At 44.2% G+C, this 230,686-nt stretch carries 186 protein-coding genes, 5 tRNA genes, 2 pseudogenes, 1 riboswitch and 1 other annotated feature (2 of these 195 only partly in view); of the genes and pseudogenes, 112 read left to right on the top strand and 81 right to left on the bottom strand.

What is annotated here, in order from left to right; all coding sequences use genetic code 11:
• Window positions 1–1,807, top strand: the 3' portion of a protein-coding gene (locus tag OC193_RS10485) for an ImpA family metalloprotease (protein ID WP_048666458.1). The gene continues 1,040 nt to the left of window position 1, outside the view; 1,807 of the gene's 2,847 nt are visible here — the last part of the coding sequence; its start codon lies off the left edge, out of view; it ends in the stop codon at window positions 1,805–1,807.
• 112 nt (window positions 1,808–1,919) lie between these two features.
• Here OC193_RS10485 and xthA read toward each other — a convergent pair whose 3' ends face one another.
• The 3 genes from xthA to emrD all read right to left on the bottom strand — a co-directional run bounded on the left by xthA (window position 1,920) and on the right by emrD (window position 6,539).
• Window positions 1,920–2,726 (bottom strand): exodeoxyribonuclease III, encoded by an 807-nt coding sequence (xthA, locus tag OC193_RS10480; RefSeq protein ID WP_048664668.1) that lies wholly within the window; start codon window positions 2,724–2,726, stop codon window positions 1,920–1,922.
• A 170-nt stretch (window positions 2,727–2,896) separates the two neighbouring features.
• Complete coding sequence (locus tag OC193_RS10475; protein ID WP_048664669.1) at window positions 2,897–4,987, bottom strand: S9 family peptidase; 2,091 nt, start codon at window positions 4,985–4,987, stop codon at window positions 2,897–2,899.
• Between the two features lie 346 nt (window positions 4,988–5,333).
• Entirely contained in the window at window positions 5,334–6,539 is a 1,206-nt protein-coding gene (gene emrD, locus OC193_RS10470) for a multidrug efflux MFS transporter EmrD (RefSeq protein WP_048659687.1), read from the bottom strand.
• 498 nt (window positions 6,540–7,037) lie between these two features.
• Between emrD and OC193_RS10465 the strand changes: the two genes are divergently transcribed.
• On the top strand, window positions 7,038–9,155 hold the full coding sequence (locus OC193_RS10465) for a methyl-accepting chemotaxis protein (protein ID WP_048664670.1): 2,118 nt from the start codon (window positions 7,038–7,040) through the stop codon (window positions 9,153–9,155).
• Between the two features lie 127 nt (window positions 9,156–9,282).
• Here the strand turns inward: OC193_RS10465 and OC193_RS10460 are convergent, their stop codons facing one another.
• From OC193_RS10460 to dinG, 5 genes are all read right to left on the bottom strand, one after another.
• The gene (locus OC193_RS10460) at window positions 9,283–10,416 is read right to left on the bottom strand and encodes a ribosomal protein uL16 3-hydroxylase (RefSeq protein WP_048664671.1); all 1,134 of its coding nucleotides are present in this window, start codon (window positions 10,414–10,416) and stop codon (window positions 9,283–9,285) included.
• A 35-nt stretch (window positions 10,417–10,451) separates the two neighbouring features.
• Entirely contained in the window at window positions 10,452–10,622 is a 171-nt protein-coding gene (gene rsmS / locus OC193_RS10455) for a pleiotropic regulatory protein RsmS (protein ID WP_017111064.1), read from the bottom strand.
• The gene (locus OC193_RS10450) at window positions 10,612–11,160 is read right to left on the bottom strand and encodes a primosomal replication protein (protein WP_048659684.1); all 549 of its coding nucleotides are present in this window, start codon (window positions 11,158–11,160) and stop codon (window positions 10,612–10,614) included. The genes rsmS and OC193_RS10450 overlap by 11 nt, the downstream gene beginning before the upstream one ends.
• Before the next feature lie 22 nt (window positions 11,161–11,182).
• Window positions 11,183–11,962: a sulfite exporter TauE/SafE family protein gene (locus OC193_RS10445; protein ID WP_048659683.1), complete on the bottom strand. Its 780-nt coding sequence runs from the start codon at window positions 11,960–11,962 to the stop codon at window positions 11,183–11,185.
• A 127-nt stretch (window positions 11,963–12,089) separates the two neighbouring features.
• Window positions 12,090–14,165 (bottom strand): ATP-dependent DNA helicase DinG, encoded by a 2,076-nt coding sequence (dinG, locus tag OC193_RS10440; protein WP_048664672.1) that lies wholly within the window; start codon window positions 14,163–14,165, stop codon window positions 12,090–12,092.
• A 517-nt stretch (window positions 14,166–14,682) separates the two neighbouring features.
• Between dinG and OC193_RS10435 the strand changes: the two genes are divergently transcribed.
• Window positions 14,683–15,690: a porin gene (locus OC193_RS10435; protein WP_048659681.1), complete on the top strand. Its 1,008-nt coding sequence runs from the start codon at window positions 14,683–14,685 to the stop codon at window positions 15,688–15,690.
• Window positions 15,691–15,826: 136 nt separating this feature from the next.
• Here the strand turns inward: OC193_RS10435 and OC193_RS10430 are convergent, their stop codons facing one another.
• A complete protein-coding gene (locus OC193_RS10430) occupies window positions 15,827–16,555 on the bottom strand; it encodes a pseudouridine synthase (protein ID WP_048664673.1) in 729 nt (242 codons plus the stop codon).
• Window positions 16,556–16,874: 319 nt separating this feature from the next.
• Between OC193_RS10430 and OC193_RS10425 the strand changes: the two genes are divergently transcribed.
• Window positions 16,875–19,100, top strand: a complete 2,226-nt coding sequence (locus tag OC193_RS10425) for an NADP-dependent isocitrate dehydrogenase (RefSeq protein ID WP_048664674.1) — start codon at window positions 16,875–16,877, stop codon at window positions 19,098–19,100.
• A 329-nt stretch (window positions 19,101–19,429) separates the two neighbouring features.
• Here the strand turns inward: OC193_RS10425 and cspD are convergent, their stop codons facing one another.
• Window positions 19,430–19,651 carry a cold shock domain-containing protein CspD gene (gene cspD / locus OC193_RS10420; protein WP_004736548.1) on the bottom strand — a complete coding sequence of 74 codons (222 nt, stop codon included), beginning with the start codon at window positions 19,649–19,651 and terminating at the stop codon, window positions 19,430–19,432.
• 585 nt (window positions 19,652–20,236) lie between these two features.
• Between cspD and clpS the strand changes: the two genes are divergently transcribed.
• A complete protein-coding gene (clpS, locus tag OC193_RS10415; protein WP_004737430.1) occupies window positions 20,237–20,557 on the top strand; it encodes an ATP-dependent Clp protease adapter ClpS in 321 nt (106 codons plus the stop codon).
• Window positions 20,558–20,596: 39 nt separating this feature from the next.
• Entirely contained in the window at window positions 20,597–22,870 is a 2,274-nt protein-coding gene (gene clpA / locus OC193_RS10410) for an ATP-dependent Clp protease ATP-binding subunit ClpA (protein WP_048659678.1), read from the top strand.
• A 222-nt stretch (window positions 22,871–23,092) separates the two neighbouring features.
• Here clpA and infA read toward each other — a convergent pair whose 3' ends face one another.
• The 3 genes from infA to aat form a co-directional block, all read right to left on the bottom strand.
• Window positions 23,093–23,311, bottom strand: a complete 219-nt coding sequence (gene infA, locus OC193_RS10405; protein WP_001040192.1) for a translation initiation factor IF-1 — start codon at window positions 23,309–23,311, stop codon at window positions 23,093–23,095.
• An 81-nt stretch (window positions 23,312–23,392) separates the two neighbouring features.
• A complete protein-coding gene (locus OC193_RS10400) occupies window positions 23,393–24,091 on the bottom strand; it encodes an arginyltransferase (RefSeq protein ID WP_048664675.1) in 699 nt (232 codons plus the stop codon).
• Window positions 24,091–24,801 (bottom strand): leucyl/phenylalanyl-tRNA--protein transferase, encoded by a 711-nt coding sequence (aat, locus tag OC193_RS10395; RefSeq protein ID WP_048664676.1) that lies wholly within the window; start codon window positions 24,799–24,801, stop codon window positions 24,091–24,093. The genes OC193_RS10400 and aat overlap by 1 nt, the downstream gene beginning before the upstream one ends.
• Before the next feature lie 53 nt (window positions 24,802–24,854).
• On the opposite strand from aat, the gene OC193_RS10390 reads away from it, so the two are divergent.
• A complete protein-coding gene (locus OC193_RS10390) occupies window positions 24,855–25,310 on the top strand; it encodes an outer membrane lipoprotein (RefSeq protein ID WP_048664677.1) in 456 nt (151 codons plus the stop codon).
• Between the two features lie 162 nt (window positions 25,311–25,472).
• On the top strand, window positions 25,473–26,753 hold the full coding sequence (aroA, locus tag OC193_RS10385; protein WP_048659670.1) for a 3-phosphoshikimate 1-carboxyvinyltransferase: 1,281 nt from the start codon (window positions 25,473–25,475) through the stop codon (window positions 26,751–26,753).
• A 45-nt stretch (window positions 26,754–26,798) separates the two neighbouring features.
• Here the strand turns inward: aroA and OC193_RS10380 are convergent, their stop codons facing one another.
• Window positions 26,799–27,044, bottom strand: coding sequence for a YciN family protein (locus tag OC193_RS10380; protein ID WP_017062104.1), 246 nt, complete (start codon window positions 27,042–27,044; stop codon window positions 26,799–26,801).
• 439 nt (window positions 27,045–27,483) lie between these two features.
• Between OC193_RS10380 and topA the strand changes: the two genes are divergently transcribed.
• The 4 genes from topA (at window position 27,484) to OC193_RS10360 (ending at window position 34,394) form a co-directional block, all read left to right on the top strand.
• Window positions 27,484–30,114 (top strand): type I DNA topoisomerase, encoded by a 2,631-nt coding sequence (gene topA / locus OC193_RS10375; RefSeq protein ID WP_017062103.1) that lies wholly within the window; start codon window positions 27,484–27,486, stop codon window positions 30,112–30,114.
• A 535-nt stretch (window positions 30,115–30,649) separates the two neighbouring features.
• The gene (gene glgC / locus OC193_RS10370; protein WP_017062102.1) at window positions 30,650–31,867 is read left to right on the top strand and encodes a glucose-1-phosphate adenylyltransferase; all 1,218 of its coding nucleotides are present in this window, start codon (window positions 30,650–30,652) and stop codon (window positions 31,865–31,867) included.
• The gene (gene glgA / locus OC193_RS10365) at window positions 31,857–33,311 is read left to right on the top strand and encodes a glycogen synthase GlgA (protein ID WP_048664678.1); all 1,455 of its coding nucleotides are present in this window, start codon (window positions 31,857–31,859) and stop codon (window positions 33,309–33,311) included. Before glgC ends, glgA begins: the two co-directional genes overlap by 11 nt.
• A 285-nt stretch (window positions 33,312–33,596) precedes the next feature.
• The gene (locus tag OC193_RS10360; protein WP_017062100.1) at window positions 33,597–34,394 is read left to right on the top strand and encodes an alpha/beta fold hydrolase; all 798 of its coding nucleotides are present in this window, start codon (window positions 33,597–33,599) and stop codon (window positions 34,392–34,394) included.
• 130 nt (window positions 34,395–34,524) lie between these two features.
• On the opposite strand, the gene OC193_RS10355 is transcribed toward OC193_RS10360, so the two are convergent.
• The 5 genes from OC193_RS10355 to torD form a co-directional block, all read right to left on the bottom strand.
• On the bottom strand, window positions 34,525–34,842 hold the full coding sequence (locus tag OC193_RS10355; protein WP_017111051.1) for a putative signal transducing protein: 318 nt from the start codon (window positions 34,840–34,842) through the stop codon (window positions 34,525–34,527).
• A gap of 47 nt (window positions 34,843–34,889) precedes the next feature.
• On the bottom strand, window positions 34,890–35,570 hold the full coding sequence (locus tag OC193_RS10350; RefSeq protein ID WP_048664679.1) for a TVP38/TMEM64 family protein: 681 nt from the start codon (window positions 35,568–35,570) through the stop codon (window positions 34,890–34,892).
• Window positions 35,571–35,704: 134 nt separating this feature from the next.
• Window positions 35,705–36,295 (bottom strand): TfoX/Sxy family DNA transformation protein, encoded by a 591-nt coding sequence (locus OC193_RS10345; protein ID WP_080967311.1) that lies wholly within the window; start codon window positions 36,293–36,295, stop codon window positions 35,705–35,707.
• Window positions 36,296–36,422: 127 nt separating this feature from the next.
• Window positions 36,423–36,508: riboswitch (cyclic di-GMP riboswitch) on the bottom strand.
• A 170-nt stretch (window positions 36,509–36,678) separates the two neighbouring features.
• Window positions 36,679–37,683 carry an HTH-type transcriptional repressor PurR gene (purR, locus tag OC193_RS10340; RefSeq protein WP_017062096.1) on the bottom strand — a complete coding sequence of 335 codons (1,005 nt, stop codon included), beginning with the start codon at window positions 37,681–37,683 and terminating at the stop codon, window positions 36,679–36,681.
• Window positions 37,684–37,998: 315 nt separating this feature from the next.
• Window positions 37,999–38,646, bottom strand: a complete 648-nt coding sequence (gene torD, locus OC193_RS10335; protein ID WP_019820999.1) for a molecular chaperone TorD — start codon at window positions 38,644–38,646, stop codon at window positions 37,999–38,001.
• 285 nt (window positions 38,647–38,931) lie between these two features.
• On the opposite strand from torD, the gene torR reads away from it, so the two are divergent.
• The gene (torR, locus tag OC193_RS10330) at window positions 38,932–39,645 is read left to right on the top strand and encodes a two-component system response regulator TorR (protein ID WP_048659668.1); all 714 of its coding nucleotides are present in this window, start codon (window positions 38,932–38,934) and stop codon (window positions 39,643–39,645) included.
• Window positions 39,646–39,846: 201 nt separating this feature from the next.
• On the opposite strand, the gene elyC is transcribed toward torR, so the two are convergent.
• Window positions 39,847–40,695, bottom strand: coding sequence for an envelope biogenesis factor ElyC (elyC, locus tag OC193_RS10325; RefSeq protein ID WP_048664680.1), 849 nt, complete (start codon window positions 40,693–40,695; stop codon window positions 39,847–39,849).
• 115 nt (window positions 40,696–40,810) lie between these two features.
• On the opposite strand from elyC, the gene cmoM reads away from it, so the two are divergent.
• The 5 genes from cmoM to fdhF all read left to right on the top strand — a co-directional run bounded on the left by cmoM (window position 40,811) and on the right by fdhF (window position 52,851).
• Window positions 40,811–41,596: a tRNA uridine 5-oxyacetic acid(34) methyltransferase CmoM gene (gene cmoM, locus OC193_RS10320; protein WP_048664681.1), complete on the top strand. Its 786-nt coding sequence runs from the start codon at window positions 40,811–40,813 to the stop codon at window positions 41,594–41,596.
• A 125-nt stretch (window positions 41,597–41,721) separates the two neighbouring features.
• Complete coding sequence (gene mukF, locus OC193_RS10315; protein ID WP_048659665.1) at window positions 41,722–43,059, top strand: chromosome partition protein MukF; 1,338 nt, start codon at window positions 41,722–41,724, stop codon at window positions 43,057–43,059.
• Window positions 43,040–43,846 carry a chromosome partition protein MukE gene (mukE, locus tag OC193_RS10310; protein WP_048664682.1) on the top strand — a complete coding sequence of 269 codons (807 nt, stop codon included), beginning with the start codon at window positions 43,040–43,042 and terminating at the stop codon, window positions 43,844–43,846. Before mukF ends, mukE begins: the two co-directional genes overlap by 20 nt.
• A complete protein-coding gene (mukB, locus tag OC193_RS10305; protein ID WP_048664683.1) occupies window positions 43,843–48,303 on the top strand; it encodes a chromosome partition protein MukB in 4,461 nt (1,486 codons plus the stop codon). Before mukE ends, mukB begins: the two co-directional genes overlap by 4 nt.
• A 318-nt stretch (window positions 48,304–48,621) precedes the next feature.
• Window positions 48,622–52,851, top strand: a complete 4,230-nt coding sequence (fdhF, locus tag OC193_RS10300) for a formate dehydrogenase subunit alpha (protein ID WP_048664684.1) — start codon at window positions 48,622–48,624, stop codon at window positions 52,849–52,851.
• A 110-nt stretch (window positions 52,852–52,961) separates the two neighbouring features.
• On the opposite strand, the gene OC193_RS10295 is transcribed toward fdhF, so the two are convergent.
• The 6 genes from OC193_RS10295 to OC193_RS10270 form a co-directional block, all read right to left on the bottom strand.
• Window positions 52,962–53,942: an alpha-L-glutamate ligase-like protein gene (locus OC193_RS10295; RefSeq protein ID WP_026084277.1), complete on the bottom strand. Its 981-nt coding sequence runs from the start codon at window positions 53,940–53,942 to the stop codon at window positions 52,962–52,964.
• A gap of 3 nt (window positions 53,943–53,945) precedes the next feature.
• Window positions 53,946–55,451 carry an inactive transglutaminase family protein gene (locus OC193_RS10290; RefSeq protein ID WP_048659662.1) on the bottom strand — a complete coding sequence of 502 codons (1,506 nt, stop codon included), beginning with the start codon at window positions 55,449–55,451 and terminating at the stop codon, window positions 53,946–53,948.
• Window positions 55,452–55,468: 17 nt separating this feature from the next.
• Entirely contained in the window at window positions 55,469–56,209 is a 741-nt protein-coding gene (locus OC193_RS10285; RefSeq protein ID WP_029405339.1) for an ATP-dependent zinc protease family protein, read from the bottom strand.
• A 314-nt stretch (window positions 56,210–56,523) separates the two neighbouring features.
• Window positions 56,524–57,495, bottom strand: coding sequence for a tRNA 5-methoxyuridine(34)/uridine 5-oxyacetic acid(34) synthase CmoB (cmoB, locus tag OC193_RS10280; RefSeq protein WP_009846365.1), 972 nt, complete (start codon window positions 57,493–57,495; stop codon window positions 56,524–56,526).
• Between the two features lie 107 nt (window positions 57,496–57,602).
• The gene (gene cmoA / locus OC193_RS10275; RefSeq protein WP_017062083.1) at window positions 57,603–58,331 is read right to left on the bottom strand and encodes a carboxy-S-adenosyl-L-methionine synthase CmoA; all 729 of its coding nucleotides are present in this window, start codon (window positions 58,329–58,331) and stop codon (window positions 57,603–57,605) included.
• 139 nt (window positions 58,332–58,470) lie between these two features.
• Window positions 58,471–59,376: a DUF72 domain-containing protein gene (locus OC193_RS10270; RefSeq protein ID WP_048664685.1), complete on the bottom strand. Its 906-nt coding sequence runs from the start codon at window positions 59,374–59,376 to the stop codon at window positions 58,471–58,473.
• A gap of 280 nt (window positions 59,377–59,656) precedes the next feature.
• Here OC193_RS10270 and aspS point away from each other — a divergent pair, with 280 nt between their 5' ends.
• The 18 genes from aspS to OC193_RS10180 all read left to right on the top strand — a co-directional run bounded on the left by aspS (window position 59,657) and on the right by OC193_RS10180 (window position 77,479).
• Window positions 59,657–61,435 carry an aspartate--tRNA ligase gene (gene aspS / locus OC193_RS10265; protein ID WP_019821025.1) on the top strand — a complete coding sequence of 593 codons (1,779 nt, stop codon included), beginning with the start codon at window positions 59,657–59,659 and terminating at the stop codon, window positions 61,433–61,435.
• 172 nt (window positions 61,436–61,607) lie between these two features.
• On the top strand, window positions 61,608–62,129 hold the full coding sequence (gene ruvC, locus OC193_RS10260; RefSeq protein WP_008219936.1) for a crossover junction endodeoxyribonuclease RuvC: 522 nt from the start codon (window positions 61,608–61,610) through the stop codon (window positions 62,127–62,129).
• Window positions 62,130–62,343: 214 nt separating this feature from the next.
• Window positions 62,344–63,804, top strand: coding sequence for a methyl-accepting chemotaxis protein (locus OC193_RS10255; RefSeq protein ID WP_048664686.1), 1,461 nt, complete (start codon window positions 62,344–62,346; stop codon window positions 63,802–63,804).
• Window positions 63,805–63,896: 92 nt separating this feature from the next.
• Window positions 63,897–64,508 carry a Holliday junction branch migration protein RuvA gene (gene ruvA, locus OC193_RS10250; RefSeq protein ID WP_048659659.1) on the top strand — a complete coding sequence of 204 codons (612 nt, stop codon included), beginning with the start codon at window positions 63,897–63,899 and terminating at the stop codon, window positions 64,506–64,508.
• A gap of 103 nt (window positions 64,509–64,611) precedes the next feature.
• Window positions 64,612–65,628: a Holliday junction branch migration DNA helicase RuvB gene (gene ruvB / locus OC193_RS10245; RefSeq protein ID WP_048659657.1), complete on the top strand. Its 1,017-nt coding sequence runs from the start codon at window positions 64,612–64,614 to the stop codon at window positions 65,626–65,628.
• Window positions 65,629–66,180: 552 nt separating this feature from the next.
• Window positions 66,181–67,767, top strand: a complete 1,587-nt coding sequence (gene cydA, locus OC193_RS10240) for a cytochrome ubiquinol oxidase subunit I (RefSeq protein ID WP_048659656.1) — start codon at window positions 66,181–66,183, stop codon at window positions 67,765–67,767.
• A 13-nt stretch (window positions 67,768–67,780) separates the two neighbouring features.
• Window positions 67,781–68,917 carry a cytochrome d ubiquinol oxidase subunit II gene (gene cydB / locus OC193_RS10235; protein ID WP_048659654.1) on the top strand — a complete coding sequence of 379 codons (1,137 nt, stop codon included), beginning with the start codon at window positions 67,781–67,783 and terminating at the stop codon, window positions 68,915–68,917.
• 31 nt (window positions 68,918–68,948) lie between these two features.
• Window positions 68,949–69,056: a cytochrome bd-I oxidase subunit CydX gene (cydX, locus tag OC193_RS10230; protein ID WP_000270284.1), complete on the top strand. Its 108-nt coding sequence runs from the start codon at window positions 68,949–68,951 to the stop codon at window positions 69,054–69,056.
• The gene (gene ybgE, locus OC193_RS10225; protein ID WP_048664688.1) at window positions 69,049–69,351 is read left to right on the top strand and encodes a cyd operon protein YbgE; all 303 of its coding nucleotides are present in this window, start codon (window positions 69,049–69,051) and stop codon (window positions 69,349–69,351) included. Before cydX ends, ybgE begins: the two co-directional genes overlap by 8 nt.
• A 171-nt stretch (window positions 69,352–69,522) precedes the next feature.
• Window positions 69,523–69,960, top strand: a complete 438-nt coding sequence (gene ybgC / locus OC193_RS10220; protein WP_017067533.1) for a tol-pal system-associated acyl-CoA thioesterase — start codon at window positions 69,523–69,525, stop codon at window positions 69,958–69,960.
• Window positions 69,950–70,633, top strand: a complete 684-nt coding sequence (tolQ, locus tag OC193_RS10215) for a protein TolQ (protein ID WP_010437896.1) — start codon at window positions 69,950–69,952, stop codon at window positions 70,631–70,633. Before ybgC ends, tolQ begins: the two co-directional genes overlap by 11 nt.
• A gap of 3 nt (window positions 70,634–70,636) precedes the next feature.
• Window positions 70,637–71,080 (top strand): protein TolR, encoded by a 444-nt coding sequence (gene tolR, locus OC193_RS10210; protein ID WP_048664689.1) that lies wholly within the window; start codon window positions 70,637–70,639, stop codon window positions 71,078–71,080.
• A gap of 13 nt (window positions 71,081–71,093) precedes the next feature.
• The gene (gene tolA, locus OC193_RS10205; RefSeq protein ID WP_048664690.1) at window positions 71,094–72,161 is read left to right on the top strand and encodes a cell envelope integrity protein TolA; all 1,068 of its coding nucleotides are present in this window, start codon (window positions 71,094–71,096) and stop codon (window positions 72,159–72,161) included.
• 12 nt (window positions 72,162–72,173) lie between these two features.
• A complete protein-coding gene (gene tolB / locus OC193_RS10200) occupies window positions 72,174–73,526 on the top strand; it encodes a Tol-Pal system beta propeller repeat protein TolB (RefSeq protein WP_048659648.1) in 1,353 nt (450 codons plus the stop codon).
• Between the two features lie 111 nt (window positions 73,527–73,637).
• Complete coding sequence (gene pal, locus OC193_RS10195; protein ID WP_048659647.1) at window positions 73,638–74,180, top strand: peptidoglycan-associated lipoprotein Pal; 543 nt, start codon at window positions 73,638–73,640, stop codon at window positions 74,178–74,180.
• A 33-nt stretch (window positions 74,181–74,213) separates the two neighbouring features.
• The gene (gene ybgF / locus OC193_RS10190; RefSeq protein WP_048659646.1) at window positions 74,214–75,002 is read left to right on the top strand and encodes a tol-pal system protein YbgF; all 789 of its coding nucleotides are present in this window, start codon (window positions 74,214–74,216) and stop codon (window positions 75,000–75,002) included.
• Window positions 75,003–75,211: 209 nt separating this feature from the next.
• On the top strand, window positions 75,212–76,273 hold the full coding sequence (gene nadA / locus OC193_RS10185; RefSeq protein ID WP_048664691.1) for a quinolinate synthase NadA: 1,062 nt from the start codon (window positions 75,212–75,214) through the stop codon (window positions 76,271–76,273).
• Window positions 76,274–76,447: 174 nt separating this feature from the next.
• Window positions 76,448–77,479, top strand: coding sequence for a potassium channel protein (locus OC193_RS10180; protein WP_048664692.1), 1,032 nt, complete (start codon window positions 76,448–76,450; stop codon window positions 77,477–77,479).
• Between the two features lie 76 nt (window positions 77,480–77,555).
• Here the strand turns inward: OC193_RS10180 and OC193_RS10175 are convergent, their stop codons facing one another.
• The gene (locus OC193_RS10175; protein WP_048659643.1) at window positions 77,556–78,125 is read right to left on the bottom strand and encodes a UPF0149 family protein; all 570 of its coding nucleotides are present in this window, start codon (window positions 78,123–78,125) and stop codon (window positions 77,556–77,558) included.
• A 138-nt stretch (window positions 78,126–78,263) separates the two neighbouring features.
• On the opposite strand from OC193_RS10175, the gene OC193_RS10170 reads away from it, so the two are divergent.
• The 6 genes from OC193_RS10170 (at window position 78,264) to OC193_RS10145 (ending at window position 85,847) form a co-directional block, all read left to right on the top strand.
• Window positions 78,264–80,750, top strand: coding sequence for a hybrid sensor histidine kinase/response regulator (locus OC193_RS10170; RefSeq protein WP_443735441.1), 2,487 nt, complete (start codon window positions 78,264–78,266; stop codon window positions 80,748–80,750).
• A gap of 248 nt (window positions 80,751–80,998) precedes the next feature.
• Window positions 80,999–81,448, top strand: coding sequence for an L-alanine exporter AlaE (locus OC193_RS10165; RefSeq protein ID WP_048616306.1), 450 nt, complete (start codon window positions 80,999–81,001; stop codon window positions 81,446–81,448).
• Between the two features lie 180 nt (window positions 81,449–81,628).
• Window positions 81,629–81,719 (top strand) — tRNA-Ser (locus tag OC193_RS10160).
• Window positions 81,720–81,974: 255 nt separating this feature from the next.
• Window positions 81,975–83,189: a sodium/glutamate symporter gene (gene gltS, locus OC193_RS10155; RefSeq protein ID WP_048659641.1), complete on the top strand. Its 1,215-nt coding sequence runs from the start codon at window positions 81,975–81,977 to the stop codon at window positions 83,187–83,189.
• Between the two features lie 252 nt (window positions 83,190–83,441).
• Complete coding sequence (locus OC193_RS10150) at window positions 83,442–84,368, top strand: LysR family transcriptional regulator (RefSeq protein ID WP_048659640.1); 927 nt, start codon at window positions 83,442–83,444, stop codon at window positions 84,366–84,368.
• A gap of 225 nt (window positions 84,369–84,593) precedes the next feature.
• Window positions 84,594–85,847, top strand: coding sequence for a D-amino acid dehydrogenase (locus tag OC193_RS10145; RefSeq protein WP_048664693.1), 1,254 nt, complete (start codon window positions 84,594–84,596; stop codon window positions 85,845–85,847).
• 117 nt (window positions 85,848–85,964) lie between these two features.
• Here OC193_RS10145 and OC193_RS10140 read toward each other — a convergent pair whose 3' ends face one another.
• A complete protein-coding gene (locus tag OC193_RS10140; RefSeq protein WP_048659638.1) occupies window positions 85,965–86,744 on the bottom strand; it encodes an ABC transporter substrate-binding protein in 780 nt (259 codons plus the stop codon).
• Window positions 86,745–87,243: 499 nt separating this feature from the next.
• Here OC193_RS10140 and OC193_RS10135 point away from each other — a divergent pair, with 499 nt between their 5' ends.
• From OC193_RS10135 to OC193_RS10110, 6 genes are all read left to right on the top strand, one after another.
• Window positions 87,244–88,878: an ABC transporter substrate-binding protein gene (locus tag OC193_RS10135; RefSeq protein WP_017071752.1), complete on the top strand. Its 1,635-nt coding sequence runs from the start codon at window positions 87,244–87,246 to the stop codon at window positions 88,876–88,878.
• A 55-nt stretch (window positions 88,879–88,933) separates the two neighbouring features.
• Window positions 88,934–89,908 carry an ABC transporter permease gene (locus OC193_RS10130; RefSeq protein ID WP_017071753.1) on the top strand — a complete coding sequence of 325 codons (975 nt, stop codon included), beginning with the start codon at window positions 88,934–88,936 and terminating at the stop codon, window positions 89,906–89,908.
• A gap of 20 nt (window positions 89,909–89,928) precedes the next feature.
• Complete coding sequence (locus OC193_RS10125; protein WP_371957688.1) at window positions 89,929–90,906, top strand: ABC transporter permease; 978 nt, start codon at window positions 89,929–89,931, stop codon at window positions 90,904–90,906.
• Window positions 90,906–91,859, top strand: coding sequence for an ABC transporter ATP-binding protein (locus OC193_RS10120; RefSeq protein WP_048659634.1), 954 nt, complete (start codon window positions 90,906–90,908; stop codon window positions 91,857–91,859). The genes OC193_RS10125 and OC193_RS10120 overlap by 1 nt, the downstream gene beginning before the upstream one ends.
• Window positions 91,860–91,869: 10 nt before the next feature.
• On the top strand, window positions 91,870–92,859 hold the full coding sequence (locus OC193_RS10115) for an ABC transporter ATP-binding protein (RefSeq protein WP_017071889.1): 990 nt from the start codon (window positions 91,870–91,872) through the stop codon (window positions 92,857–92,859).
• A 74-nt stretch (window positions 92,860–92,933) separates the two neighbouring features.
• Window positions 92,934–96,377 (top strand): hypothetical protein, encoded by a 3,444-nt coding sequence (locus OC193_RS10110; RefSeq protein ID WP_048664695.1) that lies wholly within the window; start codon window positions 92,934–92,936, stop codon window positions 96,375–96,377.
• A 90-nt stretch (window positions 96,378–96,467) separates the two neighbouring features.
• On the opposite strand, the gene OC193_RS10105 is transcribed toward OC193_RS10110, so the two are convergent.
• Window positions 96,468–97,463 (bottom strand): LacI family DNA-binding transcriptional regulator, encoded by a 996-nt coding sequence (locus OC193_RS10105; RefSeq protein ID WP_048664696.1) that lies wholly within the window; start codon window positions 97,461–97,463, stop codon window positions 96,468–96,470.
• A gap of 547 nt (window positions 97,464–98,010) precedes the next feature.
• Between OC193_RS10105 and OC193_RS10100 the strand changes: the two genes are divergently transcribed.
• Entirely contained in the window at window positions 98,011–99,609 is a 1,599-nt protein-coding gene (locus OC193_RS10100; RefSeq protein ID WP_048664697.1) for a glycoside hydrolase family 16 protein, read from the top strand.
• Window positions 99,610–100,065: 456 nt separating this feature from the next.
• On the top strand, window positions 100,066–101,397 hold the full coding sequence (locus OC193_RS10095) for a carbohydrate porin (RefSeq protein WP_048659629.1): 1,332 nt from the start codon (window positions 100,066–100,068) through the stop codon (window positions 101,395–101,397).
• Between the two features lie 300 nt (window positions 101,398–101,697).
• Here the strand turns inward: OC193_RS10095 and OC193_RS10090 are convergent, their stop codons facing one another.
• Entirely contained in the window at window positions 101,698–102,576 is an 879-nt protein-coding gene (locus OC193_RS10090) for a helix-turn-helix domain-containing protein (protein WP_048664698.1), read from the bottom strand.
• 142 nt (window positions 102,577–102,718) lie between these two features.
• On the opposite strand from OC193_RS10090, the gene OC193_RS10085 reads away from it, so the two are divergent.
• Window positions 102,719–105,532 carry a glycoside hydrolase family 3 protein gene (locus tag OC193_RS10085; RefSeq protein WP_048664699.1) on the top strand — a complete coding sequence of 938 codons (2,814 nt, stop codon included), beginning with the start codon at window positions 102,719–102,721 and terminating at the stop codon, window positions 105,530–105,532.
• An 88-nt stretch (window positions 105,533–105,620) separates the two neighbouring features.
• Here OC193_RS10085 and OC193_RS10080 read toward each other — a convergent pair whose 3' ends face one another.
• The 5 genes from OC193_RS10080 to OC193_RS10060 form a co-directional block, all read right to left on the bottom strand.
• Window positions 105,621–106,526 carry a MalM family protein gene (locus OC193_RS10080; protein WP_048664700.1) on the bottom strand — a complete coding sequence of 302 codons (906 nt, stop codon included), beginning with the start codon at window positions 106,524–106,526 and terminating at the stop codon, window positions 105,621–105,623.
• 176 nt (window positions 106,527–106,702) lie between these two features.
• The gene (locus OC193_RS10075; protein ID WP_048664701.1) at window positions 106,703–107,440 is read right to left on the bottom strand and encodes a dienelactone hydrolase family protein; all 738 of its coding nucleotides are present in this window, start codon (window positions 107,438–107,440) and stop codon (window positions 106,703–106,705) included.
• Between the two features lie 216 nt (window positions 107,441–107,656).
• On the bottom strand, window positions 107,657–108,586 hold the full coding sequence (locus tag OC193_RS10070) for a pyridoxal-phosphate dependent enzyme (protein ID WP_048664702.1): 930 nt from the start codon (window positions 108,584–108,586) through the stop codon (window positions 107,657–107,659).
• 92 nt (window positions 108,587–108,678) lie between these two features.
• Complete coding sequence (locus OC193_RS10065) at window positions 108,679–109,977, bottom strand: sensor histidine kinase (RefSeq protein ID WP_048664703.1); 1,299 nt, start codon at window positions 109,975–109,977, stop codon at window positions 108,679–108,681.
• On the bottom strand, window positions 109,974–110,651 hold the full coding sequence (locus OC193_RS10060; protein WP_017062034.1) for a response regulator transcription factor: 678 nt from the start codon (window positions 110,649–110,651) through the stop codon (window positions 109,974–109,976). Before OC193_RS10060 ends, OC193_RS10065 begins: the two co-directional genes overlap by 4 nt.
• 125 nt (window positions 110,652–110,776) lie before the next feature.
• Here OC193_RS10060 and OC193_RS10055 point away from each other — a divergent pair, with 125 nt between their 5' ends.
• Genes OC193_RS10055 through OC193_RS10045 form a run of 3 tightly spaced genes read left to right on the top strand, consistent with a single transcriptional unit; the run spans window position 110,777 to window position 113,737 of the window.
• A complete protein-coding gene (locus tag OC193_RS10055) occupies window positions 110,777–111,796 on the top strand; it encodes a glycosyltransferase family 2 protein (RefSeq protein ID WP_048659621.1) in 1,020 nt (339 codons plus the stop codon).
• Window positions 111,797–111,798: 2 nt separating this feature from the next.
• The gene (locus tag OC193_RS10050; RefSeq protein WP_048664719.1) at window positions 111,799–113,286 is read left to right on the top strand and encodes an ArnT family glycosyltransferase; all 1,488 of its coding nucleotides are present in this window, start codon (window positions 111,799–111,801) and stop codon (window positions 113,284–113,286) included.
• Window positions 113,273–113,737 carry a GtrA family protein gene (locus tag OC193_RS10045; protein WP_048659620.1) on the top strand — a complete coding sequence of 155 codons (465 nt, stop codon included), beginning with the start codon at window positions 113,273–113,275 and terminating at the stop codon, window positions 113,735–113,737. Before OC193_RS10050 ends, OC193_RS10045 begins: the two co-directional genes overlap by 14 nt.
• Before the next feature lie 102 nt (window positions 113,738–113,839).
• On the opposite strand, the gene OC193_RS10040 is transcribed toward OC193_RS10045, so the two are convergent.
• Window positions 113,840–116,149, bottom strand: a complete 2,310-nt coding sequence (locus OC193_RS10040) for a YgiQ family radical SAM protein (RefSeq protein WP_048664704.1) — start codon at window positions 116,147–116,149, stop codon at window positions 113,840–113,842.
• A gap of 330 nt (window positions 116,150–116,479) precedes the next feature.
• Here OC193_RS10040 and OC193_RS10035 point away from each other — a divergent pair, with 330 nt between their 5' ends.
• Window positions 116,480–117,160, top strand: a complete 681-nt coding sequence (locus tag OC193_RS10035) for a hypothetical protein (RefSeq protein ID WP_048659617.1) — start codon at window positions 116,480–116,482, stop codon at window positions 117,158–117,160.
• Window positions 117,161–117,273: 113 nt separating this feature from the next.
• Window positions 117,274–117,474, top strand: a complete 201-nt coding sequence (locus tag OC193_RS10030) for a DUF4250 domain-containing protein (RefSeq protein ID WP_004741624.1) — start codon at window positions 117,274–117,276, stop codon at window positions 117,472–117,474.
• Between the two features lie 139 nt (window positions 117,475–117,613).
• On the opposite strand, the gene OC193_RS10025 is transcribed toward OC193_RS10030, so the two are convergent.
• Window positions 117,614–118,525, bottom strand: a complete 912-nt coding sequence (locus OC193_RS10025) for a LysR substrate-binding domain-containing protein (protein WP_048664705.1) — start codon at window positions 118,523–118,525, stop codon at window positions 117,614–117,616.
• 281 nt (window positions 118,526–118,806) lie between these two features.
• Here OC193_RS10025 and metE point away from each other — a divergent pair, with 281 nt between their 5' ends.
• Window positions 118,807–121,173 (top strand): 5-methyltetrahydropteroyltriglutamate--homocysteine S-methyltransferase, encoded by a 2,367-nt coding sequence (gene metE / locus OC193_RS10020; protein WP_048666456.1) that lies wholly within the window; start codon window positions 118,807–118,809, stop codon window positions 121,171–121,173.
• Between the two features lie 96 nt (window positions 121,174–121,269).
• Here the strand turns inward: metE and OC193_RS10015 are convergent, their stop codons facing one another.
• The 6 genes from OC193_RS10015 to OC193_RS09990 all read right to left on the bottom strand — a co-directional run bounded on the left by OC193_RS10015 (window position 121,270) and on the right by OC193_RS09990 (window position 124,769).
• Window positions 121,270–121,665, bottom strand: coding sequence for a GspS/AspS pilotin family protein (locus OC193_RS10015; protein WP_048664707.1), 396 nt, complete (start codon window positions 121,663–121,665; stop codon window positions 121,270–121,272).
• Between the two features lies 1 nt (window position 121,666).
• Complete coding sequence (locus OC193_RS10010) at window positions 121,667–121,963, bottom strand: YciI family protein (protein ID WP_017631803.1); 297 nt, start codon at window positions 121,961–121,963, stop codon at window positions 121,667–121,669.
• A 194-nt stretch (window positions 121,964–122,157) separates the two neighbouring features.
• Window positions 122,158–122,556, bottom strand: a complete 399-nt coding sequence (gene yciA, locus OC193_RS10005; RefSeq protein ID WP_009846426.1) for an acyl-CoA thioester hydrolase YciA — start codon at window positions 122,554–122,556, stop codon at window positions 122,158–122,160.
• A 267-nt stretch (window positions 122,557–122,823) separates the two neighbouring features.
• On the bottom strand, window positions 122,824–123,408 hold the full coding sequence (locus OC193_RS10000; RefSeq protein ID WP_048659613.1) for a septation protein A: 585 nt from the start codon (window positions 123,406–123,408) through the stop codon (window positions 122,824–122,826).
• A 133-nt stretch (window positions 123,409–123,541) separates the two neighbouring features.
• Window positions 123,542–123,790, bottom strand: coding sequence for a hypothetical protein (locus OC193_RS09995; protein ID WP_017069991.1), 249 nt, complete (start codon window positions 123,788–123,790; stop codon window positions 123,542–123,544).
• Between the two features lie 91 nt (window positions 123,791–123,881).
• Window positions 123,882–124,769 carry a LysR substrate-binding domain-containing protein gene (locus OC193_RS09990; protein WP_048664708.1) on the bottom strand — a complete coding sequence of 296 codons (888 nt, stop codon included), beginning with the start codon at window positions 124,767–124,769 and terminating at the stop codon, window positions 123,882–123,884.
• Between the two features lie 181 nt (window positions 124,770–124,950).
• Between OC193_RS09990 and hisC the strand changes: the two genes are divergently transcribed.
• Window positions 124,951–126,093 (top strand): histidinol-phosphate transaminase, encoded by a 1,143-nt coding sequence (gene hisC / locus OC193_RS09985; protein WP_048664709.1) that lies wholly within the window; start codon window positions 124,951–124,953, stop codon window positions 126,091–126,093.
• A 10-nt stretch (window positions 126,094–126,103) separates the two neighbouring features.
• Window positions 126,104–126,877 carry an ABC transporter substrate-binding protein gene (locus tag OC193_RS09980; protein ID WP_048659769.1) on the top strand — a complete coding sequence of 258 codons (774 nt, stop codon included), beginning with the start codon at window positions 126,104–126,106 and terminating at the stop codon, window positions 126,875–126,877.
• A gap of 121 nt (window positions 126,878–126,998) precedes the next feature.
• On the opposite strand, the gene OC193_RS09975 is transcribed toward OC193_RS09980, so the two are convergent.
• Window positions 126,999–128,318, bottom strand: coding sequence for a dicarboxylate/amino acid:cation symporter (locus tag OC193_RS09975; protein WP_307862841.1), 1,320 nt, complete (start codon window positions 128,316–128,318; stop codon window positions 126,999–127,001).
• 410 nt (window positions 128,319–128,728) lie between these two features.
• On the opposite strand from OC193_RS09975, the gene OC193_RS09970 reads away from it, so the two are divergent.
• Together OC193_RS09970 and OC193_RS09965 are read left to right on the top strand one after the other, a co-directional pair.
• Window positions 128,729–130,135: an NfeD family protein gene (locus OC193_RS09970; RefSeq protein WP_048664710.1), complete on the top strand. Its 1,407-nt coding sequence runs from the start codon at window positions 128,729–128,731 to the stop codon at window positions 130,133–130,135.
• Between the two features lie 82 nt (window positions 130,136–130,217).
• Entirely contained in the window at window positions 130,218–131,015 is a 798-nt protein-coding gene (locus tag OC193_RS09965) for a slipin family protein (protein WP_048664711.1), read from the top strand.
• An 84-nt stretch (window positions 131,016–131,099) separates the two neighbouring features.
• Here OC193_RS09965 and trpA read toward each other — a convergent pair whose 3' ends face one another.
• The 7 genes from trpA to OC193_RS09930 all read right to left on the bottom strand — a co-directional run bounded on the left by trpA (window position 131,100) and on the right by OC193_RS09930 (window position 138,202).
• The gene (gene trpA / locus OC193_RS09960) at window positions 131,100–131,906 is read right to left on the bottom strand and encodes a tryptophan synthase subunit alpha (RefSeq protein WP_048664712.1); all 807 of its coding nucleotides are present in this window, start codon (window positions 131,904–131,906) and stop codon (window positions 131,100–131,102) included.
• Complete coding sequence (gene trpB, locus OC193_RS09955; protein ID WP_048613233.1) at window positions 131,906–133,096, bottom strand: tryptophan synthase subunit beta; 1,191 nt, start codon at window positions 133,094–133,096, stop codon at window positions 131,906–131,908. The genes trpA and trpB overlap by 1 nt, the downstream gene beginning before the upstream one ends.
• Window positions 133,097–133,219: 123 nt before the next feature.
• Window positions 133,220–134,659, bottom strand: a complete 1,440-nt coding sequence (gene trpCF, locus OC193_RS09950; RefSeq protein ID WP_048664713.1) for a bifunctional indole-3-glycerol-phosphate synthase TrpC/phosphoribosylanthranilate isomerase TrpF — start codon at window positions 134,657–134,659, stop codon at window positions 133,220–133,222.
• Window positions 134,660–134,684: 25 nt separating this feature from the next.
• On the bottom strand, window positions 134,685–135,680 hold the full coding sequence (gene trpD / locus OC193_RS09945) for an anthranilate phosphoribosyltransferase (RefSeq protein ID WP_048664714.1): 996 nt from the start codon (window positions 135,678–135,680) through the stop codon (window positions 134,685–134,687).
• 9 nt (window positions 135,681–135,689) lie between these two features.
• Complete coding sequence (locus OC193_RS09940) at window positions 135,690–136,298, bottom strand: aminodeoxychorismate/anthranilate synthase component II (protein WP_048664715.1); 609 nt, start codon at window positions 136,296–136,298, stop codon at window positions 135,690–135,692.
• 2 nt (window positions 136,299–136,300) lie between these two features.
• Window positions 136,301–137,890, bottom strand: coding sequence for an anthranilate synthase component 1 (locus OC193_RS09935; protein WP_048664716.1), 1,590 nt, complete (start codon window positions 137,888–137,890; stop codon window positions 136,301–136,303).
• A gap of 125 nt (window positions 137,891–138,015) precedes the next feature.
• Window positions 138,016–138,130 (bottom strand) — a sequence feature (Trp leader region).
• Window positions 138,077–138,202: a trp operon leader peptide gene (locus OC193_RS09930; protein WP_009848753.1), complete on the bottom strand. Its 126-nt coding sequence runs from the start codon at window positions 138,200–138,202 to the stop codon at window positions 138,077–138,079. It overlaps the preceding feature by 54 nt.
• 120 nt (window positions 138,203–138,322) lie before the next feature.
• Here OC193_RS09930 and rnm point away from each other — a divergent pair, with 120 nt between their 5' ends.
• The 3 genes from rnm to rluB all read left to right on the top strand — a co-directional run bounded on the left by rnm (window position 138,323) and on the right by rluB (window position 141,054).
• Complete coding sequence (gene rnm / locus OC193_RS09925) at window positions 138,323–139,177, top strand: RNase RNM (RefSeq protein ID WP_048659601.1); 855 nt, start codon at window positions 138,323–138,325, stop codon at window positions 139,175–139,177.
• 62 nt (window positions 139,178–139,239) lie between these two features.
• Window positions 139,240–139,860: an L-threonylcarbamoyladenylate synthase gene (locus tag OC193_RS09920; RefSeq protein WP_009848751.1), complete on the top strand. Its 621-nt coding sequence runs from the start codon at window positions 139,240–139,242 to the stop codon at window positions 139,858–139,860.
• A 159-nt stretch (window positions 139,861–140,019) separates the two neighbouring features.
• Window positions 140,020–141,054 (top strand): 23S rRNA pseudouridine(2605) synthase RluB, encoded by a 1,035-nt coding sequence (gene rluB / locus OC193_RS09915; protein WP_017055112.1) that lies wholly within the window; start codon window positions 140,020–140,022, stop codon window positions 141,052–141,054.
• A 211-nt stretch (window positions 141,055–141,265) separates the two neighbouring features.
• Here rluB and OC193_RS09910 read toward each other — a convergent pair whose 3' ends face one another.
• From OC193_RS09910 to efpL, 3 genes are all read right to left on the bottom strand, one after another.
• Window positions 141,266–141,748 carry an RNA methyltransferase gene (locus OC193_RS09910; RefSeq protein ID WP_017629620.1) on the bottom strand — a complete coding sequence of 161 codons (483 nt, stop codon included), beginning with the start codon at window positions 141,746–141,748 and terminating at the stop codon, window positions 141,266–141,268.
• 147 nt (window positions 141,749–141,895) lie between these two features.
• Complete coding sequence (locus tag OC193_RS09905) at window positions 141,896–142,225, bottom strand: HI1450 family dsDNA-mimic protein (protein WP_048659600.1); 330 nt, start codon at window positions 142,223–142,225, stop codon at window positions 141,896–141,898.
• 10 nt (window positions 142,226–142,235) lie between these two features.
• Window positions 142,236–142,805, bottom strand: coding sequence for an elongation factor P-like protein EfpL (efpL, locus tag OC193_RS09900; RefSeq protein WP_017055115.1), 570 nt, complete (start codon window positions 142,803–142,805; stop codon window positions 142,236–142,238).
• A 137-nt stretch (window positions 142,806–142,942) separates the two neighbouring features.
• Here efpL and OC193_RS09895 point away from each other — a divergent pair, with 137 nt between their 5' ends.
• Window positions 142,943–143,710, top strand: a complete 768-nt coding sequence (locus OC193_RS09895; RefSeq protein ID WP_048659598.1) for a nucleotidyltransferase family protein — start codon at window positions 142,943–142,945, stop codon at window positions 143,708–143,710.
• Between the two features lie 85 nt (window positions 143,711–143,795).
• On the opposite strand, the gene OC193_RS09890 is transcribed toward OC193_RS09895, so the two are convergent.
• Window positions 143,796–146,159, bottom strand: a complete 2,364-nt coding sequence (locus OC193_RS09890) for a DNA polymerase II (protein WP_048664717.1) — start codon at window positions 146,157–146,159, stop codon at window positions 143,796–143,798.
• Window positions 146,160–146,585: 426 nt separating this feature from the next.
• On the opposite strand from OC193_RS09890, the gene uvrY reads away from it, so the two are divergent.
• From uvrY to nspC, 10 genes are all read left to right on the top strand, one after another.
• A complete protein-coding gene (uvrY, locus tag OC193_RS09885) occupies window positions 146,586–147,230 on the top strand; it encodes a UvrY/SirA/GacA family response regulator transcription factor (RefSeq protein WP_004729778.1) in 645 nt (214 codons plus the stop codon).
• A gap of 15 nt (window positions 147,231–147,245) precedes the next feature.
• Window positions 147,246–149,078, top strand: a complete 1,833-nt coding sequence (gene uvrC / locus OC193_RS09880; RefSeq protein ID WP_102432892.1) for an excinuclease ABC subunit UvrC — start codon at window positions 147,246–147,248, stop codon at window positions 149,076–149,078.
• A 46-nt stretch (window positions 149,079–149,124) separates the two neighbouring features.
• Window positions 149,125–149,682 carry a CDP-diacylglycerol--glycerol-3-phosphate 3-phosphatidyltransferase gene (pgsA, locus tag OC193_RS09875; protein WP_048659595.1) on the top strand — a complete coding sequence of 186 codons (558 nt, stop codon included), beginning with the start codon at window positions 149,125–149,127 and terminating at the stop codon, window positions 149,680–149,682.
• Window positions 149,683–149,948: 266 nt separating this feature from the next.
• Window positions 149,949–150,022, top strand: a tRNA-Cys gene (locus OC193_RS09870).
• A 36-nt stretch (window positions 150,023–150,058) separates the two neighbouring features.
• A tRNA-Gly gene (locus OC193_RS09865) sits at window positions 150,059–150,134 on the top strand.
• Between the two features lie 80 nt (window positions 150,135–150,214).
• Window positions 150,215–150,301, top strand: a tRNA-Leu gene (locus OC193_RS09860).
• Between the two features lie 32 nt (window positions 150,302–150,333).
• Window positions 150,334–150,409: transfer RNA gene (locus OC193_RS09855), tRNA-Gly, on the top strand.
• An 876-nt stretch (window positions 150,410–151,285) separates the two neighbouring features.
• Window positions 151,286–154,225: a pyridoxal phosphate-dependent class III aminotransferase gene (locus OC193_RS09850; protein ID WP_184957405.1), complete on the top strand. Its 2,940-nt coding sequence runs from the start codon at window positions 151,286–151,288 to the stop codon at window positions 154,223–154,225.
• A gap of 8 nt (window positions 154,226–154,233) precedes the next feature.
• Entirely contained in the window at window positions 154,234–155,484 is a 1,251-nt protein-coding gene (locus OC193_RS09845) for a carboxynorspermidine synthase (protein WP_019820628.1), read from the top strand.
• Between the two features lie 171 nt (window positions 155,485–155,655).
• On the top strand, window positions 155,656–156,789 hold the full coding sequence (gene nspC, locus OC193_RS09840) for a carboxynorspermidine decarboxylase (RefSeq protein WP_048664720.1): 1,134 nt from the start codon (window positions 155,656–155,658) through the stop codon (window positions 156,787–156,789).
• 66 nt (window positions 156,790–156,855) lie between these two features.
• Here nspC and OC193_RS09835 read toward each other — a convergent pair whose 3' ends face one another.
• From OC193_RS09835 to OC193_RS09820, 4 genes are all read right to left on the bottom strand, one after another.
• Entirely contained in the window at window positions 156,856–157,398 is a 543-nt protein-coding gene (locus tag OC193_RS09835; protein ID WP_048664721.1) for an Lcl C-terminal domain-containing protein, read from the bottom strand.
• Window positions 157,398–159,038, bottom strand: a complete 1,641-nt coding sequence (locus OC193_RS09830) for a DUF1566 domain-containing protein (RefSeq protein ID WP_048664722.1) — start codon at window positions 159,036–159,038, stop codon at window positions 157,398–157,400. The genes OC193_RS09835 and OC193_RS09830 overlap by 1 nt, the downstream gene beginning before the upstream one ends.
• 190 nt (window positions 159,039–159,228) lie before the next feature.
• Window positions 159,229–159,741, bottom strand: a complete 513-nt coding sequence (locus tag OC193_RS09825; protein ID WP_019820630.1) for a glycine cleavage system protein R — start codon at window positions 159,739–159,741, stop codon at window positions 159,229–159,231.
• Window positions 159,742–159,973: 232 nt separating this feature from the next.
• Complete coding sequence (locus tag OC193_RS09820; protein WP_048664723.1) at window positions 159,974–160,882, bottom strand: DUF3943 domain-containing protein; 909 nt, start codon at window positions 160,880–160,882, stop codon at window positions 159,974–159,976.
• 210 nt (window positions 160,883–161,092) lie between these two features.
• Between OC193_RS09820 and OC193_RS09815 the strand changes: the two genes are divergently transcribed.
• Window positions 161,093–162,331 carry a CinA family nicotinamide mononucleotide deamidase-related protein gene (locus OC193_RS09815; RefSeq protein ID WP_048664724.1) on the top strand — a complete coding sequence of 413 codons (1,239 nt, stop codon included), beginning with the start codon at window positions 161,093–161,095 and terminating at the stop codon, window positions 162,329–162,331.
• Between the two features lie 160 nt (window positions 162,332–162,491).
• Here OC193_RS09815 and OC193_RS09810 read toward each other — a convergent pair whose 3' ends face one another.
• The 3 genes from OC193_RS09810 to OC193_RS09800 are packed head-to-tail and all read right to left on the bottom strand — an operon-like array spanning window position 162,492 to window position 166,409.
• Window positions 162,492–163,337, bottom strand: coding sequence for a dimethyl sulfoxide reductase anchor subunit family protein (locus OC193_RS09810; RefSeq protein WP_048664725.1), 846 nt, complete (start codon window positions 163,335–163,337; stop codon window positions 162,492–162,494).
• Between the two features lies 1 nt (window position 163,338).
• Complete coding sequence (locus tag OC193_RS09805) at window positions 163,339–163,959, bottom strand: DMSO/selenate family reductase complex B subunit (protein WP_004733360.1); 621 nt, start codon at window positions 163,957–163,959, stop codon at window positions 163,339–163,341.
• Between the two features lie 11 nt (window positions 163,960–163,970).
• Window positions 163,971–166,409 (bottom strand): DmsA/YnfE/YnfF family dimethyl sulfoxide reductase, encoded by a 2,439-nt coding sequence (locus tag OC193_RS09800; protein WP_048664726.1) that lies wholly within the window; start codon window positions 166,407–166,409, stop codon window positions 163,971–163,973.
• A gap of 198 nt (window positions 166,410–166,607) precedes the next feature.
• Here OC193_RS09800 and OC193_RS09795 point away from each other — a divergent pair, with 198 nt between their 5' ends.
• Both OC193_RS09795 and napF read left to right on the top strand, forming a co-directional pair.
• Window positions 166,608–167,174 (top strand): molecular chaperone TorD family protein, encoded by a 567-nt coding sequence (locus OC193_RS09795; protein WP_048664727.1) that lies wholly within the window; start codon window positions 166,608–166,610, stop codon window positions 167,172–167,174.
• The gene (napF, locus tag OC193_RS09790; protein WP_048664728.1) at window positions 167,174–167,689 is read left to right on the top strand and encodes a ferredoxin-type protein NapF; all 516 of its coding nucleotides are present in this window, start codon (window positions 167,174–167,176) and stop codon (window positions 167,687–167,689) included. Before OC193_RS09795 ends, napF begins: the two co-directional genes overlap by 1 nt.
• Before the next feature lie 125 nt (window positions 167,690–167,814).
• Here napF and yfaE read toward each other — a convergent pair whose 3' ends face one another.
• The 4 genes from yfaE to ubiG form a co-directional block, all read right to left on the bottom strand.
• The gene (gene yfaE / locus OC193_RS09785; protein WP_048664729.1) at window positions 167,815–168,093 is read right to left on the bottom strand and encodes a class I ribonucleotide reductase maintenance protein YfaE; all 279 of its coding nucleotides are present in this window, start codon (window positions 168,091–168,093) and stop codon (window positions 167,815–167,817) included.
• Window positions 168,093–169,226, bottom strand: coding sequence for a class Ia ribonucleoside-diphosphate reductase subunit beta (nrdB, locus tag OC193_RS09780; protein WP_048664730.1), 1,134 nt, complete (start codon window positions 169,224–169,226; stop codon window positions 168,093–168,095). The genes yfaE and nrdB overlap by 1 nt, the downstream gene beginning before the upstream one ends.
• 103 nt (window positions 169,227–169,329) lie before the next feature.
• Window positions 169,330–171,612, bottom strand: coding sequence for a class 1a ribonucleoside-diphosphate reductase subunit alpha (gene nrdA / locus OC193_RS09775; protein ID WP_048659581.1), 2,283 nt, complete (start codon window positions 171,610–171,612; stop codon window positions 169,330–169,332).
• Window positions 171,613–172,120: 508 nt separating this feature from the next.
• Entirely contained in the window at window positions 172,121–172,864 is a 744-nt protein-coding gene (ubiG, locus tag OC193_RS09770; RefSeq protein ID WP_196299422.1) for a bifunctional 2-polyprenyl-6-hydroxyphenol methylase/3-demethylubiquinol 3-O-methyltransferase UbiG, read from the bottom strand.
• Between the two features lie 258 nt (window positions 172,865–173,122).
• Here ubiG and gyrA point away from each other — a divergent pair, with 258 nt between their 5' ends.
• Complete coding sequence (gene gyrA / locus OC193_RS09765; RefSeq protein ID WP_048664731.1) at window positions 173,123–175,783, top strand: DNA topoisomerase (ATP-hydrolyzing) subunit A; 2,661 nt, start codon at window positions 173,123–173,125, stop codon at window positions 175,781–175,783.
• A gap of 173 nt (window positions 175,784–175,956) precedes the next feature.
• Window positions 175,957–176,586: a TPR domain-containing protein gene (locus OC193_RS09760; RefSeq protein ID WP_048659579.1), complete on the top strand. Its 630-nt coding sequence runs from the start codon at window positions 175,957–175,959 to the stop codon at window positions 176,584–176,586.
• Window positions 176,587–176,690: 104 nt separating this feature from the next.
• Here the strand turns inward: OC193_RS09760 and OC193_RS09755 are convergent, their stop codons facing one another.
• Together OC193_RS09755 and nrfA are read right to left on the bottom strand one after the other, a co-directional pair.
• The gene (locus tag OC193_RS09755) at window positions 176,691–177,035 is read right to left on the bottom strand and encodes a rhodanese-like domain-containing protein (RefSeq protein ID WP_048659578.1); all 345 of its coding nucleotides are present in this window, start codon (window positions 177,033–177,035) and stop codon (window positions 176,691–176,693) included.
• Between the two features lie 125 nt (window positions 177,036–177,160).
• Window positions 177,161–178,591 (bottom strand): ammonia-forming nitrite reductase cytochrome c552 subunit, encoded by a 1,431-nt coding sequence (nrfA, locus tag OC193_RS09750; RefSeq protein WP_170960826.1) that lies wholly within the window; start codon window positions 178,589–178,591, stop codon window positions 177,161–177,163.
• Between the two features lie 482 nt (window positions 178,592–179,073).
• Between nrfA and nrfB the strand changes: the two genes are divergently transcribed.
• The 15 genes from nrfB to OC193_RS09675 all read left to right on the top strand — a co-directional run bounded on the left by nrfB (window position 179,074) and on the right by OC193_RS09675 (window position 193,794).
• The gene (nrfB, locus tag OC193_RS09745) at window positions 179,074–179,658 is read left to right on the top strand and encodes a cytochrome c nitrite reductase pentaheme subunit (protein WP_017101427.1); all 585 of its coding nucleotides are present in this window, start codon (window positions 179,074–179,076) and stop codon (window positions 179,656–179,658) included.
• 3 nt (window positions 179,659–179,661) lie between these two features.
• A complete protein-coding gene (gene nrfC / locus OC193_RS09740) occupies window positions 179,662–180,348 on the top strand; it encodes a cytochrome c nitrite reductase Fe-S protein (RefSeq protein WP_048659577.1) in 687 nt (228 codons plus the stop codon).
• 2 nt (window positions 180,349–180,350) lie between these two features.
• Window positions 180,351–181,325 carry a cytochrome c nitrite reductase subunit NrfD gene (gene nrfD / locus OC193_RS09735; RefSeq protein WP_048607198.1) on the top strand — a complete coding sequence of 325 codons (975 nt, stop codon included), beginning with the start codon at window positions 180,351–180,353 and terminating at the stop codon, window positions 181,323–181,325.
• A gap of 124 nt (window positions 181,326–181,449) precedes the next feature.
• Window positions 181,450–183,372 (top strand): heme lyase CcmF/NrfE family subunit, encoded by a 1,923-nt coding sequence (locus OC193_RS09730; RefSeq protein ID WP_048664732.1) that lies wholly within the window; start codon window positions 181,450–181,452, stop codon window positions 183,370–183,372.
• On the top strand, window positions 183,353–183,907 hold the full coding sequence (locus tag OC193_RS09725) for a DsbE family thiol:disulfide interchange protein (protein WP_048664733.1): 555 nt from the start codon (window positions 183,353–183,355) through the stop codon (window positions 183,905–183,907). The genes OC193_RS09730 and OC193_RS09725 overlap by 20 nt, the downstream gene beginning before the upstream one ends.
• Window positions 183,904–184,344: a heme lyase NrfEFG subunit NrfF gene (gene nrfF / locus OC193_RS09720; protein ID WP_048666454.1), complete on the top strand. Its 441-nt coding sequence runs from the start codon at window positions 183,904–183,906 to the stop codon at window positions 184,342–184,344. Before OC193_RS09725 ends, nrfF begins: the two co-directional genes overlap by 4 nt.
• Before the next feature lie 89 nt (window positions 184,345–184,433).
• Entirely contained in the window at window positions 184,434–184,610 is a 177-nt protein-coding gene (locus tag OC193_RS09715; RefSeq protein WP_017063565.1) for a hypothetical protein, read from the top strand.
• 248 nt (window positions 184,611–184,858) lie between these two features.
• A complete protein-coding gene (locus OC193_RS09710; RefSeq protein ID WP_009848836.1) occupies window positions 184,859–185,455 on the top strand; it encodes a GTP cyclohydrolase II in 597 nt (198 codons plus the stop codon).
• 176 nt (window positions 185,456–185,631) lie between these two features.
• Window positions 185,632–186,891: an imelysin family protein gene (locus OC193_RS09705; protein WP_048659573.1), complete on the top strand. Its 1,260-nt coding sequence runs from the start codon at window positions 185,632–185,634 to the stop codon at window positions 186,889–186,891.
• A 113-nt stretch (window positions 186,892–187,004) separates the two neighbouring features.
• Window positions 187,005–188,393 (top strand): di-heme oxidoreductase family protein, encoded by a 1,389-nt coding sequence (locus tag OC193_RS09700; protein WP_048664735.1) that lies wholly within the window; start codon window positions 187,005–187,007, stop codon window positions 188,391–188,393.
• Between the two features lie 142 nt (window positions 188,394–188,535).
• A complete protein-coding gene (locus OC193_RS09695) occupies window positions 188,536–189,597 on the top strand; it encodes an imelysin family protein (protein ID WP_048664736.1) in 1,062 nt (353 codons plus the stop codon).
• The gene (locus OC193_RS09690; protein ID WP_048664737.1) at window positions 189,587–190,675 is read left to right on the top strand and encodes a DUF1513 domain-containing protein; all 1,089 of its coding nucleotides are present in this window, start codon (window positions 189,587–189,589) and stop codon (window positions 190,673–190,675) included. The genes OC193_RS09695 and OC193_RS09690 overlap by 11 nt, the downstream gene beginning before the upstream one ends.
• Window positions 190,676–190,755: 80 nt before the next feature.
• A complete protein-coding gene (locus OC193_RS09685; protein WP_048664738.1) occupies window positions 190,756–192,294 on the top strand; it encodes a L,D-transpeptidase family protein in 1,539 nt (512 codons plus the stop codon).
• Window positions 192,295–192,492: 198 nt separating this feature from the next.
• Window positions 192,493–193,041, top strand: a complete 549-nt coding sequence (locus tag OC193_RS09680; RefSeq protein ID WP_048659567.1) for a YcbK family protein — start codon at window positions 192,493–192,495, stop codon at window positions 193,039–193,041.
• A 99-nt stretch (window positions 193,042–193,140) separates the two neighbouring features.
• On the top strand, window positions 193,141–193,794 hold the full coding sequence (locus OC193_RS09675) for an MBL fold metallo-hydrolase (RefSeq protein ID WP_048664739.1): 654 nt from the start codon (window positions 193,141–193,143) through the stop codon (window positions 193,792–193,794).
• Window positions 193,795–193,906: 112 nt separating this feature from the next.
• Here the strand turns inward: OC193_RS09675 and OC193_RS09670 are convergent, their stop codons facing one another.
• A complete protein-coding gene (locus OC193_RS09670) occupies window positions 193,907–194,707 on the bottom strand; it encodes a DUF2982 domain-containing protein (protein WP_048664740.1) in 801 nt (266 codons plus the stop codon).
• Window positions 194,708–194,927: 220 nt separating this feature from the next.
• Between OC193_RS09670 and OC193_RS09665 the strand changes: the two genes are divergently transcribed.
• On the top strand, window positions 194,928–195,320 hold the full coding sequence (locus OC193_RS09665; RefSeq protein WP_048664741.1) for a hypothetical protein: 393 nt from the start codon (window positions 194,928–194,930) through the stop codon (window positions 195,318–195,320).
• 147 nt (window positions 195,321–195,467) lie between these two features.
• Here OC193_RS09665 and OC193_RS09660 read toward each other — a convergent pair whose 3' ends face one another.
• Complete coding sequence (locus tag OC193_RS09660; RefSeq protein WP_123924080.1) at window positions 195,468–195,674, bottom strand: hypothetical protein; 207 nt, start codon at window positions 195,672–195,674, stop codon at window positions 195,468–195,470.
• A gap of 167 nt (window positions 195,675–195,841) precedes the next feature.
• On the opposite strand from OC193_RS09660, the gene OC193_RS09655 reads away from it, so the two are divergent.
• From OC193_RS09655 to OC193_RS09620, 8 genes and pseudogenes are all read left to right on the top strand, one after another.
• Window positions 195,842–196,936: a TRAP transporter substrate-binding protein gene (locus OC193_RS09655; RefSeq protein ID WP_017060957.1), complete on the top strand. Its 1,095-nt coding sequence runs from the start codon at window positions 195,842–195,844 to the stop codon at window positions 196,934–196,936.
• A gap of 192 nt (window positions 196,937–197,128) precedes the next feature.
• Complete coding sequence (locus OC193_RS09650; RefSeq protein WP_048664742.1) at window positions 197,129–197,674, top strand: TRAP transporter small permease subunit; 546 nt, start codon at window positions 197,129–197,131, stop codon at window positions 197,672–197,674.
• Between the two features lie 9 nt (window positions 197,675–197,683).
• Window positions 197,684–198,967, top strand: coding sequence for a TRAP transporter large permease (locus OC193_RS09645; RefSeq protein WP_048664743.1), 1,284 nt, complete (start codon window positions 197,684–197,686; stop codon window positions 198,965–198,967).
• 104 nt (window positions 198,968–199,071) lie between these two features.
• Complete coding sequence (locus OC193_RS09640) at window positions 199,072–200,427, top strand: cache domain-containing protein (RefSeq protein WP_048664744.1); 1,356 nt, start codon at window positions 199,072–199,074, stop codon at window positions 200,425–200,427.
• Window positions 200,420–201,058: a response regulator transcription factor gene (locus tag OC193_RS09635; protein ID WP_048659561.1), complete on the top strand. Its 639-nt coding sequence runs from the start codon at window positions 200,420–200,422 to the stop codon at window positions 201,056–201,058. Before OC193_RS09640 ends, OC193_RS09635 begins: the two co-directional genes overlap by 8 nt.
• Before the next feature lie 169 nt (window positions 201,059–201,227).
• Window positions 201,228–202,826: a BCCT family transporter gene (locus OC193_RS09630; RefSeq protein ID WP_048664745.1), complete on the top strand. Its 1,599-nt coding sequence runs from the start codon at window positions 201,228–201,230 to the stop codon at window positions 202,824–202,826.
• A 271-nt stretch (window positions 202,827–203,097) separates the two neighbouring features.
• Entirely contained in the window at window positions 203,098–204,669 is a 1,572-nt protein-coding gene (locus OC193_RS09625) for a BCCT family transporter (RefSeq protein WP_048659559.1), read from the top strand.
• Window positions 204,670–204,965: 296 nt separating this feature from the next.
• A pseudogene (locus OC193_RS09620) lies at window positions 204,966–206,848 on the top strand (methyl-accepting chemotaxis protein).
• 132 nt (window positions 206,849–206,980) lie between these two features.
• Here OC193_RS09620 and OC193_RS09615 read toward each other — a convergent pair.
• The 4 genes from OC193_RS09615 to trxB all read right to left on the bottom strand — a co-directional run bounded on the left by OC193_RS09615 (window position 206,981) and on the right by trxB (window position 213,232).
• Entirely contained in the window at window positions 206,981–208,387 is a 1,407-nt protein-coding gene (locus OC193_RS09615) for a hypothetical protein (protein ID WP_048664746.1), read from the bottom strand.
• Window positions 208,388–208,612: 225 nt separating this feature from the next.
• Complete coding sequence (gene cydC / locus OC193_RS09610) at window positions 208,613–210,334, bottom strand: heme ABC transporter ATP-binding protein/permease CydC (RefSeq protein ID WP_048664747.1); 1,722 nt, start codon at window positions 210,332–210,334, stop codon at window positions 208,613–208,615.
• Window positions 210,327–212,111: a heme ABC transporter permease/ATP-binding protein CydD gene (gene cydD / locus OC193_RS09605; RefSeq protein WP_048664748.1), complete on the bottom strand. Its 1,785-nt coding sequence runs from the start codon at window positions 212,109–212,111 to the stop codon at window positions 210,327–210,329. The genes cydC and cydD overlap by 8 nt, the downstream gene beginning before the upstream one ends.
• 161 nt (window positions 212,112–212,272) lie before the next feature.
• Window positions 212,273–213,232 carry a thioredoxin-disulfide reductase gene (gene trxB, locus OC193_RS09600; protein WP_012603688.1) on the bottom strand — a complete coding sequence of 320 codons (960 nt, stop codon included), beginning with the start codon at window positions 213,230–213,232 and terminating at the stop codon, window positions 212,273–212,275.
• Between the two features lie 228 nt (window positions 213,233–213,460).
• On the opposite strand from trxB, the pseudogene OC193_RS09595 reads away from it, so the two are divergent.
• Window positions 213,461–213,626, top strand: a pseudogene (locus tag OC193_RS09595) (regulator); the annotation flags it as partial.
• A gap of 72 nt (window positions 213,627–213,698) precedes the next feature.
• Here the strand turns inward: OC193_RS09595 and OC193_RS09590 are convergent.
• Window positions 213,699–214,523 carry a hypothetical protein gene (locus OC193_RS09590; protein WP_048663610.1) on the bottom strand — a complete coding sequence of 275 codons (825 nt, stop codon included), beginning with the start codon at window positions 214,521–214,523 and terminating at the stop codon, window positions 213,699–213,701.
• A gap of 47 nt (window positions 214,524–214,570) precedes the next feature.
• Window positions 214,571–215,062, bottom strand: a complete 492-nt coding sequence (locus tag OC193_RS09585; RefSeq protein ID WP_048663609.1) for a TIR domain-containing protein — start codon at window positions 215,060–215,062, stop codon at window positions 214,571–214,573.
• Window positions 215,063–216,747: 1,685 nt separating this feature from the next.
• Here OC193_RS09585 and OC193_RS09580 point away from each other — a divergent pair.
• Window positions 216,748–217,404, top strand: a complete 657-nt coding sequence (locus OC193_RS09580) for a 2OG-Fe dioxygenase family protein (RefSeq protein ID WP_048663607.1) — start codon at window positions 216,748–216,750, stop codon at window positions 217,402–217,404.
• Window positions 217,388–218,623, top strand: coding sequence for a cysteine desulfurase-like protein (locus OC193_RS09575; RefSeq protein WP_048663606.1), 1,236 nt, complete (start codon window positions 217,388–217,390; stop codon window positions 218,621–218,623). The genes OC193_RS09580 and OC193_RS09575 overlap by 17 nt, the downstream gene beginning before the upstream one ends.
• Window positions 218,624–218,814: 191 nt before the next feature.
• Here OC193_RS09575 and OC193_RS09570 read toward each other — a convergent pair whose 3' ends face one another.
• The gene (locus OC193_RS09570) at window positions 218,815–219,486 is read right to left on the bottom strand and encodes a type 1 glutamine amidotransferase domain-containing protein (protein WP_048663605.1); all 672 of its coding nucleotides are present in this window, start codon (window positions 219,484–219,486) and stop codon (window positions 218,815–218,817) included.
• A 213-nt stretch (window positions 219,487–219,699) separates the two neighbouring features.
• On the opposite strand from OC193_RS09570, the gene OC193_RS09565 reads away from it, so the two are divergent.
• A complete protein-coding gene (locus tag OC193_RS09565; RefSeq protein ID WP_048659549.1) occupies window positions 219,700–220,584 on the top strand; it encodes a LysR family transcriptional regulator in 885 nt (294 codons plus the stop codon).
• Window positions 220,585–220,986: 402 nt separating this feature from the next.
• On the top strand, window positions 220,987–222,186 hold the full coding sequence (locus OC193_RS09560; RefSeq protein WP_048663664.1) for a sensor domain-containing diguanylate cyclase: 1,200 nt from the start codon (window positions 220,987–220,989) through the stop codon (window positions 222,184–222,186).
• A 125-nt stretch (window positions 222,187–222,311) separates the two neighbouring features.
• Here OC193_RS09560 and OC193_RS09555 read toward each other — a convergent pair whose 3' ends face one another.
• Window positions 222,312–223,136 (bottom strand): DUF2797 domain-containing protein, encoded by an 825-nt coding sequence (locus tag OC193_RS09555; protein WP_029235797.1) that lies wholly within the window; start codon window positions 223,134–223,136, stop codon window positions 222,312–222,314.
• Window positions 223,137–223,438: 302 nt separating this feature from the next.
• Between OC193_RS09555 and OC193_RS09550 the strand changes: the two genes are divergently transcribed.
• Together OC193_RS09550 and OC193_RS09545 are read left to right on the top strand one after the other, a co-directional pair.
• Window positions 223,439–224,734 carry a GGDEF domain-containing protein gene (locus OC193_RS09550; RefSeq protein ID WP_048663604.1) on the top strand — a complete coding sequence of 432 codons (1,296 nt, stop codon included), beginning with the start codon at window positions 223,439–223,441 and terminating at the stop codon, window positions 224,732–224,734.
• Window positions 224,735–224,856: 122 nt separating this feature from the next.
• The gene (locus OC193_RS09545) at window positions 224,857–225,207 is read left to right on the top strand and encodes a GlpM family protein (RefSeq protein ID WP_048663603.1); all 351 of its coding nucleotides are present in this window, start codon (window positions 224,857–224,859) and stop codon (window positions 225,205–225,207) included.
• Window positions 225,208–225,429: 222 nt separating this feature from the next.
• On the opposite strand, the gene OC193_RS09540 is transcribed toward OC193_RS09545, so the two are convergent.
• The 3 genes from OC193_RS09540 to OC193_RS09530 all read right to left on the bottom strand — a co-directional run bounded on the left by OC193_RS09540 (window position 225,430) and on the right by OC193_RS09530 (window position 229,638).
• Window positions 225,430–226,800 carry an SLC13 family permease gene (locus OC193_RS09540; protein ID WP_048607137.1) on the bottom strand — a complete coding sequence of 457 codons (1,371 nt, stop codon included), beginning with the start codon at window positions 226,798–226,800 and terminating at the stop codon, window positions 225,430–225,432.
• Between the two features lie 197 nt (window positions 226,801–226,997).
• A complete protein-coding gene (locus tag OC193_RS09535) occupies window positions 226,998–227,798 on the bottom strand; it encodes a SanA/YdcF family protein (RefSeq protein ID WP_048663602.1) in 801 nt (266 codons plus the stop codon).
• A 151-nt stretch (window positions 227,799–227,949) separates the two neighbouring features.
• The gene (locus OC193_RS09530; RefSeq protein ID WP_019821850.1) at window positions 227,950–229,638 is read right to left on the bottom strand and encodes an NAD-dependent malic enzyme; all 1,689 of its coding nucleotides are present in this window, start codon (window positions 229,636–229,638) and stop codon (window positions 227,950–227,952) included.
• 184 nt (window positions 229,639–229,822) lie between these two features.
• Here OC193_RS09530 and OC193_RS09525 point away from each other — a divergent pair, with 184 nt between their 5' ends.
• On the top strand, window positions 229,823–230,686 hold the 5' portion of the coding sequence (locus OC193_RS09525; RefSeq protein WP_048663601.1) for a helicase-related protein. The gene runs 1,515 nt beyond the window's last position; only the first 864 of its 2,379 coding nucleotides appear in the window; its start codon is at window positions 229,823–229,825; its stop codon lies beyond the right edge, outside the window.

The raw sequence follows: 230,686 nt of genomic DNA, 5'->3' as shown, positions 1-230,686 counted from the left end.
TCAGGTTCCGGATAACATTTTTCAACAACAAGCACTTTTACAGAGATTGAAAGACGACAGTTTTACTGTTGACCTGAATACTTGTGATGACAAATCTTGCCCTGATGAATCCAATATGGATGAAGAGTTCTATATTGCCGCAAACAGTATTCGTTCCCATCTAACATCGCTTGATAGTAAGAAAGTGGATCTGTTTACAACGGATGATTACGAATATGAAAAGCTGTTACTGCTACTTGCTGATCATTATCGTCAAGATGTTCAGTACCCATTGGGTAAGGGCGTGACAGAGAGAATTGATTTTCTTCGCTCTTATTACAGTGATTACGCGGTATACAACAGTCGCGTGTATAATGCGGCGCAACCAAGTCTAGGTAATTTCAGTACCAAGAGTTTTGAGAACGTTCCGCTCGTCACCAAAACCATTGCCTTGGAGTCTAAAAGAAACTTCCGATCCGCTGGTGTATATGCCTTGCCGGGTAAGACAATTAAGGTGACTCGCTTAGATAGTAACGAAGTGTCTACGTCTATCGCATTTAATACATTGCGTAGCGGCGCAACACACGAGTTTTCAGGCAATGACGGTTACGCTCGGCCGAAATTTTTAACCTCGGTAACTTATCCAGTGAAACCGGGAGAGACGATTTATCTCACGTCAGCCTATGGTGGAACATTACAGGTTCATTTTGATACCAATGATATTGATGTGGAGCTGCGTTTTGAAAATGTCGCGCAACACCCCGTTTGGCGCAGTGAGGCAGACAACGACAGTTTTGTTGCACAGCTTGAGGAAGGAAACTTTGATTGGGCCGAACTGATTACTCCGGGATTTGAAGTTCACTCAAAGCTAGAAAAAATGCAGGATTCAGTAAGCCCTGCGCGATGGGATAAGCCACAAGATATGGCATTAGCAACAGAGCGTTACGTTCATAACTTACCTCATGCGCTTGCTGGTTTTGAAGGCCCTGGAATTGATGTCATTGATGAAATTCAGCAATACGCAAAAAATCAGGGTTGGCAGGTTGAAACCATTGATATTGTGAAGCATATGAACGCCGACCAAGCGAACTGTGGTTACGGTTGTTCAGGAAACCCTTACGATGCTTATTGGTCTTTTGATCCTCTAGGGCATGGTGATTTACATGAATTAGGGCATGGGCTTGAGAAGAGTCGCTTTCGTTTCTCTGGTTGGGAAGGTCACTCTACGACGAACTACTACTCCTATTACAGTAAGTCTCGTTATTACCAAGAGACGGGAAAGGTATCTGCTTGCCAAGGTTTAGACTTCAAAGGTCAATTCGAAATACTTAAACAGAGTCGTTTGGAAATCGACCCGAATGCTTATATGGCTACTCAGAACCAAGCGAATTGGAGTTGGGGTGCACGAATTTATATTCAGATGATGATGTTGTCGCAAGAGCAGGGGATTTTGACAACGGGTTGGCACTTACTGGGACGTTTGCATACGATAGAGCGAGAGTTTAATCGTTTGACAAAATCAGAAGAACTATGGAGTGCAAATCGAGGCTCAATCGGTTTCTCTGATTACACTTTAGAAGAGGCAAAAGCTATTTCTAGTGATGATTGGCAATTGATCGCGATGAGCTATGTCACTCAACGAGATATGCGAGCGTACTTGGATATGTGGGGCTTTAGCTTTGAGAATAAGGCGAAACAGCAAGTTGAAAGCTTGAATTTAACGACTATGCCTCTCAAGTATTTTGCATCTGAGAATACTGGCTATTGCTTGGATGACTTTGCGAAGTATCCAGTGGATGTGGATGGAAGTGCTGTTTGGCCACTTTAATGGATCAATATCACCTATATGATTAACCGATAAAAGATCGATACAAAAAAGGAGAGATGGTAATCCCAACTCTCCTTTCTTTTTTAAGTAGTTAAACAAAAAAACGAGTTAATTACTTAAACGTCGACCAAATTGGCGCGTGATCAGACGGTTTTTCAATGCCGCGTAGCTCATAGTCAATGCCAGCTTCAGTACACTTATCAGCAAGTTTCTGAGTTGCTAGTACCACGTCAATACGCAGGCCGCGGTTATCCACGAAACCTTTCGAGCGGTAATCAAACCACGAGTATTGATCGTTTACTTCAGGGTGTAGCAAACGGAAACTGTCCACAAAACCCCAATCCATCAGAGTTTTTAGCCATTCACGTTCTTCTGGTTGGAAAGAACACTTACCGGTTTTCAACCAACGTTTCGCATTAGGTTCACCAATACCGATGTCAGCATCAATTGGGCTGATATTAATGTCGCCCATTACGATCACTTGTTCATCTTTATTGTGGTAATCGTTTAGGTAAGTAATCAAGTCTTTGTAGAACTCACGCTTGTACGGGTATTTGGTTTCATGCTTGATGTTATCCCCTTGAGGGAAGTAACCATTTAGTACTGTAACCTTTTCACCGTTTTCATCTTCAAACGTCGCCATGATCATACGCTTTTGATGGTCTTCATTGTCGGTTGGAAAACCTTTCTGAACAGAGATTGGCTCTTGCTTACACAACATAGCCACACCGTAGTGTGCTTTTTGGCCGTGAAAGTAAACCTTGTAGCCCATTGCTTCAACATCAGCAATAGGGAAGGCTTCATCGTGTACTTTTATCTCTTGCAGACCAATTACGTCCGGTTGGTGTTTATCGATAACAGCTTGCAGTTGATGAAGGCGGGCTCTTAGGCCGTTGATGTTGAAGCTAATTACTTTCATTTGTTTTTATACCTCTCGTAAACCTTTGTCACTGCGAGTTTTCAAAGATCTTTTGATTTGGTGGATTTCATGGTTCATCGTATTTAACCATGCTTAATAATTTCTGTCGCCATTTTGTCGAGACTAAATGGCGACGTTAAATTGTGTGAATACCTACAGTTACGCTGAGTCTACTGAGTTTTTAGTAAGTCTAAAAAGAAGGCGTATTCAAGAGCATCTTCTTTTAATCGCTTAAATCGACCAGAAGCGCCACCGTGACCGGCTTCCATGTCGGTTTTGAACACCAGTACATTGTTATCTGTTTTCATTTCACGCAGTTTCGCTACCCACTTCATTGGCTCAAAGTATTGCACTTGTGAATCATGTAGGCCTGTTGTCACCAACATGTTCGGGTAGTTTTGTATCTGAATGTTGTCGTACGGTGAGTAACTCAGCATGTAGTCATAGTAGGTTTTATTGTTAGGGTTGCCCCATTCATCGTACTCGTTAGTCGTAAGAGGAATCGACTCATCAAGCATGGTTGTGACTACATCAACAAACGGAACATGTGCTCCGATGCCTCGATATAATTCAGGCGCTTGGTTGATGATTGCTCCCATTAATAAACCGCCGGCTGAACCGCCTACCGCAAATACTTTGTCTTTAGCGCCATAACCTTCTTCAACTAGGCCTTTAGTTACATCGATAAAGTCATTGAACGTGTTTTGCTTGGTCAGCTTTTTGCCGTCTTCATACCAAGGTCGCCCCAGCATTTCTGAACCGCGGATGTGAGCGATTGCAAAAACGAAGCCTCTATCAAGCAGGCTGAGACGAGTCGAGCTGAAGGTCGGTTCAATGGTTGAACCGTAAGATCCGTAGCCGTATTGGTAAATTGGGTTAGTGCCGTCTTTCTTGAATAAATCTTTGCGATACACCAAAGAGACTGGTATTTGCTTGCCATCGCGAGCCGTAACCATGATTCGCTCTGATTGATAGTTATCCGCTTCGAAATCACCTAATACTGGTGTTTGCTTCTTGATTTCAGACTCACCCGTACTTAGGTCAAAATCATAGTAAGTTCCTGGCGTAGTCAAGCTGCTGTAATAGATTCGAACTTTTGAGTTATCTAATTCATAGTTACTTGTTAGGTAAGCAGCGAAAGCGGTGTCGTTAAATTCAAGTGGGAACTCTTTGCCTGTTGAGAGTTGGCGAACTGTGACTGTAGACAAGCCATCTGCACGTTGCTCGTAAACAAGATGGTCATCAAACAACTCGAAATCAACAAGCTGAGTGTTATCGTCTGCAGCAATGACATCGACCCATTTTGAGCGGTCATGCATGTCTTCAGCTGCGACTTTTATTAAACGAAAGTTGACCGCTTGGTAGTTGGTGTAGATGTAATACCAATCACCCAGTTTAGCGATGCTGTACTCAATTCCAGTCTCTTTTGGGTAGAAAGCTTCGGCTTTAGCCTGTGGATTGTTGGCATCAATGACTGAAACACCACTGGTTTCTGTGCTCGAGTGCCAAATGTAGACCTCTTCACCATCTTTGCTTTTGCTCAATGAGGTGTAGTAAGCGCTGTCGGTTTCTTCGTAGATTAACTCATCGCTAGTTTGAGGTGTGCCTAAAATGTGGCGGTAAACTTGGTAACCCAGCAGTGTTTGCGGATCTTTCTTGATGTAGTAAAAGGCTTGGTTATCGTTTTGCCACGCAATAGCACTCGAAGCACCTTCAATTTCGTCGTTTAGGTATTCACCAGTGGTGAGATCTTTAATCTTGATGGTGTAAATGCGGCGACTCAGCGTATCTTCACCATAGGCCAACAAGTTTTCGTCTGGGCTGATCGTTAAGCCACCAATACTGAAGAATTCATGTTCTTTTGCTAGTTCATTAACGTCTAAGATGACTTGCTTGTCTGTGCCTAAAAAGTCTTTTTCACGCAAGTGAACCGGGTATTCGTTGTCACCAGTGACTTTATTTGAGTAGTAGTAACTGCCTTTGCGCACTGGTACTGAATTGTCGTCTTTCGCGATTCGGCCTTTGATCTCTTCAAATAACTGTTTTTGTGTTGATTCCGTATGCTCCAGCACGGTCTCTGCGTACTGGTTTTCTTGCTCAAGATGCTGCAAGATCTCTGGATCTTGGCGTTCATCATCACGCATCCAGTAGTAATTATCGATTCGAGTATCACCATGAATCGTCATTGCATGAGGGACTTTCTTAGCAACAGGAGCTTGTGTCTGCTGAGCGACGAGTTGCGATGGAGAGTAGTGTTTCATGGTTGTTATTCCTTGATTGCTGCATCCGGCGACAAGCGCGACCGATACGGCTAATGTGGTTAAAGCGAAACGCATCTGTATATCCTTAGTGTGCACCTTACTCGTTTTAATGCCAGCATCCTTTATTATCAGAGCCTAGGTATCTTGGTTTTCTTCCAGTGATATTATTTATAATTGGATTCTGGATATGCACTTTCAACGTAAGTGTCTGTTATTGTTTTCAAAAAATCAAAGTAATGTTAAATGAAATTGATAATAGATGTGGGTAAGTGGAAACGGGTAACAAAAAGGGACACACTTTTCAGTATGTCCCTTTTCTTTGTTTGGAAAGGGTTCGAGTTTTATTTTAGATAGCCAATGGCATTTCGTTTGAGTGGTCAGGTTTACGATTGACCCAACGTAAACCAAGCATCACGATAAATGACATTGCAATCATCAAACAGCCGAGTGGAAGCTGGTCTTGAGCCGGGAAGAACGATGCCAACAGTGTTGCGATACCAGCACCTAGGTTCTGCATACCACCTAAGATCGCACCTCCTGTACCTGCATGGTATGGGAATGGCGATAGTGCCCCTGTTGTTGCTGCTGGGAATAAGATACCAGCACCCAAGAAGTAAATGGTTGCACCGCCAATCAAAGTTAGTGCTGTTGTTTGACCAAACAGACCCGGTATAAGCACCACGGCTGAACCGACTAAGATCGACACTAGGCCAACATTCAGTGCGCGACGCTCAGAGCGACGTTGTGCGATGTAACTCGATAGACCAGCACCCACTAAGTAACCCGGAATAGGCAAAACAAACAACAAGCTGACTGTGGTTGCAGGTAAACCCAGTACGCCACCAAGTAATACACCAGCCGCGGCTTCAAATACTGCGACCCCCGCGAATGTTGCTACTAGAACTAGTAGGAAACCTTGGAAGCGTTTGTCAGACAGAACGAATTTGTAGCTGTTTACAACAGACTCATTTTTGCGTCGTTCTTTTGGCAGAGTTTCCATCATGCTCGTCATCATGGTGATCACAACCGCGATACCAAACAGCGCGAGGAACAAGTAGCTAGAACGCCAACCGAAAGCTTCTGTTAAGTAACCGCCCAAAACAGGAGCCATCAATGGTGAGAAAATCACACACATGCTGATTAAGCTATTTGCACGATGCAGTTCTGCGCCTTCAAAACAGTCACGAGTCAATGTTCGAGACATCGCACCGCCACAACCAATGCCTAAGCCTTGGATAAAGCTACCCGCTAGGAACCATTGATACTCATGAGCGAATAAGGCTACCAAAGTACCTATGATGTAGATGATCAAACCTACTACGATGATAGGTTTACGACCTAGGCGATCAGAAAGCGGGCCGTAGACAAATTGCGACAGACCATAAGGGATCAAGTAGCACGCCATCACAGCTTGAAGTGAAGACGCAGAAACCAAAAACTCACCCGCCATATGACCGATAGAAGGCACGTACATCGTTTGAGTCATTTGACCTACGGCTGTCAGAATAGCGATTAAAAAGGTAAGTTTCGCTAATGGAAACGAGGCAGACATTTGCGTATCTCTCCAAAAATTAAAGACGTAAAAAGCCTTAGCACTCCATTAAAGAGAGCCAAAAGAATAAAGTATTCAGGGAATCTAGGCGCGAGATATTAGAGCTTGATTGCCGACTTAGCAATCAAAAAACGTGAAGTTGATCAAGATAAAAATCTATAACTTGGATTAGAAAAAGTAATCCGATATTGCGGCGTTTTAAAGATGTAGGGAGAGTCAGCTTCCTTGAAATATCGATGCTAGGTTATACCCAAAATGTTAGAGCAATAGGCCTATTGGCAATGATTGTATGAGTAGATTATTTTGAAATCGCAGAAGCAATAGGTAAAAGGCATGGCTTGTTAACATTTATGTAAACTTTCGTTTTATATGTAAGCGATTTGTGCTGTAATTATTCGCTAAGCTATTCGTCTAACTCATTTACATTGTGTACAGCAATTTGTTGTCGGTGTGATAGTTATGGTTATGGAAGTCTTTTGGCTTAAATAAGGATATTAAATGCGCTCTCTATCGGTACAGTGGAAAATAACTCTCTTAGCAGGTTGTTGCCTAATCATTACTTCACTGTCTCTTATTGGTTTCTCGATCTACAACGCAACGAGTAATCAACAAGTCATCAAATCTCAAAGCTCAGAATCAGTTATCAATAAAACTCAGCAGTTATTGGCGTCTGTTTCTCAGCTCAATGCTCAAGAAACTCAACGTTACGTCGACGAAGCTATTTATCGTGCTGAGATGCTAGCGGCGAATGCTCAGTTTCTAAAGAACAATGCCGATGAAAACTTTACCCCAAGTGAAGAACTTCGTACTGCGTTGGATGAAATGGTGCGTCGCTCGGTTTTAAACTTTGATTCGATCCAAGGGGCGTATTTAGTTTTTAAACCAGACTTACTCGATAGTGAAGACGCGAACTATGTGGATGCCGATTATGTCGGCTCTAACGAAAAAGGCCGTTTTGCACCTTATTGGAAGGTAGCAGACAACGGTGAGAATGTTCTGCCGAACGTGCTTTCAGAATCTATATTGAGTGATGATAGCAACAGTGAGCGTTTCTACTGTCCTTTGTCATCAGGGCAAACATGTATCAGTACGCCAAGAGTCGTAAACAGCGGGGGGAAAACCTTACTGACCTCTTCAATCTCTGTGCCTATCTTAGTCGATGATATGGCGATCGGTTTCTTAGGAATCGACCTAAGATTAGATGGCTTAACCAATGTTGTGACTCAATCTGACCAAAGCTTGTTTGATGGCTCAGGTGCGGTTTACGTGGTGAGCCTAGACGGTTCTGTTATTGCTTCTGATGATTCAAGCATTGCAGTTGGTTCGAGCTTCCAAAGTGACAACACAAACAGCGACTTGATGACCGATTTTATCTTTGGTGGCGAAGTGACAACGCAATGGAGTGAGAACGGTGAGTGGTTACTCGCATTTGCTCCAGTTGTTGCGGCTAACCAAACTTGGGGCGTGTTGTTCGAGATCCCAAGAGAGAGTGTTGTCGCTGATGCAAATAAATTGGATTCCATCATTAGCACTAAGTTAAGTGAAGGCATTAAGACGGAAGTAATTGCCGGTACCGTGTTCATTTTGTTCGGTCTAGCCATTATCGCATTTGCTTCACTTTCAATTGTTAAGCCTATTCGACAAGTGGTCGAGCGACTTAATGATATCGCTTCTGGTGAAGGTGATTTGACTCAGCGTTTGGAAGTGAAATCTCAAGACGAAATTGGTCAGTTATCTAAAGGGTTTAACTTATTCTTAGATACGCTACAACACACGATCAAAGAAGTTATTCATACCACTGAACAAGTGGCGAGTACGACAAGTCAGGCTAAAGCATCGGCATCAAGCACTCGAGAGAGTAGTGAATCTCAGTTTAAAGAAGTGGACTTAGTGGCGACTGCGGCTGAGGAAATGACTCAGACTGCCGGTTTAGTGGTACAAAATGCAGAAGTGGCCGTTGATGCGGCTTGCGAAGCGAACCGTTCTGCTCAGCAAGGACAACAAGTTATCGAGCTTTCAGCCGGCGAAATGAGAAAGCTGGTGGAGCGTATGTCGAGTGCTGTGCCTATTGTTGAAGAGCTGGCGAAGAATAATGGAAACATCACAGAGATCTTAAGTGTCATTGAAGGGATCTCTGAGCAAACTAACTTACTGGCATTGAATGCGGCTATTGAAGCGGCGCGGGCGGGTGAGCAAGGTCGAGGTTTTGCTGTTGTTGCTGATGAAGTAAGAAACCTAGCAAGCCGTACACAGTCATCTGTTGGTGAGATCAGAGCGGTGATCGACAAGGTTCATGCTGGAACTCAAGATGTCGTTGAAGCGATACAAGAAGGCAATATACTTGCAAACGACACAGCACTCCACGTTCAGAAAGCAGTTGAAGATCTGGGTTCGATCTTTACTTCTATTGAGGCGATCAGTGATATGAACAGTCAGATCGTTCGAGCAGCCGAAGAGCAACAATCGGTTTCCGGTGAAGTAAATCAAAGCGTGGTTAATATTCGCGATTTGAGTGCGAAGATCTTGGAGCAAGCCGCAGCTTCTGAGCAAGTCGGTAATGAGATTGACGAACTGTCTCAACAACAACAGAAGTTGGTCAATCAGTTCAAGGTATAGTTTTTCAAGGTATAAGCATTAAGCCTTAACTAATTCTTGAATAGAAAAAGGGACAAATGAAGATTTCATTTGTCCCTTTTTTATTTGTTGCTTTAGAAGATGGTCAATAACCAGCGGTTGACGCTGCTTACTCTTCGATAAACCAGTAGCCTTTGTTCACCAGTTCAGTCACGACCGTTACGCCCGAAGGAGATAGAGCAGCAGCTGAAGTAATCAAGGTTTCATCGCAAAGTGTGTTGAGTAATGAAGAGTCCGCTTCATCAACCTTAACCACTTCGCCATTGATGTAAGCCGTGTTGTTTTCATTTTCGTGGTAGAGCGCCTTTAAGCCAGATACACGGTGGATTTCACCTGCAGACTCTAAATGTTGAGCAATCTCTTCTTGAGTCCATAATGGCTCAGGAGCGACGATATCAAGTTGGTGGCGTGATTGGCTTAGCAGACAACCCATGAATTCACTGATGGTTTCAGGTTGCTCTAGTGCAGATTTCAACATGTCAGTGAGATTGCTTAAATCCGATGAACGAATTTTTCCGTAGCCTTCTTGCGTTTTGAATTCTGGATCGTGCAGGTGTACGTCACCCATATCATGAGCAAGCACAAAATCGGCAAAGTTGCTGATTAGCTCTTGTTCTTTAGGGGAACGGTAGCCAATAGAGTAGCTCATCGACGGCTCTAATGTGTTCCCTTCATGTGGGAAACCTGGCGGGATATAAAGGATATCGCCCGGCTCTAAGGTTTCATCAATGATTGGCTCAAAGCCTTCTATTTGGCGTAGAGCAGACGCTTGAACAGTCTCTTTGTACTGACCAACATCTTTCGCGCCCACTTTCCATTGACGTTTACCTTGGCCTTGAATGATGAATACATCGTATTGATCAATATGAGGGCCAACACCGCCTTCAGGTGCTGAGTAGCAAATCATGAGATCGTCGAACAACCAGTTTGGTAATTGTTGGAACGCTTCAGTCAGCTGATTTGCACCTTGATGCCAATGGTTGGCTGCTTGAACGATCAATTGCCAATGTGTTTCAGTGAGTTCACCAAACTTCTCTTCAGTGAATGGACCGTGTTCGGCTGTCCATTTGTTGTCGAGGTTAGAAACAAAGCGAGAATCCACTTCTTCTTCCATCGATAAACCAGCAAGTTCTTCCGGCGAAATTGGGTCGACGAAGTTCTGGAAGCCACCTTTTAAGATGGTTGGTTTCTTATGCCAGTAATTTTCAAGAAACTCGGGCATAGAAAAGCTAAGTTGGTACATGTGAATCCTGTATATTTTTTGCTAGATGCTAGATGCTAGATGCTAGATGCTAGTTTGGCTTGTAAATCTTGCTGGACAATCTTAATTGCTTCTAACGCCACCTTTGGGTCGATCTCGTTGCTTTCGAGTAAGTAGATCAAGTCGACAGCTAACTTAACTTCTTCAGGTGCGTTATCCAGTGGTGATGATGTGTTATCAGTGCTCATTTCGCTTAGGGTTCTCTAAGTTAATCAATCTCTCAATGTTCTTCATTGAGTCCTCACAGCGTTCCAATCGTTCTTTTGCGAGTTGCCAAGCCTCTTCCGCTTTTTTCTTATGGTGGCGTGGCGCTGAATCAAACGCTAACTTTCGTGTTTGAACTAAATCGACGAGCCGCTTTTGCCAATCTTGGTGTTGTGCGAGTTCGTTGTATAAGTCGTTTAAGCTTTTTCCTGATTTACTTTTCCTGTCTAGGCGCAAATCGTGATTGGCTAACTCTCGTTGAATCGCTGCAATCTGGTTGGTCAGCCTTTCAGTCAGGTAATTCGCTCGTGATGAAGTGAGTTGATTGGTGCTCTGTTCACGAATAATGGTGTTATAAGTTGCCTGAGTTTCAAGGGCATAAGGAAGAAGAGTCGATGCTCCACACTTAAACAAGGCTCTATCAAACAGTGCTTGATGATAAGCGCCACGAGACTTATCGACCTGAGAGCAATGGCCAATCAAGGTATCAATAACGCTTTTTAGCTTTGAAAACTGATTCATTTTGCTTCTCGTTTGTTGGTGGCTATAAGTTTACAAACCACGCTTCGTAAGCCAGTTTAATTGCAAGTACGCTTACAACTGTAACAAAAACCGGTCGTATAAACGTCGCACCAAAACGAATTGCAGAGTGTGCCCCTACAAACGCTCCGGCCATTAAGCAAACACCCATGGTTAAACCAAGAACCCAATCAATATGACCAAGAATTGCAAAGGTCACTAAAGAAGTGAAGTTACTGGTAAAGTTCATTGCTTTGGATAGGCCTGAAGCAAGCAAGATATTTAGGCGGTAAAGCGCCATAGAACTTACCGTCCAAAACGCGCCAGTTCCCGGGCCTGCGACGCCATCGTAAAAGCCCAGAATGAATCCTTGGTACTTTTGCTTTTTCTTCAGCACAGGACAAGGTTTCGGTGACACGTTGTGATTGGCATTCGGCGTCTTGTGAAAAATGGTATAGACCGCTGCAGCAAGAATAACTAATGGTAGTACTTTCTCTAACCACTCAGTGCTGATTGCATCAACTGTTAAAGTACCAATTGTTGCACCTATCAAGGTGGCGATGAATGCATTGATCCAACATTCTGGCTTAAATAGCTTTTTGCGATAGTAAGTAAAAGCCGCTGTCGATGAGGCAAATGTTGCAGCGAGCTTGTTCGTCCCTAGCGCGATATGTGGCGGCAGGCCAAGCGACAGTAAAGCTGGAACGGTTAACATCCCACCACCACCGGCGACGGCATCAATAAAGCCCGCTGCAAATGCAACCAGAGCGAGGATAACCAACATGGTTGGCTCAATCATTTCCATAAATAGCTAGTGTTCTCGTTATCGGCTGTTAGGGCAGCCACACGAATAATCGATGGATTAATCATGTTGGGTTGTGAATGCAGGGCCTAGCGATAACTGGCCCATAACTACCTTTCGGGTAGGAAAATTAGTATTTTATTGTTCTTTTAAAAGGCGGTAGTGAGTCGAGTAGGGATTTCCCGTATCGCTTCGTGACTATGCGTCTATCAAGGATCGTGACTTTACCAGAATCTCGTTCCTTACGCAGTAGTCTACCGACAGATTGAATAAGCTTTTTACTCGCTTCTGGAACAGTAATCTGCATAAAAGGATTACCGCCACGTGATTCAATATATTCTGAATGTGCTTGTTCTACAGGTGACGTAGGAACGCCAAAAGGAATCTTAGTAATAACTAGGTTTTCAAGAAGCTCTCCAGGTAGATCAAGACCCTCTGAAAAGCTGCCAGTTCCAAAAAGAACGCTTGTTTTACCTTGGTCTATGAGTTTTTTATGTTTTTTTAGGATTTCGGTGCGTGAAGTATCACCTTGAACCTGTAAAGCCCATGACTTTTTAACGAAATCTGTTGCCAAAGCTTCTGCAACTTTATTCATTTGCCAGTAAGAAGAGAATAGAACGAGATTGGCTTTGTTGTCTTCTATTACCTTAGGCAAAATTTCAATAAGATATTCGGTAAACTGAGGCGCTTGCGGTTCGTATTTCATAGCTGGCACGATCAGCTCTGCTTGATTCTGATAATCAAACGGTGATGCCAAAGCCAGAAACTGCACGCCATCGTCTTCTTTTTGACTGATTCCTGCTTGGTGACAGAAAAAGCTGAAGGAGTTGAGTGCTCTCATGGTCGCGGAAACAAGCACCGCACCGACACAACGGCTCCAAATCTGTTGGTCAAGCTGCCAGCCAACTTCGAGTGGTGAAACATTGACAACAAAATCGCCTTCGCTCTCTTTATTGAGTTCAAGCCAGCGCGCCAAAGGGGCTCCTTTTTCTCGTTTAGGCTCGGCCATTAAGCGCCAAACCTGCGCAAGGTTTTCTGTTCTTTGTATATAGAAGCCGATTTCAGCAAGCGCGGGCTCGGCTAATTTTGCTGAAAGTTCTCCATCTTTAACACGTTCAGCAACAAGGTCTGCAATCTTCGCAACCGCTTGGCTCGCCTTTTGTGTGAGTTGCTTGAGATCTTTAGATTCATTCTCTAGCCACTCAGGTAAGTCACCATGTTCAAAACGGTACAATCCATCTTCAAAATGGGTGGCGTCAAACTGCTTGCTTAGCTGAGTCAGAGTAGGAATCAGCTGTTGTACAGAATCCTGCAATTCATTTCTAAATCGACCCACTCGCTTTTCATCCGCCAAGCCCGAAAGCTTGGTGATGGATTGATTCAAGCGCTCTAACCAAGATGCGGCACCTTTTAAGCTTGCCGCTGCAGAAGAGTGATCTCTGGCTACGTGTGGTAAGTGGTGAGCCTCATCGAATATATAGATGCTGTTTTCTGGCTCAGGCAGTATTACGCCGCCACCTAAGTCAGCATCAGCCATCACTAAACTGTGATTGGCGATAATCACGTCTGCTTTATCTAGCTCTGAGCGAGCTTTTTGGAAAGGGCAGTCTCTATGAGTAGGCATACTGTTATTACAGCTGTGCTTATCACTGACAATCATTTGCCAAATCATGTTGTCGATTGGCTTTGGCCATGAATCACGGTCACCATCCCATTTACCTTGGGTTAGGCTACGGTACATGGTTTGTAATTGTTCGATGTCCTTTTGCTTTGGCTTGGATTCGAACATAGCCATCTGACCACCATCAACCCCACAAGCAGCGGCTAGTTTCTCGGCACAGCAATAACGCTGTCTGCCTTTGGCGAGTATAAAAGAGAACTCTCTATCAGTCAGTCTTCTATATAGAGGGAGATCTTTATTTACGAGCTGTTCTTGAAGTGCAACCGTCGCCGTTGAAATGACGATTTTTCGATTGTTGAGTACTGCAACAGGAATCGTTGCCATTAAGTAAGCCAGTGATTTGCCGATCCCTGTCCCGGCTTCTGCAACGATCATGCGATTACTTTTGTGGTATTGACCACAAAGTGTCTTCGCTATTTCTGCAACAAGGTAATTTTGAGCACGTCTAGGTACAAAGTTGTCCAACTGATCTTGGAGGTTTTGATAACTGGTGCGAATAGAATTTTGAATTTTAGTAGTTAGCATACTGTGACCTACGTAGCGGAGCGAGGATAGTAGCACATATCACTAGTCGGTACATTTACGGCGAAATAGCTTGCTTTTGAATCAAAGGTAGATCTTGTTCACAAAAAAAAACTGAACCATCAGGAACTTAACTATTTTATTTATGTTGCGAAATATAAATATTAAAAAAGACTGGCTTGTAGGTGTTAAATTCTGAAATTTGGCTTCATTGTGAACTGTTTGTGGTTTTAAGTTCTGTTTGTTACATTTTTTGGATTATTATATTTGCTGATAAAACTAAGGATAAGCTGCTCGTAAAATGATGAAAAAAAATGTAAGTGATTGATTTTAATTGTTTTGTGTTTTTTTTAGGTTTGTTTTTAGTTTATTTGACACGCAGGATAATCTTTTGCAATCTAGACCTCGAAATTTAGTGACGGTGATTAACCAACAAAGAGTGGTAATGACCAGTCGCAAAAAATAAAAAAAGGGAACCGGGCAAGGATCTCCCATTCTTAGAAAAGGCAGTGGATTTATTATGAAAAAGACTCTATTAGCGCTAACAATCGCAGCAGCTTCAACTTCAGCTTTCGCGAACGTAGGCCTAGGCAACGCAAAACCAACATTTGAATTTGACCCAATGCACAAAGAACAGTTCTCTGTTTCTGGTTCACTTGGTCTTGGTGGTTACTACGATACTAAAACTAACGCTATGTATGATGACTGGGCAACAGCTCTTACTCTAGCAGTTAGCTACAAAAACAACCGCCTAGTTGGTTACTTCGAAACTGATTTCGAACTTAACTGGACAACTGACGAAAACGACAACGGCTTCGGCGTTAAAAACGAATTCGGTACTGACGTTGATAAAGCATGGCTAGGTTTTGACACTGGTGTTGGTGTTGCATCTTTCGGTTGGGAAAACGACACTGCTCTTGATAAAGTTGATGGCGCTGGCGACATGACTTACGAGTTCGGTTCTTCTGCTGGTGATGCTTCTGATGCATTCAACGTAGTTAAGTTCCAAGGCGCTACTTCAGGTTTCGCTTACGGTATCTCTTACTTCGAAACTGATGACGACCACTCTGCTGCTGATAAAGGCGTGAACGGTTACGTTGGTTTTGAAAGCGAAGTAGTAAATGTTTACGGTGGTTACGAAACTCGTGACGAAGCTGATTACCAAGTTTACTCTGTATCTGGTAACTCTAAAGTTGGTGAGCTAGACCTAGGTGTTAACTTCTGGATTAACGATGGTTCAGACGACAAAACAGCTACTAAGAACACTACTAACCTAGAAACAGTTGGCTACTACCTATCTGCCGGTTACCCAGTAACTGAGCAACTAACTCTTGCCGCTGGTTACAACGCTAACTCTACTACTGAAGATGGCAAAGCTGACAAAGACATCTCTCGCGTAAACGTTGCTGCAATGTACACACTTAACGACCGTGTAGATATGGGTATCGATATTCTTCAAGACCTTGATGCTGGTGACGGTAACGACGAAGAAACTTACGTATTCGCTGCTGCATTCTACAGCTTCTAATAGTTACTTAATTAGTAATTGTTAAATGTTGATAAAAGCCAGTCTGATGACTGGCTTTTTTGTGTCTGATATTTATCAACGCATATAAAAATGGCCGCTAACTTAGCGGCCATTTTACATTCTCTGTACTGTAATTTTAGATTTCTTTCCACTCACCAGGCTGAAGTTGCCCCACGTTCATGTTGCCCATTGAATAGCGAATAAGTCGCAGGGTAGGGAAGCCGATATTTGCTGTCATTCGTCTTACCTGACGGTTACGCCCTTCAATGATAGTAATCGCTAACCAGGTTGTCGGTATCGCGGCTCTGAAGCGTACTGGAGGATTTCTATCCCACACTTCAGGTTCTTGCATTACTTCTACTTTTGCAGGTAGTGTCATGCCGTCTTTTAGTTCGACACCTTTTCTCAATTTATCTAAATCTTCCTCAGAAGGTGCGCCTTCAACCTGTACCCAGTATGTCTTTGGGGATTTTGAGTTGGGTTGAGTTAGCTTAGCTTGAAAAATACCATCGTTGGTCAAGACCATTAACCCTTCGCTGTCGCGGTCAAGGCGACCTGCAGCATAAACGTCTTTCACTGGAATAAAGTCAGTTAGCGTTTTTCTCCCTTCGCCATCTGTAAATTGGCTGAGAGTATCGAAAGGCTTGTTGAACAGAATTACTTTGCGATCTTCGAGTGCCACCTTAGGTTTCGCATTGGTAGGTTTACCTTTATATCGGTGCTTACTGGAGTGCGTTTTTTTGTACGAACTGCCAGTGTTATTTTTATCACTGCTTCGGTTCTGTCTATTACCGCTTTGTTTTAATTTGGCGCCAGAACGAGCCGGTTTGTCTGAATGAGATGCGCTGCGTGAGCGAGTAGACATGTTAACTACCTTGCAAAAATGTAAACGAAGTGTGCTGAAAAGTTTTCACTGAAACGGAATTGAGCTATCATTTGCGCGCCTAAAAGACACAAAATAGAACAAGTTTATGGACTCTTGAGCCTGATTTGTTTAATTATACCTACGTGTTTTATTATAACAACGCACTCACGGATTTGGTTCATGCGGTCATTAGATTGCATGAAAAATAAGATAGAGTACGACTATCGAGTAAGCAGTTTTCACTTTTAGAGTGGCTTACTGGTCAATTTATAACACTCTCACTATTCAAGTGAGCTTGTAAGAACTATAGGGAAATTTCATGCCTACTGAAAAACCAACGATCATCTATACCATTACAGACGAAGCTCCGGCGCTAGCAACTTACTCTCTGCTGCCAATCATTCAATCTTTTACAGCTTCTTCTGGTATTAACGTTGATACTCGCGACATTTCACTTGCAGGGCGCATTATTGCCAACTTCCCTGACTACTTGAACGAAGAGCAACGTATTGGTGATGCATTAGCAGAACTAGGTGAATTGGCTAAGACACCTGAAGCGAATATTATCAAGCTTCCAAACATCTCTGCATCTGTACCTCAGCTGCAAGCAACAATCAAAGAACTACAGTCAAAAGGCTACGCACTTCCAAACTACCCAGAAGAAGCAAACACTGACGAAGAGAAAGCAGTAAAAGCGACTTACGATAAGATCAAGGGTAGTGCGGTAAACCCAGTATTGCGCGAAGGTAACTCAGACCGTCGTGCACCACTTTCAGTAAAAAACTACGCGAAGAAGAACCCACACTCAATGGGTGCATGGTCTGCAGATTCTAAGTCGCACGTTTCAAGTATGGACGACAAAGACTTCTTCGGTAGTGAAAAGTCAGTAACCATTGAAGGTGCTACAGACGTTAGCATCGAATTCGTTGGCAAAGATGGCACAAAGAAAACACTGAAGCCAGCTTTTGCACTGCAAGATAAAGAGATCATTGATGCGTCAGTGATGAACAAGGCTGCTTTAGTTGCATTCTTTGAAAAAGAAATCGCATCGGCTAAAGAGCAAGGCGTACTGCTTTCTCTTCACATGAAAGCAACCATGATGAAAGTATCTGACCCAGTGATCTTTGGTCACGCGGTTAAGGTTTACTACAAAGACGTATTCGCTAAGCACGGTCAGTTATTTGAAGAGTTAGGTGTTGATGTTAACAACGGCATCGGTGATGTCTACGCGAAGATTGCAGCGCTTCCTCAAGAACAAAAAGAAGCAATCGAAGCTGATCTACAAGCGGTATACGAGACGCAGCCACCATTAGCGATGGTTGATTCGGACCGTGGCATTACTAACCTACACGTACCAAGCGACATCATTGTTGACGCATCTATGCCTGCAATGTTGCGTTCTTCTGGCCAAATGTGGGATCCAGAAGGTAAGCAAAAAGATACCAAAGCAATGATCCCAGATCGTAGCTACGCGAGCATTTACCAAGCGGTTATTGATTTCTGTAAAGAGAACGGTGCGTTCGATCCAACAACGATGGGTAGCGTACCAAACGTTGGCTTGATGGCTCAAAAAGCCGAAGAGTACGGTTCTCACGATAAGACTTTCATCCTTGAAGCTGCTGGTCAGGTTCAAGTTGTTGACGCTGCAGGCGCTGTGCTTCTAGAGCAAGACGTAGAGGAAGGCGATATCTTCCGTATGTGTCAGGTTAAAGATGCACCAATCCAAGACTGGGTTAAGCTTGCGGTAACGCGTGCTCGTGCATCGGGTGTTCCAGCGGTATTTTGGTTAGATGCGTCTCGTGCACATGATGCTCAGCTTATTAAGAAAGTTGAAGCGTACCTTCCTGAATACGATACCGATGGTCTTGAAATTAAGATCCTTGCTCCACTTGAAGCGACTCAATACTCACTGGTTCGTATCAAAGAAGGCCTAGATACAATTTCGGTTACTGGTAACGTATTACGTGATTACCTAACAGACTTGTTCCCGATTCTAGAGCTTGGTACATCAGCTAAGATGCTATCGATTGTTCCACTAATGAACGGTGGTGGTCTGTTTGAAACAGGTGCTGGCGGCTCAGCTCCTAAGCACGTGCAACAAGTAGAGAAAGAAAACCACCTGCGTTGGGATTCCCTAGGTGAATTCTTGGCATTGGCTGCATCTCTAGAGCACCTGAGCGTAGTAACAGGTAACGCTAAAGCACAAGTTCTTGCTGATGCGCTTGATAAAGCAACGGGTGAGTTCCTTGATAACAACAAGTCTCCTTCACGCCGAGTAGGTGAGCTTGATAACCGTGGTAGCCATTACTACCTAGCAGCTTACTGGGCTAAGGCGCTTGCTGAGCAAACGGCTGATGCTGATCTTGCTGCTGAGTTCGCAGGTGTGGCAAGTCAACTAGCTGAAAGTGAAGAAGCTATTGTTGCAGAGCTGAACAACGCTCAAGGTGTGGCTGGCGACTTAGGTGGTTACTACCTACTTGACGATGCATTGGTTTCAACACTAATGCGCCCAAGCTCAACGCTAAACGCGTTTATTGATGCATAGTGATTGGGCTCATCGTTAGTCAGTCATGAACGTGATTTGCGAACGAGTTGCTTAGTCTGACAGATAAGTCATAGATAAAGTCAAAACCAAAGACGCTTTAACGACAACGTTAAAGCGTCTTTTTTGTTCATCTATAATACTCCTAAGATCTAACTTAATAAGAGTACATCCTTAAACGAATTGTCTAGTGAGCAACTTTAGAGATCCCAAAACGAAAAAACCGCTCACGTAATCCTGTATTACAGGTATTAAATGAGCGGTTTCAATATTCTGTTTACCAGTCAGCCTTTAATGAAGATTGACGGAGGTTAACATGAGTTGGCATTCGCCTATTTTGCGGCGCTGCCTTCGACAGGAACAACGGAGCTAGCATGCGAGCCTTTAGGTCCACTTTCTACTTCATAGTCGACCTGCTGACCCGCCTTCAAGGTTCGATAACCTTCCATTTGTATTGTGGAGTAGTGCGCGAAAATATCGCCGTCTTCACCTTCTGGACAAATAAAGCCAAACCCTTTGGCATTGTTAAACCATTTTACTGTACCTGTAGCCATGCTATACATCCCTCATGCATTTTGTTACTAACGTTGTTATATCAATTGTTGTAAGTGCGATTGATATCATTCCTACCAGCTAAAGAATTTCAGCTAATAGCTTGAATCTCGTACATTGCTTACGGAAATTAACGCTACCCTGCGTAATTATTCCTTATTGTTAATTTTTGAAGCGTGTTACTGATCTTAAATCATGTTGCAAAAATGTATTAAAAAACCTTTTAGCTCCAATGTAGCTAATGATTGAGCACAGTCAATAGTAAATTGGTATAAAAGTGATCAATTTTAATAACAAATCACATTCGAGATTAACTGCAAACTATTAACTAAATAGTAACTTAGCAGTGATCTTATCGTTAGTATCAATAGTTATGGCGTCTTTTTAATCAATCACATATGTTAATCCTGTTAATCGAGATCTTTTATTTGCAGCGATGGAAATGGTGGATTAGGCTCAGTATAGAGGAATATTTTTTGGTACTGTTTCTCGGTGCAGTTTCTTAGTACACCGTAAAGCGTGAATGTGGTAAATTTGAGTTAGGTAAACACTCACGACTTCCGAAAAATAACCCTTAGCAAAGCGATATGAGCAGAAACTTTGAATGGGCATCTCCAGGCTCAGATTTACTGGAGAAAGAAGCAACAAAAGTAAAGCCACCGGCGATGTATAACGTTGTGTTAAATAACGATGATTACACGCCCATGGACTTTGTAATCGAGATCCTAGAGCGATTCTTCTCACTAGATATCGAAAAAGCAACGGAAGTGATGCTCAAGGTTCATTATGAAGGTAAAGCTATATGCGGCACATACAGTGCTGAAATAGCGGAAACAAAGGTAGCGCAGGTCACGATGTACTCAAAGGAAAATGAGCATCCGCTACTATGTACAATGGAGCAAGTATAAATTGCTCGAACAACACTGTTGTTCCCTTAGGAGGTACTTATGCTAAATAAAGAATTAGAGACGAGTTTAAATGGCGCATTTGCTCGTGCGCGAGACAAGCGACATGAATTCATGACTGTCGAACACCTCCTACTAGCATTATTAGAAAATGATGCGGCCAAGGAAGCGCTCCAAGCTTGTCAGGCTGATCTCGATGCTCTTCGCAATGAGCTCGATATTTTTATCGATCAAACGACCCCACTTATCCCTGAAAGCGACGAAACTCGCGAAACTCAGCCTACGTTGAGCTTTCAACGAGTACTTCAACGCGCTGTTTTTCATGTTCAATCTTCAGGTCGCAGCGAAGTAACAGGTGCTAATGTACTTGTGGCTATTTTTAGTGAGCAAGAATCTCACGCGGCATATCTTCTTAAGAAAAACGACATTAGTCGCTTAGATATTGTTAACTTCATCTCACACGGTATTACCAAAGCGAGCAACGAAGGCGACAGCCCTTCATCATCTGATTCATTTGGTGGTGCAGAAAATGCTGAAGAAGCTAATTCTGAAGACCGTTTAGAAAATTTCGCGACCAACCTTAACGAAGTAGCGAAGCAAGGTAATATTGACCCATTAATCGGTCGTGACAAAGAGCTAGAGCGTACTATCCAAGTTCTGTGTCGTCGTCGTAAGAACAACCCTCTGTTAGTGGGTGAAGCGGGTGTAGGTAAAACTGCCATCGCGGAAGGTCTTGCATGGCGCATTGTTGAAGGACAAGTGCCTGAAATCATTCAGAGCAGCGTAATTTATTCTCTAGATATCGGTTCATTGTTAGCAGGGACGAAATATCGTGGTGACTTTGAGAAACGTTTTAAAGCGATTCTTAAGCAACTCGAGAAAGAAGAAGACGCGATTCTGTTCATCGATGAGATCCACACCATTATTGGTGCTGGCGCTGCCTCTGGTGGTCAGGTTGATGCGGCAAACTTAATTAAACCGCTACTAAGCAGCGGCAAATTGCGCTGTATCGGTTCAACAACGTACCAAGAGTACAGCAGTATTTTTGAGAAGGAGCGTGCTTTAGCTCGTCGCTTCCAGAAAATCGATATTATTGAACCATCGCTAGATGATACGACTAAGATTCTGATTGGCTTGAAGCCAAAATACGAAGCTCACCACGAAGTGCGCTACACCAACAAAGCGTTGCGTGCTGCTGTGGAACTGTCAGCTAAATACATCAATGAACGTCACCTTCCTGATAAGGCCATTGACGTAATCGATGAAGCGGGCGCTCGTAGTCGTTTGGCTCCTGCAAGCCGTCGTAAGAAAACGGTAAGCGTGGCTGATATTGAGTCAATGGTTGCGAAAATGGCGCGAATTCCTGAAAAATCAGTATCATCTTCAGACAAAGATACGCTGCAGAAACTGGATGACCGCATGAAAATGTTGGTGTTCGGACAAGACCCAGCTATCGACGTATTGAGCGAAGCGATCAAGCTGACCCGTGCTGGATTGGGTGCTGACAATAAACCTGTTGGTTCATTCCTATTCGCAGGACCTACTGGTGTAGGTAAAACCGAGGTTACCGTTCAACTGTCTAAACTGATGGGTATTGAGCTTCTGCGCTTTGATATGTCTGAGTATGGTGAGCGTCATTCTGTGAGCCGCTTGATTGGTGCTCCTCCTGGTTATGTTGGTTACGATCAAGGTGGTCTGCTAACTGACGCCGTAATCAAGAACCCACACTCTGTTGTGTTACTGGATGAAATTGAAAAAGCTCACCCAGATATCTTTAACTTGCTACTGCAGGTAATGGATAACGGCACGTTAACTGATAACAATGGTCGCAAAGCGGACTTCCGCAATGTGATTCTAGTGATGACGACCAACGCGGGTGTGGCTGAAACCGAGAAGAAATCGATCGGCCTGATCCAACAAGATCATGCACCAGATGCGATGGGCGAAATCAAGAAGGTGTTTACTCCTGAGTTCCGTAACCGTCTTGATAACGTCATTTGGTTCAACAGCTTGGATCCAAGCGTGATTAGCCAAGTAGTCGACAAGTTCATTGTTGAGCTTCAGGTTCAACTTGACGCACGTGGCGTATCTCTAGAGGTTTCTGAAGATGCTCGTCACTGGCTGGCAGACAAAGGCTACGACAAGACCATGGGCGCTCGTCCTATGGGACGTGTGATTCAAGAGAAGCTCAAGAAGCCCCTTGCGAATGAATTGCTGTTTGGTAGCTTGGTTGATGGCGGTACGGTGAAAGTATCTCTGAAGAAAGACGAGCTTGACTTCATCTATGTTGGTGCAAAAGAAGAGGTTATGCACTAGCCGATTATTAGATCGTTCAAGAGTTTAACTATAAAACGCATGACTTAGGTTGTGCGTTTTTTTATGCTTGCGAGATGCGAGATGCGAGATGCGAGATGCGAGATGCGAGATGCGAGATGCGAGATGCGAGATGCGCGAGATAGGTTTTGCTAAAGGGCGATGTTCAGGCGATAAAAAACGGAGCATTAAGCTCCGCTTCTTATTGTATTCGCTAATTAATAATTAACGAGCACGGAAGACGATGCGGCCTTTAGAAAGGTCGTATGGAGTCATCTCAACAGTTACTTTATCACCAGTAAGAATACGGATGTAGTTCTTACGCATTTTACCAGAGATGTGTGCTGTCACTACGTGACCGTTTTCAAGCTCAACACGGAACATTGTGTTTGGTAGAGTATCAAGGACAGTGCCTTGCATCTCGATTACGTCTTCTTTAGCCATCTAATCCTCTTTCGAAATTTGGCGGTTTTCAACGGCTTGATTGTGCCGTTAAAATCAAAATATGTAAAGTTGTCGCGTATTCTACCCTTGCCACCGCTGATTTACTAGCCTTTGATGACGTTGAAATCGTACTTTATAGTTCATCGCAGGGCATTCATCGATTTGATAACCCAAATATAACCATTGTTTTTGTTCTTTCTGGGCATGTTGGATCTGAAATAGAACGCCAAGTGTTCCCATCGAAATGTCTATATCAGGATCGAAGAAGGTATAAAACGCGCTCGTACAGTGAGCCATGATGTCGGTTACGGCGATACCAACCAACTTGTTCTCGTCATAGATGTGCATGAACTTTGTAGTAAGCCACTCATTTTTAGAGAATTGTAGAAATTCTTCTTTTTTGGGTGGGTACATGGTTCCCGAACGGTGACGAGCGGTGATATAGCGACTGTATAAGTCAAACCAGTTGTCATCCATCTCATCTTTCAGTTCCCAACGCAGTGATTTTCCTTTGTTCAGGATCCGTCGTTGGCTTTTGGAAAGCTTTACCTCAGGAATTGAAAGACGAATTGCTTGGCATGCTGAGCAATTATCACAATGTGGCTTATAAATGGTTGAACCACTGCGGCGAAAACCGTTCGCAAGCAGAACTTCATAGTTATCTGAGGTGTGCATGTGTTCATCAAGCGTGACCGCTACTCTTTCTTCTAGGTGAGGTAAGTAGCTGCAAGCGTGGTTGTCTGTTAATCCAATTCTGATTTGTTGTAAATCTGGATTCATTAAGGCATTTCCTTTAGCCATTGGGTTTGAAAGCATGCATCGTCAACGGAGAACTCTTTGAGCAATTGCAGAGAACCTAGGAATTCATCCCTATTAACCTCGATAGCGCCTAAGGATTCCAAGTGAGGGTTCATAACTTGGCAATCGATGAGCTTGCCACCGAATCGGGTAAAGTGTTTACAAAAGTACCATAGCGCAATTTTAGAGGCATTGGTCTTCAAGCTAAACATCGATTCACCGCAAAAGACTTGGCCTCTTTGTAGGCCATAAAGCCCGCCGATCAGTTCATCGTCTTGCCAAACCTCAACCGAGTGGCAGAAACCTAATGAAGCGAGCTTGCGATAGGCTAACTGCATGTCGCTGTTTAACCAAGTTTCTTCTTCGGGTCTTAGTGAAGAGCAATAACCAATTACTCTGTCCGTCGCTTGGTTGATGCTGACACGATAATTGTGTTTTCTTTGAAACTTTTTAAGACTTTTTGACGGTTCGAATGTCTTAGGATTAAATACCGCTCGCGGTGCAGGGCTCCACCAAAGTATAGGCTCACCTGGGCCATACCATGGAAATATCCCTTGGCTATAAGCGTTTAAAATTCGCATTGGTGATAAATCACCACCGAAGGCGAGCAGACCGTTGGGTTCATCAAGCGCGTCGAAGGGCGAAGGAAACTCTATACTAGTAGTATCAAGTTCGGTTAGGTATATAGTCATAAGTACCGCATTACAGATTAATCACTGACCAAGAGGTCTTTAGGAGTTTTACCATGAAGAAGTTGCTTTGGATTTTACTTGTTTTGCCTATGTTGGCAAATGCAGCTTACAACAGAAACGAAGCTCGACCAGTGAACGAAGTAGTTTATGGTGAGATCGATACGGTTAGATACATCACTCAACAAGAGATCGTTGAATCGAAAGCGAATGGTTGGGAAACCTTATTAGGTGCGGCGATTGGTGGCTTGATTGGTAATCAGTTTGGCGGCGGCACCGGTAAAGAAGTGGCGACAGCTGTCGGTGCAGTAGCAGGTGCGGGTATTGCTCGTAACCGAGGTAACACACAGTATAAAGTTGAGTACAAACTGGTCGAGTTACTGGTCAAAACCAAAGACGACAAGTTGGTCAACATCATCCAAGATGTCGATAACTCGATGTTGTTCAACCGAGGCGATGATGTACGAATTCTCTATTTTTCAGATGGCGTTCGAGTTGATCTCGCGTACTAGTATGTAAATACGATCGATTGGCTAATTAATCATCGGTTTGAGCGGGATTAGCTCTGGAGTTCGTTGGAAAAGTTCGTTAGTCTGCAAGTACGAAGAATTATTCATCACCCGAAAATAAATACGCGCCAGTGACTTCGGGTGGTACAAGGACTATAAGATTTAATGGAAAGCCTTACGTTACAACCAATTCAAAAAGTGAACGGGGAAGTTAACCTACCTGGTTCAAAAAGCGTTTCCAACCGTGCACTTCTTTTGGCTGCACTTTCTACGGGAACCACTCGCCTAACAAACTTACTAGACAGTGATGATATTCGTCATATGTTGAATGCATTGACGCAGCTAGGTGTTGATTACCAGTTGTCTGCAGACAAAACCGTTTGTGAAGTGACAGGTGTTGGTGGTGCATTCTCAAGTGATAAAGCTCTAGAGCTTTTCTTAGGTAACGCGGGTACGGCGATGCGTCCGCTGGCGGCTGCACTATGTTTAGGTCGCGGTGAATACGTTCTGACTGGTGAGCCGCGCATGAAAGAGCGCCCAATTGGCCACTTAGTAACGGCACTGAGAGAAGCCGGTGCCGACGTTGAATACTTAGAGAACGAAAACTATCCACCATTGAAGATCACAGGTACAGGCCTGAAGAGTGGTACGGTTTCAATCGATGGTTCTATCTCTAGCCAGTTTTTGACGGCATTTTTGATGGCTGCACCTCTGGCGGAAGGCGAAGTGACCATCAAAATTGACGGTGAATTAGTTTCTAAACCTTACATCGATATCACGCTACACATTATGAAACAATTTGGTGTGGACGTGATCAATAATGACTACCAAGAGTTCGTGATTCCTACAGGGCAATCTTACACAGCTCCGGGCGACTTCTTAGTAGAAGGTGATGCATCATCTGCGTCATATTTCCTTGCAGCTGCTGCTATCAAAGGTGGTGAGATTAAGGTCACTGGTATTGGTAAAAACAGTATCCAGGGTGATATCCAATTCGCTGATGCGCTTGAGAAAATGGGTGCGGAAATCGAATGGGGTGACGACTATGTTATTTCTCGTTGTGGCGAGCTGAAAGGCATTGATATGGACTATAACCATATTCCAGATGCTGCGATGACTATTGCGACAACAGCATTGTTTGCGAAAGGCACAACGGCAATCCGTAATGTCTACAACTGGCGTGTGAAAGAGACAGATCGCTTGGCGGCAATGGCAACAGAGCTACGTAAAGTCGGAGCCGAGGTTGAAGAGGGTGAAGATTACATCATTGTTAACCCTGTGGCTGAACTGACTCACGCGGCGATTGATACTTACGATGATCACCGTATGGCTATGTGTTTCTCGCTGGTTGCTTTGAGCGATACGCCTGTGACGATTAATGATCCAGGTTGTACGTCAAAGACATTCCCTGATTACTTCGATAAGTTGAAAATGCTGAGCCAGTAAAGGTTCAGGAACTAAAAAAGCTTGCCTAAATGGCAAGCTTTTTAATTATTGCTGAATTGTAAATTCTTTCGAAAGGTGGTGCGCTAAGTATTTAAACATGTTAAATACCGCGGTTGTATTCTCGGTCGGCATTCCATTGCTATCTAAGAAGTATTCACCTTTGAAGACGAGTACATCGTCTTTTTCTACTACGCTGTTTGCGCGCATGCCTTCAATGTAGTCATCATGTGATTGGATAATTTGGTTTGCGATAAGCAGTAAATCAAATTCTGCTATTACTTTCTTTGTCATGAGTTTATCTCTGATAACTGAATATAACGTTGAGTTTATGGTGTCGAACTAGAAATTCAATGATTTCACAACCGATTAAGAGAGTCTTTTCAAACATCCACAATTTATTTTGTGATTTACGGCAAAAATAATTGAATGGGGCTCGCGTTAGATTCGCGGACAAGCTTAGTATGAGCCCGTTTAGACGTAATGCCTGATGAATAGGCTCTTGCAAGTATTCTTAGTGAGTACTTTATAGCTTCTTTATATTGTGACCCTTTTATCTGTGAGTCGTCGAATTGTCGAGCGATCAGATCCAATTTTGAAAAAAGCGGTTGATCTTCTAGTAATCTCGCACAATAGTAAAAAAAGAAGCAATGAATTTAGAATATCATGCGTAAAAGCCCACAAGCTAAATTGTTGGTGCTGAAGCATCGTGATTAAGGACGTTAGAGTCAATATGGGTAAATCGCTCGTTATAGTGGAGTCGCCAGCCAAGGCTAAAACTATCAATAAATATCTTGGCAAAGACTTTGTCGTAAAGTCGAGTGTAGGTCACGTTCGTGATTTACCAACGGCGGGTCAAAGTACTGGTCAAAAGGCTGCTGCAGTTTCAACCAAGGGTATGAGCCCAGAAGATAAAGCTCGTATCAAAAAAGAAAAAGATCGCAAAGCTCTTATCAAAAAGATGGGTATTAACCCGTATAAAGAGTGGGAAGCGAACTACCAAATTCTACCTGGTAAAGAAAAAGTCGTTGCTGAATTGCAAAAACTTGCTGAGAACGCAGACCATGTTTATCTCGCAACCGATTTGGACCGCGAAGGAGAAGCTATCGCATGGCACCTTCGTGAGATCATCGGCGGCGATGAAACGCGATACAAGCGAGTGGTTTTTAACGAAATCACCAAGAATGCTATTCAACAAGCTTTCGAAACACCAGGCGAGCTAAACATCGATGGCGTAAACGCTCAACAAGCACGACGTTTTATGGACCGTGTTGTTGGCTTTATGGTGTCACCTCTGCTTTGGAAAAAAGTAGCACGAGGCCTATCCGCTGGCCGTGTTCAATCAGTAGCGGTAAAACTACTGGTAGAGCGTGAGCGCGAGATCAACGCCTTTATCCCTGAAGAGTTCTGGGATGTGCATGCTGATACTAAAACAGCAGAGAAAACCGATTTTAGACTGCAAGTAGCGCAGAAAGACGGTGTTGCGTTTAAACCTGAAAATGAAGCGCAAACACAAGCTGCTGTTAGCGTTTTAGAAAAAGCGCAATACGAAGTATGTAAACGTGAAGACCGCCCAACCAAGAGTAAGCCGTCTGCACCTTACATCACGTCGACGCTGCAACAAGCTGCGAGTACCCGTCTTGGTTATGGCGTAAAGAAAACCATGATGCTGGCTCAACGCTTGTATGAAGCGGGTTACATTACTTATATGCGTACTGACTCTACTAACTTGAGTTCAGAAGCTGTAGAAGCCGCTCGTGAATACATTGGTTCTGAGTACGGCGCGCAATATCTTCCACCTAAAGCACTTGTATACGGCAGCAAAGAGGGCGCTCAAGAGGCCCACGAAGCGATTCGTCCTTCAAGTGTAGATGTTAAGTCGGAAGACCTAAACGGCGTAGACGCAGACGCACACAAGCTTTACTCGCTAATTTGGAATCAATTCGTAGCGTGTCAAATGACGCCAGCTCAATACGATTCAACGACAGTAAGCGTTAAAGCAGATGAGTACACGTTAAAAGCGAAAGGTCGTATCCTTAAATTTGATGGTTGGACTCGTGTTCAGCGTCCAATGGGTAAGAACGAAGATACGATCCTTCCAGCAGTTCAGATCGGCGATAAGCTTGACCTGATCGCGCTAGACCCTAAACAGCACTTCACTAAGCCACCGGCTCGTTTCACTGAAGCGGCGCTAGTTAAAGAGCTTGAGAAGCGTGGTATTGGTCGTCCTTCAACATACGCATCAATCATCTCGACGATTCAAGACCGCGGTTATGTAAAAGTTGAACAGCGTCGTTTCTATGCTGAGAAGATGGGTGAAATTGTTACTGACCGTCTAGATGGTAGCTTTAACGACCTAATGAACTACGACTTCACTGCTCGTATGGAGCAGAAGTTGGACCAAATCGCAGAAGGCGAAGCAAGCTGGAAAGGCGTGCTAGATAACTTCTTCGAAGACTTTACTGGCGATTTGGAAAAAGCTGATTTAGACGAAGACGCTGGTGGCATGAAGCCAAATCATATCGTGGAAACTGATATTGAGTGTCCGACTTGTAGCCGTAAAATGGGTATTCGTACGGCTTCGACAGGCGTATTCCTTGGTTGTTCTGGCTATGCACTTCCACCAAAAGAGCGTTGTAAGACAACAATCAACCTTGGTGATGAAGAAGGCATTATCAACGTGCTTGAAGAAGACGTTGAAACAGCAGCACTTCGAGCTAAAAAGCGTTGTCCTATTTGTGAAACGGCAATGGATGCTTATCTAATCGATGATAAGCGTAAGATGCACGTATGTGGTAATAACCCGAACTGTGAAGGTTATGTGGTTGAGCACGGCGAATTTAAAGTGAAAGGCTACGATGGTCCACTTGTTGAGTGTGACAAGTGTGGTTCTGACATGGTTCTGAAGAACGGTCGTTTTGGTAAATACATGGACTGTACGAGTGAAGACTGTAAGAACACTCGTAAGATTCTGAAAAATGGCGAAGTTGCGCCACCGAAAGAAGACCCGGTACATTTCCCTGAACTTCCGTGTGAAAATTCAGACGCGTACTTTGTTCTTCGTGACGGTGCTTCTGGTCTATTTATGGCTGCGAGCAACTTCCCTAAATCACGTGAAACGCGTGCACCGTTAGTGGAAGAGCTGGTTCGCTTTAAAGACCGTATCTCACCTAAGTTTCAATACCTAGCATCAGCACCAGTTGCTGACCCTGATGGTAAGCCGACAGTGGTTCGTTTTAGTCGTAAGACCAAAGAAAACTACGTTCGTACTGAAGTAGATGGAAAACCGTCCGGTTGGACTGCGTTGTACATCGACGGTAAGTGGGAAGTTACGGATAAGCGCAAAAAACCTAAAGAGAAGTAACTGAACGTTATTGATGAAAAAGCAGCCTAATGGCTGCTTTTTTTGATCTCAATATGACTAAATATGCAACGTGTTGATTTGGTGTTTCGTCGACGAGAACTTATTAAATTCACGCTGTAAAATAAATAAAGGTAATTAATCACATCTTCTTATGTAACTTTAACGAGAATGTAACTTAATTAAAATATTGTAACTCACAGATCAGTGTTTAGTTGTATACCTGATGTGTGTCGGGTGTTAATGTAATGTTTCGCCCGCACGGTGTAATGTGAGCTGCTTTAAGTCTTAGGAAAGCAATCAGCTTACGTACCACAGAATGGCGTATTAAAAATTGAATTCGGCCGAAAAGTCGATAACGTATATAAAACCAAGTGCAAAGAATAGTGCACACATAACAACGTTTGGCTTAGGATATTGTCACTGTATGTGAATGGATATTCGCTAAATACCGAAATAAGTGTTGGTGCTCATCCCCCAGAGGAAGATACCTCTACGAGTACTAACATCGACAAGCTATAGATATATGGAGAATAAAATGGCTGGTGTATTGGGAATGATTCTTGCTGGTGGTGAAGGCTCACGCTTAAGACCTTTAACTGAATCTCGCAGCAAACCCTCGGTTCCTTTCGGTGGTAGTTACCGCTTAATTGATTTCGCTCTGAACAACTTCGTTAATGCTGATCTGATGAAGATCTACGTATTGACACAATTTAAGTCACAATCACTGTTCCACCATATGAAAAAAGGTTGGAATATCAGTGGTATAACAGACCGTTTTATCGACCCAATTCCTGCGCAAATGCGTAAAGGAAAGCGTTGGTATGAAGGCACAGCAGATGCTATCTACCAAAACATGGGCTTTATGGAGCTGGAAGAACCAGATCAAGTTTGTATTTTTGGTTCAGACCATATCTATAAAATGGACATCAAACAGATGCTTGATTTCCATAAAGAAAAGAAAGCAGCGCTAACAGTATCAGCATTGCGCATGCCGCTTGCTGAAGCATCAGAATTCGGTGTTATCGAGGTTGATGCTGATGGCCGTATGATTGGCTTTGAAGAGAAACCTGCAAATCCGAAGTCGATTCCGGGCGACCCAGAATCAGCGCTCGTTTCAATGGGCAACTACGTGTTCGAAGCGAAAGAGCTTTTTGCTGAACTAACGGAAGATGCTGATAGAGAAGGTTCGACACACGATTTCGGTAAAGACATTATTCCAAACATGTTCCCACGTGGTGATGTGTTTGTTTATGATTTCAGCACCAACCGTATTACTGGTGAGAAAGAAGAAGTTTACTGGCGCGATGTAGGTACGATTGACGCGTACTGGCAAGCGCATATGGACCTTCTTAAGAAAGATGCGCCATTCTCGCTATACAACCGTAAATGGCCTCTACACACTTATTACCCGCCACTGCCACCAGCGACGTTTACTGATTCGGCAAATGGTCGAATTCAGATCATTGATAGCCTTGTGTGTAGTGGTAGTTATGTACGTGGTTCGCGTATTGAAAAGAGTGTATTGGGCTTCCGTAGCAATATTGCATCAGCGTGTGATATTAGTGAGAGTATCTTACTCGGCGATGTGAAAGTGGGTGAGGGTTGTATCCTGCGTCGCGTTATCATTGATAAAGATGCAGACATCGCACCGGGTACACAAATTGGTGTCAATCTGACAGAAGACAAAAAGCATTACCACGTCTCTGACGATGGTGTGGTAGTGATTTCTAAAGGAGCACGAGTTGGTTACTAAGACTCTCTCGGTACTTTTTGTAGCGTCTGAAGTTGAAGGCTTGATTAAAAGTGGTGGCTTGGCTGATGTAGCCAAGGCACTACCGAAAGCGTTGCAAACACTCGAACAGGACGTTCGAGTGACTATCCCCGCATATAGAAATATTCCAAACATTGATTCAGCAGAAGTTATTTTATCGACTGAACTCGATCATTGGCCTCATACGGCTTACCAAGTTAAAAAACTGAGCGTAGAAGGCGTTCCAGTTTTTGGTATTGAATGTGCCAAATATTTCGACCGTCAAGAAATGTACGCAGAAAACAATCAAGCTTATGCTGATAACGGAGAGCGCTTCTCGTTCTTCAGTGCAGCCTGTCTTGATATGCTTCCTAAGCTTGGTTTTCAACCGGATATCATTCATGCAAACGACTGGCATACTGGTTTTGTACCTTTCTTGCTTAAATCGCGTTATCAACAACACGATTTCTTTGAAAATACGCGCAGTGTTATCTCGATTCACAATGCGGTTTTCAAAGGTGTGTTTGCATACGACGAACTGCAATTCCTACCTGAGATGCACAGCTACAATGTGCCGGAAGCTTCAGTAAGTGACACTCATGTCACTATGTTAAGAGCTGGCGTGATGTGCGCAGATAAGGTGAACGCAGTAAGTCCTACCTATGCAGAAGAGTTGAAAACGGAGTTAGGTAGCCATGGTATGGCAGCAGAATTCCAACACAGATCTGCGGATCTTTTCGGCATTTTGAATGGTTGTGATTACGGTGCTTGGAACCCGGAAACAGACGCTTTCCTTCCTCGTAAATACAAAGCGACCAAGCATAGTATGGCTCGCGGAAAATCAGCTTGTAAGCAAAAGCTGCAACAAGACGTGGGTTTACCCGTTGCCGATTGCGCGGTTTATGGCATGGTTTGTCGCCTGACGAATCAGAAAGGTGTTCATTACTTACTGCCTATCATCGAACAGTTTTTGAAAAATGACCTTCAGATCGTGATTGTCGGTACTGGCGATCCGGTTTTGGCGAGTCAATTGAAAGAGCTATCAGCACTTCACTCAGATAAGTTCTCGTTCGTAGAAGCGTACAATAATGAACTTGCGCATTTGGTTGAAGCGGGCTCTGATTTCTTCTTGATGCCTTCTGAATTTGAACCGTGTGGTTTAAACCAAATCTACAGCATGGCTTACGGTACTTTGCCGATTGTTCGTTCTGTGGGAGGTTTAAAAGACAGCGTGAATGATTACGATGAGGATCCTGAAGTCGCGACTGGGTTTGCTTTTGAAGAGCCAACACCGCAAGCGCTATTAGCTGTGTTACATCGTTCATTATTGCTTTATGCACAAAACCCATCTGAAATTAAGCGTGTCCAGCTTTATGCGATGCAGCAAGATTTTAGTTGGGAAGATGCGGCTAAAGAATACCTCACTATGTACCATTCAGCACTTTAACTTGTTGACTTAGCATTAAAATTAGCTGGCGGACAACAACAGCTCGCAATAAATGAAGGCGCTCTAATCGTAGAGTGCCTTTTTGTTTCCTGGTCAGAGCACATCACGTTTACGAAGACAAAGCTTGCAAACTCATTTTAGTCAGGTAGAAAAGGTGGGGTAGGTATTCACATGACTAATGATAGGTTTGACACTATTATCACTTAAAGTTCTTAATAGCGTGATATCCTTAGTCACCGCCTCGTGATGAGGCACAGCTCCATTCCAATAATTAAAGCGATAGGTATGTCTGAGAGTTTACTATTTCATAAAACATTTACTCACCCTACGAGCGATGAGTGGGTTGTATTTGTGCATGGCGCAGGAGGTAGTTCCTCCATCTGGTTCAAGCAGATCAAAGCGTATAAACAGCACTTCAACTTACTTCTCATTGATCTGAGAGGGCATGGTAAATCAGACAATATACTTAAAGGGCTGATTTCGAATCGTTATACGTTTAAATCGGTGACGCTTGATATTCTTAAAGTGTTAGACCATCTTAAAATCCGTTCTGCACATTTCGTCGGCATGTCTTTGGGTACGATTATTGTGCGTAACGTTGCAGAATTAGCGGCCGGTCGTGTACGCTCAATGGTGCTGGGTGGTGCCGTGACTAAACTCAACACTCGTTCTCAAGTCTTAATCAAGCTGGGTAACCTCAGCAAGCACATCATTCCTTATATGTGGTTATACAGCCTTTTTGCTTACGTTGTTATGCCACAAAAAAGCCAGAAAGAGTCTCGTCACCTGTTTATCCGTGAAGCGAAAAAACTGTGTCAAAAAGAGTTTAAACGATGGTTTATATTAACGGCTGATGTAAACCCATTGATGAAATATTTCAAAGACAGAGAGTTGCCGATTCCGACTTTGTATTTGATGGGTGAGCGAGATTACATGTTCATCAAACCAGTTAAAGAAATGGTCGCAGCGCATGAGTCGAGCGAGCTAGTAGAGATTCCGAATTGTGGGCACGTATGTAACGTGGAAAACCCTGAAGAGTTTAATCAGCGTTCGATTGCGTTTATTCAAAAACAAATCCAGTGATTTTCTAGGCGCGAAATCAAAGATAATGATTGAATCGAATTGAAATAAAAACGGGAAGCTAATTTTAGCTTCCCGTTTTTATTTGGAGGAGGTATCGGCCTAATTGTCTTATAAGGTCACTGAAACTCTGCTATTCGGGTGAAGCAGCACCGCACTGCCAACAAGAGCCGAATTGCGCTTCGTTGACTTCATGACACTCACCACAACGCCACTCTTCATAGATGATAGAATCTTGCTGTTTTTGGTAGTCATTGACGATTGTGCGAGCTTTACTGGCCAATTCTGGCTCATATAACCACACGTAAGGGTCAGTTTCTTCCGTAAATGGGATTTCCCCTTTCAATCCGAATAACCCTTCACCACGGACTTCACAGGCAATATTCTCGCTTTCTAACAATCCACAGATGATATGAGCTTCTGTCGGATTCGATGCACTGAAGATTTTCATTGAAATAGAACCTTATTCGGCTATCTGTGTTGTTTGGCTATTATAAATTATTCAGCTACGGGTGCTGAGCGAAACTTACCCATCAACCATTTAGCAACTATTGGGAATATCCCCAATAACGCAAATGACAATAGTACTGAAGGGGAGACGATGCCTGAAAGTGAATCAATTTCTGCGAGCTGAGTACCAGCATTCAAGAAAACCGCCGTCCCCGGTAACATCCCGATCTGACTTGTAATGTAATAACGACTCACTGACATCGGTGTTAGACCCATCAATAGGTTGATAAGGAAAAATGGGAATACAGGAATCAGACGCAGAGAAAATAAGTAAAATGCGCCGTCTTTTTCAACTCCCTTGTTAATTGTCGCCAATTTGTCACCAAACTTGGTTTGAATCCAGTCACGCAACAAGTAACGGCTACTTAAGAAGGCTAAGGTCGCACCGATCGCACTTGCGAAAGATACTAGCAGCAAGCTATTCCAGAAGCCAAATAGCGCAGCCCCTAATAGGGTCACAACAGCGGCTCCGGGAATGGAGAAAGCTGTAATCATTACATACGCGACAAAATAGATAGCGGCAGCAGCAATAAAGTTGCTGTCAATATAGTCATTTAACACAGCTTGTTGGGCCTTAGCATTTTCAAGCGTTAAGTACTGGCCGAAATTGATGCCTAACACCACGATGGTTACGACCAACACAATACCCAATATCATTTTCTTACTCATTGATACTTCCTCTAAATTTTCAATGCATACCGATAGTATAGATAGACAGGCAAAGCATAGATTAACTTTCATCAGATATAAAAAAAGCCGCAGTAAATGCGGCTTAGTTATGTATATAGATTGCACTGACAATGTTAATTGACCCGATTGATAAGCTCTTCGCGACGCTGCTGCGGTATAACAGACCAATGTGTACCATTGATCGCGCCTTCTAGCGCCCAAAGTAGTTCAATACTGACAGAAGACGCATGCGATTCTTTGATGGCGTTAAATGCGTTTACAGAGCCAGATTCATATAAACGTTCTACAGAATCGATCCCTGCCTTTTTCAACATACGCTCGGTAGCGAGTCGAAGATTAGGCAGATCTTTGAGTCGGGTCGGCTTAGCAGAAGACTGCTCAGCTTTTTCTTCTTTAGCAAAACCTAGAGACGTGGTTGCAAGTTGCAAGATTTTTTCTTGGTCTTGCCATAAGCCTTCAGGTAAAGCGAAATATTTAGTAACGACAGGGAAACCACGTTTTTTGTAGACGTATGGTTGAAACCCTTGTTGTTCGAATTGTTTCGTTGTGCCTCTGTCTGCGCGTATGTGCAACTGGTCATTTACAACCAGAGCAAACATAGTGTCATCAGCAAAAAGACCGAAGCCACCAAACATTGAGCGTGATTTTATTTTTCCTAGGGACTCAAATAACTTCATCGAGTCCTTTAGTATCGGTTTATCCATGTTATTTATCTCGGTGTATTTGAACTACGCCACCAAATAAGCAGGTCCGAGAGATTAGCAAAATGTTGCAATTACATTGTCAATAAGCCGTAAATTACTAAATTATTAGTAGTTACTGCATTTTGCCATCGGTAACCCCGCTACCATACCAACGAGTGGTTTAGGCCGGAAGCTTTGCGTCTCACTCTTTCGAGTGGTTTGCCCTGTGCGTGACTGATTGAATAGAATAAAGTTTTTGTTGAATGAAGCTCACAGTTGATATTTCAAAATGTGACATTGCTTCAATTAATGATCTTTCCATTGTGCATATAGGTTCATTATAGTTGTTGATAAAAAAAGCGCACCTAAAGGTGCGCTTGATGACATTAAACTTGAATTATCAATTAATTTAACGTTTTAACTGTACTTCGCTCAACAATTTCAGGGTGCATTTCGAAGACGCGTTTTTCGTGGTCTTTGTCTTTGATGCGCTCTAATAGAATTTCGAATGCATTCTTACCAACACGACGTTTTGGTTGGTGAACTGTCGTTAACGGTGGAGAGAAGTATTCAGCCAGTTCGATGTTGTCGTAACCGATCACTGAGATATCTTCAGGAATGCGAATGCCTTTTTCTTGCAGGCGGCTCATTAGGCCGAGTGCCATTGTATCGTTAAAGCAGAATACCGCCGTTGGGCGATCTTCCATCTCAACGATTTGTTCTGCAGCAAGTACTGCTGTATCACACTCGAAGTTGCCTTCGATGATCATATTTTCATCGGCAGAAATCTTAGCTTCGTTGAGTGCGCGCTTGTAACCGGCAATACGTTCAACACATGCTGCTTTGTCTAAGTGGCCACTTAAACATGCAATCTTAGAGTGACCGCGTTCAATAAGGTATTTGGTCGCTAGGTAGCCACCTTCTTCAGAGTTATCGATGATCTTATCAGCCTGAGAGCTCTCAGGGCCCCAGTCCATGATAACTTTAGGGATGTCAGCGTGACGGTCTAACATCTCTCTTAGTTCTTCAGTTAGGTCAGAACACATAACTAAGATGCCATCTACACGTTTCTCTGCAAGCATTCGAATGTAGTCACGTTGCTTCTCATAGATACCGCCCGTATTACACAGGATCAAAGTGTAACCTTGACGGTAGCAGTAGCTCTCAACACCATCGATAACTTCAGAGAAGAATAAGTTAGTTGATTGAGTCACAAGCATGCCGATAGTGCGTGTGGTATTACACTTCAAACTACGAGCAACAGCACTTGGTGCATAGTTGAGTTCATCTACGGCTTTGTTTACTTTTTCTTGAGTTGCTTCTGCAACAAAGCGAGTTTTATTGATTACGTGAGAAACGGTTGTTGTTGATACGCCGGCTAAGCGAGCGACATCTTTTATAGTGGCCATGGTTTTATCCTATTAGAAGCTACTTTCCCCAAGTACGGAATAAAGTAGCCGTTAAGCTACCTAACTAAGAGCTTAAATTTGTAGGGCTCTTTGGGTACTAAAGTGCTAAAAAACAAAAAACCGCTATTGAGCGGCTTGTCTTAACACCGAAATGCTCTGAACTTTAATAAGTATAGCATTTCGTGAATGTTTCATATTTTATCGTTTGCGGTCACAATTTTAGACTGACTAGAAATTACTCGCAATAAAATTCACCCAGAAATCCGGGTGAATTGTCACATTCTACTGAATTTATTTACCTAGTCATCCAATAAGCTATTCACCAGCTAAATATTGAGTGTCTAATTGACAGAATGCGAGTAGCAAAGATGAGACGGAGGCGTAGAAACCGAATTCATCAACGTCATGACATTTCACGTTGAACTTTGGTACCCAAGTCAGCAGTTGTTGTTCGATAAACTGCTGTTGAACGGCAAATGAATTCTCTAGCTCTTCTTCAATATCCGTTTCGTTTGAACGAATGATCAAGTTACCAAGGAAATCGAGTTCGATAGCAATGTGGTCTGCTGGCTCTTTTAGATCTTGGTTCACCACTAAATTGTGCTTAGCCATGATCTCTTCCATATCTTTTGCAGGCTTATCATTCAAAAGGCCAGTTTCACCGATATACATAGAAGCGTAAGGAAGAGCACCGTGTTTATCTGTTTTTAAGAAAAGATCGCAAAAGTCTGCAGACAATTCTAGTTGAGCATCTTCACGTGTTTGTAGGCGGTTAAGCGCATCCACTAGCTTATCAATCGCTGGCTTTAGTGTTTCATTTTCGCCTAAACCAGTCAGGAAAGAACGAATTTCAACAGAGTGGTAGTGATCGAGTTCTTCTTGAGTGAGCTCTTTGGCAAATAAGCTTGATAGCCACCAGTATATTTCTGCTCTTTGCTCGTTGAACGCTTTCGTATCTTTCATTTGTTAGATCCTGACTTAGTCTTGTGATGTTACTTATATGCATCTTGAAGTCACTTGGGCATAAGCACACCAAGGCTGAATAACAAGGTTATTTGCGAAACGCAAAGTTACTCGTTAGTAGTAATGCCTATATTGAATTGCGATGGACGATAAATAGCAAGGTTTAAGATTGTCTTGTATCAAAAAAAATCCATGTTTCTGGCTTTTATCTTCTGTACTACTAGAATTGTTACGAGTTATGAATAGAATAGTCACTGAAACTATTAAATAAGAAAAGTGGTGTAGATGAGCTATCACGTATTAGTCGTAGAAGATGATGTGGTAACCCGCAGTAAACTGGTTGGATACTTCCAGAACGAAGGTTACACAGTGAGCGAAGCGGAAAGCGGCGCTCAAATGAGAAGCGTGTTAGAAGAAAACAACGTTGACCTCATTATGCTGGACATCAACTTACCAGGCGAAGATGGATTGATGCTAACTCGCGAATTACGCAGTCAATCAGACATTGGAATTATTTTAGTTACTGGACGCACGGATAGCATCGACAAAATCGTTGGCCTTGAAATGGGCGCGGACGATTACGTTACTAAACCCTTCGAACTCCGCGAGTTATTGGTTCGAGTTAAAAACCTACTTTGGCGTATTTCTGCCGCTCGTAAAACGGCAGCTGGCGCAGTAGAAGAAACATCAGACGAGTCTGTGGTTCGTTTCGGTGAGTGGACATTTGATATTCCTCGTCGTGCGCTAAGCAAAAATGGCGAGCCAGTGAAGCTGACTAAAGCTGAATACGAACTGTTGGTGGCTTTGTCTTCTTACCCTAACCAAGTATTAAGTCGCGAACGTATTCTGAATATGATCAGCCACCGAGTGGATGCACCGAATGACCGTACGATCGACGTACTGATTCGTCGCATGCGTGCAAAAATGGAATTCGACCCTAAGAACCCACAAATCTTTGTGACGGTTCACGGTGAAGGTTACATGTTTGCTGGTGACTAATGTTCTACGTGAACTTTTAGTTGGGAACGACATATGAACGAAAAAGCCGAGACATCATTGATGTCTCGGCTTTTTTATTGCTTAGCGGTTGTCGTTATCGAACTGACAGTCTACGAATTGTTTTACGATTCTACCTACCAATAAGCGGATTTAAACATTAGGCTGAGTTAGGCATAAGCAGAGAGAAACATCAGGTTGAGTTTACTGCGCTGCAGAAACTTCACCATATTCTTCAGTTAAGCTTGAAGGCTCAGGAACAACAATTGGCTCTTCCGATATATCGTTACTGGTGTCTAACCAGTCACGTAGGCTTTGCCAAACCAATCCCATGGTCTCGTGCCAGTAACGCTCTGTCTGTTCCAGATAGATCGCTTTAGGCATGTACTTATTCCAAGGCTCAACAATCCCTTCTTGTGCAAGATAGTTGGTTGGTGCTGGCAAGGGTTTCATGCCGGCAGCATTGAATTCGTTCAGTGCGCGAGTCATATGGCTCGCTGAAGTCACCAACACCATTCTTTTATTCTTAACGAACGCAGCGGCTTGACGGGCTTCTTCCCAAGTGTCTTTTGCTGTTTCAAGCAGAATGATATCAGGCTTCGCAACACCAAGTGCTAGTGCAACTTTAGCCATCATTCTTGCGTTACTTACTTCAGTGCCAGCACCATAGCCAGACAAAATGAGTTTCGCACCAGGGTAAAGACGTAGAATACGAATCCCTTCACTTAAGCGCATCAGGCCGGTGCGGCTCAGTTCTGATGTCGGTGGAATTTGGTCATCTACGACGTGACCACTTCCGAGAACCATCACGTAATCGACGGTTTCATCGACAGGTAAAAAAGCGGTGTGTTGCCTTTCCATTGGCATTAAAAGTTGACTAGAAACTGGTTGGAAAGCGATTAGGAAAATACCACATAGGGCTGAAAGGGTGATTAGGCAACCCGTCTTCCTTTTGGTAGTAAACATCACTAGGGCTAAACCTAGAAAAGCGAGAATTAACATTGCTGGTAGTGGCATCAATAGCGAAGACACTACTTTTTTCAGCTCAAACATATCCGAATAGTCCGAAAAAACATCACTTAGTAGTAAAAAGAGACATCGCCTCTTTATTCCTGAAATTCCTGTGACAGAATAGCAGGCACGATAGGACATAATAACTCAAGTAGCCGTGACTGAAGACCGTAATTTCGACGATATTGCCCACAAATTTGCAAAAAATATTTACGGCTCTGACAAAGGAGAGATCCGTCAGATCATCGTATGGGAAGATTTAGAACAAGCTTTGAGCAAATTTGAGCAATCAGCTTCTCCGCTGCATGTGCTTGATGCTGGAGGCGGGCTTGCACAGATGTCGCAAAAAATTGCCGCGCTTGGGCATACCGTTTCTCTGTGTGATCTCTCTTCTGAAATGCTGAAGATCGCAGAAGAAAGTATCAGCAAAGCGGGTTTGCTAGAGCAATATCGATTTATTCATTCACCGGTACAAAAAGTCGCAGAACATCTCGATGAGAAAGTCGATTTTGTGATGTTTCATGCCGTAATGGAATGGTTAGCCGATCCTAAAGAGGCGCTTGATTTATTGCTTGAACAAGTTAAACCGGGTGGCGTTGCCTCGATAATGTTTTACAACCACCACGGATTAGTTCTGAAAAATGTGATTTGTGGCAACATTCCTCATGTATTGAATGGGATGCCACATCGAAAACGGTTTAAGCTGCAACCACAAAAAGGCTTGAAGCCGGAAGAGGTTTATCAATGGATAGAAGACGCTGGTCTAGAAATCTGTGGTAAATCAGGCATTCGCTCTTTCAGTGACTACATAGGTAATATGGAGTACATGGGCGATTACCAATTTGAAGATGTATTGGAACTGGAAAAACAGCTATGTCGCCAAGAGCCATATCTGTCACTAGGCCGTTATATTCACGTTTGGGCTCAAAAACCTGCGCAATAACAGCGGTGAATGTGGTAAAAGAAGCCACAACATGCGCTATGCAATCGTAAGAAGCCCGCGTCATAAAGAAATAGGCGTCATATCTAACATGTTCGATATGACGAAGAACAGTAACAGGAACCACAATGAGTGAAATGACTCAAACTGCCGAAGAGCAGCCAATTGATGAGTTGGTGGGCTGGGTCAAGCAGCATGATTTTTCATTAAACTTGCCACCAGAGCGCTTAGCATTTTTGATTGCTATCGCAGTACTAAGCAATGAAAGGTTCGATGAAGAGTTGGGCGAAGGTGAACTGCACGATGCATTTACCATCGTCACTCGACTGTTTGAAGATACTGGCGAAGCGTCCGCGTTTCGTGCCAACAATGCCATCAATGAGTTGGTTAAACAGAAGCTGATTAGCCGCTTTACTAGCGAAATCACCGATGGTGCGAGTATTTACCGTTTGTCGCCATTAGCGATTGGTATCTCCGATTATTACTTACGTCACCGTCAGTTCTCTAAATTAAAATTGTCTATTCAGCTTTCTATGGTTGCGGACGAGATGGCTAAAGCCATTGAAGCAGCGCAAAAAGGTGGAACTCCAGGACATTGGAGAAAGAACGTTTACGGCGTGCTCAAGTATTCTGTTGGTGAAATTTTCGATCAGATCGATCTTAACCAACGTGTTATGGATGAGCAGCAGCAAACCGTTAAGCAGCAAATTGCCGACCTTTTAAACAAAGATTGGCGAGAAGCGATCAACAACTGTGAAACCTTGCTATCAGAAACCTCGTCCACGCTAAAAGAGTTGCAAGACACCTTGCAAGCAGCGGGTGATGAACTGCAAACACAGATCCTCGATATTCAAGAAATTGTTTACGGTGACGATGAACTCGAGTTCGTTGGCGAAACCCTGTTCGGCTTGCAGATGAAGCTCGACCGAATCACCAGTTGGGGTCAGCAAGCGATCGATTTGTGGATCGGCTACGACCGCCACGTTCACAAGTTTATCCGTACCGCGATTGATATGGATAAAAACCGTGCCTTTAGCCAACGCTTGCGTCAGTCGGTTACCGACTACTTTGATGCGCCTTGGTTATTGACCTACGCCGATGCTGAAAAGCTTACCGATTTGCGTGATGAAGCCTTAGTACTTCGTGATGACGAAGTAACGGGCCAAGCACCAATCGACGTAGAATACGAAGAATTTGAGCAAGTGAATGATCTGCTTTCAGATCGAATTGCAGAGATGTTAAAAGCTCACAAACAGCAAGGCGCGCCAATTGATCTTGGCCTTGTGTTACGCGATTACCTCGCTGAACACCCTCGCACACACCATTTTGATTTAGCCAGAATTGTTGTCGACCAAGCCGTGCGCTTAGGTTACTCAGAATCTGACTATCAGGCTATTCAGCCAGATTGGCAGGCAATCAACGATTTCGGTGCAAAGGTACAAGCAAATGTCATTAACAAGTACTGATGATTACATGCCAGAGAAACTGGTAAAAGCGATAGCGAACCCATTGTTCCCTGCGCTAGACAGCATGCTGCGTTCAGGTAAGCATATTTCAACAGAAGACTTAGATAACCACGCGTTACTTTCTGATTTTGAAGTTGAGCTTCAGCATTTCTACCAACGCTACAACACCGAGCTTGTGAAAGCGCCAGAAGGCTTTTTTTACCTGCGTCCGCGTTCTACGTCGCTAATCGGTCGTAGTGTTTTGTCTGAGCTAGACATGCTTGTTGGTAAGGTACTGTGTTTCTTGTACCTAAGCCCAGAGCGTCTAGCACACGAAGGTATCTTTACTAACCAAGAGCTGTTTGATGAGTTGATGTCGTTAGCGGATGAGAAAAAACTCATGAAGCTTGCGACAAACCGTGCGTCGGGTTCTGATTTAGACAAAGAAAAGCTGTTTGAAAAAGTGCGTACTTCTCTACGTCGCTTACGTCGTATCGGCATGTTGATTGCGATTGGCGAGACGGGCAAGTTCCGTATCAGCGAAGCAGTATTCCGTTTTGGTGCTGACGTACGTGTTGGCGATGATATGAAAGAAGCTCAACTGCGTCTTATCCGTGATGGTGAAGCTGTGGTGCATACTCAAGAGCCTAACCAAGGCAGCTTGTTGAATGAAGAACAAGCGGAAGCCGTATCAGAAGTAGATGCAGGCGTAGACGAAAACGGTCAACAAGACATTTTTAACGATCAAGCTGACTTTGACCTTGAGTCAAACGACGGCGAACCAACAAAAGTAGAAGGTGAAGCATGATTGAAAGAGGTAAGTATCAATCATTAACCATGGTCAACTGGAACGGCTTCTTCGCGCGTACTTTTGATATTGATGGATTGGTTACAACGCTTTCTGGCGGTAACGGTGCAGGTAAGTCGACCACTATGGCGGCATTCATCACAGCGTTGATTCCTGACCAAAGCCTTCTGCATTTCCGTAATACAACGGAAGCGGGTAGCTCACAGTCATCTCGTGACAAAGGTCTATACGGTAAGCTTCAACCTGGCGCATGTTACGCTGCGCTGGATGTGGTGAACTCTCGTAACCAACGCCTACTGTTTGCAGTAAAACTGCAGCAAGTTGCGGGTCGTGACAAGAAAGTAGACATCAAACCGTTCGTAATCCAAGGCCTTCCAAGCCATGTGAAACCAACGGATGTGTTGATTCAGAACGTTTCCGACAGCCATGCTCGCGTATGTCAGTTGAACGACGTAAAAGCCGCGGTAGCACAGTACGAAGGCGCGCACTTCAAAGCCTTCTCTTCGATTGTTGATTACCACTCGCAAATGTTTGAATACGGTGTGGTACCGAAGAAACTGCGTAACAGCAGCGACCGTTCTAAGTTCTACCGTTTGATCGAAGCATCGCTTTACGGCGGTATTTCTAGTGCGATTACGCGTTCTCTGCGTGATTATCTCCTACCGCAAAACGGTGGTGTGAAGAAAGCATTCCAAGACATGGAATCAGCACTACGCGAAAACCGTATGACGTTAGAAGCGATCAAAACGACTCAGTCGGACCGTGACCTGTTCAAACACTTGATCACTGAATCTACGAACTACGTGGCAGCAGATTACATGCGCCATGCCAACGATCGTCGTAACAAGCTTGATCAAACCATGAAGTTTCGTGGTGAACTGTTTGGTTCGCGTGAAACCTTGCATGATCAAAATAACTTGTTGAACCGTGTTCAAGAAGAATTAGAGCTGTTGGTCGATCAAGAGTCGGCACTAGAGCAAGATTATCAAGCGGCTTCGGATCATCTTCAATTGGTTCAAACTGCACTTCGCCAGCAAGAGAAAATTGCACGCTACAGTGAAGATCTAGAAGAGCTTAATGAGCGTCTAGAAGAGCAGATGATGGTGGTTGAAGAAGCTCAAGAGCGAGTACTTCTTGCTGAAGAGCAGGCAACCATTACCGAAGAAGAAGTGGATAGCCTGAAAACTCAGCTTGCTGATTACCAACAAGCGTTAGACGTTCAGCAAACTCGTGCGCTGCAATACCAGCAAGCCGTTCAAGCATTAGAGAAAACCAAACAGTTACTTGGTGATGAGTCTATTACGGCAGAAAGTGCATTAACTCTTGTTTCTGAGCTAAAAGCACAAGAAGAATCAAGCACTCAAACGCTACTGTCTACTAAGCATAAGCTAGACATGTCTTCTGCAGCTTCTGCACAGTTCGACAAAGCACTGTCTTTAGTTAAAAGCATCGTTGGTGACGTTGAGCGTAAAGAAGCGTCTAGCTGCGCTAAGCAAGCTCTAGAAAAAGGCCGTAACGCAAAACACGTTGTTGAGAACGAACAGCAATGGCGTGCTCAGCACCGCGACATGGCTCGTGATGTGGCTCAGCAGCGTCAAGCAAAAGAGCTTGCGACTGAATACCAAAAACAACACAACATCTCACTGACTGATGAAGCGGTTTTCGATGAAGAACGTGAACGTCACGCTATGCAGATCGAGTCCCTTGAGTTCGCTCAAGAAGAGCTGCGTGAAGCGAAGAGTGAGCAACGTCGTGTACAACAAAACCACGACCAAGAGATTCAAAAACTTGAGTCAATTGCCCCTGCGTGGATCACGGCAAACGATGCACTTGAAGCTTTAAGAGATCAAACAGACGCTGAGCTAGAAGATAGCCAAGCGGTAATGACTCAAATGCAGCAAGTACTTGAAGACGAGAAATCTCAAGCGGTAGCAAAAGATCAGTTGGCAACGCGCCGAGCTGAACTTGAGCAAGAGATTGAGCGTTTAGCTTCGCCAGGTGGTTCTAACGATCCTCGCCTGAAAGGCCTGGCGGATACGCTTGGTGGCGTACTGCTTTCCGAGATCTACGATGACATCACGATTGGTGATGCGCCGTACTTTAGTGCGATGTACGGCCCAGCTCGTCACGCGATTGTGGTTTCGGATCTTGATGGTATTAAAGAGAAGCTGGTGGATCTTGATGATTGTCCAGAAGACCTTTACATCCTAGAAGGCGATGTAGACGCGTTTGATGACAGCTCGTTTAATGCCGATGAGCTTGAAGGCGCGGTATGTGTTCAGCTGAACGATCGCCAAATGCGTTACTCTCGTTTTCCTGAGATCCCACTGTTTGGCCGTGCGGCTCGTGAACAGCGCCTAGAGAAATTGCGCGAAGAGCGTGATGTTGTGGTTGAGAACCACGCGAAAGCAGCGTTTGACTCTCAAAAACTGAATCGCTTATACCAAGCATTCAACAGCTTTGTTGCGAAGCACCTACACGTTGCGTTTAACGCAGACCCAGAACAAGCACTTACTGCGATTCGTGATAAGCGCAATCAAATTGTTCGTTCTCTGGCTGAGCTTAACTCTAAAGAGCAGCAACAACGTAGCCAGCTTCTACAAAGCAAGCAGGCACTTGGTGCATTAGATAAATTAGCACCAATGGTTCGTATTTTAGAAGACGAAACATTGGCTGAGCGCTTAGCTGAATTAGAAGCGCAACTAGAGCGTTTAAGTGAAGCTAAGTCTTATTTGAATACTCACGGTAAAGCGCTTACTTCTCTAGAGCAAATCGTATCTGCACTAGACGCTGACCCAGAGCAGTTCGAAGCTTTGGAAGCCGAATATCGTCAAGCTGATAACGCGCTACAAACTCTAAAAGGTAAAGTGTTCGCGCTGTCTGATTTGATTGAGCGTCGTCACTACTTTGCTTACGCGGACTCTGTTGATTTGCTTAACAAGAGCAGCGAACTGAGCGAACAACTGAAAGCAAAACTGGTTCAAGCGGAACAAGCAAGAACCAAAGGTCGTGATGGCTTGAAGCAAGCTCGTGAACAGATGAACCAGTACAACCAAGTATTGGCAGCACTGAAGAGCTCGCATCAAGCGAAACAAGAGACTGTTCAAGAGTTCAAGCAAGAGCTTCAAGAGTTCGGTGTAAACGCTGATGAAGGCGCAGAAGAGCGTGCTGTACGTCGCCGTGACGAGCTTCAAGAGCGTCTACACACATCTCGCAGCCGTAAGAGTGAATACGAGCGTACGATTACGTCAACAGAACTTGAGATGAAAGCACTGGCTAAGCGTCTTAAGAAAGTACAGAAAGAGTACACAGAGCTTCGTACCTTCGTGGTTGCAGCGAAAGCAGGCTGGTGTTCAGTACTTCGTTTAGCTCGTGAAAATGATGTTGAACGTCGTCTGCACAAGCGTGAACTGGCTTACCTAACGGCGGGTGAACTTCGCTCAATGTCGGATAAATCATTGGGTGCGCTACGTCTGGCTGTAGCTGACAATGACGACTTACGTGATTCGCTGCGTCTATCGGAAGACAACGCACATCCAGAGCGTAAAGTTCTGTTCTATATTGCAGTTTATCAACATCTTCGCGAGCGTATTCGCCAAGACATCATTCATACGGATGATCCGGTTGAAGCAATCGAAGAGATGGAAGTTGAGCTCGCTCGATTAACAGAAGAACTGACGCAGCGTGAAAATCGCTTAGCGATCAGCTCTGAGTCGGTAGCAAGCATCATTAAGAAGACGATTCAGCGTGAGCAGAACCGTATTCGAATGCTAAACCAAGGTCTGTCTAACATCTACTTTGGTCAGGTTAAGGGCGTGCGTCTAAACGTTAAGATCCGTGAAAGCCACGAAATCTTGCTGTCAGGGCTAGCGACTCAGCAAGAGCAGCACAAAGACTTGTTTGAATCAACGCGCTTCACCTTCTCAGAAGCAATGGCGAAATTGTTCCAACGTGTGAACCCACATATCGATATGGGTCAACGTTCTCCGCAAGTTCTGGGTGAAGAGTTGCTGGATTACCGTAACTACTTAGAACTCAGTGTTGAAGTTAACCGTGGTTCAGATGGCTGGCTACAAGCGGAATCAGGAGCACTTTCTACGGGTGAGGCGATCGGTACCGGTCAATCTATCCTACTGATGGTGGTTCAGAGCTGGGAAGAAGAGTCACGTCGACTTCGTAGTAAAGACATCGTTCCATGTCGCTTGTTGTTCCTCGATGAAGCAGCACGTCTGGATGCGAAATCTATCTCTACGTTGTTTGAACTGTGTGACCGTCTAGGTATGCAGCTTCTGATTGCAGCCCCTGAGAACATCAGCCCAGAGAAAGGTACAACCTACAAACTGGTACGTAAGGTCTTCAAAGATCACGAACATGTACACGTTGTTGGTTTGCGAGGTTTTGCTCAAAACAAACCTGCATCTCCAGTGCAAGAGCTTATCGAAGAAACTGAGCAATAAGCTCGATAGCGATTCAACGATACTAATTCATAGCCCCTAATCATTAGGGGCTTTTTAGTACCTAAGTCTAGCGTTCTGCAATTGTTCTAACTCCCTTTGTGCAATCCACTTAATATACTTCGTGTCTAGCCCTCTTTGACTTACTGATAAGACCACTCATACATTAGGGTTAATCTCAATAGAACTTGTTTGAAGTCACACGCACAAAACCACAATTAATGTATGGTAATGATATGACAGTAGTGTCTGCACACTGCTGAACGACTTATTAGTATTTTTGAGCGTGACTATTACGCAAACTGGAAGGTAGGACTCAATATGATTCAAATCGTTATTGATGGGAAATTTCGAATCGTCGAACAAGGACAAACCGTACTTGAAGCGGCAAAAACATGTGGTTTAGAGATCCCATCTCTATGTGGTTTGAACAAAACAACTGATAAGATTCCATGCGATTTATGTGTCGTCGAGATTGATGGCGTGGGTATGAAGCGTTCGTGCGAGCTTGAAGTGTCCAATGGGTTGAATATTACGACTCAGTCAAAGCAGTTGACCAACCATCGACAAGAAGCGTTGAACCGCATCATGACAGACCACTATGCAGATTGTGAGGCACCATGCCAAACTGCGTGCCCTGCAGGAGTCGATATTCAATCTTACCTGCATCATATTGCTCAAAATGACCATACCAAAGCCATCGAAGTGATTAAGAAAACACTGCCGATGCCGCTATCGATTGGCCGTGTTTGTCCTGCTTTTTGTGAAACAGAGTGTCGAAGAAACTTAGTCGATGATTCGATTGCGATTCGCCAACTCAAGCGACACGCAGCCGATGCCGATTTGGCTGCTCAAGAGAGCTACATACCAGCGAAGAAACCCAATAAAGGTAAAAGCATTGCGATTGTCGGCAGTGGCCCTGGTGGCTTAACAGCAGGCTATTACCTATCTAATGAAGGTTATGATGTCAGTGTTTATGAGTCGATGCCCCAAGCTGGTGGCTGGCTGCGTTACGGTATCCCAGAGTATCGCTTACCTAAGTCGATTCTAGATAAAGAAATCGAACTGATGTGTCGTAATGGGATGTCGGTAGAGTGCGACAAGAAGCTTGGTGTTGATTTCACCTTGTCAGATCTCAGTTGTGACTTTGATGCGGTCTGCTTAGCAGTGGGTGCGTCACAAGCTGTTGAGATGAATTATCCCGGTAGTGACCTTGGTGGCTGCTATCTAGGTGTTGATTATCTGAAAGACTATGTGACTGACAAACACTTCACTACGGGCAAAAAAGTCGCTGTGATTGGCGGTGGCAATACCGCGATTGACTGCGCTCGAACCGCAGTGCGTGATGGCGCTGATACTACGTTGATTTATCGCCGCACTCGAGATGAGATGCCTGCAGAAGATTACGAAATCGAAGAGGCGGAACACGAAGGTGTGAAGTTCCACTTTTTGACCAATCCAGCTGAGAATATTGCTGAGGAAAATGGCCATGTATCTGAGATTCGATTAGAACGTATGGCGCTTGGTCCTGCAGATGCTTCTGGTCGTCGTAGTCCTAAACCAACGGGTGAGTTCTTTGTCGAAGCGTTCGATACGGTTATCGCTGCGGTCTCGCAAAAGCCAGACCTAAGCTTCATGGATAACGAAGAGATTGATATCCCACTAACTCGTTGGAACACAGCGGACGCTGATCCGCAAACCATGCACACAGGTACCGGCAATATATTTAGTATCGGTGACTTCCGACGAGGACCGGCAACAGCTGTAGAAGCGGTAGGAGACGGACGTATTGCTGCGCAAGCTATTGATCGCTTCTTCAATGGTGATATGGAAAATATTCCAGCTAAACCGTTTAACTCAAGAAAGCATAAGCAGCTAAAAGCCATTGATCCCGAGCAGTACAAGTCGATACAGCGCATGGCGCGTAAAATCATGCCAGAGCTAACACCAGAGCAACGAGAGCAAAGCTTTGAAGAAGTAGAAACGGGCTTTGATAATGCTGATGCAATCGCTGAAGCAGCAAGATGTTTAGAGTGTGGTTGCCAAGCCAATACCGACTGCGACCTTCGTGATTACTCGACAGAGTACAAGGCAACTCAAACGCACCCTGAGTACAATATCAATGTAGCTTCTAATGAGGCCTGGCAAGCTATTCGCGCAGAGGAATCCAAAGTTGGTTCGACAAGGCAGAAGTTTGCTGTTGATGATAGCTCTGAATTCATCATCTTTGACGCCAACCGCTGCATCAGTTGTGGGCAGTGTATTCAAGCATGTCGTGAACAGAATGTTCATGGCGTTCTAAGCTTCATGAATCAGTCTGACGGCAAGCCTGCTTCGAGGCCTGAATGTCGTCCTAACTTTGGGGCAGACAAGACCGTAATGGGTGACTCTAACTGTGTTCAATGTGGCTCGTGTATTCAAGCGTGTCCAACAGGTGCGATGGTCGATGCGAGAGATAGAAAACAAGGCGACACAGATATTCTCAAGAAGATCGATACTATCTGCACCTACTGTGGTGTGGGCTGTAAACTGACCATGCATGTAGACGAAGCGAAGAACAAAATCCGTTATATCGAGGGCGGTGATTCTCCGGTCAACGAGGGCATGCTGTGTGTTAAGGGACGTTTCGGTTTCGACTTCGTCGGCAGTGATGCCCGCCTTACAACACCGTTAATTCGTAAAGATGGCTGGTTACAACCAGCGAGTTGGGAAGAAGCCATTACGCTGATTGCCGATAAGTTCACGGCTATTAAACAAGGTTTTGGTAGCAATGCTCTAGCGGGTTTCTCATCGGCTAAAACCACCAACGAAGATAACTATGCCTTCCAAAAATTCATACGTCGCGAACTAGGCACCAATAACGTCGACCATTGTGCTCGCCTTTGTCATGCCTCGACGGTGACTGGACTTGAAGCATCGTTAGGCAGTGGAGCGATGACCAATGATATTCCAAGTATCAAGCACTCTGATGTGATCTTTATTATTGGTTCGGATACCACGTCAGCGCACCCAATTATTGGTTCGCACATTAAGCAGGCTGTGAGACATGGTGGAGCGCGATTGATCGTTGCCGATCCAAAACGAATAGATATTGCTGACCATGCTGAGCTTTACTTAGCGCACCGACCGGGTACCGATGTAATGCTGATAAATGGTGTGATGCAGCAGATCATCAAACATGGTTGGTATGACCAAGAGTATATCGAAGATCGTGTGGACGGCTTTGATACCTTGCTTCAAGAGGTGATGTCACCAAGCTATTCGCTAGAAAAAGTGGAATTGGTGACTGGCGTTAAAGCGGAAGACATCTTCGCAATGGCACGATTGATTGGTACTGCAGAACGAACAGCGGTGTATTACTCGATGGGTATTACCCAGCACACTACTGGGCATGACAACGTACGTTCAATCGCCAACCTGCAACTCTTGTGTGGCAACATCGGTATTGAAGGTGGTGGTATCAACCCGCTGCGTGGCCAATCGAATGTGCAGGGTGCATGCGATATGGGCGCGTTGCCAAATAATCTTCCGGGTTATCAGAAAGTGTATAACCCAATGGTTCGTCAAAAGTTTGCGATGGAGTGGGGCGTTACTGATCTACCCGCTGAAACGGGGTTAACGCTGACCGAGATTATTGATGGCGCGTGTCATCGAGATGTTCGTGGTCTGTACGTAATGGGCGAGAATCCAGTGCTGAGTGACCCGAACCAAGCGCATGTGATTGAAGGTCTTGAAGCGTTAGATTTCTTAGTAGTTCAAGATATTTTCTTAACCGAAACTGCTCAATATGCCGATGTGGTTCTTCCGTCTTGCTCGTTTGCTGAAAAGTCTGGTCACTTTACCAATACCGAGCGTCGTGTTCAGCGCATTAACCCGGCGGTATTGCCTCCAGGTGAAGCGAAAGAAGATTGGGTGATTATCCAAATGCTAGCCAACGCAATGGGCGGTGGTTGGGACTATAACACCGTTGCCGATATCACCAATGAGATAGCACGTGTAACACCACAGTATGGTGGTTTACGTTGGGAGAACATTACGGTCAATGGCGTGCAATGGCCGAGTAATAAGAATAACCCTGATGGCACTCGTATCATGCACCAGACCCAATTTACCCGTGGGCGTGGTCAAATGGAGGCGATTCCGTTTAGATACGCTGCTGAGCTACCGGATGAAGAGTATCCGTTAGTTCTAACGACAGGGCGTATCTTAGAGCAATTCCATACAGGCACTATGACGCGTAAAACCAAAGGCCTGGATAACTTAGCGGGGCCACGTGCAATGGTCAGTGTTCACGATGCTGAAGCGTTAGGAATCTCGAATGGTCAGATGCTCAAGGTGTCGACACGTCGTGGTGAAATAAAAATCGCGGCGTTTGTGACTAAGCGAATGCAAAAGGGTGTGGTGTTCATTCCATTCCATTTTGTTGAATCGCCGGTTAACCGTTTGACGACCACAGCGACCGATCCACACGCTAAGATCCCTGAGTTTAAGGTGGCGGCGGTGCGGATTGATCCAATTCGAGAGCCTGTAATTGAATCTACAGAGACTTAACCTAATCCGCTAATTTAACCGCAGATACTAAAAAGCCGCGTAACTCTCAGAGTTATGCGGCCTTTTTTATAAGCTCTATTAGGTATCAAGTGACCTAGTCAGCAAATCGCTTAGTTTGGAACAATCTCGTTACCGTGAACACCGAATTGCTTGGCAGCGTATGCAACGCGCTCTGCTGGTTTCGGGTATTCAGCCGGTGTACCAAGGTTCTCAATATGGTGTAATCGAGGCAATAAACCTGCGCCGTTCGCGATTTGGATAGCCAAACCTGGACGTGCGTTAAGCTCAAGTACCATTGGGCCTTCTTCTTGGTCTAGAACCATGTCAGTACCCATGTAACCAAGACCTGTCATTTCCCAAGCGCTTGAAGCTAGTGTTAGCAGTTTTTCCCAGTGTGGTACCTGAAGTAGCGCCAACTCTTTACCCGTATCTGGGTGGTGAGTTACTGGGTGGTCAAATTGAACCGCACGAACGGCTTTACCCGTCGCAATACAAATACCTACACCTACAGCGCCTTGGTGTAAGTTAGCCTTACCGTCGGAAGCCGAAGTAGATAAACGCATCATCGCCATCACAGGGTAGCCCTTGAATACGATGATTCGTACATCTGGCACACCTTCGTAACTGAAGCCATCAAAACACTCATCAAACTTGATGAGGTTTTCAACTACCGCAACATCGTTCTTACCACCAAGTGAGAAAAGACCGGCAAGAGCGTTACTGATGTGACGCTCTACGTCTTCTTCATTGATAGTAGAACCCGATGGCTTAGTGTAAACGCCGTCCTTGTGAGAAGTCACAACAAGGATTCCTTTACCGCCGCTGCCTTGAGCTGGCTTGATTACGAAACCCGGCCACTCTTTTACCATCTTGTGGATTGTTTTTACTTCAGCTTGATGACCAATAACGCCAATCAGTTTTGGCACAGTAGCGCCAGCCTGTTCAGCAATGATTTTAGTCTTAAGCTTGTCATCAACGAGTGGATACTTGGAACGATCATTGTAGCGACCAATATAACTATGGTTACGCTTGTTCATTCCCATTATGCCTTTGTCTTTCAACCTAAACGGTGAAGTAAACTGATCAAACATAACTTAGTCCTCCGCTAGCGGTTTAAAGCGACGAAGCTCGGTTAGACGGTATCCTGTGTAGTTACCTAGTAGCAAGATGGTCGCTAGAATAACAAGTTGTAAACCAATAAAGTTAAACGTTAAGTGCTGAATGAACGGGTTAGTCATGCCTAAGTAAACAAGAACCGCAGTAAATAGAGAACCACCACCTTGCAGCATTACTTCTTTCGCGCCTTCTTCTTCCCATAGGATAGACATACGTTCGATAGTCCAAGATAGGATAATCATTGGGAAGAACGTAATGGATAGACCTTCAGTCAGACCCACTTTAAACGCGACCACAGTGAATACAGAAATAATCATGATTACCGTGATGATTACGGCGGATATCCTGGCGACCAGTAGCAAGTTGAGTTTGGACAAGTAACTTCGAATAATCAGACCCGTACCTACGATAAGTAGGAAGCCGACAATACCCGTTACCAATTGTGTTTGCACAAAGGCTACCGCAATCAGTACTGGCATGAAGGTACCAGACGTTTTCAGACCGATGATGACACGGAGGAACACAACAATCAGAGCACCGATAGGAATCAGCATGATGGTTTTAAACATCGCTTGTTCTTCTAGCGGTAGGCTGTGAATCGATAGGTTCAATAGCTGGTCTGCAGATACCTTACTGTTGGTTGCTTCCGTTGGTGAAACCTCTTGAGCAATCATAGAGAAGTGAACTTTACTGTTCTGACCGCCAACAACATCCAGTAGAGAAACGTTTGATTCGTCCCAGATGAGTAGGTTTGGTTGAACTTGTTGTTCGCTTGATTCAGGAGAGAACAGAATCCACTGGTCGTTATCCCAGATCTGAATCATGTTTTGAATCGACTGACGGCGACGGCCGTCTTCTAGCTCGATAACACCAACGACTTTGTTGTGTATTTTCGCTGCTGAAAGTAGCTTGTGTGTCGCTTCCACTTTGGTCATGTTATTCAGAATAAGCGCTGAGTTTTGGCTGTCTGGATCGTTAAGTGTTTTGATGAGCTCACGGGTAAAAGTGAGGTTGTCTGCAGAACGCTTTGTCGCTCTATCAATCAATGCAAAAGAAGCGGCTTCTTCAGGGCCGTCGAAGCTTGGCTGTGCGACTTCGCCTTCTGGCGGTATAGCATCAACTTTTGCTTGGTTGTCGACTAGGAATTGTGTTTTGTAGTAGATAGTTTGAGGGCCATCTGCGTATCGAATAGACCACTCTGCGCGGCGACCTGATTCGGTATTCAAGTAAGAGATACCATAACCTGGCGATGAAGCCGATTCGCCGATAAGTGTGTAGTTAGACTGAGTATGAGGAGCCGCTAAGGAAACTTTTGCTTCTTTGCCTACTGCGTTGAACTCGATGCGAGCTTCAACGTCCCAAACCTGTCTGGTTTCCCCTGGAGTCCAAGGTACACCGTAGGTCGTATGTCTGAACATACTCAGTGTTATACCTGCCACGATAAGCAGGAATATAGAGATATAAAATGGAATTCTTGACGTCATAGCTTACCCTACTATTGTTATTTAACTTCCGTTTGTACGTACTTTTTACTTACATCTACTAGCGCTATGTCTTTGATAAATTCGCGCCCTAATAGTACAGGGTGACTCATTTGAGAGCGATCCGCCAATGTAAATTGCGCTTTTTCATGGATTTTTCCAACTTTCACCCATAATTCGATCACAGCTCGACGTTCTGCCTGATCATTGGTTGATTGACGGATTTTTACATAACGTACAACAGGCGCTTCAATCCATTTCTGGTCTTCTTCCGCTTGGGCTTTATCGTCTAGGTGGAATTTAACCCAGTTCTTGCCGTTACGTTCGAATTCTTTGATATCGACAGCGTTTAAAGAAGAGGTGGTTGCGCCTGTATCCACTCGTGCATCAAAGCTTTGCTTAATAGAGTCGATAGACACTTTTTCAATGCCGCCAAGGATAGTCGGTTGTGATGTAGGAGCTATAGGGGCCGCTGCAACTGCTACGGGTTCTTCTTCCTCTAGCTGTTCAATAACCTTGTGTTCCATGCTCGTTAGATGGACATCTAATTGGCTAGAAAGGGTAGTAATTTCGTCTTCTAAGCTTTCAATATAATCACTTTGATTGCTTAGTTGCAGTTCAAGATTTTGAACCTTATTTGCGATGTTTGTCTCTGAGCGGGCAATAGCATCGAGAGTTTCTTGGTGGTAGGCGGCACCGTTAGTCAGGGTACAACCAGAGAGCAAACCAACCGCCACAATCGGCGATAATCGCTTAAACATAAAAAAACCTTTGAGAATTAGAGAATAGTTCAGACTATTTAGAAGTTTAGCCCACAAAAAAGGATGCGTGAAGCATCCTATTGTAAGAGTCTGGTCATATTGAATCGCAATGTGAGCGCTACGCCAATTATTGCTATTTGAAATAGCTCACTTATTAAACATAAGTCAATTTTTGTTCAATTTGTGAGCTCAGGAAGAAAAGTTCATCGCGAAATCAACGGTGACTTTTTGACCATGGCAAGCCATTGTTTTGCTGTCTTATATAAGCTTGTGTTTTATTTACTCAATATGCCACTGCTTTGTGGGCAGAGATTCTATGGTTTTGTTGCTACCAAAATCGCACGTCTTGGCGCTGGGTGGCCTTCAACCGTTTTACTTGGATCGTTCGGATCTAGATAATCTGGAAGAGAGTTGTGCGTCATCCATTCTGTGGTGCGTTGTTCACCAATTGTCGTGACATTTTCATCAACGATACGTACGTCTTCAAAGCCAACTTGTTCCAGCCAGCGTTTCAGTGCGCGAGCTGAAGGGAAGAAGTACACGTTTCTCATCTGTGCGTAACGGTCAACAGGGACCAGTACCGCATTTTCATCGCCTTCAATGACTAAGGTTTCAAGAACCAGTTCACCGCCAGACACCAATTGGTCTTTTAGCTGAATCAAGTGGTCAAGTGGCGAACGACGGTGGTAAAGCACACCCATGCTGAATACTGTGTCGTAGGCTTCTAGCTTTGGCAGCTGCTCGATACCTAGAGGTAATAGGTGAGCACGTTGGTCATCGCCCATTAACTTACGAATTGCTTCAAACTGAACCAAGAATAGATGAGAAGGGTCGATACCAACCGTTAAGCGAGCACCTTCACCGAGCATGCGCCACATGTGGTAACCATTACCACAACCTACATCGAGAACCGAACGGTTTTTCAATGGGGAGATATGTGGAAGCACACGATCCCATTTCCAGTCACTACGCCACTCAGTATCGATATGAATATCGTGAACCGTGTAAGGGCCTTTTCTCCATGGGTGGAACGTCTTTAATAGGCTTTCTAGCTTTTTAAGCTCACCTGTGTGAAATGGTGTTGAGCTGCCAATCGTCACTGAGTTCTTCAGGTCAACTTGGTCTGGTACACCTTGTGGAATCTTGTTTAGTGCACGTAACCAACGGTCGAAGTCACCGTGCTCTGCATTTTGCCAATCTGTCAGTTGCTGTGGCAGAACATTGAGCCACGGCTGAAGGCGAGTGTCTTGGGCAATAAGTTGATAAAAATTGGCAAAATTAAACATAGTTTTTCACTGAGTTAATAGGGGCAATAAACCCTAAAATAAAAATTAAATTTGTCATTTCCTACAGTGAGGATGACGTTCTAATACGAGCTGACCAGGTTTGTAGGCTACTTAATCGCGAACATTGAACCAAAGTTGAAACATTGGAACCAAACTTCGCTACTTGAGAAGCCAATCTTATCAAATCGTTCTCTGTGAACAGGGATCGAGTCTGGGCGCATTACGTTTTCAATTGCGCTGCGTTTCTGGCTGACTTCCAGTTCGCTATATCCGTTAGCACGCTTGAAATCGTGGTGCAGGTCGATAAGCAGTTCGTTTGAGCTTTCGTCTTCGAATACGTATTTTTCTGACAGGATTAAGATCCCGCCAGGGCGCAGGCCTGCATGAATTTTTTCAAGTAGAGCGTATCGATCGTCTGGCGACAGGAATTGCAGCGTGAAGTTAAGTACCACAACCGAAGCGTCTTTGATCTCCACTTCACGAATGTCGGCTTCAATCACCTCTACTGGTGTGTCACTGCGGTAAGCATTAACGTGCAATTTGCAGCGCTCAACCATGGCTTCTGAGTTATCGATAGCGAAAATCGTGCAGCCTTCTTGCTGAATGTGACGACGCATAGAAAGTGTCGCCGCACCAAGCGAGCAGCCAAGGTCGTAAATATTTGAATGTGGCTTTACAAAGCGCTCAGCCAGCATGCCGATTGCAGAGATGATATTGCTATAGCCAGGCACCGAGCGTTGAATCATATCCGGAAATACTTCAGCAACCCTTGCATCAAAGGTGAAGTCTCCAATTTTATCAATAGGAGCGGAAAAGATATTGTCTGTGTTGCTCATGGCATTTTCTCTCGACAGTCAGCGTAATTGGCACAAAATTCATACCAAATAAAAGGGGACGTATTTTACGTAAAAAAAGCGCCACTGTCACGAAAACTGAGATTTAGCTCAAGGTTCGAAGTTGCTGATAGGTGATGGGTTAAAACATCGAGATTTGATTATTGCCTTTCTGAGCCGGAAACTGAGCCAGATCGGGTAATAATAATGATGTATTTTCAGACACTTGCTTTTGTAGTTGTTTATAAATTGCGATTGCAAGTTCGGGTGCGTGATTATTGTCTGGTGTGTGGATCATTAAATAGGGCTGCTTGCCTTCATTGAGCCAGTTTGGGATTTTGGCAAACCAAGGCTTAAAAAACTCAATATTAGGTTCTTGGTCTGGGTGACCAATAAATCGAATCATTGGGTTATTGGCGGTCGCAATGGCATGAACAGGAACACGGGGTTTTTTCTGGTGTGCATCGATCACCGCTTCTGTGGTTGGTGGCGCAGAAAAAACGGGGCGGCTGTCCATAATGATGCGATTGATGCCTTCCTCTACCAGCCATTGATTGAAGCGCTTTTCCGCATCGCCTTTATCAAAGAACCCCAAGTGGCGAACTTCGACGCCAAGCTGCATATCTTTTGGGAACAAGGTACAAAACTTTTGTAGGGCAGGCAGCATGCTGGGTTCAAAACTGTGTGGTAGCTGAATCGTCCATTGACCAATGCGATCATGCAGTGGCGACATAGTCATTAAGAACTCTTTGAGTTCTGCTTGGCAGTGCCTGAGTTGTTGCTGGTGGGTGATGAATTTAGGTAGCTTGAAAGTGAACTTGAAATCATCATGACTGGCGGCTTTCCAGTTATGAACTGTCGACATACTTGGCGTCGCGTAAAAGGTCGTGTTGCCCTCAACGGTATGAAAAACTTGCGCGTACTTCTCTAAGCGTTCAGCAGGCTTTGTTCCTTTTCCGTAGAACTGACTTTGCCACTCAGAATGAGACCACATGGTTAATCCAAGTCTTAGAGGTAAAGTGTCCATCGTTTTTGCACCATTGGTCATCACATTACTGCTTTTAATCGAAATGAAAATCTACTGTACGAGAGTTTTGCTGATTAAGGTACTTTCGAGATATAATTATCGCAATTTTTTCGGTTTTGATGAATCTTTGCGCACTTGATGGGCTAAAAAGCAGCAAAGCCAGATAAAACACAATAAATTCGAATGTGGAAGGTCGATTTTAAGCGAGTTTCCGCGTATAAATGTTCCTTTGCTCTGTTGTGTGGAATGACCACTGACAGCCTGGAAATTAGTAAATTATTAAGAGATTGGGAAATTCATTATGCGTACCCATTACTGTGGTAACCTGAACAAGTCCCTGGCGGGACAAACTGTAGAATTGTGCGGCTGGGTAAACCGTCGCCGTGATTTAGGCGGTCTTATCTTTATTGATATGCGTGATCGTGAAGGCATCGTTCAGGTTGTTGTCGATCCAGATATGAAAGATATCTTCCCGATCGCTAACCAACTGCGTAATGAATTCTGTATCAAATTTACTGGTGAAGTACGTGTTCGTCCTGATAGCCAAGTAAATAAAGACATGGCTACTGGTGAAGTAGAGCTTTACGCGACTGGTCTAGAGATCATCAACCGTTCAGAAGCGCTTCCACTAGACTTCAACCAAACGAACTCTGAAGAACAGCGTCTTAAGTACCGTTACATCGATCTTCGTCGTCCAGAAATGAGCGACCGTATCAAGCTTCGTGCACGTGCTTCTAGCTTCGTTCGTCGTTTCCTTGATGAGAACCTATTCCTAGACATCGAAACGCCAGTACTAACGAAAGCGACACCAGAAGGTGCTCGTGACTACCTAGTACCAAGCCGTGTTCACAAAGGCAGCTTCTACGCACTTCCTCAATCTCCTCAGTTGTTCAAGCAACTGCTGATGATGTCTGGTTTTGACCGTTACTACCAAATCGTTAAATGTTTCCGTGATGAAGATTTACGTGCTGACCGTCAGCCTGAATTTACTCAGATCGATATCGAAACATCTTTCATGACTTCTCAAGAAGTACGTAACGTGACTGAGAAGCTTGTTCACGATATGTGGAAAGAACTTCTAGATGTTGAACTAGGCCAATTCCCAGTAATGCCTTTCTCTGAAGCGATTCGCCGTTTCGGTTCTGATAAGCCAGATCTACGTAACCCACTAGAGCTAGTTGACGTTGCTGATTTAGTTAAAGACGTTGAGTTCAAAGTATTCTCTGGCCCGGCTAACGACGAAAAAGGTCGTGTAGCGGTTATCCGTGTTCCTGGTGGTGCTAAGCTAACTCGTAAGCAAATCGACGGTTACGCTGAACACGTAAACATCTACGGCGCGAAAGGCCTAGCATGGATGAAGGTGAACGACCGTGCTGCAGGCATGGAAGGTATTCAATCTCCAGTTGCTAAATTCCTAAGCGAAGACGTAATCAACGGTATTCTAGATCGCACTCAAGCTGAATCTGGCGATATCATTTTGTTTGGCGCAGACAAAGCGGGCATCGTTGCTGAAGCAATGGGTGCACTTCGTCTTAAACTAGGTACTGATCTAGAGCTAACAGACACATCTGCTTGGGCTCCACTGTGGGTTGTTGACTTCCCAATGTTCGAAGAAGACGGCGAAGGTAACCTACACGCAATGCACCACCCATTCACATCGCCACTAGGTGTGAACGCGGAAGAGCTTAAAGCAAACCCAGCAGCAGCAAACTCTGATGCATACGACATGGTAATCAACGGCTACGAAGTAGGCGGCGGTTCTGTACGTATTCATAACGCAGAAATGCAAACAGCGGTATTCGGTATCCTAGGTATCGAAGAACAAGAGCAACAAGAGAAGTTCGGCTTCCTACTTGAAGCGCTTAAGTACGGCACGCCACCACACGCTGGTCTAGCATTCGGTCTTGACCGTCTAGCAATGCTACTTTGTGGTACTGAGAACATCCGTGACGTTATCGCATTCCCGAAAACGACAGCTGCAGCATGTCTACTAACAGACGCGCCAAGCCTAGCGAACCCAGCATCACTGGAAGAGCTAGCAATCGCAGTTAAATTGGCAGAGAAAAAAGAGCAAGCGTAAGCCTGTTATCTTTTCTTGTTGATGAAGAAATCCTAGTTGGTAGAGAGCTCTTAATTAATTAGCCAAGACTTGCCAGTAAATTAGAAAATGCCCGTTAATTTGACGGGCATTTTTTTTTGCGTTCGATATACTAAGCTCATAAAGCATGTATAAATAATCAGTATTTGAAGTTATGTCTATTATCTTAGGGATTGACCCTGGCTCACGCATTACCGGTTACGGTGTTATTCGTCAAAATGGCCGCCACCTATATTACTTAGGGAGTGGTTGTATTCGCACCTCAGAAAAAGAGTTACCGGGTCGACTTAAGCAGATCTATGCAGGTGTGAGCGAAATCATCACTCAGTTTCAGCCGGATGTGTTTGCTATTGAGCAAGTCTTCATGGCGAAGAATGCGGATTCTGCACTTAAGCTTGGACAAGCTCGTGGCAGTGCGATCGTAGCGGCTGTAAATGCGGATTTGCCTGTTCACGAATACGCGGCTCGTTTAATTAAGCAAGCCGTGACAGGTAATGGTGGTGCAGATAAGTCTATGGTTCAGAACATGGTGATGAGTATGCTTAAGCTACCGGCTAAGCCACAGGCCGATGCAGCCGATGCTCTAGGCGTAGCGATCACTCACGCTAACACCAACAAAACATTGATAGCACTGGCTGGTAAGGCGACAGGCGCGAGAAAAGGGCGCTACCGTTAAACCTCGCTCTCTTGTTAGCTCCTAACATACAGCCTTTAGACCTATTCTATTGATGAGCCTTACACCCTGTTTGGCTCATATCAAAATACTACGCCGCTAAATCCTTGATGAAATGAGATCTTTCGAACAGAACCCAGATAATAACATTGCGTATCATTTAACATGTTATTAACATTGGTCGGAGGTCTAACAAGTTAATCAAGGATGATCACTGATGAACCCAATCAAGCTGTGGCGTGCGCTGTTTCTACCTAAAAGTAATGGGTGGAGTAACAACGAAGTCAGACAAGCCGATATCTTATTACTCTTCACTTTTATCGCCTTCTTTGTTGGTGTCTACAGCTTAATCAAATGGACCAAGCACGAAGAGCAACTTCTGATCGCTACATCTGTATTCCTTATCGCGTTTGAACTGATCTCCGCACTGCTGTTGCGTGTTACCAGTAAACCGAGCCTTGCACTCAATTTTGGCTTTGTTGGTATGGCAGTACATGCGCTGAATATCATCTACCAAAGCGGTGGTGTGGTGGCATCGACGCAGGCGTATTGGGTTCCTTTGTTAGTGGTCGCTTTTTTCTTGTCAGGAACACGTATTGTCGCCTTGGTATGGAGTGGGTTAGTGATTGGCGTTTCATTGATGATGACGTCAGCTCACCTTAATGGATTTGAATTTCCGCAGTTAGTACTTACTCCGGAAGCGGTGGTGGTTGAAACCTGGTCTGGTGTGATCATGCCGCTGGTGGTGATTTGTATTGCTCAAGCGTTTACTGCGAAGCAAAAAGAGGTTGCAATCGAAATGGCGGAAGAAGCGATTTCAGAAAGCCAACAGATTGCTAATCAAGCGACACAGAGTGAAGGGCGACTCTCGGTGGTGCTTGACCAAGCTAATTCGAATTCGGAAAGCTTACAGGGCGTATCTGTGCATCTAGACCAACAGTCGCGAGATTTACATTCGCAAGTTGAGGTGCTGAACATCAATTGCGAATCTCAGGCCAGTGCGGCAGAACAGATGAGCCAACAATTGCACCAAATGACTCAAGGTATCGAAGAATCAAACTCATTTGTGGGTGAGTTGAAAGAGCGTAGTGAAGCGGTCGGAGAGAAAGCGCAAAAGAGCTCTGAGTCATTAGAAGCCTCAACCAGTGCTATCACTCAGATCATTCAAAGTAATCAAGAGATCATGAAAGTCGCTGACTTGATTACTTCAGTAGCGGAACAAACTAATTTGTTGGCATTAAACGCGGCAATAGAAGCGGCTCGCGCAGGTGAGCAGGGAAGAGGCTTTGCAGTAGTCGCCGACCAAGTAAGAGAGTTATCGGCGAAAAGCAGTCATTCTGCGATAGAAATTCGAACCTTGTTGGACCGTAGTAAAGACGAAGTGGAACATGGTCGAGCGATAATTGAAACCACGGCGAATGAGATGAACGGCATCATCTCAGAAGTTCAAACTATCTCGACTGACGTCAATCAGCTCACCAACATTATGGCGATGCAGATGAATTCTTTGAAAGAGCTCGATCTCGCGAGTTCAGAAGTGGCACAGAGCGTTGCGGAAACCAAATCCGTGTCCGGCTTAGTCGCCAATTATGGTTCTGAACTCACAGGGCATGTTACCTCTGTCAAAGAGCTGGTCGAAAGCTTAAATAACGTGGTTTCACAAGCCAAACAAGCGTAAATAAATCACCCGAATAAACACAAAGAACTGGATAAGCATCCAGTTCTTTTATATTCTGTCCCTCAAATTATATTCCATCAAGAGAGTGAATTGTGATCGGACGTCTACGCGGTACATTAATAGAAAAACAGCCACCAGAATTACTAATCGAAGTGAGTGGCGTTGGTTATGAAGTTCAAATGCCAATGAGCTGTTTTTATGAATTACCAAATGTGGGCGAAGAGGCAATTATCTACACTCACTTTGTTGTTCGTGAAGATGCACAACTGCTTTACGGCTTCAATACAGTTAAAGAGCGTGCGCTGTTCCGTGAAGTTATCAAAGCAAATGGTGTTGGTCCTAAACTTGGTCTTGGTATTCTTTCAGGTATGACGGCGAGTCAGTTTGTTCAGAGTGTTGAACGTGAAGATATTTCTACGCTAGTGAAACTGCCGGGTGTCGGTAAGAAAACCGCAGAACGTCTGGTTGTTGAAATGAAAGACCGCCTGAAAGGGTGGGGCGTGGGTGACCTATTTACTCCAGCGACGGATGCAGCACCAATTGATTCTATGCCAACCGTTCACGACGCTGAAGAAGAAGCGGTAAGTGCGCTACTTGCATTAGGTTACAAGCCGACTCAAGCTTCTAAGGTGGTTTCTCAAGTGGCTAAAGATGGCATGACCAGCGAGCAGTTAATTCGCGAAGCACTGAAATCGATGGTTTAATACCTCATATACTTGTTCTATAAAACAGGCTCATTCACTTTGCCTTTACACAGAGTCAAGAAGCGCAGAGTCAACAAGCGCATAGTTAGGAATAGCAGAATTTATGATTGAAGCCGATCGCCTTATTGCACCGGACAACCCAGTATTCAAAGATGAAGATGTCATTGATCGTGCAATACGCCCTAAAGCACTTGCTGACTATCAAGGTCAGGATCATGTTCGTGGCCAAATGGAAATTTTCATCAAAGCGGCGCAATTGCGTAATGAGGCCCTCGATCATTTGTTGATATTTGGTCCTCCCGGTTTAGGGAAAACCACGTTGGCGAACATTGTTGCTAATGAAATGGATGTAAACATTCGCACCACTTCAGGCCCTGTACTGGAAAAAGCCGGCGACCTAGCGGCGCTGCTGACTAACCTTGAAGAAAATGATGTCCTATTCATTGATGAGATCCACCGCCTTAGCCCTGTGGTTGAAGAGGTGTTGTATCCAGCAATGGAAGATTACCAATTAGATATCATGATTGGCGAAGGCCCTGCGGCACGCTCTATCAAGATCGATCTTCCACCTTTCACGTTGATAGGCGCAACGACTCGTGCTGGCTCGCTTACGTCTCCGTTACGTGACCGTTTTGGTATCACTCAGCGTCTTGAGTATTACAAAGTTGAAGACTTGCAAAACATCGTGCAACGAAGCGCTGATTGCCTTGGTCTTTCTATGGAATCAGAAGGGGCGTTAGAAGTTGCTCGTCGTGCTCGTGGTACACCACGTATTGCCAACCGTTTACTGCGCCGTGTACGCGACTATGCGGAAGTGAAAGGAGATGGTCATATCTGCTCAGAGGTTGCCGATAAAGCGCTTAACATGTTGGATGTCGATGCTAAAGGTTTTGACTACATGGATAGAAAGCTTCTGCTTGCGATCATGGAAAAGTTTGGTGGTGGTCCAGTGGGTATCGACAATATGGCTGCAGCGATCGGTGAAGAAAGAGACACCATTGAAGATGTGTTAGAGCCTTACTTGATTCAGCAAGGTTACCTACAAAGAACGCCAAGAGGTCGAATCGCGACCGACAGAGCTTATTTACACTTCGGAATAGATAAGCCGTCTAATCGTTAAATTATTCATTTTTAAAGATCCCAGTTGCATAAGCGCTGGGATTTTTTGCATTTTACTGAATAACAACTCTTTGCGCTAATCGATAAAAAGGCTGAATAGCGGGTTTCAAAAATGAAAACTTTGATTTCAGGTTTGATTTGCCTAACAAAAATTGAAATAAGTTGTCATAACTTTTGTTAGTACTTTATGGGTAGTTGTAATTTGTATGTTGAAGTGGTGCTGAGCTTTTGTCACAGATATCATGCGCTGTTATTAACAGAGCTCAAATTGGTGTGATTTTAATCATGATTGTTCAAAAATACCTCTAATTTGCGTGAATAAAATTGATACAAATCAACGCAGGCTTCTCCTATAAATCTTTTGAAACATACTGATTTTACCAGTAATATTAGCGCCAGCTATATTAGCTCATGCTTAACAATAATCTAACTATAACGGTACGTTTTTGCTACAAATTTCAATTTGTAATAACAATTACATAAATTGTTTTAACATGGATTTTTGCGGTGAATAATCACACAAGTGTCATTCAGCCGACACAAAGGAGTTACCATGATTGATGTTGTTGATCTGTCGCGATTGCAATTTGCATTTACAGCGATGTATCACTTCCTATTTGTTCCACTGACACTAGGTATGGCATTTCTACTTGCCATTATGGAGTCAGTTTATGTAATGACTGGCAAGCAAATTTACAAGGACATGACTAAGTTCTGGGGTAAATTGTTTGGTATTAACTTTGCTCTTGGTGTAGCGACAGGCTTAACCATGGAGTTCCAGTTCGGTACTAACTGGTCTTACTATTCTCACTATGTTGGCGACATCTTTGGTGCACCGCTGGCTATCGAAGCGCTTGTTGCATTCTTCCTAGAGTCTACTTTTGTTGGTCTTTTCTTCTTCGGTTGGGATAGATTGTCGAAGCGTCAACACTTAGCGGTAACTTGGTTAGTAGCACTTGGTTCTAACTTCTCTGCGCTTTGGATCTTGGTAGCTAACGGCTGGATGCAAAACCCAGTGGGTGCGGAATTTAACTTTGAAACGATGCGTATGGAAATGGTGAGCTTCGCTGAAGTTGTACTAAACCCAGTAGCACAGGTTAAATTCGTACACACAGTAGCGTCTGGTTACACAACGGGTGCAATGTTCATCCTTGGTATCAGCTCATACTACATTCTTAAAGGTCGTGACCTTGCCTTTGCTCGTCGTTCTTTTGCGATTGCAGCATCTTTCGGTATGGCGGCGATCCTGTCAGTAATCGTGCTAGGTGATGAATCTGGTTACGAGCTTGGTGAAGTTCAAAAAGTGAAACTCGCTGCTGTAGAAGCAGAGTGGCACACTGAAGAAGCACCTGCTGCATTTACTGTTTTTGGTATTCCAAACCAAGAAACAATGGATACTGACTACGCAATTAAGATTCCTTACGTAATGGGTATTATCGCAACACGTTCTCTTGATAAAGAAGTAACAGGCCTGCGTGACCTGCGTGATGACCACGTTGATCGTATCCGCACGGGTATGTACGCATACGAGCTGCTTGAAAAGCTACGTTCAGGCGATAAGTCTGAAGAAAACATGGCGGCATTCGACGAAGTGAAAGGTGACCTAGGTTACGGTCTACTTCTTAAGCGCTACACAGACGACGTTGTTGATGCAACAGAAGAGCAAATCCAAATGGCTGCGGATGATTCTATCCCAACAGTTTGGCCTCTATTCTGGTCATTCCGTCTGATGGTTGCTTGTGGCTTCATCATGCTGTTTGTATTCGGCGCAGCGTTTGTTCAAACATGTCGTCAGAAGATCGAACAGAAACCCTGGGTACTTAAAGCGGCGCTGTTCTCAATCCCACTTCCTTGGATTGCGATCGAAGCGGGTTGGTTCGTTGCTGAGTTTGGTCGTCAACCATGGGCGGTTGGTGAAATCCTACCGGTTAACGTTGCAGCATCAGCATTAACTATTGAACAGCTTTGGACTTCTCTATTCGCTATCCTGGCACTGTACACGGTGTTCTTGATTGCTGAAGTTTACCTAATGCTGAAATTCGCACGTAAAGGTCCAAGTAGCTTAAAGACAGGCCGTTACCACTTTGAACAAAACGATAACTCTGTTGAAGACAAAGTTAGCCGTTCAGTCGAAGTATAAGTGAGGGAATATTATGTTTGATTACGAAAGCTTACGACTTATTTGGTGGGTATTGATCGGTGTTCTACTGGTTGGTTTCGCCGTAACTGATGGCTTCGATATGGGTGTTGCTGCTCTTTCACCTGTTATCGGTAAGAGCGACACTGAACGCCGTATTATGCTAAACACGATTGCCCCTCACTGGGATGGTAACCAAGTTTGGCTTATCACTGCGGGTGGCGCATTGTTTGCTGCATGGCCACTGGTTTACGCAACGTCGTTTTCTGGCTTCTACTTCGCAATGTACGCGACGTTAGCAGCGCTTTGGTTGCGACCACTTGCTCTTGATTACCGTTCTAAGATCGAAGATCCAAAATGGCGTAAAACTTGGGACTACGCACTTTGCTTTAGTGGTACAGTTCCACCAATCATCTTCGGTGTAGCATTTGGTAACCTATTACAAGGTGTTCCATTTGACCTGAACGAATTTATGATGTCTAAGTACCATGGCACGTTCTTCGCTCTGCTAAACCCGTTTGCATTGCTTTGTGGTGTATTAGCTCTGATGTTGTTCGTGATGCAAGGTGCAACATGGCTTCAAATGAAGACTACAGAAGAGCTGCACGCTCGTGCTCGTAACGTTGCTCAGATCACTGGCCTAATTGCTATTGCTCTGTTCGTTATTGGTGGTTTCTGGGTTCAATCTATCGAAGGCTATGTTATTACAAGCACTATCGATACGTTTGCTGATTCAAACCCTTTAAACAAAGAAGTATCACTTCAAGTGGGTGCTTGGATGACAAACTTCGAAACGTATCCTGCAATGTGGGCTGCGCCGATCCTTGGGGTAGCGATGCCACTGCTTGCTGTGATTGCATCTCGCTTTGAGCGTGGTGGTTTCGCATTCTTGTTCTCAAGTCTATCGAACGCAGGTGTTATTTTAACGGCTGGTTTTGCAATGTTCCCATTCGTAATGCCATCAAGCCTGAACCCTAGCCATAGTTTGACTATGTGGGATTCAACAGCGAGTGAGCTTACGCTTGGCCTTATGACTGCTGTTGCGGCGGTAATGGTTCCGGTGATTCTTGGCTACACAACTTGGACATACTACAAAATGTTCGGTCGTCTAGATAAGAAACACATCGAAGATAACGACGTTTCAGCTTACTAAGCTAGAAGTTAAATAACTTAGGAGAAATTTTATGTGGTATTTCGCATGGATTTTGGGTGTACTTCTAGCATGTGCATTCGGCATCATTAATGCTCTTTGGCTAGAGCATTCAGAAATGATGGACAAAGACAGTGAGTAATCTCGCAGAGCAAATCGCTAAACTGCATCAACCAATGGATAAGACTCTATTAAGAGCTTTATCCTTGGTATTGGGTTTCATGCATGTTGGTTTAGTGATGTGGGATCCTGAAGCGTATGCGACAAGCATCGGGGGCTTTAACGCGATCATCGGGCCAATGTTTATCTGGGCAGTTTGCTCAAGCATGGTTTACGGTATTGGATTTAAGCCAAGAGCTTGGATGTGGCAGCTACTGTTTAGCCCATACGTTTCACTCACAATTTCGCTCTACCTAACGGTGCTGCGCCTTCTATAAAGGCAAAGGATTTAGGTTCATAACGATGTGAATCTTTATACTTGTTGGGTTTTTAGCCAAAAAGAGGTCATCTTATACAGATGGCCTTTTTTTTCGTCTGTTAAATCAAAAAATTCACAGCGATATACTATTAATGATAAGGAGTTAGGTTATAGTGAGATCTTTATCGTTTTGGATTGTGGTATCAAATTGCAGGGATTATCTAAGCCATTTACGTGGCCAGTGACAGTGTATTACGAAGACACCGATGCAGGTGGTGTTGTATACCATTCAAACTATCTTAAGTTTTTCGAACGCGCTCGAACTGAGATGTTGCGCTCAATTGGCGTTTCTCAGCAAGTCTTGTTAGAACAAAACATCGGTTTTGTAGTCCGACATATGGACATTGATTTTATTCAAGGTGCGCGCCTTGATGATTCTTTACAAGTCATTACAAATATTTACGAGTTGAAGCGAGCTACCTTGGTCTTCTGTCAAGAGATCGTAAATCCTGATGGCAAAGCATTGTGTAAAGCAATGGTTAAGGTAGCATGTATCGACAATCAAAAAATGAAACCAAAGGCAATGCCAACATTTATTCTTACGGAGCTAACGAATAGTGACTGCTGAAATCTCAATCTTAGGCCTAATTTTAGAAGCTAGTTTATTAGTTAAAATGGTCATGCTAGTTCTTATGGGCATGTCTGTTGTTTCTTGGGCGATGATCATCAAAAGAAGTAAAGTATTATCTCAAGCTTCGAAACAAACAGAAGTGTTTGAAGACAAATTTTGGTCAGGCGTTGATCTTGCAAAATTGTACCAAGAGAGCAATAAACGCAAAGACGAGCTTTCTGGTACTGAAGAAATTTTCTACGCAGGCTTTACTGAGTTTGCTCGCCTTCGTAAATCTAATGCCACTTCTCCTGACTTCATTATGGAAGGCACTGGCCGTGCGATGCGCGTTGCTGTTGCTCGTGAAGTCGATGAACTAGAAACTAACTTACCTTTCTTGGCAACCGTTGGTTCTATCAGCCCATACATCGGCCTATTTGGTACGGTTTGGGGCATCATGCACTCATTCATCGCATTAGGTGAAGTGAAGCAAGCGACACTCGCTATGGTTGCCCCTGGTATTGCAGAAGCACTGATCGCAACCGCAATGGGTCTATTTGCTGCAATTCCAGCAGTAATGGCGTACAACCGCTTCAGCAGCCGAGTAGGCAAGCTAGAGCACAACTACGCGACTTTCTCTGAAGAGTTCCACAGTATTCTTCACCGTCAAGCGATGGCTGGCAGGGAATAATAGATGGCTGGATACCAACCTAAAAAACGCAAAATGACGGCAGAGATTAACGTTGTACCTTACATCGACGTGATGCTTGTTTTGCTGATTATTTTTATGGTGACTTCGCCGTTTGTTACTCAAGGCGTTGACGTTGAATTGCCTCAGGCTTCAACGGCTAAATCGGCACAAGACCTACTGGGGGACGACAACGCAAGTTTCATCATCGTTGAAGTGAACAAAGACGGTGAACTTGGCTTGAGCGTTAATGACGAAGAAGTACAGCGTGGTTTATCTATGGAAGATATTATCATCCGAGTGAAAGCTGAGTTGTCTTTGAAGCCGAATTCTCCAGTGGCGGTTGGCGGTGATGCCGCAACGCCTTACGCTGAAGTGGTTTTATTACTTGATGAATTAAGCCGTGCAGGTGTGCCAAAGGTTGGCCTTTTAACGGATATAAGGGAATAGCTCCGTAGCATTCATGAAAGCGACTAATAAAAAATCCAATAGTTTCAGAAAACCGCTTCTTATTTCACTTGGGCTGCACGTCATTTTATTCGTTGCGCTTATTTGGGGAGCGGATTTCACGATGTCAGAACCTAAGCCGACAGGGCAGATGGTTCAGGCTGTGGTGATTGATCCTCAGTTGGTTCGCCAGCAAGCTCAACAGATTCGTCAACAGCGAGAAGCCGCGAGCAAGAAAGAGCAAGAGCGTTTAGACAAACTGAGACGTGAAAGCGAACGACTTGAAAAGAATCGTAAAGCTGAAGAAGAAAATATTCGTAAGCTAAAAGAACAACAAGCGAAAGAGGCTAAAGCGACTCGTGAAGCTGAAAAGCGCCGAGTTGAGAAAGAGAAACAACGCAAAGCTGAAGAAGCGCGTTTACAGCAAGAGAAAAAGAAAGCCGCTAAAGCCGAAGCTGATCGCAAGCTGAAAGAAGCTGCGTTGGTGAAAGCCGAGAACGAGCGTAAGGCAAAAGAAGCGGCAATCGCAAAAGCTGAACAAGAACGCGTGGCAAAAGAAAAAGCGGCGAAAGAGGCAGCAGACAAAGCTCGTAAAGAGAAAGAAGCCGCTGAACGCGCTGAAAAGCAACGCATAGCGAAAGAGAAAGAAGCGGCAGCCGCAGCAGAGAAAGCCCGTAAGGCAAAAGAAGCTGCAGCTAAAGCAGAAAAAGAGCGTAAACAACAAGAAGCAGCATTGAACGATATCTTTGCTGGGCTTGAAACTGAGTCGACTCAAAACTCTTCGGCTAAACAACAATTTATTAGTGATGAAGCACAGCGTTACGGTGCGATTTATACTCAGCTTATTCAACAGAACTTGTTGTTAGAAGACAGCTATAGAGGACGCTCATGTCGAGTGAATCTTAAGCTCATTCCAACGGGTTCTAATGCGATTCTGGGAAGCTTGAGTATTTTGGATGGAGACAGCCGTTTGTGCGCAGCAACCAAGCGTGCCGTGGCACAAGTGCAATCTTATCCATTGCCTAAAGACCCAGACATTGTGAAATCACTAAAAGACATTAACTTAACTGTATCACCAGAGTAAAAGGACGAACTTGTGTTAAAGAAACTACTACTGAGTTTTGTTTTCTTAATAGCTACAAGCAGCCAGTTTGCACATGCGGCACTGGAGCTGGTTATTACAGACGGTATTAACTCTGCACGACCTATCGCTATTGTACCTTTCCGTTGGGAAGGCGCAGAGCCATTGCCACACGATGTATCAGCAGTTATAGCTTCTGACCTACAACGCAGTGGTAAATTCAGCCCAGTTGCGACAAGCAAAATGCCTCAAACGCCTTACAGCGAAACTGAGGTGAACTTTGATGCTTGGACTAACCTAGGCGTTGATTCATTGCTAACAGGTAGCATCACTAAAAATGCCGAAGGGCAGTACGTGGTGAACTACCAATTGATCGACATTGTTCGTGGTCAGCTGACTAAAGGACAAAGCCGTGCATTAAGTGATGAAGGCCAATTGGTGCTTTCTAAAGACCACGTGTTGTTCAACAAAAAAGCAACGGTTCCTGGCAAGCGCTTGAGAGAATACGCACACCGTATTTCGGACTTAGTGTATGAAGAATTAACCGGTGAGAAAGGCGCGTTCTTAACTCGTATCTCTTACGTAGTTGTGAACGACAAAGATAAGTACCCATACCAACTTCGTGTTGCTGACTACGATGGCTTTAATGAGCGTTTAGTACTTCGTTCTAAGCAGCCTCTTATGTCTCCAGCATGGTCACCAGATGGTAAGAAACTTGCGTATGTGAGCTTCCAGAATGGCCAAGCTGAAATATTTATCATGAATATTTACACCGGTGAACGTGAGAAAGTGACGTCATACCCTCGTCACAATGGTGCGCCAAGATTCTCGCCAGATGGTAAAACATTGGCATTGGTATTGTCGAAAACAGGCAGCCTTCAGGTGTACACACTTGACCTTGCTAGCCGTAAGCTGACTCAAATTACCCGCGGCCGTTCGAATAATACTGAACCATTCTGGCACCCAGATGGGAAGTCTCTTATTTTCACATCGGATCGTGGTGGTAAACCTCAGATTTATAATGTAAATTTGTCCAATAATTCGACTTCTCGTATTACTTGGCAAGGTAGCCAAAACTTAGGTGGCCAGATCACCCCTGATGGTCGATTCCTTATCATGGTGAATCGCAGTAACTCAGGTTTTAACTTGGCTAAGCAGGATTTGGAAACCGGTGCGGTTCAGGTGCTAACAAAAACATTGTTAGATGAATCTCCAAGCATTGCGCCGAATGGAGGTATGGTTATCTATAGCTCTATTTACAATAAAACTAACGTACTATCGATGGTTTCTATCGATGGCCGTTTTAAAGCTAGATTACCGGCAACCAACGGACGTGTAAGAGCGCCTGCGTGGTCACCGTTCCTCTAGTTCTCTTGATACATTCTTTTAGCTATTGATAGTGTTAACTATTGTGGCAATTAACTATCTATAGCACTTAGTCGCTGTAGAAACTAAGTTTGATAACGTAAGGAAAAAAAGATGCAACTTAACAAAGTTCTTAAAGGCTTGATGATTGCACTACCAGTGATGGCAGTAACGGCATGTAGCTCAACTGATGAAGCAACATCTGCAACATCTGGTACAGAAAGCAACCAAACAACTTCAGGTTCAGAAAGCAACGTAGACACAACTGTTGTAACGCCAATTGACGCTAACGGTCAACTGTCTGAGCAAGAGCTTAAAGAGCAAGCGCTACGTGAAACTCAAACAATCTACTTCGCATTCGATAACTCTACTATCGCTGGCGATTACGAAGAAATGCTAGCAGCTCACGCAGCATACCTAGTTAAGAACGTTGACATGAACGTTACTATCGAAGGTCACGCTGATGAGCGCGGTACTCCTGAGTACAACATCGCACTTGGCGAGCGTCGTGCACAAGCTGTAGCGAAATACCTACAAGCTCTAGGTGTTCAAGCTGACCAAATCTCTATCGTAAGCTACGGTGAAGAGAAGCCACTTCTTCTAGGTCAATCTGAAGATGTGTACGCTAAAAACCGTCGCGCAGTACTAGTTTACTAATTTTAGTAGACTATATAATTGAGGAATTGCCTCATGTTCAGTAACACAAAGCGAGTCATTTTGCTTTCGTTACTGGCAAGTGCAGCGAACATCGCGTTCGCTGCACCAGCTCCAGTATCCGATCTCAATAGCACCGCAACCAATTCATCATCTTCCTCTCGAGCAGCGTCTGCATCTAACGAATCAGATATTGAGCGTTTAGAGCGCCTGCTTCAAAATCGCAACCTTGTTCAGCTTCAAATGCAACAGCAAATCGACGACATGGCACTGGAAATCAGTGAACTTCGTGGTGAGTTGGAACGAAACAGCTACGATATGAAGCAAATGCTAGAGCGCCAACGTGAACTGTTCATTGAACTGGATCGCGTTAGAGGCGAGGTGAAAGCAGCAGGAACCGCAACGGTAGCAGTGGCAGCGAGCGAAGGCTCTAAAGATGCTTCTGGTACGTTCAGTACTGATGTCGATGAGCAAACCGCTTATCAAAATGCTGTAGATATGATTCTAAAGCAACGAGACTACACGGGTGCGATTGCCGCATTCCAAAAGTTTCAAAAAGACTTCCCAGATTCAACCTTCACACCTAACTCACATTACTGGTTAGGTCAGCTTTATTTCGCTAAGAAGCAAGATAAAGAAGCGGTGAAGAGCTTCGCAGCTGTTGTGTCTTACAAAGACTCCAACAAGCGAGCAGATGCACTGGTTAAGCTTGGTGACATAGCTGCGCGCAACAACAACGCGACGCAAGCTAAGAAATATTACCAACAAGTCGTAACCGAGTACCCAAACAGTGCTTCGGCTAAAGTGGCTAAAACCCACTTGTAAACAAAATAGAGGTGCTTAGGCGCCTCTTTTTTATACCTGACTACTTCCGTTTAGTGTTTACTTATCTTCTTTGTGATGCCAACACGTCGCCTTGTTTATGCGTTTTAAGCATTAGCTAGCCACTGCTTGCAACCAATCCTTTTTGATCCCAATCGCTGTCCTGTGTAGAATACTCGGATTCTCGGAAGAAGTTGCGTAGAGCAAGAGCAATGAGTCATATACTAGATAAAATCGATACAGTTTACCCGTTTCCGCCTAAGCCAGTTCCATTGAGCGACGCTCAGAAACAGGCCCACATCGCAAACATCAAAAAACTACTTCAAGAAAAAGATGCAGTTCTAATTGCACACTACTACACAGATCCTGAAATTCAGGCTCTGGCAGAAGAAACTGGTGGTTTCGTTGGCGATTCATTAGAAATGGCTAAGTTCGGTAACCGTCACTCAGCAAGCACTTTGATCATTGCTGGTGTTCGTTTCATGGGTGAGTCTGCAAAGATTCTTACTCCTGAAAAACGCATTCTAATGCCAACACTTGAAGCTGAATGTTCACTTGATCTTGGTTGTCCGGCTGACAAATTTACAGAATTTTGTGATGCTCACCCTGACCACACCGTGGTTGTATACGCGAACACCTCTGCGGCTGTTAAAGCTCGTGCAGACTGGGTGGTTACGTCGAGTATCGCTTTAGAGATCGTTGAAAGCCTAGATGCTGAAGGCAAACCCATTATTTGGGGCCCAGACCGTCACCTAGGTTCTTACATCGCAAATCAAACCGGCGCTGACATGTTGCTTTGGCAAGGTGAGTGTATCGTTCATGATGAGTTCTCAGCTGATGCTTTGAAGAAAATGAAATCGGTATACCCAGAAGCGGCTATTTTGGTTCACCCAGAATCACCAGCAAGTGTCGTTGAACTGGCGGATGCTGTAGGTTCAACAAGCCAACTGATCAAGAAAGCAAAAGAGCTTCCTCATCCACAGATGATTGTTGCTACTGACAAAGGTATCTTCTTCAAGATGCAGCAATTGGTTCCTGAAAAAGAACTGATTGAAGCGCCAACGGCAGGTGCTGGTGCAACTTGTCGTAGCTGTGCACACTGCCCTTGGATGGCAATGAACGGCCTTGAAGCGATTGAAAATGCGCTTGAGAATGGTGGTGAGCAACACGAGATCTTCGTTTCTGACGAGCTACGTGTAAAGTCTCTTGTCCCATTGAACCGCATGCTAGATTTTGCAGAGCAGTTAAATGTGCAGGTAAAAGGTAACGCGTAAGCCGTTCTTTTATCTAATCAACAAAAAACCAGCCAATAGTGCTGGTTTTTTTGTACCTGAGTATAGGCCGCCAATATCAATATTGTGATCATGTATCTTTTTCTGATGATACATCTTGTTGATATCGCGTATTTTTTCTAGCATGTAGGTAAGAGAAATGAGGCAGAGGCTCGAATGATAATCTGGTTACAACTCAAACGCTGGATCAAAGCAAACATCTTTGTTTTGAATGGCAAAAACTTACTGTTCACTTTTCTTGGCTACATAGTTCTATCGTGGTCGATGCTGTATTTGGCGGGTGAAACAGATTTAACCAGTTCGGTTACCGTATTCGCTTACTACTTGGTGGTAACGGCTTCTACAGTTGGTTATGGTGATTTATCACCGACCACGGTAGCGGGGCAGTGGATCGTTATTCTATTTGTGATTCCTGGAGGGTTGAGCCTTTTCGCCGCGTTACTGGGTAAAGTGGCGACAGAAGGTGTTGAATATTGGCGAGCGGGCTTGCTAGGAAAAAGGAGAGTTAGAGTGGACAACCACATTTTGATGTTGGGGTGGAATGAGCAAAGAACCATTCATCTCATCCGCATGCTGCAACACGAAGAAACAGGTAAGCGACCAATCGTATTATGTACGCGTTCAGATATCGAGAACCCGTTACCCGGTGAAATCAATTTCGTTAAAGTAAACAGCTATACCGATGGTAAAGAGATGGAGAAAACGGGCATTGAGTCTGCAAGTTGCATCTTGATTGATAACCCAGAAGACGACATTACGCTATCTGCGGCGCTTTACTGTGCCAACCGAAACCCTAAGGCACACCTTCTTGTTTACTTTAAAGACGAAGCGCTAAGCGATTTATTGCACAAGCATTGCCCTAACTCTGAATGTATTCCAGCGGTGGGTGCAGAGATGCTAGCAAAGGCTGCGGTAGACCCAGGATCAAGTGCGCTTCATCAAGAGTTATTGAGCTCAACAAGAGGCATGACACAGTATTCAACGTATTTCCCTGAAGACGCCGAGCCTGTCACCGTTGCGCCTATTTTCTCTGTGTTTAAAGAGAAGTATCAAGCAACGCTGATCGCGATTGATACGGGAAGTGGTATTGAACTGAACCCAGAACTAGACCAAGTTGTCAGCAGTGGTACTAAGCTGTTCTATATTGCTGATGAGCGCATTGATGATTTCGATTGGAAAGGCTTCTAAAGCTTCTATTTTCATTTCGTCTAAAAACTAAAAAGGCCTCATAGCGAGGCCTTTTGGGTATGTATAAAACTAACTGTTATTGAGCTTCAGCCAGTGCAATACCACGCTGAGTTAGACCGCAAAGCATGACCGGAACAGCGTTAAAGATCTCTTCGAACTGCTCTAGACCTTCGATGCCTTGCTCTGCAAGCGTAGCAATTGAAGTTTCTGGATCGTAAAGCATGCTCAATGAAAGTAGGACGCCGCCAACAAGCGCGTTGTCTTCGCTCTCTTCAGGCATTAGCGTTTCCCAATCATCACGAGCAATCTGCCAGCCTTGAAGCAAGCCTTCACAAAAATCACGAGCGGCAGTGTTAACCACTTCTTCGTCGTCTAATTGACAAGCTTCAGGCCAAACCCAAGTACCTTCAATCAGTTCTGGGCGAGTTTTATTCCAAAGCTCGATGATAACTTCAATGTAGCTTTCTAGCTGTTCACCATCCGTAAAAGGCGCGACTTCTTCGCCACCCCATAAGAACGGTAGCCACTCATGCGGGGTTAACACATTGGGTGCCGCTGCCATTGCAGTGACAAATCCGATGGTTTTGTGTTCTGTGATTAGCTTTCCTTCCAACTCTGGAAGCGCAAGAATATCTTGTAAAGTCAAAGTGAGGTACCGTAAAAGGGAACATATTTGCGCTTATAGTACCAATGAACTTGTGCCAATCAAGCTTCAATCTAAAAAGGCTTGATGTCATGGATGATAAACACTAGGTTTAACAGAAAAGAAAACAATAAAAGAATTATGCAGATACGGTCGTCTTTAAAGAAAAAAAGCATGGTAGCGCTTGGGCTGTACCTTGCTATGTTTATTGCCATTGTCGGTAGTGTGACGTATTACGTCGTAGAATCCCCTGTGCGCGCCAAATTACAACAAAACCTCGACTTACGTACGCAACTGTTATCCGCATTGATTACAGAGCCACTCAGTAGCTCTCAAGGTTTTGTTGATAGTTTAGTTGGTTTTGCTCAAGCACATCGCAAAGGTGAAGATGTCATCCCGCTATTCAAGTCGATGTTAGCCGCGAGCGATGACACAATTGTTAGCGCTGGTATTTGGCCAGAACCGTATGCGTTGGATTCCGACAAGCTCTTAAACAGTTATTTTTTCAACAAAGCTGACGATGGCACGATTGATCAACTGTTCTCTTACAACAATCCTAAAAACGCCCCTTATCACGAAGAGTATTGGTATACCTCGGTTGTAGACAAGCCACAGGGAACCATCTCTTGGAGCGATGTCTATATTGATCCCTATACTCACGTTCGAATGATTACGGCTTCGTCACCTTATTACTATGATGGCACCTTTGCTGGTATTGCGACGGTGGATCTCTCGCTCGAAGAGTTGTTGGGTTTCATTAAAAACCACGCCGAAGAGTACAATCTTGGTATCACCCTGAGAGATAAACTCAACCAAGTGTTGGTTTCTTATAACTTCAATCTTGTTGAAGGCATCTATATCAGTAGCAACCAATTTGGTGATTTCGGCTGGCAAGTGGATGTGGTGAACTCAAAAACACGTGTAGCAGACGAAGTATTTCGCCAGGTGATGAGCATTGAAGGCGGTATTGTTCCGCTATTGCTACTTTGTGTGATGGCGGGATATTACTTATTGAATCGTTATTTGATTAGTCCAATCACAAGGATTGCTGCACAGGTTGATAGCTCGAAAGCCGGCGAAATCATTGATGTGGATTACTCGAGTGATGACGAAATCGGCCATTTAATTAAAACCTTTAACGAAAAGACTATTTATCTCGAAGCGGAAAAGGTTAAAGCTCAGGCATCTACCAATGCAAAAACCGCTTTCCTTGCAACCCTATCACATGAAATTCGCACCCCTATGAATGGTGTGTTGGGTACCGCTCAGATCCTATTAAAAACGCCTCTAAACTCCGAACAAGAGAAGCATCTTAAGAGCCTGTATGAGTCCGGCGATCATATGATGACCCTACTCAACGAGATCTTAGACTTCTCGAAGATCGAGCAGGGTAGGTTGGATCTTGATGAAACGCGTTTCCCGCTTGATTCGATCATCGGCAGTATTAACAGTGTTTACTACACATTGTCTTCCGAGAAAGGGCTTCAATTCAAAGTGTACTCCGAGGTGCCTTCTGGTCGTTGGTATTTCTCAGATAAAGCTCGCCTGCGCCAAATTTTGTTTAACTTGTTGAACAACGCGGTGAAGTTCACCTCCAGAGGCTTTGTTGAGGTGTACTTGAAAGAAGTCGTAGAGGGAAGTGACACCTACCTTAGTATTCGAGTTCGTGACACCGGAATTGGCATCTCTAAAGAAGCTCAAAAGCGTATTTTTAAACCGTTTGAACAAGCGGAGTCTTCCACTACAAGGCGTTTTGGCGGTACGGGTCTTGGCTTAGCGATTGTGAAGAAAATTGCCCAACTGATGGATGGCAGTATTACCGTCACCAGTGAAGAAGGGATAGGCACGAGCTTTGATGTTCGCTTGAAGATTCAACCTTGCCAGCCTGGCGAAATCGAGAGCTTGCCACACAAGAAGCTAGACTACTCAGGCTTAAAGGTACTGATCGTCGAGGATAACCGAACCAATACAGTGATCATTGAAACCTTCATGAGCAGCAAAGGATTCATTTGTAAGAGCGTCGAGAATGGTGAGTTAGCGATACAAGCCGTGGTTGCTGAGCGCTTTGATTTGATACTCATGGATAACCATATGCCTGTGATGGATGGTGTTGAATCAACCACTGCGATTCGTGCGTTGATAGGTGATGTGTCATCGGTATTGGTGTTTGGTTGTACGGCTGATGTCTTTAAAGAGACTCGTGAGCGTATGCTGGGAGCGGGTGTGGATTATATTATCGCTAAGCCGATTGATGAGCGTGAACTGGATGATGCTTTATTCCGCTATTCAAATAAGCTTTACCAATACCATGAAGTAAAAGCGGATGATCTCGAAAGCCAAGACGTAAAACAACACGATTCGAAAAGTAAAAGCGAGTCACTGCCTAAACCTGATCTTCGAAATAAAGATAACACTGAAGAGCTGTTAGTGACGCTGTATGTGGCGTTAGAAGACAACAACCTAGAACTGATTCAATTTGCACTAGAGAGTCTACGTGTCCACGTTGAACCTATGAACAACGCGGAACTTACTGAACAAGTCGATAAAGCGTTAGAGCAGGTTGTTTTAGGAGCACCACCAACACAAGATGTCATTAATATCATTACTGTAAATCTACCGATGGCTTAAATGTTGTTTAATTACGGTAAGTAAATGACGAATTGTCCAATATTTGACCTTAGTTGGATTTTTTGGTGAAAGTGACTGCTTTTAAAGTGGTTTTTGGTTGTTAATTTACAACTTGATTTTCAATTTGGAATGTATGACTGCTAATCTTGTGATTTAATAGTGACATTGTCTGGTAGGGTGCAGATGTGCCTTGTTTATATGTTACTAAATCACTAATTAAGCAGTGATATATTTTAGGTTTGTTGTCAATGAAGTCTCGTGGTCCATTTTGTATTCGAAACGCAGCTGCGGATACATTTGCTATGGTCGTTTTCTGTTTTATTTCTGGCATGATCGTAGAAGTGTTTATTTCTGGTATGACGTTTGAGCAATCTCTTGCTTCTCGAACATTATCTATTCCTGTAAACATTGCTATCGCTTGGCCTTATGGCGTTTTTCGTGATTGGTTCTTGCGCAATGGTGCAAAACTTTCACAAAGCTCATTGATGAAAAACTTGTCTGACTTGATGGCATACGTGTTATTTCAGTCTCCTGTGTATGCGGGTATTTTGTTGGCAGTGGGTGCTTCAGGCGACCAGATCGTTACGGCTGTCACCAGTAATGCCGTTATCTCGTGCGGTATGGGCGTACTTTACGGCTACTTCCTAGATATGTGCCGAAAATGGTTTAGAGTTCCAGGCTACTATCAACAAGCTTAAGAAAAGCAACAAGCGTAAGTGCAGCGAAAGAATGAAATTTGGTTTGTTTTTGATCTAATGAGTTAATTTGTAATCGAACAAACCGAAAAAGGCACTTTTTTTGAGAATGCCCCTTGACCAAAGCAAGCAGAATCAATAAAGTAGCGCCTCGTTGAGTGACATGCTCAACACACAATTTGTGGAAGGATGGCTGAGTGGCTTAAGGCGCTCGCCTGGAAAGCGAGTATACGTTTATAGCGTATCTGGGGTTCAAATCCCCATCCTTCCACCACTATTCAAAACCCTAGCAGAAATGCTGGGGTTTTCTCGTTTTAGAGCTCCCTATATTCACATAATCTGCCTCCTTCCATGACGTCGCCTTTTCAAATCCTTTTCGTGATGGCCTTTTCTCTGTTTATGTTGAAACACATTGATCCAGATTAGCGATTGATGTCACCGATAAACGCTTGATTTCTTGGTCTGGATCTACAAGATTAAGAGTAAGCAACATTTTGAATAATCTTAACTCTTAGGAATCTATAGCATCATGACAGAAACCCTCGTTTCTCCAATGCTCTCCTTTACTATTGCGATCTCATTACTGTTTATTGGTAAAGGTTTAATCGAGCGCTCTGAAGTATTAAGGAAGTACTCTCTGCCAGAGCCAGTTATTGGTGGCTTTGTTTGTGCCGCTACCGTAGCGGCGCTTTACTATCTATTTGAAATCCAGATCACCTTTAGCCTTGATGTCAGAGATTTTTTGCTACTTTACTTTTTTGCTGGTATTGGGCTTCAAGCGGATATTAAGACGCTGGTAAAAGGTGGGCGACCGTTGTTCATCCTGCTCTGTCTGGCTTCGGCTTTTATTGTCCTTCAAAACTTAGTTGGCATGGCTGTCGCGTCGGGTTTTGGTATGGATGCGAAAGCGGGTTTGTTGTCAGGTTCTATCAGTCTGATTGGCGGCGTTGGTACTACGTTGGCGTGGGCGCCGATGTTCGTGGAAGAGTTTGGTATTGCTAACGCGCTAGAACTTGGTGTGGCTTCCAACACAGTTGGTTTGATAGCGGCGTGTGTGATTGGTGGTCCAATTGCTAACTACCTACTCAATAAACACAAAGTAAGTCCTTCTAATGAAGAAGAGGTCACCGTTGGTGCATTCCAAGAGAGTGAAACAAAAACAGAGCTAAGCCACTACGGCGTTCTATGGGCATGGTTGATTCTAAACTTGACGCTGATGCTGGGTTATAGCTTGAGTGAAGTTATCGAATCAATGGGTCTGAAACTGCCGTTATTCGTTAGCTGTTTGATTGCGGGTATCTTAATCGGAAACGTTGGTAGGGCTCTGTTCAGGAAGCGCCGTACACAAGAGAAAATTGCTCAAGGTCGCAAAGGTTTAGCGATGATCTCTGACATCTGCTTAGGCATGTTCTTAACCATGGCTTTGATGGGACTACGAATCTGGGATCTTGACGGGCTGTTTGGCTACATCTCTGTGGTCATGAGTATCCAGATTCTACTTTCACTACTGTTTACTATCTTCGTTGTTTATTACTTGATGGGAAGAAACTACGACTCCGTGGTGATATGTTCTGGTTTCGGTGGTATCACTCTAGGCTCGACAGCAACTGCGATTGTTAACATGACAGCGGTAACTCATCGCTATGGCGCAAGCCCACAAGCATTCATTGTGGTGCCATTAGTGTGTGGATTCTTTGTTGATTTGATCAACGCGCTAGTGATCAGTTTCTTTGTTGGTCTGTAAGTGAAGTGACGGATTGTTAACTGCTTGAGACTAGCATCTGATTCATGACCACAAAGGCGATGACGAAAGTTGTCGCCTTTGTTTTATCGACAGCAAGCTAAAACACGTGTATCAGCCTTTGATGTAGTGCCTTGAAGTGACTCGGTGCACAAGTTAGTAAGAGCAATTACGATCTTGATAAATTGGGATATATGTTCGCAGCAAATTTGTGAGACGCTTGATCAAGTGTCAGTTGAATCACAAGGAAGTTGAATGCACCACTTTAATATCCGCGCGCTGGAATACCTTAATGCTTTATCGAAATATGGGTCGTTACGTAAGGCATCTAAGATGATGAATGTTGACCCTGCCGCGATGAGCAGAATGCTGACACAGTTAGAAGCGCAAGCGGAAATGAAAGTATGGGAGCGCAACAACCGCCAATCACTGTTAACCGAAGCAGGTAATGAACTGTTGAATTACTACCGTTCCATAGTTCGTAGTGAAACGGCGGTACTGGCTCGTCTAACTAAGTTGAAAAACCTCAAGGGCGGTAACGTTAGCATTGCGATTGGGGAAGGTTTTATCACTAACTTGGTTTCTAAACCGATGCAAACCTTCATGGCTCGATACCCTGATATCAATTTATCGATTGAAATTGCAGGTGCATTGGATGCCGTGAAAATGTTAGAAGATCAACAGATAGATTTCGCGATCACCTATGCGTCTGCACCTCATCCTAAACTGCACTCCCATGTTGAACGTAGCCATCCGCTCGAATTGATTGCTCCGAAGGGGCACTTCCTTACGATGAAAGAAGCGCCTGTGACACTGCAAGATGTTAGAGAGGCCTCTGTTGCTTTGATCGACAACTCGACAGGTATGGGGAGGTTAGTAAAGCAGGCTGAACAAAACTCTCATCTCACTTTGCAACCTAAGCTTCAAACTAACTCGGTTACCGCGCTAACTAACTTCGTTTCGGCAGGCCTAGGCGTGACCTTTATGCCCAAACTCACGGTGCTTGATGAGATCAAATCAGGACAAATTGAAGTAGTTGCGACCGAGTTGGAGATGCTATCGAAGGCGACGGTTAAGGTTCAATCTTTGAAGGGGCGTGCGCTCACGCTACAGGCCGAAACCTTGTTAGATTTCTTACTTGAAAATGCTACTTTCTTGAGTCATGACGCTTACAATATCTAGGCTTAATCGATTTATTTAGCGACGCCTCCCAAGCTCCCAAATACCGCCAATATCACAGTTTCAAACTGCCGAATTAGTTTTTGACTGGAATTGATATTTTATCAACACCGTATCTATTGTTAAGTCAACATGTGCAGAATAAGTTACAAATCATTAACGAAACGAGTTTTAGACTGACAGCTGTGTTCGACAGATTTTGGCTTTGTCGGACATTAGGGGAAGAGAATGGAAGTAATTGTTATTGGCAGCGGTGTTATTGGCTTGACCAGTGCTTGGTATCTGGCGAAAGAGGGCCACTCGGTGACGGTTATTGATCGTCAAGATAGTAGTGGTAAGGAAACCAGCTTCGCGAATGCAGGGCAGATTTCTTACGGCTATTCTTCACCATGGGCGGCGCCTGGGATTCCGTTGAAAGCAATGAAATGGCTTACCCAAGAGCACGCTCCCTTAAAAGTGAAGCCGTCACTTTCCCCTGAATTAGTTTCTTGGGCGACTAAGATGTTGGCCAACTGTAATGAAGCCAAGTACGCCGTGAATAAGTCACGCATGTTAAGAGTGGCAAACTTCAGTCGAGAGTGTCTCACTCATCTAAGAACCAGTGAAGATTTGGCTTATGAGGGTAGGCAGAAAGGCACCTTGCAAGTATTCCGAAGCGAGAAGCAACTAGACGCGATTCAGCAGGATATGAAGCTATTAACAGAAAGCGGCATCGAGCACTCGCTGTTTGGTGTTGATCAGTGTCTGTCGGTGGAACCGGGATTAGCTGACGTGAAAGACAAGTTGGTGGGCGGCTTATACTTACCTCATGATGAAACCGGTGATTGCCATCAGTTCTGTTTAGCGCTGACTGAGAAGGCCAAGCAACTTGGTGTTAGGTTCGTGTTTGATACTGAGGTGGTGAGTTTGAATCATCAGAACCAAACCATAAAAAGCATTGCGACAACTCAAGGTGAATTCAAAGCGGACGCTTACGTGGTGGCTTCGGGAAGCTACTCTCGTGAACTGCTCAAGCAAGTGGACTTATCGATTCCTGTATATCCCGTGAAGGGCTACTCCCTGACACTTCCGATCGTGAGTGCAGATAAGTCGCCGACCTCTACAGTAATGGATGAAACCTACAAGGTAGCGATGACCCGTTTCGATGACCGAATTCGTATTGCAGGGACGGCAGAGCTTGCTGGCTTCAATTATCTTATTCCTGAAAAACGTAAAGCCACGATTGATATGGTGATAAAAGATCTTTTCCCACAGGCGGGGGATTTCTCTAAGGCAGAATACTGGACAGGGTTAAGACCGATGACTCCGGATGGTACGCCTATAATCGGCGCGACGCCTATCAAGAATCTATTTACCAATACAGGCCATGGAACTCTAGGTTGGACAATGGCATGTGGCTCAGGAAAGATCTTGGCAAGCGTGGTCAGTGGCTCTGCTAGTGATATAAAAACTGATGACTTGAGTATCCACCGCTATATGTAAAAGCAATCCGTTAGTTATCTTGCCTATGGTTTGATGATATCGACATTAGGAGCATAAAGCGGATGCACCTAATGTTGCAAATCTAGGTGCATGGTTTTAAGTCTCCTCTATTTATAATCACGAGATGAATTGAGACTTAAATGACCTTAGCTCTGGCGGTAGCTCCTTATTTACGAGGTTAATAGCTTTGCGATGTTCTAATCCAATGGATCTCACTACGTCCCCGAAATGTTGGTTAAACAATAGCTCGAAATCACCACTGAGTTTGTAGTCTTGCAGTTTGTCCTCAAGTAATTGAGCCAGTTGAGCCTTGTCTGGGTGGACATAGAAGACCAGAGGAAGAGGGTAATAAAGCATAATACTTTTTTCTATGACTAACCCATTCAGGGAATAGGTATGTTCTTGGTATATGCTTTCAACTTCATTGGCTCCGAGTGACACATAATCACATTTTTTATCTGAGAGAAGTTTCAGAATCTCTGGTAACGTTCCTTGCTCTAGTACTCGATATCCATTTGCTCTAAACAGCTCAGCATCAGCCCATGTCGCAGGAATTCCAGCGATAAGTGATTTCAGTTTATTGCTGTTGATATTATGGAATGTGGGTTGTTCTTGTTCCCTAATTATCAGGATACGGTGTCCTAATAAGCCTTTACAAATTGGAGAGTTGAGTTTAATTGCAGGCTTATCAGCAAATTTACGGTTTCCCGCCACCGTGACGAGTACATCATAATTCTTGCGGAATATATTTCCTTCATCCTCAGCTCTTGGAAAGTCTGTATTATCGCTGTGAACGACAATAGGTTCGTTCGGATCCCAATTCAACAAGCTATGAATTAGCTCCAACTCATAGTGCTGTCTTTTACCTGATTTATTGCCATTCCAAAAGTTAAACATAGTTGTCCTAAGGGGGAACTTACATTTTATGACTGGTATGCTGACATAGGTTTAGCGGTCAAGAAAGCGCTTTCTTTTATTTTTGAGAGAATCATACATAGATACAGTCTATGTATGTTGAGAATCGCGACGGAAAGGCTATTTTAAAGAAAGCACATAAGTTCATTGATGGGTTAGAGGTTCGACGATTAGGAAAGACCATGGGGGCACTATTGGTGAATTTTAACTTATTGTTTTTAAATTGTTTTTCGTGTTAGCGAACAATTAATGTGACGAATGGCACTGTTGTGTATTTCTATTCTCAATCTATTCTAAATTTGTGATCTATGGTTCGTTTCACCGAAATGTAAGTTGAAGAATCATTCTATCGGCTTATTATCCACCTAAAGAAAGCGGTTTCTTGATGCGAGTTGCCGATAGTGAATACGAAAACACCCCTTTTTTTAAAGTTAAAAGAAAGCGCTTTCTTTCTGGTTATTATCATTAAAAGGACAACGTGATGCACAAAAAGACATTGATTGCTTCGCTCGCCATTGGAGCTTTATTCGGAGCCTCTGTACAAGCAGATGAAGTTAAGCAGGGTGGCACACTAACGGTGCCAATTATCAATACTGGCTTTGTTGAAAACTTTAACCCTTATACAACTAAAGACTTGCTGCATGGGGTAATGTTTGAGCCATTGGTCGTATTCAACAACATGACAGGTGATGTTGATTATCGCCTGGCTGAGTCGGTTGAGTATTCAACTGACCTGAAAACATTGACGCTTAAGTTACGAGAGAATTTGAAGTGGTCTGATGGTTCAAAGTTAACTGCAGACGACGTTGTTTTTAGCTTTATGTTGACTAAAGAGGCACCAGCTTTTGACCAGAAAGGTATTTGGTCTTCAGGTAATTTAAAAGAAATCAAATCTATTGACGCGCGAACCGTCGTGTTTGAGCTGACGGAAGCGGATTCTACATTTGCTTGGAACTTAGAGCGTTACCATATTGTACCAAAGCATATTTGGTCGAAAGTTGAAGAGCTGACAACGTTTACCAACCTTAACCCGGTAGGTAGTGGCCCAATGACGACGGTTAAATACATTAAACCGCAACAGATGGAGCTGTGCCGAAACCCAAATTACTATTTAGAAAATAGACCTTATTTAGATTGCATCAACTTCCGTTCTTACAATGACAACTCTCAGATCCAACCTGCCTTAATCAAAGGTGAGATTGATTGGGGTTCAAATTTTATTGCTGACGTTGAATCAACATTTGTCGATATGGATAAAGAAAATAACCATTTTTGGTATCCAGCGAATGATGCTATCCACCTTTACGTAAATACCAAAGAAGCGCCATTTGATGACCTAAGAGTACGACAAGCACTTTCTATGGCTCTTGATCGTGAAACCATCGTTGATATTGCTGCTTACGGTTATCCGACCGCAAACTTCAATGCTGGTGGCATCGGTGAGCTATACGAAACGCACATTGATAAAAATGTATCTAAGAAATATGGTTATCTAACTAAGTACGATGTTGAAAGAGCAAACGCTTTACTTGATGAAGCGGGCTTAGTTGACAAAAACGGTGATGGATTCCGCGACAAAGCAAACGGGGAAACGGTTGAGTTTGATATCGAGGTTGTAAACGGTTGGACCGACTGGATCCAAGTGGTTCAGATGGTATCTGAATACTTTGAAGAAGTGGGTGTGAAAGCAAACGTTAAGACTGTGGATTGGGCGGTATATGACAGCAATTTGAAAGAAAGCAAATATACCATGTCAATTAACTGGTCAATGGTCGCGACAAATCCAATCTTGGCGTACCAAGAGTACTTCTCAACGTCTCGAATCGGAAAAACTTGGCATGCTGGTCACGGTGTTAATTCACCAGAAATCGACGCATTGATCGACAGCTTCGGCAAAATTGGTGATGCAGAGCAGCAAGAGAAAGTGTTGAGTGAACTTCAGGAATTTACGGCTGAAAACCTTCCCTTTATCCCTCTATTTTCTAACCCAACTTGGTTCCAATACAGTACTAAACATATTGTTGGTTGGCCAAGTGAAAAAGACCCATACGTACAGCCAGTATGGTACGACGGTGGTAAGAGAGTAATAATTCTCAACAATCTACACCTTAAGTAAGTTATTTTTGAGAGGGCTACAGCTTAGGTTGTAGCCCCTAGGTTAAAAGATTTTTATGTCGTTTTTAATTCGCCGATTTGGCTTCTATTTTACCGCTTTCTTAATCGCTATCTCGTTTAATTTCATGTTGCCTCGCCTAATGCCAGGAGATCCTGTTGATGCTCTTTTCGCTGCAGCTCAAGGTCGAATGGATCCTGCTCAAATGGATGCTGTTCGTGAAATGTACGGTTTTGTTGATGGCAATGTTTTCGAACAATACTTCGCGTATATGAAAAGCGTATTCACTCTTGATCTGGGACCTTCAGTGCTTATGTTTCCTGTAAGTGTTTCAGATGTCCTTGCTATGGCACTGCCGTGGACTATGTTCCTAGCGCTTGGTTCGCTGATTGTTGCTCTTATCATTGGTGTCAGTATTGGTACGTATGCATCGTATCGACGTGAAGGGCTATTTGGACAAATTGTTCCGCCAGTTTTGGCATTTATTAGTAACTTCCCGTACATCGTGACCGCGTTACTGTTGTTCTATTTCTTCGGTTTAAAACTCGAACTATTACCTTTGGCATACACCTATGACCCATCGCTAGAGCCAGGTTTTACATGGGAGTTTATTTCTAGTGTGGCTAAACACGCTGTGTTGCCTATGGGCTCTATGGTCCTGGTTGGGATCGCAACATGGGTCTTCAATATGCGTAATGCGATGATCAATGTGTTGGGTGAAGATTACGTAACGATGGCTGAGGCCAAAGGCTTGAGTAGTTATCGTGTTATGTCTCGCTATGCTGGTCGAAATGCCATCCTTCCTGTTGCGACCGCTATTGCAATGGCAATCGGATTCTCATTCGCAGGCTCAATCATGACCGAAGTGGTTTTTAACTACCAAGGCTTGGGGAACATCCTTCTTAAAGGCATAGTTGCTCGTGATTACCCACTTATCCAAGCCATTCTTCTTATTTTGGTGACAGCGGTACTGACCGCTAACTTTATTGCCGACCTCCTATATGTCTGGCTTGACCCTAGAATCTCGAACTGAGGCGCATGATGGATAATTTAATGGATACTCAAAAAACCGCTAACCAGCCGAATATGCCAGTACGTGAGCCAAAATGGTCGTGGAAAAACGTAAAGAAAACTCTCGGTAAAGCTTACGCATTTTTCTACGGTAACCCTCCAGCCATTGTAGGTACTTTTTTACTTACGATTGTCTTAGCTGGGGCGTTATTTGCGCCTGTGTTATCGACTCATAATCCAGAAAAGCGCGTAGCACGTCCACATATTGCACCAAGTTCTGAGCATATTATGGGCACTACTCGTAGCGGGCGTGATGTATATAGCCAGGTTCTATTTGGAGCAAGAAAGTCGCTTACTGTTGCGATCTCTGCGGGCGTAATCGCGATGACAATAGCAGTGCTCGTCGGGGTTTCATCTGGTTACTTTGGTGGAAAAGTCGATGAACGCTTGAACTTCGTTACTAACGTATTTCTTGTGTTTCCACAGTTGCCCTTGCTGATTGTTCTCGCCGCATTCTTAGGGCAGGTCGGTTCGCTGGTTATTACCGTGTTGTTAGGAATAACCTCCTGGCCTTGGGGAGCTAGGGTGATTCGTGCACAGACCATGGCAATTAGAAGCAAAGAATTCATCATTTCTGCAGAAGTTATGGGTGAATCAAAAATCCGCATTATTTTAGTAGAGATCTTACCAAACTTAGTTTCGATTGTTTTTGGCGGCTTCCTAGGCACGGTTATCTACGCAATGGGCTCTGAAGCTGGTCTAGGTATTTTAGGTTTAGGTGATGCAACAGAAGTGAGTTGGGGCTCTATGCTGTATTGGGCACAGACCTCTTCATCGTTATATACCGGTGCGTGGTGGGAAATGCTGGTTCCTGCATTGGCGTTAGCGATTACTGGTGGTGGACTCGCATTGATTAACATGTCAATTGACCAAGTGAGCAACCCTAAATTACGTACGGGCCCACACATCAAACTGTGGCACAAACTTAAAAAAGAAGCAGATAAACGCCGAGGCCTATAATGAGCAATCTATTAGAAATTAATAACCTGTGTGTTGATTACGTTTCTCCTAATGGCGTAGCAAGAGCCGTTAATGACGTTAGTATTTCCATTGCGCCCGGTGAAACGCTCGGTATTGCCGGTGAGTCTGGTTGCGGTAAAAGTACATTGGCTTTTGCTATATCACGCCTACACAAAGCACCAGCGCTTATCTCTGAGGGTGAAATACTCTACAAAGGGCAGGATGTTTTAAAGATGAATAACAAGCAGTTACGTGACTTCCGTTGGAATGACGTTTCTATTGTTTTTCAAAGCGCAATGAACTCACTTAACCCTGTCATTACCATCGGTGAGCAGCTAACGGACGTTATTCTAGCGCACAGAAAAATACCTTATAAACAGGCTCACGATCGTGCGGTCGAGCTGTTAGGAACGGTTGGGATTCATGGCGACAGAATGTCGAGCTTTCCCCATCAACTGAGTGGAGGTATGCGTCAGCGAGTTGTTATTGCGATTGCTTTGGCGCTGGAACCTAAACTGATCATCATGGACGAGCCAACAACGGCACTTGATGTAGTGGTTGAACGTGAAATCTTGAATGAACTGTATGAGCTTAAGAGTAAGTTTGGCTTCTCTATTCTGTTTATTAGTCACGACTTAAGCCTCATGGGCGAAATTGCTGATCGAATTGGCGTGATGTATGCGGGTAACCTTATTGAATTAGGTGATGCGAAAACGGTATTTAGTGAACCTAAGCATCCTTATACAAAAGGGCTTATCTCTTCATTCCCGACTATTCATGGGCCAAAAGAACGTCTCTACGGGATCCCTGGGAATCCTGTCAACCTTTTGGATACACCTCAAGGATGTAACTTCCAAGAGCGATGTGGCGAATGCATTTCAATGTGCATTAAAAGTGAGCCTCGTTTGGGCGCTATTGCGACTGGGCATCACGTATCTTGTCACCTAGTTTGAGCGAAAGATTATGAATACTTTAAAGAACGTTGATAAAAGCGAAGTTATCTTATCAGTTAAGAATTTGGTAAAAGATTTCCCACTTGGCCAGTCAGTCAAAAGCAATATGATGCGAGCCGTAAATGATGTTTCATTTGATCTTCGTAAAGGAGAAGCATTAGCGATTGTTGGCGAATCTGGCTCAGGGAAAAGCACAGGAGCTCGAATTCTTACCCGAATTTACGATAAGACGGCTGGAGATATCGAATTCAAAGGTGAGCCTCTGTCTGACTATATTGAAAAATATGGTGAGCTTGAATATGCACGCCAAGTGCAAATGATTTTTCAAGACCCGTTTGGCTCGTTGAATCCTGTACATACGATTTACCACCATATTGCGCGACCATTACTTATCCATAAACGAGCAGAAAAAGAAGCGATTCCGAACCTCGTTTATGAATTGCTTGAAATGGTTGGGCTTACACCAGTTAAAGAGACCGCAGAGAAGTACCCCCATGAACTAAGTGGTGGACAACGACAGCGTGTCGCAATTGCACGCGCAATTGCTGTTAGCCCTGAAGTTATCCTAGCTGATGAACCTATCTCTATGCTTGATGTGTCTGTGCGGTTAGGAATCTTAAACCTAATGGCTGACTTGAAGGATAAGCATGGTATTTCGTTCATGTACATCACTCATGACATTGCGACAGCGCGTTATTTTGCTGAGAAAACGGCGGTGATGTATGTAGGACATATGGTCGAATGGGGCAATAGCGACAACGTCACTCAGAACCCACAACATCCGTATTCTCAGTTGTTGTTGTCAGCAGTGCCAGAAGTCGGTAAATCGGGCAAGCGTGACATGAACGTGAAAAAAGGCGATATCCCTTCTTGGAAGCCAAGTAGCGTAGGTTGCCCGTTCGCAAGCCGTTGTATGAAAGCCGATAAACTTTGCACGCAATCAATACCAGAACCGACTCAAATTGCAGAAGAGCATTTTGCTCGTTGTCATCATTTGTAAACTTTAAATCCTTTTTGAAACGCAAAAGAAAGCGCTTTCAAAGTTTAAGTGTAAGAATTTTTTGGAATTTTGATATGAAACAAGACTACAACTCAACACCAGAGGTCGATGGCAAGTTCGTTGATTTAGATGGTGAGCGTTACTACCAAATCTCTAATGTTGACCAAATGACGCCATTCTTTATTAGCGTTGTATCGTCGAGCGATCACTGGTTATTTATTTCATCAACAGGCAGCCTTTCAGCTGGACGCATTCGTCCGGAAAATGCGCTTTTTCCTTACAAGTCTGTTGACCATATTCATGAAAATGCGGAAAACACCGGCTCAAAATCCATCTTCCGTATTGAACATGGCGACAAGGTTGTACTTTGGGAACCGTTTAATACATTCCATGATGGTATTTTTGATGTTGAACGCAATCTTTATAAAAATACGATTGGAGACAAGATTGTATTTGAAGAGATAAACCATACTTTGCAACTACAGTTCCAATACAGCTGGAATACGAGTGAAAAATACGGCTTTATTCGTCGTTCAAAACTGACCAACCTCGCGAGCTTTGAGCGTAAAGTCGAAGCACTAGATGGCTTACAAAATATACTTCCTTCAGGCGCTCCGTTATCAGCTCTTCAAACAAGAAGTGCATTAGTTGATGCGTACAAGTGGAATGAACAAGTTGATGGTAGTTCATTAGCTCTGTTCAGCATGTACGCGAAATTGAGCGATAGAGCCGACCCTGCTGAATCTTTGCTAGCGACGACAGTCTTCAGCTTAGAAACGGAAAGCAGCCAAATTTTATTGACGAGTGCTCAAGTTAATGCGTTCAGAAAAGGTCGAGCGGTTAAAAGTGAACCTTTAACGAAAGGGGTTAGAGGGAGCTATTTAGTTCATAAGTCTCTGACGCTGCGAGCACATCAAACCAAAGTTTGGTCGATTGTCGCTGATATAGACAAGACTCATTCCGATATCTGTCAGCTTCAATCTGAGCTCTCTGTTCCTGCTAACCTAGCACTAGCTTTAGAAAAGAGCGTTGCAGATAATCAAGATGAATTGATCACATTAATGTCTGGCGCGGATGCGTGGCAAATAACAGCTGAAGAAAATACCAGCGTTCACCATTATGCCAATGTGTTGTTCAATAACATGCGTGGTGGCGTGTTTGAAAACGGCTATATGTTAGAAAAGGCTGACGTAGTTAAAACTATGGAAAAGGCTAACTCTCAGGTAGCTGGCCGCCATCAAGACTTTTTTGATCAGTTAGGGGATGTTTTCAGCCATTCTGAATTAGTTTCGCGCGCTAAAGCGACAGGGGATTCTCAATTAGTTCGATTGAGCTACGAGTATCTACCGCTTACTTTTGGACGTCGTCATGGTGACCCTAGTCGCCCTTGGAACCACTATGAGATTAAGCTCAAAGATGAAAATGGCGAACGCTTACTTTCTTATCAAGGCAACTGGCGTGATATTTTCCAAAACTGGGAAGCGATGGCTCTTAGTTATCCAGGGTTCATCAAATCATTCATCTCTAAGTTTGTTAATGCTTCAACGGTGGATGGTTACAATCCGTATCGAATTACTAAAGATGGTGTAGATTGGGAGCTGTTAGAGGAGGATGATCCTTGGAGTAACATTGGTTACTGGGGCGATCATCAAATCATTTATCTATTAAAATTCCTTGAGTTGGCAGACAAATTTGAGCAAAGCGATCTTATCGAATTACTAGAGAGTGACATTTTTAGTTATGCCAACGTGCCTTACGAGCTTTGTGGAGTTCAAGGCCTCTTTGATAACCCTAAAGATACCGTAGAGTTCAACCAAGACTTGCAGGAATTGACAGAGCAACGTGTAAAGAGCTTAGGCAGTGACGGTCGCTTGTTGATGACGGGTGACCAAGAAGTTTATATGGTCAACTTAATGGAGAAGATACTCGTCCCTTTGTTGGCGAAATTGAGTAACTTAGTGCTTGATGGTGGTATTTGGCTCAATACACAACGTCCAGAATGGAATGATGCAAACAACGCTATCGTTGGCAACGGCCTCTCAATGGTAACCTTGTACTACATGCGTCGCTATGTTGCCTTTATGCAGCGCCTGTTAGAGAAGTCACCATCGTCATACAGTATTTCCAAAGAAGTGTTTGAGTGGATGTCTTCTGTTACACAGATCGTTTCAGAGGCAAATACAGAGATTCGTCAAGATACGGTCACTCGTCAAACTCGTAAAGCAATGCTGACTAAGCTGGCTAAATCCGCTGCTAATTATCGTGAGCGCGTGTACCGAGTAAATGGATTCTCAGGGAAAACGAAAGTTGAGAAAGAAGCGATTGTTCAATTGATGGGCGCGAGCTTAAAAGTCCTAGATTCTACGATTGCAAACAACTTGCGTGAAGACGGTTTGTACAATGCGTATAACATCTTGAGTTGTTCTGGTGAGAGCTTAATGGTTGAAGAGCTTTACCCGATGCTAGAAGGGCAAGTTGCAGTATTGAGCTCGGGTCTATTATCACCTAAACAAGCGGTTGAGTTGTTGGATAAATTGTTTGCCAGTGACATGTATCGTGCTGAACAAAATAGCTTCATGCTTTACCCTGACCGTGAGCTGGCTTCTTTTATGGACAAAAACTGTTTAGACGCTAAAGACATTGACCAGAGCAAATTGTTAAGCATGATGGTTGTTGCCAAAGATAACCGATTAGTAAACCAAGACAGCAAAGGTTCTTACCACTTCAATTCAAGCTTTGAAAACAAAGGTTTCCTTCAGGCTGCGATTGATGAAATTAAAGCCGATTACCCGTCAATTAGTGATGATGAATTTTGTCATGTATCTAGTTTGTATGAGCGTGTATTCAACCATAAAGCCTTTACTGGGCGTTCGGGAACCATGTTTGGTTATGAAGGTTTAGGTTGTATCTATTGGCATATGGTTTCTAAGTTGCTGCTAGCTGTGCAAGAAAACTATCAGCATGCTTGGAGTATGGACTCTAATAGCCAGGAAACTCTTAAATTAGCGGATTACTATTACAAAGTGAGAGCTGGTATTGGTTTCAACAAAACGCCGGAAAACTACGGTGCGTTTCCGACGGATCCGTATTCTCATACGCCAAAGCACTCTGGAGCACAGCAGCCAGGGATGACAGGGCAAGTTAAGGAAGAAGTGATTACTCGTTTTGGAGAGCTAGGTCTAGAGGTCGTTGATGGCACAATTGTAATTAACCCTTCACTTCTTAGTCCTAAAGAGTTCTTACAAAAAGCGGCGACTTTTGACTGCCAAAATATTGAAGGACAAATGCAGAGCTTTATTGTTCAGGCTGGGCAACTGGCTTTTACTTACTGTCAGGTACCGTTTATTTACCAACTCAATGATGAGCCAACACAGGGTATTGAAGTTCAGTTTAAAGACGGAACAAGTGAGGCATTTGCATCGTTAACGCTAAACCATGAAATGGCTTCACAGCTCTTTTCTCGTAGTGGTCTTATTGAGAAAGTCGTTGTCGTGTTGTCAAAGCACCAGTTACTCTAATTCTAATTTAAAGTGAAATAAAAAGGCTCTAAGTGAATACTTAGAGCCTTTCTTTTAAGTGTAAAAAATGGGGTGCTTGATATACAAAAATCAAAGCTTAGCCACGGACTCTCTTACAATCAATGTCGGGGTTAGTTTGTGCTTCAATGGGTAGTCGCGTTTATTAATTAACGATAAAACACCTTTTGCAGCTTCTTCTCCCATCTCATGAACTGGAAAGTCGACCGTCGATAAGCGAGGACGAATATGCTGGCTATGAGTATCGTTATCGAAGCCTACGACTGAAAGGTCTCGCCCAATAATGAGGTTTCGCTCTGCTGCTACGTCATATACAGCAAGCGCGATGTTGTCATTTTGACAGAAAATCGCGGTGATCTCAGGGTCTCGGTCTAACAAGCGTCGCGCAGCTTCGTGGTTGCCTTGATGATCAAAGCGTCCCTCTACAAACAGCCCTGCGTCGTATTCGATACCGAACTCTAACAAGGCATTTCGATACCCTTGAAAGCGATCTCTACTATCAACTTTACTCAACTGGCCTGTGATACAAGCGACTTTTTTATGGCCGTTCTCAAGTAAGTGCTTCGTTGCAAGGTAGCCACCAAGCTCATTATCAATGTAAATACAGCGATCAGAAATCTCAGGAATAAAACGGTTGAGAACAATCATTTTTTCACTGTCTTTCGCTATTTTGATCAGTTCGTCATCACTGAGCTTGTCTGAGTGAACAATGAGGCCATCCACAAGTTTAGATTGCAAAAACTGGATAGAATCGAGCTCTTTGGTTCGTGATTCCTGGCCACTTGTAACGATTAAGTGAATATTATTTTGGCGAACGGTATCTTCGGCTGTATGCATTAATGGTCCATAGAAAGGCCCATCAAGCGAACCAACTAGCATGCCAATGCTATTTGAACGACTGGAGGCTAGAGCTTGTGCAAACGCATTAGGCTTGTAGCCCAGTTGCTCAATAGCTTTGAATACTTTTTCGCGATTGGCTTCCTTTACCGTAGGGTGACCATTTAATGCTCGTGAGACAGTTGATTGAGAAACTTGAGCAAGTTCAGATACTTCTTTAATGGTGATCAATGGTAGTGGCCTTATCTCTACAAGGAGTGAACTAAGCTATATTACCTTCGTGATCAATAAGAGCCTAGCAATCCAATGATTAATATTTAAAAACTCTGAACTGCTTAACGCTAAATTTGAAGGTTAAGCATACAAAGTAAGGTCACGAATATTTCCATATACTCGTTCAAATATCAAGCAAGCGCTTTCTTTGTATTGTGATAAAAGTGAATCTGTTTTTCTGAGCTTCGTTGTAAGCTAGAAAAAATAGAAGCCTGAGAATAAAAGGGATTCTAGGGTGTTATGCAGATAATCAGGTCAAAAAATTCTTGAGAATCTACACAAACCACAACGAATTTTAGCAAAATGTGAAACTCAACAAGAAAGCGCTTTCTTAAGGTGAGCGTTGTCTCTTTTTTGAACTATGCACTTTTATATACTCATTTTGAAACAGTCGTGCATGGCATATTGGGTCCATGCTCGCAGACTTATTCATTTATCGACTTTCTGTTATGGGCTCCGATATTACGTGTCGCCTGCTTAGAAAGTCGTGATACAAGGAGTTGTAATGCAAGATCTAACCAATCAGGTAAAGATATTAACGTCTTTTATTTCTGCCGCTTTGATGTCTGGCTGCACGGCGATAGAGCTGCCGGTATCCGAAAGTGCTGACTTAGCTCAAACTGAAAAAGCGATTGTGCTATCCCATGCTCCAGTTACTTTAAGTTCAGACTGGCAATTGGTGTGGGAAGACCAGTTTGAAGGCGAGCAAATAAATAAACGTAATTGGTCATTAGAAGTGAACTGTTGGGGAGGAGGGAACAATGAACAACAGTGCTACACGGATGATCCTAATAACGCATTTGTTAAAGATGGCTTTTTACACATTGTCGCGCTGAAGCAAAGTCATACTGGGCCTGACAATGCCGAAGGTACGATTGGCGGAGCAACTAAAACACTCCCTTATACTTCTGCGAGGCTAAGTACAAGAGACAAGCGTGACACCAAATATGGCCGTTATGAAATCAGAGCAAAGTTACCCGGTGGACAAGGTTCATGGCCCGCGATTTGGATGCTGCCAACCGACAATAAATATGGTACATGGGCTGCTTCTGGCGAAATCGATATTATGGAAGCGGTTAACCTAAACACACTTTCAGATGCGGCGGGAGCGAAAAATGATGCTCTAGAAAACCGGGTCTACGGGACGTTACATTACGGACGAAATTGGCCAGACAATGTTTATAAAGGGCAAGCCGCGACATTGCCAAATGGTGTGAACCCTACTGAGGGCTTCCATACATACGCGATTGAGTGGGAAGAAGGTGAAATTCGTTGGTATGTAGACAATATTCATTACGCGACTCAAACTCAAGAGGGCTGGTACAGCCAATATGAAGCGGAAGAAGGGAAACTCATTAATGCGAGTGGAGCAGCTCCGTTTGATGAAAAGTTTCATTTGTTATTGAACTTGGCTGTCGGTGGGGCGTGGTCAGCGAACGCAAATGATAAAGGCATCGACGAAGGTTTGTTTCCGAAAACAATGCTAGTTGATTCGGTCAAGGTATACCGTTGTAAGGTTGATCGTTGGAAAGGAAAAGGGTGTGCAAGTCGCTCTGAACATGCAATACAAGTGATAGGGCACGAAGCTCCAGAGATCTTAGCAACCGATGATAGTTATGCTGATGGACCAACGTTGGAGATTTTTACCGAAACTCTTAACGCAAGCTTGGCTTATGCAAGCTATGATCCATTGGATATTGTTGACTATCAAGAAGTGACCGAACCAGATCGTGGAACAGTGCTACAAGTGAATAAGAATCAAGGATCAGGAAATATCTATTTTCGTTCTCCTGTAACAGATGTGACACATTGGCAAGAAACGGGTGAACTGGTCTTTGACTTGAAAGTTGAGAGCATGGCCGACGGGGTTGAACTATTGGTTAAGATGGACAGTGGCTGGCCGAAAACAAGTGACTATACCGTGCCGCTATCAGCAATCAATGAATGGAAGACGGTACGTATTCCAATCGCTGACATTTTAAAGAGAGACAACCGTTTTGCTGGTGGGAATCAAGCTGATCCAACAACGATCACTAACCTTTTAGTGTTTGAGCCTCAAGGAGAAATGAGTTTTAAATTAGACAATATTCGATTTGAAAAGTAAGCTTTTTAACAAAAGGGTTTGAATAAAATTCTGAATATAAAGGGAACATACGATGTATGTTCCCTTTTTTATTTCGACGAGCATTCCAGGAAGATAATCGACGATGTATTCCGAAATAGGTTCTGAGTGATTGAACGGAGTAATTCGTCCTTAATATGTGAACAGTGATATTTTACTTGTTTCCATGATTGTTCAAACAAAATACTTAACATCTCTATTTTTGTGACTCATGCATAAGAAAGCGCTTTCTTTGGTGGGGTTGATCACGGTTTATATTCACAAGATCCATTTATACTCTTTCCATACCAACTGAGCGGTTAAAGCCAATAAGGTTAAGAGTGCATAGTGAATGTGGGCTTAGATTTGATCTTCTTTAAATCTGTTCGATTGGTTTTTTTAAGAAAAATAAAGAAAGCGCTTTCTTTTTGAAAGTATAATTTGGAACATGGAGTTATTATGAAACTTTCTAAGCTTACCCTTGCTTGTTTAGTCGCTACTGCTGGCTTGTCTACTGTACCTACTGCATATGCCGAAAAATCGGATGGATTTGAATTTCACGGCTATTTCCGTGCTGGTGTTCTATTCAGTGAAAATGACGATTTTAAACGAGCAAAGTTCCCAGCATCTAAAGAGCGTTTAGGTCGATTGGGTGTTGAGTCGGATAGCCACTTTGAAGTAGCACTGCAGAAAAATTTTGAGAATGACGGTGGTCAGAAAATTCGAATCAAAACACGAGCAGCAGCCAACAATGCGGAATATGCAACCAACCAACTTGGTGCCAATGCCGATGCAACCAACAGCGAAATTGGTATGGCAGAAACTTTTGTCGAGTTTGAAGGTGTATCTGAAACCGGTGTTGTATGGGGTGGTAAGCGCTTTTATGGTAAAGATAATTACATCTTTATGACCGACTTTTTCTACACGGATATGTCAGGTACTGGTGTTGGTATTGAAGGTGTTGAGCTAGGTGGTAATAAGTGGGACTTTGCTTATATTGCAAGCGATGACTCTGGCGATACAAGTTTCTGGGGTGACAGCAACAACATCATGCATGCACTTCATGCTGGCGTGAACTTTGGTAGTGTTGAGCTTCACGCTATGGCTAAGTATATGCCAGACAATATGGTCGATTTAGGTTTTGGTAATGGCCCAGAAGCATTCGCTGAGAATGGCTATGAAATGACGGCAATTGTTCACACTGAGTCTGTCTTTGGGTTGTCAGATAAAGGTTTTACAAAATACATCGCGCAGGCTGGTAAAGGCTTAGGTTCAGGTAACCTTTTAGGCGGTACTCTTACGACTTACAACACGTACAAGCCTGGTAGCGACTATCAAAGTTGGTTAACGACAGGCACGGGCTGTGGTACGTCTTGTTTGAAGGCTGTTGATGAAAACGATGTATCGCTACGTGCTTTAGCATGGGGTGGGTACTTTTTTGAAAATGGTGTGAATATTTTCCACTCTCTTCAAACCCAGTACAACGATTTTGACAATGGTGACACAGACGGCTGGGTATCAGCAATGGTGCGACCAACGTTCCCAATTTCAGAAAACTTCTTTATCGCTACCGAAGCTGGTTACATGTACAACTACGAAGACCGTAATGGTGAGTCAAAGAATTCTTATGATTACAAGCTAACAGTAGCACCGACTCTAGTTGTGCACTCTGGCTTCGGTCCATCTCCAGAAATTCGCTTCATGGCATCTTACCTTGATGGTGAAATGCAAGATGGTACGGGTAAAGAGGGTGACTTTGTTGTAGGTATTCAAGCTGACATGTGGTGGTAGAATTTTTTACCTTCGGGTCTTAAGTGATATCGAGCATACCGGGGGAGTGGTATGACGGCCTTGCCTTTAGGGCGGGCAAGGTTCTCGATATCCTATTTATTGCAATAGTTGAGCTCTTTCCTAGCAGCACAAAGAGTTTCATTTTTATTGCTATGAGTCTTCCATATTTGAGTTTCGTTTCAAATGTGTTCTTGCCAAAGATACTCATCGACCGCTTCGAAAGGAGCGGTTTTTTTATGTGTGAAATATCTAATCTTTTAAGGCTTAAGGCTTAAGGTTTAAGGTTTAAGGGGGAAAGGGTTATGAGTTATGGGAAGAATGTTGCTTTCTAAATTCGCGAGGGCTGCATCCATTTTGGGCCTTAAAACATTTGGAGAAATAGTTGCTGTCAGAAAAGCCGCAAGACTCAGCAATGTGTTGGATGCTTTTGTTGTCGTTTAATAATAAGGATGCCGAGTGTCGAATTTGAAGGTCTTTGACGTATTGGTTTGGGGATGTATTTAAAAACTGCCTGAATAACCTTTCTAGTTGCCGCTTGCTGATATAGGCCGCTTGCGCAATGGTTTCTGTATCTAATCCTACTTCTTTGTAATGACGGTCAATATGTGCGAGAGCACGGCTCAATGCCAGGGTTGTTTTTGGTAAGCTATGGGTCTGTTCTTGATATCGCCGAGCAAGTTCTATCGCAAGTTGCTGCATTGTGCTCGTCAATATGATTTCAAACCCCTGTTCTGCGTTGTCGTATTCCGATTTGATTTGTTGTAGAAGTCCATTGATTCGTTTCAACTGAGAAAGTGATAACGTAAGCTTTGCTTGATATTCAGATGCTTGTCGAGCAATTGGTTCTACCTTGAAAAGCGCTTGATAACCTGGCATTTGACGCATTGAAGGTACCTCAAAAAAAGGCAATGCCGTATCAAACATCAAGTTTACAATCTTCAGTTTATTTACTTCACAAAATCCATGTTCAATATCCCCATTAATAACAAATACATCTCCTGTACTTAAAGGGTAAGTGTGGCTAGCTACCGTATGCTTTCCACTACCACTCACAACTAAGAAAAGTTCAGAAAAGTCATGGCTATGTACGTCAAAGTCGAAATCGTGATGACCATCGACATAGGCAAATTTGATCTGAGGATATCTCTGATGACTTTGGAGTCTAAACTTGGTTTTCATGTCGCTATTTTACCTATTTCTGTCGCTTATTTGGTAGTTACACGCCGTGGTTAAGATTACTATTTTTTGAACAAAGACAATATTAACTTTTAGAGCGAGAGGTCAAATTTTTGCTCTAAGTAAAAAAATAGTAGGACTTTAAATGAATACTGTGGAAATTCTCGAAGCACAGAAGCAGCTTGCACCCATAAGTCGACAAGCGGCTACTGAGGGCATTGTGCTACTAAAAAATAGTGATTCAATATTGCCATTGCAGGCTAGTGATACGGTGTCTCTTTTTGGTCGCTGTCAGATTGATACCTACCGAAGTGGCACTGGATCTGGTGGAGCGGTGAATGTCCCTTATTCAGTTAATGCATTACAGGGCTTGTATGAGAATCCAAACATCAATCTTAATCTCAGTTTGGTGGAGGTATACCAACGTTGGGTCAAGGACAACCCGTTCAATGACGGCGGTGGTGGTTGGGCAGCTGAACCTTGGTTTCAAGATGAAATGCCTCTTTCAGCTTCTGTTGTGATGGATGCCGCCGCCAAATCTAACAAAGCCGTTATTTTTATCGGTCGAACAGCTGGTGAGGATCAAGATAATGCACAGCAACAAGGCAGTTACAATTTAACCGCCCTCGAAATGCAAATGTTGGAGAAAGTGACGGAACATTTTGATGATGTCATTGTGATACTGAACGTGACCAACATTATTGATATGTCATGGGTAAGCTCACTCAAAGATGCAAGGTCGATCAAGGCAATTTTGTATAGCTGGGCTGCAGGCATGGAAGGTGGGCATGCACTTGCGGATGTTTTATCAGGTGATGTTAGCCCGAGTGGACGTTTGACCGACACTATTGCGCACTCTTTATCTGATTACCCTTCCAGCGCTAGCTTCGGAAATAAAGAGCGTAATCTGTACCAAGAAGATATCTATGTCGGGTATCGGTATTTTGAAACTTTCAATCTTAAAGCTGTTCAATTTGAGTTTGGTTTTGGGCTGTCCTACACCCGCTTTTCCAATCAATTAAATGCGCTAACGATTCTTGGTTCTGGCTCTGAACAAGAGTTGGTATTTGATATTGAAGTTAAAAACATAGGTGAGAAATACAGTGGCAAGGATGTTGTTCAATTATATGTTGAAGCGCCTCAAGGTCATCTTGGTAAGCCAACACGAGCACTGATCGGGTTTGTGAAAACACCGACCTTGGACCCGCAAGAAACGGTGTGTTTGACAATTTCATGTCCTCTATCTTCCTTCGCATCATTTGATGACTGCGGTAAAACGGGACACCCAAATAGTTACGTACTTGAAGCTGGAGAATATCACTTTTATCTAGGAGGCAGCGTTCGACAAGCAAGGCTAGTTGACGAAAGCATAAAAGTGGATGAGCTAATAGTTGTTGAGCGACTAACGGAAGCTCTGGCACCCGTCACCGCTTTTAAAAGGCTCGTTCCAAAAGAGATAGGGCAAAATGGGGTTTACATTTGTGACTATGAATCTGTACCACTACGAACTATTGATTTGAGTAAACGTATTCTGAGTGAGCTTCCAAGCTCTATTCCTCTTGGTGAAGATACGGGCATTCGTTTACTGGATGTTAAGCAGGGGCGAGCGAACATTGACGAATTTATCTCGCAAATGACCGTAAAGCAGTTAGCGACAATTGTTCGTGGGGAAGGTATGTGCAGCCCTAAGGTGACGCCAGGTACTGCTGCTGCTTTTGGGGGTGTTTCGCCGAGCTTATTTGATTTAGGCATCCCTGTCGTTGCAGCTGCTGATGGTCCGTCTGGTATCCGAATGGACAGCGGACATAAAGCATCTCAAGTCCCAATTGGTACATTATTAGGCTGTACATGGAACCCAGAACTGAATGAGAAACTATTTCATTTAGTGGGGAAAGAGATGCAAGCCAATCATATTGATACGTTGCTTGGTCCTGGGATTAACATCCACCGCCACCCTTTGAATGGTCGAAATTTTGAGTATTTCTCAGAAGATCCATTTCTCTCAGGGGTAATAGCTGCATCTCAAACTCTTGGTCTTAAAGCTGCAGGAGTATCTGGCACAATCAAGCATTTGGTGGCGAATGATCAAGAAACGTCACGGTTTGATGTTGATAGTGTTATATCTCAAAGAGCACTTCGTGAGATTCATCTGAAGCCTTTTGAAATAGCGGTAAAACAAGGAGGAGCTTCGAGTGTTATGACCTCCTACAACCCTATTAATGGTCACTGGGCTGCATCCAATTACGACCTCAATACTACGATTCTTCGTGGGGAGTGGGGTTATAAAGGGATAGTGATGACGGATTGGTGGGCAAAAATGAATGACCCAATCAAAGGTGGCTCTGAAAGTCGAAGTTACACATCCTTTATGCTTCGCTCTCAAAATGATCTTTATATGGTTGTTGAGCATGATGGTGCGGAAAATAACGTGTCGAATGACGATACGTTACAGGCGCTTGAAAACGGAACGTTGAGCTTAGGGGAGTTGCAACGAAGCGCGATGAATATTTGTCGTTTTATTATGGACTCTCCAGCAATGGGTCGCCCATTAGTCGCTTTTGATCCAGTTAAGAGCTTTGAGGCGACCCAAAATCTTAATAAACAACAGAGTAAAACTGATGGAGACTTTTGCTCTCTGACGGCAGAGCAACATGCAATAGTATTACCACTTAATATCAGAGAAAACCGTAGCATTGTTTTGGAAGTTAAACAGGCTGGTGTGTATCGATGTGCAGGTATTGTTAACTACGATAGTGGCACTTTGGCTCAATCTGCGTGTAGTTTAAGTCTCAATAACGTGTACGCGATGTCTCTATCAGTGAATGGTACTAATGGCGAGACAGTTTCAGTTGAGGGGCTCTCCGTTAAGCTTGATAAAGGCTTTTATTCTTTGGATATTGAATTCATCAAATTAGGCTTAGAATTGGAGCAATTAGTATTTTCGTTTATGCCTGAATAGGGCTAAGGGATAACAGTCGTTTATTTAACTCTCGTTGCTCAAAAAAGAGGTAAAGTGAGAGAAAATAAACGACTACTTTGAGGTTGAGTTATTGTGCTTTTTGATATTGCTTCATCGCGTCAACAAAGGAGTTTCGCATCCCTTCGATTCCTAATCGCTCAGATTCTTCAACGTAAGTCAGTGCTGCACTAAAATCTCCAGATGAAACCGAGTTTTCTATAAGAGTTTGATAAACCTCTTTCTTATTCAGTGTATTTTCCGTTAATAAATCTGATTGGGCTACGGTTGATTCTGGAATAATTTGTTGAACTCGCTTTTGACGGTTTTGTTCTTCAACAACGGTGGTTACCGCTGTGAATTTAAAATCAAAGGAGACTTTCCCGATTGCAGAATGAGGGATGGCGTAGTCCGTGTTATGAGCGATGTTTGCCTGGATATCACCAGAACGTATCGCCATATCACTTGGTTTTTCGACAGGAGTTGTTTTCGCGAGTGCTTCGCTGGTTGTGAATACGACCAAGTAAGCAGGAGCCTCGCCGTTTAAGTAACGTTCTTGCAGTTCGATTTGCGCGCCATATTGTGCACCATCAAGCAGGCTAAGTGGTTGGTACTTAATACTTTCATTGCCAATGACATCTAGCGGCTGGTAATTTTTGTCTAAGACTAAAAGTGACGGAACGAATGCTGAATAACTAGCATTTGAAGTCACTGAAAAACGAATAGCATCTAGTGTTGCAGGAAGCTTTAGCCCTCCAGCAAAGGATCGACCCGATTTGAACTCGATCTTAGGGCTTGCTGTGGTGATCGAAACAGATGTTTCTTCTGGGTTCGTAACGCTTTGATATTGAATTGTACTCAGGTTTTCACAGCAGTTTTCGTTGTTCTGTAGTGACTCTAGCCCCGGAGAAGTTTTGTGGTAGCTAACCGGTGACTCTGTCACTGTTGAACAGGCGCTTAGTGCGAATACCGCTGGTAGAATTGCTAAATATTTCATAATTTCTCACAGTTAAAAAAGCATATCTGATTCAGAGTGCCTGATTGATAATAGAGACACACTACAAGAAAGCGCTTTCTTTTTGAGTGACGAACACCAAATTTAAAGAAATACTCGCTAATAATTAGTACGAATTAGGTAACAGGCTGCCGTTGGGCTGTTACCTAGATTGAAAGTTAACGAGATACCGAACTTAACAACTGAGTAAAGCGTTGCCATGATTTTTGGTCAGCTTCATGTTGATAGTTATTCGATCCGAATACTGTGAAGGCGTGTGGCGCACCACTATAAGTGATCATCTCATGCGGAACTTTGGTTGATTCAAGTTGAGCGGCGAGGCTTCCAAAGTCGTGCATTGAAATCATGGCATCAGCCGTGCCGTGGAACACGACTACGGGAGCTTTAGTCTGCGAGTAGTCTTGGCCTTTTGGTGTTGATAAACCGCCATGGAAGGTTACGTAAGCCTTCGAAGGAATTCCCGCACGAGCAGCTTCCAATACAGCAGCTCCACCAAAGCAGTATCCCATTATTACGTTGTTATCTAAGTTGCCGCCAAGTCTTTTCGCTTCCATGGCTCCTGCGTTGAGTAGCGCACGCATTTTCTCTCTGTCTTTGTACAGTTCACCTGTGTGTTGTTTTTTGTCTTTCACTTCGGTTGGGCGAATGCCTTTACCAAACAGGTCGATAGCGAACACGTTGTAACCGAGTTCGTTGAGCATCTCAGAACGCTTCTTTTCGTAATCGGTTAAGCCATCCCAATCGTGAATTAGCAGTACCAAAGGCGCTTGGTCACTGGCTTCACTCCAATAACCTTCGTAGTCCATCCCGTCGACTTGGTAAGTGACGTTTTCTCCAGAAATAGCTGAAAAGGGTAGTAAGATTGAAAACAGGCCGAGTGTAGTGAGTTTTCGCATGCGTTATTCCTTCAGAAGACAATGACGTTCCAATCGAAAGTATAGATAACGCGATGATTCTCGCCAGATTACTGTCTTTAATTTGAAGTGTAAGAGTAGAGGTAAAATATGAAAGTGAAACGCTAAAACAGCCATCACGATCAAGTGTGATGGCTGTATGACGGTGTTCTCAGATTACGGAAATTCGAATATCCAGAGCTCGGTGTGACGGGGTAATTACCAAGAAGCGTTAGTCGTGCTACGGCACATATCTGGATATTTTCGCTGATAGCGTGGCAGCATCGATTCGTTACCTAAGATACCGCCTTGGTGAATGTAGATAATGGTTTTAGTTGGGTTATCTTCTTGCCATTGTTCTAAGCATTGCCACATCAATGGGTCGTAAAGCAGGTCAAACTCGATGTCGGTTTGCTCTTGTAGATCCAACCAAGTTTGATAATCCTGTTGATACAATTTTCCAAAGTGGTGTTTGGTTTCGAGCGATAAGATCTGTGGATGTTCGGTTTCACCTAGCTCATTAAATTGCTGCGTTAAATAGTCGCTGCCACCAACACAAGCACAGGTTAATACCGGGATGTTGTGCAGCTTTAAATGCTTATGAAGATAGAGAGCTGTGCTACCTGTCCCTGCGGGGAGTGCGATCACAAAATCGTGTTGGTTTTCGAAGCGAGTCCAGCTCAGTATTTCCATTGCCAATTGCTTAACACCATACTCAGCAAGCTGAGAGCGGCCACCCTCGGGTAACACAATGCAGTGTGAGTCAGGTTGTCTTACTTGCTCAATATACTCTTTAGGATGAAGCTCAGAGCCTGTCTCTTTGACTGAAATCACCTTAGCGCCAAGGTCTACTGCACCACGGTAATTACCTATTGGGCGTTCTAGTAGCCACTCGGGAAGATGATCGACGTAGAACTCAAGCGTCCAACCTTTGATCTTTGCCAGTGCCGCGAGTGAGAACAGAGAGTTAGCCTGCGCAGAACCATAGCTGATCAAGGTTGTGGTCTCTGGGTGCTCGTCTTCCAGCAGCTTCATGAACTTGCGGGCTTTGTTACCGCAAAAGTGTGAGTGAAGTTGATCGTCACGCTTTAAGAAAAAGGTGTGGTCGTTAAATTGATGCTGAGTTACAGGGCTATTATTTAGTTTCATCGCACTTAAACAAAATGCTGACTAAAGAGCCAGCATTTTTAAATCAAATAGGACGGACGAGTATCTAGTAGCCAGAGGCGGCTGTAAACCAACTAAATCAAGTTTTCGTTCGATATTGACGCGGATGAATCGGCTTGAAAGGTGATCTTGGCTGTGCATCCACCACAGCTGCGATTAAACAATTCAAAGTCCCAATCAAAACGCTGACACAAGTCATCGACAATCAACAAACCTAGCCCATGTCCATTCGGGTTGTATTGCTCCTGCAGGCCTTCGCCTTGATCTTCAATAATAAGACTGTCTTGAGAAAGGGTGATAGTTACTGTACCGCTATTAGTTGCTGCAATCGCGTTTCTTAACAAGTTACCGACCAACATATTCATGATCGCGCTGGTGGCTTGAATGGTTGGTTCTGATTGAACTTGTAAGGTTATCGCGACTTCCTTCTCGTCAGCCTGCAACGAATTTTTAGAAACGATAGTCTCTAGCTCTTGCTGGCTGAATAAACGTAGAGGTGCATCGTCACTGTTTCTTTCATAACGAACGAGACCAAGCAGTGCATCGACCATTTCAGACATTTGAACAATGGCTTCATCAATACGTTCAACCTGACGAGATTGAAATTCGGTTGTTTCGCTTCTCAGTAACAGTTTGTTGGCACCACGAGCAACAGTCAACGGAGTTCTTAGTTCATGACTTGAGTAGCGTGCGAAAGCTTGCTCGCGTTTTACTAGAGAATTGATTTCTCTTCTGTATTGATTGAGTTGATCCGTCAACTGACGAAACTCCACCGCCGCATCGTCATTCACTCCAAATTCTTCGTTTAGATTGAGCTTATTGGATTCAAGCTGTTCAGACAGGGAGTTGAAGGGCTCAATCAGCCGTTTAGACAACCGATAGAGCAGAGCTCCGAAGCTGAATATTAGAATAGAGAGAAGGGCTAATACAAATGTGGTGGCATAAACGAGCTCAAAGACACTAAGCTCGACACGGTCTATTTCAGAAAGCAGAACAATAGGGTGAGTTCTACCTTCATGAGTATACTCGCCTACATAGACCATGCGAGATTCTGGATCTTCACCGACCTCACCAATGAAATTTTCTTTGCCTTCAATATACTTTAAATACTTTTTCGGTAGATAGGAAAGATCGTTGTAAGCGATAGTCAGGTCATCAATACGAAGCTCTCCACTTTCGCCTGACTGGAATAACCCGACTGCATAGTTGCGGTCAATTAGGATGCGTCTTTCACCCACGCGGTCTTCCGACAAGTACAGGGCTGTGATAAATACCACATAGACAAATGCCGACACAATTACGGCCATTAACCCAAAGAAAACCGCTAAGCGGCCCGTTAGGGTTTTTGTGCTTGTAAGAACATTTGAAATCAATTCGATGGCTCCAATCGGAAGCCAACTTTAGGCACCGTAATTAACATCTGAGTGTCAAAAGGCTTGTCGAGTTGATTACGTAACTGATAAATGTGACTGCGCAACACATCATTGTTGGGCTCGTTTTCTTCCCATAACTTGTAGGAAATAGCTTCACGAGTGACTACTTCAGGTGCGCTTTGGCACAGCATCTCAAGTATGGTGTAAGTGGTTGGATTGAGCGCTAGTAGTTTATCTTGGCGGTAAGCTTTACGGGTTTTTTGGTCGATGGTGAGTTCATCGAACTGAAGTTTTGAAGAGGCGACTTTTCCGCGGTAACGACGGACTAACGCGTTCATTCTTGCTTCTAGAATATCCAAATCAAAAGGCTTGGTGAGGTAATCATCGGCACCGTGTTCAAAGCCTTTCAGCATATCTTCTCGGCTATCTAAGGCGGTCAGCATCAAAATAGGTGTCGCGTTACCTTGGTCTCGCAGTTTATTACAAACCGTTAGGCCGTCCATTCTCGGTAACATTAGATCCAATATGATGATATCAAATGAGTTTTCCAACGCGAGTTGTAGGCCAAGTTCACCGTTGTCTGCGTAATCGAGTTCCATGCCAATACACTCAAAATAATCAAACAAGACACCTGCAATTTCACGGTTATCTTCGACTAATAGAACTCGTTTCATTTTGATTCTCATACAGAAATAGACAGTAACATTATCCTGAGTGAGCGTGAAAAATATGTCAATAACATAACTTTCACTTATGGGAGGGTAGATTGGCTTCAGATTAAAAAATAGAAGAACGTATTATGTCTGAACTTCATATTAGCCGCCCTAAGATATCTACATCGCAGATCAATCCTGCGGTCTCTTTGTCTATCATTGTGCCTTTTTACGATGAACAAGAGGTATTGGAAGAGTTCCACTCTCGCCTTACCAAGGTGCTTGATAGCTTACCGATCACGAGTGAGATTGTTTATGTCGACGATGGCAGCAAAGACAATAGCTTGGACTTGGTGAGTTCATTCACTTCAATCAACAGCTCAATCTCGGTGATTGGTTTAAGCCGTAACTTTGGTAAAGAGTCAGCCATGAGTGCTGGTCTTGAGCATTGCCGAGGACAAGCGGTGATCTTGTTAGACGCAGACCTGCAAGATCCGCCGGAGCTGATCCCACAAATGGTTGCCAAGTGGCGCGAAGGCTATGACGTTGTGAATATGCAGCGCAGCCAGCGTGATGGTGAAACGTGGTTTAAGAAGTTTTCAGCGGCGAGCTTTTACAAAGTCATGAATGTGGCTGCGAAAATCGATGTTCCTGAAAATGTCGGTGATTTCAGACTGTTGAGCCGTGAAGTCGTCGACCATATCAATCAACTTCCTGAACGTAATCGCTACATGAAAGGTATTTTCTCATGGCCGGGTTTTAGGCAAGCAACGATTCAGTTTAAGCGCGACGCGCGCTTTTGTGGTGAGACCAAGTGGAACTACTTGAAGCTGGTTGGCTTGGCGATGGATGGCATCACTTCATTCTCTATCCGCCCACTGCGTATTGCGACGGCCGTTGGTGGCTTAGTGGCACTTACTGCTTTCGTGTATGGCGTCTTCATCGTGTTCAAAACCATGATGTTTGGTGAGCCCATCACGGGCTATCCGTCAATGATGGTCGTACAGCTTGCCCTTGGCGGTATCCAACTGTTGTGTATTGGTTTAATGGGAGAGTACATAGGTCGTATTTTCATTGAAACCAAGAATCGTCCTTTGTATCTGATCCAATCGGTGGTCGATACACCGGCATTAAAAACACATTTTAAATTAGAGGAGTCAGCATGAGCCTGAACCTGAACCGAACGCACCTATGGTACTTGTTGGCTTTTGCATTGGTTTTAAGGCTTTTATCTTTGGCAACCTATCCATTAATGGATACCACAGAAGCGCGCTATGGCGAAATGGCACGTCTGATGGTGGAAACTGGGAATTGGTTAACGCCTCAGTTTGATTACGGTATTCCTTTCTGGGGTAAGCCACCGTTGTTTACATGGATGAGCGCTGCCGGTATTGAGTTGTTCGGCCTGAGTGAGTTTGCCGTTCGCGCACCACATTGGTTAGCGGGTGTCGCAACGATTTTGTTGACCGCTTACATGGCGAAACGAACAGGGCAAAGTGCGTTGGTTGCCGCGGTAGTGTTGGCGACATGTGGTATTTTCTCTATTGCGGCAGGTGCTGTGATGACAGACATCGCGTTAACCTTAGCGATGACTATTGCCATGCTGGGTTTCTACCTATGTTGGCTAGGAGGAGAAGCGGGGAAGGGTGAAGGGAGTGCGAAGACTAATCGATCTTGGGGTTACGTTGGTTTCATTGGTTTAGCACTAGGCTTGCTGGCAAAAGGGCCAGTAGCGATTGTCATCATGGGTATCGCAGTTTTCCCTTGGTTGGTATTACAACACGGCTTCTTTGGTGCTTTCAAAGCGCTTTGGCAACGTTTCCCATTGTTGTCTGGTTTAGGTGTGATGTTAGCGATTGCTCTACCTTGGTACATCATGGCTGAAATGGCAACGCCGGGCTTCATCGACTACTTTATTGTTGGCGAACACTTTAAGCGTTTTGTTGTGAGTGGCTGGGAAGGTGATCTGTACGGTTCTGCTCACGACCAAGCACGAGGTATGATCTGGGTGTTCTGGATTCAAGCCGCTGCGCCTTGGTCAATTGTTTTGCCTATATTAGCGTTTGTCCGCCGTAAGAAAATTGCAGAAATTAACACTGAGAATAGTGGGCTGTTTTCATTTCTTGTCTGTTGGTTGATTTCACCTCTGATTCTTTTCACTATGGCGGGCAATATTCTCCCAGCTTACGTCCTACCAGGTATTCCGGCTCTTGGCTTGTTGATTGCTATACTCGTAGTGGAAAAAGATAAGAAGTGGTTCTCGAGCGTGGCTTTGGTTCTGCCTGTGTTGCTAATGATTGCGATGGTCTACCTGAATCTCGGCAAGGCGAACGAGAAAAGTGACCGTATTATTTTCGAACAGATTACGGATTCTGCGCCAAGCTTTTACGTGGGTAAACGACCATTCTCTGGGCAATTTTACAGTCATGGTCAAGCGAAAAGACTTCTCGATATCGAGCAGATAGAGGGCATTGATAAGTTCTATCTGATTGGTAAAAGATCTGAAGTGGAAACCAAGATTAAAGACAACGCGTTAACTTGTATTTTGGAACCAACGGTGAAAATAAAGCGTGCTTTGTTCAGCTGCCATAGCCAAAACATCAAACCAAATTTGTCGTTGAGCCACATTCGAAGTGAAAGTGATGTTCAGCATTAACTCAGGGCTGCAAATGTTCAATAATAAGCTTCAGGCACACAGTCAAAAGCTCCAATCCCATCACAGGATGGTTCGATTTGCTGTGGTTGGTGCTGGTGGATTTGTTGTTGATTGTGCGGTATTTGCCTTTCTGCATTACATTGCTGGTTTGCCTTTAATGACGGCGAGAATAGGCTCGTTCATTGCTGCTGCAACGACAACGTGGTTTGGTAATCGCGTGCTGACTTTTGGATTCAAAGGTCAGGGGAGTTGGTCCGAAAAGTTGATCCAGTGGCAGAAATTCATGTTTTCCGCATCGATATCGGCGATTCCTAATTTGTTGTGCTTTAAGTTGATGACGGAACTGTTGCCTGCATTTACTGGGGCCGTGTTTATCGCAATGGCGGTTGGTATCTTAGTGGGTATGGTCACCAACTATTTGTTTAGTCAGTATTGGGTATTTACTCGTTAGACAACTCAGTGAGATTTTTGATGAGTTGGCAAAAACAAAAAAGCGCAGCTAAATAGCTGCGCTTTGTGTTTTTACGATAACAGAATAAATTGGCTTGCGATATTAGCGTTGTGCTGCGCGCTGGCGGTTCTTGCCGTTACTTGCAGGTTTGCCACCTTGACCATTACCGCCTTTATTGCGGTTTGGTTTGCCGTTTCCGCTGCCATTACCTTGTGATTGCTGACTACCAGGACCTTTCTTAATGAAGCCTGTCGCTGGTTTACGACCGTTACCGTTGTTACTATCACCAGCGTTTTGCTTTCCGTTACCTTGGTTAGCATTGCCTTGACTACCGTTACCAGTAGGCTTCTTGCCACCAGATTTAGAGTGATTACGTGGCTTCTCGCCGCCTAAACCCGGTTGAGATTTGCTGTGTTTAGTCGCAAAACGTTGTGAACCGTGACGACCAGACTTACGACGTTGTGCTGGCGTTTGAGCATCAAAGTCTTCTGCTGGTACTAGGCAGTTTACTTTGTCGCCGATCAAGTGCTGTTTGCCCATACTGATCAGCGCTTCACGGATGATCTTCCAGTTTTCAGGATCGTGGTAACGTAGCAGTGCTTTATGGAGACGACGTTGACGATCACCTTTAGGTACAGGAACATCTTCACGCTTCTTATATTTCACGCGTTTCAGAGGGTTGGTCTCTGAGTAGTACATCGATGTTGCATTACACATTGGCGATGGGTAGAAGTTCTGTACTTGGTCACACTCGTAGTTATGCTTTTTCAGCCACATTGCAAGGTTAAGCATATCTTCGTCTTCTGTGCCCGGATGAGCAGAGATGAAGTAAGGAATCAGGTACTGTTTCTTACCGGCTTCAGCGCTGTACTTCTCGAACATCTCTTTGAAACGATCGTAAGTGCCCATGCCCGGTTTCATCATCAGGTCCAACGGGCCTTTTTCAGTATGCTCTGGAGCAATCTTCAAGTAACCACCAACGTGGTGAGTCACAAGCTCACGAACGTATTCTGGAGACTCAATCGCTAGGTCGTAACGAACACCAGAAGCAATCATGATCTTCTTAACGCCCGGTACTTTTCTTGCTGAGCGGTACAGGTCGATGGTGTGTTGATGGTCTGTGTTTAGCTTTTCACAGATTTTCGGGAACACACATGATGGACGACGGCAGTTAATTTCTGCTTTTGGATCTGAACAACCTAAACGGTACATGTTCGCCGTTGGACCACCTAAGTCAGAAATAGTACCGGTAAAGCCCGGTACTTTATCTTTAATGTCTTCGATCTCATCCAAGATAGATTCTTTCGAACGGTTTTGAATGATACGACCTTCGTGCTCTGTGATTGAACAGAAAGAACAACCACCAAAACAACCACGCATGATATTAACCGAGGTTTTGATCATGTCGTATGCTGGGATTTTCGCTTTACCGTACATCGGGTGAGGAACACGCTTGTAAGCAAGGCCAAACACGTAATCCATCTCTTCTGTAGTCAGTGGAATTGGCGCTTGGTTAACCCAGAGCTCACGATCACCGTGACGTTGAATCAGAGCACGACCCGAGTACGGGTTTGTCTCAAGGTGCAGAATACGGCTAGCGTGAGCGTAAAGAATACGGTCATTGTTTAGCTTTTCGTAACCTGGGATACGAACTGCTGTAGTTTTTGCATCGTGACGAGAAGGGCGAATAGTAATAGGCTGCGCTTTTACTTCTTCTTTTTCGTCTTTCTTGGTATCACACTGGGTTTCAACTTCGTATGGGTTAACGGGAACATACGCTTTGTTCGGCTTTTCGATACGAGAAGAGTCAATGATTTTGAAGCCTTCAGGCGCTGCTGGAAGATTGATAGCAGTACCGCGGATATTGGTTAGCGTAGACATGTCTTCGCCGTCGGCAATGCGGTGTGCCACTTCAACCAGTGCACGCTCAGCGTTACCAAAAAGAAGAATGTCGGCTTTTGCATCGAACAATACAGAGCGACGAACTTTATCCGACCAGTAGTCGTAGTGAGCAACACGACGCAAGCTCGCTTCAATACCACCAAGAACGATTGGTGTGCCTTTGTAGGCTTCGCGACAGCGTTGAGAATAAACCAGAGTTGCACGGTCAGGACGTTTGCCACCTTCATTGTTTGGTGTGTAAGCATCATCGTGACGTAATTTGCGATCAGAGGTGTAGCGGTTGATCATGGAGTCCATGTTACCCGCTGTGATGCCGAAGAATAGGTTAGGTTTACCTAGCTTCATGAAGGCATCTTTATTGTCCCATTTTGGTTGAGCAATAATGCCCACGCGGAAACCTTGAGCTTCAAGCAGACGGCCGATGATAGCCATACCAAAGCTCGGGTGATCGACATACGCATCACCAGTTACAATAATAATGTCACAGCTATCCCATCCAAGAGCATCCATCTCCTTTCTACTGGTAGGCAAAAAGGGTGCAGTTCCGTAGCACTCGGCCCAGTATTTTTTGTGTTCGTGAATAGGAGTGATATCGCTGTACATATTTCAACCTCTGATTTTTGAGGCGGGAATTATAGCGGCATGAGACTAGACTAGCCAGTAGAACATGCCCCTGTTAGTTCTGGTGTCTTTCGCTATATCGCTTTTAAAAGCATCAAAAGAGCCATACAACAGCATAGTTGAAGCCTTGAATAACGTCGCTAATTTGTGATTTTGATTAGTGTTCGCAGCAGTTTTTGATATTATTCGCGAAAATAAGTCTGAAGAAGTAGATCCACAATGGTCGAAACGTTATTAGTACAATTTGCTCCGATGCTTTTAGGAGCCCAACTGATCTTAACCCTCATCTTGGTGAAAGGGGATATTTGCCCGGGACAACGTGGCCGTATTCACAAGATGTTGCCTGCAATTGGCGTGTTGTGGCTGGCGGTTGCCTCAGTGAAAATTGAAGCCTTTCTGGTCGTGTTCGCAATCTTTTATTTCTATTCTCAAGTTCAAACCAAAAAGACACGTGACTCTGGCCCTATTTGGGTTATGTATTTGGCGTGTGGTTTGGCGTTGTCGTACGTTGCTATTCAAGCGACTGAGCAAGCAACCACAGTCGGCATCATTACGACTCTGCTGTTGGTGGTATTGTTAGGTGCTGCGTTTGGTCATTTACTGCTGACGATCGCAAGAACGCGTTTGCAAGCTTTCCACCGTGTTTTGCCAGTGGTGGGTGTATTGGCGGGTATGTTGGTGGTACTGGCAACAGTCGTGAATGTTTACTCACTCTCTGAAGCTCAGTTAGAGCCAGTAATTTCCACGTTACTATTTAGCTTCGCTTTGTTGATCTCTTCTATCGTGGTGTGGTGTTGGCATCTACTGTTCGTTAAGACACCTGAAAAGCTTCAACTTACGGTTTCATTGTTGATGTTATTAGCGGCCGCTGTTGGTTTAACGCCAGTTTGGGCATTGTAACTTCGGGCATTGTAACCACGTATATGATTTAAGAAGTGTGATCTGTTTTTTAGCGTGACCTTGGTAAGCGTTCTAAACTTAACTCTAGTCAGTGTGTTCGTAAGGAGTACGAGATGGATTTAAGCAACGTCAAAAGCCTGGATAGCATTATCTTGCTGGGAATAGTGAACGAAAAACTGCGCTTAGAGTGCGACAGTTTTGAAGAGCTCATTAGCATGTATGAGATGGATATAGAAAGTGTCGTCGGTAAGCTTGATATGCTTGGCTATCAATACGACCCACTGACTAACCAGTTTAAATCTTACGCAAGATAGTCTATTTTTCGCGAATCAGCACGTATCGAAAATCATCGGTACTGAAACTAAAAAGTCACAGATTATCTGTGACTTTTTTTGTTTCTGGCATTTGTTTCTTGTGCTTGGTGTAAGCGGAGTTAGTTGACGATGGTTATTGTTAAACGACCTCAATACCATCAAGGTGACTCTTACTCTGCTGCCTTGCCGTACTAAAGAAAGCCTGTAGGTAACGCTTGTCTTTTTCTGAGTTTCTTACTGCAGCAAACAGTCTTCTCGAAAGCCCTTTACCTAACGGCTTGCTGGCTATCAAGCCTTGCCTTGAGAACTCACTGATTGCCCAGTTTGGTAATGCCGCGACACCTAATCCTGCCGATACCATTTGCACCAACATCAAGGTGTTGTCTGCCTGCTTCCACTTCTTAGGTTCTACACCTGCAGGTTGCAAAAAGTGCTTCACGACATCTAAACGCTGTTTTTGAACTGGATAGGAGAGCATCGTGAGATCGCTAAGATCTTGCGGTTCAATGCTTGGCTTTTCAGCCAAAGGCGAGTTTATTGCAGTGATCAAACGCATCTCGAAATCGAAAAGTGGTTCGTAATGAACCTCTGAACGTGGCTGAATGTCGGAGGTAATCACCAAGTCTAATTCACCAGCCATTAATGCGGGTAGAGGCTCAAAACCAAAGCCCGATGAAAAATCTAATGTCACGCTTGGCCAAGCAACTTGGTACTCCTTCAAAGCGGGCATTAACCATTGGAAGCATGAGTGACACTCGATCGCCATGTGCAAACGCCCATTCACGTCCTCTTTTAGGCTTGCGAGTTCGTTCTCTGCTTTAGCGATTCTTGGCTGTATCTCATCGGCGAGCTTAAGCAGAATCTCACCTTCAGAAGTGAATTTAACTGGCCTAGTCTTACGAAGGAAAAGCTGACCGCCAATACGCGCCTCAAGGTCTTTCAATTGATGAGAAAGTGCCGATTGCGTCAGATGAAGAGAGGTTGCAGTTGCTGTCAGTGAGCCGCTGTCTCTCAAGGTAGTCAATGTTCGAAGGTGTTTAAGCTCTATCATGAGTATTCCTCATATTCCCTAAGCCAATTCAATATTTCTTAATAATCACCCTACGGGGTTTTTTATCATTTGTAAACGTCTAGATGTCTAGATGGTTTTTAGTTCCTCATCTTTGGTTTATTCAAGATGAATATTTTTAATAAACAAGATGAATATTTGGACGTTGTTCATTATTCAGATTGGGTGGATAGTTTAGCCATCCAGACGCCTTTTTGATAAAGCGTAATCTTCAATAGGTGGTCTGAAAAGATACTAACAATTATTGAATAAGGAACAGGCTCATGACTACGACAACGCATATTCTTGGCTACCCACGCATTGGTGAAAAACGCGAACTGAAATTCACACTAGAGAAGTACTGGCGCGGCGAGATTGGCCAGTCAGAGCTTAAGCAGCTCGGCAGCGAACTGAGAAATCGTAACTGGAATGTACAAGCCGACGCGAATCTAAGCTTTGCAACTGCGGGTGACTTCGCATGGTACGACCATGTGTTAACAACGACTTTGCTTTTGGGTCATGTGCCAAAGCGTCACGCTGGTGGCTCTGAAGAAGAGAAAGCCTTCCCAGACTTAGATACCTTGTTCCGCGTTGGCCGTGGGCAATCTCAAACTCAAATACAATCTCAAAAGCAGCCAACCTGTTGTGGTGGTCAACATGGTTTGGAAAATGGCACAAAAGATAGCTCGGCGGCATCTGACATGACCAAGTGGTTCAATACTAACTATCACTACATTGTTCCGGAGTTCAGTAAAGATGATTCGTTTGAAGTGAGCTGGCCGCAACTGTTTGATGAAGTGAATGAAGCAATTCAAGCTGGGCATAAGGTTAAGCCAGTCCTTCTTGGCCCGTTGTCTTACTTGTATTTGGGTAAGGAAGTAGAAGAGGGCTTTGATCGCTTAGCCTTGCTTCCACGTCTACTTACTGCCTACCAAGCGATTTTAGCTAAGCTTGCCAAACTGGGTGTTGAGTGGGTTCAAATCGACGAACCTATTCTGTCGCTTGAGCTTGAAAAACAGTGGGCAGATTCATTCAAATTGGCTTATCAAGTGATTCAAGGTGATGTGAAGCTACTATTGACCACTTACTTTGATTCGGTGACGGACACATTAGACAAAATCGTCAAACTGCCAGTGAATGGCTTACATATTGATTTAGCCGCTGCGCCACAACAGCTCGATGAAGTCGTGAGTAAACTACCGGAAGAGTGGGTACTGTCTGCTGGTGTTATCAACGGACGCAATGTTTGGCGAGCAGACTTGGCTACTCAGCTAGCGAAACTGCAACCTGTGAAAGAGAAGCTAGGCGATAAGCTGTGGGTGGCAAGCTCATGTTCGCTGCTACACAGCCCGGTTGATTTAGAGCTAGAAGATTCACTGAGCGATGAAGTGAAAAGCTGGTTTGCTTTCGCGAAACAGAAAGTCACAGAGGTTAGCTTATTGGGTGCGGCGCTAGACGGCGATCAAAATGCCATTTTAGCGTGCGAGACTTACAGCCAGCCGATTGTGGCTCGTAAGAGTGCAACTCATGTTAATAAGCCACAGGTACAGGCTCGCATTAATACTATTACTAAAGCATTGGCGGAGCGCAGTACACCTTATGCAGAACGCGCCGCGCATCAATCAGAGGTACTAGGTTTACCTTTATTGCCAACCACAACCATCGGTTCGTTCCCACAGACTGGCGAGATCCGTGTTCAACGCAGCGCTTATCGCACTGGAAAGTTGAGCGAAGCGGAATACACCACTGCACTAAAAGGTCATATCGCGGATGCGGTGAAACGCCAAGAAGCACTCGACTTAGATGTGTTGGTTCATGGTGAAGCGGAACGAAACGACATGGTGGAATACTTTGCTGAAAACCTAGCAGGCTTCCAAACCACCAAATTTGGTTGGGTGCAAAGCTACGGTTCTCGCTGCGTGAAACCAGCGATTGTGGTGGCTGATATCGAGCGCGAAAAACCGATGACGGTGGAGTGGTCGACCTATGCTCAATCTCTGACTTCAAAGCAAATGAAAGGGATGCTCACAGGACCTGTCACAATCTTGTGTTGGACGTTCCCACGTGAAGATATCTCACGTAAAGAGATCACTAACCAATTGGCGTTTGCGTTGCGCGATGAAGTGTCTGACCTACAAGACGCTGGAATCAACATTATTCAGATTGATGAACCAGCGATTCGCGAAGGTTTACCTCTGAAAAAGCGCGACCATGCAGAATACTTAGAGTGGGCGGTAGATGCCTTTAAGATCTCAGCTGCGAGTGCTAAGCCAGAGACTCAGATTCATACTCACATGTGTTACAGCGAATTCAACGAAATCATTGATTCAGTGGCTGCACTAGACGCCGACGTGATTACCATTGAGACCTCTCGTTCGAACATGGAGCTGCTTAAAGCGTTTGAAGAGTTCAATTACCCGAATGCGATTGGCCCGGGTGTTTACGATATTCACTCACCAAACATTCCATCACAAGAGTGGATTATTGGTCTGTTGAAGAAAGCAGCTGAGAAAATTCCGGCAGAACGCTTATGGGCAAACCCAGACTGCGGCCTGAAGACTCGAAATTGGGCAGAAACAGAAGCAGCACTGACTAACTTAGTCTCTGCGACTAAGGCATTGCGTAAAGAGTGGGAGTCAGCAGAAGCTTAACTGTCACTAGAGCTAGATGACTCAAAACAAAAAGCCTCGCTACTGCGAGGCTTTGACGTTCATATTTGTTCGAATCTCGAATCTCGAATCTCGAATCTAGCTGCTGCTCTGGCAAGTATCTTTGCTGATCAGCTTCTCAACCATCAATTGTCCGCGTGTGTTGCGAATCTTGATGTTGTAAGCCAAGCCCATGTCTAGGTTTGCTCTTACTTCTGAGTTAGTGCAGTAGCTATTCACACTCATATCGACAACTTGGTTTAAAGGCTTCGCGCCTTTAGCATCTTGGTTGTAGATCATCATGATTTCAATCACGGTGTTTTTTGCGAGCACTCGCATCACTGACAGCGGGCCATACTCAATGGGTAGGCCTGCGGATAAAACGCCAGCACGGTGCTGCGCCATCATCTCGAGTTGTCTTTGTTGGTCTTGCTCTCTTGAAGCACAGCCTGCAAGCAGAGCCATAGCTAGTGAGCCAATAATCCATTTTTTCACGTTAAAATACTTTCTTGAATGGTTTTACGATGACATTTTGGTAGACACCAGCTTCGATGTACGGGTCTGCGTCTGCCCATGCCTGTGCGTCTTCTAGAGAGTTAAACTCAGCAATCACAGTAGAGCCTGTGAAACCCGCTTCGCCAGGGTTATCCGAATCAATTGCTGGCATTGGACCTGCTGTCAAAAGTCGGCCTTCATCGTGAAGTGTTTGTAGGCGTTCTAGATGTTGTGGGCGAACACTTAGGCGCTTTTCTAATGAATTTTCGACGTCTTGAGAAAAAATCACGTACCACATATTGAGATATCCTTATTTTACTTCACTGAATTGGGGCGTTTAAATTCGCTATCTTGCTAATTTACGCGAACTAATTGGTATTGGAAGGGCTAATGATAAGAAATTGTGAAATGGTGCGAGAGAGCGCTATGGTCTTTAGCTATTTCATTGACTCGAACTAAAGACCATTTACGTAAACGACGGAGTGAAAAGTCCTATTTATTGATAGAGCGAGGCTTACCACTTTCATCAACCGCGACGTAGTTGAATGTCGCGCCACAAACCTTGTAACGGTCACCGATGCCGTGGTCAAGTACCGGCTTAACCCATACTTCTAGGTCGATATTCATCGAGCTGCGACCAATCTTAGTGCAATCACCATAAACACATACCACATCACCCACAGAGACTGGTTGTTTGAACTCGATACTTGATACTGAAACTGTGACTATTTTGCCGTTAGAGATCTCTTTCGCCAAGATACCGCCAGCTAGGTCGAGCTGAGACATTATCCAACCACCGAAAATCTGGCCTGCTGCATTTGTATCAGAAGGCATCGCTAATGTGCGAAGAAGTAAAGAACCAATCGGGTTCAAAGTTGATTGAATAGTCATTGTTGTACTCTTGATGGTATTGATTTTTTTAAATAAAAACAGATGTGTTGACTGGTTAAGTACATTGGCAAATGAGTGCAATGAACAACAAGAAACCAGATGAGCGCTAATTTAGTGAGATTGTCATTAAATAATAGGCTTTATTTTGACCAGTTTCCGCAACACAAAAAAGCCAGTGGCCAATGATAACGAGTATCATTGGCCACTGTTAAATAGCATATTGATAAGAATTGTATCAAAAAGGGAATGAGGACTCATCCCTTAGGGTTACTTCTCGTCGGTATTTTTGTCTGTTAGTTCTTGCTGTTGGTCTTTTTGTAGGTGCTGATCTTTTGGTAAATGCTTATAAATATATACACCCGTCAGTAAGGTGAAGAGCAGGGTAGCGATGAGTAAGCCAAACACCTTGAAGTTCACCCAAACATCCAACGGTAGGTTGAAAGCAACGTAAACGTTGAGAATAGCGCATAGAGTAAAGAACAGAGTCCATGCCCAGTTGATCTTGGCCCACACTGACTCAGGAAGTGAAATCTCTTTGCCCAACATTCCTTTAATAGCTGACTTGCCCATGATGTGACTGACTGTCAGGCCGATAGCAAACAGCGCGTAAACGATGGTCACTTTCCACTTAATGAAGTTGTCGTCGTGCAAGAAGATGGTCATGCCGCCAAATACGGCAACCATCAGAAACGTGATGATCTGCATTTTTTCTACTTTCTTGTAGATGAAATACGTCAAAACAATTTGAACTGCAGATGCAACGATCAAAGCACCAGTCGCGGTATAGATGTCATACATCTTGTACAGCGCAAAGAAAATAATGAGAGGAATGAAATCAAGGATTTGCTTCATGTGGCACTGACTATCCAGTTAGTTGAGTTGCAGACAGTCTAACGAAAACTGTCTCGATGCTAAATAGCCCGAGACAATTGGGTGCCATTTAATTCCATCTAACCCTTCATCGTGTTTAACGAGTTTAGACAGGTTATCGCATTGACGAGGTTTGGTAGCGAGGTATCAGCTTCTTGATGTCTTCAAGATAACCTTCGCTTTTCAAACTGTCTAAGGTGTTTTCGAGTTCTTGTTCACTCATGGCAAAACATGTCGATTTACCGGTCGTTAAGTCGAGATACTCGTGATATTCACGTTCTGTGAAGTGACCAATTCTGTCCATTAATAAGGTTTTAATTCCATGGTGAATTAAGCCGTAATACGTATGTCTTTGTAAGGTCATAGCCTATCCTCCGTGACAAGCTGCATGATGAATAAGGTGCAACCTGCTGTATATTGGTTGGGTTATCTATGTCAAAGCAATTTGATAACCGTTAATCGACTAGCCAATCGACTAAGGTTGATAGCGAGGCATTCTGACGGTTCTTGGGTTGTAATAGGAAGTATCCATTTCCCGAAAAGACACTGCCTTCACTCACTTTCACCAATCTGCCCAAATCAATATCTTGCTTAGCAAGCGTGATGTCACCGATTGCTATACCAAAGCCCTGAATCGCGGCATTCATCGCTTGGTCGAGTGTCGCGAATTGTTGGTTGTTCTTGCTTGAAAGGTCATGGCTTCCTATGTGCTCTAACCATAGTCGCCAGTCACTCTGCTCATTGTTAGCGTGTAACCAAGTGTACTGAGCAAGCTTGTGTGGCTTGATGACAGTTGAAGTGCTATCTATCAGGTGACTTGGAACAATGCTCTGTGTTTGGCAGACAGGAGCTAGTTGCTCGTTGAACAGTAGTTGGCTAACAATTGAGTGTTGGCTTGGTTTCTTGCCATAAGTAATCACCGCATCGAAGGGATCAAAGCTTGGCTCAAAAACGTGCTTGATGGTCGAAGTGAGCTCGACATCAATATCAGGATAGGCCTGTTGAAATGACATCAACTTGGGTAAGAGCCAAGAGGTAATACAACTCGGAGCATTGAGTTTGATCTTAGAGGGAGAGCTAGCCACTTGATTCAGAGCCGATTGCAGTTGATGAATCGTTCCTTGTATCAAGGGAACCAGCTCTTCTCCTTTCGGCGTTAAAGACAATCCTCGAGCATGGCGATAGAAGAGGTCGCAGCCAAGGCTTTCTTCAAACGAGAGTACCTGACGACTCACTGCACCTTGCGTGACATTGAGCTCATGTGCCGCGCGCGTAAAGTTAAGGTGCCTTGCCGTCGATAAAAATGCGAGCAAGGTTTTGGTTGAAGGAAGTGTGCTATTCATATCTTTACCTATGACTTTTTATCATGGCTATTATGTGATTATTTCGATTCATTTATCAATAGTGTTCTGTTTGAATGTAAATACTTAGTCATCATTTGTGATTCAATATGTGTATAGTTCACATTTTTTGAATATGAAGGCAGTGGTGAAGACATTGTGATTTTGTGAAAGGGATAGCTTCTTGACATCTTTTATTGATAACTTAGTGCCTCAGGCTGTAAAAAAATTAATACCTTATCAATCGGCAAGAAGAATTGGTGGTGATGGACGTGTATGGCTAAACGCGAACGAATTGGAAAGCTCGCTGTTTCAAGGAGAAGCCAGCCATAATCGTTACCCAGACTTTTTACCACAAGATATTGCCAAGGCTTACCAAGCGTATTGCGGAACTGACGCTGCAACTGTTGCTGTTCGTGGCGCTGATGAAGCGATTGACTTACTGATCAGAACATTCTGTAAGCCCGCGAGTGACAATATCCTGATTTGTTCACCAACGTATGCCATGTATGAGTTTTGCGCTGATGCATTAGCGATTGAAACGCTCGACTCTCCTTTGCAGGAAGATTTCAGCTTAGATGTTGCTGACATTCTGAATAAAGCTGAGTTGGTCAATATCGTTTTCCTTTGTTCACCAAACAATCCAACGGGTAATGTGATTCCCAGATCGGATTTGATTCAGGTACTGGAAGGGACTATCGGGAAATCTCTAGTGGTGGTTGATGAAGCGTATATCGAATTTGAACCACAAACGTCAGCCGTTAGCCTTATTGAGCGTTATCCGCACTTGGTTGTGATTCGCACTTTATCTAAGGCGTTTGGACTTGCTGCGGTGCGCTGTGGTTTTATCTTAGTGAGTCAAAATGTGATGCAGTATGTCGCTAAATTAATTCCACCGTATCCAATGCCAGATTGCTCATCGCAAATCGTGCTAGACGCTTTGTCTGATGAACGAGTCTCAGTGATGCAAGGTGCTACACAAAAGCTGGTCGAACTACGCAACTGGTTTGCTTGTGAGTTAACGCAGTTTGATTTCATCGAGTCTGTTTACCCTTCATCGACGAACTTTATTTTGCTGCGTCAAAAACCTAGGCATCAAGTGTTCAGTGTATTGGCGAAGGATGGCATTGTGACAAGGAATCAAAACCATGAACCTGCTTTGCGTAACTGTGTTCGAATCAGTATTGGTAGCCAAGAGAGCATGCTAGAAGTGATAACGTCACTAACACGCTACCAAACCGAATTAGAAAAGAATCAACAAGGCAGACAAATTCAACAATCTCAACATAAAGAAACTCAATCTCAACTCGATAAAGATCATATCTAGGATGGCAATGATGAAAAAGATAATACTAGGACTCGCTTGTGCGGCTGCTTTACTTGGTACAACGGTACAGGCGAAAGAAATCCGTTTGGCGTCAGACTTTACGTATCCGCCATTCAACTATAAAAACAGTGACGGTGTGCCTGTTGGGTTTGATATTGAGATAGCTGATGCCTTGTGTGAGCAAGCCAAACTCGATTGTACTTGGGTTTCACAAAGTTGGGACTCGCTAATTCCAAGTTTGTTGGCGAGAAAGTCAGATGTGATTATGGCTTCAATGCGTATTACCGAAGAGCGTAAGCGTAAGATCTTGTTTACTGATAAGTACTACCAAACTCCAGCCGTGTTTGTTGCTGCTAAAAGCGCGGAATTCAGCGTCGATGAGGCCGGCTTAGCGGGCAAAACCATCGGTGTACAACAAGGCACGATCCACGATCGCTACGTAACAGATAAGTTTGGTGATGTGGCAAACATTAAACGTTATACCGGGCAAGATGAAGTGTATCTGGATCTGCAAAATGGCCGTCTAGATCTCACCTTCGGCAACTCAGATCAACTGTCATTGGCTTTCTTAGACAAGAAAGAAGGTGAGGGTTTTGAATTTAAAGGCAAAGCAGTAACTGACAAAGCCTACATTGGTGAAGGTACGGCTTTAGCACTAAGAAAACAGGATTCAAAACTGGCGAAACAATTCAATGCCGCGATTGAAGAGATCAGAGCAAACGGTACTTACGACAAGATTGCTTCTAAGTACTTCACGTTTGATATCTATGGCGCTGATTTGTAATTCGCGTAACGCTTAAAACTAGAACACCAAAAACAAAAAATCCGAGGGCTGTGAGGCTCTCGGATTTTTTAGTTTAAGCTGGTGGTATCAATTCAATCACCACCAACTTAGCGTTTATTGATTACGCTTGCTGTTTTTGTAGCTCAGCTTCTTTCGCTTCGTCTTTGATTAGAGAATCAACGATTACTGCACATGCTGCATCACCAGTGATGTTCAGAGCAGTACGGATCATATCGAAGATACGGTCTAGAGCGAACAACAGAGGTAGACCTTCGATAGGGATACCAGCCGCTAGAAGAACCGCAACCACTAGGAAAGAAGGGCCTGGAACACCCGCTTGACCAACTGCGCCAAGCGTAGACGTTACGATGATAGCAACGTAGGCACCCATAGACAGGTCTATGTTGAACAGTTGTGCAAAGAAGATAGCAACTAAGCCGTAGTAAATTGCATTACCAGACATGTTGATCGTCGCACCAAGAGGTAGAACGAATGAAGCCGTAGAGTTACGAACGCCAAGTTCTTTCTCTACCGTTTCCATTGTTACTGGCAGTGTAGCCATTGAAGAGGCTGTTGATAGTGCAACCGCTTGAGGCTTCTTCATTGCCACTAGGAACTTCTTAGCTGAAGTCTTAGTGAAGATTTGAATCATCAGTGGGTAAGCAACAAAACCGAAGATCAGGATCGCAGCGATGTAAACAACGAACAGTTTGAACACAACCATAAGTGCGCCAAAACCGAATGTACCAACTGCTTCTGCCATTAGGCCGAATACGCCAAGTGGTGCAATGATCATAACCTTGTTGATCATCCAAACCATAGCGTCAACAATCGCGTTTACGCCATTGATGATAGGATCACGTTTTTCTTTCGCTTGTTTAGAAATCGCAATACCGAAGAATAAGCAGAAAACGAGAATTTGCAGAATGTTTGCTTCATTCAATGATTGGAAAACGTTGGTAGGGATCATGCCAGTGATGGTTGCCCAGAACGTTGGAAGTTCGCCTTTCGCAGCGTATTCAGAAGAGAACATGCCTTCTACGCCAGAAACATCGATACCACGACCCGGTTCGAATACTTCACCCATTACTAGCGCTAGCGCTACAGCAAGTGCAGACGTTAGTGCAAAGTAACCCAATGTAGTTACGCCGACTTTACCTGCAGATGAACTGTTGCCTAAACCAGCAGCACCTGAAATCAGTGCAACTGCGACTAGAGGGATAACCAACATCTTGATCAAGTTGATGAAGATAGCACCCAGTGGAGCGAACATAGTTGCGCTGTCACCCATCATCGCACCAACTACAGTACCGACGATCATTGCAATAACGACTTGAACGCCGATGTTGCTTAGTAAACTCTTTTCTTTTAACACTTCCATAACCTCTGTGCTACTAAATATAAAAATCCCAGAACTACTCACCAATGTACGATGTACCATTGGATTAATATTTCGCGACGAGTTTTACACGTATCCTTTACATTTATCAATATGAGCAGAGGTGAAAGTCTCTGAAAAACAGGTGGTCTAATGTCATTTGTTGATTTTGCACAACAATGCAATCGTTTGCCTTGGTTTTTCATAGCGATGTTATTTGTTGAATTTATAAAAGCTTTTTCGCTGGAGGTTTTGTGAATGATTTACAATCGTTGGTGTTGAAAACGTCCCATTAACATTTTGATTTCATTCGCGAGTGTTTTTTGAGCGTTTGTGTTGGGGTAAATCCACAGGTACGTGTTGTGTGAAATTTAGCCTGAACTATGCTTAAGGTATCTATTTATTACCAAGATGTTACCTCTGCGCTTTAAATAAAACGTCTATCTAGCATCTCAGTTGTAAGGAGAGGGGCTATGACTTTTATATTAAAGTACTTGTTTGCGTTTCTTCTGTTGCTCAGCTCAGTGTTTGCTCAGGCCGATGATGTCTGGGTGATTGAGGTGAACGGAGGGATAGGTCCGGCGACCAGTGATTACCTCACTAGAGAAATAGAACAAGCTCACGATGAGCAAGCAAAGCTCATTATTTTGAAAATGAACACGCCTGGCGGGTTAGACTCATCGATGCGTGACATTATTCGATCCATCACCACCTCACCGATTCCAGTCGCTACTTGGGTTGGGCCTGCGGGTTCACGAGCAGCGAGTGCCGGTACCTATATTTTACTTGCCAGCCACGTTGCTTCCATGGCGCCCGGAACCAATTTAGGCGCAGCCACGCCAGTGTCTCTTGGTGGTGGCAAAGCGCCGACTAATCCCTTGTCGCCTCAAGACGATACCAATAAAGACGACAACACTTCTGCGAGTGAACAAGACGCAACGAAACAAGAGAACTCAGATCAGGTAAAAGCCACCACTGCGATGGAAAAGAAAGTCATCAATGATGCAGCGGCTTACATTGTCAGTTTGGCTAAGCTGCACAAACGTAACGAAGAATGGGCAGAAAAAGCGGTAAGAGAAGCGGCGAGTTTGGACTCAGAGAATGCACTTTCGCTTAACGTGATTGATTTTATTGCCAGCGACCTTCAGCAATTGGTTGAACTGAGTAACGGGCGTACCGTCATAATCAACGGTATCAATCAGGAAGTCCAACTTAGTGATGTGGCTTTTGTCGAGCGTGAACAAGACTGGCGCTTTAGTTTGCTTTCGGTGATTACGAATCCAAATGTCGCTTACATCCTCATGCTCATCGGTATCTATGGTTTGTTGCTGGAGTTTTATAACCCAGGGGTCGGCTTACCGGGTGTATTGGGCGGTATCTGTCTGTTATTGGCGATGTACTCGTTACAAATGCTGCCTGTGAGTTACGCGGGCCTTGCTTTGATCTTGTTGGGTATAGCTTTAATGGTTGCGGAAGCCTTTAGTCCGAGCTTTGGCATTTTCGGTTTGGGTGGCGTTGCTGCATTTACATTGGGCTCAATCATGCTGATGGACACTGAAGTACCGGGTTACCAAATCGCATTGCCGTTAATTATCGGAATCAGTTTGTTCTCTGTAGCGTTTATTGTCGTAACAATATCAATGCTAGTCCGAGTCAGAAATAAGCCAGTGACGACTGGGATGGAAGCGGTGGTTGGCGAGACGGGTAAAGTTGTAAGCGGTTTTCCTGGCGCGGGTCGAGTGCTGGTTGAAGGTGAAATCTGGCAAGCCAAATGCGTCAATGAACTGAAAGCAGGACAGAGTATCAGAGTCACCAAGCTCACCGGGCTTTCTTTGGATGTTGAAGCGCTGCCCGATGAGACACCATCGAAGTCTGGTTAGCACGGGCTGTTAGCGCGGAATGCTAGGACAAACTTGATTGAATTATTTATTGCTTAACCATCGTTACCATTAGGGGGCGGTTATGTTTATACACACTATAGGTATTGTTATCGTGCTTGTTATCTTGTTGATAGCTAGTATGTTCAGAGTTCTGCGCGAGTACGAGCGTGCAGTAGTGTTCTTCTTAGGGCGCTTTTACGGTGTGAAAGGGCCAGGGTTAATTATCATCATTCCCTTCATTCAACAAATCGTGCGAGTCGACTTGCGAACCATCGTTTTAGATGTACCAACACAAGATTTGATCACCAGAGATAATGTGTCGGTTAAGGTTAACGCTGTGGTCTATTTCCGAGTGCTTGATCCTAAGATGGCAATCAACAACGTGGAGAACTATCTCGAAGCCACTAGCCAACTCTCACAAACCACGTTGCGGTCTGTTCTAGGTCAGCATGAATTGGATGAGCTGTTGTCTGAGCGAGAAGAGCTCAACAGAGATTTACAATCAATTCTTGATCAGCACACCGATAACTGGGGGATTAAGATTGCCAATGTCGAGATTAAGCATGTTGATCTTGATGACAGTATGGTGCGAGCTCTTGCGAAACAAGCAGAGGCAGAGCGTTCTCGTCGAGCTAAGGTGATACATGCAACAGGTGAGCTAGAGGCATCCACTAAGCTAAGAGAAGCCGCAGAAGTACTGAACAAAGCGCCTAACGCCATTCAGTTACGTTATATGCAGACATTAACCGAGGTCGCGAATGAACGCACCACGACCATCGTATTCCCAATGCCTGTCGACTTAGTGGATAAAATCACTGATCCCATTAAAGCGACACTCAATGAGGCTGCGATTAAGAAGGCGATGAAAGTTGACGATTAGTGAGTTTTTCTGACAACAATAAAAAAGGCACCACATCTGTGGTGCCTTTTAGAATCTACAGTCGTGTTTAGCGAATGCTAAAGATTACTTCTGTGTTGCAGCTTTCATTGGCGTTACAAACTCAGCCAATGCTTTAAGCATTGCTTCTGGCTGTTCAACGTTGTTCTCAATGATTTTTACAACCGCTGAGCCTGAGATAGCACCGGCAGCGCCAGCTACAATCGCTTCTTTCACTTGTTCAGGAGCAGAGATACCGAAACCAAGCAGTGCTGGTGGCGCATCGAACTTGTTCAAACGATCAAGCAGTGCGGTTACTGGCATGTTTGCTTTTGTTTCTGCACCCGTTACGCCAGCACGAGAAAGTAGGTAAGTGTAACCACCACCAAGTTCAGATACTGACTGAAGTGTTTCATCGCTCGCTGTTGGTGGAGCAATAAAGATTGGATGAACGCCAAACTTCTTCGCTGCAGCAACAAACTCATCACTTTCATTGGTTGGTACGTCTGCAATCAGTACCGAGTCGATACCCGCATTTGCACAACGCTCGTAGAAGTTCTCAATACCACGTGCGTAGACCAAGTTCGCGTACATCAGTAGGCCGATTGGTAGCTCTGGGTATTTCGCGCGGATTTGACCAATAAGATCAAAACATACATCAGGCGTTACTTTAGAATCTAACGCACGAATGTTCGCACCTTGGATTGTTGGGCCATCAGCCAGTGGATCAGAGAACGGAATACCAAGTTCAAGCGCATCAGCACCTGCTTCAACCAAAGTTTCCATGATCTTAAGAGACTGTTCAGGGTTAGGATCGCCAACCGTTACGAATGGTACAAATGCACCCTGATTTTTTTCAGCTAAGCGAGTGAATAGTGATTGATAGCGATCCATTATAATGCTCCTTTCTCTTTAAGGATGTCGTGTACAGAGAAAATGTCTTTGTCACCACGGCCAGATAAGTTAACGACTAATAGCTGTTCTTTCTCTGGGTCGTCGTGAGCCATTTTGATTGCATGAGCTAAAGCATGAGATGACTCTAGCGCTGCGATAATACCTTCGTTACGTGCGATAGCTTGGAACGCTTCTAGTGCTTCGTCATCGGTCACGTTGTCGTATTCAGCACGGCCAATTGCGTTTAGGTGGGCGTGTTGAGGACCAACTGATGGGAAATCTAGACCGGCAGACACAGAGTAAGACTCTTCTACTTGACCGTTCTCATCTTGCATTAGTGGTGCTTTCATACCGAAGAAGATACCGGTTTTACCGTGTTTAAGCGGCGCGCCGTGTTGGTCGGTATCAATACCTTTACCAGCAGGTTCTACACCGATTAGGCGTACAGATTCTTCTTCAATGAAATCCGCGAACATACCGATAGCGTTAGAACCACCGCCGACACAAGCAATAACTGCATCAGGAAGGCGACCTTCACGAGCTAGAATTTGGTTCTTCGTTTCTTCACCAATCATGCGCTGGAAATCACGAACAATCGTTGGGAATGGGTGAGGACCCGCTGCAGTACCCAGTAGGTAGTGCGCGTCTTCATAAGTTGCAGACCAGTCACGTAGCGCTTCGTTACATGCATCTTTTAGCGTTGAAGAGCCAGAATGAACAGGGATAACCTCTGCGCCCATTAGCTTCATACGGAACACGTTCGGGCTTTGACGTTCAACGTCTTTCGCACCCATGTAAACACGACACTTAAGACCTAGTAGAGCACACGCTAGAGCGGTTGCAACGCCGTGTTGGCCTGCGCCTGTTTCAGCGATGATTTCTTGCTTACCCATACGTTTAGCAAGCAGTGCTTGGCCAAGTACTTGGTTTGTCTTGTGGGCGCCGCCGTGAAGTAGATCTTCGCGCTTTAGGTACAGTTTGGTCTTTGTACCTTTAGTAAGGTTACGAGCCAGCGTTAGTGCCGTTGGGCGACCTGCGTACTCTTGCAGAAGCGTCATGAATTCGCTGCGGAACTCAGGATCGGCTTGTGCATCGATAAATGCTTGTTCAAGTTGGTCTAGTGCTGGCACTAGGATCTGCGGTACGTATTGACCACCGTATTCACCGAAGTAGGCATCGAGTTTAGCCATTATCTTATTCCTTCAATTCTATTGGCGTGTCTTCACACCAAGTCTTTTAGTCTTGTTTGAGCCTCGCTAAGGCAAAGCTCACAAATATGTTTTTAGTGCTGATTATTGCTTTTAAAAGCCAGACTAGTAATTACGAATCTCTGCAAAAGCGCGTTGCAGTTTGTCTGCGTCTTTTTTACCTGGAGCAGATTCAACACCAGAATTTAGGTCTAACCCTAAGCAGCCCAACTTAGCCGCTTGGTTAGCATTTTCTGGGTTTAGACCACCTGCCAACATGATTGCGCTTTGGTTGTTGATCAGGCTCCAATCGAACGCTTGACCGGTACCGCCAGTTTGAGAGCCCACTTTAGTATCTAGCAGGTGACGAGTCACGTTGCTTTCCAGTAATTCCGGTAACGCGCGCTCAGCATCGCAAGAAACACCATAAGCTTTCCAAATCTCAACATTTTCAGGCAGTGATTGTTTTAGCTCATCAACATAGGCTTGAGACTCATCGCCGTGCAGTTGTACAGCGAACAAACCGAGCTCAGAAACCGTGATAGCCACATCTGCCACGCTGTGGTTTTGGAACACACCGACGTAGTTCAACGGTGCACCGCTCATCGTTAAACGAGCCGCTTCGATATCCACATGACGCTTAGACGCTTCAACGAAAATCAAACCACCGAATACTGCACCTGCTTGATACGCTTTGGCAGCATCGTCAGAGTGAGTTAAACCACACACCTTGTTTTCGCCCAGCGTTACTTTACGAACGGCCAGTTCAAGGTTCTTTTCAGCCATAAGAGAGCTGCCGATTAGGAAGCCATCTGCAAATGTTGAAAGGTCACGCACTTGTTGGTGTGTGTAGATACCAGACTCTGAAATCACGATGGCGTTTGGAGCCAGCTCGCGAATCAGTGGAGCCAACTCTTTGGTACGATTCAAATCCGTCGACAGGTCACGTAGGTTACGGTTGTTAATGCCGATAACCTTAGCGTTTAAAGCCACTGCGCGGTGCAGCTCTTCTTCATTGCTGACTTCTGTAAGCACACCCATGTTCAGTGAATGAGCAACCTCAGCAAGTGCTTGGTACTCTTCGTCATTCAGCACCGATAGCATCAACAAGATCGCATCTGCTGAGTAGTGACGAGCGAGATAAACTTGGTAGGTATCCACCATGAAGTCTTTACACAGGATTGGCTGCTTAGCGATGCTGCGAATCTTAGGTAAAAACTCAAAGTCACCTTGGAAGTACTTTTCGTCGGTCAGTACTGAAATCGCGTTAGCGTGATTGTTGTAAACCGATGCTATGTAGTCCAGGTCGAACTCGTCACGGATCAAACCTTTTGACGGAGAGGCTTTCTTACATTCAGTAATGAAAACCGTTTGTTCGCCGCTCAGGGCATCATAAAAGCTGCGGTCTGTTGCGGTTAACGCTGCTTTAAACTGTTCCAATGGTTGAGTTTGCTTACGCGCTTCAACCCATTGGTATTTGTCACGAACGATTTTTGCTAGTACTTCCGCCATTTCAGCTTCTTTGACTGAAACGTGGGTCGACAGTTTATCGGTAGTCTGTGTCATGTTCTTTGTCTCAATTCGTCGTTCGTTAGGCGTGTGCAGCAAGCTTTTGTACAAGCTCGTAAGCTTTGCCAGAGTTCATCGCGTCAATCGCTTGCTGTGCGTTGGCTTTTAGGTCTTCGTGACCAAACAGACGCATCAGTAGAGCAACGTTGACTGCCACTGCGCCAACTTGTGCGTCAGTGCCTTTACCCGTCAGGATATCGGTTGTGATGGCTTTGTTCTCTTCTGGCTCGCCGCCCTTAATTGCTTCAAGAGAGTGAGTGTTCAAACCAAAGTCAGCCGGTGTCACTGTGTACTCGTGAATCTCGCCATCTTTAATTTCAGCAACGATAGTCTCGCCGTGAATCGCCACTTCATCTAAGCCGCTACCGTGAACAACCGCAGCACGCTTCATGCCCATTTGCAGCATGGTTTCTGCGATAGGGCGAACCAACTCTTTGCTGTAAACACCCATTAGCTCGATGTTAGGGCGAGCTGGGTTAATCAGTGGGCCAAGGATATTGAAGATAGTGCGCGTTTTCATGGTTTGACGAACCGGCATCGCGTGACGTACACCAACGTGATACTGCGGAGCAAATAGGAATGCTACGCCAAGTTCATCAACAGCTGTACGCGTGTCTTCCGCGGTCATCGCTAGGTTGATGCCAAACGAATCCAGTAGGTCAGAAGAACCTGATTTGCTCGATACACTGCGGTTACCATGTTTCGCGACTTTTAAACCACATGCTGCAGCAACGAATGCTGAAGTCGTCGAAATATTAATGGTGTTATGACCGTCGCCACCTGTACCTACAATGTCTGCAAAATCGTAATCAGGACGTGGGAACGGGTTCGCATTGGCAAGCAGTGCTTTCGCCGCACCTGCGATCTCATCGGGCGTCTCGCCTTTGATCTTAAGTGCAGTCAGTGCAGAAGCCATCAGGATTGGGTCTAGTTCGCCCTTGATGATGACATCAAATAATTGTTGGCTTTCTTCTTGAGTAAGAGACTGCTGTTCGTAAAGCTTATTAATCTGTTCCATGATCGTTTCCTATTTTTCTGTCTTCTCAAGGGTAGAGCTTTTCTCAAGAGCCCATTCGATAGCGTTTGCTAGAAGCGTTGCACCGTAGGTCGTCATAATTGATTCAGGGTGGAATTGGAATCCACACACCTTGTCTTGTTCTTGAACCACAGACATTACCAAATCATCGACTTCAGCGGTCACTGTTAGGCTATTGGATACATGTGTTGCCACTAAAGAGTGGTAGCGAGCAATAGCCAGTGGAGAGGGTAAGCCTTGGTAAGTCGCATGGTTCTGGTGTTCCATCATCGACACCTTACCATGAATGATTTCGCCAGCGCCTGCAACGGTGCCGCCGTAGGCTTCAACAATCGCTTGGTGGCCTAAGCAAATACCAATCATTGGTACTTTACCTTTTAGCAGCTGAATCAGCTCTGGCATGCAGCCCGCATCAGCTGGAGCGCCGGGGCCTGGTGAAAGCAGTGCAACCGGGTTGTCTAGTTCGTTGATCGCCGCTTCAACAACCTTTGCCGGAATGTTGTTACGGTAAATCTTTACGTTGTGACCTAATGAACGAAACTGGTCTACCAGGTTGTAAGTGAACGAGTCGAAGTTATCGATGAATACAATATCAGCCATGATTACGACTCCTTCTTGTTAGAAATGGTTTTAGTATGTGCAGCTTGAATCGCTGAGATGACTGCTTGTGCTTTGCCGCGAGTTTCATCGGCTTCTGCTTGTGGGTCTGAGTCGAACACCACACCAGCGCCAGCTTGTACTTGTGCCACGCCATCTTCAACGTAAGCAGAGCGAATTACGATACAAGTATCCAGAGTTCCTTCACCGGTTAGATAACCGACTGCACCGCCATAGCTACCACGACGTGTTTTTTCTACGTCACGAATAAGCTGCATTGCGCGGATTTTTGGTGCGCCCGTTAGGGTGCCCATGTTCATACAAGCTTGGTAAGCGTGCAGTGCGTCTAAGTCTTCACGTAGTTGACCAACCACACGAGAAACTAAGTGCATCACATGGCTGTAGCGATCAACCTTCAGCAAGTCTGCCACGTGGCGTGTGCCTGCTTCTGCAATACGTGCAACATCGTTACGCGCTAGGTCTACTAGCATCATGTGCTCGGCGTTTTCTTTCTTGTCGGTACGCAATTCGAGTTCGATACGGCTGTCTAGGTCGAAATCGATTTGGCCATTTGGGCGCTTACCACGACGGCGAGTACCAGCAATTGGGTAGATCTCGATTTGGTTGGTTTCGGTCTCGTACTTAAGCGCACTTTCTGGAGATGCACCAAACAGAGTAAATAGCTCGTCTTGCATGTAGAACATGTAAGGGCTTGGGTTACTTTGTTTCAGTTCTTTATAAGCTGCCAATGGAGCAGGGCAAGGTAGAGTAAAGCGGCGTGAAGGTACCACTTGGAACACATCGCCTTTAACTACGTATTCTTTTAAATCACGAACCGTTTGGCAGAAGTCTTCATCTGAAACGCTTGGTACCGCTTCAACATTGTCTAGCGGCGTTACTTCTGTGATGGCTTTTAGTGACTGACACTGAGTTTGAATATCGGCTAAGCGCTCAGTTAATTGCGCTTTGATGCTTTCATTTTGAGCGAACAAGCTCGCATGAAGTAGGCCTTCGTTCTCTTGGTGGTCGAAACGCAACAGTGTTTCCGCAACGTAGAATACAAAGTCAGGACAATTGTTGGTTGCTTCAGCATCTCCGAGTGGTTCAAAGTTTGCCACGATGTCGTAAGCGAATAAGCCCGCCATGAATAACGCGTGTTTATTATCCGCGTCTTGCTCAAAGCTGTGCTGAACTAAACGCAGTGCGTCGAATGAAGAGGCTTCTCTTAAACGTGAGTCTTCATCTAATTCATTGCTTGGCTCGACAAAAGTCAGCGTCAAAACGTTATCAGTCAGGTCAGATTTAATTTCTGCTTTAACGTTTTGAGTAAGGTGTTCAATTAGCGCTTGACCGTTTTCAGTCAATGCTTGAAAGGTTACTTCATGTCCGCGACATACGATGCGAACAGCAGAGTCGATAAGGAGTAGGCTTGTCAGGTTCTGTTTAGATTCAATCTCAGCCGATTCCAACAGCAAACTGTCTGTTTTGTTTTCACACAGAGTATGGAAAACGCTGGTTGGATCTTGCGAGTAAGGAACTGATGAATTGATGACCTCAATGGTTCCCAGCTTTTTGATTTCAATGGCCTTGTTCACAAGACCTCCTTTATGATTCTTTAAATTTCCTGCCGTACATAGTCGCATAAAGATACCTTTCACCCAATCTAGAATATGGTCAATTCGATGATTTGTTAGTCAGTTGAATGTGAGATGTTCGACAAATTAAAAAGCCCGCTATGAAAGCGGGCTTAGTGATAACTTTTTTATAAACAAACTGTTTAACTAGAAGTACACGTTAGCCCACCAAGAACTTGTCCAAGTGCGCCACCAATTAAGCTCTGAACTTGCTTCTACTGAAGAAAGTTCTAAAACTTTATCTTTATGGTTTTGGTTAAATTCTTGTAACATGGTGAACCTATCAAATGTGATACTTCGTATTTGTGTACTAGTTAACTAGTTTTCCACTTGCGGGTCAAGTGTGTTGACACAAATATAACGATAAAAATTGAAAACAATGAAAAAGAATATATGAGAATTGATCTACATAGTCATACAACAGCCTCAGATGGCCGACTTACTCCACCTGAGCTAATTGACCGAGCGCTTGGCTTTAACATCGAAGCGCTAGCGATTACAGATCATGATACGACTGATGGGCTTGCTGAAGCACGCAGCTATATTGCTGATAACAACCTTCCGATTCAGTTGATCAACGGCATTGAGATTTCGACTGTTTGGCAAAACAAAGATATCCATATTGTTGGGTTAAACGTTGATCCTGAGTCACCAGAACTCAAAGCGCTCATTGAACAACAGAAGCAACACCGTATTGGACGCGCAGAGATGATTGCTCAACGTCTTGAGAAAGCGACTCGTGAAGGGGTGCTAGAAGAAGTTAAATTGATTGCGGGTGATGCGCCTATTACTCGCGCTCACTTTGCTAAGTGGTTAGTCGACAACGGCTACGCAAAAACCATGCAGCAGGTGTTTAAAAAGTTTCTTACTCGCAATAACCCAGGTTATGTGCCGCCAACTTGGTGTTCAATGAGTGATGCTGTCACGGCTATTCATGCCGCTGGTGGTCAAGCTGTACTTGCTCACCCGGGGCGATATGGCCTTACAGCCAAGTGGGTTAAGCGCCTGCTAGCTGCATTTGTTGAAGCGAAAGGGGATGCGATGGAAGTCGCTCAACCTCAGCAAGCGCAACAAGAAAGACGCACACTCGCGGATTATGCTATACAATACAAACTATTAGCCTCCCAAGGCAGTGATTTCCATTACCCATCTCCGTGGATGGAACTTGGACGTAATCTCTGGCTACCTTCTGGGGTCGAAGAAGTATGGAAAGATTGGGAGTTTCAAACGGTTTCACCATCTGAATAGTCTTTAGGTGAACCAGCTCCTTCTGATGATAGAGTCGAGAGATTCGATAACGAGGATCAATAATGAGCCAGTTTTTTTATGTACACCCAGATAACCCACAAGCACGCTTAATTACTCAAGCGGTTGCGATTATTCGCAATGGCGGCGTAGTGGTTTATCCAACAGATTCCGGTTATGCGCTGGGCTGTCAGCTTGAAAACAAACAAGCACTTGAACGTATCTGTAAAATTCGTCGTATCGATGACAAGCACAACTTCACGTTGTTATGCCGTGATCTTTCTGAATTATCACTGTATGCACGCGTCGATAACGTGGCTTTCCGTCTACTGAAAGCACACACGCCAGGTGCTTACACGTTTATCTTTAAAGCAACCAAAGAAGTGCCAAAGCGTTTGATGAACGCCAAGCGTAAAACGATTGGTATTCGTGTCCCAGACAACAAGATTGCACTCGACCTGTTGGAAGCGATGGGCGAACCACTGATGTCGACGTCTCTGATTCTTCCGGGTAACGAGACGACTGAGTCGGATCCAGAAGAAATTCGTGACAGCCTAGAGCATGCAGTTGACGTCATTTTGAATGGCGGTTACTTAGGTGAGCAACCGACGACGGTTATTGACTTCAGTGACGATGATGCCGTAGTTCTGCGTCGTGGTGCGGGCGATCCTGCGCCGTTTGAATAATCGCTTTACTGATTAACAGTCTGTAACGATACAGCAAACCTGCCACAGTAAATAACAAGTGCTTTTTGGCAGGTTATTTGCGATAATACGCGACCGCGATTTGGTCGCGAAAAATTCATTCGACGTCTGTGAAGACGACAATTAGGTAGAAAAGAGTAAATGAGCGAAAAATTACAGAAGGTTTTAGCGCGAGCTGGTCACGGTTCTCGTCGTGAACTAGAAGGTTTAATCAAATCTGGTCGTGTAAGTGTTAACGGTCAAGTTGCGAAACTGGGTGAGCGTCTTGAAGACGAGAACTCAGTGATCCGTATCGATGGCCATACTGTTTCAGGCAAGGCTTCTGAAGAAGTGGTTTGTCGTGTACTTGCTTACTACAAACCTGAAGGTGAGCTTTGTACTCGTCACGATCCTGAAGGCCGCCGCACTGTTTTCGATCGTCTACCTAAGATCCGTGGTTCTCGTTGGATTTCAGTTGGTCGTCTTGATGCAAACACATCGGGTCTTTTGCTTTTCACTACTGATGGTGAGCTTGCAAACCGTCTAATGCACCCAAGCCGTCAGGTTGAGCGTGAGTACCTAGTACGTGTATTCGGTGAAGTGACTGAGCAAAAAGTTAAAAACGTTACTCGTGGCGTACAACTAGAAGACGGCATGGCTCGTTTTGAAGATGTGGTTTACGCTGGTGGTGAAGGTATGAACCATACTTTCTACGTAGCGATTAACGAAGGTCGTAACCGTGAGGTTCGTCGTCTTTGGGAATCTCAAGAAACAACAGTAAGCCGCCTGAAACGTGTACGTTACGGTGATATCTACCTTGATAAGAAACTGCCTCGTGGTGGTTGGAAAGAGCTAGATCTTCAAGAAGTTAACTACTTGCGTGAACTTGTTGAGCTTAAGCCAGAGAAAGAGACTTTGTTGGATCTTGATCCTTCAAACACTTCTCGTAAGCGTGAGCGTTCTCGTAGCCAAAAAATTCGTCGTGCTGTTAAGCGTCACGAAGAGCGTGCTAACGCACCAAAAGGCCGCAGTAACCAAACTAAACGCAAGAAGCCTGCAACTCGCGGTACAACAACACCTGATTCAGGTCGTAGCGCTCCAGCTGCAAACAAAGGCAAACCTCAGGCTAACAAAAGTAAGCCTAAACTGAACAACGGTCGTCCGGCTAAACCAGCTAAGCCAAGAACACGTCAGTAATTACGTAAGTTCTTACGCGTAAGCTTCATTAGCTGAAAGCACTGAATACTAAAAAACCTGCTCATTGAGCAGGTTTTTTTACGTCTGAAGCAATAGAAGATGAGGGATGTGAGTAATTGAGTGGCGAAAACATACTGCTATAATCGACAGTAAGTGTGCTCTTCGCATCTCTTATCTCGTTTACGCGCATCTACATATTTTTTCGAATCTCTTATTTATGATTCGAGAAGTTATCGCCTTTCGCCAGTCGGTCGTAAAGCACAACATTCACTGATGCTGCTAGATTCATACAGCCGTTGGTCGGAACGTAAATCGTCTCACGACAGAAGTCTGTGATCTCTTTCTTTAGCGTACCGTCTTCAGGGCCAAAAATGTAAAACGCGCGTGGTGGGTGCTTGTAATCAGGCAGCGGCTTAGCACCTTCAATCAGATCAACAGCTACAGGTACGCAGCCTACTGGAATAATGTCTTTCAGATCTTCAACACCAATTAGAGGCAACGCTAGGTGCTTCTCTTTGGTGTCGGTATGGAATTTTCGCGCGTGGTCGTAGCGTGTGCCCGTGTAAAACACAGAGTTGGCGCCATAGCAGCCAGCCGCTCGCATTACAGAGCCTACGTTTTCCGGCGTCTTTGGGTTAACTAGGCCAATGCAGGCATAGCCTTTTGATTGTGTGTCTGTTTTTGCTTTGGTCATAATCAGTGAATCTAACGTTGATGATGAAAGTAGGTAGTCATGATGAGAAACAGCGTGATAAAAATAGCCGAGCAATGGGCTCGGCTAACTTTTAACTCGCGTACATGAATACTTGTTTACTCATGCAGATGAGTGTCAATAGCGGTACTAGTCGCGCTTCCACAGCATGTGACAGAACTTATGCTCTGGATCACGGCTGATTAGCATGCGAGCAAATACGTCGTCTAGAACGTCATCAGCTTCATTCACAAGACCAATGCGCACTTCAGCGTAGATCTCTTTGTCGACTTCAAAGCCAACATGTTCAACCCAATCATCGCCAGTTTCAACAAGCTCTGCTGCGCCACGATCTTCAAACTGAGCTGTGAAAAGAATCACGTCTGCAGGTTCTAGGTTGTCAGGTGCCATCTCTAGGAAGATGTCGTATGCAGTGTCAATTGCGTCGTCATAAGACATTAGGTCGTTAGCTTTGGTCATAATAAGTATCTTAGCTTGCGCGGTTCATGTATTTACGTTCAGCAGTGTTTACTACTACTTTGTCGCCAGTCGCGATGTATTCAGGTACTTGAATAGTAAGACCTGTAGAAAGACGAGCAGGCTTAGTACGAGCAGACGCTGATGCACCTTTGATTGAAGGATCAGTCTCTTCGATAACTAGCTCAACAGATGTTGGAAGCTCAAGCGTTGCAGCGTTGCCATCGATAAGAATCGCGTACATGCCTTGAGTTTCTTCGTTGATGAACAGCAGTTCGTCTTCGATTGTTTCACCGTTGAAGATGAATTGTGTGTAATCTTCGTTGTCCATGAAGATGTACTCGTTGCCATCAACGTAAGAGAACATTACTGCACGCTTAGTTACGTCAATAGTTTCAACAATTTCGTCAGCCTTGTGGCGAACTTCAGTTTTAACGCCAGTTGCTACATCGTTACCACGGAAGCGGTAAATCTTTTGGCCGCCACGGCCGCCTGGTGTTGTTACTTCGATATCTTTAACGATCACTGTTTTGCTTTCTACTGTGATAGCAAAACCTTTTTTAATTTCACTTGCTCTAGGCATTTTGTGTTTGTCCTTAGTGGGTCTATCCGCTGATTATATCTCGGAGATGCTATAAATAGGAATAGCTTGAATCATAAAGTCACCTAGGCGATCATAGAGTTACTGTTAAATCATGATTTTATTTACCGAAACGACCTATGCAGCTACCTGTTATTGACCCAACACAGCCTTTTCAACCTGAATTCCAACCTGTGGTTAACGATCTGATTACCTTCTTAAAAGGTGGATTAGGTTCTAATCTACACAGTGTCTATATTTATGGCAGTGTTGCTCGCAAGCAAGCCGTCGTCGGTCGCTCAAATCTTGATGTGGTTGTGGTGACACACCGCCCGTTTCCTGATCAGCGAACCACGCTGTTGAATACCATTAAATGGCGCTTCCAAAAAAGCTTCCCACAGGTGACTCAAGTGGCGATTAAAACCACCTTGGTGAGCGAGATAGTCGATTTCGACAACATCTTCACCTGGGGCTTTATGCTTAAGCATTTGGCCGTGTGTGTGCATGGTGAAGACTTGTCAGATTGCTATGGTGATTTTGAGACGAGTTGGGAAATTGCCAAGCATTGGAATATGGATGCGGAAAACTGGTTAGCGGTGTATCGCAACAAGATTGCCCGAGCTACAACGCCAGAGCAACAAGTGGCCGCGCAAGTGATCATTGCCAAGAAGCTGCTAAGAGCAAGCTACTCCTTGGTCATGTATCGCGATAAGTATTGGTTCGATGATCCTGTAGAATGTGGTCAACAGTTCTTGAAGTATCACCCAGATAGAGAAGTCGAAATTCAAAGGTTGGGTATTTTACTCTCAGGTAGACCGATCCCGAAACGTTCGGTGATTGGTATTCTTGATGGCTTTGGTGAGTGGTTAGTTAAGCAATATCAGAAAACCGAGTTTAGAATCGGATAGAGTTTCTTAATCTATCGATATAAAAAAGCAGAGCGAATTGAACATTCCTCTGCTTTTTTGTTTTGATGAAACCTCGACAATAATCTTAGAATAAACCTAATTGCTGTCCACTGACTCTCTCAAAATCTAACCCGATGAAGGGTAAGATAGCTTCAGCGACGGGTTTAATCTGTTTGTCGATGTAATGCTGATAATCAATACCACTCTTTAAATACTCTTTAGGCTCAGGGCCGCTCAGAGTAATCAAATATTCAATACGTCCTTTGTTTTGGTATTGAAGAGGGCGCCCTAACTGAGCATTGATTTCATCGGCCATACGAGCTGCACGAACCTGCGGCGGAATGTTCTTTTGGTATTCATGTAGCTTACGACGCAGACGCTTCTGGTAAACCAGTAAATCGTCATGTTTACCCGCTGAAGTCTCATCTACAAACTGTCTGACATAGTCGGTAGGGTCTTGGTCATGAAATACCATCTCATACAGGGTTTGTTGAAACTGCTGTGCTAGAGGTGTCCAATCGGTTCGAGCACTTTCAAGGCCTTTAAAGATGATCTTCTCTTTGTCGCCTTGAGTGATTAGGCCTGCATAACGTTTCTTTGAGCCGGTTTCTGAACCTCTAATGGTCGGCATTAGAAACTTGCGATAGTGAGTTTCGTATTCCAGTTCAAGTATTGAGGTTAAGTTGTGGGTCTCTTTTAAGTGATTCGTCCACCAATCGTTGATGTAAGCGACCAGTTCATTCCCTATCTCGTCTGCTTTTTGCTGGTCATAACTGCCGTTCAGAGACACGAAGGTTGAGTCGGTATCGCCGTAAATTACTTGATAGCCTTTGTCTTCGATCAGAACCTTAGTTTGCTTCATGATCTCATGTCCACGCATGGTAATCGAAGACGCTAACCGGGTATCGAAGAAACGACAACCGGACGAACCTAACACACCATAGAATGAGTTCATGATGATCTTAATCGCCTGAGAGAACGCTTTCTCGTTGTTCTTCTTTGCCACATCACGTGCAGCCCATAGGTTTTCGATCATCTCTGGCAGAAAGTGCTTTGAACGGTGGAATTGACCGCCTCTAAAACCCTCGACCGCTTGGTTTTCTTCAGGGCCTAGTTCCAGCTTCAATCCTTCGATTAACCCCATAGGGTCAATCAGGAACGAGCGGATGATTGATGGGTATAGGCTCTTGAAGTCGAGCACCAATACAGAGTCGTACAGGTTGGGAATTGAATCCATCACATAACCACCGGGGCTAGCAATCCAGTTCTCAGGCTCTAAGTTAGGTGCGACATAACCCGCTCTGTGTATCTGTGGTAGGTACAAATTAGTAAAAGCAGCAACAGAACCGCCAACACGATCAAGCTCGACACCAGTCAGTCGCGAACGCTCAATCGCAAAATCGAGTAGGTGGGTATGTTCGAAGATTCGGTTTACCAACACACAGTCTTGAAGGTTGTACTTAGCGAGTGAAGGCTTATCGAACTTAAACATCCGGTTAATCTCATCCATGCGGTCATGAACGTTGTGGATGTCTTTGCCTTCACCAAGTAACTCTTGCGATACCGACTCTAGTGACCAAGACCGGAAGTGGTAGGTTGCCGTTTTAAGCATATCGATACCATCCAAGACAACGCGCCCTGGGATAGTGATAAACCCCTGCTGATTCTGTGCAGAGCTACGGAAAAAGCTTGGTTGATTGTCTCTACCGATATTTAGCTTTACTTCGTTCCATTCTGAACGTTTGTGCAGCAGCCTAAAGTCGAAGTCGATAACATTCCAACCAATGATGATGTCAGGGTCAAATTCAGAGAACCACATAATCATGGCTTCAAGAAGAGCTTTTTCGTTGGCAACCCATTGGATGTTGGTGCCGGCTTCTTGAGGGGCGCCGACCATGATCACTCGGCTATCCATCGGGCTGTCTAGACCAATCGAATAAAGCACGCCTTTTTCTGAACATTCAATATCAAGCGAGACGACAGATAGATTGGGTAAGTAGTCGCCCGCTCGGCATTTCGTATTTGAGACTCTGCGATGCTGGTTCTTTTGTACCGCGGTACCCGTGAACTCAATACTTCCTTTGATAAAGCGTTCCATCAAGAATCGGTCAGCGAGTCGAATATCGCTTTCAAAGGTTTGGATTTCTTCGTTATGGAAGGCTTGAGCTAAACCAAAGCTACTTCTCGACAGCGAGGTGTAACACGCGGCGAGAGGTGTTTGCTCGAATGTGGCTAGTTCTAGAGGCTTAAATTGGCAATCAATCGACTCTTTGGCTGCGATTGTCTGACATGCTTCTAAATCAGATTGAGCGACAAAAAATACAGGTTTTTCATTTGGAATGGTCAGCAAAGTAGGGCCTTGAGGGGTGCTCAGCCACAAGTCGATTTGCGTGCGCCCTGAAAAATCTCTCGCTTGTCTTGTAAGTACAAAGCCTTGCTGAATATCCAATGTAGTGACCTATTGAAATTGGGAATCGAATACTACCACCTAGCGACCCTCAGCGCACAACAGGCAGCAAAAATACTAACTAAATTCTAGTTAACAGAGGCAAATAACGGGACTCTATAAGCAAATAAGTGAAATTGTCGCGAATGGTTATTCAATGGTATTGAAAATATCTTTATCTTGTGTAATTTTATTGGGTGTTGTTTTAACTGGTTGATTTTTAGAAAAAGCTTGTTGTTTTAGTTAGCTTATTTGTTAATAAGTACTTGCTAAAGTTCGTGTTTCAGCACATATTCAACAGAGCTTTTTTTTAGTAATTAAGTTAAGATGTACTCAATGCTGCGATCCACTGTTCCTTTGTTCAATTGTTTCAAACAGATGAAACGACACAGTGGTTGCAGAGCCAATTAATAGTGTGGAGATACAAGTTTGATAAATGTTTTCCTTGTAGATGATCACGAGCTGGTTCGCACAGGGATACGACGTATTATTGAAGACGTCCGTGGAATGAACGTAGCAGGGGAAGCTGAAAGCGGTGAAGATGCTGCAAAATGGTGTCGTACTAACAATACTGACGTTATTTTGATGGATATGAATATGCCTGGTATTGGTGGCTTAGAGGCAACCAAGAAAATCTTGCGTTTCAACCCTGATGTTAAAATCATCGTTTTAACTGTTCATACGGAAAATCCGTTTCCAACTAAAGTGATGCAAGCTGGAGCTGCTGGTTACCTTACTAAAGGGGCAGGTCCGGATGAAATGGTAAATGCAATTCGAGTGGTTAATAGTGGCCAACGATACATTTCACCAGAAATTGCGCAGCAGATGGCTTTGAGCCAATTCTCTCCTGCGTCTGAAAATCCATTCGCAGACTTATCTGAACGTGAACTTCAAATCATGATGATGATTACCAAAGGTCAGAAAGTGACGGATATTTCAGAACAACTCAATCTAAGTCCTAAAACAGTCAACAGTTACCGCTACCGTTTGTTCAGCAAGCTGGATATCAGTGGCGATGTAGAGTTGACGCATTTAGCGATTAGACATGGAATGTTAGACACTGAGACCCTTTAACACTGAGATCGTATAGTGACCAACTTGTTTGACTCAGTCTCATTCCTCAAGACAGTAACAGAGCAGCCCGGCGTTTATCGAATGTATAACGCCGAGGCTGTCGTTATCTACGTCGGTAAAGCTAAGAACCTCAAAAAACGCCTTTCTAGTTATTTTCGTAAAAAAGTCGACAGTGAAAAAACACGCGCTCTCGTCAGCAATATTGACAAGATCGATGTCACTGTAACGCACACGGAAACCGAAGCTCTTATTCTTGAGCATAACTACATCAAGCAGTACCTACCGAAATACAACGTACTTCTGCGAGATGATAAGTCGTATCCCTATATTTTTATTAGCGGTCACAAGCATCCTCGTTTGTCGATGCACCGTGGTGCTAAAAAGAAAAAGGGTGAATATTTTGGTCCTTATCCTGATTCCGGCGCTGTGCGTGAGACGCTGCACCTAATACAAAAAATCTTTCCTGCCCGCCAGTGTGAAGATACGGTTTATGCCAACAGAACACGTCCATGTTTGATGTATCAGATTGGCCGTTGTGCTGCGCCATGTGTCAGCTCGATTATCTCTGACGAAGAGTACAGCGAGCTTATCGACTATGTTCGTCTGTTCCTGCAAGGAAAGGATAAATTAGTCCTTGAGACGCTCATCGAAAAGATGGACACAGCAAGCCGAGAGCTTCGCTTTGAGCAAGCTGCCGCTTTCCGTGATCAAATCCAAGCGATTCGACGCGTGCAAGAACAACAGTATGTATCTGACGATTCAATGGAAGATATGGACGTGTTGGGCTTTGCTCAAGAGAATGGCGTAGCGTGTATTCATATCTTGATGATTCGCCAAGGCAAGGTTTTAGGCAGTAGAAGCCATTTCCCTAAAATTCCAAACAATACGGTGCGAGAAGAGGTCTTTTCGAGTTTTCTAAGCCAATACTATCTTGCGCATAATGAAGCGAGAACCATCCCAACTCGTCTGATTCTCAATGCCGATTTGATGGAAGATGTGACACCGATTCAAGAAGCTTTGTGTGAAGTTGCGGGTCGTAAGATCCACTTCAATACCAACCCTTCAGGGACTCGAGGTCGTTACCTTAAGTTGTCGAACACCAATGCATTGACGGCTATTACTACCAAGATTAATCACAAGATGACGATTAATCAGCGCTTCAAAGAGCTTCAAGAAGTGCTGTCGATGGATGCTATCAAGCGAATGGAATGTTTCGATATCAGTCATACCATGGGTGAAAGTACGATAGCTTCTTGTGTGGTATTTAATCAAGAAGGCCCGGTTAAACCGGAGTACCGTCGTTACAACATCACCGGCATTACCGGTGGTGATGACTACGCTGCGATGGCTCAGGCGCTTGAGAGGCGTTATTCGAAGCAACTCGATGTCGACAAGATCCCAGACATTATCTTTATCGATGGTGGCAAAGGTCAACTAAACCGCGCTCATGAGATCATTTCTCAATATTGGGGGGATTGGCCGTTTAGACCAAGAATGATGGGTATTGCGAAAGGCGTGACTCGTAAACCTGGTTTAGAGACTCTAGTGACCCTAGAAGGGGAAGAGTTCAATTTACCCAGTGATGCACCAGCACTACACCTTATCCAGCACATCCGTGATGAAAGCCATAATCATGCGATTGCAGGGCATAGAGCGAAACGTGGCAAAACACGTAGAACCAGTGCTTTGGAAGGAATTGAAGGGGTAGGGCCTAAGCGTCGTCAAGCTTTGCTGAAATATATGGGCGGCTTACAAGAACTTAAGCGTGCAACTGTTGAAGAAATAGCCAAAGTGCCGGGCATTAGTCATTCTTTGGCAGAAAACATTTATCAAGCATTGAAACAATAGTAAAAATCCCGCACCATTAAAGCGCAATTAATAAGAGCCCAATAATATGCGTTTGAATATACCTAACATTTTGTCCTTGCTGAGACTATTTTTGATCCCAGTATTCGTTGTCGTTTTTTATCTACCTTATCAATGGGCTCCTTTTGCTGCTGCGATGGTGTTTTGGGTGGCAGGCTTTACTGATTGGCTAGATGGTATGCTGGCTCGCAAGTTAGGGCAAACGTCTCGTTTTGGCGCATTCATTGACCCAGTGGCTGACAAAGTGTTGGTTGCTACGGCACTTATCCTGATTACTGAGCATTACCACTCAATCTGGGTGACGATTCCAGCGGTGACCATGATTGCTCGTGAGATCATCATTTCAGCACTTCGTGAATGGATGGCTGAAATCGGTAAACGTGCAAGTGTTGCGGTATCTTGGGTTGGTAAAGTCAAAACCGTTTCTCAGATGTTCGCCCTTTGGGTGCTTATCTGGCGCTATGACGACTGGATGGTTTGGGTAGGATACATTGCACTCTATGTCGCAACCGTTCTTACTTACTGGTCAATGGCGCAATACTTGATGGCCGCTAAAGACGATTTGTTAGACGAAAAACATCATTGATGAAGAAGCGAGCTGAGGCTCGCTTTTTTGATCTTTAACCTAAGGTTAAGCCACCAATAGCGGATATCTAATGTGATATAGATCTCCTTTGAATAACCCGCTCACAGTGTGTTTTGAACATAAAGTCAGCTATTTGGCCTGTTTCGTATGAAATCTATTCAAACGAATTAAAAATACAAAAATAATATTGACTCAATCGTCTGAATCCGTAGAATGCATCCCGTACCCAAGAGGATGGCAATAAGCGATTCGCTTGGAGTTACTAAGGCGCCTTGGCAGAGTGGCTATGCAGCGGATTGCAAATCCGTGGACCTCGGTTCGACTCCGGGAGGCGCCTCCATTCTCTCTTTCTTCTAGAAAGAATATGAATGAAAATGCGATACTAGCTCAGTTGGTAGAGCGCAACCTTGCCAAGGTTGAGGTCATCGGTTCGAACCCGATGTATCGCTCCAAATTTTGTAATGTTGATTGGCGTCAGCATTAAGATGGTGTTTTACTTTTCAGTAATCGGCATCGCAATAAAGAATTGCGTGCCCTGGTGGTGGAATTGGTAGACACAAGGGATTTAAAATCCCTCGGCGTTCGCGCTGTGCCGGTTCAAGTCCGGCCCGGGGCACCATCTATTAAAGTCTTTATCTTGATAAAGCAAATGCGATACTAGCTCAGTTGGTAGAGCGCAACCTTGCCAAGGTTGAGGTCATCGGTTCGAACCCGATGTATCGCTCCAAATTAAAAAGCCCGAACAGAAATGTTCGGGCTTTTTGGTTTCTGGCGTTCAGCGTTTCCATATCTGTACTTTTGTTGTTTGAATCCATACTCAAAATTCACTTCTATTTTTATTTCAAAATTTCGCAATTAAGTTCGTTTAGAACAGTTAGTTTTTAAAAGCGAGATCCCCTATGAACTCGTTCCTCGTACCAGGGAATGATGTAAAGGCGGCACAGCCTCAAGCCATCACTAACACCGCCTATATACCTGTGTCGTCACCCTCGGGCATGAGGAACGAATGAACCGGAGATCTCTTTCTTAAACGATATTGCTGACGATATTTTCAGCAATTGCTTAGCCACCACTGCTATTTATCAGGCTATTATTAAAAACTATTGATCGTTCATTTCACTTTATGTTACTTTCCTGCGCAATCTCGGAATGAACAATGTTCAAGAAGAGCAACGATTGCTTCTGGGGGATACGCGTAGTGACCATTCTTGCTGATTGGGACATTACGTAGGGTAGGTATTGGCTAGTCCTTTAGCTGATAGACGGGATACTTATGGCGCAGTTCGCCATGTTAATGGGAAACCCAACATTGAACACACTAATTACAACATTGCTAATCAGCTCTGCATTTCCAAAGGGATCAGCTCCTCATAGCTGCCCGATCCTGCAAAAATGTCCAATTCTTCAAAACAGTAGCATTACTGAACCTTGAGCTCACGCTAACAATTTATCGCTGTCTTAAGACGGCTTAATTTCGTATTCGTCATTTGACTTATGCGAGCGTACAGCTATATCTCATTTCTAGACAATACGCGTGCTTCACTATGAACTCTCTCCAAATTTAACGAGAGTTGGTGGGTAATTGCGTCTGATGGAGGTGAGTATGAACACATTCAAGGGGACTTTTATGACTACCGCCTTTGAAGTCGATATCAATACTATCGCAAATTCATTTTCAACTATGGTTCCTATCTTAGAGGGAACGTACGACCTAACACCTGACGCTATTTTGCTAGAGCAAGAACAGCATGAGTCGGATGTTCGCTCTTACCCAAGACGCCTGCCTATTGCTATTAAACGAGCATGTGGCGCTTTAGTTGAAGATACTCGTGGCCAACTGTTTCTCGATTGCTTAGCCGGTGCAGGTACACTTTCTTTGGGTTACAACCACCCTGAGATTAACCAAGCACTTAAAGACCAGCTCGATTCTGGATTGCCATACCAAACACTTGATATCACGACTCAAGCAAAAGAGACGTTTATCAAGCGAGTTAAAGCTTTTCTCCCTCAAGATTTTTCAAATAACTCAGTTCTTCAATTCTGTGGCCCATCTGGTGCTGATGCTGTGGAAGCGGCGATCAAGCTCGCTAAGCAAACCACAGGTCGTAACACCATGTTTGCGTTCCGTGGTGCTTACCATGGCATGACTAACGGCACCATGGGTATGATGGGTAACCTAGGTACTAAAGAACGTCGTAGCGGTTTGATGTCTGACGTACATTTCATGCCTTTCCCATACAACCTTCGTTGCCCGTTTGGCATTGGTGGTGAAGCGGGGGCTAACGCGAGCATTCGTTATATCGAACGTATGTTGAACGACGACGAGTCTGGCATCATGAAGCCGGCTGCGATGATCGTTGAGCCTGTGCAAGGAGAGGGCGGTGTGATTCCGGCTCCGGCGTCTTGGCTACAAGGTTTACGACGCATCTGTGATGAACACGGAATCCTACTGATTTTTGATGAAATCCAGTGTGGTGTCGGCAAAACAGGTCATCGATTCGCGTTTGAAGAGTCAGGTGTTAACCCTGATATCTTATGTTTGTCTAAAGCGATTGGCGGTGGACTACCAATGTCGCTGCTTGTATTCGATAAGAGCATCGATACTTGGAAAGCGGGTGAGCACACTGGTACTTTCCGTGGTAACCAATTAGCAATGGTGTCTGGCGCTAAGGCGTTGGAAATCATCGAACGTGATGGGTTGGTTGAGCACGCGAACATCGCAGGCCAATACTTACGTCATGGGCTTGAGAAGATTCAATCTCGCGTTAACTGTATTGCTGAGGTTCGTGGTAAAGGTCTAATGCTTGGCGCTGAGATCAAGCAACCAAATGGCGAGCTTAACAAATTTGGTGAGCCGAAATCAGACGGTGAACTCACCCTCGCGATTCAACGCGCAGCACTAGAGCGCGGTTTGATGGTCGAGAAGGGCGGTCGTGATGGGTCTGTGATTCGTTTCCTTCCACCAATGATTATCTCTTTTGAGCAGATTGACTTTGCATTGCGCGTCATGGAAGAAGCGATCATCGCAGCAGGTGGTGGTTTACAAAAAGACCCAGCTTCAAGCGAACAAGCAAACCAAGAATGGAACAAGCATTTCATCCAGACAGGTTTAGGCGGTAGCGACGAATTCGCTAACGTGATGAACCAAACCACTCAAGCGATGAAAGCGGTTTTTGAGCAAGTTGAAACGCCATACTCAGGTCTAGAACCTAAAGTACTAGAGGCTGCTATCAAAGCTGTCGACCTAGACAACAACCAACACGCTTTGGTTGATGTTGTAGATAGCACTGCAGACCTTGTTGCTGCAAACTCCATATTCGTGCAACACCCAGACTGTATTGCACATCTCCACACTCCTCCTCTTATGGCTTCGGTAGCGGCGGAATCAATCATCGCGGCGTTGAATCAATCAATGGATTCATGGGACCAAGCGTCTGCTGCGACTTATGTTGAGCAGCGTGTGGTGGATTGGATGTGTGACAAGTACCAACTTGGCGACCAAGCGGACGGTGTTTTCACTAGTGGCGGCACGCAAAGTAACCTAATGGGCTTATTGCTAGCGAGAGACTGGATTGCTGATAAACACGATGGTCACTCAATCCAAAAGCTGGGTTTACCAGATTACGCGAGCAAGCTTCGTATCTTGTGCTCAAACAAATCTCACTTCACGGTTCAAAAGTCCGCTTCACTACTTGGTTTAGGCGAGAGCGCGGTGTGCTGCGTTGAAACAAACGCAAACGGAACCATCAAACCGGATTTATTAGACGCAGAAATCAAAGCACTTAAAGCTCAAGGCCTGATTCCTTTTGCTGTAGTCGGTACAGCAGGTACAACCGATCACGGTGCTATCGACGACCTTGATGCGATTGCAGACATCGCAAGCCAACAAGGTCTTTGGTTCCATGTCGACAGTGCTTACGGTGGCGCGCTTATCTTAAGCAGCCATAAAGCTCGTTTACAAGGCATCGAGAAAGCGGACTCTGTAAGTGTCGATTTCCATAAGCTTTTTTATCAAACAATCAGCTGTGGTGCGGTGTTGTTGAAAGACAAAGCGAACTTTAAGTACCTTCTGCATCACGCAGATTACCTAAACCGCGAACACGATGAGCTGCCGAACTTAGTCGATAAGTCTATCGCGACTACCAAGCGTTTTGATGCATTGAAAGTCTTCATGACTATGCAAAGTGTTGGTCCAAAGCAGTTGGGCGATATGTACGACCATCTTCTTGAGCAAACGCTAGAAGTGGCAGACCTGATTCAAAACCAAGCTGACTTAGAGCTACTCGCGGAGCCTTCACTATCAACAGTGTTGTTCCGATCTAAGCCGTCAGCAAACGGCGAGCTAGATTTAGACAAACTGAATCAAACGCTAAGACTGGAAGCGCTGACTCGTGGCGTTGCAGTATTGGGTGAAACGATCGTGGATGGTAAGAGTGCGCTTAAATTCACTATCTTGAATCCGTGCCTAAAGACATCAGATTTCAAATCTCTAATTAACAAAATTCAAACTCTAGCCACTGAGCTAGCAGAACAACAAGGGTAATTAATACTATGGCTATTCTACAAATTGGTGCAGGCGGTGTTGGTTGGGTTGTTGCACACAAAGCAGCACAAAATAACGAAGTACTGGGTGATATCACAATCGCTTCTCGCACAATCGCGAAGTGTGAAAAAATCATCGAATCGATTAAAGGTAAAAACAACCTTAAAGATTCAACTAAAAAACTAGAAGCTCGCGCAGTAAACGCTGACGATGTTGATGCACTTGTTACTCTGATTAACGAAGTGAAACCAGACCTAGTAATCAACGCTGGTCCTCCTTGGGTAAACATGGCGATCATGGAAGCGTGTTACCAAGCAAAAGTATCTTACCTAGATACATCGGTAGCGGTTGACCTATGTTCTGAAGGCCAACAAGTACCACAAGCTTACGATTGGCAGTGGGGTTACCGTGAGAAGTTTGCTGAAGCAGGCATCACAGGTATTCTTGGTGCGGGTTTCGATCCAGGTGTGGTTTCAGTATTTGCAGCGCACGCGGTTAAGCACTTGTTCGATGAAATCGATACGATCGACGTAATGGACGTAAACGCAGGCGATCATGGTAAGAAGTTTGCGACAAACTTTGACCCAGAAACGAACATGCTTGAGATCCAAGGTGATTCTTTCTACTGGGAAAATGAAGAGTGGAAACAAGTACCTTGCCACTCTCGTATGCTTGAGTTTGATTTCCCTAACTGTGGTTCTCACAAAGTTTACTCAATGGCGCACGATGAAGTTCGTTCAATGAAGGAATTCATCCCAGCTAAGCGTATCGAATTCTGGATGGGCTTTGGTGATGCTTACCTGAACTACTTCAACTGCATGCGTGATATCGGTCTTCTGAGCCCAGATCCGCTAACACTGCACGATGGCACTGTTGTTCAACCTCTACATGTTCTTAAAGCTCTATTGCCAGATCCAACGTCTTTGGCTCCGGGTTACACAGGTTTAACGTGTATCGGTACTTGGGTTCAAGGTAAGAAAGATGGCAAAGAGCGCAGCGTATTCATCTACAATAACGCAGACCACGAAGTGGCTTACGAAGACGTAGAACACCAAGCGATCTCTTACACAACCGGTGTTCCAGCAATTACTGCTGCACTTCAGTTCTTCCGTGGTGAATGGGCTGATAAAGGCGTGTTCAACATGGAACAGCTAAACCCAGACCCGTTCCTAGCAACCATGCCTGAAATCGGTCTAGACTGGCACGTTCAAGAGCTAGAACCTGGGCAAGGTCTACCTCTAATCCATACTTTGAAGTAATTCTGGCTCTTTGCCCTCGTTGCGTTGCCCTAGCGACAAGGTCAAAGCTCTGCGAATTCAATTCAAAGTCATACGAATGACGAGAACGTATAACTACAAGCCGATGCATTAGCGTCGGCTTTGTTCGATTATCATGTGCCTTCGTGAACTCGAGGGCCGCAAGGTATTAACATGCAAAACAACGAACTAAAAACGCCTTATTTCATGATCAACGAAGACAAGTTGATTGCGAATCTAGAGAAAGCGAAGCAGCTGAAAGAGATTTCAGGTGTGAAGCTAGTATTGGCACTGAAGTGTTTCTCTACATGGGGTGTGTTTGACATCATCAAGCCTTACCTCGATGGCACGACAAGCTCTGGCCCGTACGAAGTAAAACTTGGTCATGAAACCTTTGGCGGTGAAACGCACGCTTACAGTGTGGGTTACAGCGAAGATGACGTGAGAGAAGTTGCGGATATTTGCGACAAGATGATCTTCAACTCGCAAAGCCAATTCGAAGCTTACCGTCATATTGTTGAAGGTAAAGCCTCGCTGGGTTTACGTCTAAATCCGGGCGTAAGCTACGCAGGACAAGACTTAGCAAACCCTGCGCGTCAATTCTCGCGTTTGGGCGTACAAGCTGACCATATCAAGCCTGAAATCTTTGATGAGATTAATGGCGTGATGTTCCACATGAACTGTGAGAACAAAGACGTCGATGCCTTTATTGGTTTGCTTGATTCAATCTCAGAACAGTTTGGGGATCACCTAGATAAGTTAGATTGGGTGAGCATGGGCGGCGGCGTGTTCTTCACATGGCCGGGCTACGACATCGAGAAACTTGGTCTTGCGCTAAAAGCCTTCTCTGAAAGACACGGCGTGCAGATGTACCTTGAGCCGGGTGAAGCTATCATCACTAAAACGACAGATTTAGTTGTGACAGTGGTTGATATTGTTGAGAACGTGAAGAAAACGGCGATTGTGGATTCAGCTACCGAGGCTCACCGCCTTGACACGCTTATCTACAACGAGCCTGCATCGGTATTGGAAGCGTCTGAAAACGGAAGTCATGACTACGTGATTGGTTCGTGTTCATGTCTGGCGGGCGATCAGTTTTGTGAAACAAGCTTTGACGAGCCGCTGAAAATAGGTCAAAAGCTTCACCTATTGGATAGTGCAGGTTACACCATGGTGAAACTGAACTGGTTCAATGGTCTGAAAATGCCATCAATCTACTGCGAACGCAGCAGTGGTGAAGTTCAGAAGCTAAATGAATTCGGCTATGAAGACTTCAAACGCTCATTATCACAATGGTCGATTAAGTAACTGAACATTGCATTAGAACAAAAGAGCAGCCGATGAGCTGCTCTTTTGTTCTGTACAGTGATAAACCTAATTAAATGTTTTCACTAAGCGAACAAGAGGATGTGGAATATCATCTGGGTCTGTAATGACTTCTAAAGCTTCTTCAAAATCAATAATTAAACCATCATAGTCACTGTTGATTTTATGAGCGTCAGGAGTATTAGTCCAATATGGTTCGTTGGTTGTAGTCGGGAAGTGTGTCAGGTTGATTGCTGGTCTAGTACAGCTATAGTCAACGATTGAACTTAACTCTTTGATATTAGGCAACCTAAAACCAACCTGACCTGCGATAGTGGTCAGATTCGAATCTTCAGTTGCGATAAGTGCATCCTGCCAATTTTGATATTTAATCGCGGTACCATCACATGTGTCATTGGATTGATTGTAGATTTCGCCTAGGTTGCATTTTGACCAAAGCAAATTAGTCGTTACGTCGAGTAATGTCCCATCTTTACGGTCAATAAATTGCCCGTCTTGGTGAGAGGGAGTTTGAGTTTGCACGCAGGTTTGCGCGATGGCATGTGCACTTAACAGAGAGGCAATTACACCTAAGCATAGTTTTAGTTTCATTACTCAATACCTCCACTTACAGCCACAATTCCTGTTGAGCCTGCGATGTTTTTATTACAAAGCTCAAGCTCTCCATTTTGAGAGTCGATACATCTAGCACTACCATCTTGTTTAACAGAGCTAGAGTGCGTGAAGAGTCGGTCTCCAAGATTAGGAAAGAAATCAATGGCTCCTACTGGTGCAGTGCCGACATTGAAGTTGATAAATGAACGAGCTTCAACAGGTGAAGGTAAGCGCCAATCTGTAATACCGCAAATAGAGCGACTGTTTAGACTACTAATATAACTACTTGTATTACAGTAGTTACTTCCTGAACCATCGTTAATGTATGCACATTGAGAAGAGATCGGGCCGGCGCTGTACAATAGATCATTGCGTGCTCCGGCATAGCCACCATTGGTTGTATTATCAGAGTCGTGCCAAGTATATGTGTACGAAGCGCTTCGCCATGAGCTTGATTGACTGTCCCATGGATAAGGGTGGGCATCAGGGTTGTCTTTATGGTTCTTAACCCAGGTATCGACCGCGGACTGACTCGGCATTGCTATCGGATCTTGTTTTGCTTCAATATACAATCCAGTATGCTCATCTTTAACACAGCGCCAATCAGTAGCGCTAGGTATTAGAGGGTTTCCGTGAGCATCTAGCTTGGTGTAGCGAAAGCCATATTCCCCATCTGAATGTTCACTTCCATTGGTGACATCTAAACCAAAATCGGCATCTTGATTTGGATGTGATGCTGGAGGAGTGACGCTGTCGTAGTCTGTTCCATCAAAATAAGTGACATACCCAGTATCATTGAAACTTTTCTGCCCAGGAATATAGAACGCGAGAGTGCTTTTACTTGAATCGATAGTCGCGTTACCAACGGAAGCTATCGTGTAGATTAACGATTCGCCACCTTCATCGAAGCTATCATCACGAGCAGAAAATGTGATATTTGTTGATAGGGTTTCTGCTGGCAATTTAAGAGTTAACCCTGCTATATCAACAGTAAAGTCCTCAGGCGCGGCAATACCGGTTTGAGTTAGGGTCAGTGTTACATCTTGAGATGTGTAATGACTCAAAACAGCTTGTTGAATAATGCTGTCACCTTCTACAACGGTACTTAAGTCGTTACTAAAACTAACGGTTGGTTGAGTATCGCTATCATCAATAGTTACTACAGTTCGTTCGTTTGAAAGAGTGTAATTTGCACCGTTATCAGCACTAATAGAGTAATGAAGTGTTTTACTGCCCTCATACAGATTATTGTGCACAAGGTTTAGTGGTAGAGCTGCGCTGGTTGCACCTGCCGCAATTTTGACGTTTTGGCTTGAGATAGCATCGTAGTTTTTGAAGGTGCCATTAGAGCGAGTTGTCACGTCACTAGTTGAGATCGTTAAGGTGAGTTCTTGAGCTAATGCTTCGGAAAGAGAAATGGTAATGGATTCTGTTTTCGACCCTGATTGTGGTTCAGAAAATGAGACACTACTTGGGATGCTAAGCGTAATAGGAGAAGATGACGTACTTGAAGTTGTTCCCGTAGTCGTTGTTCCACTATCGTTATTTTCATGACCACTTTTGCAACCGCTAAACAGTGTCGTAAGAAGGATTGCTGAGATGACATTGAGCTGCCAACTCGACCTTTTTCTTTCCATGTGTGAACCTAAGCTACTAAATTATATAAGATATCTATCGTATCAAAAAAATTATATAAATGCTTAATTTCATATGCTGTCGCTATGTATTTTAGGTGTTTTGATGGTTTTTTTTGTAAGTAATGTAAGAGAGGTCTTATTTATGAGGTGACCTCCCAACGATCAAGGTATCGTCAGGAGGTAAGTTAAATTAGCTTTCAATCATCACACGAGTGTCTTCACTGAGTGTTTCGAGTTCATTAACTACATCATCGATTTGAACTTCGATTGGCAGCTTAACCGCTATTTTTGAAGTGAATAGGCTTGAGCTTACACCACCGCCGCCTGCAATGAAGACTCGGTGACAGTCCATGTCTAGAATACTGATCCCTTGTCTATCTAATACATGTGTCACTTCATTGACGATACCTGCTCGGTCGTTAGAATCGAGTCTTAGGTGATGGATTGTGTCTTGGACATTATGCGTATGATCTGAATCGACAAACTGTACGATGAGATCTGGATTGGCGCTGAAAGCCTCTTTAACAATCGATTCGTTGATGGCTGGAAGTTGAACCTTGAGTACGCCTGCGACTTGGTCTTCAATAAAGTTCACTTTACTGATGAGCCATTTTCCGTCGTTTTCGTGAGTAACCGCAGCAAGCTGTTTGATTGTTGTTGGTGATGCTTTTCCGATAAAGTTTACGATAAATGTACTGTTCATATCAGCCCCCAAAGTTTCAATGATTTGTTGCGAATTAAATGTTTGATATCACGCGATAAAGTTCTTTAATATCAGTGTAGAAGGTTACATCGAACAATGTTTGACCTACGTCAATTTTTGAAACTAAGCTGTGATGCAAAAAAAGAGAATGAAGAGTAGGGCACAAAAAAAGCGGCTAGAGAGCCGCTTTTTAGAAGAGTTTTGTTTTTACGAAAGTAATTAGGTTGCTGTATTAGAAGGTTACTTTAAAGTTCATACCAACAAACTGAGAATCGTATGGCGCACCAGCATCGTATGCGAATCTAGCTGCGTCTTGGTTATCCCACCAAGGGTTAGTATTCAGATTAACTTCTGCGTCACCGCCCCAAGCATCACTTACCCAGTAGTGGATGTGTCCAACAGGGTTTAGGAAAAATAGAGACACATCACCCATGGTTTGAGAGCCCATCACTTCGCCACCTGAAGCAACGATGTCTTGCTCTGCTTCTAGCATCATTTCACCGACAACAGCACCAAAGAAAGGAGTGATAAAGAGGTCTTGCCATGAAGGTACTTCAGCAAACGCTTCTACGCCGTATTCCCAGAAGAACGTCGACATAGTCCAAGAGTATAAGAAAGACTCAAACTCATCGTAACCTGCGTGTCGAGCTGCAGTGTAGTAAACACCACCAAAATATGGGTGCATTACGTAGTTTAGGAAGTGTTCGTCACGGTCCCATACTGGGCCATCAGACACGTTATCTTTCCACTTTTTACCTAATGAGCTGATGTCACGTTGGTCATCATCCCACTTAGTGATACTTTCAGGTAGGAGAGTCATCAAACCCACCGTCGCGACACTCAGGCCAAGAATGGTGTAGGTTTGACCCATTAGGTAATCCCAATCCTTCTCCTGACTCACCAACAGGTGTTTTGGTTGTTGGATTGAGAAGTCGTACTCATCACTTGATTCGCTCAGTGCGTAATTGGTACTAGGCTTGTAGGTGTACAAGCTATCATTAACACAGTAATCTTGAGCACATTCATCCGAATAAGAAAGGTTGATTGGCTGGTCGAAGTCGTATTGGCTTGCAACCGAGTTAACTGACATTAGCATTGTAAATGCAGCAGTAACCTTTGCTAGTAACGGTGATTTGGCCACAAGGGTCTCCATGAGAAAGTTTGGAATTGATCAGGGTCACAATTATCTATTAAATGCCTGATTTAGGGAACTAATAATTTATAGCTTTTCCTAAGAAAACCTTAGGTTTAACATTATTAATATTAGTGAAAAGGCGGATTGCTCCAAATTCAACCATAGACCAGTTTGTAAATAATGCAGTGTCTTTTTATGACAACAAGGGATAGAAATATGACGAAAATCGCAATGTTAAGTACAGGTGAAGAAGTTCTTCATGGAGACATTGTAGATACAAACGCAGCTTGGATGTCTGGTGAGTTTTATCAGCATGGTTTTGCTCTTGCTAAGCGCTCAACTGTGGGTGATCAAATGAATGCTCTTGTTGAAGAACTGCTGATGCTGAGCTTTAACTATGATGTGGTTATCGTTAATGGTGGTCTAGGGCCGACAACCGATGATATGAGTGCAGCCGCCGCTGCAACTGCTTCAGAGCAGAAACTCGTCATGTTCCCTGAATGGCTGGCTCGTATGGAAGAGATGTTCTCAGGACGCGGTATGCCGATGCCTGGCAGCAACCTTAAGCAAGCCTTGTTGCCAGCAAGCTCTGAGATTGTCGATAACCCTGTCGGTACTGCATGTGGCTTCAAGCTGAAAATCAACGATGCGACTTTCTATTTCACGCCGGGTGTACCGAGTGAGTTCAAACGTATGGTGACGTTTGAGATTCTTCCTGACTTGTCGCGTACTTACCCTCAAGTGGTTGCCTCTGAATGCAGTCGACTGTTTACGTTTGGTTTGTCTGAATCGGGTATCTCGGATGTGTTAGACCAGCTTAAGCTGCCAGAAGGTTATGAGTTGGGTTATCGCTCTTATTTGCCTTTCATTGAGGTGAAACTGTTTGGTCCTAAGGCAGACTTAGAAACTCGCGTTAAGCTTCTGCAAATGGTGTACAAGCTGCTAGAGAGTAACGTAGTCAGCGTTGATGAGCCGATGATTGACCATATTGGGCATATCATGGCAGAGAGAAAGAAAACCTTGTCTGTATCTGAAGTGTCGACCAAAGGTGCGCTTTCAGCTTGGCTACAATCGAATGAGCAGCTTGAAGATTGCTTTGGGCATTCTTGGGTGATGGCTGAACCCAAAGAGAGTGAGCTTGAAAAGAGCGATCCATTAGCCGCCACCTTTGCTCTGGCTGGCGCAACAAGAGAGAAGTGCGAAACCGAATTGGCTTTGGTGACTGGTAAGTTAGAAGGCAACACATTCAGCGTTGCATTGTCGACTGAAGCAGGCGAGTGGGGGCAGGTGCTTGAGTTTTATCGTCAGTACTCGCGTGAAGACCAACGCAACGTGATTAAGACCGTTGCCGCCGATATGCTGAGAAGGCATCTAGACAACAAACCGATGTTTGGCACTTACTCTTCGGCTAAGCGATTGAAAGACATGTTTATTCCAGCAGCTATCATTAAGTAAATATGTAAGCGAACTCGTTAAGTCTGTACTAAAAACGTTGGAAAAATGAAATAAAAAGGCCCAACATCTAAATAGGTGTTGGGCCTTTTGTTTATCTAGCCTTCTAGATAACCAAACAAGCAGTGATGTTTACACGTAACTCATGTCTGTAAGAACTTGATTACAAACCGCTTGTCATATGTAAGCTGTAGAACAAACCACGGCCGATTAACTCTGAAGCCAAGAACAGTACTAGTGCTAAGCCAAGGTTAACTGGGTTCACTTTTGCTTTGTTCAGCATAGGTAGAATCCAAATCAACAAGCTTGCCATCAGCAGTGCCACTTGAAGAATCACATAGCTACCTAAACCATCGACTAACTCAGACGCTTTTGCAGCTGAAGTTTGGATGTCACCGATTAGGTTCAGTTTTCCTACTGTCACAAGCAAGCTGATCGCAACAGCAATCACAGCCAGCATGGTGATGTTACGGTCAACTGCAAAGCGGCTGTCGTTTGCGAACACAATCACGAACTGAGACAGCAGCAAGCCACCCACAACCATCGTCATGATGAAGCTTAGTGGTGTGTAGATGTTGTCCCATGTCGGTACTGTGTTGATCATGTATACGTTGATCATCGCGTACATGAAGATAACACCCAGCACCATAGCGCCGACCACCAGTGCTTTTTGGATAGCTACGCCACCTTTCTTAACCACAGACAATAGCCATTGCAGGCCGCCTACTGCGAAGAATGCCGCACCGAAGAACACTTCGTTAGACAACCAAGCCGAGCCTAGTTGGTTAAAGGCATTAAACGCGCGCAGTGGAGAACCCAGGTGCGTTGTCGAGAACATGAAGCCAAGACCCATGAATGCCCACAGAATGAACATTGGAACCTTATAGCTGTTTAGTTTCTCTTCATCGTGACCAAGTACCAGTGCACGAGCACCAATCAGTAAGTAACCACCAACCGCAGTTTGCGCCAGCACCGTAAAGAAGATTAAAGACCACTCATGAAAAATCATCTTACACCTCCTTCGGGTTTGCTAGGTGACCACTGGTATCGCCAGTAGGCTTCGCGTTTTTGTTCAGCTTAATCACGATGTTTGGCAGTGTTTCGGTTGAAGATGGCAGTGGTGCCACATCTGCACCAGAGCCGTACTTCTCGCGAAGCGTATTGATTTCACCAAACTCCAATGCACGAAGTGGGCAAGACTCAACACAGATCGGCTGTTTGCCTTCAGAAACACGTTGGTAGCAACCATCGCATTTGGTCATGTGACCTTTCTTCGCATTGTATTGTGGCGCGCCGTAAGGACACGCATTGCTACAGTGCTGGCAACCAATACATACGCTCTCATCAACCACAACCAAACCGTCTTCATCACGTTTGTGCATAGCGCCCGAAGGACACACTTTCACACACGCTGGGTTAGTACAGTGGTTACAAGCGATAGATAGGTAGTAAGAAAAGACATCTTTTTGAACCCAAGTATCGCCATCTTGAGTGAAGCCACCACCTGCGTATTCGTATACGCGACGGTAGTTCGTTTTAATGTCGAGATCGTTATAATCTTTACAAGCAAGCTGACAGGTTTTACAACCCGTGCATTTACTTGAATCAATGTAAAAGCCGTATTGTTTCATTCCAACCTACCTTATGCTTTCTTTAGCGCTTTGATTTGAACTAGGTTTGTATGCTGAGGGTTACCCTTAGCAAGTGGGCTCGGGCGCTGAGTGGTCAGCACGTTGATAGAGCCTGCATGGTCGATCTTCTGACCATCTGGTGCGTACCATGCACCTTCGCCTAGCGCGACAACTCGAGGAAGGATCCTTGGTGTCACTTTCGCTGGAATGTGTACTTCGCCACGGTCGTTGAAAATACTCACCATGTCGCCGTTTTCGATACCACGTTCTTTCGCATCAATTGGGTTGATCCACAACTCTTGCGGTGCTGCTGCTTTGATTTCTGCAACGTTGCCGTAAGTCGAGTGAGTACGAGCCTTATAGTGGAAACCAGTTAGCTGAAGTGGGTACTTCTCTGCTAATGGGTCGTTGTGGCCTTCAAAAGAATCGGCGTAAATCGGAAGAGGGTGAATCACTTCGTCTTCTTTCAGCTTCCACGTTTTCGCGATATCAGCCAGTTGCTCTGAGTAGATCTCGATCTTGCCACTTGGTGTAGTCAGTGGGTTCGCTTCAGGGTCTTTACGGAAATCTTCGTAAGCGATGTAGTGGTGGTCGTAGCTACGTTTGTAGATACCTAGGTCTTTCATCTCTTCGAAGGTTGGCAGTGTTGGATCGTTCTTACGAGTTTCAGCGTAAAGATGCTCAATCCATTGCTCTTGAGTGCGGCCTTCTGTGAATTCTTTTTCTACGCCCATGCGTTTCGCCAGTTGAGAACACATCTCGTAGATAGATTTCGCTTCGAACTGAGGCTCGATCGCTTTTTGCGCGTAGATGAAGTAAGGCATGTTCGATGCTTTACCATCCATACACCAGTCGTCTTGCTCTGACGTCGTTAAGTCTGGCAGGATGATATCGGCGTATTTCGCAGAAGAAGTCATATGGTTATCAACCACGACAATCATTTCACACGCACTTTCATCTTGAAGAATCGCGTGAGTCTTGTTGATGTCTGAGTGTTGGTTGATGATGCAGTTACCTGCATAGTTCCAGATCATCTTGATTGGGTTTTTAAGGCGCTCTGCACCGCGAACACCATCAGTGATGTCGGTCATTTCATGGTGACGGTAAATCGCATCTGTCCACATGAACATTGAAATTGACGTTTCAACTGGGTTTGGCACAGTAGGGAAGCGAACAAACGGAATGTTGATGTCACTTTCACGAGCACCTGTTGAACCACCTGATACACCCACAGAACCAGTGAGTAGCGACAGCATCGCGATTGCACGACAAGCTAGTTCACCGTTCGCTGTACGTTGTAGGCCCCAACCTTGGTGGATTGCACATGGTTTTGCTGTGCCCATTTCACGGCCAAGCTTAACGATAGTATCAACTGGAATGCCTGTGATCTTAGAGGCCCATTCAGGTGTCTTCTCTACGCCATCTTCACCTAAACCTAAGATGTAAGATTTGTAGTCGCTGTTTTTAGGCGCTGATGCAGGCAGAGTCTTCTCGTCGTAACCTACGCAGTATTTGTCTAGGAACGGTTGGTCGACAAGGTCTTCAGTGATCATCACGTGTGCAAGACCTGCTACCAATGCAGCATCAGTTGAAGGACGAATTGGAATCCATTGATCTTCACGACCACCTGCAGTATCGGTGTAGCGAGGGTCGATGATGATCGTTCTTGCGTTCGATTTGTTTTTGCTTTCTACATAGTGGTGGATCAGACCGCCGCCAGACATACGAGTCTCAGCAGGGTTGTTACCAAATTGGATATTAAGCTTTGTGTTCTCTAGGTCAGAGAAAGAGTTGTTGTTTGCCCAACCACCGTAGGTGTAGCTCAAGCCTTTCGCGATTTGCGCTGTTGAGTAGTCACCGTAGTGGTTTAGGTAACCACCACTTAGGTTCATTAGACGAGCAATTAGCGTTTGTGCTGGTGGCCAAGATTTAGTAACCGTACCGCCAAGGGTGCCTGTACCATAGTTTAGGTAGATAGTGTCGTTGCCGTAGTCTTTGATAAGGCGTTGCATAGTACCAGCGACTTCATCATAAGCTTCTTCCCAGCTAATGCGTTTAAATTTGCCTTCACCACGTTTACCAACACGTTTCATTGGGTATTTCAGGCGATCTGGGTTGTAAACACGGCGGCGCATAGAGCGACCACGTAGACACGCACGAACTTGGTGATGACCATATTCGTCAGTACCTGTGTTGTCTGTTTCTACGTATTTGATTTCACCGTTTTGTACATGCATACGTAAAGGGCAGCGAGAGCCACAGTTTACAGTACATGCACTCCATACGATTTTCTCATCCACATTCTCAGCAACTGCAGCCGCTACTGGTTTGGATTTGAAAGGTAAAGCGATACCGCCCGCGAGTGCGGCTGCACTACCTACCGCAGAAGAAGCTTTCATGAAGCCTCTTCGAGTAAGGTTCATTACCCCAGATTCTTTCTTATTCGTCATTCTAAGATGCCTATTGTTATTGATGTTTAGCACTTTATAGGTAGTTTTGTTTTTGTCTTTTAATATTTAAATATTGATTGATAGGCATCAAATAAGTATGGAATTTAAATCTTATGAATTGAATGTATAAATTAGATCAAAGAATGGAATGGTTTAATTAATATAATTATCTTTAAACCTATTACGGTGTAAATAATAATGATTATCGATACGCACAAACTGTTGGGTTCGCTATTTTATAAAGCGATAAATAAAGAACAGTTGTTAACCATTGTCGAAGCCTTGGTTGAGAGTGAAGTTCTATCCGAAGAATGTCTGCTGGCACTGAGAAGTGAGCAGGAAAGCGCCTTGTCTGCGGAATTTAGTCGCTTGTTCGAAGGCGTTGGAGACATGCCAGCTCCACCTTGGGGCTCTGTATACCTAGATAAAGACCGTGTTGTATTCGGCGCGTCGACTGTGGAATATCGCCAGTTCTTAGAGTTGAATCAGATTGAGTTGGACACAGGATTAAGAGAGCCAGAGGATCAGTTTGGTTTAATGCTATTTGCCCATGCATATTTGTTAGAAAATAATAATATTAATTCAGCTAGTGAATTGCTTGAGTATCATTTATTACCTTGGTCTTCTTTTTATTTGGATAAATTAAATACAGCATCAGATTTATCATTTTATAAGCAGCTATCAAGTGATGTAATAGATTGGTTTAAGTATTTAACATCTGAATATAATTTAAACGTTGCTACTAAAAAGTTATATATCGACTAATGTCTGAACAAATAAATTCAAATAGACGCGGTTTCTTAACTCGACTTTCTAAACCGGTTAAAGCAGCCGTGAATTATGAAGAGATATCACAGCGCTTGCATGCAAGACCGCCAAAAGCGGTTGATGAGGTGCTGTTTGAGCGTCTTTGCGACGGTTGTGGGCTGTGTGAGCAAGCGTGTCCGAATAGCGTTATTGAGATGCTAGAGGGAAGTGCACTGCTGAATTTGGATTACAACAGTTGTTCTATGTGTAACAAATGCACTGAAGTGTGTACGACTGGCGCACTTCATCCAACGGTCACACCTTATATCGACCTCAAGCCAAGCTTTGCCGATACCTGTAACAATTACATGCAAATGGATTGCTCAGCATGCCAAACTGCGTGTTCAGCAGGTGCGCTACACATCGAAGTAGGAGAGTTGCCTACAGTGGATAAAGATAAGTGTAATGGTTGTGGAGAGTGCCGAAGCGCTTGTTATATTGGCTCGGTGACTCTAAACCTGACTCAGCAATAAACGTTTGGTTAGGTGGTTGAGAACTTAAGACACGAATAGAAAAAGGGTCCGCATTCCTAAAGGAAGCGGACCCTTTTTAATTCTTATTGACGATATTCGAACAAGGTGACTTAAAGCCAGTTGGCTTATGCGCGTTTTTGCTTGCTTCTATGAATAACGTTACTCAGCGATAGCTCAGTCTTTGCTTTACAGATACAAGGTAATATTTCATTACCTTGCGTGTAAGCCATTGCAAAACCAACGTACTCGACCTCACCAGAATCCAACGTGCAGCGGCAAGCGCCACAGTGGCCATCTCGGCAGTTGTATTCTGGCTCTAACCCAGCTTGTTCCATTGATTCCAACAGAGTGTTTGAAGGGTTAGATTCAATTGAAGTCAGCTTGTTGATTTTGATTGTTGGCATTACAGCTCAAATCCTTCAAAGTCGTCAGCTTTTACTTCGTTGTCGATCTGACCAACTAGGTAAGAACTGATTTCTGCTTCTTGTGGAGCAACTTGCACGTTGTCTGAAGACAACCAAGCGTTAATCCATGGAATTGGGTTCGATGTTGCTTCTGGGTAAGCGGTACCTAGACCAACAGCCTGCATACGAATATTGGTAATATACTCAACGTATTGGCAAAGAATGTCTTTGTTCAGACCAATCATAGAGCCGTCTTTGAATAGGTACTCTGCCCACTCTTTCTCTTGCTCAGCCGCTTCTTTGAATAGGTCGAAACATTCTTGTTTACACTCTTCAGCGATCTGCATGAATTCGAAATCATCTTGACCGTTGCGTAACAAGTTGATCATGTGCTGTGTACCAGTAAGGTGAAGTGCTTCATCACGAGCGATTAGCTTGATGATCTTCGCGTTACCTTCCATTAGCTCACGCTCAGCGAATGCGAATGAACATGCGAAACTTACGTAGAAACGAATCGCTTCTAGTGCGTTTACAGACATTAGACATAGGTAAAGTTTCTTCTTCAGATCGTGAAGTGAAATCTTAACGTCTTCGCCGTTGATGCTGTGGTTGCCTTCACCGTAGCGGTGGTAGTCAGCCGTCAGCTTGATTAGGTCGTCGTAGTAGAAAGCGATGTCTTTAGCACGCTTCAGGATCTCTTCGTTTTCAACGATGTCGTCGAATACTACGCCTGGATCATTCACGATGTTACGAATGATGTGCGTGTAAGAACGAGAGTGAATCGTTTCTGAGAAAGACCATGTCTCAATCCAAGTTTCTACTTCAGGTAGTGATACCAATGGAAGTAGGGCAACGTTAGGGCTGCGACCTTGGATAGAATCTAGAAGCGTTTGGTACTTCAAGTTAGAGATGAAGATGTGCTTTTCATGCTCAGGAAGCTTGTTGTAGTCGATACGGTCGCTAGACACGTCTACTTCTTCTGGTCGCCAGAAGAAAGAAAGCTGCTTCTCGATAAGCTTTTCGAAGATTTCGAATTTTTGTTGGTCGTAACGTGCAACGTTTACCGACTGACCCAAGAACATTGGTTCTTTTAGTTGGTCATTTTTTTGCTGAGAAAAAGTACTGTAAGCCATAAATGCCTCAAATCCTTTAAAGACCCGTAATAAAACGGACCCTGTTAATGCTTTAAACCCAGAGAAGATAACTCTTCTCTGGGGTCTTAATGTTTATTGCGGTTTAGATCTTACAACCGCCGCCTTCACAATCTTCTTCCGGCACTTGAACTGCATCGCCTTGGTCGTCTTTAGCACCATCACGAGTGTTATGGTAGTAAAGCGTCTTAACACCGTACTTGTACGCTGTTAGTAGGTCTTGAAGCAGCTTCTTCATTGGTACTTTACCGCTGTCGTAAACACTTGGGTCATAGTTAGTGTTTGCAGAGATAGCTTGGTCAACGAATTTTTGCATGATACCTACTAGGTGTAGGTAACCGTCGTTAGAACCAATGTTCCAAAGTAGCTCGTAGTTTTCTTTTAGATTTAGGAAATCTGGAACAACTTGCTTCAGGATGCCGTCTTTCGATGCTTTCACTGATACGTAACCACGTGGTGGCTCGATACCGTTAGTCGCGTTCGAGATTTGAGACGATGTCTCAGAAGGCATAAGCGCTGTTAGCGTAGAGTTACGCAGACCGTGCTCCATGATCTCTTCACGTAGAGAATCCCAATCGTAGTGCAATGGCTCTTCACATACTAAGTCGATATCTTTCTTGTAAGTATCGATTGGCAGTAGGCCTTTCGCGTAGTTGGTCTCGTGGAAAGATGGGCAACGACCTTGCTCTTTCGCTAGTTCAACAGATGCTTTTAGCAAGTGGTATTGAATCGCTTCAAAAGTACGGTGAGTCAGGCCATTGGCGCTGCCATCAGAGTACTTAACACCATTCTTCGCTAGGTAGTATGCGTAGTTGATTACACCCACACCTAGAGTACGACGGTTCATTGTCGACTTGTATGCTGCTGGAAGCGGGTAGTCTTGGTAATCAAGAAGTGCATCTAGTGCACGAACAACCAGTTCAGAAAGCTCTGCTAGGTCGTCTAGTTCATTGATTGCGCCAAGGTTGAATGCTGAAAGCGTACAAAGTGCAATTTCGCCTTCGTCATCTTCTACGTTAGAAAGCGGCTTAGTTGGTAGCGCGATTTCTAGACATAGGTTCGATTGACGAACAGGTGCAACTTCAGAATCAAACGGGCTGTGTGTATTACAGTGGTCAACGTTCTGAATGTAGATACGACCAGTAGAAGCACGCTCTTGCATTAGCAGAGAGAACAGCTCAACAGCTTTTACTGTTTCACGCTTCACTGATGGATCGTTTTCGTACTTAACGTATAGCTCTTCAAAACGGTCTTGGTTTTCGAAGAACGCATCGTAAAGGCCAGGTACGTCAGAAGGTGAGAACAGGCTGATGTTGCCACCTTGAACAAGACGAGAGTACATAAGCTTGTTCAGCTGTACGCCGTAATCCATGTGACGAACACGGTTCTCTTCAACGCCGCGGTTGTTTTTCAGTACTAATAGAGACTGAACTTCACCGTGCCATAGTGGGTAGAACACTGTTGCTGCGCCACCACGAACACCACCTTGAGAACAACATTTTACTGCTGTTTGGAAGTATTTGTAGAAAGGGATACAGCCAGTGTGGAACGCTTCACCATTACGGATTTCAGAACCAAGCGCACGGATACGACCTGCGTTGATACCAATACCAGCACGTTGAGATACGTAACGAACAATTGAGCTTGCTGTTGCGTTGATAGAATCAAGGCTGTCACCACACTCGATCAGTACACAAGAACTGAATTGACGAGTAGGCGTACGTACACCAGACATGATCGGTGTAGGTAGAGAAATCTTAAACGTAGACGATGCGTCGTAAAAACGTTTGATGTAGTCAAGACGAGTCGATTTCGGGTACTTAGCGAATAAACACGCAGCAACTAAAATGTAAAGGAACTGAGCACTCTCGTAGATTTCTTTCGTTACACGGTTTTGCACGAAGTATTTACCTTCGAGCTGCTTAACCGCTGCGTAAGAGAAGTCTAAGTCACGTTTGTGGTCGATGTACTCGTCAAGCTCGTCAAACTCAGCTTTCGTGTAGTCTTCCATAAGGTGGCTATCGTATTTACCCATATCAACCAGTTTTGCAACGTGGTCATACAGTGCAGGCGGCTCGTATTCGCCGTACGCTTTTTTACGTAGGTGGAATACAGACAGACGTGCTGCTAGATATTGGTAATCAGGAGTCTCTTCAGAGATTAAATCCGCTGCCGACTTGATGATAGTCTCATGAATGTCAGTAGTGGTGATGCCATCGTAAAACTGAATGTGAGCTTTCAATTCTACTTGTGATACAGAAACATTGTGCAAGCCTTCAGCTGCCCATGTAATCACGCGATGGATCTTCTCTAGATCGATCGTTTCTTTGCGCCCGTTACGCTTGGTAACAGTAAGTTGTTGGTTCATTCTGCTTAATTTCCCTAACAAAACTGAACAAGGCCGTGTTTTTGTGTATTTCTGTGTAACTTTTGTAAATTACGTTTCGGCTTTGTGATCTTGGTCTACCCATATATTGTAGTTCAAACACAACATATAGGGGTCATTTGTTTGTTGGGTTACAAGATAGTGCTACAACTGATATTTTTCAAGGTAAAGAAATTGGGTTGCTTGTGGATAAGTGGTGGATTGAAAAAAAACTGTAAGTGACCACTAACTGATGAGGTTAGATGTGACTTGATTGTATAAAAGTCGGCTTTTAATGATGCTTTATTTTTGCACGCCCATAAAAAAAAATCCCTTGATCTTTGACCAAAATAGGCGATGGATTTTGGGCGATTAAATTTAAATCGAGGTGGTCAAAATGGAAGCTAGCGCACGAAATTTAGACTGAAAAAAGTCGCAAACTTATGGTAATTGCAACTCTTTTCATTCGTCTTTTTTACAAAAGGTTTTACGGTAGGGCTACCGATATTTTTTAGCCGAAGTTTTGCGTGTGGACGATGTAGTTTACGTCTACATTTGTGCCTAAACGGTAAGTGTCCGTAAGAGGGTTGTAGTGCAGTCCTGTAATCCCTAATTCTTGCAGCGGCGTGTTATCAACCATCTTGATAAGTTCAGCAGGGCGAATGAATTTCTCGTGTTCATGAGTGCCTTCAGGAACAATCTTCAATAGCTTCTCTGCACCAACAATCGCAAACAAGTAAGATTTGAAGTTACGGTTCAATGTAGAAAAGAACACGTGGCCGCCCGGTTTCACCAATTTCGAACAGGCAGTGATAACAGATTGCGGATCAGGAACGTGTTCAAGCATTTCCATGCACGTTACCGCATCGTACGTCTGTGGGTTCTGGTCTGCGTGGTCTTCGATAGTGCTCTGGATGTAATCGAGCTTGGTGCCAGTTTCCAATGCGTGAAGGCGCGCTACTTCTAGCGGCTCTTTACCCATGTCTAGGCCAGTCACTATCGCACCTTCAACCGCCATGCTTTCTGCAAGAATACCGCCGCCGCAGCCAACATCGAGGACTTTCTTGCCAAACAGGCCTTCCGTCTTCTCTAACACGTAATTTAGGCGCAGTGGGTTGATTTGATGTAGCGGCTTAAATTCGCCTTCTAGATCCCACCAGCGTGACGCCATGTCTTCGAATTTCTTTATTTCTGCTGGGTCTACGTTCTGTGATTTAGTCATAATCGGCATTTCCAAGTTAAATAATGCATCCATGAAATTGCAGGCATTATAACTTGCCTTTTCGCGCTGACCAGAAGATCTACAATTTTGCTAGTTTATTGGATGTAAAGTGACCATGTTTCAGCAAGATATGATGCGGAGGTGCAATTTTTCATCAATTGATTGGCTACAAGGGTCACAAGATGGTAAAAGGAGAGGGAAAGTGATGCCTCCGTAGGTAAATTTGTGTTATATTTTTCGGTCTTATACGTATTCAAAAATACGATCTGACTATAGAGGGAAAATGGCTCTATGAGCGATCTAGCGAAAGAGATCACGCCCGTAAATATTGAAGATGAGCTTAGAGGTTCATACCTAGACTACGCGATGTCCGTCATCGTTGGTCGTGCCCTTCCAGATGTGCGTGATGGCCTAAAACCAGTACACCGCCGCGTTTTGTTCGCGATGAATGTACTAGGTAATGATTGGAACAAACCATATAAAAAGTCTGCTCGTGTAGTAGGTGATGTAATCGGTAAATACCACCCGCATGGTGATAGTGCTGTATACGATACAATTGTTCGTATGGCGCAACCGTTCTCACTGCGTTACATGCTAGTTGATGGCCAAGGTAACTTTGGTTCTATCGATGGCGACTCCGCGGCTGCAATGCGTTATACCGAAGTTCGTATGGCGAAAATTGCTCACGAGCTACTGGCTGACCTTGATAAGGAAACTGTGGATTACGTACCGAACTACGATGGTACAGAACAAATTCCAGCAGTACTTCCTACAAAAATTCCTAACCTATTGGTAAACGGTGCTTCTGGTATCGCAGTAGGTATGGCTACCAACATTCCACCACATAACCTTGGTGAAGTTGTTGATGGCTGTTTGGCTTACATCAATAATGAAGAGATCACTATTGATGAGCTAATGGACTACATTCCTGGTCCTGACTTCCCAACAGCAGCACTTATCAGTGGTCGTAAAGGCATCGTTGATGCTTATAAGACTGGCCGCGGTAAGGTTTACATGCGTTCAAAAGCGGATATCGAAGTAGAGAAGAATGGTAAAGAAACCATTATCGTTACTGAGATCCCTTACCAAGTAAACAAAGCTCGTTTGATCGAGAAGATTGCTGAACTGGTTAAAGATAAGAAAGTCGAAGGCATCAGTGCACTGCGTGACGAATCTGATAAAGATGGTATGCGTATTGTTATTGAATGTAAGCGTGATGCAGTAGGCGAAGTGGTTCTAAACAACCTATACGCTCAAACTCAACTGCAAACGACTTTCGGTATCAACATGGTTGCGTTGAACAACGGTCAACCACAGTTGTTCAACATCAAAGACATGCTTAAGTGCTTCGTAGACCACCGTCGCGAAGTTGTTACACGTCGTACTATCTTCGAACTGAAGAAAGCGCGCGATCGTGCACACATCCTTGAAGCGTTGTCTCTAGCACTTGCTAACATCGACGAAATCATTGAGCTTATTCGTAACGCTCCAACACCAGCTGAAGCAAAAGCTGGCTTAGTTGCACGCGGTTGGGATCTTGGTAACGTTGCTTCAATGCTTGAGCGTGCTGGTACTGATGCGGCTCGTCCTGATTGGTTGGAAGACCAATACGGCATCCGCGATGGCCAATACTTCCTAACGGAAACACAAGCACAAGCTATTCTAGAACTTCGTCTTCACCGCCTAACTGGCCTTGAGCACGAGAAGATTCTAGACGAGTACAAAGCACTTCTAGAAGAAATCGCTGAGCTAATGCACATCCTTGCAAGCACTGAGCGTTTGATGGAAGTTATCCGCGAAGAACTTGAAGCGGTACGTGAAATCTATGGCGATGAGCGTCGTACAGAAATCACAGCTGCAGTTCATGACATCGACATGGAAGAGCTGATTGCTCAAGAAGACGTTGTAGTAACGCTTTCTAACGCAGGTTACGTTAAGTACCAAATCCTAAGCGACTACGAATCTCAACGTCGTGGTGGTAAAGGTAAGAGTGCAACTAAGATGAAAGATGAGGATTACATTGAGCGTCTGCTTGTTGCTAATACTCACGATAACATCCTATGTTTCTCTACTCGTGGTAAGACATACCGTCTGAAAGTTTACCAACTACCATTAGCAAGTCGTACTGCTCGTGGTAAGCCTATCGTGAACATTCTTCCTCTAGAAGAAGGTGAACGTATCACGGCTATCCTGCCTGTTTCTGAGTTCTCTAACGAGAAATTCATCTTCATGGCAACAGGTGACGGTACAGTTAAGAAGACATCTCTGGATCAATTCGCAAACGTACGTGCTAACGGCCTAATCGCAGTTAACCTACGTGACGACGATTCACTGATTGGCGTTGACATCACTAACGGTGATAGCGACATCATGCTGTTCTCTAAATCGGGCAAAGTTGTTCGCTTTAACGAGGACAAAGTACGCGCAATGGGCCGTACTGCCTCTGGTGTTCGTGGTATGAAGCTTCCAGAAGACGATCAAGTGGTTTCACTGATTGTTCCTTCTAACGAAGGCGATATCCTAACTGTGACTCAAAATGGTTACGGTAAGCGTACTGAGCTAGCAGAATACCCAACGAAAGGCCGTGCAACGCAAGGTGTAGTATCTATCAAAGTCTCTGAACGTAACGGCCCAGTTGTTGGCGCTGTTCAAGTTGAAGAAGGCGATGAAATGATGATGATCACCGACGCAGGTACACTAGTACGTACTCGCGTAGCGGAAGTAAGCCAAGTTGGTCGTAACACTCAAGGTGTAACACTGATTCGTACTGCTGAAGACGAGAATGTTGTAGGTCTACAACGTATTGACGAAGTAGAAGAAGCTGAGATTGTAGAAGACGATGCTGAAGAAGCAAATGCTGAAACTATCAACGCTGAAGTTGCTGAATCAAGTGAAGAGCAAGCATCAGATGCTTCTGACTCTGAAAGTGATAGCGAGCAAGATACTGAGTAATCTCGATTACGTTAAGTAATTAAGCTTACCATTGAAAAAACCGAGCCTAAGTGCTCGGTTTTTTATTGTCTGCTCGTTTATTCTGATTGGCGTAAATCCTAATAGCTAAGTCTCGATCAATATTGCCTGATTGGGAAAGTGGTAAACTTAAAGGGTTGATAAAGGAGTGTGGAATGGACATCTGGTTGTTGGTTGCGTTAGTACTAATGAGCCTGTTTTTGATCGTGGTCGTTATTGCCGCGAGCGACAATGGTAGTCATCTAAAAGGCAATGTGGTGATTTCCCTTACTGCAGTGGCTCTGAGTGTGCTTATCTGGTCTCAAATGAAACAGGAGACACCTCAACTTCCTTTGGATGATAGCAATGGTTACACGGCAACAGATTTCGAAGGTGAGCTTCAACAAAGCCTCAAACAAGATCCGAATCAATCCGATTTGTGGTTTAAGCTGGGTGGTGTGTATATGCAGAAAGGAGAGTTTGATGCAGCGTTCACCTGTTATGACTACGCGATTCGATTGGATCCTCAAGCACCATCGGGCCTTTATGCGGCCAAAGCAACCGCACTTTATTACCTCAGCTCTCAAACGATGAGCGATGACGTGAATGCGTTATTGGATCACTCAATGCAGCTTGATCCCAATGATCGTACGGCATTGATGCTGATTGCGACCGATCATTTCATCAGCATGCGCTATCAACAAGCGATTGATGCGTGGACTCAAATCCTCGACTCCAATCAAAAGGGGATTGATCGCGTTTCGATTATTCACTCGATCAACCAAGCCAAACAGATGATCCGCTAAGCTTGGTCAATAGGCTGTTCTTCCTGATTAGCTTTTGAAGCTATTTGTCTTTGAAACGACTTACCTTTGAAGCGTTTAGCCTCTAAAGCCATTAATCTCTCAAGCTATTGGCTTTCTTGCATTTCTATTAACCCACCTGCGTTGTGGATTTGAGTAAATCCTTGAGCTCGCAAGAATTGATAGGCTTGTCCTGAACGATTACCACTGCGGCAATACAAAACGATCGGTTGGTCTTTATCTATCTTGGCGAAGTGAGTAGCGACTTCAGAAAGAGGGTAGTTGATGGCGTTGTTCAGATGCCCTTGTTCGAACTCTGCAGGTGTTCTGACATCAACCACTAATGCGCCTTTCTCTATTAATTCCCACCCTGTCTCAGCACGCTCAGAGGCTTGAACGCCTGAACTGAGTAGTGCGATACATAATGCTGAAAGTGAAAGTAAGGTTTTCATTATCTATTCCTTGAATTGGCGAGTGGATTGGGGAGGAGATATTAATGTGTATTGCCCCAAACCTAAAAAACCAGCCACACAATAATAGTGTGACTGGTTTTTACGTAATGGTCTAATTGAAGAAACTAGTATTCGTAGCTGGCTTCACGCTTTTCAGCTTGCTCTTCCCATTTAGGAACAACTGTGTCTAAGAAGTGTTGTTTTTCAGCGTTCATCTTATCCATGTCCATTCCAAGCGCTTTTTGAGCCGCCTCTTTGGTTGAGATGTCTGGAATCTCGATTGGATCAGTGATGCCTTTCTTCGCCAGTAGACGAACAATCTTAGTACGAGCATCGGCTGCGCGGTCAACGGCAGTGCCTAGCACTTCTAGAGCGATTTCAGGTGCATGCATATGTACGCCGTGAGACGCAATAGCGTAGTCCCAACGCCATTGAGCGTGACGGATATCCAGTAGGATAGGCTCCATCTCTTGCTCTGTCGCACCTGCTTCCCATGCCGCGCCTGCTTCAAAGTGAGCGGCAACGATTTGTTTCTCAGCGGTCAGCTTCATGTTTAGCACTTGAGCTTTACGGCTTGAAACGATGTTACGCATGGTTTCTTTAGATTGAGTGTGACAGTTTGCACACGTATCTTCGAAGCGGTCGAATGGGTTACCCACTTTATGGTCGGTATAAACGGTGCCATCTTCTTTGGTCACTTTCGGCATATGACAGTCAACACAAGCAACTTTGTTTTTGCCGTGAATGCCTTCACGCCACGTTTCATAGCCAGGGTGCTGTGCTTTTAGCATTGGCGCTTTAGATACTTTGTGCGTCCAATCTTTAAAGCCGATTCCATCGTAATACTCTTCCATTTGCTCAACACGAGTCCCTTTGTCCCAAGGGAATTTCACGCCTTTTGTTGGCCCTGTGAAGTAGTATTCCACATGACATTGAGCACAAACGGAAGCTTGTTGATCTAAGCGACCTTGGTCTTCAAACTTCTTACCAATCGCATCGAACGCACGTTCAACATAAGGACGCGTCACCTTCAGTGCTGGCTCACCATTTTTAAAGCCTTCGCTTTGGGTGTCGTGACAGTCGGCACAGCCAATAGGATTCACAATCTCGTTGCCAAGACGTGCCCATTTACCTTCAAAGTAACCGTCTTCACCACGCTCTTCGATAACACGTGCTACGTCTGGGCTTTTACAGCTCCAGCACGCCATTGGCATAGGGCCAGAGTTTTCGTCCGTTGGGCCGCCAGTACGAAGTGTTTGTCGTACATCGTCAATCGCATAAAAGTGACCACGTGCCTTGTTGTAATCTTTTGCGAAGCCGTAGCCAGCCCACATGATAACCATGTTGGGATCTTCTTTTAGTGCGTCTTCAATGGTTTCGCTTTCTGAAGTCTGTCTCCATGAATGATATTGATCTGGGTGGTTTTGCTCGAACTGGTCGTTACGAGGGTCGCCAATTTCTTTTTGTTCAGACGCAGCAAAACTGGTTGCGCTTGCTAGTGATGCGCTAACCATTAATAGTGCTGTGACCGAATTACGTATCCAATGCTTTTTCACAGTGATATCTCCAATATACTGATTCTTATACCAAGCGTTGTGAGTTTGCTATTCAAATTAAGAACTGGAGAATTCCTGTTTATATTAATTCATAAACAAACACATTTTGTTACGTGTTGGATATAGCTTGTCTTAGATCAATTAATGGTAGTGACTTCAATCACGTTGAAGTTTATATAACCCTAAAGGGGTATTGGTGGGTAGGATTATCAAAATATCAATTGATAATTATTATCATATATAACAATCAATTACCTAGATTGACCATGATATAAATAGGGTGATTGCGTTCACAGATTAACCCATTCAAATTTCGTATTACCCAATTAGAGGTATATTCTAACTATAGAAAGCGTTGTGGCTTATCCAAAATAAGAATTGATATCATTTAAGCGGTAATAATATCGTTTAAGGGTACTTTTGTTTAACCGGAATATTATTTAGTTGAGAGTTAAATAATGCCGGTATAAGGAAAGGATAAAATGGGCAATATTAAATTGGCCATAGTCATAATGCTTAAATCCCTTCTAGCATTCTGCCTCTATGGTTATTCCATTCATGCTGTTGCTGAGCCTGCTGTTACGCCAGTAGGAGAATCAACAAGACATGAAGTCGAATTAATACGTGACAAAGACTACAAGTGTGTTCAATGCCATAAAGATTCAAAAGAAACGGTATTGGGTTCACATGGTGAAAGTGCACACGCTTTACTTGGTCGTGAAGTAAATTGTACCGACTGTCATAGTTCTATTAGCCCCGATCACCGTGAAGGTGCACCTGAAGTGGTGAAGTATCGCGCGGCTCAATCACAACCGGGAACCGAGAAGGTTTTCCTAGACCCTAGCTTAATTTTAGATGCCAATAGCCAATGTATAGATTGTCACAAACCGGATGATCTGCGCGAAGCTAGTTGGACCCACGATGTTCACGCGCAAAACTTAACGTGTTCAAACTGTCATGATGTTCATGCGACTGAAGCAAAGGTGTTGGGCTTAGATAAAAAGCAAACCATCAAGCTGTGTGTGGATTGCCATTCAGACTTCAACCAGAAGAAAGAAGAGGAGTAATCTATGAGCTGCTCAAGAAGAAACTTTTTAGCTGGCGCTGGTGCCGTTATTTTTACTACAAGTGTTGCGGGAACGGCGGCGGTAACAAGCCGTAAAACGCTAGCCAATGTTCAAGAGGACGGGGCTAAACGTTATGGAATGATTCATGACGAGACCGCGTGTATTGGTTGCACCGCTTGTACAGAAGCATGTCGTGAAGTAAACAAAGTGCCTGAAGGCGTGTCGCGCTTAGAAATTATTAAGAGCGAACCCCAAGGCGAATATCCAAATGTTGATTACCGTTTTACTCGTAACTCTTGCCAACATTGTGATAATGCACCCTGCGTGATGGTTTGCCCAACAGGCGCGGCCTACAAAGATGAAAAAACTGGCATCGTTGATGTGCATAAAGAGAAGTGTGTCGGTTGTGGTTACTGTTTGTTAGCGTGCCCGTATCAAGTGCGCTTCTTCCACCCTGAGAATAAATCGGCTGATAAATGTAACTTCTGTCGTGATACCAATCTTGCACAAGGGAAGCTGCCTGCTTGTGTCGAATCTTGCCCGACCAAGGCGCTAGTATTTGGCGATCTAAATGACCCTAAGAGTGAGATAAACCAGGTGCTTAAATCTGAGGTGGTTTACAGGGATAAAGCTTATCTAGGCACTCAGCCAAAACTCTACAAAGTGCCACACCAAAAAGGGGAGATTTGATTATGAGTGCATGGGACACAGCTTTTCAGTCTGGTACTGTGGTATGGGACTGGATTATAGCAATCTATCTATTTCTCGCGGGGATGTCGGCAGGTGCCGTAATGATCTCCATTTACCTAAAACGTAAGGTCATTGAAGGCGATCCTGCTCATAATGGGGTGTTAAAGGCCACGGCTTTTCTCGCGCCATTCGGGATCATTTCAGGTCTGCTTATCTTGGTTTTCCACCTGACAAAACCGTTATCCTTTTGGAAGATCATGATCTTCTATAACCCAACATCTGTGATGTCGATGGGTGTGATCTTATTCCAAGTGTATATGGTGATCCTATTCCTTTGGATCGGCATTATATTCCGGGATCAAATTGTCGTGTTCTTGAATGACCAAGCTTGGTTAAAAGGGCGACTCGATTTTGTCGGTAACTGGATTGGCAAATTGGAAGTGTTTGAGAATGCTTTGGAAATCTTCTTAGCTGTTCTTGCTCTGATGCTTGCCGCTTATACCGGATTCTTGTTGTCAGCTTTGAATACTTTCCCACTATTGAATAACCCAGTGTTGCCGATTTTGTTCTTATTCTCGAGCTTATCCTCAGGAGCGGCGGCGTGTATTTTATTTGGTGTGTTGGTCTTTAAGGAATCACCTCATAGCCCGAGTATTTCATGGATCCACGGATTCGAACGTCCGGTCGTGATGTTTGAGTTGTTTGTTCTTATTACTTTCTTTACTGGGCTTATCTTCGCTGGTGGTCAAAGTGAGCAAGCAGTATGGAACGCAATTGGCAGTGGTTTCTGGGCGAGTTGGTTCTGGTACGGCGTCATCGGTGTCGGCATGGTTTTACCGTTGTTGCTGAATGCAGTGACACCAACCTCAATCCGCCATAGCTCGGTGTATATTTTTTCAGTGACTTCGCTAAGCCTAATGGGTGTATTAATGCTGCGAACGTTTGTCCTTTACGCAGGGCAGTTAACGATAGCTTAATTTTGCTCAAGTAAGCAGATGTTGGATACTGGTCATCTGCTTACTTGGTTCCTGTTTATTGGAACAGTATAAGTGAACAATTGTTTAACTTGGCTCTGCTCAAGCGGAGCCTTATTGAGGTGATATGGTCGGTTCTTTGGGGCTGTTTAGTTTGGTGTTGGTCGCTGTTCTTAGCAGCATTATTGGTGTGCATTCGTTTTATCAAATGCTAAACAAACGGACGCAAAATATAGGTTTAATCCGTAGTTTCTCTCTTTCAAGTGCATTGTTTTCTCTCACTTCTGTCGTATTGCTTGGTTATGCCTTTGTCAGTGATGACTTCTCTATCTTATATGTCGCTGAACATTCAAATACTCAATTACCCTCATTTTTTAAGCTAGCAGCCGTATGGGCTGGCCATGAAGGTTCCTTGTTATTTTGGGTACTTACGATTAGCGTTTGGTCTGGCGTGATTGCCCTACAAAAACACTATTCGAATGAATACCAAAGCCGTGTGTTGTGGGTAATGAATCTACTGCTCGCGATATTTGCTTGGTTCACCTTATTCGCATCAAACCCATTTGAAATGAATTCGATTTTGCCGCTAGAAGGGCGTGACCTAACCCCAATGCTGCAAGATGTCGGCCTGATTTTTCATCCTCCATTACTTTACCTTGGCTATGTCGGCTTTTCTGTGGTGCTGGCGTTTGCTGTTGCGGCCTTATTGGTTGATCCTATTGAGTTTGATTGGGTTTCCCATTGTCGCAGTTGGTGTCTCGTCGCTTGGATCTTTTTAACTGCAGGGATCATTCTTGGTTCGTGGTGGGCGTATTACGAATTAGGTTGGGGCGGCTGGTGGTTCTGGGATCCTGTTGAAAATGCCAGTTTGTTGCCGTGGCTTACTTCGACCGCATTACTGCACAGCCTAGGTGTTGCAAAGGGCAAACAACAGCTCCTAAAATGGTCTCTCAGCCTTGCTTTCATTACGTTTTGCCTGAGTATCTTAGGCACCTTTATTGTTCGTTCTGGAGTACTAACATCGGTACATGCTTTTGCTGTCGACCCAACTAAAGGTATTGCACTGCTGCTTATATTAGTTCTGGTACTCGTAAGTTCATTTTCTCTGCTTATCGTCAGAGGTGAATCTTTTGAATCTAATCCGATTACCAGCTTCGCCAGCAAAAGCTTTTTGAGCTTAGTTGCGGTGCTTATTTTTGTGCTGGCGACTGCTGTCGTGGTATTCGGCACGTTTTATCCAATGGTCTTTGAGTTGCTAGGCCTAGGAAACATCTCGGTCGGTGCGCCTTACTTTAATCTGTTGATTGCACCTTTAGCGTTACTCGCCCTTGGCGTGGTTGGCTTAGCTCCATTGCTCAGTATCAAACCTCAAGCAACTAAAGGCGTGATTGCCTCGTTAGCTGTGGTGTCATTTGTGCTTGGGTACATTTGTTATTCTTGGCAAGTGGAACAGGGACATCTACAAGTGATGGTGCTGCTGACTTGGGGGCTGGCATTCTGGGTTTTATTGACGCACGTTTATGGTTTAGTGGTTACGCGAAGATCCAAGTTCCAACGTAAAGTATGGGTGATGACCTTTGCGCATGTTGGAGTAGCGGTATTGGCTGTCGGTGCTGCTATGAACAGTTACCACTCGTTTGAGCGTAGCTATAAATTAAGCCCAGGTGAACAGGTGGAATTCATGGATTGGACGCTTTCTCATCGTGATACCGAGCTCTATGTCGCCTCCAACTTTACTGCAGAAAAAGCGATACTCGAATTAGATGCTAGCGAGCAAAGCTTTTCCATCGCGCCAGAAAGAAGACACTACCAAGTTCGTGTTATGAACATGAGTGAGCCTGCAATGAAGTGGTTCTGGCATGGCGATGTTTATATCACCATGGGAGAGAAAGTAGACTCAATAGCCTATGTATTCCGTGTTCAGTACAAAGCGTATGCACGCTGGATTTGGTTTGGTGGGTTGTTCTCCATTCTCGGCGCTTTACTCTCATTAACTCATCGTAGAAAGAAAACCGTTAAGGCGTCACAGTATGCATACCAGCGTTCGTAACAAGCTCATCACGTTAATTGTCTTGGCATTAGTGATGGTGTTGGGTTTTGCCTTTGCACTCAATAATAAGCAGCAATCTACGACTGTGTCGGAGCAGAAGAGGGCATTTCCTGAATTCGTGTCTGCTGCGTTAGTCAATAGCGAAGGCATCAGTAGCAAACAGGAAATTACGTTGACTGATGTCACTCAGCACCCTTATCAACTAGTGAATGTATGGGCGTCGTGGTGTGGTATCTGCAAAACCGAACATGCTTTTTTACTCAAACTTAATGATAAAGGTATTCCAATTATTGGGCTCAATTATCGAGATAACTCTGCGGCAGCAATCAATGTGTTATTGAGCGATGGCAATCCGTACTCTACTGTGATCAGTGATCCTCAAGGTAAGCTAGCGTTAGAGTTGGGCGTAATCGGCACCCCTGAAACGTATCTGGTCGACGCTGATGGCCAAATCATTAAGAAGTTACTGGGCGTGGTCAATGAATCTGTATGGCAAGAAGAACTTGCGATGTATTTTGATGGTGCGAATGGATGATGAAGTCTTTAATACAAACACTCGTTATGCTGTCTACGCTTATGTTTGTTAGTTTTCCGACTTTGGCGGAAGACCTGTTTACAGCCAGTAATAAAGACACGAGTATTCAAGTTGAACTATTCGAGTTTGAAAACCCTGAACAGCAGCAGCGCGCAATTACATTGGCTAAAACGCTACGTTGCCCGCAATGCCAGAACCAAAACCTGATTGAGTCGAACTCTCCGATAGCAAAAGACTTACGTCTCGTTGTATTCAAAATGGTGAAAGCAGGGCAGAGTAATAATGAAATCACTCAATATATGACAGAAAGGTTCGGCGAATTTGTGCTCTATAAACCTGCAATGAGTGTTTCAAACTTATTACTTTGGCTACTTCCAAGCCTATTACTTCTCTTATTTATATATTTATCAGTAAAAAGTGTTAGAAAGAGCTCATAAAAATTATGTATTACTGTTTACCAATTGACCTGTATTTTGTAACATTAAAGGATTATAAAGGCTAAGCACTGTTATATAAGGATGTGTCTGTGGATAACGTAATCTCAAATTTAAAGAAAGAGTTCCATACTCATGTCCGATCTGACAAATGGGCAGAAAAATACAGTGCAAAATCGAGCATTTCTACGCTTACTCAAGAAGAGTTAACTGAATTAGAGAACGCTTGGGTTCAACTTGTCATCTGGAAGCAAACCCAAGTAAGCTGAACGTTCTGTAAAAATCGTAACTTCAGCCGCAACTGATTAATTTATAACCCCATGTTGGTCATTCCAATGTGGGGTTTTTTGTTACCTGAAAAATTATTGTTATAATATAACAATTTGAGCATGGTCGACCTTGAAAAAAATTGTTAACAGCCTCATAGTGTCTATCATTAGATAGTTAGCTACAAAATATTGCCTAGACATATAATGTAGTGTTGTTAAATACATCGAATTTTCAAGTGAGTATAGTTATGGCGGAAGTGCGTGCCAGAATAGATTTCAAAGTAGGGGTAACAAGCAGTATTGATGCTGAACTTCTGTCTTTTCATGGATTGAAAACAGACAAAGAGCATGTTGCTGTGATATTTAAATCAGCAGATAAGACACAAGACATACCTCTTGTTCGTATGCACTCTGAGTGCTTGACTGGTGATGTTTTCCATTCATCTCGCTGTGACTGTGGCGAGCAGCTAGACGAAACCATTAGAATTATGGGTGAGACGGGTGGAGTGATTCTTTACTTACGCCAAGAAGGTCGTGGTATTGGTTTATACAACAAAATCGATGCATACCGCCTGCAAAGCGAAGGTATGAACACTTACGAAGCCAATAACCACCTAGGCTTTGGTGATGACTTACGTGATTTTACTGAAGCAGCAGAAATGTTACGCGCTTTAGGTACCACAAAAATCCGTTTGGTGACCAACAACCCTAAGAAAATCAATGAACTTAAATCCTTTGGTATTGAGATTGAAGAAGTGGTGAATACCTCTGCTCATATCAAATCGGGTAATGAGAGCTACCTGAAGGCGAAAGTCTCACACGGTAAGCATAACCTGGATATCTGATTCGCTTACTTGTTGCGCTTAACATAAAAATGTTTAAAGACCTCACATATGTGAGGTTTTTTTGTATTTATCTTGCAATAAAATTGTGAGTTTGTATTATTCCAATCCGTAGTGCAAATGATAATGGTTTGCACTATTACTACGAATAATAATTTAAAGCTCAACAAGGATGCTTCATGACCATTAAATCTTTAGTGACAAAAGCAGTAACTTCGTCACTCATTTTTGCCTCTGCTTCTTCTTTTGCAGCAGTAACTCAAGATCAAGTTGTAGAACACTATGCAGATATTGCTCATGCCGTGTTTGCCGATTCAGTAATTACAGCAAAAGCGTTGAACTCTTCTATTGATACCTTTTTAGCTTCTCCTTCTGCTAGCAACTTCGAACAAGTAAAACAAGCTTGGCTTGAGTCTCGTGTTCCTTACCAACAGTCTGAAGTGTTCCGCTTTGGTAACGTTGTTGTTGATGATTGGGAAGGCCAACTAAACGCATGGCCACTAGATGAAGGTCTGATTGACTACGTTTCTTCTGATTACCAATATGAGCTTGGTAACGAAGGCGCTAGCGCAAACATCGTGGCTAATAAGACTTTCCAAATCGGTCAGACTACGGTTGATGCAACTAACATTACTCCAGAGCTAATCGCAGACTTGAACGAGATCGGCGGTTCTGAAGCGAACGTAGCGTCTGGCTACCACGCAATTGAATTCCTACTTTGGGGCCAAGATTTAAACGGTACAAACAGCGGCGCAGGTGAGCGTGCTTACACTGATTTCGTTGTTGGTGCTGAGTGTACTAACGGTAACTGTGACCGTCGTGGCGCATACCTAAAAGCATCTGCTGAGCTGCTTATACAAGACCTAGAGTGGATGGAAAAGCAGTGGGCTGAAGGTGAGAAAGGTAACTACCGTCAAGAACTGCTTTCTGAATCTAGCGACAACGGCTTACGTAAAATGCTATTTGGCATGGGTTCACTGTCTCTAGGTGAACTAGCGGGTGAGCGTATGAAGGTTGCACTAGAAGCAAACTCTACAGAAGACGAGCACGATTGTTTCTCTGATAACACGCACAACTCTCACTACTACAACGAGCAAGGCATCTACAACGTTTACACGGGTCTATATAAGCGTGAAGACGGCACTCTGCTTTCAGGTCCAAGCCTGTTTGACCTAGTAGAGCAAAAAGATGAGCAAGCTGCGAAAGAGATCCAAAAGCAGTTTGACCTAGCACGTGCACAAGTTGGTCAACTAGTAACGTCTGCTGAGAAAAACAACCAGCACTTCGATCAGCTAATTGCTGCTGACAACGCTGCGGGTAACGCACTAGTAAACAAAACGATTGTTGCGCTAGTGTCTCAAACAGCTGCAATTGAGCGTGCTGCGGGTGTGATTGGCATTGATAGCCTGAACCCAGACACAGCGGATCACGAGTTCTAAGAACCTGAGCCAAAAATAAATATAAGGGCTCTCATTGAGCCCTTAATTGTTTGATCCTCAAGAAAGCCACACCCACATAAAAACTAAAACCAAAAAACACAGCAAGGCAATGTATGAAGTCGTATCTATCAGCCTCACTATTAACCGCACTGTTTGTCTTATCGCCATTACATGCCCATGAAACTTACTCTGGCGGCAAAACGACCGTTAAGAAAGAGGGGGCGAACGCTTTTTCCCTTCCCGCAGCCAACCTACCAATGAGTAAACGCTTAGATTTCAGCGTAGGCAACAGTTTCTTTAGAAACCCTTGGGTTCCCGCACCGTCATCAACTGATGCTCGTGATGGATTAGGACCACTATTTAACACCAACGGCTGCCAAAACTGCCACATCAAAGATGGTCGTGGTCACGCGCCAGAAAAGGGCGATGAGAACGCGGTATCCATGTTGGTTCGCTTGAGCATTCCGGCTGAAACGCCAGAGCAAAGACAAGCCTTTATTCGCGATGGTGGCATCCCAGAACCGACTTACGGTGGCCAGCTACAAGATTTCGCACTTCAAGGTGTTAAACCTGAGGGGAAAGTGAACATCAGTTATACCGATGTTCCTGTTGAATTTAAAGACGGCACGGTTGTTACTCTGCGTAAACCCACTTTAAAAATTACTGAGCTTGCGTTCGGTGAGATGCACCCTAAAACGGAATTCTCAGCTCGTGTTGCTCCGCCAATGATCGGTTTGGGTCTGCTCGAGAGTATTCCTCAAGAGACGATTCTTGGTTTCGCTAAGCAACAAGCAGCGGATAAACAGGGCGTATCGGGTAAAGCCAATTACGTTCTTGATGTTCGCACAAACGAAATAGCACTGGGTCGTTTCGGTTGGAAAGCCGGACAGCCAAATCTAATGCAGCAAAATGCAGCGGCATTTAATGGTGACTTAGGCCTAACAAGCAGCTTATTCCCGAACGAAAACTGCACATCTGCACAATCGACTTGTGATGATTTCCCAAATGGCGGTGAGCCAGAAGTCAGCGACAACATCCTAGATTTTGTTGAGTTCTATTCGCAGCACTTAGCAGTACCTATTCGTCGTAATGTTGATGATCCGGCTGTCGTGCAAGGTAAAAAACTGTTCAAAGACGTTGGCTGTCAAAGCTGTCATCAAGCTGAGTTCCGCACGGCAGAGCGAGAAGGTCTGCCAGCATTATCTAATCAGTTAATTAGCCCATACACCGATATGCTGCTGCATGATATGGGTGAAGGCCTAGCGGATAATCGCCCAGAGTATCTGGCTAACGGTCAAGAGTGGCGCACCACGCCATTGTGGGGGTTAGGTTATACCAAAGAAGTGAATGGTCATACGTTCCTGCTTCATGATGGTCGTGCAAGAAACGTTATGGAGGCGGTACTTTGGCATGGCGGTGAAGCAGAAATGGCAAAACAAAACGTACTGTCTTTGAATGCGATTGAGCGTGAAGCACTGCTGGCGTTTTTGAACTCGCTGTAGTCGGACTGAGATTTAGCGGTTTAACTACTCAGCTAACCTAAAGAACACAACCGCTGAACTTGTAGGAATACGAGCTCAGCGGTCGTTTCATATTTAGTGAACTCATATAATTAAAAGAAAAATTAGGAAGTAAGGTAACAGCATGACACATAAATTTTTGTTAATGCCTTTGTCGGTATTAATCATGGCAGGCTGTCAATCATCGGGTGAGCAGACTGCTTCATTTGAGGTTAACGGTGTGTCCTATCAAGCCGACACGGCAAGTCATATTAGTCGCAGTGTCTATCAACAAGAGTTTGATTCTGCAGTTCTATTTGCCAAGCAAGCCAGTGAACTAGAAGTCTTGATGCAGGGTTACTGCCAAACCAATAGTGTTGAGCTTGATACGTTGAAAGCTCAGTGGCAGCTTACAATGAACAGTTGGATGGCACTACAAGGTCAAGAAAGAGGCCCAACAGCGGCACTGGAAGAGAGCTGGAATGTTCAGTTTTGGCCAGACAAAAAGAACACCACAGGTCTAAAGATGCGTCAGCTGACTCAGCAAGATAAAGCTTGGTCACAAGACGAAATTGCACAGCAAAGTGTGACCGTTCAGGGGCTTGGCGCCTTGGAGTGGTCTCTGTACGACGAGCAATCTCCACTGCTTCAAGACAAAGCTTCAGGCTGTCTATCTTCACCAGCTATCGCACAAAACTTGGCAATGAAATCGGCCTCTATTGCTGAAGCTTGGCAGGTTAACCCGTGGCTAGCGCTAGACGAGATGCGTTGGGAATCTGAATACATCGCTCTATTGACTAACCAGCTTGATTACAGCATGAAAAAGCTGAGTCGCCCGATGGCGAAAATTGGTCATCCGCGTCCTTACTTCTCAGAATCATGGCGTGCACAAACCTCGATGACTCAACTAAAAGCCAATGTAGCAGCACTTCAGAATTTGTACCTTGCCGATGGCAATGGCCTAGACGGCTTGTTGAGAGAGAAGGGCTTAAACGACCTTGCTGACCGTGTTGCTGACCAGTTCACATTGACGCTAGATACTTGGCCTACAGACTCAAGCTTGTTTGAGTTATTGCAGAGTAAAGAGGGCTACCGAGATGTGCTAACTCAATACAACAAACTAGAACGTTTGAAGTACCTGATTCATGAAGAAGTGGCGATAGAGCTTGGCGTGGTAATAGGATTTAATGCTACCGATGGTGACTGATACTACGCGAAGAACGCTACTCAAAGCTGCACTGGGTTGTGCAGCTGTTCCATTGCTTCCGTTTGGCTGCGCTAGTCGCTCTGGTGCTGTGAGCTCATCTAGTGAGCCTCAATTAATCGGTTGTGCGCTGAATGGGCGAGGTCAATATTCAGCGGTTGTGGCTGACGAATATGGAATGCCATTGAGTCAACTGCCGATTCCAGATCGTGGTCATGGCGTCGCGATTTGCCCAACCTCATCACATGCGGTGGTTTTTGCTCGTCGTCCTGGTGACTATTTTATGGTGTTTGACTATAAAAACGGTCAGCAGATCAAAATGGTCGTGAAAGGTAAGAACCGTCACTTCTATGGTCATGGCGTTTACTCATTAGATGGTAAGTTACTGTATGCCACTGAAGGGAAAACGGACAGCAGCCAAGGTGTGATTGGCGTTTACGATGTCGCGCAAGGCTATCGTAAGGTCGAAGAGTTCAGCGGTTTTGGTATTGGGCCTCATGAAGTGATCATCATGCCGGATGGTAATCTCGCGATCGGCGTTGGTGGCGTTCATACTGATGGTAGAACACCGAAAAACCTAGATTCGATGCAGCCGAGCTTGAGTTATGTTTCTCCTGAAGGTGTGTTACTTGATCAGGTTGAATTGTTGGATAAGAAGCTGAGCATTCGACACTTAGCCCATGATGGTGCTGAAACCGTGCTTTGTGGCCAGCAATATCGTGGTGAACCAGATGAGTATCCTTCGCTATTGGCGATGCATACTAAAGGCGGGCAGTTTGAATCACTGAACGCAGAGCCAGAGCAATGGGCAAGGTTCAATCACTATATCGCCAGTATTGCGGCGTCAGATGATTGGATTATTGCGACTTCGCCAAGAGGCAACTGCTACGGTATTTGGTCCAAAGAGAGTAAAGAGTTAGTCGAACTTTCTGCGCTATCTGATGCCTCTGGTGCCGTGTTACTTGATGGAGAGTTTCGACTCAGCTCTGGGGCGGGGAGTGTGGTTAGCCAGCGAAAGCCTCATGAGAAATCGACCCAGCAATCTACGGTTCAGTGGGATAACCACTGGTCGTCAATTTGATACATATAGCACCTTAAAAATTAACATGCTTACTCCAATTTCTTTGCCATACTTATTAGATTATGGGGATGGAGTTAAGCATGTTAGCGAAATACTTCTGTGGATTATTGGTGTTAGTTTCTGTGCACGCATGGAGCTATACGAGTTCTGACGAGAGCCGTTTCATTCCGGCTGATTCAGAGCTCTCTTTTATGCTGATTTATCCAGAGCTTACCCAGAGTATTTATCAAGACACTTCTTTTCCTATCCTTTGGGATTCGCCAGAACTGGTTAAAGCATTTGAATTTCAATTGTCGCTTCTCGAACAAGCTCAAATGGCACCGCTCTTTGAACGACAACTTAAGCAAATCCGTCACTATCAATCCTACGCTCAATGGCAAGAGTTGGACATATTACTTACCGACACCTTTATCTACTACCTAAGCTACGTTGAAAATGCGCCACTTGCCGGTAAGGAGTGGTACTTTTCGGGTAAGCTACATTCCAAATTACCAGCGCCTTCGCCCCATATTCTGATGAGACTGAAAAGCAGTGTCGCCAATGATTACTTATTGGAGATGGTGTTGTCTTACGCACCGCCAGTGGGGGATTTCGACCAATTCAAGGCGACTTATTCAGTTTTAGAAACCGCGTCCGAGCTCAAGATTGATCGGTACAGACAGAAAGGCTTGAAACGCTTGGGCGACTCGCTTTCAGACAAAGCGACTCTGGTTGAACGTATTGCCTTGGTCGGTGTTGATACTTCGATGATCGCGGTCGATTTCCCTAAGTTCGATCGAGATCTGCAAACGGCGATTAAGTCCTTCCAGCGTATGCACGGTCTTACAGACGATGGGATCATCGGCCCTGACACGATAAAGTGGATCAACATGGGCTTTGATGATCGATTAACCTCATTGGCTCTGAATGCTGAACGTGTTCGTTTGTGGCCAAGAGACCGAGATTCTCTCATCGTCGTTAACGTGCCGAGTTTTGACATGAAGTACTGGGAAGATGGCGAAGAGGTGTTTGAGTCTAAAGTCGTCGTGGGAAGAAAATCGCGAAAAACACCGCTTTTAGAGATAAACCTAGATTCTGTCATTGTAAACCCGACTTGGAATGTGCCATGGAAAATCATGGTTAAAGATATCCTGCCCAAAGTAAAAGCGGACGAAAGCTATTTAGAGACACACAACTTCCAAGTCATTGATGGCTGGCGTACCATGGAAACGGTCGATACCACCGAGATAGATTGGCAGACCATCAATTTCAATTCATTCCCATATCGAATGCGTCAACAGGCGGGTTCGAGTAATGCATTAGGTTTGTACAAGTTCAACACACCTAACAAAAGAGCGATTTATCTGCACGATACGCCAAGTAAAGGTCTGTTTAATGATGACTTCCGTGCTTATAGCTCAGGTTGCATACGTGTCGAACATGCAGAAGAACTTGCTGAGTTATTGTTTGCCACTAAGGTAAGGAAAGTACCGAACCAAAATGATGACCTTGCTCCGAACACTAAGGTTCGCCTCAAAAAGCGAATTCCTGTGCATATCATCTATCAAACCGTGTTGTTTGAAGAAGGGGGCATACAGTACCGTGGCGATATCTACCAATATGATAAAGAGGGTGGTTGATTGAAATGTGTTCAATAAAGGTGATCTTGACTAAAAAATGACAACTAAGCTTCTATTGATAAAATTATAATGTGGATCAATAACTAACCGCGTAAAGGTTACAAATACTAACCTTTTGAGCGGTTTTAGTACGTTGACGCAGCAATTTTCATTATGTATCGTGCATTTTTCGTTCGATCTAATTGGTTTTTTTGCTGTATGTCTCAAAGTTTATTTTCTCGCCGTCAGTTTCTGACTTACGCTGGTGGTACCGCTGTTATCGCCTCAATTACACCTTCTATCGCTTTTGCTTCATACCCGGATCAACCAAGAACGATTAGCATGAATAACCTTCACACCGGTGAAAGATTAGAGACCTGTTATTTCGATGGTACTAACTATGTTGGTGACGAGATGGCACGCCTTAGCAAGCTATGTCGCGATTTCCGCCGCAATGAAATTCATCCAATGGATAAAAACCTGTTTGATCAGATCACTCAGATTCAAAACGTGTTAGGTATTCAAAAAGAAGTCCAGATCATCTCTGGTTACCGTTCTCCAGCGACCAATGAAGCATTGCGCTCAAAATCGAGTGGCGTGGCGAAGAAGAGTTATCACATGCTTGGTAAAGCGATCGATTTTCGTATCGATGGTGTCGATCTGAAAGAGCTAAGAGACGTAGCCAAAAGCCTGAATGCCGGTGGTGTTGGTTATTATGCACGTAGCAACTTTATCCATATCGATACTGGCCCAGTACGTAGCTGGTAGAGTTAGGTTGAGTTTGCGAGCGAATGCTAGGTACTTGTCAAAGTAGACATCCAATGTCATAGTTTGCCCAAATTTCAGTTTGCCCTCTAAGGTTTGTATATGTCTCTTAAGTATCAAGTTGTACCTGTTACCTCTTTCTCTCAAAACTGCTCAATTGTGTGGTGTGATGAGGCAATGGAAGGCATCGTTGTCGATCCGGGCGGTGATGTTCAACAACTAGCTGCGATCATTGAAGAGCTAGGTGTTAAAGTGGTGAACTTGGTACTGACGCACGGTCACTTAGATCATGTTGGTGGTACGGTACCACTTGCTGAGATCTTAAAGGTGAATATTGTTGGTCCACATAAGGCCGATAACTTCTGGCTTCAAGGTCTAGAGAATCAAAGCCAAATGTTTGGATTTCCACTGTGTAAAGCCTTTGAACCAAACACTTGGTTAGAAGAGGGTGACAAAGTCACGTTTGGTAATCAAGTGATCGACGTGATTCACACGCCGGGCCACACTCCAGGCCATGTTGTACTGTTCAGCGAGCAAGCACGTCTAGCGTTTGTGGGTGATGTATTGTTTAACGGCGCAATTGGTCGTACTGACTTCCCACAAGGTGATTTCAATACACTTATCGCTTCAATTAAGACAAAGCTTTGGCCACTAGGCAGTGACGTAACATTCGTTCCGGGTCATGGTCCTGAATCGACATTCGGTCGCGAGCGCGCATCAAACCCGTTCGTAGCAGATGAAATGCCTCTGTACTAATTAAGCCTTTGATTAAAAGACCAGTTGTTCGTGTCGATTGATTGAAAAATGAAGCTTAGCTTTTGTTGTGAAAGCTAAGCTTTTTTATTGCGCGCGAATTTACTGGCAACCCTTAGTCAGAAAGGCGTTCAGCAGCAGCCAAGTAGCGTCGAGCCAGTCCAACAAACTCTTCTCCACTCATATTTAAATCTTGAGTTGATATGAAAATATCATAACCGTGGAAGCCCCTTTGATACTTCATCCTGTTGGCAAGCATCGCCTGTAATCCAGAATAGTCTTTAATCACCGTGCTTTGATTGTTCGTTTCATCAGATGATTCTGAGGTCGTCTGTGTTTGGCTATCGTTGAAGCTTACCTCTTCAGTATTTTTTAACTCTTTATATCGGCTCAGTTCCACACAACCGTTCTCAGTGCAGCGCGTATGGTAATGCGATGAGTCGAGAACCATATCTTCAAAGTTTGACTCTTTACCCGCTTGTTTGGCTCCTAGATACAAAAGTGCTCGTTGGCTGAGTAATAACTCACAGGTGATTTTGGGGCAGATCGAATCGAGGTAGGGCGAGTAATCTTTAACCTTGATACCAATCCAAGGCAAAGGTTGGTGCCAGCCATCTTGTTCATAGGTGCAAAGCCCAATTTTTTGGATGTTGTTCCACTTTAAGACCCAGCCCCCTTTATAAAAATGCTGCTGAAAATGAGTCGGGGTGAGTGTGAACATCACTCGGCTGCGCAGCATCAAATAGTAGCCGGTTCCCAGAAGGGCAATACTGCAAAAAGCACCCACGATCAGTAACTTTGGATTGTCACTGTAGAGCGCAACGATCAAGCAAATGAAGCCTAAAATAACGGCGAGGATACGGTACGAGCGAGTGAATGAAGGCAAAGAGAAATTAGTAAGGTGACGAGTGTCCATAGGCAACACCAAGTTTTCATATTTTTGTCTGGATGGATAACCAGTGTATATGACCCTGAATTGATAAGTCGATGTTTAAATAATAGACGCTAGTAGACAATATCGGTATTTTTCGTCGACTTTCGACGCTTCACTCTACAAATAGCTCCTGTTTTTTGGTATAAATCGCGCTTCAAATTTTCACCACTGCGAAAAGAGCAGTGAACTGGAGAAATATTCAATGAGACTTGCTCATAAGCGTAAGGTGCAGGCTAAACTGCAGAAACGCACTAAAGCGGCTGTAGTTAAAGCAGTGGCAACGCCGAAAAAAGCGAAGCCTGTCGCAGAGAAAGTTGTAGCAGAAAAAACTGTAGCAGCAAAACCAGCGGTAGAGAAAACAGTAGCAGCAACTAAAGAAGTTGCAGTAGCACTGACTCCTAAGCAACAACAAGTTCTAGACATCGTTGTTAGCAATGCTGAAGGCATTAACCCTAAAGGTATCGGCCTAGAAGCTGGTCAAGAAGACGCGAAAGCAGCTTCATGGGCAACAGGCGCATTGAAAAAACTTCTTGAAGAAAACCTAGTAGCGAAAGAGCAGCTAGCAGGTAACAAGGTTATCTACAAAGCTATCTAATCCTGTGGGATTACATTCGCTTCGTTAAGTTTTTAAGCCTCGATTATCGAGGCTTTTTTGTGCCTGTCATAAACTTCATTTACCACTTATTCTCATTTACTGGTTATTCCCATTCCGAGCGACCGCCTAACTTGCTATATCTAATTCCTAGCTTTGCTTCTCATCAGCAAGCCCTAAAGTAGGGCGCGTAACTAAAAAGTGCGGGTGACTTTCCCAAAAATGCAGCAATGGATAGAGCTTCATCACGAAATGGGAATCAATTGTTAATAGCGGTTCATTATAACTACTTAGGTATTTATCAATACGCATTGCCTTGGTGAATGTCCAAACTCCTTTAAAATCGACGCTATTCAATCATCTCCTACGTAGTTCTACTTAATCCTTTGGTCTAATACGTAACTTTGCTCACGCCATGCGTGCGTGCTCTCCCTGATATCTTGTTGCCTCATCACGGTGCACTCTTATATTGAATCATAAAAAATGCTCATAGAAAGAGTGTTAACCCAACAAAGGACGTGAACATGAGTCTCATTTCTAACTCCCTCACACGAGTTTTTAAAAACGTTGCAGTAACCGCTGCGGCTTGTTTAGCTTTGGTCGCTACTGGTGCTACAGCCGCTGATAAGGTTTATCGTTTAAAGCTTGCAGAAACGTGGGGACCAAACTTCCCAGTTTTTGGTGATGCAACTAAGAACATGGCAGCGATGGCTGAGAAGATGTCGAATGGTCGACTTCAAATCAGAATCGATTCAGCAAACAAACACAAAGCCCCTCTTGGCGTTTTTGACATGGTTAAGTCTGGTCAATACGACATGGGTCACTCAGGCTCTTACTACTGGAAAGGTAAAGTTCCAAACACTCTTTACTTCACTTCTATGCCTTTCGGTATGACGCCAGCAGAACAATACGCGTGGTTCTATCACGGTGGTGGTATGGAATTGATGGAGCAGGTTTACTCTCCACACAACTTGATGTCGTTCCCAGGTGGTAACACAGATATTCAGATGGGTGGTTGGTTTCAAAAAGAGATCAACAGTGTTGAAGATCTACAAGGTCTGAAAATGCGAATTCCAGGCTTTGCGGGCGAGATTCTTGCTGAGCTAGGTGCGAAACCAACCAACATTGCCCCAGGTGAACTTTACACGTCTCTAGAGCGTCGCACGATTGATGCACTCGAGTGGGTAGGTCCATCACTGGATTTACGAATGGGCTTCCACAAAATCGCGCCTTACTACTACACAGGTTGGCACGAGCCGGGTTCAGAGCTTCAATTCCTAGTGAACAAACGCACGTGGAACAAGCTGCCTGAAGACCTACAAGAAATTCTGCGTGTTGCAATGCGTACAGCAGCTTACGACATGTACACACAAGCAACGCACGAAAGTGGTAAGAACTGGGTTTCAATGAAGACAGAATACCCAGATGTACAAGTGAAAGATTTCCCGCCAGAGGTTATGTCTGCTCTGAAAGAAGCGAACGATCGCCTACTTGCTGCACATGCTGAGAAAGATGAGCTAGCAAAAGAGATTCAAGCTTCACAAGCAAGCTACCTAGAGCAAGTACGTTCATGGACGGATATTTCTCACAGAGCTTACCTAAATAGCCAAGCGAAATAATCGACAGTTGTTGAACTGAATCTAAATGAACCCAAAGCTTTCCATATTAGGCAACTAAGAGTGAGTAAGTGGCGGGTTCATTTAAAACATAATAACTAAGATAAATCCTGTATTACGCTCAAGAACCTTTTCTACGTCCTACAGCTCGTTACCTAGCTGCGCGATGTCTTTTCAAATTCCATGGAGTCGGGAATGCGAAGTCTAATTTATATTGAACGCCTGTTTAATCGTATCGGTGACGCACTGGGATGGCTTTCCAGTATGTTGTTTATTTTACTTATCGCCAACGTCGTGTATGACGTTGTCATGAGATATGCCTTCAACGATGTCTCTATCGCCTTCCAAGAGATGGAATGGCACCTTTTCTCAGCCGTTTTCCTACTTGGTGTTCCTTATGCCATCAAAGCGGGGGGGCATGTTCGAGTTGACGTGTTCTACGAGCAACTGAGCTTTAAAGCACAAGCGATTATTGACCTGCTGGGTACGCTTATCTTTCTACTTCCGTTTTGTCTGCTGGTGGCTTGGTTTGGTATCGATGTTGCCAAAGAGAGCTATGAACTGGGGGAGACCTCAGGCGATCCCGGTGGCCTGCCGTATCGCTGGATCATCAAAGCCATGATCCCGCTGTCATTCTTCTTAATGGCACTGAGTGGCGTAGGTTTGATCTTGCATTCACTGAACAAGATTTTTAATCCGCACCTAGTCCATGCAAACAATATCCATACAAACAACAAGTAGAGGCTGAACATGATTGGAATAGTAATGTTTTTCGTAGCCTTGTTTGCGCTTTTACTTGGCTTCCCAGTGGCGTTCACCTTTGGTGGTATCGCGTTAATCTTTGGTGTTTGGGCTGAGGGCATTGAGATGTTTGCCTTCATGCCATATCGAATTCAATCCATTATGGAAAACACGGTTCTGATGGCCGTTCCATTGTTTGTTTTCATGGGGCTTGTTCTACAAAAGACCAAGCTTGCTGAGCAGTTGCTTGAGTCTATGGGAAGGCTGTTCGGTGGCGTACGTGGCGGTATCGCGATTTCAACCGTATTGGTAGGTTCACTGCTTGCGGCTTCTACTGGTGTGGTTGGTGCTTCTGTTGTTGCAATGGGACTTATCTCTCTGCCAGTAATGCTTAAGTACAATTACGACAAAGGCTTAGCGTGCGGCACCATTTGTGCGTCTGGTACGTTAGGGCAAATCATTCCGCCATCCATCGTGTTGATCTTGTTAGGTGATGTACTAGGTGTACCAGTAGGGGACTTATTCCAAGCGGCGATTTGGCCGGGCGTGATGTTAGTCGGCGCGTACATTCTCTACATCTTGATATACGCTAAGCTACACCCTGAAGCGGCTCAACCGATTGAGCGAGACGATTCAATCAGCCGTAAGCAAGAAGTGTTAGATGCACTTAAAGCGATTCTTCCGCCTCTCGCGTTAATCATTGTTGTACTGGGTTCAATCTTTGCGGGTGTGGCAACCCCAACAGAGTCTGCAGCATTAGGTGGCGCGGGTGCTATGGTATTGGCACTACTGTACGGTCAGTTTAGTTGGTCGATGGTGTACGACGCATCGAAAGAGACGGTGAAAGTAACAGCGATGGTGTTTGCTATCTTGTTGGGTGCGACTGCGTTCTCGATGGCGTTCACTTATACCGGTGGTGATTATCTGGTTGAAGAGTGGATGCTACAGCTTCCAGGCGAGAAGTGGGGCTTCCTGATCATCACCATGTTAGTGATTTTGATTTTAGGTTTCTTCATCGACTTTGTTGAGATCTGTTTCATCATCGTACCGATCATTGCGCCAGTTGCTGAGCTAATGGGCATCAACATGACATGGTTCGCTATCCTGATTGCGATGAACCTACAAACCTCATTCCTGACGCCGCCATTTGGTTTCAGCCTGTTCTATCTAAAAGGCGTGGCACCAAAAGGCGTAACTACGAAAGACATCTACCGCGGTGTGATGCCATTCATTCTGATTCAAATCCTCGTACTTGGATCACTTCTCGCATTTCCTGCGTTCTATGGAATGTGAGTGACGCCAAGAATGTGAATGATATGTTTCAACGGCTATCTATAAATTGCTAAAATAAAACGGCTTATTGATGTTCAATAAGCCGTTTTTAGTGAGGAAAAGGAATGCCTCTAAAAGCCAAGCTGATTTTGCTGACGTTACTCCCGTTGCTGCTGGTTACGGCGAGTATTAGTTGGATCTCGTTACACCAAACCAAAACGTTGGGCGCGAAAGAGGTCGAAATCTTCAGAGACAGCTTAATCAAGTCACGTGAAAACGCCCTCAAAGACACAGTAGACCTCGCATTCGATGCCATTGAGCACATCTACAACGACCCTGACATCCAAGAAGCTCAAGCCAAAACGGAAGTTCGAGCCATATTGTCTAAACTTAGATACGGGTCGGACGGGTATTTCTTTGCCTACGATCGCCACGGAACCAATTTAGTTCATCCGATTCAGCCTGAATTGATTGGTCAAAACCTACTTGAACTGCAAGACGAGGATGGTGACTTTCTGATAGAAGCCCTGCTAAGAGAGGCACAAACGGGCGGAGGATTTCACCAGTATTTATGGCAAAAGCCATCGACGGGTGAGGTGGTGTCTAAGTTGAGTTACGCCGCTTGGCTAGAACGCTGGGATTGGATGATTGGCACCGGTTTGTATATTGAAGATGTGCACCAAGAAGTGGCTTCAATGCAGGCTGAGATAAACAAGAATATTGAAACCACGTTCTTTTCTATTGTGGTGATTTTGAGTGTGACGGTGGCCGTTATTATCGTACTTACCTTAGCCATCAACATGCATGAACATCGTATTGCCGATAACAACCTCAAAGAACTGGCGCATAAGACGGTGATGTTCCAAGAAGACGAGAAGAAACACCTAGCACGTGAGTTACATGATGGTATTAACCAATTATTAGTGTCGAGTCGTTGTCACTTAGAGCTACTCGGTAATAAGCTACAGAGTGAGGACCTTAAAGCACATTTGAATAAGTCACAGCATTCACTTATGCGAGCGATTGAAGAGGTGAGGCACATTTCACATCAACTTCGCCCAAGTTCACTGGATGACATTGGCTTAGAAGCGGCATTGTCTTCGTTGTTATTAGATTTTCAGGCGCACTCCGGTATTGAGGTGGAAACTTTATTTAGCACTCAACCGGGTAAGTTAAAATCAGAAGCCGCAACGACCTTGTATCGAGTGGTGCAAGAGTCATTGAACAACATAGAGAAACACGCGCAAGCGACCAAGGTAACGGTTATCGCTCAGCAAATTGGCAACGTGTTGCAACTGCTTATCCAAGATAACGGTGTTGGTTTCAATACTTATAAAGCGATGGAGAAGCGAGGGATCGGACTGCGTAACATGAGAGAGCGAGTGGAGTTCATCGGCGGTGATTTTGAGTTGATGAGTGAGATTGGTTTCGGAACGGAAATTACAGTGTTACTGACACTAGAAGGATTAGTGAATGAGTGAAGTTATTCGAGTTGTGATTGCTGACGATCACCAAGTCGTACTGGATGGCTTTATGGCGAGATTAGAACTCGAGCCTGATATTAGCGTGATAGGCACAGCCAGTAATGGATTAGAAGCGGTTGAGACAGTGAAAACGCTGCGCCCTGATGTGGTGTTGATGGATATTAGCATGCCTATCATGAATGGTATTGATGCGACCCACCTGATTAAAGAAGAAGACCCTGAAGCCAAGGTGTTGATGCTGACCATGCATAATAACCGTGAATACATCATGAAGGTGATGCAGTCGGGCGCGGTCGGCTATATGTTGAAAGAGATTTCGGCTGAAAAAATGGTGCAGGCAATCAAAACCGTCAATCAAGGCTCGACCTATTTCTGTGAAAAAGTAACGCAGAATTTGTTTACTCAGCCAATTACTCCGACGCAATCTGTGAAGAATCCATTGAGCAGACGTGAAGAAGCGGTATTGAAATTAGTCGCGAAAGGGGAGAGTAGCAAAGAGGTCGCGAAGGCACTGAATATCAGCTATCGAACGGTCGAAACCCATAGACAAAATATTAAGCATAAGCTAGATATTCACTCTACAGCAGAGCTCGCTAAATACGCAGTCAGCTCCGGGCTTGTGGACTGATCTTACGCTAAATTACATTAAATGTGTAATTTAATTACTAAATGTGTAATTTAGGCCTCCTTTATGGAGGTTTTTTTAGTATTTTTGCGACAGGTTGATATTCTTCTTTTCGAAATTTAAGCGCCGAATGCAATGTTGCAAACAGTGCGCTGCAAATTAGAGAGGAAGCATGGAGCCTGTAAAAGATAGGTATAGTATTGAAAATACCGATTATACAGTAGGACAAGATAACGTTCAGAAATGGGGGTTCGATGTTCATAACCCAGTATTTGGAATCAGTGCAGGAGCGATCATTGTCTTCCTTCTGGCACTTCTAGTCGCAGACCCTGATACCGCAAAAGCGGCGCTTGATGGAATCAAATGGAAAGTCATCGGTAACTTCGATGGTTTCTTCATGTGGGCAGCAAACATCTTCGTTATTTTCTGTTTTGCCCTCATTGTCTCCACGTATGGCAAGATACGTATTGGTGGCAATGATGCCAAAGCAGAGCACTCCAACCTATCTTGGATGTCGATGTTATTCGCCGCGGGAATGGGTATTGGTTTGATGTTCTGGGGTGTGGCTGAGCCAGTGGCTTACTTCACGGGTTGGTATGAAACGCCATTAGGTGTCGAAGCATATTCACCTGAAGCCGCTAAATTAGCGCTAGGCGCAACCATTTATAACTGGGGCTTACACGGCTGGGCTATCTATGCTGTTGTTGCTCTAGCGCTTGCCTTCTTCACTTTCAATAAAGGTCTGCCTCTTTCAATTCGCTCGATTTTCTACCCGATTTTAGGTGATAGAACTTGGGGTTGGTTTGGTCATATTGTTGATATCGTGGCTGTGCTTGCAACACTGTTTGGTCTTGCAACTTCATTGGGCTTAGGTGCTCAGCAAGCAACAAGTGGTATTAACCATGTATTTGGTACCGATGGCGGTATTGGCATGCAACTGGTTGTTATCGCAGTGGTCACTTTCTTAGCGACAATGTCCGTTGTTCGTGGCATCAATGGTGGCGTAAAAGTACTAAGTAACGTGAACATGCTGGTTGCTTTGGGCTTGCTTATCTTCGTAACCATCGCTGGTGGCATGGCGGGTATTAAAGCTATCCCAACCGCTCTAATGGGCTACATTGAAAACTTCATTCCTTTAAGTAATCCTCATGGTCGTGATGATGAAACGTGGATGCAAGGTTGGACGGTATTCTACTGGGCGTGGTGGATGTCTTGGTCTCCATTCGTAGGCATGTTCATCGCTCGTATCTCTAAAGGTCGTACGATTCGTGAATTCATCGTTGCTGTATTGTTCATCCCAACGACCGTAATCATCATCTGGATGGCTATTTTTGGTGGTATCGCGATTGATCAAGTGGCGAACAAGGTGGGTGAGATTGGTGTGAATGGTCTGCAAGATATTACACTTTCTCTTTTCCATACTTACGATGCACTGCCAATGAGCTCTGTGCTTTCAGTGGTATCGATTGGGTTGATTATGGTGTTCTTTATCACCTCGTCTGATTCAGGTTCATTGGTTATCGATAGTATTACCTCTGGCGGTAAAGTCGATGCCCCTGTTCCACAACGCGTATTTTGGGCGTTGATGGGCGGTGCGATTGCAGCGGTTCTATTGTGGGTTGGTGGCACGGAATCTATTCAAGCATTACAAGCTGGAACGGTATCAATGGCGCTACCATTTGCTTTCATATTATTGCTTATGTGCCTAAGCTTATTGTTAGGTTTACGAACTGAAAATCAATTGGTTAAGCATCAAAATGCTTTGAGTTAAAAGTATTTTTGATAAAAAGGTCGGCATGGTCGGCCTTTTTTTCGTCATAAACTTGAGTAATTACGTGAATTTTGTTTGTAATTTCATCGAACCGATTCTGGTTTACTGAAAACAACAAGTTAACCTGCTAAACTTCAGACATCCAAGTATTTGAATTATTGTGACAACAACTTGTACTACTTGGATTGTATGTTCGAGTTTGTAATTAAGTCGCAGGTAAGTAAGGGATACGAGGTCAATAGACCCTATTAGTATTCCGTAGAGAGGGATAATGACTAAAGGTATAGATAAATACAGTATCGACAGTACGGATTACACTGTTGGTCAAGATAACGTCCAAAAATGGGGTTTTGATGTTCATAACCCAGTATTTGGTATCAGTGCGGGACTTATCGCCTTGTTCTTGATCGGTGTTCTACTTACAGATACCGCTTCAGCAAAGGCAGCACTAGATGGTGTTAAATGGCAAATTATCAATTCATTTGATTGGCTGTTCATCTGGTCCGGTAACATTTTCGTTATTTTTTGCTTGGGCTTGATTGTTTCTCCATTTGGTAAAATCCGCCTAGGTGGCGTTGATGCAACCGCTGATTACTCATTCATGTCTTGGTTGTCCATGCTGTTCGCTGCAGGTATGGGTATCGGTTTGATGTTCTGGAGTGTGGCGGAGCCAGCTGCTTACTACACAGGTTGGTATGAAACGCCGTTAGGTGTTGAAGCGAATACACCAGAAGCGGCTAAGCTAGCACTAGGTGCAACCATGTATCACTGGGGACTGCACCCTTGGGCGATTTATGGTGTAGTGGCATTGTCACTTGCTTTCTTCTCTTACAACAAGGGATTACCTCTTTCAATTCGTTCTATCTTTTACCCAATCTTAGGTGATAGAGCTTGGGGCTGGGCAGGTCACATTGTTGATATTCTTGCAGTTCTTGCAACCCTATTCGGTTTGGCGACATCGCTTGGCCTAGGTGCACAACAAGCGGCAAGTGGTATTCAGCATGTATTCGGTATTGAAGCGGGCTTAGGGCTGCAAGTCATTGTTATTACAGTGGTGACTTTATTAGCGGTTGTCTCCGTACTTCGTGGTATTGATGGTGGCGTTAAAGTTATCAGTAATATCAATATGCTAGTAGCTTTCTTACTGCTGATCTTAGTTGCGCTAATCGGTTATGCAGTGACGCTGGGTTCAATCCCAACAACATTGATGGCATATATCGAAAACATCATTCCGCTGAGTAACCCTCACGGCCGTGAAGATGAAGCTTGGCTACACGGTTGGACTGTATTCTACTGGGCTTGGTGGATCTCATGGTCACCATTCGTAGGTATGTTTATCGCTCGTGTTTCTAAAGGTCGTACGGTTCGTGAGTTCATCACAGCAGTACTGATTGTACCGACTACCGTGACTATCATTTGGATGTCAGTGTTTGGTGGTATGGCGATTGACCAAATCGTGAATAACATTGGTATTCTTGGTCAAGAAGGTTTAACCGATGTATCGCTAGCGATGTTCCAAATGTTTGATGTATTACCATTTGGTACTCTGCTTTCAATCATTGCGGTTGTATTGGTTTTAGTCTTCTTCATTACATCGTCTGACTCAGGCTCTCTAGTAATCGATAGCATCACCGCGGGTGGTAAAGTTGATACGCCTGTGCCTCAACGTGTGTTCTGGGCGTTCCTTGAAGGTGCGATTGCTGTCGCTCTATTGTGGGTTGGTGGTACTGAAGCAGTACAAGCTCTACAAGCGGGTGCAATCTCGACGGCATTGCCATTCACCATCATTCTATTACTGATGTGTGTGAGCTTGCTAATGGGTATGCGTACAGAAAAACGCTAGGCTTTCTAAGCTAAAATCTACTGCAATTTATACGCAGTAGAGCGGTAAATAATATGAAGGCAGAAGAGGAAACTCTTCTGCCTTTTTGTTTTTTTACCGTACTAAATTTGACATTATTTCTAATAATCACATAGTAAATAGCGCCTTAAATTTGGCGACAAGCCAAGGAATTGACACTAGGTAAGCTTATGGTTTGCTTAAAATTATATTCCGATATTAAATTGTGAAATCGCTCGAATTTAATACTGATATTGGGTAGTATGCGCGGGATTTCCCACCACTCGTGAAACTTTGACATGAAACTAACACTAAAGCAGAAGTTGATAGGTGCTAGCCTATCTGCTTTGTCGTTATGGCTACAGCGTTGACTTGGTTGTCAGCAAACCAATTATTTGAACAGACTCGTAATGGCGTATACCTACGAGCTGAAAGCGTATCTGAAGCAGCATCTGAAGGTATTAAGAACTGGATTGATATCCGTACCGATATCGCATCAGCATTTAATGAGTTTTCACGAGAAAGTGATGTTGTTCCTTTCCTCAAGCAAGCTCGTGTAGCGGGTGGCTTTGACGATATCTTTTTAGGTACTCCAGAAGGCGGGATGTACCGTTCACACCCTGAACGTAATCGTGCAGATTATGATCCTCGTCAACGTCCTTGGTACCAAGAAGCAAACGCTGCAGGTAAGCAAATCATCACCACTGCTTACCAAGATGCGATTACTAAAGCGCTTCTAGTAACGATTGCAGAACCTGTTCGCCACAACGGCCAACTTGTTGGTGTTGTTGGTGCAGACGTACTTATTGACCAATTGGTTAACGATGTCATCAGCCTTGATGTTGGTGACAATGCATACGCAATGCTAATTGATGCCTCTGACGGCACATTCCTAGCTCACCCAGATTCAGCATTAAGCTTGAAGCCGGTAAGCCAACTTTCTAATGACATCTCTATGCCTATTATCGAGAACGCAGTGCGTACGGGTAGTATCGAGATCATCAAAGAGCGCGGTGCTGAGAAGCTGCTTTACTTCACGAAGGTACCTAACAGTAACTGGATCTTCGCGGTTCAGATGGACAAAGCAACAGAAGAAGCGAACCACTCAACGCTACTTACTCAGCTGATCATCACTGCTGTAATTATCACGCTAATTGTAATCGTACTTGTGTCTTGGTTAGTGAGCTTCCTATTCCGCGACCTAAACCGTGTTTCAGCTGCTCTTGAAGAAATTGCTTCAGGTGAGGGCGACCTTACTCAACGTCTTGAGCCTAAGAGCGACGACGAAATTGGTCAGCTTGCTGCAAACTTCAACCGTTTTGTGGGCAATATGCACACCATGGTGATCAAGCTAAGCGAAGTATCTGCTGCGCTAGGCAACCAAGCACGTCAAACGGCTTCTCAAGCTGAAGAACGTAGTGCTCGTATCCAAATGCAACAAGACGAGATCAACATGGTAGCAACAGCCGTTAACGAAATGGCTGCAGCAACACAAGAGATCGCGGGTAACGCAGACCATACTGCACAGAACTCATCTGAAGCGGTTGGCGCGTGTGAGCACGGTACTGGTCAAGTGACACAGACTCAAAGCTCTATCCAAAACCTTGCTCAAGAAGTTCAAATCGCAACCAACGTGATTCTAGAGCTTGAAGAGCACGGCAACAGCATCAACGCTATCCTGTCTAACATTCAAGGTATTGCAGAACAAACGAACCTACTTGCACTTAACGCCGCTATTGAAGCTGCACGTGCCGGTGAGCAAGGTCGTGGTTTCGCAGTAGTAGCGGATGAAGTTCGAGTTCTGAGCCAACGTACACACGGTTCAACGCAAGAAATTCAACAAACGATTGAGTTGCTACAAGGTACAACAGGCAAAGCGGTTAACATCATGAACGATAGCCGTACACTTGCTGAAACCAGTGTTGATGATGCGAACTCAGCGGCTGCAAGCCTAACGCAAATCCATGCTGCTGTTGAACGCATAAGCGACATGGCAACACAGATTGCTTCTGCTGCAGAAGAGCAAGCGTCTGTAACGTCTGAGATCACTCGTAACACTGAGGGAATCCGTGACGTATCTAACGAGCTAGCGGACGAAGCACACCAAGCTGCAGAGCAAGCTGCGCAGCTTTCTGAACTGTCTCACGAGCTAGAAAGCGAAATCAGCCGCTTCAAGCTGTAAGCGCTTAGCGAACAGTGATTAATTTGGTCCCTAAAACGTACTAAGTTAATCCGCGAGAACGTTATTTAAAAGCCGAATGTGAATACCACATTCGGCTTTTTTGTGCGTGCTAGTCAGAGTTATGAACCCCAGCTAGTTGTTCGGGTAACCTGGGAACTTAGCTTTAAGGGCCGCACGAGTAGGGAAGTACTGCTCCATAAATGTAACCATCGCAGGGTCATTAGCTTGTAGCTCTGTGAAAGTTGCAGAACTTAATTCTTGGGCGCTGTAACCCTTATAGTTCAGGTCGTAGTAGGCATAAAGAGAGTAGGCTAGGTACTCTTGGTCGTATGACTCAGCGTCTAAATCAGCTTCGACAATCGTTGAGTCTTTACCGTTAGGAAAGTAAGAGCCTGCAAGAATCGCTTTTTCATTGAGCTCATCGAGTTCTTTTTGCATTATTCCCCATTTCGATGAAGATGATTGTACCGCTAAGTTCATCACACCGTAATCGTGAACAAAGTGAATAATCTCTTCGAACGCAGCGTCTCTTTGAGTCACTAAGTCAGGCTTGTTTTCGCGATTCGATGTGTCAGTTGTTTCTGTCGCAAACAGATCTTGGAAACGGTAATTTTCATCTAAGAAGTCACCTCCATCTCTGTCAGACCACTCATCATCGTAAAAGAATCCCATGGTAGCTTTACTGTCGTAAATAGCCTTAGTTACTTCTGCTGGGAAGCTATCTAGGTAGTACTGCATGATGTTCTTAACGTGAGCGACTTTTGCTGCACCGTTATTTTTTGACTGGTCTTCAATCAACAGTGGAATCTTATAACCGTGTGCTTCTACGCATGTGCGTTGCTTGATGCCATTGGCGAGCAAATCACCCGTGGTATTTGTGATAACAGAACAGTCGTTAGTTGGTACACGAGCGAACACCTCAGAATTACTTTGAGCGAAGTACGGTACAAATTGAATGCCATTACTTAAAGTGTTACCGACACGAACATAAAGGTTCATAGGTCTCATTTGGTCGATATTAAATTTGATGCCACTGTTATCAATAATGAACTGCTTATTGATAGTCACGGTATCCGCTTTTTTCCATCGAATGATGTTGTTTATGTTGTTTTCGACCTCTGCGATAGCAAGCATTTCAGGTGTCGTTGTTGAGTTAAAGTTTTCGTAGTAAATATCGAAGTTTTCAACGCTAAACGTTTTTCCTGCAGAGTTTGTTGCCGTTACTGAAAAGGTAATATCAGCATCGTTTTGGGTTTTGTAATTGCGCTCAGGAATACCGTGAACTTGCGCGAAATTGCCGCTCGCTTTTTGTGTATTACCATACTGAGTAATATCAATGTTCACGTTTTTGTCTGTACCCGCAGCAATCGATTTCACGCTGAATTGTAGTGAGTAATTGCTTCCTAAACTAACCACTGAGCTAGCGCTTGATGCATCGATTACATTCTTTGACGCGCTCGTGTTATTGCTGTCGCTGCCGCCGCATGCAGTGAGCATCGTAGTCAGAACAAGAGTTGGAATTGTGAGTTTGTATACCATAGGGGACCAAGTTATCTGCAAGCTATAAAGCCAGCATGTTACAAGAAATGGCATTTGCTCTTAGTAAGCTTTTGTAAGTAATGTATTAATAGTGCTTACAAATAAGCAATAAGTGATTGGCGGTGGTTATCTGTTTGAGCTGCTCGAAACTAGGATCACAGACAAACAAAAAGCCCGAGCATAAACTCGGGCTTTGAATGGTTTTCTTTATAGCTTAAGGAGAAGCTAGATTGCCTGACGAAGTTGGAAGTAACGTCCTTCTTCGTTCAACAGTGTCTCGTGAGAGCCGTTTTCTACAATCTCGCCTTGTTCAATCAGAACGATAGAGTCCATCGATTCCAAACCGATCAAACGGTGCGTAATGAAGATAACCGTCTTGCCTTCAAAATGCTTCTCGAACAGAGCCATGATGCTCTGCTCAGTTTGCTTATCTAAGCCTTCTGTAGGCTCATCAAGAAGCAGGATAGGGGCATCATGAAGGATTGCACGTGCAATACCAATACGGCGCTTCTCACCACCAGACAGTTGACGACCGCCGTCACCTAACCAGCTATCAAGAGCAGTATTCTCAAGCAACTTTTCTAGGCCAACGTCTTTAAGGATGTTAGCTAGGTGATCATCATTAGCGTCTGGTTTTGCAATCAACAAGTTGTCGCGCAACGTGCCATTTAAGATGTCGACACGTTGGCTTACCACACTGATCGATTCACGCAGTTGTGACTCGTTCCATTGTGTTAGCTCAATGCCCGCGATAGAGATGTAACCCTTTTTCGGGTCCCAGTAGCGAGTTAGAAGCTGAATCAGTGTCGATTTACCAGAACCCGTTTGACCCACAATCGCAACCTTGTTCGTTGCCGGGATTGTTAGGTCAACAGCGTTCAGAACGTTGCGCTCAGAATCAGGGTAGTTGAACGTCACGTTTGAGAACGTAATATCAAGCGGCTTATTGATGTCGAGCTTCTCTTCAGCAAACTGAACTTCAGGCTCTGACAGAATAACCTCGTTCAAGCGACGTGCTGAAGACAGAGTTTGACCTAAATGCTGGAACGCGCCTGCAATTGGCATCAACAATTCAAAACTTGCCATAGTAGCGAACGCCATTAGCGCGATGAACGGGTCTGGAGCATTGCCACCCACGCCATCAGCCGCAAGCCAAAGCATAAGAACCAGCGTTAAACCGTTGAACAACATTAGTGCTGCTGAAGCCATACCGGTTAGGTTAGCGTTCACAAACTGATTCGCCATCAGCTTGTGTTGTGTCTCTAGAATTGCATTACGGTAACGCTCTTCTGCACCGAACAGAGTCAGTTCGCTGTAGCCTTCAATCCAATCAAGAGTGGTAACACGAAGGTCTGCTTTGTTTTGTGTAAGCTCACCACCGTTACGCTTACCCAGCTTGTAGAACAAGATAGGCCAAACCAACAGCATGATCAGAAGGATAGAACCCAAGATCAAACCAAGCGAACTATCGAACCACATCAAGAACAGCGTCAGGAAGAAGATACCCAACACACCCACCGTCACTGGGCTTACTAAGCGCAAGTACACGTGGTCCATAGCGTCGACGTCAGCAACCAAGCGGTTAAGTAGGTCAGCGTCACGAAGGTTTGAAATACGACCTGGGATCAGCGGAGCCAGCTTCTTGAAGAAGAAGATACGCAGATCAGTCAGCAGCTTGAATGTCGCATTGTGGCTCACAACACGTTCACCCCAACGACCCGCAGTACGGCTCATTGCCAACCCACGAACACCACCGCCCGGTAGCATGTAGTTGAAGGTTTCACGCGCAATCGTAAGGCCTGCAACCGCAGAAGCTGAAATGAACCAACCCGATAGCGTTAACAAGCCGATAGAAGCCGACAGAGTAGCAAAAGCCAATAGCATGCCTAGCGATAGGCCAAACCAATGCTTTTTATAGAGTTTCAGGTAAGGCAGTAAATCACGCATCTAAATTACCCTTATTGTCTTGTTGAGCTAAGTTCGCGTTAAGCATCTCTTCGAATAAACCACCCGCAGTCGAAAGCTGAGAGTAATGACCTTGTTCCACAAGACCACCATCGCGCATAACCAAAATGTTATCGACCGATTGAAGAGGAGCAAGTTGGTGCGTCACAAGCAGGGCAGTGCGACTTTCGATGTTGCTGTTGATGCCTTTCATCACGAGCTGCTCACTGCGAGTATCTAGGCTGGCAGTCGGTTCATCGAGCAACCAGAACTGGCCGTCTTGAATCATTGCGCGAGCCAAAGCCAAACGCTGAGATTGACCAACAGATAGGCCACCCGAACGATCAGAAATCATGTAATCCAAGCCATGCTCGCTTACAAATTCGTTAGCAAAAGATTGCTCAAGTGCATTTTGAACAGTTTGGTCGGTGATATCTTGCTTACCCAGAGTGACGTTGTCACGAATGCTGCCGTGAAGCAATAATGGGTTTTGACCAACCCAGCTGATCGTCTTGCGCCAAGATGCCAAGTCTAAGTCACGCAGTTCAACACCATTGATTTTCAAGCTTCCTTCATAAGGCATGAAACCAAGAATGGCATTGATCAAACTTGTTTTACCCGCACCGCTTGGGCCAACTAATGCAGTCGACTGGCGAGTATTAAGCGCAAACGAGATAGGGCCAACCAGTTGAACACCTTCAGGGCTCAACACTTTCAGGTCTTGAGCCTCAATATTGATGCCTTGAGCAGGGTCTAGTTGAGTGTCACCTGATTTAACCTTAGTGATGTCGGTTTCTAGGAACTCAACAATACTTTCGGCAGCGCCCACTGCTTGTTGCTTCGCGTGGTAGAACGTACCTAAGTCACGCAGAGGTTGGTAAAACTCAGGTGCCAAGATAAGGATAAACAAACCTGCGAATAGCGTAATGCCTGCACCGTAGTGGCCGAAGTTCAGTTCACCGATGTAGGTGAAACCAAAGTAAACCGCCGTCATCGCGATAGAGATAGACGTGAAGAACTCAAGTACCGCAGAAGACAAGAAAGCGATTTTCAATACGTCCATCGTGCGCGTTCTGAACACTTCAGATGCACCTTTCAAAACTTCTGTTTCAGCGTTGGTGCGGTCAAATAGACGAATGGTTGTCATTGACTGTAAACGGTCGTAAAAGTGACCAGAAAGACGCTGCAGCGCTTTGAAGTTTTTACGGTTTGCATCGGCCGCTTTCATACCAACAAGTGCCATGAACATCGGTACCAGTGGAGCAGTAATCAAGAAGATCAGTCCTGCTGCCCAGTTTACTGGGAATACCACAACCAAAATAATGAATGGAATCATTACCGACAGAGACATCTGAGGAAGGTAACGAGAGAAGAAGTCTTGCATGTCTTCTACTTGTTCTAGCAACAGCGTTGCCCACGTACCGGCAGGTTTACCTTTAATGTAAGCAGGGCCTAACTCACGTAGTTTATCTAGGATGAGTTGCCTTATATAGACACGGATCTGTTCACCACAGCGATAACCTGCGATTTCACGTCCCCATGTACAGCCAGCACGGCCAACGACCGATAATGCCAAGCCTGCGAAATGACCAACCAGTTCAGATTTATCGACATTCTCGATGATCAGCTGGTGAAGAATAGAGGCGAGAAGAGCTGCTTGAGCAATTAAGAACACGCTTGAAAGTACGCCAAGGCTAATCGCAATCATAAGCCAGCGTTTCGCTAACTTACTCTGTTGCTTAAGCCACTTGTTCAAGCTGCGTTGTTTTTTCTTATCCATTATGAAGGCTTAATGATAATTATTATTTGTTGAGGGCGGCTAGTATACAAAAGAAAGCCCAGTGGATATACCACTGGGCTCTAGGGATTTACAACAAAATGTGATGACGCCCTGCATCTACTGAGGCGAGAGCACCGATAATCAAAACTGCAATCTCAGATTTACTTATCGTTTAGGCCATCTAGGAAGCGTTCAGCATCCAGTGCAGCCATACAACCTGTACCAGCAGAAGTGATTGCTTGGCGGTAGTTGTGGTCCATTACATCACCTGCAGCGAACACGCCTGGGATGCTGGTTTGTGTCGCGTTACCTTCAAGACCTGACTGAACAATGATGTAGTCATCTTTCATATCAACTTGTCCTTTGAAGATTTCCGTGTTCGGTTGATGACCGATAGCAATGAACGCGCCCATTACTTCGATATCTTCTGTCTTATCAGACTGAGTATCTTTAATACGAACGCCCGTTACGCCCATGTCGTCGCCTAGAACTTCGTCTAGCGTGCGGTCAGTGTGAAGAACAATGTTGCCGTTCTCTACTTTGTCCATTAAGCGCTTAACAAGAATCTTTTCAGCGCGGAACGTGTCACGACGGTGAACTAGGTGAACTTCAGACGCGATGTTAGATAGGTAAAGTGCTTCTTCAACAGCCGTGTTACCACCACCCACAACCGCTACTTTCTGGTTGCGGTAGAAGAAACCGTCACACGTTGCACAAGCAGAAACGCCGCGGCCTTTGAATGCTTCTTCAGAATCTAAACCCAAGTACTTAGCCGATGCACCCGTTGAGATGATCAATGCATCACACGTGTACTCGCCAGAATCGCCTTTAAGACGGAAAGGTCGGTTTGAAAGATCGACTTCGTTAATGTGGTCAAACAGGATCTCTGTTTCAAAGCGCTCTGCGTGCTCTTTCATGCGATCCATTAGAGCTGGACCCGTTAAACCTTCAGGATCACCCGGCCAATTTTCCACTTCTGTTGTGGTTGTAAGCTGACCACCTTGCTGCATACCCGTAACAAGTACAGGGTTTAGGTTTGCACGAGCAGCGTACACTGCAGCTGTATAGCCAGCAGGGCCAGAACCAAGAATCAATAAATTACAGTGCTTTACGTCGCTCATGAGGACTCCGAAATTGAAATTGTTTTTATTTATAATCGCTTAGGATTGTATGGAAAATATGGAGGCAATAAAAGTGTAAACAAGGGCTGAAGTGTAATTAATCGTTATACGTTAGAACTTAATGGAGACAAACGTTTCCGTGGCTTAAAGATCGGCGAAACCATCTAAAGGTTTATGGGGTGTTGGAGTGAGAGGCTATGGCCGTGTTCAGTAAACTAAACGAGTTGGGAACCAAGCATTAGTGAAGATTGGGAACAGTTAAATGCTTTCCGTCAGGGTAGATCTGCTAACAGGCCAAGTAGGGAAGCCGCAACGAATACTAACAGGGATTACACTTTTGGGGATTCTGTCTGAACTAGAAATAAAGACCTCGACGCACATGTTAGGACAATAACGAATATCAAGGAATAATATAGGCTCCGCTAGAAGCCTATATAGGAAAGAATGCTTTGGCGCCCAATAGAAACTAAGTGCGTTTTAAGTTAACTGTACATTCAGGTAAAAGTTCGAGAACTATATCTCTAAAATCGGACCTGTTAGAGTCGTCTGTAAGGTTAATATACAAATGGTAATGATTGTTTGGCAGTCTTCGCTTTGTAATCATTGTAACCTCAGGCATTTGTTCTATTTCGTTAGAAGCAAAATTGAGAGCTTCAAGAGAACTTTTTCTTGCGCATACAACTACGTCATACTTGGATTGTGTTTTACTAGTGGGAGTACGACGGTGCTCCATACTTGCAATAGCAGATTTCAAACTTTTCAGTTCATCTAAGATAATCTCATCGCTAGAAACTTCTTTAGTGTCAATCTTAGCAATTTTAAATTCGCCAAAGTGTTTGAGGAAAGTGGTGTAGTTTGGGTCGTCTTTTGACTTTTGCAGAGTATTAACGATCTTATCTCTTAATTTATCCTTAAACTTAACTATTTCTGTGAAGCGCAGGTCACGTGGATACTCAATATGCTCTATTGAAGATGTATCAAATGAGTACGAAGTTTCCTCATCCTTAACAATAATCGTTGGCTTATCAAAAGCTAGCCTCATACCAAGCTCAAACATTACATTAGGGTTTTTACCACTGATATCACACACGACAATTGGATTTTCGTATAGATTTTGGATAATGCGTTTTTGAATTACCCCTACGTCATCGGACCTACTAACCATGTTAGCTTCAAAGCCAGCATCTTTGACCGCTTCTTCGATTATTCCATATACATCTTTCCAGTGAGATTCACCGCAACCATCTATTGATGAAATCGGCATTACTATCCCACAAATATTGTCTTCCATTATTACCTCTATTTAAATTTATATTCGAAAAGACATCAAAGATGTAACTAAAAATTAACATTTGACCAATTGTAGTGTCTAGAGTCTGGTGCATTAGATTTCTTACGGTGATATTCACTTGGGAAATTATCTAATGCGTATTTTATTTTTTTCATCTCAAAAGGAATAGAAACAAAGTAAGCTCGGTCTCTAAGAATTGGAGGAGTATTTTTAGTGTCAGAATTAGAGTTACAAAGGTTGACCGCGACAATTGGAATGTCTAGTTCGATCGCAACTTCAATTTCCCATCGAACAAACTTATATAGGTTCTTAGTATGATTACCAACTAATAAAACTGCTTGTTTTGTGTTGTTAAGTCGTTCCCTTAACTTTCTTTTTATCGTAATTTCTGATGCGGTGCGCCTCAAGTTGTTTAACTCATGTGCATTATGGAAATCGAAATCGATATTCTTATTAGCTTTCCATGCGGTCATTAGACGATAGGTAGCAATATCAGAGTCAGCATCGAACATTACATATGTTTTATTTTTGTAGCTCATTGTTCGTCCTTACCAGCGTGATTTGGGATTGAATTGGAAATGATAATGGTGAAGAAAAGGAACGTGTTAATTAGTTGGCTTAAGAAAACCACTCGGATTTCTTGAGTCAAGGGAGAAAAACCGCCATAAGTTAGAGTAAAAGCATTTGCAATGCTTAGGTATACCGCGTTTGTGGAGTCTATAAGATTGTCTGGCCAGCTTATCTCGCAACTGAAATGAACTTGGTAGAGGTATGCATAGCAAGCTAAATAATAGCTAACTGCTAATAATGCATTTAAAAATTTTCGATTCAATGCTTCGCGATTTGTTCTTTGACTAAATTTACTTCCCCAAACATGGTAGTAAAAATAAGTAAAAAGGTTGGAAGAAAGTAAATAATAAGTAAAGAAAAGTGCAAGATCTGAATTTACGTCTAGCTTCCATAGTCCAAGTAGCACGACCCATTTAAATAGTTGATAAATGTCGATTGCAATATTGCAGCAATGAATTTTCTCTGAATCAGTTAATGGGGTTTGTTTGCAAATGCCATGGCACAGCTTTGCAATAAACTTGAAAAATTCAACTAAGTTACAGTAGTAAAAAAGCCTAATTAATGAATCGAACAAAGGATATATAAAACCATTCTTCATTTTGTACTATTTTATCCATAGCGTTGTAGTTTTAAAAATCTCATAGAGATGACTAATTCAAATAAGCCGCCTTTAAATACCAAGCGCACTAAACTTTCCCAGTAGAGTACGACGCATAGGTTAGGACTATTTTGACTCTATTTTAAACCAAAAGAGACATATCGTACAACTGAGTAAATGAAAAACCTTACGTTGTATTGTAAAGTGAGATTGTTCAGAGAGCCTGATAGTTAGGTCGAATCTACCCCGTGATACTACACAGGGATTTACAGCAAACAGCATAAACGTGCTAGCGAAGAACACCACACATTGACGAATACTTGCCGATGATTTTGAAGTTGCGTCCGTTGTTATGATCGATATCAAACGCTTCATGCTCTTAGTTGCATCAACCACTAAGTAAAGTCCTTTCTCAATGCCCCATTTCAAATTCTTCACATAAACCAGATCGTCAATTCGTATTAGGTGTGCACCGTTTAAAACTGTGTATTTTCGTTATTGAAAGTTAAGAGAAACAGTTGCGTGAAAGAAAGTAAGCCATTTGGGGCGGCCGAGTTCCCCCCGAACTCGACCTGTTCCAGACGCGCAAGCAAAGGCGTGTGGATTCTGGCGTACTCATAAATTAACCAATTTCAGTTTGTTGTGTAAATAATCAATAGCTTGGCAACTGATAGGTAGGTCGTATTTTGCTGTGCAAAAGCATAGAAATGAATGATGGCGAGAGTGAGGGCTGAACTCATGCAAGGAGGCTGACGTATTGAAGTGAAAGGGCTGACACAATATGAAACCTAGCTTGCTAGTTTATAATATCGTTAAATTTAAATTTGTAGGGATTTATAACTAGCTAGTGGAGTGTGCTAGTTTTAAGAGTTGGTCATCTTTTATTCTGGTGTTATACACTGCTTTTTATTTTCAAGTTGGATTTAGTGTCTGAATTATTAAATCTGACGGGATAAATGATTGTTTAATGTTGATTTGACAAGATCTTCAAGTATCCTTTATGTAAACAAAACGTTAAATATCGAAAGTAAATTAACAATCATTAAGGAGTCGATGATGTTACATGCTCACGAAAATACCCTACATATTACCCACCTCAGTAACCACGCGGTTGAGGAGTTGTCACCATCATTCTCTAAGCTACCAAGCACAGAGCATGCGGATGGCCAGTTTCGATTGAGAAGGTACTCGGTGGTTCAATTCAGTAATGGACAAGTCGTTGAGCAAGACAAACATAACTTTGTTCAGTCTGAAAACATTAATCACTTTCAAGGTGACATTGTTCGTCAGTTCGAGCCGATTGAAGCGAATATTCTAAGCAGTGAAGGCATGCAAGAAATGTGTGAACTGTTTATTGAAACTAACGGACTTGAAGACGGGCAAGAAATCGAAATCCATCAAATCCGTATTGCCGCTATTTTTGAAGAAACACAAGTTGCGCCAGAAGGTGTTCACCAAGATGGTTTTGACCATATCGCTTTGATCGGTGTGAACCGACATAACATTGTGGGTGGTGAAATCATGTTGTACCAAGACTCACATGAAGCACCATTCTTTAGAAAGGTGTTAGGCGATGGCGAGGTTGCGATGCTGGCAGACAGTAAGCTTTGGCACAATGCCCAACCGATTCGTACTATAGACCACGATGAGATGGGCTATATGGATGTGTTTGTTCTAACGGCTAAGGATGCGCGCAATGTCCTTCACTCTTAATGATGTACGCCAACAGTTTAGTGCTTTAGGCCAATATCATAACGGCAAGCCTGTGACCTTTTTTGATGGGCCGGGTGGATCTCAAGTGCCTGAAAATGTTTTAGCCTCGATGACCGAATACCTAGGGCATTTCAATTCAAACCTAGGCGGTCACTACTTTTCTAGCCAAAAGACCACGAGCTTAATGCAGCAAGCGCGAGAAGCGGCGCAAGCACTACTCAATGCGGAGTCTTCTGGCAACGTTGTGTTCGGTGCGAACATGACATCGTTGACCTTCCAACTGAGCCGAGCGATCAGCCGCGATTGGAAAGAGGGCGATGAAGTTATCGTCACTGCGTTAGACCATTACTCAAATGTATCGAGCTGGCAGCAAGCGGCAGACGACAAAGGCGCGATTGTTCGCCAAGTTCGTGTAGACGAGTCGGATTGCAGTTTGGATATGGCGCATTTTGAGTCGCTGCTTAACGAGAAAACCAAGCTTGTCGCGGTGACTTTTGCTTCGAACACCACAGGCTCGATTGTCGACATGGCGAAAGTTATCGAACTTGCACATCAGCATGGTGCGCAGGTTTATGTCGATGCCGTGCATTACGCACCGCATCACTTGGTAGATGTTCAGCAACTGAATTGTGATTTCTTAGCGTGTTCAGCGTATAAGTTCTTCGGCCCGCATGTGGGCATTGCTTATGTTGCGCCTCAATGGCTGCATACTCTAAAACCTTACAAGGTAGAGCCTGCAACCAATATTGGGCCAGGTCGATTTGAAACAGGAACACAAAGCTTTGAAGGCCTTGCCGGTGTGATTGCGGCGGTGGATTACTTGGCACAACTAGGTGATCCAGCAGATTCATTGCGTTCTCGTTTAGAGCAAAGCTACGCGCTGTATAATAAGCATGAAAGCCAACTTAGTGAGTACTTCCTTAAGCGCTTGGCCGACCTTGAAGGTGCAAAACTTTATGGGAAAACCGAGTTTGATTCGAACCTAAGAACGCCAACGTTTGCGATTACCTTTGATAACCATTCTCCAGAGTTCATCGCCAAGAAGTTGGGTGAGCATAATATCTGTGTGTGGAATGGGCACTTCTACGCATTAGGGCTGGTGAAGCAGTTGGGTATTGAAGAGCAGGGCGTGGTGCGTATTGGTTGTATGCATTACAACTCGATTGAAGAGATCGACTTGTTGTTCAATGTGCTTGAAGGGATCTTGCGAAGCCACTAGCAGAAGTAATTATCAAGAAGTCACTAGCACTTTAATAGCTACAGAATTAGAAAAGAGCATACTTCTCTCAATAATATTGAGTAGGAAGTATGCTCTTTTTGTTTCATGAACTTATATCTGTTTAACGGCAGTTATTCTATTAGGACGGTTACTAAGACTAAAACCGTTACTCGATTAAGTTCGTGATTTAACTAAGACAGATGCTTAACGAGAGCTGCACCTACTGCGTGAGCACTTGTTGGGTTTTGGCCGGTAATTACTCGCTCATCAACAATCACAAGCTCTTGCCAAGGTTGAACCTTGTTGAAACGTGCTGCGCTACGAGCAAGAGACTCTTCCAGTAGGAATGGAATGTCGTTGATGGTGCCAAAGTCGATCTCTTCTTCACGTGTAAAGCCAGTCACCGATTTAGAGCTTAGTAGCTTCTCGCCATTGCTCAGGACAATCGGAAGCAGTGCTGCTGGGCCATGACATACTGATGCGATCAAACCGCCATTTTCATAATGCTTAGCGGCAATCGCTGCGAATTGCTCGTCGGTTGCTAGGTCTGAAAGTAGGCCGAATCCACCTGGGTAGAAGATAGCATCGTAGCTTTCTACGTTAACTTGGCTTACAGGAATTGTATTGTTGATGCGATTCTGGAAGTCATCATCAGCCAAGATTTCTGCGTTTACTGAATCACCTTCAATATCGGTTCCGTACAGTGGGCCTTTACCACCTTTGATAGAAGCGATGTCGTACTCAAAACCAGCGGCAAGGATCTCTTTCAATGCATGAGTCAGTTCTGGAGCGTAAGTACCGTTAGCTTGGTCTGTATCGCCAAGTGTTGCGTGGTTAGTTACTGGAATTAGTATTTTTTTCATGATTCATCCCTTTGAGCTGCTGTTTTTTTATTTAGAAACGATGCCTGTAATTAGATGCTGACGCTTTTCGTTAAGCGCTAGGTATCGTGTTGTTACTTAGCTATCGCCGTCTTGTTGTATCTAATACTAGTTCCAAACCAATTAGGTGATAATATACTAAACAGGCAAAACATTGTTGCTATATAGCAAAGATAAGATGCGGGTAGATTAAGTATGGACAGCTTTGAAGGTATTAATGAGTTTGTTGCGGTAGCCGAGTGTCACGGCTTTTCTGCAGCAGCAAAACAGTTGGGTTGCAGTACTAGCCATGTCAGTCGCCAAGTTTCAAGGTTGGAAGAGCGGGTGGGTGTGGCTTTACTGGCTCGATCCACTCGTATGGTGAGCCTAACTGAATCGGGTCACACCTATTATCAACAGTGCAAAGACTTAGTAATAGGGCTTCAGCAAGCGAACGAACAAGTGACTTCTCAGCAGACTCAACTTAGCGGTACTTTACGTGTCAGTGCGGCGGGTGCGTTTGCTGAAAATCATGTTGCGACAGCGCTGATGGAATTTGCCAAAGATCACCCCGATCTGACTATCGAAATGAACTTCAATACTAAGATGGTGAACTTCATCGAAGATGGTATCGACTTCGCGATTCGTTATGGTCGATTAGACGATTCAGGGCTGGTGGCAAGAAAGTTGGTCGATCGTCCAATGGCGGCTGCAGCCAGTAAAGACTATATAGAGCAATTTGGTTCGCCTACTCATCCAGAGCAGTTGAAAATGCATAGCTGTATTATCGCTAACAGTGATCAGTGGTTATTTGAGAAAGAGGGCAAATCGTTAAATGCAGTACGAGTACATGGGCGCTGGCGCAGTAACAATTCGAGCGCAGTACTCAAAGCATGTGAAGAGGGACTTGGGATTGTTTATCTTCCTAAAAGCAGTTTCAATGGCGGTCTGACTAATGGAAAGCTGGTCCCGGTGCTTGAAGAATATTGGGGAGCAGGAACCAGCAGTTGGGTCGTATACCAAAACCGTCGTTTTTTACCCCAAAGAGCACGACTGGCGATCGACTTCTTAGTCGCATACTTTTCGGATTGGAATGAATAAGCGACAAGGTTTCAAGCTGGCAGCCAACAAGACAGAAGTTAATACTGAACGGGATTTGAAAAGAGTCGTGATTAACTCTAGCTACGCACTTTAAAGCCGAAAACAGAAAAGTTAATGCTTACATAGATATACGTTATCTTTTTTTGTTTTTTGACGCGCGTAATCAGATTGAGATGCTTGTCTACTTTTGGTGACTCGTGTTAGCGATTGAATTGTAGAGAAGCCCGCAACAGTACGATATACTAGATACCATATTAATGTCCCTAACGCGTGAAAGATTCTGTGGAAGCGTTGGCAGGATGTGTTGTTATGCTCCAGTTTATGAAGTGTAGCGAGAGTGCGGAGTTGGCAATGTCTTCAATAAATTTCGAATCCACGTACGGTGTGATAACTATTCAAGATATGAATGTAGTTAGTGTTGACGCTAACTACGCTCGCATCTATGGATACCAATCGCCCGAAGAACTACTTTCTAATATCGATAGCTTTCTAGATTTAATCTCAGAAGATTACCATGTTCTAGCCTATCAAAATTACCTTGAAACGGTGAGTGGTCAACGAGACCCTCAGGTTCATACCTATACCAATGTTGATCGTAATGGCAGAGAGTTCACCGTGTTTTCTATCGACCATGTGACGGAGTGGCAGGGAAGGCCTGCACTGCAAGTCACGGTTATCGATCTTTCCCCTGCGATTCAGCTGCAAAATGTGGTGCGTGAGCAAGATAAGATGTATCACGACATGATCATGCAATCAGGGCAGGGAATCTTGGTTCACCGAGATTTTAAACCGTTGATGGTCAATCAATCGTGGGTCAAATTACAAGGTGGCACTTCCATAGAGCAAGTATTAGCGCTGGATTCGATCCTCGGATTGGTGCCACAGCAGAATACAGACGGTATCAGTAAACATTATCACGCGATTGTGTCGGGGGAGTTGTCGGGGACCAGCACGGTGGTCGAAAACATTGGCTTCGACGGTGTTCATCGATTCTTCAATATTTACGACAATGCCATTATATGGAAAGGTCAGCCCGCGGTTCAGGTTGTGCTTGAAGATGTGACGCAAAAGGTGATGTTGGAAAAGCAGTTGGTTCATCAAGCGAACTACGATGAAATGACCGACTTGCTTAACCGAAGAGCGATTTACGAATGGTTAAGGGAGCATCTTGTCTCTGATACTCATCTCGTGTGTATGCTGCTTGATATCGATGACTTTAAATCGATCAATGATACCTACGGGCATATGGTCGGGGATGAGGTGATTTGCGCATTGGCTGATATTACCAAGCGTAATGTTGAGGCTGTGGGCGGTGTCGCGGGTCGATGGGGCGGTGAAGAGTTCATTGTGTTTATCCCAAATGCGTCGCCTCAGGTCTCACGTCAAGTGTCTGACCAGATCCGAGAGCAGTTTAATCAAACCGAATTTAAGATTGATGAGCACATTCGCTTTAATGTGAGCGTGAGTATCGGTGTGAGTGATAGCCGAGCTTGTGAAGGAACGGTTTCTATCGATGCACTTGTGAATGTGACTGACCAATCCCTTTATCGTGCGAAAGCGGCTGGCAAGAATCGCGTGTGTGGCGATGTGGTCGCGCTTTAGATCTTGATAATAAGTAACACAGGTTTTTAATTAAAAATGCCCTGAAGTAATGATCTTCAGGGCATTTTTCGTTTTGGCTATCAGCGACAGATCGCTAACAATTAGAAGCGCTCAAGTTCTACAAATTATGCAGAAACCTCAACTTCGTAAGAGCCAAATTTACGGATGTTAATTACGCCCGTATCTAAGATTAGGTATTGGCCTTTAATGCCTTGCAGCACACCAGATACCTCAGGGTTCTTATCGAAGTTGTGCGATACAATCTTCACAGGGTGCTGTTCAACTGGGTAGCTGAGTGAAGTGATGTTCTCACTTAGGATCTCGATAGCATCGTCGCCAAACTTCGCTCTGATCTCTTGGATTTTATCCTCAACCAATGGCAATAGTTCTTTGGCTTTTTCTACTAACTCCATATCGTCGCCATCGCCTTTTAGCAACGTGCGCCAGTTGGTTTTGTCGGCAATGTGTTTTGCTAGCTCAACTTCAATCAGGCCAGAAATCTGACGTGTTTTCACTTTCAAGATTGGTAGGCCTTGAGTGGCACCTTGGTCAATCCAGCGAGTTGGGATTTGAGTATGTCGAGTGATACCCACTTTTAGGCTTGATGTGTTCGACAGGTAAACGAAGTGATCAACCATGCAGTTCTCTTCACCCCATTGAGGCTCACGACATGTGCCTTCATCGTAGTGGCAAGTCTCTGGTTTCATGATGCACATATCGCAGCTGGCTAGCTTTTTCATGCACACAAAGCAGTGGCCTTGAGAGTAGCTCTTCTTGGTTTTCTTGCCACACGAGCAGCAAAAAATATTGCCCGTGTGAGTGAGGTTGATGGTTTTACCAATCAGAGGGTTTAGTTCTACAAACTCTTCGCCTACAGGCAAACGGTAGGTTACCGCACCATCAAGGGAAGCACTCATCTTCTTGAGTGTTCCTTTCGCTAATAAAGACATGACATTACTCGTTGTATTTTGATTATTATTTCGTCGACTCGAATGCTCTGTAAGCAGCCTGTTCGGTTAACGATGATTATGCGATGAGTATAACAAATGGAGCCTATTTTTATACGCAATAATACTTGATTCTCGGCGTAAATAATCAGCATGAAATGTAAGCATAAAAATATAGTATGACATTTTGTTCAGGCGTGATATAACGTTTTTTAGTGAATTATTGGTATTAAGCTCACTAATTCACGTAACTTATTTTATATCGTAAAATCCCAACTCTAGGGATATAAGCCGGAAGCTTAGACGTGAAGTGGATCCATAAGATTGTTATCTTTCTAGTTATCGCAACACTTGCCATTGTGCAGTATTACCGTGTGAGCGGAAATCGTGTGATAACGGCAATTACGCCAGATAAATATGAGTTTATCGCGACCAGCGATCAAGTTGACAGGGGTGTCAGTACCTCTCAATTATCCTATGAAAATGGCCAATATGTTCTTAACTGTGAGCTAAAGGAATCAGAGTATCCTTGGCCTTACTGCGGCTTATCGATTCGTATCGATCCAGATATAACCACAGGTCTTGACCTTTCCCAGTATCACACTTTTAGAGTGAACATCGATTACCATGCTGAGGCTGACTCAAGCGGCCGTTTGAGAACCTACCTACGTAACTATAACCCTGCTTATTCAGTTCCGGATAACGAGTACACACATAAGTACAACGGGATGGAGTTTTCTCCGGGCGTTGATGGTGGTGTGATTGAGATTCCGATCAAAAACCTGCAAGTAATGACATGGTGGTTAGCTGATAACGACATTGCGCTAGAGCACTCAGCACCCGAGTATTCGAATGTGAATATGGTTGAGTTTGCTACCGCATCTGGTGCGAAGCTTGGCCATCATAGAATCGTTATCCGTAGCATCGAGTTTGAAGGCTCTTACATCACAGGCGAGAGCTTGTTCCTTATTTTACTGTTTGTTTGGGTCGGAACCGGCACGGTGTTCTTGCTTTCTGAATTAAACAGTTCAAGAAAGCGTATGCTGATTGCCGAAAAAAGACACTATCACCTTAAGAACGTCAACCGAGCACTGAGAGAGCAAAACTTTGAATTCTCTGAAATGGCACACCGTGATGAGTTGACCGGAATACTAAACCGACACGCGATTCGTGATTGGCTAAAAATGCAGTCTCAGCAGGTTAAGCAGGGGCATGGAAAGCTTAGTATGATGTATCTCGATATTGACTACTTCAAGAGCGTGAATGACAAATACGGACACCAAATGGGTGACCATATTTTACGCGAGTTTAGCATGGTGGTCGGCAGTTCGATCAGCGCTACCGACAAGTTGGTGAGGTGGGGTGGTGAAGAGTTTATTGTTTTTTGCCCGGAGACTGATCTTGGCGAAGCACAAAGAAAGGCTGAGAAAATCCGACTCTTAGTTAGCCAGCACCTTTGGGTTCATGGCGATCCACTGACATGCAGTATTGGTATCGCTGAGATGAAACAAGAGCGAGTGACAGAGACCATTGCTCGCGCTGATGAAGCTTTATATCAAGCGAAGCATTCAGGTCGAAATCAGGTGATCTTGAGTCACTAATCTGAAAATTGTTTTGATTAGTTTATAAGCCACGCGTGCATATGTGACGTGTGGCGTTTTTATGGCTGCTAGATGAGTTACCCTCTAGAGCCTTTGTTAGTTTGTTTGGAAAATGTACAAAAATGATTTCCCTGTTCTTTAAATGCTTGCTGGGTGCAGCGGCGGTTTTGTTGATTGCGCTGTTGTCGAAGAGTAAGAGCTTCTACATCTCTGGTTTAGTGCCGCTGTTTCCGACCTTTGCTCTGATTGCTCACTACATTGTCGGCACGGAACAAACCATGGTGGAGTTACGCACCACAGCCTTGTTTGGCTTATTTTCGCTTGTGCCATACGCGGCTTATCTTGGCGCTGTGTATGTGTTTAGTTATCGATACAATTTGGTGTCGACACTCTCGTTAGCGACCTTAGTGTGGGTATTGTGTGCTTCGATGTTGCTGCTAGGTTGGACGCGTTTGGTGCCAAGTGTGGCGTGAGAACCAGGTCTTAGAGCGGTAATGATAGGTTGATGGCGAGCTGATACAAAAAAGGTGGCGAAGAGCCACCAAAAGGGAAAAGCGTTTTATTGTTTTTTTGGATGCCCGCTCAGTGATAGCTTCAAGTAACAGAAAGCTTCACGCTGAGCGGGCATTTTTGTACTGGTTGAGCCGGGGGAACTGCAACCAGTCTAGGGGAGCACGGCCTATAAGGCGTTATCCTTACCAGAAAATCCAAGCGAACAGTGTCAGAACTAGGATACAAACTAGGTTCAACACCATACCGATTCGCATCATCTCTTTTTGCTTGATGTGGCCTGAGCCAAACACGATTGCGTTAGGTGGTGTTGCTACTGGCAGCATGAAGGCACAAGATGCAGCAACCGCAATCAGTGCAGACAAGATAACCGGCGACATACCCAGCGCTTCAGCAATGGTCGCAAATACAGGGACAAGCAATGCCGCGCTCGCTGTGTTACTTGCGAATTCAGTTAGGAATACGACGAACGCTACTACCGCTAGAATCGTTAGCAGTACGCCTGCTGTTTCTAAGAAACCGCTTAGAGAGTGTGCTAGGAATACACTGGTTCCGGTTGCTTTCAGAATGTTACTTAAACAGATACCGCCACCGAATAGGATTAATACGCCCCAATCCGTTGTCTTCTCAACATCTTTCCATTCGACTGCTCTAGAAGCGCCAAGCAATACAATCGCGCCAATCGCAACCAAGCTATCAAACTTCGAGAAGCCACCGATCATTGCATTGATTGGCTTACCGAATATCCAAAGCGTTACCGTTAAAAGGAAGATAGACAGTGTAATTTTCTTGCTGTTTGTCCACTCAACTGGAGCATGGTCTAGCTCGAATTTGTGGTCAAGCTTTGGCTTAGTCATCACGTAAAGAATAATCATCGCGATTGGCAGTAAGATCATTGAGATTGGTAGGCCAAGTGCCATCCACTCTGTGAAGCTCAAGCCAACTTCTGCCGCTGCAATTGCGTTTGGTGGGCTACCAACTAAGGTTGCGATACCACCGATTGAAGCACAGTAAGCGATACCCAGCAGTACGAACACGTAGGTGTTGCGGTCTTCACTTTGGTCGACTTTGTTCATGATGCCAAGAACAAGAGGAAGCATCATTGCAGTGGTGGCCGTGTTTGAGATCCACATGGATAGACCCGCACTCACACCGAACAACATGAACACAGCGACCGACATTCTGCCTTTTGCTATCAGCAGTACTTTGTCAGCAATTGCTTTGTCTAGCTCTTGCTTGTTCAGTGCGGCTGCCAATGCAAAACCACCCATGAATAAGAAGATGATTGGGTTCGAAAAGTTAGCTAGCGCTGCGGGCGTGTTGAATACACCAAACAAGACAGCCAATAGGGGAACGAGCAAAGCGGTGATGCTGACGTGAATCGCTTCTGTTAACCATAGAATGGCAACGAATACGAGAATACTTAAACCTGTATTCACTTGTGCTTCGAATGGCAGGGTATTAAGCAAAACTGCAAATAGCGTGAAATTACCAATTAATATCATGCTGTTGCGGGTAAACAACCAGTGTTTCAGTGTAGTAACAAGTGCCGTCATAAGGCGCTCCTTTTGTTTATCCTCGTTTTATTGGTGCACTACTTCGTTGAGTCGTGCTTATTATTTTCGAGGTATATAGCTTGATGTAGGGTCAGACTTTGTTGGAAGAATGTTACTCAAGTTAATAAAGGAGTGTTGGTGTGTTTTTGCTTAACAACGGGGAAGTGTGAGGCAACAAATTCAAAATGTGTAGTTTTCTACACATCGGTCTCTGTTGGGCCTGCAATCGGGCTTACTGTAGGGTCTACATCAGGGTTTATAGTGGGGTCAGTAATAGGGTTTGGAATCGGAAATGATTCCGGTTTTGGACTGGGTTGAATCGGCTCTTTAGGTCCAAGGAACTTTGGCGTTGTCCCCATAATATACAGATCAAGGAATGCTTTTGTACGCGCAAACACTTCTCGTAAGCGTATTGAGGTTCCGGAATGGTGGGTTGGACCTGAAACCGCTAAACACTGCGCATGAATATCGTAAGAATTGGCGATGAATAGTGCTCTTTCACAGTGGAACTTCTGGGTGATGATCAGAAAGTTATCGGTATCGAATATCTTTTTGGCGCGAACAATCGAGTCTAAGGTTCTGAAACCAGCATAATCTAGATTGATACGTTCATCGGGGACGCCAGCTTTCAACAAGTCGCGTTTCATCGTCCACGGCTCATTGTAAGAGCGATGAGCGTTATCGCCACTTAACAGAAACTGGTCGACTTTTTCACGGTCGAAGAGCTCAATCGCGGCTTCGATTCGGTGCTTATAATAATCGTTGAGTGTACGACCCAAATATTTGCTCGTGCCAAGCACAACGGCGACCTCAAGCTCGGGCACTTCATCAATATCGTAGATGATGCGATCTTCCGCTTGCCATGAAACCCAATAATCGATCGCAATAACCGCAGCGCTGCCTACTAAGAACACGAGGAAAGCGCCAAACAGAAAACCTTGCAGTTTTTTGTAAGCTTTATTTAAGTAGCTACGGATAATGTGAGAATCAAATTTCACTCTCGGTATGGTCCTTTGACTGAGCATTAATTTTTGAGTGCTCGATAATACCAAATAAAAATGAGAAAAATCAGTTAAAAAGACAAGACAGTGTAAAGAAAAAAGCCCCTGCAATGGCAGAGGCTCTTAGAAGAGGAGTTAACGATCTTTATTAGAATGCCGTGCGCTTGTAACGACGGTAAACTGGCTGCCAGAAGTGCTGGTCAATCGCTTGTTGCAGTGCTTCTTCAGTGATCTCTAGAGCAACGCCCTGTTCAATCGCCTTCTTACCAACAGCAAGAGCAATCTTCTTCGATACCGTGTGGATTTCTTCTAATGGTGGAAGTAGAGCGCCTGTGCCGTTGATTGCTAGTGGAGAACACGTTGCAAGTGCACGGCTTGATTCCATTAGCATTTCGTCAGTGATGCGTGAAGCATTCACAGCTAATACACCAAGGCCAATACCTGGGAAGATGTAGCTGTTGTTACACTGAGCGATTGGGTAAGTCGTGCCATTGTGAACTACTGGCTCAAATGGGCTACCTGTCGCAACAAGTGCTTGGCCATCAGTCCAACGAATAATGTCGTTTGGTGTCGCTTCAACACGGCTTGTTGGGTTAGACAGTGGGAACACGATAGGACGTTCACAGTGCAGGTTCATCTCTTTGATGACTTCTTTGCTGAATAGACCTGGAGCACCAGATACACCAACCAATACGGTTGGCTTCGCGTGGCGAACAACGTCCAGTAGAGAGAAACCAGTGCCGTCGCTTTCCCAGTCTTTAGTGTTTTCGTTGGTTTGAACAAGACGCTGTTGGAAATCAAGTAGGTTTTGCATGCCTTCCTGTAGCAGACCCCAACGGTCAACCATGTAAACTTGAGAGCGAGCTTGTGCATCGCTGATACCTTCAGACACCATTTGAGCAATGATAGCTTCAGCAATACCACAACCTGCAGAACCCGCACCTAAGAAGGTAATACGCTGATCTGACAGTTTGCTGTTTGCTGCTTTACATGCTGCAAGTAGAGAGCCAACCGTTACGGCTGCTGTGCCTTGGATGTCATCGTTGAAACAACAGATGCGATCTTTGTAACGCTCAAGCAGTGGCATTGCGTTCTTTTGTGCGAAATCCTCGAACTGAACTAATGCATCAGGCCAACGGCGTTGAACCGCTTGGATGAACTCTTCAACGAATGCATCGTAGTCAGCACCTGTGATACGAGGGTGACGCCAGCCCATGTACATTGGGTCAGCAAGACGTTGAGGGTTGTTGGTACCCACATCGAGCACGATTGGTAGCATGTAAGCTGGGCTAATGCCGCCACACGCTGTGTAAAGTGCTAGCTTACCAATTGGAATACCCATGCCACCGATGCCTTGGTCTCCCAAACCAAGAATGCGCTCACCATCCGTAACCACGATAACTTTAACGTTGTGGTTTGTCGCATTATTCAGTAGATCATCGATACGATCGCGGTTCGGGTATGAAATAAACAGACCACGACCACGACGGTAAATATTTGAGAAGTTCTCACATGCTGCGCCAACCGTTGGCGTGTAAATGATAGGCATCATTTCAGAGATGTGGTTTTGAACTAAACGATAAAAAAGCGTTTCATTAGTGTCTTGGATGTTACGAAGGTAGATATGCTTATCCATATCACTTTCGAAGTTACAATATTGTTTGTATGCACGTCCTACTTGCTCTTGGATTGTTTCGGTTGTTTCCGGTAACAAACCTTCAAGGTTGAAAGAACTGCGCTCTTCAGCAGAGAATGCGCTGCCTTTGTTTAGAAGAGGGGTACTTAGTAGAGCAGGACCAGCATAAGGGATATATAGAGGGCGTTTATCGTTGTTCATTGGATGCCTAATATGGGAGAAAGGGTAACTGAAAAATGATAACGGTTTAGTTATTCAATTGTAAATAGTTTCTCCACGATCTGAGCAAACAAAATGATATTCTTACCTCTGCCCCACACTTGTCGAATTTCAACATGATAATTCGTTATACTTTGCTCACACTTTTTCGCGACGCTCCCTTTTTATGTCATTACTTCCCATCGATGCTTATCAAAATGTATTCCACCAACAAATCGTTAATTCTCACCTTGTAGTAGAGGCTGAAACCGGATCAGGTAAATCTACGCGATTGCCAATTTGGGCTTCCCAACATGGGCGAGTTCTGGTGGTTGAGCCAAGACGCATCGCGTGTACTTCACTGGCTAAATATCTCGCACAACAATCGGGCGAGAAGCTTGGTAGCAAAGTGGGCTATGCGATTAAGCTCGAATCGGAATACAACGAGCAAACGGACGTTGTTTTTGTTACGCCCGGTATCGCGCTGCGTTGGTTATCAGAAGATGGACTCGCTGGCTTTGATGTAATTGTGGTGGATGAGTTTCACGAGAGGCGCTGGGATATCGACTTGCTGGTGGCGATTCTGAAACAAAAAGCGAGTCATCGTTTAGTGATCACATCAGCAACCATTGAGGGTGAACGCCTTGCTCATTATTTGGATGCGAATCGCATAAGCTGTGAAGGGCGTACTTATCAAGTGGAGATTGAGCACCGAGCGAATGAATCCAGAACACTGCCTGATAGTCGACATCTAGAACAGAGCATCGCGGAAGAAGTGAATCATCAACTGATTGCTTCACATGGCGATATGTTGGTTTTTCTGCCGGGTAAAAAAGAGATCGTGCAATGCGAACAAGCTTTAGCGAAAAATCCAGATATCCAAGTCGTTAAATTGCATGCCTCGGTGAGTGATAAAGAGCGAGATTTAGCGTTATCGGGTCGTAATATTAATACTGAAGGTAATGGTTTGAGAAAGGTCATCCTTGCTACAAACGTTGCGGAAACCTCATTAACCATTCCTGATATTGGCGTGGTGATAGATTCAGGATTA

This window comes from Vibrio crassostreae (assembly GCF_024347415.1).
In the GTDB taxonomy this organism is placed as follows: Bacteria; Pseudomonadota; Gammaproteobacteria; order Enterobacterales; family Vibrionaceae; genus Vibrio; species Vibrio crassostreae.
Note: the sequence above shows the minus strand (reverse complement) of the source record. Positions and strands in the feature narration are given on the sequence as shown.

Bases quoted from the DNA above. Each gene is read 5' to 3' on its own strand.
- xthA (WP_048664668.1), bottom strand. From the start codon at position 2,726: ATGAAAGTAATTAGCTTCAACATCAACGGCCTAAGAGCCCGCCTTCAT.
- OC193_RS10475 (WP_048664669.1), bottom strand. From the start codon at position 4,987: ATGAAACACTACTCTCCATCGCAACTCGTCGCTCAGCAGACACAAGCT.
- emrD (WP_048659687.1), bottom strand. From the start codon at position 6,539: ATGTCTGCCTCGTTTCCATTAGCGAAACTTACCTTTTTAATCGCTATT.
- OC193_RS10465 (WP_048664670.1), top strand. From the start codon at position 7,038: ATGCGCTCTCTATCGGTACAGTGGAAAATAACTCTCTTAGCAGGTTGT.
- OC193_RS10460 (WP_048664671.1), bottom strand. From the start codon at position 10,416: ATGTACCAACTTAGCTTTTCTATGCCCGAGTTTCTTGAAAATTACTGG.
- rsmS (WP_017111064.1), bottom strand. From the start codon at position 10,622: ATGAGCACTGATAACACATCATCACCACTGGATAACGCACCTGAAGAA.
- OC193_RS10450 (WP_048659684.1), bottom strand. From the start codon at position 11,160: ATGAATCAGTTTTCAAAGCTAAAAAGCGTTATTGATACCTTGATTGGC.
- OC193_RS10445 (WP_048659683.1), bottom strand. From the start codon at position 11,962: ATGGAAATGATTGAGCCAACCATGTTGGTTATCCTCGCTCTGGTTGCA.
- dinG (WP_048664672.1), bottom strand. From the start codon at position 14,165: ATGCTAACTACTAAAATTCAAAATTCTATTCGCACCAGTTATCAAAAC.
- OC193_RS10435 (WP_048659681.1), top strand. From the start codon at position 14,683: ATGAAAAAGACTCTATTAGCGCTAACAATCGCAGCAGCTTCAACTTCA.
- OC193_RS10430 (WP_048664673.1), bottom strand. From the start codon at position 16,555: ATGTCTACTCGCTCACGCAGCGCATCTCATTCAGACAAACCGGCTCGT.
- OC193_RS10425 (WP_048664674.1), top strand. From the start codon at position 16,875: ATGCCTACTGAAAAACCAACGATCATCTATACCATTACAGACGAAGCT.
- cspD (WP_004736548.1), bottom strand. From the start codon at position 19,651: ATGGCTACAGGTACAGTAAAATGGTTTAACAATGCCAAAGGGTTTGGC.
- clpS (WP_004737430.1), top strand. From the start codon at position 20,237: ATGAGCAGAAACTTTGAATGGGCATCTCCAGGCTCAGATTTACTGGAG.
- clpA (WP_048659678.1), top strand. From the start codon at position 20,597: ATGCTAAATAAAGAATTAGAGACGAGTTTAAATGGCGCATTTGCTCGT.
- infA (WP_001040192.1), bottom strand. From the start codon at position 23,311: ATGGCTAAAGAAGACGTAATCGAGATGCAAGGCACTGTCCTTGATACT.
- OC193_RS10400 (WP_048664675.1), bottom strand. From the start codon at position 24,091: ATGAATCCAGATTTACAACAAATCAGAATTGGATTAACAGACAACCAC.
- aat (WP_048664676.1), bottom strand. From the start codon at position 24,801: ATGACTATATACCTAACCGAACTTGATACTACTAGTATAGAGTTTCCT.
- OC193_RS10390 (WP_048664677.1), top strand. From the start codon at position 24,855: ATGAAGAAGTTGCTTTGGATTTTACTTGTTTTGCCTATGTTGGCAAAT.
- aroA (WP_048659670.1), top strand. From the start codon at position 25,473: ATGGAAAGCCTTACGTTACAACCAATTCAAAAAGTGAACGGGGAAGTT.
- OC193_RS10380 (WP_017062104.1), bottom strand. From the start codon at position 27,044: ATGACAAAGAAAGTAATAGCAGAATTTGATTTACTGCTTATCGCAAAC.
- topA (WP_017062103.1), top strand. From the start codon at position 27,484: ATGGGTAAATCGCTCGTTATAGTGGAGTCGCCAGCCAAGGCTAAAACT.
- glgC (WP_017062102.1), top strand. From the start codon at position 30,650: ATGGCTGGTGTATTGGGAATGATTCTTGCTGGTGGTGAAGGCTCACGC.
- OC193_RS10360 (WP_017062100.1), top strand. From the start codon at position 33,597: ATGTCTGAGAGTTTACTATTTCATAAAACATTTACTCACCCTACGAGC.
- OC193_RS10355 (WP_017111051.1), bottom strand. From the start codon at position 34,842: ATGAAAATCTTCAGTGCATCGAATCCGACAGAAGCTCATATCATCTGT.
- OC193_RS10350 (WP_048664679.1), bottom strand. From the start codon at position 35,570: ATGAGTAAGAAAATGATATTGGGTATTGTGTTGGTCGTAACCATCGTG.
- OC193_RS10345 (WP_080967311.1), bottom strand. From the start codon at position 36,295: ATGGATAAACCGATACTAAAGGACTCGATGAAGTTATTTGAGTCCCTA.
- purR (WP_017062096.1), bottom strand. From the start codon at position 37,683: ATGGCCACTATAAAAGATGTCGCTCGCTTAGCCGGCGTATCAACAACA.
- torD (WP_019820999.1), bottom strand. From the start codon at position 38,646: ATGAAAGATACGAAAGCGTTCAACGAGCAAAGAGCAGAAATATACTGG.
- torR (WP_048659668.1), top strand. From the start codon at position 38,932: ATGAGCTATCACGTATTAGTCGTAGAAGATGATGTGGTAACCCGCAGT.
- elyC (WP_048664680.1), bottom strand. From the start codon at position 40,695: ATGTTTGAGCTGAAAAAAGTAGTGTCTTCGCTATTGATGCCACTACCA.
- mukF (WP_048659665.1), top strand. From the start codon at position 41,722: ATGAGTGAAATGACTCAAACTGCCGAAGAGCAGCCAATTGATGAGTTG.
- mukE (WP_048664682.1), top strand. From the start codon at position 43,040: ATGTCATTAACAAGTACTGATGATTACATGCCAGAGAAACTGGTAAAA.
- mukB (WP_048664683.1), top strand. From the start codon at position 43,843: ATGATTGAAAGAGGTAAGTATCAATCATTAACCATGGTCAACTGGAAC.
- fdhF (WP_048664684.1), top strand. From the start codon at position 48,622: ATGATTCAAATCGTTATTGATGGGAAATTTCGAATCGTCGAACAAGGA.
- OC193_RS10295 (WP_026084277.1), bottom strand. From the start codon at position 53,942: ATGTTTGATCAGTTTACTTCACCGTTTAGGTTGAAAGACAAAGGCATA.
- OC193_RS10290 (WP_048659662.1), bottom strand. From the start codon at position 55,451: ATGACGTCAAGAATTCCATTTTATATCTCTATATTCCTGCTTATCGTG.
- OC193_RS10285 (WP_029405339.1), bottom strand. From the start codon at position 56,209: ATGTTTAAGCGATTATCGCCGATTGTGGCGGTTGGTTTGCTCTCTGGT.
- cmoB (WP_009846365.1), bottom strand. From the start codon at position 57,495: ATGTTTAATTTTGCCAATTTTTATCAACTTATTGCCCAAGACACTCGC.
- cmoA (WP_017062083.1), bottom strand. From the start codon at position 58,331: ATGAGCAACACAGACAATATCTTTTCCGCTCCTATTGATAAAATTGGA.
- OC193_RS10270 (WP_048664685.1), bottom strand. From the start codon at position 59,376: ATGACCAATGGTGCAAAAACGATGGACACTTTACCTCTAAGACTTGGA.
- aspS (WP_019821025.1), top strand. From the start codon at position 59,657: ATGCGTACCCATTACTGTGGTAACCTGAACAAGTCCCTGGCGGGACAA.
- ruvC (WP_008219936.1), top strand. From the start codon at position 61,608: ATGTCTATTATCTTAGGGATTGACCCTGGCTCACGCATTACCGGTTAC.
- OC193_RS10255 (WP_048664686.1), top strand. From the start codon at position 62,344: ATGAACCCAATCAAGCTGTGGCGTGCGCTGTTTCTACCTAAAAGTAAT.
- ruvB (WP_048659657.1), top strand. From the start codon at position 64,612: ATGATTGAAGCCGATCGCCTTATTGCACCGGACAACCCAGTATTCAAA.
- cydA (WP_048659656.1), top strand. From the start codon at position 66,181: ATGATTGATGTTGTTGATCTGTCGCGATTGCAATTTGCATTTACAGCG.
- cydB (WP_048659654.1), top strand. From the start codon at position 67,781: ATGTTTGATTACGAAAGCTTACGACTTATTTGGTGGGTATTGATCGGT.
- cydX (WP_000270284.1), top strand. From the start codon at position 68,949: ATGTGGTATTTCGCATGGATTTTGGGTGTACTTCTAGCATGTGCATTC.
- tolR (WP_048664689.1), top strand. From the start codon at position 70,637: ATGGCTGGATACCAACCTAAAAAACGCAAAATGACGGCAGAGATTAAC.
- tolA (WP_048664690.1), top strand. From the start codon at position 71,094: ATGAAAGCGACTAATAAAAAATCCAATAGTTTCAGAAAACCGCTTCTT.
- pal (WP_048659647.1), top strand. From the start codon at position 73,638: ATGCAACTTAACAAAGTTCTTAAAGGCTTGATGATTGCACTACCAGTG.
- ybgF (WP_048659646.1), top strand. From the start codon at position 74,214: ATGTTCAGTAACACAAAGCGAGTCATTTTGCTTTCGTTACTGGCAAGT.
- nadA (WP_048664691.1), top strand. From the start codon at position 75,212: ATGAGTCATATACTAGATAAAATCGATACAGTTTACCCGTTTCCGCCT.
- OC193_RS10180 (WP_048664692.1), top strand. From the start codon at position 76,448: ATGATAATCTGGTTACAACTCAAACGCTGGATCAAAGCAAACATCTTT.
- OC193_RS10170 (WP_443735441.1), top strand. From the start codon at position 78,264: ATGCAGATACGGTCGTCTTTAAAGAAAAAAAGCATGGTAGCGCTTGGG.
- OC193_RS10165 (WP_048616306.1), top strand. From the start codon at position 80,999: ATGAAGTCTCGTGGTCCATTTTGTATTCGAAACGCAGCTGCGGATACA.
- gltS (WP_048659641.1), top strand. From the start codon at position 81,975: ATGACAGAAACCCTCGTTTCTCCAATGCTCTCCTTTACTATTGCGATC.
- OC193_RS10150 (WP_048659640.1), top strand. From the start codon at position 83,442: ATGCACCACTTTAATATCCGCGCGCTGGAATACCTTAATGCTTTATCG.
- OC193_RS10145 (WP_048664693.1), top strand. From the start codon at position 84,594: ATGGAAGTAATTGTTATTGGCAGCGGTGTTATTGGCTTGACCAGTGCT.
- OC193_RS10140 (WP_048659638.1), bottom strand. From the start codon at position 86,744: ATGTTTAACTTTTGGAATGGCAATAAATCAGGTAAAAGACAGCACTAT.
- OC193_RS10135 (WP_017071752.1), top strand. From the start codon at position 87,244: ATGCACAAAAAGACATTGATTGCTTCGCTCGCCATTGGAGCTTTATTC.
- OC193_RS10130 (WP_017071753.1), top strand. From the start codon at position 88,934: ATGTCGTTTTTAATTCGCCGATTTGGCTTCTATTTTACCGCTTTCTTA.
- OC193_RS10125 (WP_371957688.1), top strand. From the start codon at position 89,929: ATGGATACTCAAAAAACCGCTAACCAGCCGAATATGCCAGTACGTGAG.
- OC193_RS10120 (WP_048659634.1), top strand. From the start codon at position 90,906: ATGAGCAATCTATTAGAAATTAATAACCTGTGTGTTGATTACGTTTCT.
- OC193_RS10115 (WP_017071889.1), top strand. From the start codon at position 91,870: ATGAATACTTTAAAGAACGTTGATAAAAGCGAAGTTATCTTATCAGTT.
- OC193_RS10110 (WP_048664695.1), top strand. From the start codon at position 92,934: ATGAAACAAGACTACAACTCAACACCAGAGGTCGATGGCAAGTTCGTT.
- OC193_RS10100 (WP_048664697.1), top strand. From the start codon at position 98,011: ATGCAAGATCTAACCAATCAGGTAAAGATATTAACGTCTTTTATTTCT.
- OC193_RS10095 (WP_048659629.1), top strand. From the start codon at position 100,066: ATGAAACTTTCTAAGCTTACCCTTGCTTGTTTAGTCGCTACTGCTGGC.
- OC193_RS10090 (WP_048664698.1), bottom strand. From the start codon at position 102,576: ATGAAAACCAAGTTTAGACTCCAAAGTCATCAGAGATATCCTCAGATC.
- OC193_RS10085 (WP_048664699.1), top strand. From the start codon at position 102,719: ATGAATACTGTGGAAATTCTCGAAGCACAGAAGCAGCTTGCACCCATA.
- OC193_RS10080 (WP_048664700.1), bottom strand. From the start codon at position 106,526: ATGAAATATTTAGCAATTCTACCAGCGGTATTCGCACTAAGCGCCTGT.
- OC193_RS10075 (WP_048664701.1), bottom strand. From the start codon at position 107,440: ATGCGAAAACTCACTACACTCGGCCTGTTTTCAATCTTACTACCCTTT.
- OC193_RS10070 (WP_048664702.1), bottom strand. From the start codon at position 108,586: ATGAAACTAAATAATAGCCCTGTAACTCAGCATCAATTTAACGACCAC.
- OC193_RS10060 (WP_017062034.1), bottom strand. From the start codon at position 110,651: ATGAAACGAGTTCTATTAGTCGAAGATAACCGTGAAATTGCAGGTGTC.
- OC193_RS10055 (WP_048659621.1), top strand. From the start codon at position 110,777: ATGTCTGAACTTCATATTAGCCGCCCTAAGATATCTACATCGCAGATC.
- OC193_RS10045 (WP_048659620.1), top strand. From the start codon at position 113,273: ATGTTCAGCATTAACTCAGGGCTGCAAATGTTCAATAATAAGCTTCAG.
- OC193_RS10040 (WP_048664704.1), bottom strand. From the start codon at position 116,149: ATGGATGCTCTTGGATGGGATAGCTGTGACATTATTATTGTAACTGGT.
- OC193_RS10035 (WP_048659617.1), top strand. From the start codon at position 116,480: ATGGTCGAAACGTTATTAGTACAATTTGCTCCGATGCTTTTAGGAGCC.
- OC193_RS10030 (WP_004741624.1), top strand. From the start codon at position 117,274: ATGGATTTAAGCAACGTCAAAAGCCTGGATAGCATTATCTTGCTGGGA.
- OC193_RS10025 (WP_048664705.1), bottom strand. From the start codon at position 118,525: ATGATAGAGCTTAAACACCTTCGAACATTGACTACCTTGAGAGACAGC.
- metE (WP_048666456.1), top strand. From the start codon at position 118,807: ATGACTACGACAACGCATATTCTTGGCTACCCACGCATTGGTGAAAAA.
- OC193_RS10010 (WP_017631803.1), bottom strand. From the start codon at position 121,963: ATGTGGTACGTGATTTTTTCTCAAGACGTCGAAAATTCATTAGAAAAG.
- yciA (WP_009846426.1), bottom strand. From the start codon at position 122,556: ATGACTATTCAATCAACTTTGAACCCGATTGGTTCTTTACTTCTTCGC.
- OC193_RS10000 (WP_048659613.1), bottom strand. From the start codon at position 123,408: ATGAAGCAAATCCTTGATTTCATTCCTCTCATTATTTTCTTTGCGCTG.
- OC193_RS09995 (WP_017069991.1), bottom strand. From the start codon at position 123,790: ATGACCTTACAAAGACATACGTATTACGGCTTAATTCACCATGGAATT.
- OC193_RS09990 (WP_048664708.1), bottom strand. From the start codon at position 124,769: ATGAATAGCACACTTCCTTCAACCAAAACCTTGCTCGCATTTTTATCG.
- OC193_RS09980 (WP_048659769.1), top strand. From the start codon at position 126,104: ATGAAAAAGATAATACTAGGACTCGCTTGTGCGGCTGCTTTACTTGGT.
- OC193_RS09975 (WP_307862841.1), bottom strand. From the start codon at position 128,318: ATGGTACATCGTACATTGGTGAGTAGTTCTGGGATTTTTATATTTAGT.
- OC193_RS09970 (WP_048664710.1), top strand. From the start codon at position 128,729: ATGACTTTTATATTAAAGTACTTGTTTGCGTTTCTTCTGTTGCTCAGC.
- OC193_RS09965 (WP_048664711.1), top strand. From the start codon at position 130,218: ATGTTTATACACACTATAGGTATTGTTATCGTGCTTGTTATCTTGTTG.
- trpA (WP_048664712.1), bottom strand. From the start codon at position 131,906: ATGGATCGCTATCAATCACTATTCACTCGCTTAGCTGAAAAAAATCAG.
- trpB (WP_048613233.1), bottom strand. From the start codon at position 133,096: ATGGCTAAACTCGATGCCTACTTCGGTGAATACGGTGGTCAATACGTA.
- trpCF (WP_048664713.1), bottom strand. From the start codon at position 134,659: ATGACACAGACTACCGATAAACTGTCGACCCACGTTTCAGTCAAAGAA.
- trpD (WP_048664714.1), bottom strand. From the start codon at position 135,680: ATGGAACAGATTAATAAGCTTTACGAACAGCAGTCTCTTACTCAAGAA.
- OC193_RS09940 (WP_048664715.1), bottom strand. From the start codon at position 136,298: ATGGCTGATATTGTATTCATCGATAACTTCGACTCGTTCACTTACAAC.
- OC193_RS09930 (WP_009848753.1), bottom strand. From the start codon at position 138,202: ATGTTACAAGAATTTAACCAAAACCATAAAGATAAAGTTTTAGAACTT.
- rnm (WP_048659601.1), top strand. From the start codon at position 138,323: ATGAGAATTGATCTACATAGTCATACAACAGCCTCAGATGGCCGACTT.
- OC193_RS09920 (WP_009848751.1), top strand. From the start codon at position 139,240: ATGAGCCAGTTTTTTTATGTACACCCAGATAACCCACAAGCACGCTTA.
- rluB (WP_017055112.1), top strand. From the start codon at position 140,020: ATGAGCGAAAAATTACAGAAGGTTTTAGCGCGAGCTGGTCACGGTTCT.
- OC193_RS09910 (WP_017629620.1), bottom strand. From the start codon at position 141,748: ATGACCAAAGCAAAAACAGACACACAATCAAAAGGCTATGCCTGCATT.
- OC193_RS09905 (WP_048659600.1), bottom strand. From the start codon at position 142,225: ATGACCAAAGCTAACGACCTAATGTCTTATGACGACGCAATTGACACT.
- efpL (WP_017055115.1), bottom strand. From the start codon at position 142,805: ATGCCTAGAGCAAGTGAAATTAAAAAAGGTTTTGCTATCACAGTAGAA.
- OC193_RS09895 (WP_048659598.1), top strand. From the start codon at position 142,943: ATGCAGCTACCTGTTATTGACCCAACACAGCCTTTTCAACCTGAATTC.
- pgsA (WP_048659595.1), top strand. From the start codon at position 149,125: ATGCGTTTGAATATACCTAACATTTTGTCCTTGCTGAGACTATTTTTG.
- OC193_RS09850 (WP_184957405.1), top strand. From the start codon at position 151,286: ATGAACACATTCAAGGGGACTTTTATGACTACCGCCTTTGAAGTCGAT.
- OC193_RS09845 (WP_019820628.1), top strand. From the start codon at position 154,234: ATGGCTATTCTACAAATTGGTGCAGGCGGTGTTGGTTGGGTTGTTGCA.
- nspC (WP_048664720.1), top strand. From the start codon at position 155,656: ATGCAAAACAACGAACTAAAAACGCCTTATTTCATGATCAACGAAGAC.
- OC193_RS09835 (WP_048664721.1), bottom strand. From the start codon at position 157,398: ATGAAACTAAAACTATGCTTAGGTGTAATTGCCTCTCTGTTAAGTGCA.
- OC193_RS09830 (WP_048664722.1), bottom strand. From the start codon at position 159,038: ATGGAAAGAAAAAGGTCGAGTTGGCAGCTCAATGTCATCTCAGCAATC.
- OC193_RS09825 (WP_019820630.1), bottom strand. From the start codon at position 159,741: ATGAACAGTACATTTATCGTAAACTTTATCGGAAAAGCATCACCAACA.
- OC193_RS09815 (WP_048664724.1), top strand. From the start codon at position 161,093: ATGACGAAAATCGCAATGTTAAGTACAGGTGAAGAAGTTCTTCATGGA.
- OC193_RS09810 (WP_048664725.1), bottom strand. From the start codon at position 163,337: ATGATTTTTCATGAGTGGTCTTTAATCTTCTTTACGGTGCTGGCGCAA.
- OC193_RS09805 (WP_004733360.1), bottom strand. From the start codon at position 163,959: ATGAAACAATACGGCTTTTACATTGATTCAAGTAAATGCACGGGTTGT.
- OC193_RS09800 (WP_048664726.1), bottom strand. From the start codon at position 166,409: ATGACGAATAAGAAAGAATCTGGGGTAATGAACCTTACTCGAAGAGGC.
- OC193_RS09795 (WP_048664727.1), top strand. From the start codon at position 166,608: ATGATTATCGATACGCACAAACTGTTGGGTTCGCTATTTTATAAAGCG.
- napF (WP_048664728.1), top strand. From the start codon at position 167,174: ATGTCTGAACAAATAAATTCAAATAGACGCGGTTTCTTAACTCGACTT.
- yfaE (WP_048664729.1), bottom strand. From the start codon at position 168,093: ATGCCAACAATCAAAATCAACAAGCTGACTTCAATTGAATCTAACCCT.
- nrdB (WP_048664730.1), bottom strand. From the start codon at position 169,226: ATGGCTTACAGTACTTTTTCTCAGCAAAAAAATGACCAACTAAAAGAA.
- nrdA (WP_048659581.1), bottom strand. From the start codon at position 171,612: ATGAACCAACAACTTACTGTTACCAAGCGTAACGGGCGCAAAGAAACG.
- ubiG (WP_196299422.1), bottom strand. From the start codon at position 172,864: ATGGATGCATTATTTAACTTGGAAATGCCGATTATGACTAAATCACAG.
- gyrA (WP_048664731.1), top strand. From the start codon at position 173,123: ATGAGCGATCTAGCGAAAGAGATCACGCCCGTAAATATTGAAGATGAG.
- OC193_RS09760 (WP_048659579.1), top strand. From the start codon at position 175,957: ATGGACATCTGGTTGTTGGTTGCGTTAGTACTAATGAGCCTGTTTTTG.
- OC193_RS09755 (WP_048659578.1), bottom strand. From the start codon at position 177,035: ATGAAAACCTTACTTTCACTTTCAGCATTATGTATCGCACTACTCAGT.
- nrfB (WP_017101427.1), top strand. From the start codon at position 179,074: ATGGGCAATATTAAATTGGCCATAGTCATAATGCTTAAATCCCTTCTA.
- nrfC (WP_048659577.1), top strand. From the start codon at position 179,662: ATGAGCTGCTCAAGAAGAAACTTTTTAGCTGGCGCTGGTGCCGTTATT.
- nrfD (WP_048607198.1), top strand. From the start codon at position 180,351: ATGAGTGCATGGGACACAGCTTTTCAGTCTGGTACTGTGGTATGGGAC.
- OC193_RS09730 (WP_048664732.1), top strand. From the start codon at position 181,450: ATGGTCGGTTCTTTGGGGCTGTTTAGTTTGGTGTTGGTCGCTGTTCTT.
- OC193_RS09725 (WP_048664733.1), top strand. From the start codon at position 183,353: ATGCATACCAGCGTTCGTAACAAGCTCATCACGTTAATTGTCTTGGCA.
- nrfF (WP_048666454.1), top strand. From the start codon at position 183,904: ATGATGAAGTCTTTAATACAAACACTCGTTATGCTGTCTACGCTTATG.
- OC193_RS09710 (WP_009848836.1), top strand. From the start codon at position 184,859: ATGGCGGAAGTGCGTGCCAGAATAGATTTCAAAGTAGGGGTAACAAGC.
- OC193_RS09705 (WP_048659573.1), top strand. From the start codon at position 185,632: ATGACCATTAAATCTTTAGTGACAAAAGCAGTAACTTCGTCACTCATT.
- OC193_RS09700 (WP_048664735.1), top strand. From the start codon at position 187,005: ATGAAGTCGTATCTATCAGCCTCACTATTAACCGCACTGTTTGTCTTA.
- OC193_RS09695 (WP_048664736.1), top strand. From the start codon at position 188,536: ATGACACATAAATTTTTGTTAATGCCTTTGTCGGTATTAATCATGGCA.
- OC193_RS09690 (WP_048664737.1), top strand. From the start codon at position 189,587: ATGGTGACTGATACTACGCGAAGAACGCTACTCAAAGCTGCACTGGGT.
- OC193_RS09685 (WP_048664738.1), top strand. From the start codon at position 190,756: ATGTTAGCGAAATACTTCTGTGGATTATTGGTGTTAGTTTCTGTGCAC.
- OC193_RS09680 (WP_048659567.1), top strand. From the start codon at position 192,493: ATGTCTCAAAGTTTATTTTCTCGCCGTCAGTTTCTGACTTACGCTGGT.
- OC193_RS09675 (WP_048664739.1), top strand. From the start codon at position 193,141: ATGTCTCTTAAGTATCAAGTTGTACCTGTTACCTCTTTCTCTCAAAAC.
- OC193_RS09670 (WP_048664740.1), bottom strand. From the start codon at position 194,707: ATGGACACTCGTCACCTTACTAATTTCTCTTTGCCTTCATTCACTCGC.
- OC193_RS09665 (WP_048664741.1), top strand. From the start codon at position 194,928: ATGAGACTTGCTCATAAGCGTAAGGTGCAGGCTAAACTGCAGAAACGC.
- OC193_RS09655 (WP_017060957.1), top strand. From the start codon at position 195,842: ATGAGTCTCATTTCTAACTCCCTCACACGAGTTTTTAAAAACGTTGCA.
- OC193_RS09650 (WP_048664742.1), top strand. From the start codon at position 197,129: ATGCGAAGTCTAATTTATATTGAACGCCTGTTTAATCGTATCGGTGAC.
- OC193_RS09645 (WP_048664743.1), top strand. From the start codon at position 197,684: ATGATTGGAATAGTAATGTTTTTCGTAGCCTTGTTTGCGCTTTTACTT.
- OC193_RS09640 (WP_048664744.1), top strand. From the start codon at position 199,072: ATGCCTCTAAAAGCCAAGCTGATTTTGCTGACGTTACTCCCGTTGCTG.
- OC193_RS09635 (WP_048659561.1), top strand. From the start codon at position 200,420: ATGAGTGAAGTTATTCGAGTTGTGATTGCTGACGATCACCAAGTCGTA.
- OC193_RS09630 (WP_048664745.1), top strand. From the start codon at position 201,228: ATGGAGCCTGTAAAAGATAGGTATAGTATTGAAAATACCGATTATACA.
- OC193_RS09625 (WP_048659559.1), top strand. From the start codon at position 203,098: ATGACTAAAGGTATAGATAAATACAGTATCGACAGTACGGATTACACT.
- OC193_RS09615 (WP_048664746.1), bottom strand. From the start codon at position 208,387: ATGGTATACAAACTCACAATTCCAACTCTTGTTCTGACTACGATGCTC.
- cydC (WP_048664747.1), bottom strand. From the start codon at position 210,334: ATGCGTGATTTACTGCCTTACCTGAAACTCTATAAAAAGCATTGGTTT.
- cydD (WP_048664748.1), bottom strand. From the start codon at position 212,111: ATGGATAAGAAAAAACAACGCAGCTTGAACAAGTGGCTTAAGCAACAG.
- trxB (WP_012603688.1), bottom strand. From the start codon at position 213,232: ATGAGCGACGTAAAGCACTGTAATTTATTGATTCTTGGTTCTGGCCCT.
- OC193_RS09590 (WP_048663610.1), bottom strand. From the start codon at position 214,523: ATGGAAGACAATATTTGTGGGATAGTAATGCCGATTTCATCAATAGAT.
- OC193_RS09585 (WP_048663609.1), bottom strand. From the start codon at position 215,062: ATGAGCTACAAAAATAAAACATATGTAATGTTCGATGCTGACTCTGAT.
- OC193_RS09580 (WP_048663607.1), top strand. From the start codon at position 216,748: ATGTTACATGCTCACGAAAATACCCTACATATTACCCACCTCAGTAAC.
- OC193_RS09575 (WP_048663606.1), top strand. From the start codon at position 217,388: ATGTCCTTCACTCTTAATGATGTACGCCAACAGTTTAGTGCTTTAGGC.
- OC193_RS09570 (WP_048663605.1), bottom strand. From the start codon at position 219,486: ATGAAAAAAATACTAATTCCAGTAACTAACCACGCAACACTTGGCGAT.
- OC193_RS09565 (WP_048659549.1), top strand. From the start codon at position 219,700: ATGGACAGCTTTGAAGGTATTAATGAGTTTGTTGCGGTAGCCGAGTGT.
- OC193_RS09560 (WP_048663664.1), top strand. From the start codon at position 220,987: ATGAATGTAGTTAGTGTTGACGCTAACTACGCTCGCATCTATGGATAC.
- OC193_RS09555 (WP_029235797.1), bottom strand. From the start codon at position 223,136: ATGTCTTTATTAGCGAAAGGAACACTCAAGAAGATGAGTGCTTCCCTT.
- OC193_RS09545 (WP_048663603.1), top strand. From the start codon at position 224,857: ATGATTTCCCTGTTCTTTAAATGCTTGCTGGGTGCAGCGGCGGTTTTG.
- OC193_RS09540 (WP_048607137.1), bottom strand. From the start codon at position 226,800: ATGACGGCACTTGTTACTACACTGAAACACTGGTTGTTTACCCGCAAC.
- OC193_RS09530 (WP_019821850.1), bottom strand. From the start codon at position 229,638: ATGAACAACGATAAACGCCCTCTATATATCCCTTATGCTGGTCCTGCT.